General features: G+C 36.8%; 223 protein-coding genes, 12 tRNA genes, 1 pseudogene, 3 riboswitches and 1 other annotated feature (2 of these 240 only partly in view). Of the genes and pseudogenes, 53 read left to right on the top strand and 183 right to left on the bottom strand.

Going from position 1 to position 230686, the window contains the following annotated elements:
• Positions 1-188, top strand: the 3' end of a protein-coding gene (locus MHI02_RS06745; RefSeq protein ID WP_216883700.1) for an NRDE family protein. Its footprint begins 577 nt before the window's first position; only the last 188 of its 765 coding nucleotides appear in the window; its start codon lies beyond the left edge, outside the window; the stop codon is at positions 186-188.
• Positions 189-234: 46 nt separating this feature from the next.
• Here the strand turns inward: MHI02_RS06745 and MHI02_RS06740 are convergent, their stop codons facing one another.
• From MHI02_RS06740 to MHI02_RS06720, 5 genes are all read right to left on the bottom strand, one after another.
• Positions 235-630: a hypothetical protein gene (locus tag MHI02_RS06740; RefSeq protein ID WP_047185213.1), complete on the bottom strand. Its 396-nt coding sequence runs from the start codon at positions 628-630 to the stop codon at positions 235-237.
• A 102-nt stretch (positions 631-732) separates the two neighbouring features.
• A tRNA-Lys gene (locus tag MHI02_RS06735) sits at positions 733-805 on the bottom strand.
• 114 nt (positions 806-919) lie between these two features.
• Positions 920-1138, bottom strand: a complete 219-nt coding sequence (locus MHI02_RS06730) for a YdbC family protein (RefSeq protein ID WP_047185212.1) — start codon at positions 1136-1138, stop codon at positions 920-922.
• A gap of 107 nt (positions 1139-1245) precedes the next feature.
• Positions 1246-2724, bottom strand: a complete 1479-nt coding sequence (locus tag MHI02_RS06725; protein WP_047185211.1) for a site-specific DNA-methyltransferase — start codon at positions 2722-2724, stop codon at positions 1246-1248.
• A gap of 125 nt (positions 2725-2849) precedes the next feature.
• The gene (locus MHI02_RS06720) at positions 2850-3032 is read right to left on the bottom strand and encodes a hypothetical protein (protein WP_047186799.1); all 183 of its coding nucleotides are present in this window, start codon (positions 3030-3032) and stop codon (positions 2850-2852) included.
• Between the two features lie 177 nt (positions 3033-3209).
• On the opposite strand from MHI02_RS06720, the gene pdxK reads away from it, so the two are divergent.
• Complete coding sequence (pdxK, locus tag MHI02_RS06715; protein WP_145524279.1) at positions 3210-4025, top strand: pyridoxine/pyridoxal/pyridoxamine kinase; 816 nt, start codon at positions 3210-3212, stop codon at positions 4023-4025.
• 64 nt (positions 4026-4089) lie between these two features.
• Here the strand turns inward: pdxK and MHI02_RS06710 are convergent, their stop codons facing one another.
• The 10 genes from MHI02_RS06710 to MHI02_RS06665 all read right to left on the bottom strand — a co-directional run bounded on the left by MHI02_RS06710 (position 4090) and on the right by MHI02_RS06665 (position 15193).
• Positions 4090-5223 carry a 5-methyltetrahydropteroyltriglutamate--homocysteine S-methyltransferase gene (locus tag MHI02_RS06710; protein WP_341165779.1) on the bottom strand — a complete coding sequence of 378 codons (1134 nt, stop codon included), beginning with the start codon at positions 5221-5223 and terminating at the stop codon, positions 4090-4092.
• A gap of 100 nt (positions 5224-5323) precedes the next feature.
• On the bottom strand, positions 5324-6241 hold the full coding sequence (locus MHI02_RS06705) for a LysR family transcriptional regulator (protein ID WP_047186802.1): 918 nt from the start codon (positions 6239-6241) through the stop codon (positions 5324-5326).
• A 176-nt stretch (positions 6242-6417) separates the two neighbouring features.
• Positions 6418-7836, bottom strand: a complete 1419-nt coding sequence (locus MHI02_RS06700; protein ID WP_047186803.1) for an MDR family MFS transporter — start codon at positions 7834-7836, stop codon at positions 6418-6420.
• A gap of 279 nt (positions 7837-8115) precedes the next feature.
• Positions 8116-9378, bottom strand: coding sequence for a transposase (locus tag MHI02_RS06695; protein WP_052771644.1), 1263 nt, complete (start codon positions 9376-9378; stop codon positions 8116-8118).
• A gap of 544 nt (positions 9379-9922) precedes the next feature.
• A complete protein-coding gene (locus MHI02_RS06690; protein WP_052771647.1) occupies positions 9923-10564 on the bottom strand; it encodes a hypothetical protein in 642 nt (213 codons plus the stop codon).
• 469 nt (positions 10565-11033) lie between these two features.
• Positions 11034-11756, bottom strand: coding sequence for an amino acid ABC transporter ATP-binding protein (locus tag MHI02_RS06685; protein WP_047184271.1), 723 nt, complete (start codon positions 11754-11756; stop codon positions 11034-11036).
• On the bottom strand, positions 11753-12415 hold the full coding sequence (locus tag MHI02_RS06680; protein ID WP_111014493.1) for an amino acid ABC transporter permease: 663 nt from the start codon (positions 12413-12415) through the stop codon (positions 11753-11755). Before MHI02_RS06680 ends, MHI02_RS06685 begins: the two co-directional genes overlap by 4 nt.
• A gap of 87 nt (positions 12416-12502) precedes the next feature.
• Positions 12503-13357: a transporter substrate-binding domain-containing protein gene (locus MHI02_RS06675; protein WP_341165778.1), complete on the bottom strand. Its 855-nt coding sequence runs from the start codon at positions 13355-13357 to the stop codon at positions 12503-12505.
• 413 nt (positions 13358-13770) lie between these two features.
• Positions 13771-14499, bottom strand: coding sequence for a hypothetical protein (locus MHI02_RS06670; RefSeq protein WP_047184269.1), 729 nt, complete (start codon positions 14497-14499; stop codon positions 13771-13773).
• Positions 14500-14632: 133 nt separating this feature from the next.
• The gene (locus tag MHI02_RS06665) at positions 14633-15193 is read right to left on the bottom strand and encodes an NADPH-dependent FMN reductase (protein ID WP_047184268.1); all 561 of its coding nucleotides are present in this window, start codon (positions 15191-15193) and stop codon (positions 14633-14635) included.
• A gap of 221 nt (positions 15194-15414) precedes the next feature.
• On the opposite strand from MHI02_RS06665, the gene MHI02_RS06660 reads away from it, so the two are divergent.
• Positions 15415-15487: transfer RNA gene (locus tag MHI02_RS06660), tRNA-Thr, on the top strand.
• 145 nt (positions 15488-15632) lie between these two features.
• Here MHI02_RS06660 and MHI02_RS06655 read toward each other — a convergent pair.
• The 3 genes from MHI02_RS06655 to MHI02_RS06645 all read right to left on the bottom strand — a co-directional run bounded on the left by MHI02_RS06655 (position 15633) and on the right by MHI02_RS06645 (position 16702).
• A complete protein-coding gene (locus tag MHI02_RS06655; RefSeq protein ID WP_341165777.1) occupies positions 15633-15890 on the bottom strand; it encodes a hypothetical protein in 258 nt (85 codons plus the stop codon).
• 218 nt (positions 15891-16108) lie between these two features.
• Positions 16109-16348 (bottom strand): hypothetical protein, encoded by a 240-nt coding sequence (locus MHI02_RS06650; RefSeq protein ID WP_047184266.1) that lies wholly within the window; start codon positions 16346-16348, stop codon positions 16109-16111.
• Positions 16349-16486: 138 nt separating this feature from the next.
• The gene (locus tag MHI02_RS06645) at positions 16487-16702 is read right to left on the bottom strand and encodes a heavy-metal-associated domain-containing protein (protein WP_047184265.1); all 216 of its coding nucleotides are present in this window, start codon (positions 16700-16702) and stop codon (positions 16487-16489) included.
• A gap of 235 nt (positions 16703-16937) precedes the next feature.
• Here MHI02_RS06645 and MHI02_RS06640 point away from each other — a divergent pair, with 235 nt between their 5' ends.
• The gene (locus MHI02_RS06640) at positions 16938-17984 is read left to right on the top strand and encodes a C45 family autoproteolytic acyltransferase/hydolase (RefSeq protein ID WP_047184264.1); all 1047 of its coding nucleotides are present in this window, start codon (positions 16938-16940) and stop codon (positions 17982-17984) included.
• A 57-nt stretch (positions 17985-18041) separates the two neighbouring features.
• Here the strand turns inward: MHI02_RS06640 and MHI02_RS06635 are convergent, their stop codons facing one another.
• Both MHI02_RS06635 and MHI02_RS06630 read right to left on the bottom strand, forming a co-directional pair.
• Positions 18042-18524, bottom strand: a complete 483-nt coding sequence (locus MHI02_RS06635; RefSeq protein WP_047184275.1) for a GNAT family N-acetyltransferase — start codon at positions 18522-18524, stop codon at positions 18042-18044.
• Positions 18525-18669: 145 nt separating this feature from the next.
• On the bottom strand, positions 18670-19548 hold the full coding sequence (locus MHI02_RS06630) for a TetR/AcrR family transcriptional regulator (RefSeq protein ID WP_047184263.1): 879 nt from the start codon (positions 19546-19548) through the stop codon (positions 18670-18672).
• A 289-nt stretch (positions 19549-19837) separates the two neighbouring features.
• On the opposite strand from MHI02_RS06630, the gene MHI02_RS06625 reads away from it, so the two are divergent.
• Entirely contained in the window at positions 19838-21373 is a 1536-nt protein-coding gene (locus MHI02_RS06625; RefSeq protein WP_047184262.1) for a DHA2 family efflux MFS transporter permease subunit, read from the top strand.
• Positions 21374-21406: 33 nt separating this feature from the next.
• On the opposite strand, the gene MHI02_RS06620 is transcribed toward MHI02_RS06625, so the two are convergent.
• The 4 genes from MHI02_RS06620 to MHI02_RS06605 form a co-directional block, all read right to left on the bottom strand.
• Positions 21407-21958, bottom strand: a complete 552-nt coding sequence (locus tag MHI02_RS06620; protein ID WP_047184261.1) for a 5-formyltetrahydrofolate cyclo-ligase — start codon at positions 21956-21958, stop codon at positions 21407-21409.
• A gap of 15 nt (positions 21959-21973) precedes the next feature.
• Entirely contained in the window at positions 21974-22531 is a 558-nt protein-coding gene (folE, locus tag MHI02_RS06615) for a GTP cyclohydrolase I FolE (RefSeq protein ID WP_047184260.1), read from the bottom strand.
• A 12-nt stretch (positions 22532-22543) separates the two neighbouring features.
• Complete coding sequence (locus MHI02_RS06610; RefSeq protein ID WP_047184259.1) at positions 22544-23830, bottom strand: bifunctional folylpolyglutamate synthase/dihydrofolate synthase; 1287 nt, start codon at positions 23828-23830, stop codon at positions 22544-22546.
• 256 nt (positions 23831-24086) lie between these two features.
• Entirely contained in the window at positions 24087-25496 is a 1410-nt protein-coding gene (locus MHI02_RS06605) for an ISLre2 family transposase (RefSeq protein WP_341165776.1), read from the bottom strand.
• Between the two features lie 207 nt (positions 25497-25703).
• Between MHI02_RS06605 and MHI02_RS06600 the strand changes: the two genes are divergently transcribed.
• Positions 25704-27158, top strand: coding sequence for a processed acidic surface protein (locus tag MHI02_RS06600; protein WP_047184258.1), 1455 nt, complete (start codon positions 25704-25706; stop codon positions 27156-27158).
• 15 nt (positions 27159-27173) lie between these two features.
• Here the strand turns inward: MHI02_RS06600 and MHI02_RS06595 are convergent, their stop codons facing one another.
• Positions 27174-27449 (bottom strand): hypothetical protein, encoded by a 276-nt coding sequence (locus MHI02_RS06595; protein WP_047184274.1) that lies wholly within the window; start codon positions 27447-27449, stop codon positions 27174-27176.
• A gap of 130 nt (positions 27450-27579) precedes the next feature.
• Here MHI02_RS06595 and MHI02_RS06590 point away from each other — a divergent pair, with 130 nt between their 5' ends.
• A complete protein-coding gene (locus tag MHI02_RS06590) occupies positions 27580-27747 on the top strand; it encodes a hypothetical protein (RefSeq protein ID WP_167507319.1) in 168 nt (55 codons plus the stop codon).
• 153 nt (positions 27748-27900) lie between these two features.
• On the opposite strand, the gene MHI02_RS06585 is transcribed toward MHI02_RS06590, so the two are convergent.
• The 3 genes from MHI02_RS06585 to MHI02_RS06575 all read right to left on the bottom strand — a co-directional run bounded on the left by MHI02_RS06585 (position 27901) and on the right by MHI02_RS06575 (position 30542).
• Complete coding sequence (locus tag MHI02_RS06585; protein ID WP_052771645.1) at positions 27901-28365, bottom strand: YrvL family regulatory protein; 465 nt, start codon at positions 28363-28365, stop codon at positions 27901-27903.
• A 17-nt stretch (positions 28366-28382) separates the two neighbouring features.
• Positions 28383-28886: a GNAT family N-acetyltransferase gene (locus MHI02_RS06580; protein WP_341165775.1), complete on the bottom strand. Its 504-nt coding sequence runs from the start codon at positions 28884-28886 to the stop codon at positions 28383-28385.
• A gap of 246 nt (positions 28887-29132) precedes the next feature.
• Positions 29133-30542, bottom strand: a complete 1410-nt coding sequence (locus tag MHI02_RS06575) for an ISLre2 family transposase (protein WP_341165774.1) — start codon at positions 30540-30542, stop codon at positions 29133-29135.
• Positions 30543-30774: 232 nt separating this feature from the next.
• Here MHI02_RS06575 and MHI02_RS06570 point away from each other — a divergent pair, with 232 nt between their 5' ends.
• Entirely contained in the window at positions 30775-31002 is a 228-nt protein-coding gene (locus MHI02_RS06570) for a hypothetical protein (RefSeq protein ID WP_047184256.1), read from the top strand.
• Positions 31003-31130: 128 nt separating this feature from the next.
• Here MHI02_RS06570 and MHI02_RS06565 read toward each other — a convergent pair whose 3' ends face one another.
• Together MHI02_RS06565 and MHI02_RS06560 are read right to left on the bottom strand one after the other, a co-directional pair.
• Entirely contained in the window at positions 31131-31682 is a 552-nt protein-coding gene (locus MHI02_RS06565) for an SLOG family protein (protein WP_047184255.1), read from the bottom strand.
• Positions 31683-31766: 84 nt separating this feature from the next.
• Positions 31767-32189 (bottom strand): CotD family spore coat protein, encoded by a 423-nt coding sequence (locus tag MHI02_RS06560; RefSeq protein ID WP_047184254.1) that lies wholly within the window; start codon positions 32187-32189, stop codon positions 31767-31769.
• A 208-nt stretch (positions 32190-32397) separates the two neighbouring features.
• Here MHI02_RS06560 and MHI02_RS06555 point away from each other — a divergent pair, with 208 nt between their 5' ends.
• Positions 32398-32763 (top strand): hypothetical protein, encoded by a 366-nt coding sequence (locus MHI02_RS06555; RefSeq protein ID WP_047184253.1) that lies wholly within the window; start codon positions 32398-32400, stop codon positions 32761-32763.
• The gene (gene yidC / locus MHI02_RS06550) at positions 32712-33521 is read left to right on the top strand and encodes a membrane protein insertase YidC (RefSeq protein WP_047184252.1); all 810 of its coding nucleotides are present in this window, start codon (positions 32712-32714) and stop codon (positions 33519-33521) included. The genes MHI02_RS06555 and yidC overlap by 52 nt, the downstream gene beginning before the upstream one ends.
• 41 nt (positions 33522-33562) lie before the next feature.
• Here the strand turns inward: yidC and MHI02_RS06545 are convergent, their stop codons facing one another.
• Together MHI02_RS06545 and MHI02_RS06540 are read right to left on the bottom strand one after the other, a co-directional pair.
• Positions 33563-33712 (bottom strand): small acid-soluble spore protein P, encoded by a 150-nt coding sequence (locus MHI02_RS06545; protein WP_047184251.1) that lies wholly within the window; start codon positions 33710-33712, stop codon positions 33563-33565.
• Positions 33713-33979: 267 nt separating this feature from the next.
• Entirely contained in the window at positions 33980-34909 is a 930-nt protein-coding gene (locus tag MHI02_RS06540; RefSeq protein ID WP_047184250.1) for a manganese-dependent inorganic pyrophosphatase, read from the bottom strand.
• A 297-nt stretch (positions 34910-35206) separates the two neighbouring features.
• On the opposite strand from MHI02_RS06540, the gene MHI02_RS06535 reads away from it, so the two are divergent.
• Positions 35207-36322 carry an NAD(P)/FAD-dependent oxidoreductase gene (locus MHI02_RS06535; protein ID WP_257456908.1) on the top strand — a complete coding sequence of 372 codons (1116 nt, stop codon included), beginning with the start codon at positions 35207-35209 and terminating at the stop codon, positions 36320-36322.
• A gap of 219 nt (positions 36323-36541) precedes the next feature.
• On the opposite strand, the gene MHI02_RS06530 is transcribed toward MHI02_RS06535, so the two are convergent.
• From MHI02_RS06530 to MHI02_RS06495, 8 genes are all read right to left on the bottom strand, one after another.
• Positions 36542-37840 carry an NCS2 family permease gene (locus tag MHI02_RS06530; protein WP_047184248.1) on the bottom strand — a complete coding sequence of 433 codons (1299 nt, stop codon included), beginning with the start codon at positions 37838-37840 and terminating at the stop codon, positions 36542-36544.
• A 96-nt stretch (positions 37841-37936) separates the two neighbouring features.
• Positions 37937-38752, bottom strand: coding sequence for a purine-nucleoside phosphorylase (locus tag MHI02_RS06525; RefSeq protein WP_257456903.1), 816 nt, complete (start codon positions 38750-38752; stop codon positions 37937-37939).
• A 6-nt stretch (positions 38753-38758) separates the two neighbouring features.
• On the bottom strand, positions 38759-39943 hold the full coding sequence (gene deoB / locus MHI02_RS06520) for a phosphopentomutase (protein ID WP_257456901.1): 1185 nt from the start codon (positions 39941-39943) through the stop codon (positions 38759-38761).
• A 134-nt stretch (positions 39944-40077) separates the two neighbouring features.
• Positions 40078-41382 (bottom strand): pyrimidine-nucleoside phosphorylase, encoded by a 1305-nt coding sequence (locus MHI02_RS06515; protein ID WP_204798422.1) that lies wholly within the window; start codon positions 41380-41382, stop codon positions 40078-40080.
• Positions 41383-41443: 61 nt separating this feature from the next.
• Positions 41444-42640, bottom strand: a complete 1197-nt coding sequence (locus MHI02_RS06510) for a NupC/NupG family nucleoside CNT transporter (RefSeq protein WP_257456898.1) — start codon at positions 42638-42640, stop codon at positions 41444-41446.
• 233 nt (positions 42641-42873) lie between these two features.
• Positions 42874-43599, bottom strand: a complete 726-nt coding sequence (locus tag MHI02_RS06505) for a GntR family transcriptional regulator (RefSeq protein ID WP_047184243.1) — start codon at positions 43597-43599, stop codon at positions 42874-42876.
• A gap of 141 nt (positions 43600-43740) precedes the next feature.
• The gene (locus tag MHI02_RS06500) at positions 43741-46008 is read right to left on the bottom strand and encodes a YhgE/Pip domain-containing protein (RefSeq protein ID WP_204798423.1); all 2268 of its coding nucleotides are present in this window, start codon (positions 46006-46008) and stop codon (positions 43741-43743) included.
• Positions 46009-46253: 245 nt separating this feature from the next.
• The gene (locus MHI02_RS06495) at positions 46254-47663 is read right to left on the bottom strand and encodes an ISLre2 family transposase (protein ID WP_047183902.1); all 1410 of its coding nucleotides are present in this window, start codon (positions 47661-47663) and stop codon (positions 46254-46256) included.
• A 222-nt stretch (positions 47664-47885) separates the two neighbouring features.
• Here MHI02_RS06495 and MHI02_RS06490 point away from each other — a divergent pair, with 222 nt between their 5' ends.
• A complete protein-coding gene (locus MHI02_RS06490; protein WP_341165773.1) occupies positions 47886-48728 on the top strand; it encodes an aldo/keto reductase in 843 nt (280 codons plus the stop codon).
• Positions 48729-48984: 256 nt separating this feature from the next.
• Here MHI02_RS06490 and MHI02_RS06485 read toward each other — a convergent pair whose 3' ends face one another.
• A complete protein-coding gene (locus tag MHI02_RS06485; RefSeq protein ID WP_341165772.1) occupies positions 48985-49437 on the bottom strand; it encodes a nucleoside deaminase in 453 nt (150 codons plus the stop codon).
• A gap of 698 nt (positions 49438-50135) precedes the next feature.
• On the opposite strand from MHI02_RS06485, the gene MHI02_RS06480 reads away from it, so the two are divergent.
• The gene (locus MHI02_RS06480) at positions 50136-50549 is read left to right on the top strand and encodes a VWA-like domain-containing protein (protein ID WP_257456889.1); all 414 of its coding nucleotides are present in this window, start codon (positions 50136-50138) and stop codon (positions 50547-50549) included.
• A gap of 40 nt (positions 50550-50589) precedes the next feature.
• Here the strand turns inward: MHI02_RS06480 and MHI02_RS06475 are convergent, their stop codons facing one another.
• From MHI02_RS06475 to MHI02_RS06460, 4 genes are all read right to left on the bottom strand, one after another.
• On the bottom strand, positions 50590-51810 hold the full coding sequence (locus tag MHI02_RS06475) for a dicarboxylate/amino acid:cation symporter (RefSeq protein WP_257456888.1): 1221 nt from the start codon (positions 51808-51810) through the stop codon (positions 50590-50592).
• Between the two features lie 481 nt (positions 51811-52291).
• Entirely contained in the window at positions 52292-52693 is a 402-nt protein-coding gene (locus MHI02_RS06470; RefSeq protein WP_257456886.1) for a DUF4302 domain-containing protein, read from the bottom strand.
• A 264-nt stretch (positions 52694-52957) separates the two neighbouring features.
• Positions 52958-53233, bottom strand: a complete 276-nt coding sequence (locus tag MHI02_RS06465) for a hypothetical protein (protein WP_257456884.1) — start codon at positions 53231-53233, stop codon at positions 52958-52960.
• Between the two features lie 253 nt (positions 53234-53486).
• The gene (locus tag MHI02_RS06460) at positions 53487-55190 is read right to left on the bottom strand and encodes a sulfate adenylyltransferase (protein WP_047183934.1); all 1704 of its coding nucleotides are present in this window, start codon (positions 55188-55190) and stop codon (positions 53487-53489) included.
• A 126-nt stretch (positions 55191-55316) separates the two neighbouring features.
• Between MHI02_RS06460 and MHI02_RS06455 the strand changes: the two genes are divergently transcribed.
• On the top strand, positions 55317-55646 hold the full coding sequence (locus MHI02_RS06455) for a hypothetical protein (RefSeq protein ID WP_047183933.1): 330 nt from the start codon (positions 55317-55319) through the stop codon (positions 55644-55646).
• Positions 55647-55816: 170 nt separating this feature from the next.
• Here the strand turns inward: MHI02_RS06455 and MHI02_RS06450 are convergent, their stop codons facing one another.
• Both MHI02_RS06450 and MHI02_RS06445 read right to left on the bottom strand, forming a co-directional pair.
• Positions 55817-56290: an NADPH-dependent FMN reductase gene (locus tag MHI02_RS06450; RefSeq protein ID WP_341165771.1), complete on the bottom strand. Its 474-nt coding sequence runs from the start codon at positions 56288-56290 to the stop codon at positions 55817-55819.
• 163 nt (positions 56291-56453) lie between these two features.
• Positions 56454-56918, bottom strand: a complete 465-nt coding sequence (locus MHI02_RS06445; protein ID WP_047183931.1) for a flavin reductase family protein — start codon at positions 56916-56918, stop codon at positions 56454-56456.
• 226 nt (positions 56919-57144) lie between these two features.
• Between MHI02_RS06445 and MHI02_RS06440 the strand changes: the two genes are divergently transcribed.
• From MHI02_RS06440 to MHI02_RS06410, 7 genes and pseudogenes are all read left to right on the top strand, one after another.
• A complete protein-coding gene (locus MHI02_RS06440) occupies positions 57145-58296 on the top strand; it encodes an acyl-CoA dehydrogenase family protein (RefSeq protein WP_047183930.1) in 1152 nt (383 codons plus the stop codon).
• A gap of 213 nt (positions 58297-58509) precedes the next feature.
• Positions 58510-59382, top strand: coding sequence for a transporter substrate-binding domain-containing protein (locus tag MHI02_RS06435; RefSeq protein WP_060667858.1), 873 nt, complete (start codon positions 58510-58512; stop codon positions 59380-59382).
• 21 nt (positions 59383-59403) lie between these two features.
• Positions 59404-60111 (top strand): amino acid ABC transporter permease, encoded by a 708-nt coding sequence (locus MHI02_RS06430; protein ID WP_257456877.1) that lies wholly within the window; start codon positions 59404-59406, stop codon positions 60109-60111.
• Positions 60112-60123: 12 nt separating this feature from the next.
• The gene (locus MHI02_RS06425) at positions 60124-60840 is read left to right on the top strand and encodes an amino acid ABC transporter permease (protein WP_257456873.1); all 717 of its coding nucleotides are present in this window, start codon (positions 60124-60126) and stop codon (positions 60838-60840) included.
• Positions 60841-60861: 21 nt separating this feature from the next.
• Positions 60862-61617, top strand: coding sequence for an amino acid ABC transporter ATP-binding protein (locus MHI02_RS06420; RefSeq protein WP_047183927.1), 756 nt, complete (start codon positions 60862-60864; stop codon positions 61615-61617).
• A 281-nt stretch (positions 61618-61898) separates the two neighbouring features.
• Positions 61899-62327: a MarR family winged helix-turn-helix transcriptional regulator gene (locus MHI02_RS06415; RefSeq protein WP_312030830.1), complete on the top strand. Its 429-nt coding sequence runs from the start codon at positions 61899-61901 to the stop codon at positions 62325-62327.
• Between the two features lie 14 nt (positions 62328-62341).
• Positions 62342-63575, top strand: a pseudogene (locus tag MHI02_RS06410) (MFS transporter).
• 110 nt (positions 63576-63685) lie between these two features.
• Here MHI02_RS06410 and MHI02_RS06405 read toward each other — a convergent pair.
• From MHI02_RS06405 to MHI02_RS06380, 6 genes are all read right to left on the bottom strand, one after another.
• Positions 63686-64846, bottom strand: a complete 1161-nt coding sequence (locus tag MHI02_RS06405) for a mannitol-1-phosphate 5-dehydrogenase (RefSeq protein WP_341165770.1) — start codon at positions 64844-64846, stop codon at positions 63686-63688.
• Positions 64847-65284, bottom strand: coding sequence for a PTS sugar transporter subunit IIA (locus MHI02_RS06400; protein ID WP_047183925.1), 438 nt, complete (start codon positions 65282-65284; stop codon positions 64847-64849).
• A gap of 19 nt (positions 65285-65303) precedes the next feature.
• Complete coding sequence (locus tag MHI02_RS06395; protein WP_341165769.1) at positions 65304-67379, bottom strand: BglG family transcription antiterminator; 2076 nt, start codon at positions 67377-67379, stop codon at positions 65304-65306.
• A gap of 24 nt (positions 67380-67403) precedes the next feature.
• Complete coding sequence (locus tag MHI02_RS06390) at positions 67404-68843, bottom strand: PTS mannitol transporter subunit IICB (RefSeq protein WP_204798425.1); 1440 nt, start codon at positions 68841-68843, stop codon at positions 67404-67406.
• A gap of 225 nt (positions 68844-69068) precedes the next feature.
• Positions 69069-70019 carry an HPr(Ser) kinase/phosphatase gene (gene hprK, locus MHI02_RS06385; RefSeq protein ID WP_341165768.1) on the bottom strand — a complete coding sequence of 317 codons (951 nt, stop codon included), beginning with the start codon at positions 70017-70019 and terminating at the stop codon, positions 69069-69071.
• Positions 70020-70204: 185 nt separating this feature from the next.
• Positions 70205-71668 carry an MDR family MFS transporter gene (locus MHI02_RS06380; protein ID WP_047183922.1) on the bottom strand — a complete coding sequence of 488 codons (1464 nt, stop codon included), beginning with the start codon at positions 71666-71668 and terminating at the stop codon, positions 70205-70207.
• A 407-nt stretch (positions 71669-72075) separates the two neighbouring features.
• Positions 72076-72185: riboswitch (TPP riboswitch) on the top strand.
• Between the two features lie 118 nt (positions 72186-72303).
• On the opposite strand from MHI02_RS06380, the gene MHI02_RS06375 reads away from it, so the two are divergent.
• From MHI02_RS06375 to MHI02_RS06355, 5 genes are all read left to right on the top strand, one after another.
• The gene (locus MHI02_RS06375; RefSeq protein WP_204798426.1) at positions 72304-73302 is read left to right on the top strand and encodes an ABC transporter substrate-binding protein; all 999 of its coding nucleotides are present in this window, start codon (positions 72304-72306) and stop codon (positions 73300-73302) included.
• 21 nt (positions 73303-73323) lie between these two features.
• Positions 73324-73614, top strand: coding sequence for a thiamine-binding protein (locus MHI02_RS06370; protein WP_047183920.1), 291 nt, complete (start codon positions 73324-73326; stop codon positions 73612-73614).
• Positions 73614-74390, top strand: a complete 777-nt coding sequence (locus MHI02_RS06365) for an ABC transporter permease (RefSeq protein WP_047183919.1) — start codon at positions 73614-73616, stop codon at positions 74388-74390. Before MHI02_RS06370 ends, MHI02_RS06365 begins: the two co-directional genes overlap by 1 nt.
• Positions 74380-75102: an ABC transporter ATP-binding protein gene (locus MHI02_RS06360; protein WP_047183918.1), complete on the top strand. Its 723-nt coding sequence runs from the start codon at positions 74380-74382 to the stop codon at positions 75100-75102. Before MHI02_RS06365 ends, MHI02_RS06360 begins: the two co-directional genes overlap by 11 nt.
• A gap of 205 nt (positions 75103-75307) precedes the next feature.
• On the top strand, positions 75308-77230 hold the full coding sequence (locus tag MHI02_RS06355; RefSeq protein WP_338113673.1) for an LTA synthase family protein: 1923 nt from the start codon (positions 75308-75310) through the stop codon (positions 77228-77230).
• Positions 77231-77290: 60 nt separating this feature from the next.
• On the opposite strand, the gene cax is transcribed toward MHI02_RS06355, so the two are convergent.
• The 4 genes from cax to MHI02_RS06335 all read right to left on the bottom strand — a co-directional run bounded on the left by cax (position 77291) and on the right by MHI02_RS06335 (position 80929).
• A complete protein-coding gene (gene cax / locus MHI02_RS06350; protein WP_204798427.1) occupies positions 77291-78352 on the bottom strand; it encodes a calcium/proton exchanger in 1062 nt (353 codons plus the stop codon).
• Positions 78353-78512: 160 nt separating this feature from the next.
• Positions 78513-79160, bottom strand: coding sequence for a TetR family transcriptional regulator (locus MHI02_RS06345; RefSeq protein ID WP_204798428.1), 648 nt, complete (start codon positions 79158-79160; stop codon positions 78513-78515).
• 18 nt (positions 79161-79178) lie between these two features.
• Positions 79179-80207, bottom strand: a complete 1029-nt coding sequence (locus MHI02_RS06340; RefSeq protein WP_204798429.1) for an ABC transporter permease — start codon at positions 80205-80207, stop codon at positions 79179-79181.
• The gene (locus MHI02_RS06335) at positions 80204-80929 is read right to left on the bottom strand and encodes an ABC transporter ATP-binding protein (RefSeq protein WP_341165767.1); all 726 of its coding nucleotides are present in this window, start codon (positions 80927-80929) and stop codon (positions 80204-80206) included. Before MHI02_RS06335 ends, MHI02_RS06340 begins: the two co-directional genes overlap by 4 nt.
• A gap of 417 nt (positions 80930-81346) precedes the next feature.
• On the opposite strand from MHI02_RS06335, the gene MHI02_RS06330 reads away from it, so the two are divergent.
• The 3 genes from MHI02_RS06330 (at position 81347) to MHI02_RS06320 (ending at position 83791) form a co-directional block, all read left to right on the top strand.
• Positions 81347-82576 carry an MFS transporter gene (locus tag MHI02_RS06330; protein ID WP_204798431.1) on the top strand — a complete coding sequence of 410 codons (1230 nt, stop codon included), beginning with the start codon at positions 81347-81349 and terminating at the stop codon, positions 82574-82576.
• Positions 82577-82679: 103 nt separating this feature from the next.
• On the top strand, positions 82680-83255 hold the full coding sequence (locus MHI02_RS06325; protein WP_047186485.1) for a chromate transporter: 576 nt from the start codon (positions 82680-82682) through the stop codon (positions 83253-83255).
• Complete coding sequence (locus MHI02_RS06320) at positions 83255-83791, top strand: chromate transporter (protein WP_047186490.1); 537 nt, start codon at positions 83255-83257, stop codon at positions 83789-83791. Before MHI02_RS06325 ends, MHI02_RS06320 begins: the two co-directional genes overlap by 1 nt.
• Positions 83792-83886: 95 nt before the next feature.
• Here MHI02_RS06320 and MHI02_RS06315 read toward each other — a convergent pair whose 3' ends face one another.
• Complete coding sequence (locus tag MHI02_RS06315) at positions 83887-84735, bottom strand: pyridoxamine kinase (protein WP_047186484.1); 849 nt, start codon at positions 84733-84735, stop codon at positions 83887-83889.
• A gap of 180 nt (positions 84736-84915) precedes the next feature.
• On the opposite strand from MHI02_RS06315, the gene MHI02_RS06310 reads away from it, so the two are divergent.
• Complete coding sequence (locus MHI02_RS06310) at positions 84916-85455, top strand: ECF transporter S component (protein ID WP_204798432.1); 540 nt, start codon at positions 84916-84918, stop codon at positions 85453-85455.
• Positions 85456-85903: 448 nt separating this feature from the next.
• Here the strand turns inward: MHI02_RS06310 and MHI02_RS06305 are convergent, their stop codons facing one another.
• The 23 genes from MHI02_RS06305 to MHI02_RS06195 form a co-directional block, all read right to left on the bottom strand.
• A complete protein-coding gene (locus MHI02_RS06305; protein ID WP_060667851.1) occupies positions 85904-86443 on the bottom strand; it encodes a hypothetical protein in 540 nt (179 codons plus the stop codon).
• A gap of 20 nt (positions 86444-86463) precedes the next feature.
• Positions 86464-86787: a hypothetical protein gene (locus MHI02_RS06300; RefSeq protein WP_244986951.1), complete on the bottom strand. Its 324-nt coding sequence runs from the start codon at positions 86785-86787 to the stop codon at positions 86464-86466.
• A gap of 147 nt (positions 86788-86934) precedes the next feature.
• Entirely contained in the window at positions 86935-87474 is a 540-nt protein-coding gene (locus MHI02_RS06295) for a hypothetical protein (RefSeq protein ID WP_341165766.1), read from the bottom strand.
• A 13-nt stretch (positions 87475-87487) separates the two neighbouring features.
• Entirely contained in the window at positions 87488-87790 is a 303-nt protein-coding gene (locus tag MHI02_RS06290; RefSeq protein WP_341165765.1) for a hypothetical protein, read from the bottom strand.
• Between the two features lie 258 nt (positions 87791-88048).
• Positions 88049-88822, bottom strand: coding sequence for a hypothetical protein (locus MHI02_RS06285; protein WP_204798216.1), 774 nt, complete (start codon positions 88820-88822; stop codon positions 88049-88051).
• A gap of 103 nt (positions 88823-88925) precedes the next feature.
• Positions 88926-89219, bottom strand: a complete 294-nt coding sequence (locus tag MHI02_RS06280) for a DUF4176 domain-containing protein (RefSeq protein WP_244986950.1) — start codon at positions 89217-89219, stop codon at positions 88926-88928.
• A gap of 100 nt (positions 89220-89319) precedes the next feature.
• Positions 89320-89850, bottom strand: a complete 531-nt coding sequence (locus tag MHI02_RS06275; protein ID WP_204798215.1) for a hypothetical protein — start codon at positions 89848-89850, stop codon at positions 89320-89322.
• A gap of 36 nt (positions 89851-89886) precedes the next feature.
• Positions 89887-91365, bottom strand: coding sequence for a T7SS effector LXG polymorphic toxin (locus MHI02_RS06270; protein ID WP_204798214.1), 1479 nt, complete (start codon positions 91363-91365; stop codon positions 89887-89889).
• A gap of 19 nt (positions 91366-91384) precedes the next feature.
• A complete protein-coding gene (locus tag MHI02_RS06265) occupies positions 91385-91681 on the bottom strand; it encodes a TIGR04197 family type VII secretion effector (RefSeq protein ID WP_204798213.1) in 297 nt (98 codons plus the stop codon).
• Between the two features lie 5 nt (positions 91682-91686).
• On the bottom strand, positions 91687-92112 hold the full coding sequence (locus MHI02_RS06260) for a YwqH-like family protein (protein WP_341165764.1): 426 nt from the start codon (positions 92110-92112) through the stop codon (positions 91687-91689).
• A gap of 13 nt (positions 92113-92125) precedes the next feature.
• Positions 92126-96571 (bottom strand): type VII secretion protein EssC, encoded by a 4446-nt coding sequence (gene essC / locus MHI02_RS06255; protein ID WP_341165763.1) that lies wholly within the window; start codon positions 96569-96571, stop codon positions 92126-92128.
• 41 nt (positions 96572-96612) lie between these two features.
• Positions 96613-97839, bottom strand: coding sequence for a type VII secretion protein EssB (gene essB, locus MHI02_RS06250; protein WP_341165762.1), 1227 nt, complete (start codon positions 97837-97839; stop codon positions 96613-96615).
• Positions 97840-97976: 137 nt separating this feature from the next.
• Positions 97977-98231, bottom strand: a complete 255-nt coding sequence (locus MHI02_RS06245) for an EsaB/YukD family protein (RefSeq protein WP_204798209.1) — start codon at positions 98229-98231, stop codon at positions 97977-97979.
• A gap of 11 nt (positions 98232-98242) precedes the next feature.
• Complete coding sequence (gene essA / locus MHI02_RS06240; protein WP_204798208.1) at positions 98243-98734, bottom strand: type VII secretion protein EssA; 492 nt, start codon at positions 98732-98734, stop codon at positions 98243-98245.
• Positions 98709-102329 carry a type VII secretion protein EsaA gene (gene esaA, locus MHI02_RS06235; RefSeq protein WP_204798207.1) on the bottom strand — a complete coding sequence of 1207 codons (3621 nt, stop codon included), beginning with the start codon at positions 102327-102329 and terminating at the stop codon, positions 98709-98711. Before esaA ends, essA begins: the two co-directional genes overlap by 26 nt.
• A 168-nt stretch (positions 102330-102497) precedes the next feature.
• The gene (locus MHI02_RS06230) at positions 102498-102794 is read right to left on the bottom strand and encodes a WXG100 family type VII secretion target (protein WP_204798206.1); all 297 of its coding nucleotides are present in this window, start codon (positions 102792-102794) and stop codon (positions 102498-102500) included.
• 493 nt (positions 102795-103287) lie between these two features.
• The gene (locus MHI02_RS06225; RefSeq protein WP_204798205.1) at positions 103288-103452 is read right to left on the bottom strand and encodes a hypothetical protein; all 165 of its coding nucleotides are present in this window, start codon (positions 103450-103452) and stop codon (positions 103288-103290) included.
• An 83-nt stretch (positions 103453-103535) separates the two neighbouring features.
• Entirely contained in the window at positions 103536-104885 is a 1350-nt protein-coding gene (locus MHI02_RS06220; protein WP_047184001.1) for an FAD-binding oxidoreductase, read from the bottom strand.
• Between the two features lie 36 nt (positions 104886-104921).
• On the bottom strand, positions 104922-106304 hold the full coding sequence (locus tag MHI02_RS06215; protein WP_244986949.1) for a YjiH family protein: 1383 nt from the start codon (positions 106302-106304) through the stop codon (positions 104922-104924).
• A gap of 52 nt (positions 106305-106356) precedes the next feature.
• The gene (locus MHI02_RS06210) at positions 106357-107664 is read right to left on the bottom strand and encodes an aspartate aminotransferase family protein (protein ID WP_204798204.1); all 1308 of its coding nucleotides are present in this window, start codon (positions 107662-107664) and stop codon (positions 106357-106359) included.
• 168 nt (positions 107665-107832) lie between these two features.
• Positions 107833-108966, bottom strand: a complete 1134-nt coding sequence (locus MHI02_RS06205; protein ID WP_060667848.1) for a bifunctional cystathionine gamma-lyase/homocysteine desulfhydrase — start codon at positions 108964-108966, stop codon at positions 107833-107835.
• 14 nt (positions 108967-108980) lie between these two features.
• Positions 108981-109898, bottom strand: a complete 918-nt coding sequence (locus MHI02_RS06200; RefSeq protein WP_047183998.1) for a PLP-dependent cysteine synthase family protein — start codon at positions 109896-109898, stop codon at positions 108981-108983.
• A 1-nt stretch (position 109899) separates the two neighbouring features.
• Positions 109900-110556, bottom strand: coding sequence for a class I SAM-dependent DNA methyltransferase (locus MHI02_RS06195; protein ID WP_047183997.1), 657 nt, complete (start codon positions 110554-110556; stop codon positions 109900-109902).
• A gap of 174 nt (positions 110557-110730) precedes the next feature.
• On the opposite strand from MHI02_RS06195, the gene MHI02_RS06190 reads away from it, so the two are divergent.
• Both MHI02_RS06190 and MHI02_RS06185 read left to right on the top strand, forming a co-directional pair.
• Complete coding sequence (locus tag MHI02_RS06190; RefSeq protein ID WP_060667846.1) at positions 110731-111690, top strand: ABC transporter ATP-binding protein; 960 nt, start codon at positions 110731-110733, stop codon at positions 111688-111690.
• The gene (locus tag MHI02_RS06185; RefSeq protein ID WP_257456421.1) at positions 111683-113209 is read left to right on the top strand and encodes an ABC transporter permease/substrate-binding protein; all 1527 of its coding nucleotides are present in this window, start codon (positions 111683-111685) and stop codon (positions 113207-113209) included. Before MHI02_RS06190 ends, MHI02_RS06185 begins: the two co-directional genes overlap by 8 nt.
• A gap of 570 nt (positions 113210-113779) precedes the next feature.
• Here MHI02_RS06185 and MHI02_RS06180 read toward each other — a convergent pair.
• Positions 113780-115108, bottom strand: coding sequence for a CoA-disulfide reductase (locus MHI02_RS06180; protein WP_257456423.1), 1329 nt, complete (start codon positions 115106-115108; stop codon positions 113780-113782).
• Positions 115109-115289: 181 nt separating this feature from the next.
• Here MHI02_RS06180 and MHI02_RS06175 point away from each other — a divergent pair, with 181 nt between their 5' ends.
• From MHI02_RS06175 to MHI02_RS06165, 3 genes are all read left to right on the top strand, one after another.
• Positions 115290-115787 (top strand): hypothetical protein, encoded by a 498-nt coding sequence (locus MHI02_RS06175; protein ID WP_047183993.1) that lies wholly within the window; start codon positions 115290-115292, stop codon positions 115785-115787.
• 153 nt (positions 115788-115940) lie between these two features.
• The gene (locus MHI02_RS06170) at positions 115941-116267 is read left to right on the top strand and encodes an ArsR/SmtB family transcription factor (protein WP_047183992.1); all 327 of its coding nucleotides are present in this window, start codon (positions 115941-115943) and stop codon (positions 116265-116267) included.
• A 58-nt stretch (positions 116268-116325) separates the two neighbouring features.
• Positions 116326-118080, top strand: coding sequence for a SulP family inorganic anion transporter (locus MHI02_RS06165; protein ID WP_257456427.1), 1755 nt, complete (start codon positions 116326-116328; stop codon positions 118078-118080).
• Positions 118081-118107: 27 nt separating this feature from the next.
• On the opposite strand, the gene MHI02_RS06160 is transcribed toward MHI02_RS06165, so the two are convergent.
• Both MHI02_RS06160 and MHI02_RS06155 read right to left on the bottom strand, forming a co-directional pair.
• Positions 118108-118572: an acyl-CoA thioesterase gene (locus tag MHI02_RS06160; protein ID WP_047183990.1), complete on the bottom strand. Its 465-nt coding sequence runs from the start codon at positions 118570-118572 to the stop codon at positions 118108-118110.
• A gap of 30 nt (positions 118573-118602) precedes the next feature.
• Positions 118603-120321 (bottom strand): class I adenylate-forming enzyme family protein, encoded by a 1719-nt coding sequence (locus tag MHI02_RS06155; RefSeq protein ID WP_047183989.1) that lies wholly within the window; start codon positions 120319-120321, stop codon positions 118603-118605.
• A gap of 346 nt (positions 120322-120667) precedes the next feature.
• Between MHI02_RS06155 and MHI02_RS06150 the strand changes: the two genes are divergently transcribed.
• On the top strand, positions 120668-120973 hold the full coding sequence (locus MHI02_RS06150) for a hypothetical protein (RefSeq protein ID WP_047183988.1): 306 nt from the start codon (positions 120668-120670) through the stop codon (positions 120971-120973).
• Positions 120974-121158: 185 nt separating this feature from the next.
• On the opposite strand, the gene MHI02_RS06145 is transcribed toward MHI02_RS06150, so the two are convergent.
• The gene (locus MHI02_RS06145; protein ID WP_060669200.1) at positions 121159-122529 is read right to left on the bottom strand and encodes a hypothetical protein; all 1371 of its coding nucleotides are present in this window, start codon (positions 122527-122529) and stop codon (positions 121159-121161) included.
• A 187-nt stretch (positions 122530-122716) separates the two neighbouring features.
• Between MHI02_RS06145 and MHI02_RS06140 the strand changes: the two genes are divergently transcribed.
• A complete protein-coding gene (locus MHI02_RS06140; protein ID WP_052771620.1) occupies positions 122717-123118 on the top strand; it encodes a LysM peptidoglycan-binding domain-containing protein in 402 nt (133 codons plus the stop codon).
• A 32-nt stretch (positions 123119-123150) separates the two neighbouring features.
• A complete protein-coding gene (locus tag MHI02_RS06135) occupies positions 123151-124134 on the top strand; it encodes a diaminopimelate dehydrogenase (protein ID WP_047183986.1) in 984 nt (327 codons plus the stop codon).
• Positions 124135-124293: 159 nt separating this feature from the next.
• Here MHI02_RS06135 and MHI02_RS06130 read toward each other — a convergent pair whose 3' ends face one another.
• The 10 genes from MHI02_RS06130 to MHI02_RS06085 form a co-directional block, all read right to left on the bottom strand.
• Entirely contained in the window at positions 124294-124545 is a 252-nt protein-coding gene (locus MHI02_RS06130; protein WP_047183985.1) for a hypothetical protein, read from the bottom strand.
• A 645-nt stretch (positions 124546-125190) separates the two neighbouring features.
• On the bottom strand, positions 125191-125595 hold the full coding sequence (locus tag MHI02_RS06125) for a thiol-disulfide oxidoreductase DCC family protein (protein ID WP_047183983.1): 405 nt from the start codon (positions 125593-125595) through the stop codon (positions 125191-125193).
• 194 nt (positions 125596-125789) lie between these two features.
• Positions 125790-126035 carry a hypothetical protein gene (locus MHI02_RS06120; protein ID WP_047183982.1) on the bottom strand — a complete coding sequence of 82 codons (246 nt, stop codon included), beginning with the start codon at positions 126033-126035 and terminating at the stop codon, positions 125790-125792.
• Positions 126036-126428: 393 nt separating this feature from the next.
• Positions 126429-126851 (bottom strand): hypothetical protein, encoded by a 423-nt coding sequence (locus MHI02_RS06115; RefSeq protein WP_052771619.1) that lies wholly within the window; start codon positions 126849-126851, stop codon positions 126429-126431.
• A 203-nt stretch (positions 126852-127054) separates the two neighbouring features.
• The gene (locus MHI02_RS06110) at positions 127055-127456 is read right to left on the bottom strand and encodes a hypothetical protein (protein WP_047183981.1); all 402 of its coding nucleotides are present in this window, start codon (positions 127454-127456) and stop codon (positions 127055-127057) included.
• Positions 127457-127541: 85 nt separating this feature from the next.
• Complete coding sequence (locus MHI02_RS06105) at positions 127542-127793, bottom strand: DUF2164 domain-containing protein (protein WP_257456436.1); 252 nt, start codon at positions 127791-127793, stop codon at positions 127542-127544.
• A 202-nt stretch (positions 127794-127995) separates the two neighbouring features.
• Positions 127996-128910 (bottom strand): EamA family transporter, encoded by a 915-nt coding sequence (locus MHI02_RS06100; RefSeq protein ID WP_257456438.1) that lies wholly within the window; start codon positions 128908-128910, stop codon positions 127996-127998.
• Between the two features lie 664 nt (positions 128911-129574).
• Positions 129575-130186 (bottom strand): hypothetical protein, encoded by a 612-nt coding sequence (locus MHI02_RS06095; RefSeq protein WP_257456440.1) that lies wholly within the window; start codon positions 130184-130186, stop codon positions 129575-129577.
• The gene (locus tag MHI02_RS06090; RefSeq protein ID WP_341165761.1) at positions 130143-130550 is read right to left on the bottom strand and encodes an alkaline phosphatase family protein; all 408 of its coding nucleotides are present in this window, start codon (positions 130548-130550) and stop codon (positions 130143-130145) included. Before MHI02_RS06090 ends, MHI02_RS06095 begins: the two co-directional genes overlap by 44 nt.
• A 172-nt stretch (positions 130551-130722) precedes the next feature.
• Positions 130723-131475, bottom strand: a complete 753-nt coding sequence (locus tag MHI02_RS06085) for a LysM peptidoglycan-binding domain-containing protein (RefSeq protein WP_052771618.1) — start codon at positions 131473-131475, stop codon at positions 130723-130725.
• A gap of 230 nt (positions 131476-131705) precedes the next feature.
• Positions 131706-131953 (top strand) — a binding site (T-box leader).
• A gap of 56 nt (positions 131954-132009) precedes the next feature.
• Between MHI02_RS06085 and brnQ the strand changes: the two genes are divergently transcribed.
• On the top strand, positions 132010-133332 hold the full coding sequence (brnQ, locus tag MHI02_RS06080) for a branched-chain amino acid transport system II carrier protein (RefSeq protein ID WP_047184278.1): 1323 nt from the start codon (positions 132010-132012) through the stop codon (positions 133330-133332).
• Between the two features lie 230 nt (positions 133333-133562).
• On the opposite strand, the gene MHI02_RS06075 is transcribed toward brnQ, so the two are convergent.
• The 21 genes from MHI02_RS06075 to nhaC form a co-directional block, all read right to left on the bottom strand.
• On the bottom strand, positions 133563-134567 hold the full coding sequence (locus MHI02_RS06075; protein ID WP_047184279.1) for an ABC transporter ATP-binding protein: 1005 nt from the start codon (positions 134565-134567) through the stop codon (positions 133563-133565).
• Entirely contained in the window at positions 134560-135588 is a 1029-nt protein-coding gene (locus MHI02_RS06070; protein ID WP_047184280.1) for an ABC transporter ATP-binding protein, read from the bottom strand. Before MHI02_RS06070 ends, MHI02_RS06075 begins: the two co-directional genes overlap by 8 nt.
• 15 nt (positions 135589-135603) lie before the next feature.
• Positions 135604-136527 carry an ABC transporter permease gene (locus tag MHI02_RS06065; RefSeq protein WP_047184281.1) on the bottom strand — a complete coding sequence of 308 codons (924 nt, stop codon included), beginning with the start codon at positions 136525-136527 and terminating at the stop codon, positions 135604-135606.
• The gene (locus MHI02_RS06060) at positions 136527-137462 is read right to left on the bottom strand and encodes an ABC transporter permease (protein ID WP_047184282.1); all 936 of its coding nucleotides are present in this window, start codon (positions 137460-137462) and stop codon (positions 136527-136529) included. The genes MHI02_RS06065 and MHI02_RS06060 overlap by 1 nt, the downstream gene beginning before the upstream one ends.
• A 268-nt stretch (positions 137463-137730) precedes the next feature.
• Positions 137731-139404, bottom strand: a complete 1674-nt coding sequence (locus MHI02_RS06055) for a peptide ABC transporter substrate-binding protein (RefSeq protein ID WP_047184283.1) — start codon at positions 139402-139404, stop codon at positions 137731-137733.
• A 386-nt stretch (positions 139405-139790) separates the two neighbouring features.
• Positions 139791-140351: a GNAT family N-acetyltransferase gene (locus MHI02_RS06050; protein WP_047184284.1), complete on the bottom strand. Its 561-nt coding sequence runs from the start codon at positions 140349-140351 to the stop codon at positions 139791-139793.
• A 370-nt stretch (positions 140352-140721) separates the two neighbouring features.
• Positions 140722-141021 (bottom strand): hypothetical protein, encoded by a 300-nt coding sequence (locus MHI02_RS06045; protein ID WP_341165760.1) that lies wholly within the window; start codon positions 141019-141021, stop codon positions 140722-140724.
• Between the two features lie 31 nt (positions 141022-141052).
• Complete coding sequence (locus MHI02_RS06040) at positions 141053-141511, bottom strand: hypothetical protein (protein ID WP_047184286.1); 459 nt, start codon at positions 141509-141511, stop codon at positions 141053-141055.
• 284 nt (positions 141512-141795) lie between these two features.
• The gene (locus MHI02_RS06035; RefSeq protein ID WP_052771648.1) at positions 141796-142089 is read right to left on the bottom strand and encodes a hypothetical protein; all 294 of its coding nucleotides are present in this window, start codon (positions 142087-142089) and stop codon (positions 141796-141798) included.
• A gap of 74 nt (positions 142090-142163) precedes the next feature.
• Positions 142164-143105, bottom strand: coding sequence for a transposase (locus tag MHI02_RS06030; RefSeq protein WP_341165759.1), 942 nt, complete (start codon positions 143103-143105; stop codon positions 142164-142166).
• Positions 143106-143368: 263 nt separating this feature from the next.
• Positions 143369-144778, bottom strand: a complete 1410-nt coding sequence (locus tag MHI02_RS06025; RefSeq protein ID WP_047184960.1) for an ISLre2 family transposase — start codon at positions 144776-144778, stop codon at positions 143369-143371.
• A 396-nt stretch (positions 144779-145174) separates the two neighbouring features.
• Positions 145175-145303, bottom strand: a complete 129-nt coding sequence (locus MHI02_RS06020) for a PD-(D/E)XK nuclease family protein (RefSeq protein ID WP_204798194.1) — start codon at positions 145301-145303, stop codon at positions 145175-145177.
• Between the two features lie 23 nt (positions 145304-145326).
• Positions 145327-146529: an SEC-C metal-binding domain-containing protein gene (locus tag MHI02_RS06015; RefSeq protein WP_341165758.1), complete on the bottom strand. Its 1203-nt coding sequence runs from the start codon at positions 146527-146529 to the stop codon at positions 145327-145329.
• A gap of 269 nt (positions 146530-146798) precedes the next feature.
• Positions 146799-148001: an amidohydrolase gene (locus MHI02_RS06010; RefSeq protein WP_204798192.1), complete on the bottom strand. Its 1203-nt coding sequence runs from the start codon at positions 147999-148001 to the stop codon at positions 146799-146801.
• Between the two features lie 79 nt (positions 148002-148080).
• Positions 148081-148914 carry a MetQ/NlpA family ABC transporter substrate-binding protein gene (locus MHI02_RS06005; protein ID WP_204798191.1) on the bottom strand — a complete coding sequence of 278 codons (834 nt, stop codon included), beginning with the start codon at positions 148912-148914 and terminating at the stop codon, positions 148081-148083.
• 16 nt (positions 148915-148930) lie between these two features.
• Positions 148931-149581: a methionine ABC transporter permease MetI gene (locus tag MHI02_RS06000; RefSeq protein ID WP_204798190.1), complete on the bottom strand. Its 651-nt coding sequence runs from the start codon at positions 149579-149581 to the stop codon at positions 148931-148933.
• Positions 149571-150602: an ATP-binding cassette domain-containing protein gene (locus MHI02_RS05995; protein WP_204798189.1), complete on the bottom strand. Its 1032-nt coding sequence runs from the start codon at positions 150600-150602 to the stop codon at positions 149571-149573. Before MHI02_RS05995 ends, MHI02_RS06000 begins: the two co-directional genes overlap by 11 nt.
• A 162-nt stretch (positions 150603-150764) precedes the next feature.
• A riboswitch (SAM riboswitch) is annotated at positions 150765-150866 on the bottom strand.
• A gap of 248 nt (positions 150867-151114) precedes the next feature.
• Positions 151115-151771, bottom strand: a complete 657-nt coding sequence (locus tag MHI02_RS05990; protein WP_047184288.1) for a LiaF transmembrane domain-containing protein — start codon at positions 151769-151771, stop codon at positions 151115-151117.
• A gap of 204 nt (positions 151772-151975) precedes the next feature.
• Positions 151976-152305, bottom strand: a complete 330-nt coding sequence (locus tag MHI02_RS05985) for a branched-chain amino acid transporter permease (protein ID WP_338113679.1) — start codon at positions 152303-152305, stop codon at positions 151976-151978.
• On the bottom strand, positions 152302-153009 hold the full coding sequence (locus MHI02_RS05980; RefSeq protein WP_047184289.1) for an AzlC family ABC transporter permease: 708 nt from the start codon (positions 153007-153009) through the stop codon (positions 152302-152304). The genes MHI02_RS05985 and MHI02_RS05980 overlap by 4 nt, the downstream gene beginning before the upstream one ends.
• Positions 153010-153312: 303 nt before the next feature.
• Positions 153313-154698 carry a Na+/H+ antiporter NhaC gene (gene nhaC / locus MHI02_RS05975; RefSeq protein ID WP_060668043.1) on the bottom strand — a complete coding sequence of 462 codons (1386 nt, stop codon included), beginning with the start codon at positions 154696-154698 and terminating at the stop codon, positions 153313-153315.
• A 503-nt stretch (positions 154699-155201) separates the two neighbouring features.
• Here nhaC and MHI02_RS05970 point away from each other — a divergent pair.
• From MHI02_RS05970 to MHI02_RS05955, 4 genes are all read left to right on the top strand, one after another.
• A complete protein-coding gene (locus tag MHI02_RS05970) occupies positions 155202-157202 on the top strand; it encodes a methyl-accepting chemotaxis protein (protein WP_240473220.1) in 2001 nt (666 codons plus the stop codon).
• Positions 157203-157722: 520 nt separating this feature from the next.
• Entirely contained in the window at positions 157723-157851 is a 129-nt protein-coding gene (locus MHI02_RS05965; RefSeq protein WP_255449150.1) for a hypothetical protein, read from the top strand.
• A gap of 15 nt (positions 157852-157866) precedes the next feature.
• Complete coding sequence (locus tag MHI02_RS05960) at positions 157867-159441, top strand: sodium/proline symporter (protein ID WP_145543360.1); 1575 nt, start codon at positions 157867-157869, stop codon at positions 159439-159441.
• Positions 159438-159923: a hypothetical protein gene (locus tag MHI02_RS05955; protein WP_060668045.1), complete on the top strand. Its 486-nt coding sequence runs from the start codon at positions 159438-159440 to the stop codon at positions 159921-159923. Before MHI02_RS05960 ends, MHI02_RS05955 begins: the two co-directional genes overlap by 4 nt.
• A 206-nt stretch (positions 159924-160129) precedes the next feature.
• Here the strand turns inward: MHI02_RS05955 and MHI02_RS05950 are convergent, their stop codons facing one another.
• The 6 genes from MHI02_RS05950 to MHI02_RS05925 all read right to left on the bottom strand — a co-directional run bounded on the left by MHI02_RS05950 (position 160130) and on the right by MHI02_RS05925 (position 167842).
• On the bottom strand, positions 160130-161302 hold the full coding sequence (locus MHI02_RS05950) for a M20 family metallopeptidase (protein WP_341165757.1): 1173 nt from the start codon (positions 161300-161302) through the stop codon (positions 160130-160132).
• A 698-nt stretch (positions 161303-162000) separates the two neighbouring features.
• Complete coding sequence (locus MHI02_RS05945) at positions 162001-163491, bottom strand: sodium:solute symporter family protein (RefSeq protein WP_341165756.1); 1491 nt, start codon at positions 163489-163491, stop codon at positions 162001-162003.
• Positions 163488-163688: a DUF3311 domain-containing protein gene (locus MHI02_RS05940; protein ID WP_047184296.1), complete on the bottom strand. Its 201-nt coding sequence runs from the start codon at positions 163686-163688 to the stop codon at positions 163488-163490. Before MHI02_RS05940 ends, MHI02_RS05945 begins: the two co-directional genes overlap by 4 nt.
• Before the next feature lie 95 nt (positions 163689-163783).
• Entirely contained in the window at positions 163784-165295 is a 1512-nt protein-coding gene (locus MHI02_RS05935) for a CoA-acylating methylmalonate-semialdehyde dehydrogenase (RefSeq protein ID WP_216884049.1), read from the bottom strand.
• Positions 165296-165321: 26 nt separating this feature from the next.
• The gene (gene ald / locus MHI02_RS05930) at positions 165322-166461 is read right to left on the bottom strand and encodes an alanine dehydrogenase (RefSeq protein ID WP_341165755.1); all 1140 of its coding nucleotides are present in this window, start codon (positions 166459-166461) and stop codon (positions 165322-165324) included.
• A 25-nt stretch (positions 166462-166486) separates the two neighbouring features.
• A complete protein-coding gene (locus MHI02_RS05925; protein ID WP_060668050.1) occupies positions 166487-167842 on the bottom strand; it encodes an aspartate aminotransferase family protein in 1356 nt (451 codons plus the stop codon).
• 182 nt (positions 167843-168024) lie between these two features.
• Between MHI02_RS05925 and MHI02_RS05920 the strand changes: the two genes are divergently transcribed.
• Positions 168025-169647 carry a PucR family transcriptional regulator gene (locus tag MHI02_RS05920; protein ID WP_047184300.1) on the top strand — a complete coding sequence of 541 codons (1623 nt, stop codon included), beginning with the start codon at positions 168025-168027 and terminating at the stop codon, positions 169645-169647.
• Positions 169648-169729: 82 nt separating this feature from the next.
• Here MHI02_RS05920 and MHI02_RS05915 read toward each other — a convergent pair whose 3' ends face one another.
• From MHI02_RS05915 to MHI02_RS05885, 7 genes are all read right to left on the bottom strand, one after another.
• Positions 169730-170728: a zinc-dependent alcohol dehydrogenase family protein gene (locus tag MHI02_RS05915; protein ID WP_047184301.1), complete on the bottom strand. Its 999-nt coding sequence runs from the start codon at positions 170726-170728 to the stop codon at positions 169730-169732.
• A gap of 166 nt (positions 170729-170894) precedes the next feature.
• Positions 170895-172133 carry a Zn-dependent hydrolase gene (locus MHI02_RS05910; RefSeq protein ID WP_341165754.1) on the bottom strand — a complete coding sequence of 413 codons (1239 nt, stop codon included), beginning with the start codon at positions 172131-172133 and terminating at the stop codon, positions 170895-170897.
• A 24-nt stretch (positions 172134-172157) separates the two neighbouring features.
• Entirely contained in the window at positions 172158-172367 is a 210-nt protein-coding gene (locus tag MHI02_RS05905; protein WP_047184303.1) for a hypothetical protein, read from the bottom strand.
• 18 nt (positions 172368-172385) lie between these two features.
• Complete coding sequence (locus MHI02_RS05900; protein ID WP_060668053.1) at positions 172386-173861, bottom strand: NCS1 family transporter; 1476 nt, start codon at positions 173859-173861, stop codon at positions 172386-172388.
• 666 nt (positions 173862-174527) lie between these two features.
• On the bottom strand, positions 174528-175949 hold the full coding sequence (gene hydA / locus MHI02_RS05895) for a dihydropyrimidinase (RefSeq protein ID WP_047184305.1): 1422 nt from the start codon (positions 175947-175949) through the stop codon (positions 174528-174530).
• Positions 175950-176283: 334 nt separating this feature from the next.
• Positions 176284-177558 (bottom strand): NAD-dependent dihydropyrimidine dehydrogenase subunit PreA, encoded by a 1275-nt coding sequence (gene preA, locus MHI02_RS05890; protein WP_341165753.1) that lies wholly within the window; start codon positions 177556-177558, stop codon positions 176284-176286.
• Between the two features lie 32 nt (positions 177559-177590).
• A complete protein-coding gene (locus MHI02_RS05885; protein ID WP_341165752.1) occupies positions 177591-178958 on the bottom strand; it encodes an NAD(P)-dependent oxidoreductase in 1368 nt (455 codons plus the stop codon).
• A 335-nt stretch (positions 178959-179293) separates the two neighbouring features.
• On the opposite strand from MHI02_RS05885, the gene MHI02_RS05880 reads away from it, so the two are divergent.
• Entirely contained in the window at positions 179294-179626 is a 333-nt protein-coding gene (locus MHI02_RS05880; RefSeq protein ID WP_047184308.1) for a hypothetical protein, read from the top strand.
• A gap of 104 nt (positions 179627-179730) precedes the next feature.
• On the opposite strand, the gene MHI02_RS05875 is transcribed toward MHI02_RS05880, so the two are convergent.
• The 8 genes from MHI02_RS05875 to MHI02_RS05840 form a co-directional block, all read right to left on the bottom strand.
• The gene (locus MHI02_RS05875; protein WP_216884047.1) at positions 179731-181599 is read right to left on the bottom strand and encodes a serine hydrolase domain-containing protein; all 1869 of its coding nucleotides are present in this window, start codon (positions 181597-181599) and stop codon (positions 179731-179733) included.
• 198 nt (positions 181600-181797) lie between these two features.
• Entirely contained in the window at positions 181798-182259 is a 462-nt protein-coding gene (locus MHI02_RS05870) for a hypothetical protein (RefSeq protein ID WP_047184309.1), read from the bottom strand.
• Between the two features lie 183 nt (positions 182260-182442).
• Entirely contained in the window at positions 182443-182568 is a 126-nt protein-coding gene (locus MHI02_RS05865; RefSeq protein WP_222115734.1) for a DUF6254 family protein, read from the bottom strand.
• A gap of 162 nt (positions 182569-182730) precedes the next feature.
• Entirely contained in the window at positions 182731-183990 is a 1260-nt protein-coding gene (locus MHI02_RS05860; RefSeq protein WP_204798185.1) for a cation:dicarboxylate symporter family transporter, read from the bottom strand.
• Positions 183991-184258: 268 nt separating this feature from the next.
• Positions 184259-184406: riboswitch (cyclic di-AMP (ydaO/yuaA leader) on the bottom strand.
• A 136-nt stretch (positions 184407-184542) separates the two neighbouring features.
• Positions 184543-185949 (bottom strand): decarboxylating NADP(+)-dependent phosphogluconate dehydrogenase, encoded by a 1407-nt coding sequence (gene gnd / locus MHI02_RS05855; protein ID WP_047184311.1) that lies wholly within the window; start codon positions 185947-185949, stop codon positions 184543-184545.
• A gap of 20 nt (positions 185950-185969) precedes the next feature.
• Entirely contained in the window at positions 185970-187328 is a 1359-nt protein-coding gene (locus MHI02_RS05850; protein WP_047184312.1) for a gluconate:H+ symporter, read from the bottom strand.
• A gap of 220 nt (positions 187329-187548) precedes the next feature.
• The gene (gene gntK / locus MHI02_RS05845; protein WP_047184389.1) at positions 187549-189081 is read right to left on the bottom strand and encodes a gluconokinase; all 1533 of its coding nucleotides are present in this window, start codon (positions 189079-189081) and stop codon (positions 187549-187551) included.
• A gap of 10 nt (positions 189082-189091) precedes the next feature.
• Positions 189092-189817 carry a GntR family transcriptional regulator gene (locus MHI02_RS05840; RefSeq protein WP_047184313.1) on the bottom strand — a complete coding sequence of 242 codons (726 nt, stop codon included), beginning with the start codon at positions 189815-189817 and terminating at the stop codon, positions 189092-189094.
• A gap of 148 nt (positions 189818-189965) precedes the next feature.
• On the opposite strand from MHI02_RS05840, the gene MHI02_RS05835 reads away from it, so the two are divergent.
• Complete coding sequence (locus MHI02_RS05835; protein ID WP_341165751.1) at positions 189966-191414, top strand: carbon starvation CstA family protein; 1449 nt, start codon at positions 189966-189968, stop codon at positions 191412-191414.
• Between the two features lie 260 nt (positions 191415-191674).
• Here MHI02_RS05835 and norA read toward each other — a convergent pair whose 3' ends face one another.
• The 10 genes from norA to MHI02_RS05785 all read right to left on the bottom strand — a co-directional run bounded on the left by norA (position 191675) and on the right by MHI02_RS05785 (position 205809).
• A complete protein-coding gene (gene norA, locus MHI02_RS05830) occupies positions 191675-192850 on the bottom strand; it encodes a multidrug efflux MFS transporter NorA (protein ID WP_216884043.1) in 1176 nt (391 codons plus the stop codon).
• A 341-nt stretch (positions 192851-193191) separates the two neighbouring features.
• On the bottom strand, positions 193192-193401 hold the full coding sequence (locus MHI02_RS05825; protein WP_341165750.1) for a hypothetical protein: 210 nt from the start codon (positions 193399-193401) through the stop codon (positions 193192-193194).
• A 753-nt stretch (positions 193402-194154) separates the two neighbouring features.
• Positions 194155-194985 (bottom strand): hypothetical protein, encoded by an 831-nt coding sequence (locus MHI02_RS05820; protein ID WP_341165749.1) that lies wholly within the window; start codon positions 194983-194985, stop codon positions 194155-194157.
• 77 nt (positions 194986-195062) lie between these two features.
• The gene (locus MHI02_RS05815) at positions 195063-195977 is read right to left on the bottom strand and encodes a hypothetical protein (protein ID WP_341165748.1); all 915 of its coding nucleotides are present in this window, start codon (positions 195975-195977) and stop codon (positions 195063-195065) included.
• 43 nt (positions 195978-196020) lie between these two features.
• On the bottom strand, positions 196021-198354 hold the full coding sequence (locus tag MHI02_RS05810) for a YecA family protein (RefSeq protein WP_341165747.1): 2334 nt from the start codon (positions 198352-198354) through the stop codon (positions 196021-196023).
• Between the two features lie 208 nt (positions 198355-198562).
• Positions 198563-199288, bottom strand: coding sequence for a M48 family metallopeptidase (locus tag MHI02_RS05805; protein WP_341165746.1), 726 nt, complete (start codon positions 199286-199288; stop codon positions 198563-198565).
• A 13-nt stretch (positions 199289-199301) separates the two neighbouring features.
• Positions 199302-202403, bottom strand: coding sequence for a type I restriction endonuclease subunit R (locus tag MHI02_RS05800; RefSeq protein ID WP_341165745.1), 3102 nt, complete (start codon positions 202401-202403; stop codon positions 199302-199304).
• A gap of 43 nt (positions 202404-202446) precedes the next feature.
• A complete protein-coding gene (locus MHI02_RS05795; RefSeq protein ID WP_341165744.1) occupies positions 202447-203685 on the bottom strand; it encodes a restriction endonuclease subunit S in 1239 nt (412 codons plus the stop codon).
• Positions 203686-203693: 8 nt separating this feature from the next.
• On the bottom strand, positions 203694-205223 hold the full coding sequence (locus MHI02_RS05790) for a type I restriction-modification system subunit M (protein WP_341165743.1): 1530 nt from the start codon (positions 205221-205223) through the stop codon (positions 203694-203696).
• Positions 205216-205809, bottom strand: coding sequence for a restriction endonuclease subunit S (locus MHI02_RS05785; RefSeq protein ID WP_341165742.1), 594 nt, complete (start codon positions 205807-205809; stop codon positions 205216-205218). Before MHI02_RS05785 ends, MHI02_RS05790 begins: the two co-directional genes overlap by 8 nt.
• Positions 205810-205991: 182 nt before the next feature.
• On the opposite strand from MHI02_RS05785, the gene MHI02_RS05780 reads away from it, so the two are divergent.
• The 3 genes from MHI02_RS05780 to MHI02_RS05770 all read left to right on the top strand — a co-directional run bounded on the left by MHI02_RS05780 (position 205992) and on the right by MHI02_RS05770 (position 207939).
• Positions 205992-206492, top strand: a complete 501-nt coding sequence (locus MHI02_RS05780; RefSeq protein WP_341165741.1) for a hypothetical protein — start codon at positions 205992-205994, stop codon at positions 206490-206492.
• 224 nt (positions 206493-206716) lie between these two features.
• Positions 206717-207577: a DUF6414 family protein gene (locus tag MHI02_RS05775; protein ID WP_341165740.1), complete on the top strand. Its 861-nt coding sequence runs from the start codon at positions 206717-206719 to the stop codon at positions 207575-207577.
• Positions 207578-207660: 83 nt separating this feature from the next.
• Positions 207661-207939 carry a helix-turn-helix domain-containing protein gene (locus tag MHI02_RS05770; protein WP_341165739.1) on the top strand — a complete coding sequence of 93 codons (279 nt, stop codon included), beginning with the start codon at positions 207661-207663 and terminating at the stop codon, positions 207937-207939.
• Positions 207940-208061: 122 nt separating this feature from the next.
• Here the strand turns inward: MHI02_RS05770 and MHI02_RS05765 are convergent, their stop codons facing one another.
• From MHI02_RS05765 to MHI02_RS05730, 8 genes are all read right to left on the bottom strand, one after another.
• Complete coding sequence (locus tag MHI02_RS05765) at positions 208062-209105, bottom strand: hypothetical protein (protein WP_341165738.1); 1044 nt, start codon at positions 209103-209105, stop codon at positions 208062-208064.
• Positions 209106-209461: 356 nt separating this feature from the next.
• Positions 209462-210190, bottom strand: a complete 729-nt coding sequence (locus MHI02_RS05760; RefSeq protein ID WP_341165737.1) for an ankyrin repeat domain-containing protein — start codon at positions 210188-210190, stop codon at positions 209462-209464.
• A gap of 95 nt (positions 210191-210285) precedes the next feature.
• Positions 210286-210558 carry a hypothetical protein gene (locus tag MHI02_RS05755; RefSeq protein WP_341165736.1) on the bottom strand — a complete coding sequence of 91 codons (273 nt, stop codon included), beginning with the start codon at positions 210556-210558 and terminating at the stop codon, positions 210286-210288.
• A 46-nt stretch (positions 210559-210604) separates the two neighbouring features.
• On the bottom strand, positions 210605-211339 hold the full coding sequence (locus tag MHI02_RS05750) for an HNH endonuclease (RefSeq protein ID WP_341166102.1): 735 nt from the start codon (positions 211337-211339) through the stop codon (positions 210605-210607).
• A gap of 176 nt (positions 211340-211515) precedes the next feature.
• Entirely contained in the window at positions 211516-211692 is a 177-nt protein-coding gene (locus MHI02_RS05745; protein ID WP_341165735.1) for a hypothetical protein, read from the bottom strand.
• A gap of 62 nt (positions 211693-211754) precedes the next feature.
• On the bottom strand, positions 211755-212729 hold the full coding sequence (locus MHI02_RS05740; protein WP_341165734.1) for a hypothetical protein: 975 nt from the start codon (positions 212727-212729) through the stop codon (positions 211755-211757).
• On the bottom strand, positions 212726-213103 hold the full coding sequence (locus MHI02_RS05735; protein ID WP_341165733.1) for a helix-turn-helix domain-containing protein: 378 nt from the start codon (positions 213101-213103) through the stop codon (positions 212726-212728). The genes MHI02_RS05740 and MHI02_RS05735 overlap by 4 nt, the downstream gene beginning before the upstream one ends.
• 294 nt (positions 213104-213397) lie before the next feature.
• Entirely contained in the window at positions 213398-213844 is a 447-nt protein-coding gene (locus MHI02_RS05730; RefSeq protein ID WP_341165732.1) for a hypothetical protein, read from the bottom strand.
• A 391-nt stretch (positions 213845-214235) separates the two neighbouring features.
• On the opposite strand from MHI02_RS05730, the gene MHI02_RS05725 reads away from it, so the two are divergent.
• Positions 214236-214589 (top strand): DUF771 domain-containing protein, encoded by a 354-nt coding sequence (locus MHI02_RS05725; protein WP_341165731.1) that lies wholly within the window; start codon positions 214236-214238, stop codon positions 214587-214589.
• Positions 214590-214712: 123 nt separating this feature from the next.
• Entirely contained in the window at positions 214713-215837 is a 1125-nt protein-coding gene (locus MHI02_RS05720; RefSeq protein WP_341165730.1) for a tyrosine-type recombinase/integrase, read from the top strand.
• Between the two features lie 1033 nt (positions 215838-216870).
• On the opposite strand, the gene MHI02_RS05715 is transcribed toward MHI02_RS05720, so the two are convergent.
• The 16 genes from MHI02_RS05715 to MHI02_RS05645 form a co-directional block, all read right to left on the bottom strand.
• Positions 216871-217587 (bottom strand): hypothetical protein, encoded by a 717-nt coding sequence (locus tag MHI02_RS05715; protein ID WP_341165729.1) that lies wholly within the window; start codon positions 217585-217587, stop codon positions 216871-216873.
• 37 nt (positions 217588-217624) lie between these two features.
• Positions 217625-218014, bottom strand: a complete 390-nt coding sequence (locus MHI02_RS05710; protein WP_341165728.1) for a hypothetical protein — start codon at positions 218012-218014, stop codon at positions 217625-217627.
• A 288-nt stretch (positions 218015-218302) separates the two neighbouring features.
• Positions 218303-218584 (bottom strand): hypothetical protein, encoded by a 282-nt coding sequence (locus MHI02_RS05705; RefSeq protein ID WP_341165727.1) that lies wholly within the window; start codon positions 218582-218584, stop codon positions 218303-218305.
• 354 nt (positions 218585-218938) lie between these two features.
• Positions 218939-219301 carry a cysteine-rich VLP protein gene (locus MHI02_RS18540; protein ID WP_445668981.1) on the bottom strand — a complete coding sequence of 121 codons (363 nt, stop codon included), beginning with the start codon at positions 219299-219301 and terminating at the stop codon, positions 218939-218941.
• Positions 219270-219884, bottom strand: a complete 615-nt coding sequence (locus MHI02_RS05700) for an HNH endonuclease (protein WP_341165726.1) — start codon at positions 219882-219884, stop codon at positions 219270-219272. Before MHI02_RS05700 ends, MHI02_RS18540 begins: the two co-directional genes overlap by 32 nt.
• 139 nt (positions 219885-220023) lie before the next feature.
• A complete protein-coding gene (locus MHI02_RS05695; RefSeq protein WP_341165725.1) occupies positions 220024-220155 on the bottom strand; it encodes a hypothetical protein in 132 nt (43 codons plus the stop codon).
• A gap of 77 nt (positions 220156-220232) precedes the next feature.
• The gene (locus MHI02_RS05690; RefSeq protein ID WP_341165724.1) at positions 220233-220394 is read right to left on the bottom strand and encodes a hypothetical protein; all 162 of its coding nucleotides are present in this window, start codon (positions 220392-220394) and stop codon (positions 220233-220235) included.
• Positions 220395-220449: 55 nt separating this feature from the next.
• Positions 220450-220842 carry a helix-turn-helix domain-containing protein gene (locus MHI02_RS05685; RefSeq protein ID WP_341165723.1) on the bottom strand — a complete coding sequence of 131 codons (393 nt, stop codon included), beginning with the start codon at positions 220840-220842 and terminating at the stop codon, positions 220450-220452.
• Between the two features lie 75 nt (positions 220843-220917).
• Entirely contained in the window at positions 220918-221160 is a 243-nt protein-coding gene (locus tag MHI02_RS05680; protein WP_341165722.1) for a helix-turn-helix domain-containing protein, read from the bottom strand.
• Positions 221161-221271: 111 nt separating this feature from the next.
• A complete protein-coding gene (locus tag MHI02_RS05675) occupies positions 221272-221796 on the bottom strand; it encodes a hypothetical protein (protein WP_341165721.1) in 525 nt (174 codons plus the stop codon).
• A 343-nt stretch (positions 221797-222139) separates the two neighbouring features.
• Positions 222140-222625, bottom strand: a complete 486-nt coding sequence (locus MHI02_RS05670) for a hypothetical protein (RefSeq protein ID WP_341165720.1) — start codon at positions 222623-222625, stop codon at positions 222140-222142.
• A 27-nt stretch (positions 222626-222652) separates the two neighbouring features.
• Positions 222653-222841 (bottom strand): hypothetical protein, encoded by a 189-nt coding sequence (locus tag MHI02_RS05665; protein WP_341165719.1) that lies wholly within the window; start codon positions 222839-222841, stop codon positions 222653-222655.
• A 585-nt stretch (positions 222842-223426) separates the two neighbouring features.
• Positions 223427-223825, bottom strand: coding sequence for a DUF3102 domain-containing protein (locus MHI02_RS05660; RefSeq protein ID WP_341165718.1), 399 nt, complete (start codon positions 223823-223825; stop codon positions 223427-223429).
• Positions 223826-223842: 17 nt separating this feature from the next.
• Positions 223843-224022 carry a helix-turn-helix transcriptional regulator gene (locus MHI02_RS05655; RefSeq protein WP_341165717.1) on the bottom strand — a complete coding sequence of 60 codons (180 nt, stop codon included), beginning with the start codon at positions 224020-224022 and terminating at the stop codon, positions 223843-223845.
• Positions 224023-224715: 693 nt separating this feature from the next.
• A complete protein-coding gene (locus MHI02_RS05650; protein WP_341165716.1) occupies positions 224716-224886 on the bottom strand; it encodes a hypothetical protein in 171 nt (56 codons plus the stop codon).
• Positions 224887-225248: 362 nt separating this feature from the next.
• Positions 225249-225449 (bottom strand): hypothetical protein, encoded by a 201-nt coding sequence (locus MHI02_RS05645; RefSeq protein ID WP_341165715.1) that lies wholly within the window; start codon positions 225447-225449, stop codon positions 225249-225251.
• 164 nt (positions 225450-225613) lie between these two features.
• On the opposite strand from MHI02_RS05645, the gene MHI02_RS05640 reads away from it, so the two are divergent.
• Together MHI02_RS05640 and MHI02_RS05635 are read left to right on the top strand one after the other, a co-directional pair.
• Positions 225614-225865: a helix-turn-helix domain-containing protein gene (locus MHI02_RS05640; RefSeq protein WP_341165714.1), complete on the top strand. Its 252-nt coding sequence runs from the start codon at positions 225614-225616 to the stop codon at positions 225863-225865.
• A 325-nt stretch (positions 225866-226190) separates the two neighbouring features.
• Positions 226191-226748: a recombinase family protein gene (locus MHI02_RS05635; RefSeq protein ID WP_341166101.1), complete on the top strand. Its 558-nt coding sequence runs from the start codon at positions 226191-226193 to the stop codon at positions 226746-226748.
• A gap of 792 nt (positions 226749-227540) precedes the next feature.
• Here MHI02_RS05635 and MHI02_RS05630 read toward each other — a convergent pair.
• From MHI02_RS05630 to MHI02_RS05575, 12 genes are all read right to left on the bottom strand, one after another.
• On the bottom strand, positions 227541-228293 hold the full coding sequence (locus MHI02_RS05630) for a helix-turn-helix domain-containing protein (protein WP_341165713.1): 753 nt from the start codon (positions 228291-228293) through the stop codon (positions 227541-227543).
• Positions 228294-228710: 417 nt separating this feature from the next.
• Positions 228711-229679, bottom strand: a complete 969-nt coding sequence (locus MHI02_RS05625) for a tyrosine-type recombinase/integrase (RefSeq protein ID WP_341165712.1) — start codon at positions 229677-229679, stop codon at positions 228711-228713.
• 144 nt (positions 229680-229823) lie between these two features.
• Positions 229824-229908 (bottom strand) — tRNA-Leu (locus MHI02_RS05620).
• 11 nt (positions 229909-229919) lie between these two features.
• Positions 229920-229993 (bottom strand) — tRNA-Cys (locus MHI02_RS05615).
• A 36-nt stretch (positions 229994-230029) separates the two neighbouring features.
• Positions 230030-230104: transfer RNA gene (locus tag MHI02_RS05610), tRNA-Gly, on the bottom strand.
• A gap of 3 nt (positions 230105-230107) precedes the next feature.
• Positions 230108-230182 (bottom strand) — tRNA-Gln (locus MHI02_RS05605).
• A gap of 11 nt (positions 230183-230193) precedes the next feature.
• Positions 230194-230269: transfer RNA gene (locus MHI02_RS05600), tRNA-His, on the bottom strand.
• A 6-nt stretch (positions 230270-230275) separates the two neighbouring features.
• Positions 230276-230349, bottom strand: a tRNA-Trp gene (locus MHI02_RS05595).
• 16 nt (positions 230350-230365) lie between these two features.
• Positions 230366-230450 (bottom strand) — tRNA-Tyr (locus MHI02_RS05590).
• A 5-nt stretch (positions 230451-230455) separates the two neighbouring features.
• A tRNA-Phe gene (locus MHI02_RS05585) sits at positions 230456-230531 on the bottom strand.
• Between the two features lie 27 nt (positions 230532-230558).
• Positions 230559-230635: transfer RNA gene (locus MHI02_RS05580), tRNA-Asp, on the bottom strand.
• Between the two features lie 12 nt (positions 230636-230647).
• Positions 230648-230686: transfer RNA gene (locus MHI02_RS05575), tRNA-Met, on the bottom strand (it continues 38 nt past the right edge of the window).

Raw genomic sequence — 230686 nt, 5'->3', positions numbered from 1 at the left:
CGGATACTGGAGTAGGAATTGAGTTGGAGCGAACCCTATCCTCCCTATTCATTACATCTCCTGAATACGGAACAAGATCTTCAACCGTTTTATTAATTGATAAAGAGAATCATGTCACTTTTAATGAACGTACATATGAAAAAGGTGAATTCCAAAGAGAGAAACAATTTACATTTTCAATTGAATAATAAAGCTCGCCACAATAATGGCGAGCTCTTTATATAGGATTGATCTTTACTTATCTTTTCTTTTGAATATCTTTTTCTTAATAACATAAACAATCAATCCTAATACAGCGTATATGAAAAACAAGACGATAAATCCCCATAAACCAATTACAGCATCGGCAAATTCCATATTTCCTCGATTCGTGATCGCTTGTTGTAATTCAATTGCAAATACTAAAACAACCATTCCAGTAAACGTATATATAAAAGATAAAATCGTAGTACTCCACTTTAATCTTTCAATTAATTTAAAGAAAAAATGCACGACTAAGAACGTAACCATGCCGATAATTCCCATAACCCAGAAATGTAATTCTTTATCTGTCATATCGCTAAAAAGAAATGTCAGTATATCATGTATTTCATTAACAACGTCTGCCAGAGTAATGACTATTTCTCTCATCTTGATTACCACTCTCCTTTGCATGTAAGTTTGCAAGAGATATAGATTTAAGTATAAAAAAAGAGAATAGGCTATGTGCCTACCCTCTCTCTTTTTAGTTAGTGGGACATGTAGGGATCGAACCTACGACCCGCTGATTAAGAGTCAGCTGCTCTACCGACTGAGCTAATGTCCCGTATTCCCTGTCGACTTAATTATTGTAACAAATAGGAATACAGAATGCAAGACTTTTTTTAAAAAAATTTGGCAATCGCACAAAGTTTTTTAGCGAATGCCTTAGGAAATACCATTATTCCCACTCGACTAGCGTGGCTTTTAAATTTAATAGTTCATCTTTAGTTAGTGTAATGCCTTTTCCCATTTTTTCTTTATTAGGCGCCCAATCTCTAAGGTCATATTTCGGATCTCTTCCATTCCAACTAATTAGATTTAACTCCTTTGTCCACCCTTTTGGTGATTCAGAAATCACTGCAATTGTTTCAATAATATCATATTTAATTTCTGCCATGATATCAGCTCCCTTTTATATGACTTTTTAACTACCTTGTTAAAAATTATATCAAATTGGAATACAAAACCAAAATTCTCATGTTCATATATATATTACAACATATCCTAATCATCCATTAATTCAAAAAACTTAAAGCCTAAATCAGCATCTCTTCTATGATTTAAAAGCTTCTCCCTACTTTTTATTAGGCGCTCTCGTCCAATTTCCGAAATGGTTCGATATCCAGCTTTAAATGCTACGGATTTTTTATTAATTAATTCTGCATGTTGAACTAATATGAATTGAAGTTTTGTTTCAAACTTCTGATTATAACGCCATACCGCTTCCCCAGTTGTACCAGAACCCGAAAAGAAATCGAGTACAATGGCCTTCTCATCATTATATAAAAGTGATTGAATCAAGTAGCGGATTAATTTTTCCGGTTTGGAATAATCAAATACCTTTTTTCCAAATAAATCAATTATTTCTTTATCCGCATCCTCGTAAGTAGGAAAACCATACCCATTTATGGTAAATAAATTTTTAATTTTCTTTACTTCTCTTCCACTTTTTACATGGTTAGGACGAAAAGGTACTTTACTAATAACAATCTCCTCTCCATTTTGGATAATTTCATTTAGCTTTTCTTGAGAATAACGCCATTCTCCTTTTAAACGAAAGGAATTTTGATTTACGCCACTTTCAATGATGACGTCATCTAATAATTCCGTAATGATTTTACCACCGGACATATTCTGAGCTTTAACCAATCCATCCGCAAGACGAAAGTGAACAGTCCCTTCAGGAAAAGTTAACGTGCGTAATGTATTTCCAGCATTATTCAACGGATACTTCTTTCCCTCTTCCGTTTTTTCAATGGAAAGCGCGTGAGTCCGTTCATTGCTCTTGGAAAAGACAACAATATATTCGGTTACACATCCTACATTTCTGTCTAAAAAAGAAGGTTTTTTCTTTTTCTCCCAAATAAATGTACAAACAAAATTGTCCTCACCAAAAATCTCATCGCATATTTTTTTCAGATTATATAGCTCTTTATCACTAATACTAATAAAAATCATGCCATCCTCTGTTAAAAGATTTCTGGCAAGGAGTAGCCTTGGATATATAAAATTTAGCCAATTTGTATGAAACCTTCCTGATGAATGAATAAAATTGGAAAGACTTTTGTGGTTGTTGAATATCTCACTGAAGTTATCGTTATAAATAAAATCCATTCCGGTGTTATATGGGGGGTCAATATAAATCATCTTGACCTTTTCTAGATGTGATTGCTGCAGGAGTCGTAATACTTCTAAATTATCCCCTTCTATATAAAGGTTTTTTGTCGTATCCCAATCAACACTTTTTCTTAAATTTAAGGATAATCTCTTCGTGGGTGGATCAGAAGCGGAACGAATCGAATCTGTTTTTCCATACCACGAGAATTCATATTCCTTATTCTCTTTTATAAGATGCTCTCCAAATAATAGCTTTAATTTTTCTACATCAATTTTTGACTCTGTAAAAACTTCCGGAAATATCTCCTTCATTTTTTCAATATTTTTGTCTATTTCATTCAGCTTTCGTCCATCCATCTTTTGCATAAGCTTTCACCTATCATTCTCATTTATATTTAAATTAGCATATGCATCAGATAATTTGCAATTATTTGCATCCTATATACAAAAAATACAACTACCACTCCAATGAGTCCGCAGTTGCAGTAAAACTAACTTGTAAAAAGAGAATTATCAAGAACGGTTTGGAATTGAGCCAAATCCCTTGAATCTTGACGAATGGATTGCTCATCTAGTAATGGATCAGAATCATATTTTTGCATATCTTCTCTAATTAATTCTTCAGACTTTTCTTCATTGAGTGGATCCATACTTCCATTTTGGTGGGTGTCCATACTATCTCTCCTAACAAATCGTTATATACCTAGCATTAGCCAAAACCAATTTAAATATTACTCCGTGAATATTTTGTCGCAATAATCTTTACACTAATGATAAAAAGGTTTATGATTACTAATACAATATCCTAGTATGATACTATGCTTTAATATACGATTTTAGGGGGATTTTACATGACAATGAAAAAAACGTTGACTTTAGCAGGCTCCGATACTAGTGGAGGGGCTGGTATTGCGGCCGACCTTAAAACATTCCAAGAACATGATGTATACGGTATGACCGCATTAACCACCATCGTTACAATGGATCCAGAGGGGTGGCATCATCGTGTGAATCCGATTGATGTAGAACTTGTGGAGAAACAATTAGAAACAGCATTATCTGTAGGAATCGATGCAGCTAAGTCAGGTATGCTTGGATCTGTTGATATTATTGAATTAGGGGCGAAGAAGTTTAAAGAGGTGAAACTGGATAAATATGTGCTCGACCCTGTAATGGTATGTAAGGGGGAAGATGAAGTATTACAACCAGAAAATACCGATGCAATGCGCGAATTACTATTACCATTAGCACTTGTAACAACGCCAAACCTTTTTGAAGCTTGGCAACTCGCTCAAACAGATGGCCCTATTAGGGATGTAGATGGAATGAAAGAGGCGGCAGCCAAAATTCACGAATTAGGTGCGAAAAATGTCGTTATTAAAGGCGGGAAAACATTAGATCCCGAAAGAGCAATCGATCTTTTCTATGACGGAAAAGACTTTACCGTTTTAGAAGGAGAAAAAATTGATACGACATATACCCACGGCGCTGGTTGTACATTCGCAGCGGCGGTTACAGCAAATTTAGCAAACGGTAAATCAGTAAAAGATTCCGTAGCAGATGCAAAAACATTTGTGAATGCCGCAATCAAATATGGTTGGAAACTGAATGAATATGTTGGTCCCGTCATGCACGGTGCGTTTAATAAATATAAAGTAACAAATTAATTTAAGAAGTCGCAGGTGGGTTTTCACTTGCGACTTCTTCTTTATCTAAACTAACGCTTTTGGTTTATCCCCAAATTTCATCTGCTACTTCTTTAATAAGGCGAAGTTTATTCCATTGTTGTTCTTCCGTTAATATATTTCCTTCCTCCGTAGAAGCAAATCCACATTGCGGGCTAATGCAAAGTCTGTTTAAATCCACATATTTCGTTGCTTCTTTTATACGACTTTTAATTGTCTCTTTATCTTCTAATTCTCCCGTTTTTGATGAGAATAGTCCCAATACAACCAACTTGTTATCACTAACATCTTGTAATGGTGCAAAGTCACCAGCACGTTCTGTATCAAATTCTAGATAATAGCCGGAAACATTTTCTTTTGCAAATAATAACGCAGAGATTGGATCATAGCCACCGGAAGAAGCCCAAGAAGAATGATAGTTACCACGGCAAACATGCGTTGTTACAATTAAATCTTCAGGTAAATTTTCAATTGCCAAATTGTTTACACGTAAGTATAGTTCTCCAACACCCTTTACTGTTGCAGTGTCCTGGCGTGCTTTCCAGTAATTTTCATCCACAAGCATCCCCCATGTGCAGTCATCTAGTTGAACATTCCTACATCCGGCATCGTATAAATCCTTTATCACTGTTTGATATGCTTTTGCGATATCCTCAACTAGTTCATCTACATCTGGATATAGCGCTTTAGTTGCCTCTATATTTTCTGCACGCTCTAATTCTGCCAAAAATTGGGCCGGTGCAGGAATGGTTTGTCTTGCCGTAACACCTTCAGTTGCATATTGTTGAACAAAAGAAAAATGTTTAACAAATGGATGATTTTCACCACTAATTTTCCCTGTAAGACGAGCTGTTTCTGCTCGAGTTTCTTCATGGTGGAACTTATAGCCTTGTTCAATGGATTCTTTATGAACTCCATTCAATCCCCACATAAAATCTAAATGCCACCATGAACGACGAAATTCCCCATCCGTGATAACTTGTAAGCCAACTTCTTTTTGTTTTTGAATTAAATCGACGATGCATTCGTCTTCTACTTTTTTCAATTCAGTTTCTGATAAGTTCCCTTTTGCAAAAGCAAAACGTGCTTCTTTCAATTGTTTCGGTCGTAAAAAACTCCCTACATTATCAAAACGAAATGGTGCTACAAGCCTTTTTTCAAATTTAGTCTCTACAGCCATCTGAACTCTCTCCCTTTGAATCATTTTGTTAAACAAAGTGTAGCATGGAAGAGTCCATATAGTGTAACATTAAAAACCTATTACTTGTCATAGTTTTAAACTATAGCAACTTTCTTTCTTCCTCAATGGATTCTTTTAAATAATGAATATAAATTTCAGCTAGTGGACTATTTGTTACATTTTTATGTGTAATATAACCTACCGTAATGGTCTCATCTACTTTTAATGGAACAGCAACAATATCTCCATTTAATTTTCTACTAATAACCCCAGTAGAAATCGTATAGCCGTTTAAACCTATTAATAAATTAAACATCGTAGCACGGTCTGTAACCCGAATGTTCTTCGGCCTTGAGAGTGTACTAAGTATCTCTTCTGAAAAATAAAAGGAATTATAATCCCCCTGTTCATAAGATAAATATGGATAGGGAAGTAAATCGGATAATGTTACATACTCCCTATTTACAAGCGGATTAGTCGAACTAATAAACACATGTGGTGTTGCATCAAATAACTTATGAAAAGTTAAATTTCCTTCTCTAATAAATTTAGAGATTACCTGTTGATTGAAATCATTCACATATAAAATACCAATTTCACTACGAAGATTTTTAACATCATCAATGATTTCATATGTTTTGGTTTCTCTTAATGTAAACTCATACTCATCGCGATTATAATCTTCTAAAAGACGAACAAAGGCACTGACCGCAAATGCATAATGCTGCGCAGAAACAGAAAAATGCTGCTGCTTTAGATCTGGTGCGTTAGAATAACGATTTTCAAGAAGTTCTGCTTGTTCCACAACTTGCCTAGCATACCCAAGAAATTCTGAACCTTCTGGTGTTATAAGAATCCCTTTGTTCGTTCTATAAAAAATCGTAATTCCCAATTCTTTTTCCAATTCTTTTAATGCGTTAGAAAGACTTGGTTGACTTATAAATAAATTTTGTGCTGCCTTACTTATGGAACGACTTCTTGCCACTTCAATCACATACTTTAATTGTTGTAATGTCATTTGAGATCCCTTTTCTTTTTTTCATTAATCATATCAAATATTTCTAAAAAAACGCATGGAAATTATAAAATTCCATGCGTTTTTTATTCAATAAATATTGCCAACTAGAAACGTCGTAATGACATTTTCAACGGGCTTTTTGGACGATCTCTTAATCATACGTTATATCCACTACTTTACCTACTCTTAATCATAGCCTTTTCCCCTTTAACTTTATCCCGAACAAAGAATGCTATAATTAAGCCAATTACTGCAAAGATTCCTGAAATCATAAAAGAAACATTCACACCATGAATGAGTCCGTTAACCCCTTCCTCTGGCACAGCAGCTGTCGTCATAATGGTAATTGGTAATGCTGTCCCAATGGCACCTGATACTTGTCGGAATGTATTATTCACTGCAGTTCCATGCGGTATTAAATGCATAGGCAACACATTTAGACCTGCTGTTGTCGCTGGCATCATTACCATCGCAATACCCAACATTCGAAAGGCATGAACCGTTGCAATATACGTAAATGTCGTCTGATCTGTAAGAAATGCCAACATAAACGTAGTAACCGTAATAAGGACCAAACCGGGAATCAATAACCATCTAGCACCAAATTTATCAAAAATTCTACCGGTAATAGGGTTCATGATACCTTGAAGGATGGCACCAGGTAATAATGCCAACCCAGATTCAAGTGCAGTAAACCCATGCATATTTTGCATATACAATGGCAAAATAACTGCGGCCCCAATCATTGCCATAAATGTAACCATTCCAAGTACAGTCGTTAAGGTAAACATTTTATATTTAAAAACACGCATTTCCAATATTGGCTCTTTTAATCTTAATTGTCTTAAAATGAACCACGTAAGTGCAATGGCACCAACAATAAACGAAATGATAACTTGCATACTACCCCAACCAGCATTTCCAGCAATACTAAATCCATACAAGAAACCACCAAATCCAAAGGTAGATAAAATAATCGATAACACATCAACTTTAGGATTCGATAATTCCGTAATGTTCCTAAGGATAAAGTAAGCGATGATAATGTTGATGATAGCAATTGGCAAAATCATATAAAATAACGTTCGCCAAGTTGCGTTCTCTACAATATATCCGGATAATGAAGGTCCTATAGCTGGGGCAAAGGCAATAATAAGACCGAACATTCCCATCACTGTTCCACGTTTCTCAATTGGGAATATAAGCATCATAATCGTTTGCGTAAAAGGCATTAAAATACCTGCACCCGCAGCTTGAAAAATCCTCCCCAATAATAATATGGAAAAAGTTGGTGCAATCGCAGCTAGCAACGTACCAACTGTAAATAGACTCATTGCAGTTAAAAACAAGGTCCTAGTTGAAAACTTTCCAATTAAAAAAGCAGTTATAGGAATCATTATACCGTTAACAAGCATAAATGCGGATTGCAACCATTGCACCGTATTTTCACCAATATGTAGGTCTGCCATAATATGAGGCAATGCAGTACCCAATAACGTTTGATTTAAAATAGCAACAAATGCTCCTGAAATTAATACGATTAATAAAGGCACTTTATTAATACTCTCAGCGCCACGTGAAGATTGATCAGGCAATTCTTATTCCTCCTTTTAAATTTATGGGAGACTTGGTTTTATCTATTATTCCAAAGCTTCACTTTTATAAGAGCAATTTTTATATTTTACCATAAACATAATGTTAATATCAAGATAATTATATTTTAAGTTTACCTTTTTCCCCTATAAGAACATGTTTTCGTCATATTGAGATTCTTTAGGGAAAACTTTTTGCAGTTTCAATGAAGAAGCAAGTTTTTTCCAATACAAATAAACATACTACGCAGTATGTCTATTCTGACTATTCAATTAATTGGTCTAAAGTTGAAATGTTAGTTGTCGTGAATCTTTTGGCTTTTCTATGTATTTAAAATGTCGAATCCCATAAGCATCTTTTTTCAGTATGGCTTCCATTCCCGCCGAAAAACGATATAGAAACATCTTAATTTGATCCTTTGCCTTTATGCCCTTTGCCCGTTCAATCACACTATGAAAAAATCCATTTTGCTTTTCTATTTTCAGTGTCATAAACGTAACCATGATGGACAAGAGTAAAAACATTCTCTTCAGTCTGGGCAAGGTACGAACTCGAATATTCTCTAATTCAAATTCTTGCTTTTGCACGCGAAACATTTCTTCGATACGCCATCTAGTAATATAGGCTTTTAAAACAGAAATTACCTCTGCTTTTTTCTGGATTCGCTTATTTGTAAGCAGCACCATCGGCTCTTTGCCATATCCATACACAACAATCATCGTGAACTTTTTTCCCTTAAGCGAGGGGATTTCTACAGTAAGATGAGAGACTTTCAAATCATAGACGGTTCCCTTTATTTCAGAACGAAAATTGATTTTCCCTTTTCTTCTGATTGCCAAATCATGTACGGAGAACTTTTTATTCTGATACAATAAATTTCGATTTTTCTTCAACCGAATGATAAAGTTATTCTCCTGCTTGAGGATTTTTTTCATGACTTCTATATTGTCATACCCACGGTCCATGACGAAGGTTGCTTTCTTCTCGCCTAAAAGCTGATCTACGTAATCCAAGCCCTTGTATGTTTCATCATTCTCGCTGATAAATCCCTTTTCAGCAGATGAGTATAAATGAGAATAAACTGAAATCGGATGCTTTGTCCTCGGAGCCACGGCAATCATATTGGTTGTCCAGTATCCATTGCCAATTTTCCCTGTCGAACCATCTCTCACTTGCCCAAGAGCTTCCATTTTACAGGCGGTGGGTTTCACAATCTCAGAGTTATCTACCAGAATCAGATTATCTTCTTCTTGCAGGAAAGGTTTTATTAGTTCTTCATAGTTCTCCAACAGCTCGGTTGTTTCATGAAACTCATCCATACGATTGGAAAGTCGCTTGACGGTTTGTATCGTATCGATGGGCTCTTCTAGAGTGCGTGCAATGTTGGAAAGCAAAACAGATTTGCTTTTTGCCATGCCAAATAAAATATCTAGGATAAAGTTTTTATTGGGTTTTTGCATTCCTTCTGTCAATTTTGAAGAAAAATCATAAATGGAACGTTTAGTAGTGTAAATTGCCTGGCTAAATGTGTTATAATTGGTCATAGAAAAAGACTCCTTTTTATGCTGTATATTTTGTTTTGTCCAAATAAAATTTTAGCATATTTAGGTAGGCTTTTTCTTTTTAATTTCCAATAAATTACGTACATTTTGATTAAAAAAGACTAAAATAGGCATCGAAAAGTCCATTTATTAGGTTGAACTTTTCAATGCCTGTTTTTTGTTGGAAGTCAATCTTTATTTTTAGGTAAACTTAAATTATTTTTAGGTAAACTTAAATTATTTTTAGGTAAACTTAAAAATTATATTCAAAATCCCTAATATTTATTATGGTTCTTGTTCATCATTCCGTATTTTGAAGAGAACAGTTTTAATGTACCCCAATTTAGAGTTTTATAACTACTTTTGAAAAATAACATTTGCTTGTCCTTTAGTGAAATAAGTCCATGGATTGAAATACTACTTACAAGGAGTGCTTCTTCACTAAATAGTCTTGCTGCACGACGTCCCATCAACTTCAGCTAAAATTTTCTTTACTTACGTACAAATAAAAGTAGTGCAAACACATAATGTTTACACTACATAGCTTTTATATTTCTTTTATCTGGAAAGAACTAAGTCGATTTGCTTTCGGATTGTAGATAATATCCCCTTGAATGTCGAGATTCCCTTGAGAACTTTGCAACTTGAATGAATAGCTTTCTTTCATTGCCGTATTCGATATTTTGGTTTTGGTTAATAAATGATACTCCGCTATTCGATATCCTGGATATGCAGTTTCAACCACGTGTAGCAAGCGTGCCCCCCACCCTTCCATTTGCGAATCGGAGGCCGGGATAATTTCGACATTTAATACTCCAACGTTCGGATTGACTCCTAATGCTTCAAACGCATTACGGTGAATATTTAATCTATTAGGTGGATAATCTTCCACCTCGTCCACTACCTTTACAACGACTTCCCTCCCATATGGCGCCTGTATATTTCTTAATCTTATAAATTGACCACATCGATAAGGAGAATTTCTTGCGACAGCTACAGTCATATAATTGTTTTCTGACCAAGGCATTTCACATTTCGTCACTGGCCCTCCATAAGTCCAAGTAACTTGACCATGAACCGGTTGTCTTTCATCATAAGCAAATGCAGTGTTTCTTTCATATGGTAATTCGGGTTGATATGGAAAGGAATTCACGTAATAAGGCAAATAATAAAAATAATATGGAAACATTCGTATTCCTCCTGTTTATAAGGTAAAAACAATTAATTCGTTATCTGTAAAAGCCGATTATAAACCGTTTAGATGGATAAAAGCCTTCATGATAACATATTACCCAGGAGGTAAACTGGTGACTATTCTATATAGTTTATGTACAAAAAGACGCCCATACGTCAATAGTATAGGCGCCTTCGATATATTTGTGGCGAAAGAACTAAGTGTTCACATCACTTATTTCATTATCTTTCGACTTACACAAATCAGCTCATCGCATTTCTAGAATAACATATATTCCTTTATTTAACCATTGGAAAATTAACCTAAATAGTAAGAGGTTGTTCAAAAAGGCCGGTAAAAATGACATGCCGCTGTGTAGGGACAACGTTACAACAAATCTTTACGGCGGAACGAGTAATCTTAGTCCCAGGACGTTGTGTTCTTAGCCGACCCATTCCTTTTTATCATCCTTTTTGAACACACCTTACAATACTTTATCTAAAAATTCCTTTGTTCTACCTGATGTCGGGTTTGAGAAGATGACATCTGGGCGACCCTCCTCCATAATAATCCCTTCATCCATAAATAAAACACGGTCTGCTACTTCTCTTGCAAAACCCATCTCATGTGTCACAACAACCATCGTCATTCCTTCTATAGCAAGTTGCCTCATTACCTCAAGCACTTCCCCAACTAATTCAGGATCGAGCGCCGAAGTTGGTTCATCAAATAACATCAATTTGGGTTCCATCGCAAGTGCCCTAGCGATCGCAACACGTTGCTGTTGTCCCCCTGATAAAGATGATGGATATTTATTGGCTTTATCTGATAAACCTACCTTCTTAAGTAACTTTAGTCCACGTTCCTTCGCTTCATTTTTAGAGATTTTTCGAACCTTCATTGGAGCGAGCATAATATTTTCTATAACCGTCTTATGCGGGAACAGATTAAATTGCTGGAATACCATCCCCACTTCTGTTCGAACCATATTAATGTTTGTTTTTTTATTTTTTAAATTGAAGCCATCTACAGTCACCTGTCCACTCGTGATAGACTCTAACATATTTAAACAACGTAAAAATGTACTTTTTCCAGATCCACTTGGCCCAATAACACAAACAACTTCAGAGGATTGAATCTCACAATCTATTCCTTTTAACACTTCATGATCCCCAAAACTTTTGTGTAAATTTTCTACTTTAATCATTGTACATCCAACCTCTTTTCAATCATTCGTAATATATACGATAATGTTAAGGTAATAATTAAGTAAAAGACTGCAACCGTTGTATAAATTTCGACTGCATTAAAATAGTTAGATGCAATTAATCTTCCTTGAAACATTAATTCCGGAACAAGAATAACAGATAAAAGGGAAGTATCTTTAATACTAATAATAAATTGATTTCCTAGTGGAGGGATCATTCGTTTAAATGCTTGAGGCCACACAATATAACGCATCGTTTGATTGTGGGTTAAACCAAGTGATCGTCCTGCTTCTACTTGTCCTTTCGCAATGGACTGGACCGCACCACGTACAATCTCGGCAATATAGGCTCCTGAGTTAACAGCGATCACGATAATTCCAGCTGTCACGGATGCCATATTATATCCAGTTATCAGTGGTAACGCAAAGAAAATCCAAATTGCTTGTACAAGTACAGGTGTCCCTCGGATGACTTCAATATATATGGATGAAATACCATAAAATATTTTATTTTTTGATATACGTCCAAGCCCAAATATAGCTCCTAATACAAAACCGATAATAAGTCCTATGATTGAAATTAGTAATGTATAATAAAGACCTGTGCCAAGTTCTGGCAAAAAGTCAATCACACCAGCCCAATTAAATCTACCTTCCATATTCACACCTCTTAAAGTAAAAATAAGACTTATCTAGTACGAGATAAGCCCTATTTTAGATTTTTCAATTGAAGCGTACCTCTTTTATTATTCTTGTTTTGCACCAAACCAAGTTTCATAGATTTCGTCATATGTTCCATTTTCCTTTAGTGTTGCAAGTGCATCATTAATTGCAGTAACTAATTCTTCCTTACCTTTCGTAACCGCGATCCCATAGTCTTCTGCTTGATATAGTTCACCAACCGCTTTTAATTTTTCTCCTGTTGTATTAATGTAATAGTTTACGTTTGGCGCATCATATAGAATGGCATCTGCACTTCCATTTTCCACCGCTAAATATGCTTGATCTAGTTGTTCATATTCTTTAGACTCTGCACCATCAATATTATCTTTAATAAATTGTGAACTTGTTGATCCCATACGTGTTGCAACTATTTTTCCTTCTAAATCCTCAATACTTTGAATCTCATCATTATCCTTTGCAACCCCAATTTGTAAACCGGATTCATAGTAAGGATCACTATAATCAATGACTTGTTTTCTATCTTCTGTAATACTAATTCCAGCTATAGCAATATCAAATTGACCAGTTTGAAGACCCGGAATAACTCCATCAAAGTTTGTTGTTTCTAAATTGATTTCAAATCCAGCTTCTTCAGCGATAGCTTTCATTAACTCAATATCAAATCCGGTATATTCTCCATCCTCACCTTTAAATTCGAATGGAACAAAAGATGTATCACTAACAACGGTATACGTGTCTTCTAATTCACTTTCATTAGAACTAGCCTCTCCATCCGTATTAGCTGTTTCTTCCCCATTGTTTGCCTCTTCTCCTTCATTACTTGAAGTAGCATCATTCCCACCACACGCTGCAAGGAATAGAACAAACATTAGGGAAACCAATAATGTTAAAATTAATTTCCACTTACTTCCTCCCAATTAATAGACCCCCTTATTTTATCTCTTATCTCATTTATATAACCAATCCGGAAAACTAATACCAATAAATTTTAAGAATCCTATTTATACTTCTGATTTTGAAATAGCTTTAGTTATTGAGATTAAGTACTAATATTCTTTAAAAAATAATAGACCGTATATCACGGACAAAATACCACTACTTCTTGCTTCAAACGTTCGTGAGAGTCCTTGTCACGTACAAAACACCGCTGCTTTTTGCTTCAAACGTCCGTGAGAATGCCTATTCATAAAAAAAGCAGAAGCAAATTCTTTTACGAATTGCTCTGCTATTCTGGTTGGGTTCATTATGTAATTTTCATTACTCTATTTGTGTTTCATACTTCAAAGGAAAAGCCCGTTAAGCCAAAAACGAAGCGCCTTATCTTTCTTTTCTAATGAAGTTCCCCTTCAAAAGGATACACTCCTATACTTTTTGCTTCATCATAATAGTCTGTAATGATAGTATCTAGAATTTCTTCTACACTTTTTCCTTCCGTGTCGATTCCAAGTGTATTAGCTGCTTGCAATACTTTTGCTTCCTGTACCTCCTTTGCCAATTCTCGCAACTCTTTTCCATCTGCATGAATTTCAAGAGCATCTGCTTCTTGCTTTATTTTCTTCTCCATGATTATCTTTTTAAGTTCTTTACTTCCCTTATCTTTAGTCGGAATTCCTAATTCTTCTGCTTCCTGTTTTATATCGGCTTCATAAACCATCTTGGCGAGTGTTTTAGAATCCGTATCATCAGATTTAATTCCTAGTTCTTCCGCTTTCTTTACTATTCTCGCTTGATGAACTTTTTTCTTTATATCTTCCATACTCGTATCTTCCAGCTCTATTTCTACTTCCATTTCTTCAGCAGCATTCATTATTAAAGCTTCCTGAACCTCAGCTTTTAATGTTTCCATATCTTTATCTTCTATCTCTATTCCAAGCTCTTTCGCATGTAACTTTACCATCGAATCGGAGAGAAAATGTCCATCCCCTCTTTTTTCTTCCATTTTATGTTCTGTTCCCAAAACAGATTCAATAAAAGGATGATTGGATTCTGCAGAGGCAAACGGAACCGCCCACAAACCTAGTACCGCCAAACTGGTTAATAAAATTAAATACCTATTCAATTTACTCACCCCTAAATGTATTTTCATGAAGTAGTATGCCCTAGAAGAAAATGAAAATGTATTTATTAAGGGATAAATAAAAAAACGCTGGGATCATAAAAAAATCCAAGCGTTCCAATCATCTTTCAATCTATTAATAAGAAGTCTCTAATTCAACTGTTCTTTCAACCCATTTTATATATTCATCCATCACAGAATCAATAAATTGAATGGTACCCCCGTCCGTTAAATTACCATGTTCATCCACTTTTTGATGTATGGAGCCTACATAAACTTCATTTCCTGGTAATATTCTTGTTGAAACATTTTTAGCATTTAAGATTTCGCGAAGGTGTAGTTGAGCTTTCACGGTACCTAATGCTCCTATGGATGCCCCAACAATCATTGCTGGTTTATTCACTAAGACCGGTTCCACTCTTGAAAACCAATCGATAGCATTCTTTAAGACAGCTGGAATGGAGGCATTATATTCAGGAGTGGCAAATAAAATACCGTCACTTTCTTTTATCTTTTCCCTTAATATCTTCACAAGTTCAGGCGGATTTAATTCTTCATCCTCATTAAAGAAAGGAAGTTCGTTTATAGGAAGAATCTCGATTTCTACTTTATTCGAATATCTTTCTTGCATATACCGAACTAATTTCATGTTATAAGACTCTCTCCGAACACTTCCGACCATTGCTACTATTTTCATACATTTAATCCTCCATATGTATATTCATTCTTATATTAATTATAAATCTATTATTCCAAAGAATCCCCTCAACATCAAGTGACGTTTGTTTCACATAATGGATAATTCTTCTAGTCTTTAGGAAATTTAAAATTTAAATCTTCAAACATTTATTCAAAGACTTGAACTAATAATTAAAAAGGATTATTATTTTTAGTGTACTTTTTAAACTTTCGCTATTTGCTGGTGTAGCACAGTTGGTAGTGCACTTCACTCGTAATGAAGGGGTCGGAGGTTCGAGTCCTCTCACCAGCATTAACCTTAAACCCTGACATAGAGCGATTCTTGAGATACCTCGAGAATTGCTCTTTTACTTTTTCTAAATGCAAATGCCGACCATTTTGACTGCGAAACGATATTAACCAGACAAATAAAGTAGAAAAGCCAGGAAATTTATAGGCTAGAGTTCTCCAAACTCTAGCCCTTGATCTACCAAACCACAACTCAAAAAACCGTCTGTTTTAGAAATATCTATTGCAGCAATGACAAAATTCCCTTTTATTTCTCTTACCATGATAGATAGGTCCAAAGTGGTCATTATGATGGTGACATCCTCTACGTCTATCATCATGATGGTGACATCTTCTACATTCATCATCATGACGGTTCCATCCTCCACGTCTATCATCGTGGTGGTGACATCCTCTACGTTCATCATGATGGTCCCATTCTCTACATCTATGATGGTGATGGTGTTCCCTACAGCAAGAACTATGACGATGTCTACCTGAATCGTGATAACACATATAATCCCCTCCCTTCTCGTTATTAGCATACGTATACTTGAAAAAAAAGCTTGGACTGGTCACGTAGTTATTTACATCATTTTTAGCTTTTCAGGCTTTTATTCTTATTTTTAGGTGTAAAAGAATACAGTTACTCCTTTTTTTGTGTAATGTTTTTGCTACCGCTGTATAAACCTGTTGCTGATAAACCAAGCATCAACCCAATGATAATTCTTTGTTTTATTTCTGTATCGAGATAAAGTAATCCAAAAAGCAGCCCGACACCTACAGCGACAAAAGGGGAATATTTTACAGGTAACCCCCCTCGCTTAAATAACTCAACAACCCCTAGTATAAGTGGAATAATCGCAATGTCATAAACTTCAAACAATGTAGACCCCTCCTTTCCTAATACGTTCTTTATATAATATTCAGTTGACAATCTTTTGTATGGACAGGTTAAAAAAATAAAGAGCACTTGCAAACTGAACTGCAAGTGCTCTTTATTACTATATATAAAATCAAAATATTATTTTACTGATAATACTGGATACCCTAAATCTCGAATAACGCCTTCAATTTCTTTTGCTTTAATTTTACCTTCATCATATTGTGTTTCCACCATTTTTGAACTAAAAGATACATTAGCTGAATAAATTCCTTTTGTCGCATTAAGTGTATCCTCAATGTTATTGATACAAGATGGGCATGTTAATGGTTCTAGTTCAAAGATTGCTTTATGCAAATTATTTTCCCCCTAAGAATTAATCAACTTGATTTTAACCCTTTTCACAGTAAAAATGTACCTTAATATTAAGATGTCATAAATTGTTCATAATTAATATTAACCTTGATATACCAACGTTTTATTAGTATGAAAATTGTAAATTTCCAGTAAGACTTGAAATGTTTTTCTTATCGTGAATTAAGAGGTAAAATTGGTTTATGAAGAATAACTAATGCTTGTAAGGAAGTGGAAAATGAAACAGATTTATAGCGACATTATACAATTTCGTGGGACTCATTATGATTTTGGATTTATGCAAGGAAAACAGATAAAGGATTCCTTTATTGTAAAAAATCGTAAAAAAGCCTGGAAATTAAGAGAACCTAAATTTCAAATCGATAAATCAGAAACGAAACAAATTCTAAATGAGTTTGCCCCTGGAATTTGGGAAGAACTTGAGGGATTACATGATGCGATAGAGGAACCAATAGAATCTATTTTAAGAGACTATGGTGGCTACCGGGTAGAAATAGAAAGAAGTGGTTGCTCGATTTTTACAGGAAAGGATTTCATGGTCCGTAACTATGATTATCATCCTAAAACCTATGAAGGAAGATATAGCTTTTTCCAACCTTATGATGATGGTTTTGCCACGGTTGGTCCACAGCAACGAGTTACTGGGAGAATGGATGGAATGAATGAAAAGGGGCTCGCCTTAGGTTATAATTCTATCCAAAGAAAAAAACCAAAAGATGGATTTGTTTGCCATATGATTAGCAGAATGGTATTAGAAAACTGCGCAAATGTAGATGAAGCAATAGCAATGCTAAAAGAAATTCCCCATCGTCATTCTTTTAGTTACATCGTTCTTGATAAAAAAGGAGAAGCATATATCGTTGAGGCAAGTCCCAGGTCTGTGCAAATTCGTCAATCGAATATGTGTACGAATCATTTTGAACTGCAAAAATCCGAAAATAAACGCTACCTAGATGATTCCTACCGTCGATTAGAAGCTATGAAAAAACATCAAAATCAAGCAACAGATGTTTATCAAGCATTTCGAATGATGAACGATACGGATAAAGGAGTGTTCTCTAAGGAGTATAAAAATTGGGGAGGTACGATCCATACTTCAACCTACCAACCTAATGAATTGAAGGTATGGTTCGCTTTAGGTGGTGACCAAAAACCTATTATCTTTGATTTCCAAGAATGGATAGATGGAAATGATATCTCTTTAAACCAAATAACTGGGGAGATAGACACGAACCTAAGTTTTGCCCATATGGAAAAAATATAACGAGCAATTCGTGCAACTCTATTTAGGAGTTGCACTTTTTCATATCTTCTTTGCCTGTCATTCTCCATTAACTTCCTTCTTCATCAGAAGATACTCGATATGATCACTTTTAAATTTTCTTAGTTTCACAAATCCTAATTTCTTATACAATTGGATGGCTCGTTGATTAAACGTTGCAACCGTTAGTCTAATATCTTTTTCTTTCTCAAGTTTCATAATATATTTAAGAATATGGGAGAAGAAGAGATATCCATTCCCTTTTCCAGTAAGTTCTGGCTTCATCGCTATACCAACATCTATACAATCCTCACTATATATTCCTTTTTGATCACCAGATGGAATTTGCGCTGATTTTCCAATACAAAAGTATCCAACTAATTGATTCTTCTCATTAACAACCGCAAAATATCTATATGTAAGAAGCTCCATAATGGCACTTCCCGATAATACATTATTATAAAAATCATATGGCTTTTCATATTTCCAGCATAGTGCATCGACTGCATATTTCTCAGTCATCCTTTTTATAAATAAAGGCATCATCCTATCTCTCCAGTCTAAATTGAACCATTTTCTACTATTTTATCATAATGGAATCATTGACAAAAAACTGCCCAAATATTTGGACAGTAAATTTTTATTTCATCTAAACGGGCAGTAAGAACCCCATTGGTGGAAATTTTCTTTATTTTTCATTTTCACTTTCCCAACATTCCATAAAACGTAATAAAAGTTGTGATATTTCATTAAGCTTATTTATTACATTTACATCCTTTTCTTCTTTCCGCAAAGATGTAAACACACTTTCAATCAAGAAAAGCCGGGGTGCTTCCTCTAGCAATTCATCTATTAAAAAATCAACGTAATGATTATCATTTTTTATAGTAGATTGTAATTCTTGTAACTGATCAATTAACTCTTCCTTATATTCTTCGCTATTTCTATTTTGATTGGATGAATATAAATAATCCTTATGAAAAAACACCTCATCCGCAGAGTTAGAGTGGATTATCATTTTAGTTCGACGAAGGGCAAATTCTATTACATTTTCTGTCTTTTTCGTTTCCATTTTATACATTTTTATTGCATGCATGCTATGTTGAAGAATTCCTAAAAATGTAATCGAATGATCCATTATGTGTTTACTGATATTTGGACCATAAAGATCTATAAGTCTTTTGGAAACCCATTCTAATTCTAATTCATATTGTTTTTTCATTAACGATTTCAAACCCTCATCATCAGATATTGGGATGGAATTAAATAAAGCCATTAAGTTATGTTTTTTATCCATTTTAAAGCGAACATCCACTTGCTTAACGAACAATTTTTCATCATCTAACTCTCCGTAAGAAGCAAGTTCCATTCTTTCATTTATTACCTCTTCATAAACCGCACTTAGAATGGCCATTAAACATTCGTTCTTTGAATTAAAATAATTATAAAATGTGCCTTTTGCAATTTTCGCCTCATTCAATATATCTTGAATGGAAGTCATTTGAAACCCATTTTTAATAAAAAGTTTTTGAGCCGCATTGATAATTTGCTTTTCCTTATCGTTCATAGAATCCACCTTTAGAACATTAGTCTATTTTTATTTTAGAACTTAAGCATTAATATATCAATGTTTATATTTTATTGGAAATAATGATTGATATTTTTGTACTATCGGTATAGAATGTATAAAGTCAAATATAGATCTAAATGGACCCCACTTTTTTTGGTTAAGGTGGGGACTCATTTTTTTGCACAAGAAACTATAAGGTAGACGTAGTAATAATTTAATGTGCTGGATATAAATTAAACCTACGTGCTCGTGTTTCGTTTTTTAATAAATAGAAAGAAGGTAAAATATGTCACAAGAAAATACAATGCATCATAAACCACCCTATGGAATGATAGCCATTCTTTTTATTGGTGCGTTTGTTGCTATCTTAAATGAAACGTTGTTAAATGTTGCACTCCCTTCCATTATGACAGAGTTCAAGGTCGATGCAACTGCTGTACAGTGGTTAACAACTGGATATATGTTAATTAATGGGATACTAATTCCAGCGAGTGCGTTCTTTATTCAACGCTTTACAAATAGAGGTTTATTCCTAACAGCAATGTCTTTATTTACAATAGGTACCATCCTAGCTAGCATATCACCAACATTTGGAGTGCTCTTAGCTGCACGTATGATTCAAGCTTCAGGTTCTGCTGTCATGATGCCACTATTAATGAATGTCATGCTTGTTGCTTTCCCAGTAGAAAAACGAGGAGCAGCGATGGGAACCTTTGGACTGGTAATGATTGTCGCTCCTGCTTTAGGACCAACTTTATCAGGGTGGATTGTAGAACATTACAGCTGGAGAATGTTATTCGATATTGTTATACCAATTGCGATCTTATCCTTAGTAATCGGTATATTCAAGCTAAAAAATCTGACACCACAGCGAGCGATTAAAGTTGATATTTTTTCTCTCGTCTTATCCAGTTTTGGTTTTGGTGGACTACTTTATGGGTTTAGTAGCGCAGGGAGTGATGGATGGACAAATCCATTCGTTTATGGATCTATCATTGTAGGTGTTATTTCTGTTATCGGGCTTGTTCTCCGGCAACTGCGTATGGATGAACCAATGCTCGAATTTAGAGTCTTTAAACATTCCATGTTCGCTCTATCATCTGCTATTTCCATCGTTCTAGCCATTGCGATGTTCTCGGGAATGATTCTTCTTCCAATTTATGTACAGACGATTCGTGGGTTTAGCCCAATGGATGCCGGATTATTAATGCTTCCGGGGGCTCTTGTGATGGGATTCATGTCCCCTATTACAGGTAGATTATTTGATAAATATGGGGCAAGAACTTTAGGTATTATTGGGTTAATCATTACAATTGTTACTACATTTTATTTTAGTAAATTAGATATGGAAATTTCCTATACGGCATTAATGGTTCTCTTTGCAATCCGTAGTTTAGGTATGTCAATGGTGATGATGCCTATTATGACAAATGGCTTAAACCAATTACCACAAAAAGATTATCCACATGGTACTGCGATGAACAATACACTACAACAAGTTTCTGGTGCCATTGGTTCTGCGCTACTGATTACAATTATGAATAAACGCAGTGAAGCAAAAGCAGAGGTATTAATGCAGGATGCGATGGGAAGTATGGATCCATCTGCTGTAACATCCAAACAAGAAATGGCAGACATGAAAACACAAATTTTAAATGAAGCGATGCTACATGGAATTAATTTTTCATTTCTTGTCTCAACCTTTATTGCCATACTTGCACTAATCCTAGCCTTTTTCATTAAAAGAGTTGGAACAGATGGGGAAATCATAAAAAAAGGAAAATCAAATGTGTCTTCTGAATCGGCACCTGTTACTGAATAGTCTATAACAAATAAGGAATAGAGATCATGTTCTCTATTCCTTATTTGTTTCTGTAACGATACACGTAACCGGAAGATCGTGGGAATCAATGGGAAGTTGTTCGATTACTTGGAAATGACTTGCCAATGAAATCGTTTCATTTGGAAAATCAACTAAAAAGCGGTCATAGTATCCTCCACCAAAACCAATCCGATACCCGTTGTGATCAAAAACAACACCTGGAACAATTAACAGATCCATATCTTGTTTTTTTACCTTAGTAGCTTTTTCTGGATTCGGTTCTGGAATATCGTATAAACCTTTTTCTAGTAGATGAAAATCATGGATTATATAAAACACCATTTCCTTATCCGGAAGACATTTGGGAACACAGACAGCTTTTCCCTCATCCCACGCTTTTTTAATAATGGGGGTTGTATCCCATTCAAATCCTTGTGAAATCGTAATTCCGATTGTTTTTGCTCTTTTCCAAAGATCAGAGTCTACTAATTTATTTCTTAACTTCTGTTCTATTTCTAGTCTTTCATCCTTTGACAGGCTTTTCAACTTGGTAATGGTTTTTTTTCGTAGTTCTGTTTTATTCAGTGAAATCCCCTACTTTTATTTACTAATTAAAGCAAGTACTTCATTTCTTGATTTACTATTTTCCCTAAAGGATCCGCGAACGGCACTGGTTACAGTTTTGGAACCTTGTTTTTTGACACCACGGATACTCATACACATATGTTCTGCCTCCAGAATAACCATGACACCAACTGGATCTAATTCTTCCATTAAGAGATCTGCAACGGATTTGGTAATCCTTTCTTGTAATTGTGGTCTTTTACTAATATCATCCACAATCCTTGCCATTTTACTTAAACCAATGACACGGCCATTTTTCGGAATATAGGCAACGTGCGCAGTACCGATAAACGGTACTAGATGATGTTCACACATGGAGGAGAATGGAATATCTTTTACAAGTACCATTTCTTCGTGTTGTTCCTCAAAAACCGTTTCACAGTGAATAGCGGGGTTTTTAGAAAGTCCTGAAAAAACTTCTTCATACATATTTGCTACTCGCTTTGGCGTATCTAATAAACCTTGACGATCTGGATCTTCGCCGATTGCTTCTAAAATTTGTCGAACTGCTAATTGAATTTTTTCCTTATCCATTTATTGAAAGCCTCATTTCTTACTAGCGTATTTTTCTGACTTCATGATTTTTCGGATTTCTCCTATATAGTAAAGAGATCCAAAGCTACAAATTATACCGTCTTCTCCAGCCTCTTCCAATGCTAAATCAATCGCTCCCTCGAAACTCTGACTTGCTAGGGCTAACTGATTTTTATCAGTTAAACGAAGCGCTAAATCTTCTGCCTTTATTGCCCTTGGATTACCTGGTGTGACTGTGATAAAGCGATCTACAACAGGAGAAACTCTTTCAATCATTTCTTCCACATCTTTATCTTTTAAAATACCAAGAATGGCTATTATTTTTTTATCGTGAAAATACTTTGTTAAATTATCCACCAAAGCATTAATACTGTCAATATTATGGGCACCATCAATGACAACAATTGGATTTTGATGAATAATTTCAAATCGACCTGGCCATGTTGTTTCAGCTAACCCTAACCTAAGTGCTTCTTCGTCAATATGAATTCCATTTTCATGAAGGAGCTTAACTGCTTCTAACACAACAGCCGCATTTTTAAGCTGGTGTTCACCTAATAATGTAATTTTTAAATCTTTTAATGACTTATAATCAAATGACTGTCCACTTAAGTCTGTTGACATGTTCGTTATTTGGGAAAAGTCTGGTTGAAAAACAAGACTATTTTTCTCATGAGCAACACGGTAAATGACATCTTCTGCCTCTTTTTCTTGTGAATATAAAAGTACTGGAGTATTTTCCTTAATTATTCCAGCCTTTTCGCCAGCAATTTCAGTCAAAGTGGAGCCTAAAAATGCTTGATGATCGTAACTAATCGAAGTAATGATGGATAGTAATGGGTGTTCAATGACATTCGTGGAATCAAGTCTTCCCCCTAATCCAACCTCAAGTACTACCATATCACATTGTTGTTCATAAAAATATTGGAAAGCAATTGCCGTCATGATTTCAAACTCTGTCGTAGGTATTTGTTCTTCCTCTATTTTATTCTTAACCATTTCCGTTATTTTCGCTAGAGAATCGTCTGAAATATCTTCTTGATTTATTTTAATTCGTTCATTAAATCGTTCAATATATGGTGAAGTAAATAATCCTGTCTTATATCCAGCCTTTCCTAAGATATGCGAAAGATAGGATGCAATGGAACCTTTACCATTTGTTCCCGCAATATGAACAATCTTTAACTGCTTTTCAGGATTTCCTAAAGCGTTCATTAATAATCGAATATGATCTAAACCGAGACTCATCCTGCTATGCTTTGGACTATGAATAAATTGTAGTGCTTCCTCATAATTCATGCGATTTAAGCTCCTTTATGACCTGCTGATTCTGTAAATTAGAATATCCTTCTATTATAAGGCATGGATACATATTTCGACAAAGAAACCTTATTCGCGTATGTGTCAAGTTTTTCTCGGTGTGTCTTTCACACCAATATTTCCGGCACTCTATTTTTGTACACTTTTTCGGCTACCGCGCGACCCTTGTCGCTTGCTGTCCCCAATTTTTAGGTAACGTTCTAAAAACCAAGAACCTTACCTAAAAATCAGGGTGTTATCTAAAACTTTTTATTAACTGTCCAATAGCTGATGAATGAGCTGTATTTAGGCTTATTTTACCTTGTTTTGCTCCAATTGACGGCTGGGTTTCCTGGCGTAGAAATTCAGTCATACGAACCACTTTTTTCACGTCTCGTTGTTTTCTTACACTTCGCCTTTGGTCTCTCAAATAGACGGATCGTAATGTTTTATTTAGAATCCCTTGTTTGATCTTCACCATTGCCTCACTACCTTCTAAACTCCAATGCATTCCACGCTTTTTCATTCGGAATGAAATATGTCGTTGGTTGGATTCCATTGCACCCATGCCCCTTGCCTCTTTTGGTGGATTCTCAACTTTTTCTCTCCAATCAAAAATTCGATCCCAATTACCGCCAATATATCTACGAAAATCCTCGGCCTTTTCTAACTGCTTATCCGTTTCTAAAGTGCTCTCCAATGTATCCATCCAACGTATGAAATCATCCAGTTCGTGTTCTTTGATTGCCTTTTGTACACCTTCTTTAAACTCGCTCTTTTTAACTCCAAAAGTTCGATTCAGTGCTTTAGAAATGTGAAAGGAATCCAATTGATTTAAAACAGGATAACTAGACTGTGAGAAAGCCTCTTGAAAACGTTCTGCCGTATAACCGGGACCACCATCACTATTGGTGACAACTTGTGTATTTTCTAAGGAATAATGACTAGCTGTAAACGCCTGGACTTCTTTCCAAAAATCATTCGTTGGTTTGGTTGTCATGATGACCTGTGGATTCTTTAGGGAAATACGCTTCCCATTTTTACTCCAACCTTCATGAATGATCGCATGATGGACTTCATGACTTGTCTTTTTCTTTGTTCCACGCACAAATACACCATCTGCCTCGGCAAATAAAAAATCCAACTCATCTCCCTTTGGTAAATAAGCAGCTTCCTCTAATTCCGCTAACATTTCTTCATCAGCTCGCGCTTGTGCCTTCCCAACACGTTTCACAATACTTCCCACAGTTGTATGACTAAGAGTTACTGCGGTCCATTCACCTAATATGCGTGCCGTTTCTCGGTACGTACTCTCACTAGCCAACTCTGCCACTTTTACTTCAACTAAAGGACTATGTCGTTGATATTTTCTAAATCCAATCCATTCATCAAAAGGATAATGCGCCTTTCCATTCACATCGCGCATCAAGGTATGAGTAAAGCGAACCGCCCCAAAAATAAACTGAATCGTTTTTTCATCTTCTCGTTCAACCGTCCAACCTTTACTTTGCATTCTTCTTTTAATCGTTTGATTAAGTTGTGTAAATACGCTCCCCATTAGTGTAGTAAGTAGATCATATATACTAATTTGAATTTGTTCTTCAAACTCAATTAAGTCATTTGTATCCTTTAATAATTCGCTAATTTTTGATATAATTGTATTCATGAAAAGGCCTCTTTCTAATGTATTTGCCGGCTAAGCATACATTTATGATAGAGCGCCTTTTCTTTTTTTTCTAGAATTTTGTTTCAAATCCCCGAGAACTATTTTACACATAGCTTATTCGCAACAAATATCAAATAATACTATCTTTTTCCACTCTTTCGAATTATAATATTCTCATATTTATATCACATTTTGGGAGGAAAGAATTTGAAGCAATTATTCGTTGTTTTATTGACTGTTATCTTAACAATTTTTATTCCCGTTTCAACAAGCGCAACGGAAGCAAATGACCCACAATTTGAATCATTTTTAAAGAAAATTGGTTGGGATAAGCAAGATTACCTAGATTATCTTAAAAGTAAACATTGGGATTTAGATTATTTTGATTCCAAGGATGAATTGGGTACACCACTAACCGAAAAAGCTATTCAATCTGCGCTTAAAGAATTCGACTTAACCCGTGAAGAATTGAATACCTTATTGGTAGAATTTGGCGATTTGGAAAAAGGGCAAGATGTGTTACAAGGAGAATGGATTATTTTCACGGAAGAATTACATGATTATGTAAAACATTATTTAGACGATTACACCCTTATAAATGAGAAAAACCTTCAAGACCTATTAACATCCTATGAAATTGCATCCAAACAGGAATTGGAAAATATTTTAGTTCAGTTTGACGATTCCCTTGAAAATTATAAGTATCTTGAGAATTTAGAATCCATTGTAGACCTATATCTTTATGAGTTATCACTAACACCCATCAATGATACAAACTTCCAAGAGCTTCTTAAGCGTTATGGATTTAATTCAAAAGAAGAATTAGAAACATTTTTAAATGATCACGGAGATTCAATGGAATATTACAAGTATATGGAGGAATTAGAGGATGCTATTTCCTTTTATCAGGACGAAGTTGAATTTGATGAAATATACCCTGATTTACCGGATATAGGTTTATCTGATGAGGAAATCGGAAAACTTCTGGAGCACTTTTTTAGTTTAGATATAGAGGATTCTACATTTTTGAATAAACTTTTGGAACTTCAGGATAAGTTAGCACCGTTTGAAAATCTAGAAAATGTCGATGAACTTTCTGAAAACCAAATCATTGAATTTAAACAGATTTATCAGCAACTTCTAGAACTCTTCCAAATTGATATCAACTATTATCTCGTAAAGGATAACGAGAAAAATCCGGTCTCCTTTGACGCCTTAATGACAATGTATAGTACAGATGGGTATGACCTGCTATTAGAAATTTATAACAAAAACGGGGAATTACTAGCGGATTTATTGTTACCTTCTGATCTATTTGATTTCCAAAAAATTATAGAAGAAGCAAAAGATGAAATCGAACACGTAGAGAGTGTTATGGTTGGTACAAAAAATGTGAACAAGGATACAGAAAATGATGTAGTAAAGGAAAAGAATAAAAAGAAGAGTGAAGTGGTGAAAGAAACGAATGAAGCAGAAAAGGTAAAAAGCTATAAAAACACAGATCGTACGGAACAACCAGAACCCTCCGTTGTTGATACAGCAGATGGTGAGGAATTACCGGAAACCGCTTCTCCTATTTTTAATATTTTGTTCATTGGTTTCGTCCTTTTAATAACAGGTTTTATCATCTATCATCGTTATATGAAAATAAGTAGGGGCTAATCCCCTACTTATTTATTATAAAATATCATTTATGTTTTGTTGCGCCTCTTGTACTTGTTGACGAACGTCGTGTAATTCTTCAAATGCTTGTTGGAACTGTGCATTCTGTGTTGCTTCTGTTCCAGCTTGGCTTTGTAAATTTCTTAACGTTTGTTCAGCACTTTTTAACTGTTGTTCCGCTTGTTCCAACACTTCCATGTCTTGTCCTTGCGCTTGAATTACTGCTTCTTGTGCAGCGTTTACTAGCGCACTTGCACGTTGTAATTCCTCATGTAAATTTTCGTATGCCATCCTATGTACCTCCATTCCAATCTTATCCATCATATATTCCCCTATTTGTTCTGGTTTATGTATCTATTTTGAATGGAAAGCAAATTTACGCGTAAACTAACTAGGAATGATTGGAAAGGAGAATGCAATGATGGGACGTGGAAAAGCTTTTAACCATAAAAAGAAGGGTAATCCAAATAGCTTCCCTGATCATAATATGGTGAAAAAAAAAGAACATAGCCGACAATTTGAACAGCAAGAAGATATTGTCACACACGAGGCCTTTAAAAACCGACCAAAAGCAGATGAAATGCCATAAAGAAGACTGCCATAAGTGTGGGTTTTCCTCCATCCCTCACTTATGGTTATCACACTTATCAGACCTTTACGGGCAGTTGATCTCCCACCTACCTTCTTTGTTCCCTAGAAGCTTGAGGTGGGGTTCTTACTTTTCGTTTAGGAGGGATAAAAATTACTTTTTCTTTATAATAACGATTTTTTTCATTTTTCCTTTGAATGCGGTATCCGCAATGGATAGTAGTAATGCTCCCAGAATTTCCGTCCAAATAGGAACTGTGATTTCAACCATCATTTCATCTATTATGAAGATAGCTAGCCACAAAGCAAAAGTAATTAAAATGAATTTCATTCCAATAAATCTTTTCTTCGTTTTTAAATAAGGGCCGAAAATAATAAGAGATAACTTAGCAATTAACTTAGTAAAATAACTTAAAATGAAAAAGAAGATAAGAAATAAAAGTAAATAATATAATGAATCATATTCCACATTAAATATATAAAAAAAGCCTGCAAACCCCAAAAAATATGTACCAATACCCAATAATAAGGAACCAATTATAACTAAACCTAATAGCGCTATAGCAATTAAGTTTCCACCAAAAATTTTAAATCCACGAAAGAAACCATTTTTCTTCATCTAAACATCCTAACATTTTACACATTCATATTTTCCTTTATTTTCAATTTCATATTTATCGTATGTATCGTATGACCGTTAAAGTACTCTTCAGTTTCACTTATTTTTTCAAAACCTTTTGCTTGATAAAATCTCATACCAACCAAATTATTTTTTTCCACATTTAGTTGGATTTCCTTTATGTCATCTAATATTTTTACACCCTCTTTTAAAAAAGCAGAACCTATGCCATAGCCCTGGAATTCTGGATAAATGTAAAGGGCCCCAAGTTGAGTCGAACCTTCTGAGGACACGTAGGAATAATTAGCAAATCCTACAATTTTACCATGAACTTCAGCTACTAACATCATCGAATATTTCAATCTACGTTTTAATATTTTATAACTGTAAGCTCTCTTCAAAAAATTATTTTGAATCTCATGTGGGATAATTCCTTCATATGTACTATTCCAACTCACCTTTGCAACGCGCTGCACTTGTGGAATATCTTTTTTTTTCATTAACCGAATAGTATAATCCACCATTAATCACCCTTTTAATTAGTGAAATATAACAGTTTTAAACATTATAACACTTTTATTCTGTTTTTAGGAACTTGGTATTCTCTTTGTATGTGTCAAGTTTTTCTCGGTGTGTCTTTCACACCAATATCTTCGGCACTCTATTTTTGTACACTTTTTCGGCTACCGCGCGACCTCCGTCGCTTGCTGTCCCCAATTTTTAGGTAACGTTCTAAAAACCAAGAACCTTACCTAAAAATCAGGGAGTTAACTAAAACTTTTTATTAACTGTCCAATAGCTGATGAATGAGCTGTATTTAGGCTTATTTTGCCTTGTTTTACTCCTATTGATGGTTGTGTCACCTGGCGTAGGAATTCTGTCATACGAACCGTCTTTTTCACGTCACGCTGCTTTCTAACACTTCGTTTTTGATCCTTCAGATATACAGATCGTAATGTTTTATTTAGAATCCCTTGCTTAATTTTCACCATTGCTTCACTACCTTCTGAACTCCAATGCATTCCACGCTTTTTCATTCGGAATGAAATATGGCGTTGGTTGGATTCCATTGCGCCCATGCCTCTTGCGTCTTTAGGTGGATTCTCAACTTTCTTTCTCCAATCAAAAATCCGATCCCAATTACCGCCAATATATTTACGAAAAACCTCTGCTTTTTCCAGTTGTTTATCCGTTTCTAAAGTACTCTCAAATGTATCCATCCAACGTGTAAAATCATCAAGATTGTGCTCTTTGATTGCCTTTTGTACACCATCCTTAAACTGGCTCTTTTTAGCTCCAAAAGTTCGGTTCAACGCCTTGGAAATATGAAAGGAATCCAATTGATTTAAAACTGGATATTCGGACTGTGAGAAAGCTTCTTGAAAACGTTCTGCAGTATAGCCTTGGCCACCATCACTATTCGTAACCACTTGAGTCTTTTCTAAGGAATAATGATTAGCCGTATACGCTTGGACTTCTTTCCAAAAATCATTCGTTGGTTTGGTTGTCATGATGACCTGTGGATTCTTTAGTGAAATGCGCTTTCCATTTCTACACCAACCTTCGTGGAGTACCGCATGATGGACTTCGTGACTTGTCTTTTTCTTTGTTCCACGCACAAATACACCATCTGCCTCGGCAAATAAAAAGTCTAATTCTTCTCCTTTTGGTAAATAGGCAGCCTCCTCTAATTCAACTAACATTTCCTCATCGGCTTTTGCTTGTGCTTCTCCTACACGTTTCACTATACTTCCCACAGTTGTGTGACTTAGGTTTACGGCAGTCCATTCCCTTAATATACGTGCCGTTTCTCGATACGTACTCTCACTAGCCAACTCTGCCACTTTTACTTCAACCAAAGGACTGTGTCGTTGGTACTTTCTAAATCCAATCCACTCATCAAAGGGATAATGTGCCTTCCCATTCTCATCGTGCATTAATGTATGAGTAAAACGAACCGCCCCAAAGATAAACTGAATCGTCTTTTCATCCTCTCGTTCCACTGTCCAACCCTTACTTTGCAATTCTCTTTTAATTGTTTGATTAAGCTGTGTAAAAACGTTACCCATCAGTGTTGTAAGAAGATCATATAAACATATTTGAACTTGTTCCTCAAAGTCAATTAAATTATTTGTACCCTTTAATAAATCACTTATTTTTGATATAATTGTATTCATGAAAAGGCCTCTTTCTAATGTATTTGCCTGGTAGCATACATTAATGATAGAGTGCCTTTTCTTTTTTTTCTAGAATTTAGTTTCAAATCCTCGAGAACTATTTTACACATAGATTCTCTTTAGGTTGGAGAATGCCAAGTTTCTCTTAAATCATTTTGTTTTCATCCGCACACCTCGTATTCCCTCTTAATATACTGCATTAGATGCGAAACAAGGAGGTGTAAAACGTCAGATGAAGAAGTATTTTGCTTTCACCCTTTGGGGATTAACTACCTTCTTCGCACTCACTTTCCTAATCATTTATATTCTTTTTGCACCAACAAAAAACGAAGAAATTGGGAATGATGACAGGAAACCTTCAGAACTAACGTTGGTTGAGGAGGATAATAATGAAGAATCTTCCGATGATGAACAGTCCAATAAGAATGATAATCAAGATAAAGAAGAATTCCATCAGTGAAGGTTTTCCTTCGTCTCCCGCTGCTGGTTAGTCGCACTTATCGGACCCTTATTTTCAAGAGGAAATAATGGAATATTTATGGCAGGAGTAAGGGGTTACCTTATTCCTCATTTTGCTTGAATCAACCGTTACCCCCAATAATCCGGATCTTTCATTCTAATCTCTTCCACAATATCTTCTAAATCCATAGGAGTTATCAAATCGACTTGATATCCCTCTTTTTCCTTTGCTATATCATATAGGTATTTATTGCTGCCCGGATTGTCTTCGTCCATTAGAATGATGCACCCATCACTTTTTTCTACTAACCATTTATTTTTTGCTTGGAATTGATATGGTCCTTTATAATCTCCTTTATATAATGGTTGGAAAAAGTCGACTATAAAAGTTAATTCTTGATATTTCTCCTTAAGAGGATCTGGCCAGCGTTTTTCTTGATTTTCAAATGGTGGAATCAAAGCAATATTTATATCATGATTTTCTTTAAGATCTAGTACAACTTCGGCAGTCCACATTTCCACACCCAATTGTCCGGTAATAATAACCCATTCTAATCCTTGTTCGATAAAGCTAGTTAAACGCTTCTCGATTGCAGCCTTAATAAAAGCTACTCGTGGATCATTTTCTTTGAAAATACCAAGCTCCGTGGATTTATATCCTGATACGACTAAACTTTTCATATGTAAGTCCTCCCCATAAATACCGCCATTATAAGATTAAAAAGAAAAGCTAGCAACTAATAGCTAGCCTTTCTTAAAAATCATTTATCTTTTACATCCGCAATGATGGGGGTGGTGCTTTCCATGTCCATGGTACTTTCCATGTCCATAGCCTGGGTCAAATGCTCCCATTACTCCTGGTCCCGGGCCAAATCCTGGGCCGGTAGGAGCTCCCATTACTCCCGGTCCTGGACAAAATCCTGGGCCGGTAGACGCTCCCATTACTCCTGGTCCTGGGCCTGGAACTTCATAAGATGGTCCTTCAATGTCAACACTATTTGTTACATTGTGAAAAGAAGTGGAGTGTGGAAACTCGTGAATATTCTTAACTGTATGATGGTTGATTACATTTGTGTGAGATGGATGAATATGTTTTACACAACTTTCTGAACAAGTATGCACGTTATTAACTTTAGTCGGATAAACACATATTGGACATCCACAATGTGGTCCATGATGACGTCTCATATACATTCCCCTTTCTAGTTTCAATACACTAATAACCTATGTCATCTGTATTGGTTGTGTATAAACGAGTACCCATTTTTTAATAAAGTTTCATAAATCTAGGCATTTGCCTCTTTTTAAATTTACTACTATTTCCATTGAAAAAAAATGAAACCTGTCATACGATAGAAACGTATTAAATGCAGAACGAAAAAGGAGGTGAATACAGATGTTACTCGAATTATTAAATGAACTTTTAAATGACTTATCACCATTTTATCTTTATTTAAGTTTAGTTATTTCCAACTTTCATCTAGGATTTCTTCAATTTGGATTACAATATCGCAGCTTTGAAAACCAAATCTACATTCGCAAGTGTCACAATGTTCAATTTCGTTTATTGCCAAAACTAAAAATAACACCGCGGATTATAGAATTAAGAACTTGGATATGTACAATTACGAAGAAAACCGAATCGGTAGATGATTCCGAAGCTCCTTCCCTTTCTGTCAACATAATGATAAAAAGACAAGGAGGAAAAAAATGGAATCAAAATCTGTATTCACTTTCTTTAAAAAATATAGCATTCTTTTAGGGGCTCTCTCCCTTTTGTTACTTTCAGGATGTCAAAGTGCAACATTTGAACCGATTAACGCTAATTCTACTGGTTTTTTCGATCATAACTTTGTTTATCCCTTTTCATTACTTATTAAAGGAATAGCAGGATTCTTTAATGACAACTATGGATTATCTATTATAATCATCACATTGGTTATTCGCTTATTATTAATGCCATTTATTTTGAAACAAACGAAAAACAGTGTACAGATGAAAGAAAAAATGGAGAAAATCAAACCTGAGCTTAATGCATTACAAGAAAAATACAAAGATAAAAAAGATGTGGAATCAAAAACTAAAATGCAACAAGAAATGATGGAGCTTTATCAGAAGCATAATATGAATCCTTTAGCTTCTTTGGGTGGTTGTTTACCAATCATGATTCAATTTCCTATACTAATTGCTTTTTATTATGCTATTCGCCGAACTCCGGAAATTGCCACTCATTCTTTTCTCTGGTTTGATTTAGGACAAAGTGATATGGTAATGACTATTTTAGCTGTGGTCATTTATTTTATTCAATTTAAAGTTTCTCAAATTGGTATGGATCCAAAGCTTAAACAACAAATGGCTATAATGGGACTTATGTCTCCGATTATGATTGGGGTTATTTCGTTATCAGCACCAGCTGCATTACCTCTCTACTGGACTGTCGGTGGACTATTTATGATTGTTCAAACCATTATTTCAAGAAAAATTTATGCATCTGCTTCTAATTCTACAGAAAGCAAATAATTTAAGAAAACTTCCATCGTTCTAAGGATGGAAGTTTTTTGTTACATATCGTGATTAGGATTATGTTTTTGTCTTGAATGATTTGCGTTTTTAGCCTTTTTCGAACCGCTTAGTGGCTCACCATATCCCTGTTGTGGACTTTGTGGTAGACGAGGGCGTTCTTGTTGTTTTGGTCCTTTTGGATTTACCATCTATACTCCTCCTTTCACTTATTTTATTGTTTGAGGATATTTAGGTAATTATGCAGGGTAAACAAAAGCCTAATCATTTCAAAGGGTTAACTTGGGAATCTTCAATAAACTATTGTGATATCGGCACTCATCACGGGTTATCAGCGCACTTTCTGGGATATCAGTATTCTTTCCAGGATATCAGCACGCTTTCCAGGATATCAGCATGCTACTTATAAAAATTAAAAAACAGGCAAAAACCATCTATTAGGTTTTTGCCTGTTTTACTTATTTCGTATACTCTTCAGTAAGTACGTTAACGATTTGTTTCTTACGAGATACAACACCTTTAAGAAGTGCACGATTATTGTTATCTAACGTTACACCATATCCAGATTCGACTTTACCTTTTCCTTCTCCAAGAGCAAGTACTTCAGAATCATTTTCTAAAATATCAGTTACAACGAACAGGAATAAATCCAACCCTTTGTCATTAATAATTTTATTAATTTCTGTTTCTATTTCTGCTTGAATTTCATAAACTTTTGCTGTATTAACAGCATTTACTTGAGCAACTTCAACTTTCGCATTACCCATTGTGAATTCTTTTGCATCCATTGTTACAAGTTCTAAGGCAGATTTATCACTTAAATCAGCGCCTGCTTGAAGCATTTCAAGACCATACTGTTCTAAATTAACTCCGGCAATTTCTGCAAGTTCATGAGCAGCATCTACATCTTGCTGTGTGCATGTTGGTGATTTTAATAGCAAAGAATCTGAAATAATAGCGGATAATAAAAGTCCAGCAACTTCTTTGGAAACCTCTATATTATTTTCTTTGTACATTTTATTTAAAATCGTTGCCGTACAGCCAACTGGTTCACCTCGGAAAATCAAAGGCTCTTTTGTTTCAAAATTGGAAACACGGTGATGATCAATGACTTCCTTGATTTTTGCATTTTCGATGTTATCCGCACTTTGTTGGAATTCATTGTGGTCGACTAAGATAACTTCTTGTCCGTCGTCCACACTTTCAATTAATGCGGGTGCATCCACTTTAAAGTAATCTAATGCAAATTGTGTTTCTTTATTAACTTGTCCAAGCCGCACAGCTTCAACATCTTCGCCAATCTTTCCTTTTAAATCGGCATAGGAAAGTGCAGAACATATCGTATCGGTATCTGGATTTTTATGTCCAAAAATAAGTGTTTTTGCCATAGTTATTTCTCCTTTTATGTATATGCTTGTCACAATTAAAATATTTTCATGATTCCTTACAAATTTTATCATAAGGCGATTTGTACTTCAATATTAGGAAGTTACATCCGTACCATTTTACTTTTCATTTTTTTCTTTTTATAGTTATAAAGAAGACTTCCGTCAATGGGGATTTCCTTCATTTCCCACTGATGGTTAGTCGGACCTTTACGGGCGGTTGAGCTCACATACCTCCTTTGTTTCCCCAGAAGCTTGTGGCGGGATAAAGAAAGAACAAAAAGAAACGAGATGTTATAAATGAATCAATATATTGTCATTGGTGCTGGAATATTAGGCGCTAGTACTGCGTATTACTTAGCAAAAAACGGTGCAAAAGTAACGGTAATCGATAGAAAGGACATTGGACAAGCCACAGACGCAGCTGCTGGAATGATTTGTCCTTGGGTTTCTCAACGAAGAAACAAAGCATGGTATAACCTTGCAAAGGGTGGTGCAAAACTTTACCCCAAACTAGTAAAGGAATTGGAAAAGGATGGAGAAACCGAGACAGGCTATTCCCAAGTCGGTGCAATTAGTATCCACACCGATGAGAAAAAGCTTTTTGGCATGAAGGAACGAGCATTAAAACGTCGGGAAACAGCCCCGGAAATCGGTGAAATCACTATACTTGGTGAAACTAAAACAAAAGAATTATTCCCATTGCTCGCAGATGGATTTCAATCCGTTCATATTGCTGGCGGAGCTAGAGTAGATGGTAGAGCTATGAGAGATTCACTCATCCGTGGAGCAAAAAGATATGGTGCTACAGTGGTTTTTGGAGATGCCAAATTAATAGCAAATGGAAAAAAAGTAGTGGGGGCTTCCGTTGGAAATGAAATGTTTGAAGCCGATAAAGTTATCGCTACTTCAGGAGCATGGATGAATGAGTTATTAGAACCTTTGGGTGTCCAATTTGATGTAGTTCCTCAAAAAGGGCAAATCCTTCACGTGAAAATGCCGAATATGGATACTTCGAATTGGCCCGTAGTTATGCCACCAACGAATAAATATATATTATCCTTTGATGACCATATCGTCTTAGGTAGTACTCATGAGAACAAATCGGGATTTAATTCTGAAAAAACAGCTGGTGGTTTATACGATATTTTATCTAATGTTATAGAAATCGCCCCTACCTTGAGTAATAGTACTATTCTAGAATCAAGAGTTGGTTTTCGCCCATTCACGCCAGGATTTTTACCTGTAATTGGCGATTTACCTGGTTTTGAAGGATTATTGTTAGCTAATGGGCTAGGCTCATCGGGATTAACTACCGGTCCTTTTGTAGGAAAACAATTAGCAAATTTAGCATTGGGGAATGAAATTGAAATAGCTATTACTGATTACCCCGTTAGCGGTGCTTTAATTAACTAACCTATTCATACCATGATGAAAGAATTTAATTTACATTAATACTTAGCATTCGCTTAACACCTTAGCGAATGCCTGTATCTCATTTATACAGTGAGAGTATTTCAAGCTTTCTAAACTGGAAAAAAGTAAATGGTTATATCAGTTTTTTTGCACTTTTGAAAAACACTTTCTTCCAAATTCTTTATTAAAAAAAGGATCAAGCAACAAGGCTTAATCCTTTTAGACACCGTGCAATATGAAATTCAATAAAAATAAACCTGAGATAATATATAGCGGGATGGAAACTTGGGATGCTTTTCCAACTACTAATTTTGCAATTGGATAGGCAATAAATCCAAATGCGATTCCATCCGCAATACTATACGTAAAAGGAATCATAATGATAATAAAAAAAGCTGGGATTACTTCTGATAAATCATCGAAATTAATACTTTTCACATTTTGTAGCATTAAACCACCAATAATAATTAGAATTGGTGCAATTGCACTACTCGGTATAATGGTTACAAACGGAATAAAGAAAATCGACAATAAAAATAACAGGCCTGTTACAATAGACGTAATTCCCGTCCTTCCTCCTGCAGTAATTCCGGCTGCAGTTTCCACTGTTGAAACAGTAGGACTAGAACCAAATATACCGCTTAGAACAGCAGAAATTGAGGTAACCCGAAAGGCTTTACCATATTTTTCATGTTGATTTAGCTGTCCTAACTGTCCACTAATCAATCCAATATTTTCAAAGACAAGTACCATTGTTAAGGAAAACACAGCAATCCAAAACGTGGTGGATGCTATATTTCCAAATGACATCGCACCAAATACAGATCCATAATCACCAGAAGAACTTCCAAAGCCGTTCTTTAATGAACTCATATCCACAAGCCCGAACATCCAAGCAATTATTGTTCCAACAAAAATAGTGATTAAGAAGTTGGCTGGAATATTTCGTAAAAATAAAATAACAGCAAGAATCAGCGTTAGGATAAACGCAAGCACTGTGGGACTACTTATGTCGCCTAAACTAATTAAAGAATGTTCACCTCTAACAACCAATTGACTTTTTTCTAATCCAAGCAAGGCTAAAAATAATCCTAAACCAACACTAATAGAATCCTTCAACGAACTAGGAATTGCGGTGGTGAGTATATCGGACAGTGGGGTAAAGGCAATGATAACAAATAATAATCCAGCAATAAATACTACTGCCAGCGCTTCTTGCCATGTTAGGCCCATGGAATGGACAAAGGTATAAGAGAACATTGCATTGACACCCATACCCGGGACAAGGATAAGGGGCAAATTCCCCCATATCCCCATAATTAAACACCCCGCTACACAAGTAAGGATAGTTGCCCAAACCGCAGCCTGCATTGGTATACCTGCATCTGCTAAAATAGTTGAATTGACAGCAATAATATATACAATTGTAAAAAATGAGACGAAACCAGCAAGAATCTCTTGTTTCATCGTGGTTCCTTTTTCAGAAAGATTTGTGAGGTTTTTTATCTTTTCTTTCATTTTACTTCCTTCTTTATTAATCTCCCTCACCCACCCAGTCTTTTATTACAATTTGTTAAAAAGACCAAAAATGATTTACCTTTTAATCCATTCGATTTATAGACGTTCCACTACACCTTTTACTAAGTTTAAAAAATCTTCCTTCGCTTTTTCTGTAGTTCCAATAACCTCTTCATGGCTAAGTGGTTGGTCTAAAATACCTGCAGCCATGTTCGTAATACAAGAAATACCAATAACGTTCATTCCAGCGTGACGAGCAACAATAACTTCTGGTACTGTTGACATCCCAACTGCGTCTCCGCCGACTTTTTCTAGCATACGTACTTCTGCCGGTGTTTCATAGCTCGGTCCACTATTCCAAACGTAGACTCCTTCTTTTAGTGTAATGTTCAAATCCTTAGCAACTTCACGTACAAGTTCCTGTAAAGAAGGTGTATAAGCAGTTGACATATCAGGAAAACGTACACCTAATTTACTGTCATTTGGACCGATTAATGGATTTGCTCCTACATTATTAATATGGTCATTAATTAACATTAAATCCCCAGGAGTAAAGCTTTGGTTTACACCACCAGCAGCATTCGTTACGACAAGCGTTTCAATACCCAAGGCTTTCATTACACGAACAGGGAAAGTTACCTCAACTAAAGGATATCCTTCATAGTAATGAAAACGTCCTTGCATGGCTAATACCGTAAGACCTTTTAATTCTCCAACCACCAATTGTCCAGCATGGCCTTCCACTGTCGATACAGGAAATCCAGGAATCATTTCATATTTAATTTTTACTGGATCGTTTATTTCATCTGCCAATACCCCTAAACCTGAGCCTAAAATAAGGCCAACTTTTGGTTTTGAGGAAATTTTTTCTTCTATAAATGTTTTTGCGCGTTCGATTTTACTCATACCCATCCTCCTTCATATTTCGTTCAAAAAGCTTTTTCCGTGTTGTGGACTTTTAACTTGGAAATTTTCCGCAATGGTCTCACCAATATCCGCAAACGTATTTCTTATTGGTAATGATTTTCCTTCCGTAACTCCTTTATGATGTATAAGTAATGGAACATATTCTCTCGTGTGGTCTGTCCCGTGATGGATAGGATCGTTCCCATGGTCTGCAGTAATGATCAATAAGTCGTCTTCTTTTAGGTTTCTCAATACTTCGGGTAATCTTGCATCATATTCTTCTAATGCTTTTCCATAACCCTGTGGATCACGACGATGGCCGTATTTCGCATCAAAATCTACTAAATTCAAAAAGCTTAATCCAGTAAAATTCATGTCCATTGTTTCTAGTAATTTATCCATACCATCCATGTTTGATACTGTTCTTAGTGACTTGGTTACCCCTTCGCCATCATAAATATCAGAGATTTTTCCAATTGCGATGACATCATAATCCGCATCTTTTAACTCATTCATAACTGTACGACCAAACGGTTTTAAAGCATAGTCGTGTCGGTTTGGTGTACGTTCAAAATGACCTGGCTCTCCGACAAATGGGCGAGCAATAACACGTCCGACCATATATTCGGGATCATTTAATAATTCACGAGCATATTGACAGATATCGTAAAGTTCTTCTAATGGAACTACCTCTTCATGAGCGGCAATTTGTAAAACTGAATCAGCTGAAGTATAGACGATTAGGCTTCCAGTTTTCATATGTTCTGCACCTAACTCATCTAAGATTGCCGTTCCCGATGCTGGTTTATTTCCAATAACCTTTCGACCGGTCTTTTCCTCAAGCTTATTAATAATTGCATCCGGGAATCCATCGGGAAAAGTTCTAAAAGGGGTATCAATTTGAAGCCCCATAATTTCCCAGTGTCCTGTCATCGTATCTTTTCCTGCTGAGGCTTCCTGCATTTTTGTATAATGTGCAAGAGGTTTATCTGCTGGTTTTATGCCTTTTAATTCACGAATATTACTTAATCCAAGGGCACCCATATTTTGCATGTTTAACCCATTCATATGTTCTGCAATATGACCTAAAGTATCCGCTCCTTTATCATTGTACTTCTCTGCGTCAGGGGACTCTCCAATACCGACTGAATCCATGACAATTAGGAATACTCGTTTAAAAGGTGATGTTTTACTCATACCTCTAGTTCCTCCTTTATAATCTAGCTTTATTGTAAGACGTCCAACCTCTAAAGGTCAATAGAAGGGGTCCAAAAATTTTGGACCCCTTTAAGCTGGTTTAGAAAATTAAAAAATCTGCTGCATGTGGATAATTATTCAGAAATAACATCGTATACTAATGGATTGCTATCCACCGGTTCGCTCGAAATCGAATAGGATTCATATATTTTCCCAATTACTTCCGCTACATCTTCCCGATTACTGTAAATGGTTACTAGTGAATCACCTTTTCGAACCTGATCCCCGACTTTTTTATTTAAAACAAGACCTACTGCCAAGTCGATTTGAGATTCTTTTGTCACACGACCTGCGCCCAGAAGGCTTGCTGCGATTCCTATTTCGTTCGCGATAATTTCTGAAATATATCCATCCTGTTTAGCTTCCACTTCAAATGTGTGGGCTGCGGTTGGCAATTTTTCAGGTTGATCGATAATCGATGGATCTCCACCTTGTGCTGCAACAAAGGTTTTAAATGTTTCAATGGCTTTACCAGATTCCATGGCATCCACTAATTTTTCTCGTGCTTCTTCTACTGTTTCTGCTTTTCCTCCTAGACAAACCATTCGGCTTCCTAATGTTAAGCATAACTCTTCCAAATCTTTCGGACCTTTACCTTTTAACGTATCAATGGCTTCTTTTACTTCTAAGGCATTTCCGATGGCAAATCCTAATGGTTGATTCATATCGGAAATAACGGCAATGGTTTTGCGACCAGCCCCATTACCAATCTCAACCATAGCTTTTGCCAATTCCTTTGCACTGTCAAGATCTTTCATAAAAGCCCCTGAACCTGTTTTTACATCAAGTACGATTGCATCGGCACCTGAGGCTATTTTCTTACTCATAATCGAACTTGCAATGAGTGGGATGGAATCTACTGTCGCTGTTACATCACGAAGTCCATATAGTTTTTTATCTGCAGGAGTTAAATTTCCACTTTGACCTACAACAGCAATCTTATTCTTGTTAACTAATTCATTAAATGTTTTACTATCCATTTCTACTTGAAATCCTTTAATGGATTCCAGTTTATCGATGGTACCGCCCGTATGTCCTAATCCGCGGCCAGACATTTTGGCTACAGGGACACCGATAGAAGCTACAAGTGGTGCAAGGATAAGTGTTGTTGTATCACCTACCCCTCCCGTACTATGTTTATCCACTTTAATACCGTCAATATCAGATAAATCAATTTGATCTCCTGACTCTACCATTGCCATCGTTAAATGGACTCGTTCTTCTGGAGTCATATCTTGATAAAAGATAGCCATTGCTAATGCGGACATTTGATAATCCGGTATATCCCCTTTTGTATAACCCTGAACCGCAAAATCGATCTCTTCCTTCGTTAACGAATGTCCATCACGTTTTTTCTCAATAATATCTATCATTCTCATCATAGTCACCCTTTCCTTCAGGCTATCGATGTTTCTCAAATTTTTTCGGATTTATATTTATTTAAAAGAACATACCTGCTATTGCTGCACTTAGTAGGGAGGCCAATGCTCCGGCCAATACTGCTTTCAATCCCATTTTAGCAATATCATTTCTACGACTTGGTGCCATACCACCTAATCCCCCTAATAGGATTGCCATGGAGCTCAAGTTTGCAAATCCACATAAAGCGAAACTTACAACAAGTGTCGTTTTATCTGATAATACTCCAATTTCTGGCGCAAAGGAGGCATAAGCTACAAATTCATTAACTACCAATTTTTGCCCAATAAAACCTCCAGCTTGTATTGCTTCTGACCATGGTACACCTACAGCAAAAGCAATTGGAGCAAATAAAAATCCTAAAATTTGTTCTAGCGTAATTCCACCGAAGATCCCTAAAATCCCATTAATTAGGGCAATAAGTGCAATGAATGCTAATAACATAGCACCTACATTCAATGCCAATTTCAGACCGTCCGACGCACCTTTTGCAGCTGCATCAATGACATTGACTGTTTCTGTATCTTTTTCCAATTGAATATCATCCGAAATCTTTGCTTCTTCTGTTTCCGGCATCATCACTTTCGCCATAATCAATCCTGCTGGTGCCGCCATGAAACTTGCAGCAAGTAAATACTCTAGTGGTACTCCTAATAAAGAATATCCTACCAATACTGAACCAGCAACAGATGCCAGTCCACCAGTCATGACAGCAAATAACTCAGATTTTGTCATTTTCTCTAAAAATGGTCTTATTACAAGTGGCGCCTCTGTTTGCCCAACAAAAATATTAGCTGCAGCCGACATGGATTCGGTCTTACTTGTTCCTAGTAATTTAGATAGTGCACCACCAATAATTTTAATAAACCATTGCATAATACCAAGATAATATAAAACAGAAATTAATGCTGAAAAGAAAATAATAATTGGTAATACGTGAAAAGCAAATATAGAGCCAAACTGATCACTATCCGCTAATGATCCAAATAAAAAGCTAATTCCTTCATTAGCAAAATTAATAACATCTTGAACCCTTAACGTAAACCATTGAAGGCCTTCCTTTCCCGCTTCCCATTTTAATACAATAAATGCAAATGCAACTTGAATAACTAAACCACCAATTATGGTTCTCGGTTTAATCGCTTTCTTTTTATTGGAAAAAAGAAAGGCTATTCCTAAAACAACAACCACTCCCATGATACCCCACAGGATATTCATATAACACTCTCCTCTTTCGATTATTGGATATTTTATTTTTTCCTAAAATAGATAGAACGTCCAACATAAAACCTACACTGTAATCCCTTTCATATTGATTACAATTCCATTGTAAGGTTAGACGTCCAACAAGTCAATTGTTTTTTAAAATATTGTCGAATATTGTTGTGGATTTTACGATTAAAAATTCTTTCTGACATTTCTTTGGTTATTCTTTAACTAGATTTTTTTCCCTAAATGTTACGTTTGCGCAATACATTAAATGATATTTGATTAGAATTAAAGAAGTTAATGGAGTAAAGAACTGGTCTATGATCTAAATCATAATGAATTTGACGCAAAATTAAGAGTGGTGTGTCTTGATCACAATTCATAATATCAGAGATTTCCTCATTATAGCTCATTGTTTTTATTTCTGCTTTTGCATAACTAATCGTGATCCCTACTTCTTCTAGCGATAATAGTATTGACTCCTGGTTTAATTTATACCCTTTTTCAAGTAAATTCGCTGGAATTTTATCAATACAATAAACTAGCGGTATCTCATCCGCTGTTCGAACTCGCTTAACTAAAAATACTTGTTCATTTTTCTCCAAGTTTAATTCCTTAATGTCATCGCCATGTGGATCAACATAACCCGTAAAAAGAATTTCTGTTCCAGACTTTTTCCCTTGTCTTTCTATCATATCTGTAATGCTAAATAACTCCTCTATTCCACCGGAGAATATGGGTTTATTATTCACAAACGTCCCAACCCCATGCTTACGGATAATGATATTTTCCTCTTCTAGAATCCGTAAAGCTTCTCGTAGTGTGTTACGCGAAACACCTAATTCCTTTGCCAACTCCATTTCAGAAGGCAAACGTTCACCTGCCTCGAGCTTTCCTTCTTTGATCTTTTCCTTTATTTGTTCAATCACCACAAGATAACGTGGTGTTTGAAAATTATAGTTGTTCATACCTTCCCACTCCTTTTATGTTTCTCATTTTACATTTTTTATAAAACGCGTCAAGCTGATTAGTGGCACTTCTAGATTTTGTTAGACTTTTAAATGTAAAAAAAGCCAATGATGATTTTTTATCACCATTGACTTTTTTCTTTAGTGAAAGAGTCCAGATTCTCTAGCTTTTTCACCTAACACATGTGTCGTCTTATTGATTGCATTTTTAAGTACTCCTCCTAATATTAGGGCGAGTATCGCGAATATAACAAGAAATACTACATCATGAGCTACTTTCTCCCAAACAATTCCACCTACAGCTTCTCTCATAATTCCCACAGCATACGTAAATGGTAAGAATGGGCTAATCACTTGGAAGAATTTAGGAAGTAATACAACCGGATATGTTCCACCTGATCCAGCAATTTGTAGTACTAACATGATAATGGCGATTGCTTTTCCTACATCACCGAAAACGGAAACTACTGTATACACCATCGTAACAAACACAGCGCTACATAATATTCCAAACAGGATAAACCAAAGTGGTTCTTTTATATTTACATCTAGGAGATAGAGATCTCCCAAAGTTACAATTAACGTTTGGAAAAGTCCTATGCTCAGAAATGTAAGTAATCTACCAAAGTAAATTTGTCTTTCTGTATAATTTTCCGCCTGTGGACCATGGATTTCTGTTGACATTAATGAAATTAATAGCAAACCACCTACCCACAGAGATAATACGGTATAAAATGGGGTCATACCAGTTCCGTAATTCTCTATAGGGAAAACTTTATGTTGATTAAGTACAACAGGTTCCGCAAAAAATCCCTTTTCAGCTTCTGGGTTGTTTTGGAGGAGCTGAATAATTTCGTTAATATCGGTATCCTTTTGTATATTTCGTATTCGATTCGCTAATTCATTTACCTTATCATTTATATAAGGAAATTCTCCAAGAACCTTATTCAAGGTTTCTTTTCCATCCCCCAAATTACCTTCTGTTCGGTTTAAGATACTTTCCACTTCAGGAATCGTTGACTGAATACCAACTAAAATTTCTCTCGCTTCTGTTAGTGTTTGTTTTGCACTTGCTACTTCATTTCTTACAGTCGGTTCAATCGTTTCCTTATATTCTTTAACAAAAGCATCCACACGTTCATTAACCGTTTCCGCACGTTCCTTTATGGATGAAAAAGCTTCTTCTACTTGCCCTTTTCTTTTTTCTGCTAAGGATTTGATTTCACTTCCCTGTGTTTGCAAGTTGGTTAATTGTTGCTCCATGTTTTCTAATTCACTGATCGCTTTGTTAATCGTTTCTTGATTAGGATTCACCTGAATATTGTTTTCCGTTTCTTTTTCCGTTTCATTTTCGTTTTCTTCTTCATTTTCTCCTTCATCAGGCTGATTTTCCTGTTCATTTGATGGTGCATTGGAAATATTCTGCTCTTGCACCTGTTTAAGTGCTCCCTTTATCGTACCAATCGATTGCAATGTCTTTTCAATTTGGCTATTTATGGAATCACTTATTTGCTTTTCCTCACCAAATTCGATAGAGGATGTATCGATTTCATGAACAAATGAATTGGTGTCTGATACCATCTTTTGAATTTTTTCTAAATCCTTATCAATTTGTGGAGAGATTTTATTCAAGCGATCCTCAGCTTGATTCAAAAAGTTTGTCGTATTATCAATCGTTTTAAGCCCACTTGATGTTACCTCTTTTGCTCTTGGTAACACATCTTGAGCCTTATTGATTAAATCACCTGCGCTATTTGCATCTTCTGACGTTTGATTCAATTTATCATGGATTTCTGGCAAGTTTTTTTCCAATGTGAATAGATAATCTTCAAATTTCTCTATATCAGGAAGATTTTTCTCAATTTCAACTCCTAAATCATTGAATATTTCAAAGATAATTTCATTTACTGTAGAAATAAAATTACTAGTTACCTGCTCTACTATGGCACTTGCACCTTTTTCCGTAATTTTAGGTGCAATGGCATTAATCTTTTCATTTACATAATACTCTACGTCTGCTTTTTCTGGTTGGTCACTAATAACTGTACCAAGACTTTCTGAAAAGTTTTTTGGTATCACAATGACTGCAAAATAATCCCCATATTCCAACTTATCCATGGCTTTTTCGCGGTCAACAAACTTCCAATCCAGTGAGCGATTTTCTTTCAACGATTTGACTACTTCATCACCAGCATGAATTTCTTGATCACGAACCGTTGCGCCTTCGTCTTCATTCACAATACCAATTGGAATTTGATCGGTATTGCCATATGGATCCCATGATGCTGCTATATTAAACCAAGCATAAAGTGAAGGTAAAATGATTAATCCCCCGATAAGAACCATAGCAACCCAGTTTGTACCAATATTTTTCAAGTCCGTTATAAATATCTTCCAAATAGCCTTCATATCTATCTTCCTTTTTCGTTATTTTCCCCTAAAACTTATACAATTATAGCAACGCACATTTACTTTCACAAATTCTGTGACGCTTTTGTATGTGTCAAGTTTTTCTCGGTGTGTCTTTCACACCAATATTTCCGGCACTCTATTTTTGTACACTTTTTCGGCTACCGCGCGACCCTTGTCGCTTGCTGTCCCCAATTTTTAGGTAACGTTCTAAAAACCAAGAACCTTACCTAAAAATCAGGGTGTTATCTAAAACTTTTTATTAACTGTCCAATAGCTGATGAATGAGCTGTATTTAGGCTTATTTTACCTTGTTTTGCTCCAATTGACGGCTGGGTTTCCTGGCGTAGAAATTCAGTCATACGAACCACTTTTTTCACGTCTCGTTGTTTTCTTACACTTCGCCTTTGGTCTCTCAAATAGACGGATCGTAATGTTTTATTTAGAATCCCTTGTTTGATCTTCACCATTGCCTCACTACCTTCTAAACTCCAATGCATTCCACGCTTTTTCATTCGGAATGAAATATGTCGTTGGTTGGATTCCATTGCACCCATGCCCCTTGCCTCTTTTGGTGGATTCTCAACTTTTTCTCTCCAATCAAAAATTCGATCCCAATTACCGCCAATATATCTACGAAAATCCTCGGCCTTTTCTAACTGCTTATCCGTTTCTAAAGTGCTCTCCAATGTATCCATCCAACGTATGAAATCATCCAGTTCGTGTTCTTTGATTGCCTTTTGTACACCTTCTTTAAACTCGCTCTTTTTAACTCCAAAAGTTCGATTCAGTGCTTTAGAAATGTGAAAGGAATCCAATTGATTTAAAACAGGATAACTAGACTGTGAGAAAGCCTCTTGAAAACGTTCTGCCGTATAACCGGGACCACCATCACTATTGGTGACAACTTGTGTATTTTCTAAGGAATAATGACTAGCTGTAAACGCCTGGACTTCTTTCCAAAAATCATTTGTTGGTTTGGTTGTCATAATAACTTGTGGATTCTTTAGGGATACGCGCTTTCCATTTTTAATCCAACCTTCATGGATCACTGCATGATGTACTTCATGACTTGTTTTTTCCTTAGTCCCACGCACAAATACACCATCTGCCTCGGCAAATAAAAATTCCAATTCTTTCCCCTTTGGTAAATAGGCAGCTTCCTCTAATTCAGCTAACAATTCTTCATCAGCTTGCGCTTGTGCTTTTCCTACACGCTTCACCATACTTCCCACTGTCGTATGACTAAGATTCACGGCAGTCCATTCACTTAATATGCGTGCAGTTTCTCGGTACGTACTCTCACTAGCCAACTCCGCCACTTTTACTTCAACTAAAGGACTATGTCGCTGATATTTTCTAAATCCAACCCACTCATCAAAAGGATAATGCGCTTTCCCATTGATATCGTGCATTAATGTATGCGTAAAACGAACTGCCCCAAAGATAAACTGAATTGTCTTTTCATCTTCTCGTTCAACCGTCCAACCCTTACTTTGCATTCTTCTTTTTATCGTTTGATTAAGTTGTGTAAATACGCTCCCCATCAGTTTAGTAAGGAGATCATATACATAAATTTGAACATGTTCCTCAAAGTCAATTAAATCATTTGTATCCTTTAATAATTCGCTGATTTTTGATATAATTGTATTCATGAAAAGGCCTCTTTCAAATGTATTTGCCGGTCAGCATACATTTATGATAGAGCGCCTTTTCTTTTTTTTCTAGAATTTTGTTTCAAATCCCCGAGAACTATTTTACACATAGGACGCTTTTCTACTATAATATTTCTATATCCTGCAAAATAATTGTCATGATAATGTGGGAGGTGATAATCTATTTATAGTGATTACAATAAAAAAGAGGGGTGTTCATGTATGAGTTTGTCCATACCAGAAATAACTTTAAATGATGGAATGACGATACCATCTATTGGATTTGGTACGTATAAGCTTAATGGGAGTGATGGGGCCGCTACCATTTCAAGTGCGATAAATATCGGTTATCGCTTAATTGATACAGCCTATAATTATGAAAACGAAGGTACCGTTGGAGAAGCAGTTCGGAGGAGCTCTGTTCCAAGACAAGATCTACGAATCACTTCAAAGCTACCAGGTCGTTATCATTCATACCAAAAAGCTGTCACTACTATTCAAGAATCTCTATATCGAGCAAATCTAGATTATTACGATTTATATTTAATTCATTGGCCAAATCCCAAACAAGATGTTTATGTAGAAGCATGGCAGGCACTAATCGATGCCAAGAAATGGGGACTTATTCGTTCGATTGGCGTTTGTAACTTCTTACCAGAACATCTTGAACGACTTGAAAAAGAAACTGGCGTGAAGCCAAGCATCAATCAAATTGAGTTACATCCATTTTTCAATCAAGAAGAACAAAGAAAATGGCACGAACAACACGGAATCGTAACGGAATCATGGAGTCCATTAGCACGCGCAAATGATGTTTTCAGTAATGAAACATTGCGAAAAATTGCCGACAACCATTCTAAAACCGTTTCACAAATTATCTTACGCTGGCATTATCAACTTGGAGCAGTTTCCATTCCAAAATCTTCATCACCAGAACGACAACTTGAAAATATTAGCATATTTGACTTCTCTTTAGATGATGATGAAATGAACATCATCTTACAGTTAACACGTGCGGATGGAAGACTTAAAAATCAGGACCCAGCCGTTTACGAAGAGTTTTAAGCAATAGCTTTTTATAAAGAAGACTAACCATCAGTGGGGGTTTTCCTTCATCCCCCACATATCGGATCTTTATGGGCAGTAAGACTCCTACCTACCTTCTTAAGAAGTTTGAAGTGGGAGTCTTACTGCCCATTTAAGTGGATAAAAGTTGTTCGATTCAACTTGGCACTCGGTATTAGATTGGCGAATATCTATATTGTGCTTATGGCGAAGAAGTAAGGACAGGTGTATCAACGCCTAACCTTCCCTCTCCTATTTATTGTTTTGCTTTCCAATTTTTCATCGGGTTTTCTTGAGCTTCTTTTAGTGGAACCTGTATCATTTTTATTTCTCTGTTTTCCTTTGGTTTCTTTAATTCATTATAAATGAAACTAGATTTTCCTAATCCAACTGCCATCGCATCATCAACGGATTGACAATAATAAATCTTTTCAATTCCGGCAAAATACATCGCTGTTAAGCACATCGAACAGGGCTCCCCACTTGCGTACATCGTAAACCCTGACAAATCATTTACCTGATACTTCTCTTGCGCCCTTCTAATCGCAAGTAACTCTGCATGTCCACTCACATCATGTCTTTTGTGTAATTCATTGACTCCTTCAGCAATCACTTTTTCATTTTTTACAAGGACTGCACCAAAAGGCTGTCCACCTTCTTCTACATTTTGAAGTGCTAACTCCACTGCTCGCTTCATAAATTTATCCATACTAAACCCTCCCTTGTATTCATTCCTTATTAATAAACTACTAAAATCCATTTATAAAAGAAAGCAACTTATTCGTAAGGCATTAGCCTTAAGAAAAAGAAGTTTCCAATCTTATTTTAAATCTTGCTTCCGAAGAATCAAGCTTAGTACTGGTTCAGGTTCAGAATTAGTAATGGATGGTGGAATTGCTGCCCAATAAGTATTATAATAAATAGTGAGTAGTTTATATTACCATGTAATAAACTTAATAGTTAAACATTGTTTTTAATATCTGATAGTGTGTTTTTTAAAAAGAGGATGAAAAACAAGTCAACGAACTTTTTTAAAGGAAGGCCTACTAAAAACGGGCTTTGCGCCCAACTCACGCCTCCCCTTTTTTAGTGGCATGTTATTTTCACCGGATTTTTTGAACATCATCTAATAAAGATACTAAATATCCTCATCTGTTTATTGAAGGACTTTCCATTGTACTTTTAGGTTATTCCGTCCTTCATTGACTTGATGAAGGATTTTTTTCACTGTTTCTAAGTTATTCGCCTTATAAACAATTAGAATCAATATTAGAAAAAATAATATTCCAATAAGCGTATCACGGTGCTAACTTAAACCAATCGAGACATTAGATATTTTTTCCACAATTAACTATTAAATTACTCCATATAATACAATTGTTTACATCATGAATAAGGACGGTGGGAATGTTGAAATGGCAAAAGCAATTATTAGATTTAATCAACAAATCACAGGAAAAGAAAATTGCTCTAGGTGTTGATGTATCCACAGATGAATACCCAATTGAAACAATACGTCAAATCATTGAATTATTTGAGCAAGTGAGAGCAGAGACCCCTCTCGTTTTAGCTGATTTTAAACTGAGAGAAGTAACAGACACAAAACAAGCAAAAAACATTACATTTCATACGCATGGAAGAGCATCCTATACGGAGGCATTAGAATGGGGACAAGAAAATGGGATTGAAACTTTCTTTTACATTACAGATGTCACCGGATATTTTTGGGATGAGCTAAAAATTGACTATGAAGTGATTTGGTTAATTCCAGACAAATTTAAACCACAAGTTCCGTTTGGAAAAACATTGAATTTGGTCTAATTGGATAAAGTCGCCTTTTAAATAAGGCGGCTTTATTCATTTAACCAGCTTTTCCTTTACGTTTTTCATTTTCCGAAATAATATAGGCACATACAGCATCCCCGGTTATATTTATCGAAGTTCTAAGCATATCCAATAAACGGTCAATACCAATAATGAGCGCAATCCCTTCCACTGGGAGACCAACCTGTGTGAGAACCATGGCAAGCATGATCAATCCAACACCAGGTACACCAGCAGTTCCAATACTAGCTAAGGTAGCAGTAATAATAATCAAAATAATGTCGGTGAAATCAAGGGGTATAGCATAGACCTGGGAAATAAATACTGCAGCTGTTGCCTGCATGATAGCCGTTCCATCCATATTAACAGTAGCTCCCAATGGTTGGACGAAACTACTAATACTTTTACTAACTCCAAGATTCTCCTGGGCCGCTTTCATGGAAATTGGTAAAATTGCATTTGAACTAGCGGTACTAAAAGCAACCGACATCGCCGGAAAGAATCCTTTATAAAAAGTTATCGGATTTCCCCTGCCAAGAAACCAAATAGCTATCGTATACGTGACAGCCGCATGAATAAACAGACCTAAAATAACAGTCCCCATATATGCACCCATCGATCCAATGGCATCTAAACCCGCTCCCCCAATCGCGGAAGCAATCAATGCAAACGCACCATATGGAGCTGCTTTCATAATTACGTTCACCAGGTACATTAAAACCTCATTTGCTTGATCAAATAAACGGTGAATCCCACTGGTTTTATCTCCTAAAATGGCAAGAGCAATTCCGACAAAGATGGCGAAGGCGATTATTTGTAGCATATCACCAGCGGCCATAGAAGAAACCGGATTCGTTGGAATAATATTTACGAGTGTTTCCATAATTGGAGGGGCTTCATTTGCTTCATAATCCGCGATACTCACATCAAAAACCCCTTCAGTACCGGGTTTAATAGCAAATGCTAATGCTAGACTAATACATAATGCTATTGCAGTTGTTACAAGGAAAAAAGTTATCGTTTGTACTCCAATTCCCCCCAATTTTGCCGGTTCACCTAAACCAGCTGTTCCAAGAACGATGGAAACAAAAACAATTGGTACTACAAGCATCATGATTAGATTAATAAATATTTGACCAACCGGAGTTAAAAGATACGTATCTAATTTAGAAAAAACAGCTTCTGGCACAAAAGTTAATATGATACCCGTTACCACACCAAGAACAAGGGCAATTAAAATCTTTTTGGTTAAACTCATTTTACTACCACCTTTCGTTATAACAAAATTGGGAATTTAACCAGAATGGCAGTTTAATGGACGTTTTCCTAATCAACCTTTTTTATGACTTCTTTAAATAAAAAAGTACACCTCCCTTCATTAGTTGAATTGAATTCTTTCCCCACACTAACTTGAGTGCGGTTACAATTCCAGCAGCAACTAAACATGAATGTAGCGTGTACCAGGCCATGTATTGTGAATTATTTTATATATTAATACGAAAAACGATGATATAATAGAACATCTTTTGTGTTTTTTTATTGGACCTTTACGGCAGTTGATCTCCAACCCGCCTTCTTTGTTCCCCAAGAGGCTTGAGGTGGGATAAAGTAAACTTTATTCACTACCGAATGGCCTTGATATGATTTAATAAAATAAATTTTTATACCTTATTATTTTTCAAAAAGAATGACGCTTGGGTATTTAAAACGTCCCAAGCGTCATTTTACTTTCTCACCAATTAAAAATATGGAACTTCTTTCATAATACCGTCTTTCACTACAGTATATTTGAAATTGGGGAGTTTTGCTTTTTCTTTTATATATTCCAACAACTCCTGATGCATGGAATGAAACACAAAACGAAGTACATCATCAAAAACATGATAAAACAGGGTATAGCAACTCTTTATGATTGGTAATTTCCGAATATAGACAACTAATTCATGTTCATTATTTAATTTATCAAACAAATAATTTCTTTCTTCGTCATTAATATTATCTAATATTTCAGTTGGTTTCATTAGTTCCTCTATCGGATGAAAAATAAGAATATTACTGTTTTTTTTTCCAGAATATATCGATAGTCCGTTTGACTGTTTCGATAGTAAGAGGAAATCATCTTTAAGTCCTGTTAGTCTCATTGTTTATTCGTCCTTGTCATCGTTGTAATAATGCGTGTTCAAAAAGGGTGTGGTCGGCTAAATACACAATGTCCATTGCGGATATTGTCGGCGTTAACCGCAAAGGCTGTTTTAGTCGGACTTCCTTTCATTCTTTTCCTGTGCGTCGCAGTTCGAGACGGTGTAGCTTTAAGCACTAGAAAAAGCCTCTTTGATTCCACGACTTACTAGGAAAAGCAAGCCAACGTCGATGTGTGATTTTCACCGGAGTTTTTGTACATCCTTTTATAGAAACCTATAATCCATACTTTTATCAGATCGTTGACTAATCTCAACGCTTAGTCCCATTTCATTGTTTAATCTATGATACAAATACTTCCGTTTAATCTTGGGTATTAGAGCTAGCATCTTAATAGGATCATCTGTCCGCTCGTTTCGCAAAAAAATTAAGTGATTCTTATTGTTTTCGCCTAAATAGGCAGCAAATACTTCTTCCGCCTCATCATCTATTTGCTTATAATCATCCTCTAAACCAAGTAGCTTTACGATGGTTTCTTCCATGGATAGTGCCTCCTTAAATACACAGGATTTTTTAATCATTTTATCCATCTGGGTTAAATATAAACTTCGAAAATGACCGATTAAAGAAGAAAATGAAGCAAATAAATTTAGAGGAATGCATGAAGTAAAGGTAAGTTTGAAGAGAGATAAACATTCAAGAAAATATAGAGGTAAAACTAATTGAATGCGTTAACATTTTCGAAAGTGCATGGTAGATACTGCCATGCACTTTCATTATTATTTACTATTTTCCCTACTCTTCATCACTACCACGATAACGTTTGTACGGTAATGGATTCCAAATGCGGTATTCTAAGTCCTTTTCACGTAATGCTGCTGGGATATCATCAAAAATTTTCCGTGCTACTTCAAGTTCGTGCTGGGCTTCTCCCCGATCTTGATACATAAATTCATCTGAAGCCTTCTCTGGTGCTTTATTCACTTTTTCTTCCAAATATTCTACAACCATTTCCTGTTGTTTATAAATAGACTCACGCGCTTCTGAAACCCAATCATCTTGAGTGGAACGCAATGTATCGGTTACATAACTAAATTCATCAAATATGCCTTTATAAACTCGGTCTGCATTGGTACGAACATCACGAATTACATTTTCCAAGTCTTCAATCGTTAATTCTTCAACTTTTAGAGGACTTTTTCTCTTCGGCCCTCCAATCCGTGAAGATTCTAAGTAATAAGGGAAAATACTTTTAATTGTTTTTCCAACTGGATTAATTGCCTGATTGTTCTCATCCACCCCTTTAGGTTGCACCCCTTGCATCGCAATCCGAGCTGATTCCGGACGAACGATTTCTTTCGGTGGAAGAACCCCATAACGCAGAAGCTCCCTGATTCCAGTTCCAGAAATATTTATGCGATATTGTTTACCATGCGGACATGTTTGCTCCGTTGCAGGGTTATCGCATCGCGTACAATAAAACACTTCATGGAACAATCGAATATCAATACCTAACTCATCGGCTGTGAATTCATCGAAAATGGAATGACTTGCATATTTATCATAATAATCTCCAATACCTGCATGGTCGCGGCCAATTAGCGCATGTGTGCATCCATAATTTTTCATGATTAACGCATGAAGAACCGCTTCACGAGGACCAGCAAAAATATACGTAACACGCAATGGCGCAAGCACGGTTCTGTCTTTCGGATAGTACGTATCTAGCACACTACGATAAGATAACATGCGAAACTCATGCCTTGTGTACTCACGTTTCGCCATTTCTACTAAGGGCTGTACAAATAAACCATCCAATTCTTCAAGTGCATTTCTATGAATATACTCATGACCACGGTGCAGTGGATTTGCTCCAGTAATAAATCCGCCGACAGAGTGAAATTTCTTTTGTTCATAAAACAATTTCCACGTATCCTTTGGTTCCATTCTAAGGTTTTCAAATGGTCCCCAATGCACCCTTCTAAGTAATTGAATTGGCCCACCTAAAGCCGTATCCCCCATCCTTCTATAAATAGAATCTACACCTGGATGGTTCCGATCCTTCGTACCAAATAGATGTGTAGCCCGAAAATCTCTTTCATAATGAAAAATATCATCTAATTTAAGAATGGCGACCGGTTCCTTCGTTTCATCCGCTAACACTACTTCATCTCCAACGGACAACGTTTTTATCACTTCTTTATTTCGATCTCCAATTGGAGCAAAACTTAAAGGAACTGGCCAAACAACCCCATTTTTCAGACGACCTTCTGTTAAAACGGAAATGTAATCTTCCTCAACCATAAAACCTTCATTTGGAGATAAAACACCAGTTGCAATCATTTCCAATGTAATAACTGCCTCCAAGTCTACCATAATCATCGGTAGTTCCTTCGCTTTCTCCATAGCCTTTTCTAGTTCTATTCCCGTTAAAACACCATTTACCAATTTTCCACCATGAGGCTTCTGGGGAAAACTCGCAAAATTTATTTCAGACATTATATCCCCTCCCTACTATTTTGTATATTCAAACAAAAACTGTTATATTCTAAAAATAAGAGCTAGTGGACAAGTTCTCTGTTCTTGTTAAACGAGATTATTTCACCCTATTATGGAGGTTTTATAATGGTAGAATCGGCATCAATAAGTACTTTAAAAGCATTAGTTGAAAAGAAAACAAAGAAAAAAATATTGGTTAAAATAATGTGGAATGACAATGAAAAGTTAACACTATTCATTACGCCAAACATGAAAATCAATTCATTTATATATGATGAAAAAGAGGGTTATTTATTTTATGATTTAGAAGGAAAACCAATAAAATGGGTAATTCCATGTGTATTATCGGAAAATATGTTGATGGATGGGAAAGCACTCCTTAAGGAAGATATACAAATTAACGGACAATCTCTATCTAAAGATGATAAAAAATTTTTAATGGAACATTCGGATTAAACATCCTCGGGAACAATTAGAAAACCTGTCATTCACCATCCAGGATGTGCGAATGACAGGTTTGTACTTGTGTAGGAAGTCCGATTTGAACGGTAAACTAGATTAATTGGATTTGACTAAATCAACAAACTTTTCAATAACACTATCTAAAAATGTTAATGTATCCTCATCTAACTGGCCATTTTCCTCGATTTTCTGTTGAACAAATTAATAAGAACTTCATTGCCACCTGGGGAAAGAACATTTGCCTGAATCCCAGGTGCAGATAAAATTTGTCGTAAATGTGTTTGGGCACGAAGCGTTCCAACCATTCCTGAACTAGCTCCTAATGGCATCACGGGTTTCTTCATAAACACCCTTTTCCCACGAGAAGCCCAATCTAATGCATTCTTTAATACTCCTGATATAGACCAATTATATTCTGGTGTTACAATGATAATCCCATCGGCAGAAAGAATTTCTTGTTTGAAGTCTTTCACGACGGACGGTGGATCTAATTCCTCGTCTTGATCAAAATGGGGCAAAGAACGAATATCTGCTATCTTTATGTTCATTTTATCCTTATAACGTTCTTGCATTATTTTTGCGATTTGCATATTGTACGACTCTTTTCTAATACTCCCAACAAGTGCAACAATGTTCACTATTACATCCCCTTTTCCAATGATTGTTATGTTTAATAAATTCATGCATAACTTTGCATTCCGGCACTCACCGGACTTTTGAGTTGCGGAACTCCTAATTGCTTTTTCTTTCAACTATGTTGTTTAGAGTGGTGGGAGCGACTTCATGATAGTTAGCCTCTTATTACTTATCGTCCAATGAATGGTATTTCCCACCGTAAAATATAAGTGGTTTCTTTTCTTCTACATGAGTATCAGTCACTTTTCCAATAAAGAGGATGTGATCCCCTTCTGTATGTTCTTGAGTGACCTCACACGTTATTTGTGCTAAAGATCCTGGTAAAACTGGTTTTCCGTCTAGATAGTCAAATTCTATGCGAAAATCATCTTTCAATTTTCCCGAAAACACTCTTGAATATTCTTCTTGATTGGAAGCTAATATATTAACCGAGAATACTTTACTACTTTTAATTTTATTTAGAAGACGGGCATTTTCACTTATCGAAACAGTCACTAATTTTGGATGTAAAGACACGGACATGAAAGCGTTTGCTGTCATTCCATGAACTGCCCCGTTCACCTCAGTTAAAACCACTGTAACCCCTGTCGCAAACTTTCCCATTGCATTTCGAAATTGGTTGTCATCCATTAAAAATCCCCCTTCACTTTCTTTAAAAATAATAATCCCCTTTATTTTAAAATATTCCCACTATACAAAACCATTGCATATATAGTATTATATCATATAATATACTATTCCTAGTTACAAACTATGGTTAATTCTTTCAAATACTATGAAATCGTTTAATAAGTAATGGAATAATAGTTCTAATTATTCAGATTGAATTTACTAAATCATCACTGGAGGGAAAACAATGAATTTACTAGAACTAAATACAATGGAAGAACGGATTGAATTATTAACAAAAACAGTAGAACCTTTTACCGCACGCGCTTTAGGCCATGATAAAAATGGAACATTCCCTTATGAAAACTTTAAGGAATTAAAAGCAATTGGATACCCTGCATTAGCAGTACCAAAGGAATACGGTGGGCTAGGAATATCTCTTTATGAAATGTTATGCTACCAAGAAGTAATTGGGAAAGCGGATGGATCAACTGCCCTTTCCATAGGATGGCATATGGGACTTATGAAACAACTGGGTGAAAAAAGAAACTGGAAGAAAGAAAAGTACGAGTCTGTTATTCGTGATGTTGTAAAAACGGGTGCATTACTAAATAGTGCCGCATCTGAACCAGCAACAGGCAGTCCTACCCGTGGGGGCAAACCAGAAACTTTTGCAAAAGAAGTAGATACCGGATGGGTGATCAACGGAAGAAAAACTTTTACAACACTATCCCCCATTCTTAGTTATTTTATTGTGAGTGCGTCCATTGATGGCACGGATGATGTGGGGAATTTCCTAATCAAGCGTGATAGAAAAGGAGTAAGTGTGGATGAAACATGGGATTCTATTGCCATGCGTGGAACTGGAAGTCACGACCTTGTATTAGAAGATGTTCATGTGGAAAAAGACGATCTTGTTGAAATCATGACACCGGGTAATAAGACACCTGCTGGTTGGCTTTTACACATTCCTGCATGCTATTTAGGAATTGCACAAGCTGCACAAAAGGCTGCATTAGAGTTCGCAACTACTTACTCACCAAACAGTATTAAAGGAACTATTTCGGAATTACCAAATGTAAAACAAAAATTAGGAGAAATGGAACTTGGTATATTAGAATCGAAACATTTTCTGTACTCCGTTGCGAAGAAATGGGATGAAAGTAATGAAGAAACAAAAGCAACAATGGGACCAGAACTTGGTGCTGTTAAGTTATCCGTAGTAAACAAGGCTGTAAACGTTGTTGATTTGGCTATGAGAGTTGTTGGTGCAAGAAGTCTTTCAGAGAAAAGTAATCTTCAACTCTACTACCGTGATGTTCGAGCAGGACTTCATAACCCGCCTATGGATGATATGACCATCATGCAATTAGCAGGAAAATCTATTGCTGAATTTTAGAGACGGAGGGACAGATCCCTTGTCTCACTTCGTCACTAATCCGACTAAACAGGGGTAAATTATAATAATAATTTCATTTTTAATTATATAATGTTCAAAAGGACCGAGGTCGGCTAAATTGCCAACGAGAAACGTCGAAGTGTCATTTTCACCGGACTTTTTGAACAACCTCTATAAATATGAAAATAAAAAGTGGATGAGGAGAATGTAAAGATGAAAAAGGAGAAGTTTCTAAAAGGGATAGTAACAGGAATTGCTTTAATCACCTTGTTAGCAGGTTGTGGTGGATCAGATAATGCATCCAATACGGATTCAGGCAATTCGGGGGATTCAGATGTTAGAACGGTAAAAGTAGCTTACGACCAAGCCTCTAAACCTATTTCTTGGTTGGATGATAACGGAAATCCTACCGGTTATGATGTTGAGGTATTAAAATTAGTTGATGAGCTATTACCAGAATATGAATTTGAATATGTAGGGACAACTAGCGATGACTTACTAATCGGTGTTCAGCAAGGAAAATATCACGTAGGAGTTAAAAATGCTTTCTGGACAGAAGAAAGGGCAAAAAACTTTATCTATCCTGAAGAATTTCTTGGTTTAAGTAGCATCGGTCTTGTGCTGAAGAAAGAAAATGAACATATCAAATCCTTATCAGACTTTGCTTCAAATGGCATGACTTTGGCACCAATTGCAGCAAATAATGCACAATACACTGTCATTGATGAATACAATCAAAAAAACCCTGACAATCCAGTTCAATTAGATGCGGGAGATCAATTCACTGTTGATGTGGTGCAATGGGTGAATGAAGGACGTGTAGATGGAGGAGTCATCATTGAAGGTCCCTTTAAGAAGCAAGTTATCGCTGAAGATGGTCCATATCATAATTTAGTAGAAGATGTTGTTTACAATGAATTCGATGTGATTAAAACATGGCCATTATTCAATTTAAATGAAGAAGAGTTCGCCGCTGCATACGATGAAGCAATCAAACAACTTAAAGAGGAAAAGAAACTGAATGAACTTAGTGAAGAATTTTATGGCAGAGACTTATTCGAAGTATTAGAATCTGTGGACAGATAAACAAGAAAATAGAGGTGCAAAATGGAGAAATATTTTGATACCACATATATATGGGAATCGATCCCTACGCTCATCCCCTATTTAAAGGTAACCTTTATCATAGCAGGCCTTTCCGTCCTATTCGGAAGCCTGCTAGGATTAATCTTAGCTGTGATGAAACTAGGAAAAAACAAGATTTCCCAAAATATTGCCCATGGGTATACAACCGTATTAAGATGTACCCCATCCATCGTTCTACTATTTTTAATATATTATGGGGTTCCAGCAATTGCTATAAACTTTGGAATCAATCTGAACGATATGAGTGCAGCTTTTTTTGTCGTAATTACTTTCACCCTTCAATTTGGTGCACTCATGTCTGAAGTCATTCGATCAGCCTATGAATCTATTGATAAGGGACAATATGAAGCAGCAGTATCTGTTGGTTTAAGTAATACTCAAGCCTATAGGCGAATTATTTTCCCCCAGGCTTTTGTAGTAGCCTTACCAAACTTTGGAAATAGCTTGTTGGAATTAATGAAAGAAGGGGCCCTAGCCTATACCATCGGATTAATCGATGTAATGGGTAAGGCAAATCTTATTATAGCAGGGAACTATAATTCACATGCATTAGAAATCTACATTGGACTTTCTATCATTTATTGGATCCTTTCCATTCTAATAGAACAGTTTTTCTTAAAACTGGAAAAAACTTTTAGTAAAGGGAAGAAAAATCTGAAAACAGTTTAAGGGAGTGACAGTGTGTCAAACGGATTGGATTTTGAGTTTCTAATAGATACCTTTTTTATAGCACTATCTGGGGTTCCTGTGGCCATGATTATTACAGTTATTTCATTACTCATTGCCTTGCCACTAGGATTTTTACTAGCGTTAACACGTATCAACAAAATGCCGATTTTAAGTCAATTTTCCCGGGTTTACGTTTCATTTGTTAGAGGGACGCCTGTCATCGTTCAGATCTTTATCATCTACAATAGTGTTCCCCTTCTACTCGCAACCATATTTGAAAAATATAATATCCAAATGAATGTTTATGATGTCAACCCTATTTGGTATGCATTAATTGTTTTTTCATTGAATACAACGGCAACATTAATAGAAGTATTTCGTTCGGCGATCAATACCGTTAGTAAAGGACAACTAGAAGCTGCTTATTCGGTTGGACTAACGACTGTTCAAGCATTTATTAGAATTATTATTCCGCAAACATTAGTAGTCGGACTACCTAACATATGTAATGCTACCGTCAATCTTATTAAGGCAACTTCTTTAGGATATGCCATGTCTCTACCAGAAATCACGTTAAAAGCCCAAGTAGCGGCAAATGCTAGTTACAACTATATCGAGGCTTACATGGATATTTTTATCATATACCTAATGATTTGTAGTTTAGTAGAATACGGATTTAAACGAATGGAAAAACGATTAAGAAAATACAAAATCGCTCCCGCTGCGTAAATCTATTTTGGTGGTGAAATCATGTTAGAGATTCAAAGTATCAAAAAATCATTCGGAAAAAACACAGTTTTAGATGGGGTAAATTTAAAGATTGAGAAAGGCGATGTGGTGGTCGTCCTTGGACCAAGTGGTTCTGGTAAAACAACCTTACTACGATGCATTAACTTTTTAGAAAAAGCAGATGAAGGTAAAGCCATTTTTGGGGATATTCAAGTAGACCTTCATAAGGCTTCTAAAAAACAAATAAATACCATCAGAAAAAGAACTGCTTTTGTATTTCAAAACTACAATCTCTTCAATAATAAAACTGCGTTAGAAAATGTAACAGAAGGACTTATTATTGGCAGAGCTATTCCTAAAGATAAAGCAATAAAAATGGGAAAAGAAGCATTGGATAAAGTAGGATTATCTGAAAAATACAATGCCTATCCTAGTGAGTTATCAGGTGGACAGCAGCAACGTGTTGGTATCGCACGGGCTGTCGTCTTAAATCCAGACATCATCCTTTTTGACGAGCCAACATCAGCATTAGACCCGGAATTAGTCGGTGAAGTTTTAGAGGTGATGAAAACCATCGCTAAAGAAGGAACAACCATGCTAGTCGTTACCCATGAAATGTCTTTTGCTAAAGATGTAGCGAACAGAGTAATCTTTATGGATGGTGGTGTAGTTGTGGAAGAAGGTTCACCAAAAGAATTCTTTGAAAATCCGAAAGAAGAACGAACCCAACGTTTTTTAAGAAGAGTTTTACCTGAGGATTACATTTATAATATTTAAGAACTTTTACCCTACAAATGTGTTTTTGTCACATATGTAGGGTTTTATTCTTTCAACGCGCTTCAATCATTCCATATGATGGCTGGCATTCCCTTTTTAAATCCTCACAGAACGTTTTAACCAGACCTCCATTAACGATAACCCACCTAAATGTGCAGTAAGTGCGACTAATCTTTATAAGGAATTTCAGTAATTTTTGAATACTAGACATCTCTTTCAACATATTGTATAATACAAAAGTTACCCATGATAACTATTACCGAAGATAACTATTTAAGGAGGTGCTTTCAATTAAGACTTCACAAAAGTTTTTTCACAAGCTTATTTTATTATATCGGCCATTTGAAAATCGTCTCAATGAACAACTCAATAAACACCAATTACATCGGGCACAGTGGACTGTGCTTTACTATTTGTATAATAATGGTTCTGCGACGAATGTTGAGATTTCCCATTATCAAGGTGTTGAAAAACCTACCATCACAAGAACAGTTAGCCGCCTAGAGGAATTGGGTTATGTGGAACAAATTCCCGGAAAAGATAAGCGTGAAAAAAGAATGAAGCTTACAGAAATCGGTATGAACATTTATGAAGATGTTCGTGTTACCATTGATCAATTTGAAGAGAGTATTCTAAAAGGAATAACTGAAGAGGAACGGTTAGAGGCCGTTCGAATTATGGATGTAATTAGAAATAATATCAATAAGTAAGGAGTTAGATTTTAGTGAATCAATCGAAAGCAAAATTATGGACCAAAGACTTTACTATCGTTTCTACTGCAAACTTTTTCTTATATTTGGTTTTTTATTTACTATTAGTAACAATGGCAGCTTATGCGGTAGATCAATTAAACGCGTCAGAGAGTCAGGCTGGACTTGTAACAGGTATTTTTATTATCGGAACATTAATTGGCCGACTTTTTCTCGGACGTTTGATTACCACCATTGGTAATAAGAAAATGTTATATTTTGGACTTATCTTTTTTATAATTACTTCACTCTTATATTTTGTAGAATCCGGAATAACATTCTTACTTTTTAACCCGTTTTCTTCATGGACTTGCACTTGGAATGGCTAGTACTGCAACAGGAACCATTGTAGCCGAAGTTATTCCAGAGTCACGTAAAGGAGAAGGAATTGGATATTACAGCATGAGTATTACACTAGCTACAGCAATCGGCCCCTTCTTCGGTCTATATATGGGGCAACATACAAGCTATCAAACCATTTTTAGCTTTTGTACTGCGTTAGGAATTATTAGTTTTATAATCGCACTCTTTGTAAATATTCCAGTAATAGAAAGGCTAGAGGAAGATACAGTACAAAAACATAAACATGCGTTTAAATTTTCCAATTTTATTGAACCAAAGGCATTGCCAATTGGATTAGTTGTTATTATTCTATCCTTTGCCTATTCTAGTGTTCTATCATTTATTAATTTCTATGCAATGGAGATTGACTTGGTTAATGTGGCAAGTCTATTTTTTGTTGTCTATGCTGTAGCTATATTGGTTTCACGACCTTTCACAGGCCGATTAATGGATAAAAAAGACGCTAATTCGGTCATGTATCCAGCTTTTATAATTTTTGGGGTAGGTTTACTACTTTTAAGCGGAGTAGCAACAAGCATTCCATTACTATTAGCTGGTGCCTTAATTGGACTCGGATATGGAAATATGCAATCAACCGCTCAAGCGATTTCTGTTAAGGCGACCTCTCCAGAGCGTGTTGGCCTTGCAACATCAACCTATTATATCGCACTTGATGCAGGACTTGGTTTTGGACCATACCTTTTAGGATTTATCATTCCACTAACTGGTTATCGTTATTTATACGTGACAATGGGAATATTAGTACTAGCAACTACCATCCTTTATTATTTCATGCATGGAAGAAAGGAAGGTTCTATTCTTTCGCCCGATAGTAAAGCTAAGGTAGGAGAGATAGAGGAGATTTAATGATTAACTCTCTTATATCTTCATAAATATATAAAGAACAAAAGAGGCGATCACTGTTTGATCGCCTCTTTTGATTTATATAACATAACTATTATTCATTTGGTACCTAACTATTTTCTTAATTCCTTAATTTCCTCTAATTCCTTTAATACTGTCTTAACTAATGGATGGTCAGATTCTAGTCCAGATACTGTTTGTAAAGTTTTTTCATAACCATCTTCTGTAATCATCTGCTGAAGTTTTTGCGCCTCATCATCCTGTTCATTTTTATATTCAAGGACTGCTGCGATAACTTTAGCTAGATAGATTGGCTCTTTTCCAGTTACATCTAGGTACATTGTTGCTGGTTTGACTAAGCGGTCTTGGGACCCGAGTTTACGGATTGGTCCTCTAGCAACTCTTGTTACTTCGTCAGATATATATGGATTTTTGAAGCGATCAATAATTTTGTGAATATACGCTTGATGTTGTGTACGATCAAATTGATAGGTTTGAATCAATGCTTCACCAGACTCATTTAATGCACCTTCAATAATCTCCTGAATATTTTTATCCTTCATTGCCTCATTAATGGTTGCGTAACCCATGTAACGACCTACATATGCTGGTACGGAATGTCCTGTATTCACGGTAAATAATTTACGCTCAATATATGGTTTTAAATCTTTCACATAGGTAACACCATTAATTTCTGGTTTATCTCCTTTAATGGCGGTTTCCTCAACTACCCATTCAAAATAAGGCTCCACGGAAACTTGGAGGAGATCATCATTTTTCTGGTTTGGTACAATGCGATCTACTGCTGCATTTGGAAAGGCATAAAGTTCATTAAACGTAGCTTTTTCATCTTCTGAAATATGTTCAAAGACTTTTTCCTTTAATAAAGCACTTCCGCCAATCATATTCTCACATGCAATCAAATTTAATTCCTTTGGATTGGTTTTCGCACGTTCTCTTAATCCTTTAGCAATTAATTCAGAAATGATCGCTAGGATGTTCGGACCTACTGCTGTTGTAATAATATCTGCTTTTGTAATTGCTTCTACTACTTGATCTGGATTCGAAACACTGTTTATTCCAGAAACATTTTTAACCGTTAATGTTTCACTATCTTCTGAAGCAAGGACAACATTATATTCTTGTTTTTGATTGATTTCATTAATAATGGTCTCATTCACATCGACAAACGTGGTATGATAATTTGCTTGGTAAAGTAAGGCGCCAATAAACCCACGGCCAATATTCCCAGCACCAAAGTGTACAGCTAGCATTTAATTCACCTCTTCTAATAGGCTAAGAATTTCATCTTGGGATGTTGCATTTACGATTTTTTCAATATTTTCAACTTCAGAACAGATAATCGCAATTTTAGATAAAATTTCTAAATGCTCGTCTCCTTTTCCAGCAATACCGATTAATACTTTGACAATATTTCCACCGCCAAAGTCAACCCCATCAGGAACCGTGACAACGGATAAACCTGTTTCTAATACATTTTTCTTTCCATCTTCCGTACCATGTGGAATGGCAAGATAATTTCCCATATAGGTTGATGTTACTTCTTCTCTCTCTAACATTTTTTCAATATAAGATTCTTCGACATAACCACCATCGACTAAGATCTTACCTGTATAGCGAATGGCTTCCTCTTTTGAATTTAGTTTTACTTGAAGATGAATATTGTCTTTACTTAAAATTTCTTTTGCCATGTTGTCACACACTCCTAAGTTAAATTTTCTCTTTTATAAATTCATAAAGTTTCTTTGCAAGAAACTGTTTTAACAATGGTTCGTTTTCATGTTCAAACATTTTGACCGTTTCCTGCTCTTGTATCATTAAACTACTTAAATAACTAAATACTTCCAACACTTCATTATCGGGCGCTTCTGGTGCAAGCATGAGTAAAATTCGATGCATCTCCATAGGATCTCCATCCATACCTTGTACAATTAATGGATTCTTTAAAGAGTAAATACTAAAGTTCGGAATCACAACATGCTCTGAACGCGCATGGTAAAGGGATAGGTATGTATTTGGTATACCAAGACCACCTAATTTCTCCCTATTAAGTAATTTAACTAAAATTGCCTCTTTATTATCTATTATTTTACATTCCTCTAGTTCCATACAAATAGAACTTAAAATAGACTCTATTGACTTACGTTCAGAAACAGGTTTGACAGAAAAGTGCCCTAATAAATCCATAATTGCCTTAGAGTAGCTTTGAATGGATTCTAATTTTTTTAGGGATTGAATATGCACTTCTTCGTTATGCCTTTTTTTCTTTGGTATAAGTGTTTTTTTCCTTATTTCCTTCTTAATTCTTTGAATTTCCGTTTCCGTTAGCATTGGTGATGCTAAAATATAGTTTCCTTCAAACCTTTCCAACGGGATAGTTGAAATGATAAGATCATATTCCTCCGTCACATCATCTTCAAGATCAAATAACGATTTATTTTCAACTGTACGGATCTCAGGGATTATCTGCATTAGCTTGGTAGCTAAGATTTTAGATGTACCAATTCCACTTGAACAAATGACAAGTGCTTTCAAGTTAGATTTTCCTTCTATTTGAAGTAACGTTGCAGCAAAATGAAGCACAAGGTACCCTATCTCATCTTCCGGAAAATTTATATCTGGAAACGTTTCTTCAACACCCTTTTGAACCATTTGGAAAAAATCCAAGTAATCCCTTTTAATTTCCTTTAGCATCGGATTTTTAATGGTCATTCCCTGCCTTAAGCGAAAAACTGCCGGTTTTAAATGAACGGTTAAATCATGTAATAGTTTATTATTATCCGTAAGATCTTTGTTTAACAGTTTACTGACACTTTGAATCAGTTCATTTGCTTTTAAGGCTATATCCAAACTAGTATCTTCCATCAGATTATTCCGGTCCGTCCGTAATTTTGCACCAAGTAAATGCATGGTAATATATCCTATTTCATCATTTGGGATGTTAAGGGAAAGATCGGACTCCAATTTTTGAATGATTTTCTTTGCAATCCTATATTCTTCTGTTCCCTCTATTTCTCGCAAATAATCATCATCGAAATGAATGACATCTCCATTTTGTATCCTTTGTATCGCTAAAGTAAGATGAACCACTAATCCAATATATCCGCTATCAGCAAGTTCATAAGGAAGGTCTTTACTAGCTTGTTCCACTCGCTTTTCAATTATTACTAGGTGTTTAGGATTTACAAAATCCATTAATCGATCCGTTATATGGTTTCGGCGTTTTGAGTTTTGTTGGATATGGTTTCTTAACTGATTTGCAAGTCCAATTGGGGGAATGTTTAGTGAAACTAAGTAACTAAGCGCAGACCGTTTTTTTGCTTCATTTCCTGCAATCGTAATCCCTAACCCTTTTTTTCGGACAACGATGAGATCAAAGGATTGAAGCTCATCTTCTAGATGTTTCAGATCACTACTGACGGTAGCGCTTGTTACCCCCAATTCATGTGCTAGGGTGAATAACTTAATTGGTTCTCTCTTTTCAAGAAGCATCGTAAGTATGATTGCTCTTCGTTCTTCTGGTGTAAAATCTGTAGTAGCTTCACCTGTAATGATAGATTGAAGCTGCTCTTTATCTTTACTTTTTCCTTCAATACGTAAACCCAGCCCCATTTTCTTGATGAGTTTCAAATGATAGTTAGCTAAAGTGTGCTCAATCTTTTTTAAATCACGGTGAATGGTTCTTTCACTGACTTCAAGAATTTCGGCTAAATCCTTTACCGTTACTTCCTCTATGGTAGTTAGCAAATGTAAAAGTATTTTCCGTTCTCGACCAGATATATACAAACCACTCACCCCTTTTGATTACACTTATTTTTTAAGCCGTTCGATTAACTCATCGTATTTCGGACTGTTTAAGAAATTATCAACTGAAATATGTTCTGCATCCGGAATTTTCGCTTTTGCACGGTCAGTTAATTCCTTCTGAGTGATAACAATATCCGCATCATTCGGAATTTCGTTAATTGCTTTATTTGTTACGTCGATGTTAATATCGTTCTTTTTAAATTTATTTTTTAGTAGGGAAGCCCCCATCGCGCTAGATCCCATTCCAGCATCACACGCAAAGATAATTTTGTTGACTTCTTCCGCTTGTTTTTCTTTTTTCACTTCTTCTTGTGGTCGATTTTCCTCTACTTGGTCTTGGCTTAAGACATTAGCAACCGTACTCTTCTTCCCTTTCATCGCTTCCATCTTGTCTGTTGCTGCACTTAAATCTTCTTCCTCTTGTTTACTTGATTTTAGAATAAATGCTGCAACGATAAAGGTAACTGCCGCTGCGACAAGAACACCTAGGATAATACCTAAATAACTATTTCTTTCAGCCATGGCAAGTAACGCAAAAATACTTCCTGGTGAAGCTGCTGCAACAAGTCCTGCATCAAATAATTGGAACGTGAATACACCACTAACGCCACCTGCAATTACCGCAAGAAATAACATTGGCTTCATCATTACATAAGGGAAATAAATTTCATGAATCCCACCTAAAAATTGAATGATTGCTGCACCAGGTGCGGAACTTTTGGATGCACCTTTTCCAAAGATTGCAAATGCAAGCAAAATACCTAAACCAGGTCCTGGGTTAGATTCTAATAGGAACAGAATAGATTTTCCTGCATCCGCAGCCTGTTCAACCCCAATAGGACTTAAAATCCCATGGTTAATCGCATTATTTAAGAAAAGAATTTTTGCTGGTTCAATAATAATATTGGCAAGTGGCAATAAACCAGCACCGATAATTACTTCAACACCACTAGCTAAAGCATGGTTTAGGCCTTCAACTAGTGGCCCAATACCAAGTACTGCAGCAATTGCTAGGATAGCTGCTAATATACCTGCAGAGAAATTATTGTAAAGCATTTCAAACCCTTGTCTGACTTTCCCTTGAAATGCTTCATCAATTTTTTTCATTAAATATCCTGCTAAAGGCCCCATGACCATGGCACCTAAGAACATCGGTATATCTGCACCGACAATGACACCCATGGTTGCCGTGGCACCAACTACACCACCACGAAGATCGTAAATCATTCGACCACCAGTAAAACCAATTAATAATGGTAGCAAATATGTGATCATTGGGGTAACTAAAGTAGCAATCGTTGCATTTGGCCACCAACCATCTTCTATAAAGAGGGCAGTGATAATCCCCCATGCAATAAACGCACCAATATTCGGCATAATCATACCACTCAAATAGCTTCCAAAACGCTGAATCTTGGCACGCATTCCTTTATTTTCAGCCATTACTAGCTCTCCTTTCTTATCGAAACATATATATTATTGTAACTCTGCTTCATTTTCGTATTCAACGACATCCAAAAGCATTTTTGACAAGTCTCATGTTGACAATAGTTTATTTAGTATATGGAAAGAGAGTTTTTATAATTAAAAAAGCTGACAGATTGGAAATTCCAAATCTGTCAGCTTTACAATAATTTAGTTTATCTTATTTTCTTTCCTTTAACCTATTTATTGAGACGATGAACCCTGCGTCCTTGATTTCTCTAAATCCGCCTCAATTCTACTATAAAACTCTTCCGCTGCATTGTAGCCTTGCTGTTTTAAATACCAATTATTCGCAGCTGCTTCAATTAATCCAGCCACATCACGTCCGGGTTGAAGCTGAATTTCCATAGAAGGAATTTTCACGCCCATATAGTCTGTGTAACTAATTTCCTGTTCCAACTCATTATACAAGGCATCTTTCTCCCATTTTGTCAGATGAATATCAAGAGTAATACGTGTCTCATCTTGAAAAGCCCTGCGTCCATACATTCGCACTACATTCATTAACCCAATACTACGTAATGCTAGAAACTCCTTGGTTTTTTCATCATGGGTACCTAGGATTGTTTGTGGACTAAGCTTTTTTAATACGATGATATCATCCGCTACTAAACGATGACCACGACGAATTAATGTATGGGCTGTTTCGCTTTTTCCTACTCCAGAATTACCTCGAATTAAAACACCTATTCCTGATACATTCATACAAACTCCGTGTATGGCTATTTCCTCCGCTAATTGCTTTATTAAGTAAGCATCTAATTTTGGGATAAAGTCCGATGTGATCTCCGGTTGTTTTGTTACTAATAATGGAATTCCCTCTTCTATACAATGATGCGTTAAATAAGTTAAACCTTCCTCACCACTAGTTACGATAAAACATGGTGGATGGTAATGAACGATATTTCCAATTCGTATCTTTCGTTCTTCTTCACTTAATTTATGTAAATAGGTAACTTCTTTTCTACCCAAAATCTGAACTCTTTCTGTTGGAAAAAAATCGAAATGTCCAACAAACTCTAATCCTGGTCGATGCACACGTGATTGTGTAATCACATTTTGTAATCGGTTCTCTCCTGCAAGCACTTTCAATTGAAACTTATGAACTAAGTCCTCAACTGTTATTTGTTTCATCCTACATTCACCGTCCAATAAAGATATTAATGAATAGAATTATACTTTAGAATATTAGAATAGTCACCTTAGTTGCACTTATGCAGATTTTTACGGCAATCCCCGGACGAGAAAGATTTCCCCTAGCTGCCAAATAAATAACCCGATATTCATAATGAATATTATGAATATTGGGCTACCATCATCTAAGCTTTTTGATAAATTTTCTGATTATCGTGTTGTTTTTCTCTTAATCTCTCTAAATCTCTTTTCTCCACTTCTTCTTGAGATGTTTTACTATCCCTCACGAAAAACGAGGTCAATAGTCCAACAAAAGCAAGAACAGTTATCACGATAAATGCGACATTCACTCCATAGATAGCTGGATTAGGAATATCTGCTCTAGCTGCCGTTTCTCCTGTTGTTGTCATAACTGTAACAAGAATAGCTGTTCCAACAGAAGCGCCGACCTGCCTCATTGTATTATCCATTGCCGCCCCGTGTGGAATTAGTCGTTTTGGTAATTGGTTCAATGCCGCTGTTGAAATTGGCATCATGACCATAGATAGTCCAAACATTCTAATACTGTACATGATTGTCATGAAAGCCAAGGATGTTTCCGTATCTAATCTAGTAAATGGAATGGAAGAGACAGCGACAATTAGTAGTCCAGTCATCGCTAGCTTACGCGCACCATATCTATCAAAGATTCTACCTGTAATAGGAGACATAAACCCTGAAATCAACGCACCTGGTAATAACGCAATCCCCGCTTCAAAAGCAGTGAATTCACGCATGTTTTGCATATAAAGTGGGATAAGTGTTTCTGTCCCGATTAGCCCCATAAACGAAATGATTCCAATAACAACGGCTAGTGGGAATAGAGAATACGTAAAAACCCTGAACTCTAACATTGGATGCTGCAGTCTTAACTGTCTTAAAATAAACATAAAGAGTGACACTACTCCAACAGTGAGTGAAATGATGGTTAAACTTGCTCCCCAACCGTTATTCCCAGCTGAAGTAAATCCATAAAGTAATCCACCAAAACCAAAAGAGGATAAAATAACAGATGGAATATCTAATTTTGGTTTCTTTAATTCCGTTACATTTTTCAATGCGAAAAAGGCGATGATAATATCTACAATTGCAATTGGTAGGATGATAAAGAATAATACCCTCCAAGAATAATGCTCTGTTACCCATCCTGATATGGCAGGACCAAGTGCTGGTGCAAATGATATAACAAGACCAATTAATCCCATAGCTGATCCACGTTTATGAACTGGGAAGATTAAAAGAAATACTGTCTGCATTAGTGGCAGCATAACCCCTGCTCCAGCAGACTGGATGACTCGCCCTACTAATAAGAAAGAGAAATTAGGCGCAATCCCAGAAATTAATGTGCCTATAGCGAAAATACTCATTGCCGTTATAAACAATTGTCTTGTCGTAAACCGTTCTAATAAAAATGCACTAATGGGAATCATAATACCATTGACAAGCATAAACACCGTGGTTAGCCACTGACCAGTGTTTGCCGTAATTCCCATTTCCTCCATAATTGGGGGAATTGCAGTAATCATCAACGTTTGATTTAAAATGGAAATAAATGCCCCAGCAAGCAACAATGCGACAATCGTTTTTCGGTTATAACTTACCGTTTGCATATCCTTCCCCTCCCCTATTTCTTCATAACAATTCATAAATTATAATGCATTTCAGGTAAAAAGGAAATAGGAATTTTGCTAAATTTCAGCTAGATAAAGAAGACTTCCATCAGCGGAGGCTTTCCTTCATCCCCCACTGATGGTTAGTCGGCACTTATCGAACCTTTACGGGCAGTTGTTCTCCCACCTATTTGTATCCCCAGAAGTTTAAGGTGGGAGTCTTACTGCCCATTTAGGTGGGGTAATTAGAACAGGTAATTTAATAGGAAGGAAAAATTTTTTAAACGTAAAATCATATTCATAAACAATATCAAGTTGTGCAACTTTAAAAGAATCGTCAAACTTTTACAAATTTCTTGCTATATTAGAAAAACTATGCAATACTTAATTGTGTAAATTACAACTTAAGATGACTGTGGGGGTACCAGTGTTGCTGGTTGAGATTGTATCCGTTAGATACTAACCCTTAGAACCTGATCTGGCTAAGACCAGCGTAGGGAACATACCTGATACGTACATAACTAAAGTATGCACCCTAGGCAATTTGTCTAGGGTGCTTTTTGTTGGCTACTAATTCGTGTTATTCCCTACTCGAGTTTTATTCTTTTAGTTAAAAACAGGGAGGACTATTTATTATGAGGAAATTATCTGTTTTTTGCCTGTTGCTAATTGTACTAGCTGCATGCGGTAACAACACAGATGAAGAAAGTACAGATCAAACAGGTGAAGATGCAAAGCAACTAAAAAAAATAACCCTTGTTCTGGATTGGACCCCAAACACCAATCATACTGGTCTCTATGTGGCTAGGGATAAAGGGTATTTTGAAGAAGAAGGTTTAGATGTTGACATTATTCAGCCTGGAGAAGCAGGTGCTGAGCAATTAGTCGCTACTGGAAATGCTGATTTTGGTGTTAGCTACCAAGAAGGAATTACGGAAGCACGAATACAAAATGTACCTATTGTTTCGATTGCTGCTATTATTCAGCATAATACGTCTGGTTTTGCTTCCCTAAAGGAAAATAATATTACAACTGCAAAAGACTTTGAGGGTAAATCTTATGGTGGATGGGGTGCACCAGTGGAAAAGGCTGTACTAGATTCGATTATGCAGGAGGATAATGCCGATGTAGAGAAGGTTGAAATCGTTAATATCGGAAATACAGACTTTTTCACAGCACTTGAGCAAGGAATTGATTTTGCTTGGATTTACTATGGTTGGGATGGTATTAAAGCAGAGCTCCGTGACCAACCGCTTCATATGAATTATTTAACGGATTATAGTAAGAAATTAGACTATTATACTCCGGTATTAGCAACCAATGAAAATATGATACAAGATGATCCGGAAACTATTAAAAGCTTCTTACGTGCTGTTTCCAAAGGTTATGAGTTCGCAATAGAAAACCCAAGCGAAGCTGCAGACGTACTTATTGAAGCAGTACCAGACCTTGACCCTGAACTAGTTAAAGCAAGTCAAGAGTGGCTGTCTCCTAAATATCAAGATGATGCAGAAAAATGGGGAATTCAAAAGCTAGAAATATGGGAAAACTATGCAAATTGGATGTATGAAAATGATCTATTAGAAGTTGAACTGGATAGTGAAAAGGCATTTACAAATGACTTTTTACCTTAAATGATAAAGGAGAGATTTTAATTGGCAAACGCATTATTAAGTATTCAAATGATTCCTAAAGCAGAAAACGGAGTAGACACATATCCATTAGTAGATGAAGCAATTAAAGTGATTGATGAATCAGGTGTGAAATACCAGGTTAATCCACTTGAAACAACCATGGAAGGAAACCTTTCTGAATTACTACAAATTGTGGAAAAAATGAATGAGAAAATGGTTGAGAAAGGTTGTGCTAGTGCCATTTCTCAAATTAAGATTTTTTATAAACCAGACGGTGCATCCATGGATCAATTAACGGAGAAGTATCGTTAATGAGTACCATGGCAAAAAAAGGATGGAGGCCGGTTCTGGCTATCATCCTTTTCTTCATCTTGTGGGAAGTTGGAACTAGAATTTTTGACATGCCATCATGGCTACTTCCTGGACCAATTCAAATTTTCCAAGAAGCATGGACTAGCTGGTCAATTTACACGGAACACCTTCCATCTACTATTCAATTGATTGTTCTTGGGTTTTTAATTGGTAGTGGGGTTGGCGTTTTTGTTGCCATATGTCTCCATTTAATGCCTCTACTAAAGGACTTATTTTATCCATTTATCATTATTTCACAAAACATTCCTGTTATTGTCCTAGCACCATTACTTGTTATTTGGTTTGGATTTGGCATGCTACCGAAGCTAATTGTTATTTCGCTCGTTTGTTTCTTTCCGATAACCATTGCTCTACTTGATGGCTTTCGTCAAACAGATGCTGATTTAAAACACTATATTCAAATGGCTGGTGCGACAAAAGGACAAACTTTTCGGAAACTAGAATGGCCGAACGCTTTACCATCCCTATTCTCAGGACTAAAGATTTCTGCAACATATAGTGTGATGGGCGCAGTCATTTCCGAATGGCTAGGTGCAAGTAAAGGTATTGGCGTGTATATGACATTAGCATCTTCATCCTACCGAACCGATCGTGTCTTTGTAGCCATTATCGTTATTGTGGCACTCAGTTTATTATTCTTTTTACTAATAACCCTTATCGAAAAAAGGGTCATTAAGTGGAAACCAGAGGAAGGAATAAATCCATATGAGTCTTGAAATTCATGATATATCCAAATCGTTTGAAGACAATCATGTATTATCCAATATCAACTTCTCCGTCAAAGACGGGGAATTCGTTTCTCTATTAGGTCCATCTGGAAGTGGGAAAAGTACACTCTTTAGCATTATTGGTGGAATGAGCCAGCCATCGGGAGGTTCGATCTATTTAGATAGAGAAAAAATCAATGGGAAACGTGGTTCGATTAGCTATATGCCACAATCCTCTTCCCTCTTTCCATGGCGAACGATTTTGGACAATGTAGTTCTTGGGCAAGAAATTGCAGGAAAGGTTGATAAGGAAAAAGCATTAGAAATGATTGAACGGGCCGGGCTTAAGGGCTATGAAAACTCCTACCCTCGTCAATTATCAGGTGGAATGAAACAGCGTGTTTCTTTTATTCGAAGCTTGTTAAGCCCACAATCTCTAATCTTGTTGGACGAACCATTTTCTGCCTTAGATGAATTTACCCGTACAAAAATGCAAAAATGGCTTCTTTCTATTTGGGAAGAGCATAAACGTTCCATATTATTTATTACTCATAACATAGAAGAAGCTATTTTTTTATCCGATCGAATTATTATTTTATCGAATAAGCCGGCAACTGTTAAAAAGGAATTCATCATCCCCTTTGACCGTCCAAGAGACGTAAACTTGTTGTTGTCTGAAGAATTTCTAACCTGGAAAAAGAAAATATATGAAGAAATGTAGAGACAGATCCATCGTCCCAGCAATAGCCGGACAATGGACTGTCTCTTTTTCATATATCTTTAACTTATTATTAATGGATTCGACAAAATCAACCATTACTTCCCATTTCCTAATCCCAAAACCATGTGTTATAATTAGCATTTGTAAGTACTAAAAATAATTTAAAATTTAAATTAACCTAGAAACCATTCGAGGTGAAGAATAAGTGAAGAAATTAATTTCTACGAAGATGGGATTCTTCTCAATTGTATTAGTTCTTTATTGGTTGAAAACTTATTTGATTTATAAAGTGGAATTTGATTTGGGTGTGAAGGGGGCTATCCAAGAATTTCTATTATTCTTAAACCCTTTAAGCTCAGGTTTAATTCTCCTAGGAATTACACTATTTTCTAAAGGACGTAAAGTTGGTAGACGCTTAATCATTATGCAAGTGTTACTCGGCCTCATTCTTTATGCAAACATTGTATTCTATCGTTTTAATAGTGACTTTATAACGTTAGCGACAATGATGCAAACAAATAACTTTGGCAGTTTAGGCGGTAGCATCATTAGTTTAATGCAATGGCATGACCTTTTATATTTAATAGATATTGTCGTTTTAATAGTTTTATATAACATGGTTAAAGGGAACTGGTCTGAAACACGTATAAAAGTACGTAAACCCCTTACCATTCTAGCAATGGGGGTCTTAGTATTTACTATTAATCTAGGTTTAGCGGAAGCTGATAGACCACAATTGTTAGAAAGAGCTTTTGACCGTAACTATTTAGTGAAATATTTAGGTATATACAATTTCATTGCTTATGATACGATTCAAAGTGCAAATACTTCCACACAACGAGTTTTAGCAGATAGTGATGATATTACCGTTGTTGAAAACTATACAAAAACTAAATATGCTGAACCAAATCCTGCTTACTTTGGTGTCGCAGAAGGTAAAAATATTATTAAGATCCATTTAGAATCTTTCCAATCTTTTCTAATAGATTTTAAATTACATGGTGAAGAAGTTACACCATTTCTCAACTCATTAGTACATGATGAAAGTCAGAATTTCACATATTTTGATAACTTCTTCCATCAAACGGAGCAAGGGAAAACAGCTGATGCTGAATTAATTATGGATAATTCGCTTTATGGTTTACCACAAGGATCTGCGTTTGTAATGAAAGGTGACAACACGTACCAATCCTTCCCAGCAATTATTGGCGAGCGTCAAGGGTATACTAGTGCAGTTTTACATGGTGATGGTAAATCATTCTGGAATCGGGATGAAATTTATAAACACTTTGGTATCGATGAATTTTATCATGAAGATTATTATGATATGAGTGAGGACAATGTTATTAACTATGGATTAAAAGACAAGCCATTCTTTGAAGAGTCTATTAAATATCTAAAAGAAATGAAACAACCATTTTATGCGCACTTAATGACATTGACGAATCATCATCCTTTTACAATTAATGAAGAAGAAGCAACACTTGCACCAGCCGAAACTAATGATAAAACGGTAAACAATTATTTCCAAACCGCTCGGTATTTGGATGAAGCACTAGAACAATTCTTTAACGATTTAAAAGAAGCTGGTTTATATGACGATTCTGTTATTATGATATATGGTGACCATTATGGTATTTCGGATAATCATAATAAAGCGATGGAAGAGATTCTTGGTGAAGAAATTACTCCACTTAAATACTCTGAATTACATCGTGTTCCATTTATGATAAAGATTCCTGGAGTAAAAGGCCAAGGAACTAATCATGAATATAGTGGACAAATTGATGTTGTACCAACTATGCTGCATCTTCTAGGTATTGATGCACAAGATTATATTCTAATGGGTACGGATATGTTTTCCGAGGATCACAAAGATTATGTACCGTTCCGTAAAGGGAATTTTGTAACAAAAGATTTCACTTATCTAGACGGGGTATATTACGATAATAAAACAAAAGAAGTAATCGAAGAACCTACAGAAGAAATGATTAAACAAAAAGAAACAGTGCTTCATGAATTAGATTTATCTGATAAAGTAATGTATGGTGATCTATTACGTTTCTACAAACCAAACGATGAATGGAAACCAGTTGATGTTAATAGTTACTCTTATAAAAAAGAATAGAATGAAAGAACCCGAACAATCATAACTGTTCGGGTTTTTCTTTTATAATGATCGGTTACTTTAAAGGAGATAAAATCCAACTCCCATGATTAAATAAGCAGCTAATAATGCCAACCCTTCAAACCAATTCGATTCTCCATCAATAGAAATCATTATCGTTAGGAACACCGCCGTAACCATACTAATTAACTCAGGCCACGTAAATACAAGCGGCATGGAAGTTTCAAATAAAAGAGACACTAATACCAACACAGGAGCAACAAACATCGCAACCTGCAGGGTAGATCCAACTGCAATTTCAACTGCAACATCCATTTTATTTTTTAAAGCCATCAAAACAGCGGATGCATGTTCCGCGGCATTACCGACAATAGCTACAATGATGACTCCTATAAATAACTCCGTCCATCCAAAGGTTTCCCCAACTTCTGAAAAAGTATGAACTAAATTTTCCGACACATAAGCAACAGCCAACGTAGCTAAGGCAAGAATAATAATTGCTTTCCCTTTCCCCCACTCTGGTTCTTCCTCATGAGTAGTAGATTCCTCTTCATGACTTGATGGATAAACCCCACGATGTGTAAAAAGTTTAAAGAATAATGTAGCCAAATATAAAATAATCAAAATAATCGATACAGCCACACTAAGATTCATCGTTTCTTGGGCTGTCATATTAGAAGAGAATACTTCTGGAATAACGAATGCAACGACAACCGCAAATATCAATAGAGCCGCATTATTTCTTGCATCATGTACGTTAAAAGGCTGCCTCTTATATTTGATTCCCCCTATAAGGAAGGACAACCCCCCTACTAATAACAGGTTTCCTATTATCGAACCAGTTAAAGAAGCTAGTACAATTCCGATTAAACCAGCTTTTAATGAGAATATCGAGATAATAAGTTCTACCGCATTACCAAATGTGGCATTTAAGAGTCCACCAATTCTTGGCCCCATCACAATGGCTAAACTTTCAGTTGCCCTCCCCATATAACCTGCTAATGTAATAATAGTTAAACAGTAAATGATGAACATAAGTACCGTTGACCAATGCAACAAAGTACCTGCAACAGAAAGCGGTAGTCCAATGATAAGCATTATTAAGAATAATTTATTTACCATAACTTTTCATTCCTCTCACTTGTGAATCTTTTTTAATTTACCCTTATTACAGGAAAATTATAAAGAAGACTTTCATTAGTGGAGGCATTACCGTTTCTTTTTTATCATTAAAAAAACCGTACCAGTCTACATGACCAACACGGTTTAATTCATATTATAATTATTTTCTCTTTAATCCATACATTATAAATTGAATAGTTTGTTCCATTTCTTCTTTATCGTTCCAATCTATCTCAGGTGCTAAAATATTTCTAGCTATAATATAGCCAAAAATACTCGAAACGACAGAACGAATAATTGCCCTGGTTGACAAGTCAACAAGCTGACCTTTTTCTTTATAGTAAGAGATTAGTTCAGAAAATCTTGTAATAACTTCTGTAGCAATATGTTTTTTAAAGATTTCTCTTAACTCAGGTTGAAAAGGGATTTCTTGAATTAAAATGCGAAATAAAAGCTTATTTTCACTGATAAAAAGAAGCATATTAGTGATCATAGCACGTAAAAAGTCTTCAAATTCCTCAAACTCTTGATCGAGTACTTTTCGCATATCTTTAATGACAAAAGGTGCGATTACTTTTTTTATCATGGGCTCAACAATGAAATAGAGAAGCTCTTTTTTCGTTTTATAATGACGGAATATTGTTCCTTCTGCGACACCCGCCTTTTTGGCAATTTCACTAGTGGACGTAGAAGCATACCCTTTCTCGGCAAAAGATTCAATCGCAGCGATAAGTATTTTCTTTTGTTTATCCGTAAAGTCTTTATCTTGATTAAATAATTCTTCTAAAAGATTTTCTTGCTCTCGCATCTTCTTCTCCTTGTTATATTATATTTTTCGATATTTCCTTAAAGCAACAATGTTTAATACCATAAATATAGCTGAAAATCCAAATAAAATTAAGATTGGTATATATATGTCTCCTAAAGTATACCCTCTAATCATCACATCTCGTAAAGCTTCTGCTGCATAATACAAAGGAGTTAATGGCCCAATCCAACTTAACCAATCCGAAATGGTTTCAAGATTAAACAATCCCGAAAAGAATATTTGAGGCACTACAATGATTGGAATGAATTGAATCATCTGTAACTCGTTATTTGCAAAAGTAGAAAGTAAGATTCCTAATGTTAATGCTGTAAACGCTAGTAACAAAATAATAAGGAGAACATTAATAAATGCACCTTCCATTTTCATACCTAATACATAAATGGAGTAAGAAGCGATAATTGTAGCTTGAATGATAGTAAAAATACCAAAGCCAATAATGTAGCCTAAAACAATTTCTGACTTTCTTAATGGACTTGCCATTAATCTTTCCAATGTACCTGTCGTTCTTTCACGAAGAAACGACACTCCTGCAATTAAGAAAATGAAAAAGAAAACAAAAAATCCTAATAATACTGGACCAAAATAATCAAATTGTCTCATGTGGGATGATCCGTGTAAAAATTCAACATCAAAATTTGCATTTGAATTTTCTGGAAGCAAAAATTGTAATCCTTCTTCTAATCGTTTCATGGTAACACTATTTACAGTTGGATCACTACCTTCTAATACAATAGACGGAGCTCCATTATCAAAAAATAGATAACTATCAATTTGTTGATTTTCCAGATCTCGTTCTGCCTCTTCTACCGTATTATATGAAGATATATCTGCATGATCAAATTCCAATTGGTTTTCAATCGGCTGGGGAATGTTTACTAACCCTATTTTTGGTACATAATCATTTCCATTAAATACGAGGTGAAGCATCGTTAATACTAATATTGGAGCAAAAATAAGTAATCCTAAAGTCCGCTTATCACGGATAATTTGACGTAAAATACGAATGACTAGTGCTTTAATTCTCATGAACGAGCACCCCCATAGGCCAAAAATGCTTCCTCAATGGAACTGGAATTTGTATTCATTTTTAATTGTTCTGGTGTATTTACTGCAATTAGGCGACCATCCCGTAACATACCAAGCCTATCACATTTTTCTGCTTCATCCATGACATGTGTTGTAACAATGATTGTTCTTCCCTTTTCCTTTAACTGATAGAATGTTTCCCAGATACTTTTCCTAAGCACTGGATCAATCCCAACTGTTGGCTCATCCAAAATTAATAATTCAGGCTGATGTAGTAAGGCAATTGCTAAAGAAAGCCTTCTCTTCATCCCTCCAGAATAATTGGAGACTAATTTTTCCCCATGATTTGTTAGTTGCACGACCTCCAATACTTCATTTATTCGGTTTTGTAACCTTTTTCCTTTCAACCCATATAAAGCACCAAAGAATTCCAAGTTTTCTTTTCCTTTTAATTCACCATATAAAGCATCTGATTGTGCCATATACCCTATTCGTTGGATCACTTTTAAAGAAGGCATCTTTTCTTGAAAAACTTGAATAACACCTTTTGTTGGGGAATCTAAACCAACAATTTGTTTTACTAAAGTTGTTTTTCCAGCGCCAGATGGTCCAAGAAGTCCAAATATTTCTCCTCTAACCATGTTCATCGTAATGTCCGTTAGTGCTCGCTGTTTATCAAACAGCCTCGTTACATTTTGGACGACAATAATGTCTTCTTTCATCTTTTTCAGTCCTTTCTTAACAAGCAGATTTCCATAAGTGAGTAATCACTTACTACCCTACTGTATAACACACAGTTTGTAAAGTGAGTAATCACTCATTAGTTGAAGGGTTCATAAAGAAGACTTCCATCAGTGGAGGTTTTCCGTTATCCCCAACTGACTGATGGTTAATCGTACTTATTGGAGCTTTAGGGGTAGTTGATCTCCCACCTACCTTCATTGTTTCCCCGGAAGCTTGAGCTGGGAGTCTTACTGACCGTTTAGGTGGGATAAATAGTTCAGAAGTATTGCAAAATTAAATATCCTATGTAAAATAGCAATATAACGTGAAACATCAAGTATTTTTTTATTTTTCATCTTAAGAAAGTCTTCCAGCCACTTCACGTTAAAAATGTAAATCGGAAAGAAGGATTTGAATTGGAAAAAGCGCTACATAAAGATGTTGGCAAGCCCCATGATGAAAACCAAACTCTTTACCGTATTTTATTCATCATCGGAGCTTGTCACTTATTAAATGATTCGCTTCAAGCAGTTATTCCAGCTATGTTTCCCATTTTGGAAAGATCGATGGGGCTATCGTTCACACAGCTTGGACTTATTGCCTTTACCTTAAATATGATTTCTTCTGTGATGCAGCCCTTAGTCGGTACATTCACGGATAAAAAACCTCTACCCTACTCATTACCAATTGGATTAACCAGTAGCATGGTAGGAATGCTTGGTTTAGCACTAGCACCGAATTTCTGGCTTGTTTTAGTGAGTGTTGTTTTTATCGGATTAGGATCCGCGGTGTTTCATCCAGAGGGTTCTCGTGTGGTATATCTTGCTGCGGGAAATAAAAGAGGGCTTGCACAATCGATTTTCCAAGTTGGCGGAAATTCAGGGCAAGCATTGGCCCCGGTTATAACCGCATTAATTCTCGTTCCACTTGGACAAATTGGAGCCGCTTGGTTTACATTGATTGCGGGCTTAGCTGTTGTATTTTTAACGTATATTGCTAAATGGTATCGTGGACAAATTCAATCAATTCAAGCGAAAAAGAAAAAGTTAGCAGCTAAAACACATAGTAGAGCTGTATCCAAGGCAATTAAAAGCGCTCTTATCGTATTAATTTTCCTTGTTTTTGCCCGTTCTTGGTATGCAGCAGCCATTTCGAACTTCTATGCATTTTATGCGATCGATTCGTATGATCTTACTATCGCCAAATCACAAATCTATATCTTTATCTTTCTAGCAATGGGGGCTGTTGGGACATTTCTTGGAGGACCTTTAGCCGATCGTTTTGGTAGAAGAAATGTTATTTTATTCTCCCTTGTTGCATCCAGCCCTTTATCGATTTTATTACCCTATGTTGGACCCATTTTTGCTATGATTCTCTTAGCAACAATCGGATTATTCTTAATGTCTAGCTTTTCCGTAACGGTTGTCTATGCACAGGAACTTGTTCCAGGTAAAATTGGTACAATGTCTGGTTTAATTGTCGGTCTAGCATTTGGTATGGGTGCCATCGGGTCTGTTGCCCTTGGTTACTTTATTGATTTATTAGGATTATCAACAACGATGATTATGGCTTCCTTGTTGCCATTACTTGGATTTCTCACTTTCTTATTGCCTACAGATAAGAAGGTTCAGGAGTGGTATGAGTAAGGTATTCATAAGTTAGAAAGATATAAATATATTGACATCCATTTATGAATACATCATAGTTAATATACAGAACATTAGTTGAAATAAGGAGATGTTAAGCTACATGCTCAAGGATCTGTTCATCGCTTTTTTTCGCGCGGGTATGCTTGGCTATGGTGGTGGACTATCGGCAATCCCTCTTATGCAAAGAGAAGTAGTAGAAAGATATAAATGGATGGATGATGATGAATTTTCCAATATATTGGCACTTGCGAACACATTGCCTGGTCCAATCAACACAAAAATGGCAGGCTATATTGGTTGGCGTCTCAAGGGATTTTTTGGAATGTTAATTAGCATCATAGCAACCGTAGTACCTACAGCAATTTTAATCATCCTTTTACTTACTGCGTTACATACATATAAAGATAAGCCTTGGGTGCATGGCATGTCTAAAGGCGTTCTTCCTATAGCTGGTGTCATGATTGGGGTACTTGCCTGGGATTTTTTCCGTAAATCAAAAATAAACCTAGGCTGGGGTATGGCAATTTTTTATACAGGTATTAGCGTAATCGTTATAGAATTAATGGGTTTGCATCCGGCCATTGTTATTGTTGCATTAATTTTATATGCACTACTATTCCCTTCAAGAGAAGAACGAGAAAAAGATAAACGTGTTAATCAGGAGGGAGACTCGTGATTGTTAAGTACTGGCAGATTTTTTATACCAATTTTATTTCGAATATTCTTGGCTATGGAGGCGGTCCCGCAACAATCCCCCTCTTACAGCATGAAGTAGTTGATAAATATGGATGGTTCACCAATCAAGAATTTAGTGAAATGGTAGCTTTAGGTAATGCTTTACCAGGACCTATTGCGACAAAAATGGCTGCTTACGTCGGGTTTAGTCAAGGTGGAATGATAGGATCTATCATTGGTTTATTCGCATCGGTTGCCCCTTCCTTAATCTTATTAATAGTCCTTTTAGGTATTTTATTAAAATTTAAAGATTCACCTCGAGTTAAAAAGCTAACCCATATCATCCGCCCTACGATTGCAGTACTTCTGGGAGTCATGACGATTGAGTTTTTCTTTGATTCGTACATAGATGTTGGCGTAATTCATACGATATTATTAATTATTGCAGGTTACTATTTCTTAGAAGTAAAACGGATTAGTCCCGTTTATGTTGTGCTTGGTGCTCTTATTTATGGGGCTGTATTTTTGGGTTCCTAAAAGATATGTACATAACTTTAGTGGCTTGGCATTCGCCTAAGTATTTTAGCGAATGCCTTTGTTGCCCACCCTAAATATAAGGTTTCCTATCATTTTTATAATAACATTCCTAAATATTTCTCAAAATTTACGCCTTCTATTTCGGCAATTTGTTCCAAAGTGGAATCATGGATTGCCTCTCTCAAGAAAGCCTCTGCAAGCTCTACAGATTTTTGCAAGTCTTCTCCACGTAACATGCTTCCCATAATTACGGATGCAAATAAATCACCGGTACCAGAATAGCTTTTTCCGTTATACGGCATCGCCCGATAAAAGGTTTTACTTCCATCCAAATACATATTTCCAATAAACCGCTTATGTGAATCTGTTGATGGTGGGTTCACTCCAGTGACGATAACTTGAGCACCAGTTTCTTGCTGCAAAACATTCCCAGCCTCTTCTAATGCTTTCAAATAATCCTTTTCATCTGTATAATGATGTAGTTTTTCATAAGATAATCCTGCCAGCAAACAGCACTCCGTAACATTTGGTGTAATCACCTCTGCGCGTTTCACCAATTCTTTCATTTGTACTAACAATTCATCCGTAAAAAGCTTATAGACTTCCCCAGTATCCCCCATTACTGGATCAACCAGTAAGGTAGTTTCATTTGTATGGAATCTATCTAAAAAGTGGAAAATATTATTAATTTGCTCACTACCAGTAACAAAACCAGTATGGATTCCATCAAAGGTTACAGGAAGCTTACTCCATTCCTCCGTGAAATGATTCATTTTAGATGTAAAATCTTCGTAAAAGAAACTTGGATAACCAGTTTGGGCAGTTAAGATTGCCGTTGGTAAAGGGCATGCCTGTACACCCATTACAGAAAGAACCGGAATCGCAGCTGTTAACGAACATTTCCCAAATGATGATAAATCCTGTATGACAGCAACTTTTTTCATAATAACCTCCTAAAAAACTACTATGTACGTGCTACAATTATAGCACTCCGTGAAAAACAGAAACACTTTAACGCATCATCCCAAACTGACCCTAACGTTTTTTGTTAAATTGACACTTTTGAATAGACCAGTTGTTTGCTAAAGTAATAAGAAAAATACTAGATAGGAAGGTATACAGATATGCAAACGACGCAAAGTACTTTAAAATCACGTCAAAAAACCCTAGATTTAATTATAACATCCATGTTAATTGCACTTGTTTTTGTTTCTACTGTCTTTTTAAATATTAGACTACCAATCGCGGCAAATGGTGGTTTAGTTCATCTAGGAACAGCTATGCTATTTATTTCATCTATTTTATTTGGACCTAAAAAAGGGGCACTTGCTGGTGCGATAGGAATGGGATTGTTTGATATCATTGGAGGTTGGGTGCTATGGGCGCCAATCACGATTGTCTCTCGTGGTTTACAAGGATATATCGTTGGTAAAATTTCATGGTTAAATGGTCACAAAGGTAATAGCCTGGCATTAAATTTAACGGCAACCATCATTTCCATTCCATTTATGGTAGCTGTTTATTATATTGGTGAAAGCTTTCTATACGGTAATTGGATTGCACCTTTAGCCTCCATACCTGGAGACCTTGTTCAAAATGTATTAGGTATTATCATTGCCATTCCAATTTGTATTGCTTTGAAAAGGGTCTCTTATTTCAAATAAAAAGGCTGTATGAATAATTCTAAGGTATAGTGCAATTCCTCATTTGGGATTGCACTCTTATGTAAGTCGTTAATAACTTTCTTAGATTATTAGAATCTAATGTGTAATTAAATACCGGATTCCCCTTTGAGGTATATCAAACCGTTCATAAGATATCAGCACTCATAGCTGGTTATCAGCATTCACTCTTGGGATATCAGTACTTGTGGCCGAGATATCAGCACTCACTCTTGGAATATCAGTATTTAGGGCCGAGATATCAGCACTCACTCTTGGAATATCAGTATTTAGGGCCGAGATATCAGCACTCATCTTAGGATATCAGTATTCGTGGTCCGATATCAACACTAACCTAGAGCTTTTCCTTCTGTGCTTTTCAATATCATTAATTTGACATCTCCACTTATTAGTCTAACAACACTTCCAATAGGTAAAATTTCCATATCATCTATCTCCTTTCTTTATATAATTCAAATCTTGCTTTTGGTAATCCACATATTGCTACCACAACCCCTGATAATAGAGGATATGAAAATAGTAACCACATCAATCTATAACTAACTAAAAACAAGATTAAAAAGATGATAACAGCTATAGACACAATAATTGTAACTATTACTTCCTTTTTTAATAAACCCTTTGCTTCATAAATATAATCCTCTATCATATCTTTTGTTGGATAAATTTCTTTTAAATCTTTATAGTAGTTTTTATAAATAAAAACACCACTTAACACACTTAATATACCCAATACAATTACAATTATTAAGTTTACTGGATTGCTCATAGGTAAATGTATATCTTGAATCGCTCTTATTATCCCTAATACTAAAGCGAAAGCAATCCAATATGCAACACCATTCCCCTCCTTGTGTATAACTTTATATACACGCTGAGAATGTACATCTAAAAACAAAGTATACCCTTGTGTATCTCTTTTTTGGTATCTATAAAAAGGGATTAATTTTTCTTTCTCATTATCACTCATATCATTATTAAATTCTCCTTTTAACTAAATACAGAGCCTAAGTCCCCAAAGAATCCAGAAACAGCTTCTCCTATTTTTTCTCCTGTATCAGTGACTTTATCGACAATAGCATTTCCTACATTTTGTGCGCCTACAATTAACATATCCGCATTGTCATAACACCAATCAAATGCCATAGATCCAAGAACCCCTGCTGTAAATCCTGCAATTGGCCCGAGAACAGGAGCTGGGATTGCTGATCCGATTATAAAGCCAGCTAACCCAGCACCTAAATGTCCAGTAGCTTTAATTGCTGCTTCGGTTGCGTCTTTTCCACCAGCTAATAAAATACCAAAATCTAGCACTGCTCCTATACCTGGCGCAGCATATCTTGTTCCTGTTACAATCGTTCATGCTTATGTTCGACTACATCGATCCTAATGTTGAGTGTATTTGCTGTGCTCCCTATTCTCCGTTAAGTAGTTTACCTACTAATTTTTATAAATAAAAAACTATGATTTACGCTTTTTCAAGCTAGAATTATTTTTATCTATATACTTTTTCCCATACCACTTACTCTTGTCTATTCCAAATTTAAGTCTGAACTCTTCTGAATATTTATATAGGTAGTAGCTTCTTATCACGACATTATTTAAATACAGAAATACTAAAATAGTTAAACAGGCAAGCAGCGGTAAGAAATCGATCAGCCCTCCAATCAAACGAGTTTTCAAGTCTCCTGCTGCAGGAAATATTACCTTACCAAGATAATACAGGCCACCAATACCTGCCAAAACACTTAGCACACTTTTTTGATTTCTACTGAACCATTCCACGATGGCACTTCTTTTCTTTTTCTCCCCAAATACCATTTCTTTCGCATTTTGGTAACTCCGGACAAAAACATAAACGAAACACAGAATAAATAAAACCGTATGCACCATACGTAATGGAAAGGAATATACAACTAATTGTGCAAACTTTAAAAATAATAATATAAACAGGAGTACAAAAACTGTAAGAAAAGTATTATAAATATAAAATGCTTTCACATTATTTTTCCTCCTATAATATCCCCCCAAATACAGTAATTAAAAATAATATACCTTGTACTATTGGATACCAAATATTTGTTAGGAATGGAATGTACTCATTATTCATATCAAGTACAATTGATCCACTATCCATATTATTTCCCAGATATATACTTACTCCATAAAAAGCATAGAACCCACCCATAAAAATTACTAGAACTATCATAGCCTTTTCAAAAGAAAACCTCTCTATTGTATCAATAGAGTTTTTTGCAAAGCTCTCACTGACCGTATCTTCCAGTTGGGAGAATGACCCTGAGAATATATTTTTCATATAACATTTCCTTTCTTTTTTGCATAATGTTTCTTGCTTCAAATTATGTCAAAGATTAATCTCTCTTCCGACTTAATTCACCCCACAAAAGACATTATACCGTTTTTTAATGAATCCAACCCAGACTGAAGAACTCTGCTTCTCAGACATTATCTGCAACAAGAACCACGCATAAAAAGACTAAAACGATCATATCTCATAATTCTTTAGTCGCTTCTCACCACTTAATGAGCTTTTCATCATTGGGTGAAAAGGAGGCTAAATCACTGCGTCTGTCCCTCTATCGCTCTTTTTATAAGGTAAATAGTTAACAAGTGCTGTTTCAAATGAATTCTCATTGACCCATTCAGGGGATAATGGCAAGACACAGACTATACGGTCATCTTGTTTTGCTGTGATATATGCTGCTTGAATTGTGTCAAATTTATCTGAAACCTCATGAGGCAATGATCCAACCTGTTTCTCCGCATATTTAACTTCCATACGCAATCCACCAAGAATTGCTTTTCTTTTCTTATTTACCTTTTCCAATTGCAGATTATGCTGATAGACACTTAATGGCGCAATTTTAAAATGACTAAGCTCTTCCCAATGTAAGAAAACCTTTCTGCTTTCATCTTCTGTGTTAAAAACATTTATACAAATGCCTGTAGAATCAATAAAATAAAATGGAATTATTTCATCTCTTGGGGCGTGGTGAATCTTTTCTTTGGTTCTTCTAAAAGTGCGCTTAAGCGAGAAAGTGTAGTATAAGGACCATATATATATTCCAATCCCGGCTAAAACACCTACTGTTCCTATTGTTAGCATGGGGTTTGAATTTAGTAAAAAGGATAAAAATAAAAGTACAACACTGGTGACACCTACTATTTTAGCAAGTGTTTTTAATAAAAGTTCTATCATTGCAAATTTCTCAAGCTGAATAGTTTCATTTTTTAGTTCCTCAGATAAGTCACTTTCTTTTAAGAGTACATTCCGTAAATATATTCGTAAAAAGTACCATTCCTGGGCACTTGTCTTAAATACTTTCATAACTTTATCATCCTATCTTTTGTTTCATTTAGAAAAAATAAGTAAAAAGGCAAAGGAATCTCCCTTGCCTTGCATCTATATAAATTAAATTCCATCTATATTTTTAATCTTTAATCGTAAATTTTGGAAACATGACGTTTTTTATTTTTTCCTCATATTGTTGCTGAAACAGTTCTTCTTGCTCATCTACATATCCCCTAAAATACACTTCCTCGATGTTTTCATTATTAAAGAAATAGACTTGTTCTTCCACTTTACCAGCAGGGTATACGCATGCTGAGTAATCAAAGTATCCTATTTTTCCATCTTGATTATATAATGGGGCTCTATTTAAAATCATTAATTTTACATCCCCGTTATTTAATTTAACAACACTGCCAATTGGTAAAATTTCCATAGTTAAAAACTCCTTTTCTAACCTGAATGAATTTTGAAGTTTTTCATCTTATTTTTCTTCACTTCGCACTGACTTGTATCACAATAAACGGTTCACAAAATCATCGTCTATATTTATATAATTTCCATCTATCTATGGACAGACTGTTGAACATCATTCCCGATATAGCAAAAGACATAAAAGAAAACAGAAGCCAAACAAGCCAATTATAAATGATAAACAAGCCAACTAAAATAACAGAAACTAGTAAAAGAATTGCTGCAATAATGACCTCTCTTTTAAATAAAGTGCTGCCCTCATCTATAAAATCCTCTACCATTGGTTCGGATGGATAGATCTCTATTAAATCTCCCATAAATTTCTTTTGAATTATCATGCCGATGTAAACACTAATAGATGCTCCCGTTAAAATGAATATTAATATCAAAAATGGATGAAAATCAGGAAGTGAAACATCAGTTAGGAATCTCATCAAAATGATAGTTGCAAAAAAACTTATCATAAACGTTGATTGACTGACTTCCTTATGAAACGCTCGATATACTTTTTTTGTATGTAAATCTATAAATATAGTGTACCCTGATTTCCCTTTTTCTTTTTTTCCATAGATAGGAATAATTTTTTCACTCATCTAATTCTCCTCATAAAACTCGTTAAAAATAGTGATTTAACCAAACACAGAACCTAAATTTCCGAAAAACCCAGAAACAGCTTCTCCTATTTTTTCACCTGCATCCTTAACTGTATCAACAACACTCTCTCCTATATCTTGGATGTTTTTTGCAATTCTATCTTTATTATTGTAGAACCAATCAAATGCCATCGAGCCACCAACAGCAAGGCCGAATCCTATTGCACCACCAATGATTGTTCCGCCTACAGGTATAACGGAGCCTATTGCCCCTCCTATCTCCGCCCCAGTTAACCCGATAGCAGTATGACTTGCTGCTTTCACTGCTGCATCCGTCACATTCTCGCCTGAATATAATTGAATCCCAAAATCAATTGCTGTACCTACAATTGAAGTACCATGCCTTGCTCCCGTGCGTATTGCGTTAGTCAGACTAGAAGGTGGTTCCGTAAATGTTTGAACATTCCCATATACAGGTGCTGCTACTAAACCACGATTAACAAATTTGAAGGTATTATGTTGCAACCATTGGTGCACTTTCGTTGCGATGCCTTCTGACATTTTATCACTAACTACTTGTTGAATTGAGTTTTGTGTAAAACTAGAAGTAAATCCTGAATTAATTAAAATACCTTTGATCGAATCATAAACAGCCTCATCAATTACTCCGAGTTCATAATCTTTTTCTGCTTTTTGCAGAACGGATAAAGTCTCGTAGAATTCAGCTTTATCAATCTCCCCATTTTTCAAGTCATTATAAACTTTATTTAATACTTCTTGGGAATCTTCATCCATATCGTTAATTGCCTCGTCCTTGACTTCCCTGGCCTTTTCGACTTCCGCTTCCCTTTGCTTTTCTTCATTATAAGCCTTCAATATTGGCAACCCTAGAGTCATAGAGGTTCCTGTATAATCCATAAATCTTCCGCTTCCTGAAACAGCTCCGGCATCATTGATCGTCATCTCAATATTACTCAGCAAGGTGTCTATATCAGAAATCTGATCTTCTCCTTCACTCGTGAAAGAATTCAAGTTTTCCTCTAATTCTATTAAGGTATCCACTGCGTCATTTTTAGCGGTATCGATAGATGCAGTTGATGGTGCAGTGGCACTGCTGATATCTTCAACACTATTAATAATGTCTCTTACGGTTTGTTGTGCAGCATCTAATTTTTTATAGTCATCGTTCATATCTTCTTCTTTGTTCTTTAAATAATCACTTTTTATCAATGCTGTTTCGCTTTCATCTACCTTTGAATGGAAGGTTTTTATATGCAGTTCTAAATTTTCATGAAGATCCGTGAACAGTCCCTTGAAAGATGTTAAAACAGTTTGATGAAGATCTTGATAATAATTTTTTGCCGCGGTTGCAGTTTCTCCTGAAAACGAATTTAAGGAAATTAGACTATCAATGCTATCTTCAACACTCGTTAAACTGTCCTTTATTTCTTCCGAAGCGGATTTCAAGTCATTTGACAGTTCAATAACTTCTGAGAGATCCACTTTGTTTCCCATTTATCATCACTCCTAATCTTTAGCTTATTGGCTGTGAATCGATTGCATTGTTATTTGCTTGAGCTATTTGTTCATCATTCTCTTTCATCGTTTCTCCTGTATCTTTCAAAATTGTATTATCTGACTCAAGAAGGGCTTTATATTTTTCTAGTAATTCAATGGCTGTTATTGTCTGTTCCAAATCTTTTGTGAATGGATTAATGTTCGTCATTTCCAATGTTCGGTTTGTTTTCATACTGCTTGATATATTTCCAGTTGAAGATTTCAACGACGATGTAACTGTCAGAAATTCATCCATATTAATTTTTATCTCCATGCTTATCACCCCTTCTCTGTTTCAGCTCTGCTAATTTGATTTTCTAATGAAGTCAGTGTGTTTTCAAGATTATTCAATCCAGTTATATAGTTCGTTCTGGAGACCTTGTAACGCGTGATTTCTTGTTCCATTGTCTCTTTCGCATCTTCTGCTTTGGAAACATAACTTTTGACAGATTCCTGATATTCACTGTATTGATCTTCAAAAGTCTTTCTGGATTCACCTCTCCAGTTGTTATCACCAATGGTTAACCTATCGTCAATAGATGTTTTTGTAGTTTCCAGCTTCTCAATACTTGTCTGGAGTTCCCCTACAGCCGCTTCTAATCGTGCAATTTTATCCTCTACTGCAGAAATATTACCTTTAGCATTTGTAATTCCAATTTGCACATTCCGCTTTTGTGAGTTTAATAGGCTCAATGAAGTACTCATTCATCCTCTCCTCCTAATCTGGTATTTTAATTTTCAAATGATCATGATCCATTGCAAAATAAACTTCATATGCTTTTGGATACTTTTCATTCCTGATAAAAGGCTGTTTGAATATATCTTGATCGCCCAAGCGCATGCTGACTAAACCTACTGTTGCCTGACTTCTGGCATATTTTGCTATTCGTTCATAACTGATTCCAATATAACTATAGTCACTACATAGAATAAAGTGGATGCCGGATTTTACGCCGTCATTTAAGAATTTCTCGATTTCTTCTTCTTCCAAGTTGCTACGTTCGGTGAAGTCTTTGAAATCGGCAATCATCACCAACCATGGCCCCGACCCCTCTTGATTTGTTTTTCGGTTATTTATTTCTTGCAGCAAATCCGCTTTTACAGCGGTCACACTGTCTATTTCGGATATATACGCATTCACGTCTCTGCTGAAACTGGCAAGCTTTTGTTCGTCTGTATCGATGATCATTGTCTGATAGTTTTTCATAAGTGTCATGTTTTTGGATAATGCCTGGTTCATTCTATCCAGTCCGTCTTTTCGGTCACTGACAACGGTTAAGTGACCATGTTCCTGTGGCTGAAAGGCGATTGGTGTTACTTCTTCAAATTCAAGGCCAAGTGGCAATAATCCTTTTTCTGCCATGGCTTTCGTTTTTCTGTTTTGCTTAAATTTCTCAAAGTCTAGCACTCCCTCAGGCATCATCGGGATTTCCTCAGGAAGGTCGCCGTCCCAATATTCATCCATTTGTTTAGCCGTGTCCTGAATCCCATCAATTATGGCTAGTGCTTCTTCCCCTGCTGCCGGTAACATCGTCTGGAATAATGCAGGTTCCTCCAACTTAATTAACCCGCGTCCAGGGATTTCTTCTACTTCTATATCGGTTCTGCCGACAATCGTTCTTGCTTCTGTTTGTTCAATCAAGTAGAGAGCAATTTGACGTTTAATATTCGATAATAAAGGCATTCGCATCGCACTTTGTCTTCCTGCACTAATAGTTAAGTGGATCCCAAGCCCTGCACCTTCTCTCGCAATTTGAGTGATGATTTTCGTGAAATCTTCGTCAAAGTCACTATCCCGGACGGAATCATAATTATCAATGACAATTAGCGTGTTCGGTACGGTTTCTCCACTTGCTTTTTCATACATTTCCATATTAGCAACACCGAACCTGCTTAAGCGTTGCTTGCGTTCCTTGACTTCATTCGATAATAGACGCATCCATTTGCCAATCTTCTCTGTTTCATCAACTAGTATCGTGTCTGCAACATGTGGCAAGTTTTTCAATGGCAATAACCCATTTGTTCCAAAATCTAATAGATACACATGTAAATGTTCGGGATGATGCTGTCTGGCAAGATCCATAACAATCGTTTGCAAGAAGGTGGATTTGCCATACCCGGGACTTGCGAAAACAGCAACATGTCCGTCTTTCGTTAAATGAAGGGAAAGCGGTGTTTGTGCTTGCAGTTCCGGTTGATCCAACAGACCAATGGTTGCTTCCAGCGGTTTCTTCGGTTCCTGCCAAGCCTCTTTGAAATCGACTGGATGCAGTTCATGAGCAAAGATCCGCTCTGAAAGTGGTGGCAGCCATGGCCTTGGTATTGGTGTAATTTGCTGTTCTTCGGTATAGTCCTGGATATAATCAATCACTGCATCTAGCTCTGTTGGTGTTTTTTCAATGGTTTCTCGTTTATCCAACCCGCTTAAGTCTTCCGTTAAAATATCATATTGTCCAAGTTCATTAATGGCATAAATGGTTGTGTCCACAAAGTTCTGATCTTCTTTTTCCGGAACATAGTCCGCTCCACTAAAGGCACTTTGGAATAATTCATAGATTTCATTGTTGCCTACTTGCAAATAAGCTCGTCCGGGTAAGGTGATTTCTGCCGCATCTGGTGTTTTCAAAATTTCATTGGAATCACTAGCATTCTGTACTTTCAGTGCCAGTTTAAATTTCGAGTTGGACCAGATTTGGTCATCCACAACCCCGCTTGGTTTTTGTGTTGCCAAAATCAAGTGAATTCCTAGTGATCGACCAATTCTGGCAGTGGAAACGAGTTCTTTCATGAAATCTGGCTGTTCGGATTTTAGTTCCGCGAATTCATCGGAAATCAGGAATAAATGGGCCATCGGTTCCTTTGCTTTTCCTTGTTTATACAGTTTTTGGTATTGATTAATATGGTTCACGTCATGTTCCCCAAAGAGACGCTGACGCTTTTGTAGTTCCGCTTTAATCGAGGCAAGGGCACGCATTGACTGTGCCTTATCCAAGTTCGTGATCGCTCCCACTAAATGCGGCAAGTTTTTAAATAAGTTTGCCATCCCGCCACCTTTATAGTCGATTAATAAAAAGGCTACTTCATGGGGATGGAAATTGACTGCAAGGGACAGAATATACGATTGAATGATTTCCGATTTCCCTGAGCCGGTTGTACCTGCAACCAATCCATGAGGTCCATGTGCTTTTTCATGTAAATTTAATTGGACAAGATCTTCTTTTCCCCTGAGGCCAAGTGGGACGGCAAGGGATTTATAGGTTTCATTTTTCATCCAACGCGCTTGGATGCCCAATTGTTCTACTTTCTCTACCCCATACATTTCTAAAAATGTCACACTTTCCGGGATGGAGTTCTTCAATCCCTGCAGATGGTTGAGCGGTGCCAACGCACGAGAAACATCTTCTTTCTGGAAGTTTTCAGGGAAGTGATCAGGCACAAAGCTTCGGTTCACAAGCTCCCCTTCTTCCAATAGTATATTGCCGTTTTTGGCGTCACGAATATCAATAACTGTTGTCACATGCTCTGGCAACGACTGTAGCACGTCCTGTACAAACACAAGGGAAACACCCATTTCCGTTGGGTCCTCATTAAAGAATTCCATGATTGTATGATCCAGTATCAGCTTTTCGTCTGTAATCAGCACAACATAATGTGGGCTGAAATAAACTTTTTCATTTCGGTTCTCTTTCTCGTCCAACACAAGTTTTCGCTCTTTTAAAATTTGATACAAGGAATGCAATACCTGATCACGAGTTCTTTCATGGTAAACAAATGCTCTTACGTTTACATCTCGTAATCTTGCGTGGGGTAGCCAGCGCATCCAGTTCCATTCTGACTTCTCTTCTTCCGGAAAAATCGTAATAAACTGCACATCGTAATAACTGTGAAATAAAGCCAGTTGCATGACCATTAATTGCAGTTGCTCCACCACAAGAGGGCGTCCACCAATATAGCCGACAGGTCCCTTTATCAGCGACGTGACAACTGGTACATCGTTTAATTTCTCATATTGGGAATGAAGCTTTTGTGCCAGTTCAACGAGTTCATCCTCTTCCAGTGTGAATTCTTCTTCTTTAAAATCAATTTCAAAGCTTGCGTCCACTGGTCCGAGCCCCGTACGATAATGTAGAAAATCATGGTGGAAGTTGCTTTTCTCATAAACACGAGCATCTACCTTCTTCGCCATTTCCCGAATTTGTGTAACATCTGGATAATGGTATTCCAAGGCATGACGCTGCTCCTCTGCTTTTATGTATAAATCCTTTGTTTTTCGTTTCAGATATTCTTTATAACTTTTATCCCGATGCTTCATATCGGCTTTATATTTTCTCACACTGCGCACATAGTAAACGATCGATATAATAATCGTCGTTACGGTCATTGCAAGCATCACGATAATGAAAATCCCTCTTGGCTGGATCATGGTAATGATCACAAATGTAATAATCATAACGAGTGGTGGGATGATCGTCCGTCCTAATTGCTCACTTGGCTTTGCCGGTTTATTGGTTGGCTGCGCAATTGTTTGTTTCTCATCAGGCTCCCTGTAAATAATCCGTGGGGATCGATGATAATCCGGATATTCTTCCCAATAAGGATGTTGCCCTTCAACAAGTGGCATTAATTTGGAATGGATATCCTTCCCAGATGGGTAAATATAGGTCGCTTCCTCGTGAATAGAAAGGGTGACACCATGGAAGAATAGTTCATCCCCGGCTTCAAGGACTTTCCGCTTATTTACAAGGAAATAATTATGATAGACACTTCCTTGATAAACTTCCAGCTGAAATGAATCCTCCAAATCATCTCGTGTGATAACAAAATCAACTGGGATCCCTTTTATTTGAATATCATCGTACGTCTGCTCACCAACCGTGATGATTTGCTTACCAGCAGTATCCAATAGATGTTCTTCCGTTGCATCGGTCACATAAAGATGGACAGGACTTTCTTGATTAATTGTCAACGGTTCCTGTAAATGAACCGGCTCATCGCCCCAAAAACAAGCACGCCCATCCCAGTTAAGGTGTATGGATTCATCCAGTCCAGTAAACGTTAATGTATCTGACCAATTTATACCAATCGTTATTTCTTTCGGTACGTCTGCTGGTAACTGGCATTTATGTAATTGATCTTTAAAACTTACGAAGAGTGTTTGTTGCAACGTATTTCTACCTCTCTCTACAGATCGTTTTAAACAAGCTGTTAATTTTCATCTTCATTGTTCGTTTTTTGGGCTTTTCCAGATGAATCACTATCCTCCTGCTCTTCATCTGTCTCGATGTATTCTTCGCGGTATTTTTCCAGTTCGTTTTGTAAATCCGTTATTTCTTCATCACGTTCGGTTCCACTTAAATCTGGATTGTTTCTCGCTTGTTCGATTTGTTTTATAAGCCCATACATTATCAATGTCGGGTCATCGAGATATTTTGCCTTCTCAAGGGATGCCTCAAACTCCCCGCGGCCATTGTAAATCCAATACAGTAAATAATCTTCATTGCTTTTTAAGCTAACATTTTTCATGATCACTTCTTTTTCCTTATCGGCTAAATTCTCCACTTGAATGGAAGAAGTAGCAAGAATATATTTCACCGCATTTGGTAAATTTTCCGGATCTTCTCCTTCAAGGGTTGTAATCACCCCATTATAATCCGATGCCAGATACTTACCTTGAGCGTCTAATAGGTTATCCAGATATGGCATCCTAACAAACAACATATAGGCAAGTGGGACCACCAGTAGAATGGAAACAACGATCATAATGATGGACAGCCGCTTAAACAGACGGAAGCGTTTCATCGGAACAACTTGCATTTCCTTCTCTGTTTTCTTTTGTTCTGCTCGGTAACTATCCTGTAAATATTTCTTTAATTCGGTTAGATCAGCAGTTGCTCTGACCTGACGTTCGAATTCTGTATCATTCGCATTGGAGAGTGACCCATGATAAAGCTGATCATAGCTATATTTACAGGAAAAAAGTGCAATACTAAAGGCCTGTAATTGCTTGTGAAAGTTTTGTTCATCCATCTGATAAGGTGGGAGTAAGTCACGAATTCCGCGATAAATAATTTTCGGCATTAGATTAGCATCAAACACGAGATTATCCGGATGGATGAAGAATGTGATTCTTGTAGATAAATAGTTTTTCAGCTCGGCAACATTGCAAAGCAAACGCAGCTTTTCATTACGTGCCAGCTTATCGATGTCACTCCATTTCTTCGTCTCAGGATCCACCTGAAATAAAAAGCGAAATTGATCTTGTTCCTCATCGACTTTTACCGGTACAAATGAATCGCTCGTTTCGGTCATGATCCGCATTTGCTGAATATCTTTTATACGGGTTTGTGATTTTGCGAGTGACAGTCGCCAAGTATCCTCCTCGATGACAAAAGGAAGTGTAAGGTTTTCAAACTCCATTGTCTTTTCCTTCATTGTTATTGACTCCTTTAAGCGCTTCATTCTTCATATCGTGCTCAAAAAGGTACCAAATGGAAGGCATTTGATAGCTTTTTGAACAGGCATTTAACGTGAGTGTTAAATGCACTATTCATGTTTTTACAATCGATGACTTATAAAACCGTTAAAATATCGCCATCTGCCACCGGGTAGTCCATCAATAGATCATCGTCAGCAATTAGCAAATTTTTTGTCATTACTTTAATGGCTACTCGTGATCCATCTTGTACATCAAGCTGCAAAGTTTCCATTACATTTAACAGTAACTGCTTAACAGATATTTGCACCGGGATACGTAAATCATAGGCTGCCCCGTATCCCTTTCTGCTAAAATCCATTGTAACATTAATGTGTGTGTTGCCTGCCATCTGTCATTCTCCTAATTTGCCAGTTTTCGAATCAGTACAAAAACAATACCTAACACAACGAATACTAAACCAGCCATGCCAGCGATCAGAGCTGTATCCAACCAAGGACTGCTTTGATCTTCATCCTCATCATTACCTGCCGCAACGGTTGGTGCAGTGTAGGTTGTTTCGAACAAGGACTCCCTTGTATCTTTTATAACAGAGCTTTCACCAACTTCTCCTTCAAACAAGGCTTGTTCCAGGTTATCTAGTTCCGTTTCCTGCTGGATTTGAGTCGACTCGATCTTCTGTGTTGTCTCTTCTTTAAATAAATCAGGAAAGACCTGTTCCAATTCAGTTTCCGTATTTTGCTGGTTATGTCCTGATTCATTTTCAATAATTCGATCGATCTTCCACTGCATCTCTCCACTATTTTCTGAACTGTCCTCTGCTGAAGCTAAACTAATTGGCAGCAGCAGAAAACATCCAAGCAAGATACTAATTAGCCTTTTCCAATTGTTCATCATCTTCCCCCTCATTTCCTTGGGAAGGATGTAGGACAAGCAAATTCGCTAACACACCGATGGCAGTAATACCGATAAATACAACAATGCCAATGATGTTATTTGCTGTTCCTTGTATGACGTTTGCTACAAAGCTTTCCACATGTTGCAGTGGCGAATACATGCGTAAACTCTCCATACTGGCAAGACCATTTCCAAGTGCTCTTGTTAAAAGTAAGTACATGCTTAATATAGTAAGTAGGATAAACATTCCAACCATCTTCAACTGTCTTAACAAATATGTCACAATAAAAAGCATGCTCGCCATAGCTAAGACAATGAGAACCGTCCACATGATGAATTCTCCACTTGAGAAATTCAAGAAGTAACCGGAAACAAGGCCAATGATGAGACCTTCAAGCACCCCAATGCCTCCGGTAATTCCAGTAACCAAGGCGTTTTCTCCGACGAGAGACCTTTCTGATTCAAACTGATCTTCATGAATCCGTTTTTGATTAATGGTTGAAATAGCATAGGCTGTAAATAATGCAACAATGAAACAGATTAACACAACGAAATACGGTGTAAATGTATCACCAGTGGAAATAACTCCCTGGCTTTGTGTCTGCACTGGGTTAGAAAGAAAATCATATAAATCTTCATTCGGACGATCACCAATTCGACTATTTGCCAGTACTTCTGTGAAATTATTGACAAATTCCTGATCATTTATCAATTGATCCGTCATAGTAGCGGATAAATTCTCTGCATTACCTACCAGTTCGACGCCACTTTCTTGAATCGCTGTCGCCTGCTTATCAATCGTATCAAAGGTTTGGTAAACTGTTTCAGCTGAATAAAGATTGCTGCTTGCCTGATCTGCAAGGGATTGACTTGTCATTAAGAGCGGCTGAAAATCTTGTGAAAGTGCCATCACGGCAGTTTGTTCCTCTTTTTTATTTGCTTGAATTTCTGATTGTTGCTCCAACATAATTTCCGATTGTTGTTCAACCATTTTCAGGCTTTGTTCCCGCTGTTCGGAAGCATTTGCGATCATTTTAGCAAGTTCTTCATTAAGTCCCTGAGCCTGTTCCCTTGTTGCTGCTACTCTTTCTATCAGCTGACTTGCATTGTCATCCGCTGTTTCAACCAATTGGCGATACGCAGCAATTTGTGCTTGCCAATTTTCAAGTGGGGTGCGGACTTCACTTGTCACTGCCTCGATTGCTCTCCCTGCAACATAATCTTCAAGCAGTGTACTAATATCTTTTCTATTAAAAATAGTGTACAACGAATCTTCGCCTGCGATTTCTTGTAGAGACCCTTGATTTATTGCAGAAGATATATCTCCATTCAAATGTAAGCCAAAATAACTTTCATAAAGGGAAGCTAATTTTTGATAAGGACTAATGGTATTTGACACATTCTTGATTAAGTCTTGTGTCACCTTATCCAAATCCGTTACTTCTGACATTACTTGATGTTGAATGGTATTGTTGATTACTTCTACTATTTCAATTTCAACTTCTTTGTCTTCCTCATTTTTTTCTGTACCTTCACCATTATTTTCTTCATCGTTGCCTTCTTCATTTCCAGATGACTCAGGGTCTTCATTTTGACCAGGTTGTCCTAGATTTGTTTGACCATCACCAGAGCCACTATCATTGGGATTCCCGTTTGAGTTATCTTCCTGTTGATCGGATGAACCAGATTCGTCTTCAGGTTGGTCGTATTCTGACTCAGCATTTTCACCTTCATTGCCAGGTTGACCATTCTCTTCTGTTGGTTCCGGTTCTTGCTGTTCTTCCTCTGGTGATTGTCCTTCCGTTTCATTACCTGAGTCGCTATTGGTATCTTCCTCTTCTCCCTCTGATGGGTTCACAGGTGTAAAAGACATATTGGCTACTTGCGGAATATAAGAAACTTGTTTAGATGCAATTTCCTCGGATTTCCCTTTTTGTTTTTCTTTTTCTATCTTCTCAATTTTACTTTCTGCATCTGTTGTATCTTCCTGTACTAGTTTCCAACCCCATTTAATCGGCTCAAAAATATCCGGGGAATCAGCATTTCCATCTAGCTTAAAGGTTGCTTTCACCGTGAATTCTCCAGCTTTATTGGCAGGTAGTTCTATTTCCTTATTGCTAGAGCTTATCGTCTTTTGATCTGGAAGTTTCACAGATAAATTGGTAACCTGATAGTTTTCAGGAAGGTTCGTTAAAATGAATGTCTGCCCGGCCTTTTTATTTTCCGGAATTTTCACCGTATCTGTCACGGATACACCCTCAGTGGTTAAATGACGCTTCAGGCTATTGAATTGATCCGATATTAATTCCATATCGCCGCTTGATGCGACATATTCAAAATCTTGATTGTATTTCTTCGTTACAGCAATCACATTTTTAATCTCGTTAACCGTATGTTGCGGTAACCCAATTCCTTCAAAATCACTTCCATCTAAAGACGGCAGTTCGGATATGAAATTGTTGATATTTGCCCGCACATTTTTATCTGGCTGTTCTAATAGGATACTGATTTTCAATGTTTCATCCTCAGGAAAAACATCATTCATCATGCCAGATATCGTTTCTTTCGCCTTCTGATCCAATGCGTCAGGATCTAATCTTTCATTTACCCGTTTTTCGGTCTCATTTATGACATCTAGCATCTCTTTAAAATGCACATTTAGCTCTTTTGTACCAGTCATGAGGCTTGCATTGTTTTCATCTGCTTGGGCGAATTGGGTTTGAAGCAACTGATTCATTTCATCCAATTGACTAAGCTGCTGTTCCACTTCCCTACCTGTGATGCCTTCACGTAGACCACGTAACCTATCATAAAATTCAATTGCTAAGCCGCTGTTGGCCTGCTGTAATTCAGCCGCTTGCCGAACGCTAGATTGATAGTCTTGTGATATATCCCATTCCGTTGTCAGACTTTCCTCAAAAGATGCAAGCACATCTTCCAGGCCACTAAAGCTATCCTTTGAAATTTGCGTGTTATCCTTTACCGTTTCAAACTGATTGGTATAGTTAGAAAGCGGGTTTTGGATCGTATTTTGGTATGTATAGGTGTGCTTGGCACTGTTATTTACGATTTGTGCCACACTGTCCTGGGCATCCTGCAGATTACCAATAATGCTGGCAAAGTAAACATCAATAATACGTTGATTAAAATTATTTAAGACGGTACTTGCTGTCTTTTCCGCCTCACCTTGTACATGTTCATTACCAGTTGCATTTATTTTATAATTTAGGACAACTTGTTCAGGTGCTTCAGAATTAATGGATAATGCTTTCTCAGAAAAATCATTAGGAATAACAATCATCATGTCATATGTATTATTCTCAAGCCCACTCTCGGCTACTCCACGACTGACAACATACCATTCATGTTCATTATTTTTCTCCACACTGCTGACAAATGCATCCCCAAAGGCTAGTTCACTGCTGTTAAATATTGCCCCCTTATCCTCGTTCACCAGAGCAATGGACATGACTTGTGAGTCCGGACTATCCTTTACCTCAGAGACAGGATTCACCGCCAAGTAAGACAGCCCTGCAGCAAGAACGAGCGCTAATCCTAGGAATAACAACCATTTTATATAGGTTTTTTTCATTTAAATATCATCCTTTAATCCCTGTAATTTAGTCCATATAAGTGAAAGAAAAACAGGGTTTGACATAATCGATAAAATGAATTAAAAAGCTACACAACGTCTGTCGTGTAGCCCTAAATAAGTGATGTATGGACTAAGAATCCAATTTGATCTTAAAAATAATGTCCCTTATCTAAGACCAAAGTTCTGAGCCAAAGCTTGATCCTGTTGAGCCACTGCTTCAGCTGTTTTCTGTAATTGTGTCTCAATATCTTTTAATAACTCTGAAAAATTTTGCACTTTTGGTGATAACTCGTTAAATTGTGCATTAAAACCCTCAAAAGCAGCACCTTTCCATTCAGCTTCTAATTGAACTTGTAAGTTAGTTAAATTTGTTAGTATGTCATGGATCATTTGAGAACTGTCACCATAGGTCTTTGCCTTTCTTATCAGTTCCTCCGGCGTCATTTGAATTTGTCCTGCCATGTCACTCATCTCCTCCCTATTAATAAAAAATATTATTCTTCCTAGTTAATCCTAAATAACAATATTTCGACAGTCAACCGACATTTTTCACTTTTTTGTAATAATTGGGAACATCTGCTTATATTTCCGGAAAATGAATAAAAATACCTAATAGAGGCAACAGTCCATACAAACGGATCTAACTAGGTAAAAAGTGGCATAGATTAAGTGCAAACCATTTTTATGCAGCCGATGTATAGTCAGGTTGTAATCGTACATGCTGGTGGCTACATTGCATATGAAATCACTCGTTAGGGAGGATAATGTGCGATATTCCTATTCAGGAAAAATATGCAGGTTTTGACAACATGATACAACCAAAGAAACAGAAGACGGCCTAAAGCCTTATTTATCAACAAAATCGAGTAATCTCCTGTATAGAGATTACTCGATTTTTGTTGAATTAGCTACAGTCCCTCCCACTCGAAGTGGCACGAGAAACCTGTACAACTCACTACATATCCCAATGATCCGCTCTAGCTTGTTTTGCTTTTTCCTTATGTGCTTGATTTGCCTTCCCACTACCGAACTCCTTGGAAAACTCTGTATCCTGCTTGCTGGAATCAAATCCTTGTTTATTCTTTTGCTGTGGATCGTTTTTCTTTGTACGTTTCGCCATAATACTCCCTCCTTCCTCTCTTTATTATGAAGAGGGAATTTGGAAATATACGCGAAAAACGGGAAAGCATAAGCAATCCCGTTTTAGAATAGTTTACCTGGATTTAATATTCCATATGGATCCAACAATTGTTTTATACCCTTCATCACCTTAATAGCTGGACCATGTTCGATTTCTTGATATTTTATTTTCCCGATACCAACACCGTGTTCACCGGTACATGTTCCGCCGACCTCAATTGCCTTTTTAGCAAGAGCTTCATTCGTTGATTCTGCAAGCTCTCGTTCTCCTTCTACATTTGGATCAAAAAGAACGAGGGTGTGAAAGTTTCCATCCCCAACATGCCCCCAGACACCACCTCTTAGTCCTGTGTCCTGAATAAGTTTGCGCGCATAGATCAATAATTCAGATAATTTGGATACTGGAACACAAACGTCGGCACCGACTTCATCCATTCCTTCCTGAACAAAGCCTAGAGAAAGTTCTTTACGTGCTCTCCATAGCTCCTGTTGCTCTCGGGGATCATTAGACACAGACCAATTTTCACATCCGAGTTCATGGAGTAAATGATTTACATGCTCCACTTCTTGCTTTACTATTTGTTTATTCCCTGCAAATTCCAAAAATAATGAATGCTTCTCTGGAAAATGATAACCATTTTGTCGATTGATTTCTTCGATACTTTCTTGATCAATTAATTCTAAACGCAAAATAGGAATACCTTTTAAAGAAATAGCTTGGGCTGCCTTTGCACACATTTCCAATGTATCAAATGTACATCTTGCCATAATCGTTTCTTCAGGAATTCCGTAAAGCTTCAGGGTAACTTCCGTAAAAACTCCTAACGTACCCTCTGAACCAACAAATAAATTGGTTACAAGATAGCCAGAAGATGATTTTCTTGCCTTTGTTCCGGTATGAATCACGGTTCCGTCTACCAATACTACTTCTAAATCAAGAATTTGATCTTTCATCGCACCATAACGAACACCGGTTGTACCACTTGCATTCGTCGCTACCATTCCACCAATGGAGGCATCGGTATTTGGATCAATTGGAAACATGAGACCATATTCTTGCAAATATTGATTTAATTCCACCCGAGTAACCCCTGGTTGGACCGTTACCGTCAAATCCTCAGGTGAGAAGTCAATAATCTGTTTCATATTTTTAAAATTAACAGAAATGCCTTTATGTATAGGAATAGAAGCTCCTTCCAGGCCACTACCAATTCCATAAGGTGTCACCGGTATTTCGTGTGATCGAGCAATTTCTAAGATACCCTCAATATCTTGCCGGTTTTCCGGGAAAACAACAACATCGGGTTTGACCGATTCATGTGGTGATTCATCATGACTATGTTGTATTAAAACACTATCCTCTACATTAACTTTATCTGATCCAAGCTTATTAATAAGTTGTTGAATAAACATAAATACTCCTTCTTTTTAGGACAAGGAACCCTCGTCTCAATAAATCATATGAGCAATAAGTACAATAATTGGTAAAGAAATTACGGTACGTTCTATGAAAATAACAAGTAAATGCCATAGTTTAACTGGGACTTTAGAGATCAGTAGCAACGTTCCCATTTCCGTTAAATAAATAATTTGCACAAGGGATAATGCTCCGATTACAAATCTAGTAATTTCCGCTTCAATACCAGATGCTAAAACGGCTGGAAGGAACATGTCAATAAAACCAACAATCGTTGCTGGTGCTGCCTCAGCTGCTTCTGGTAGTCCCATAAGTTCTAGCACTGGAATAATTGGTGATGATATAATTTGAAAAAATGGAGTAAACTCAGCAATGATCAAAGCAATCGTACCAATCGCCATTACTTGTGGCATAAGGACAAATGCAATACCGAGAAAAATATCATTTCCTTGTTTAATTTGATCTTTAAACGTTCCTGCAACTTTTGCGCGTTTCACAGCTTGTTCTACTGCCCAACGGAATTTAGATACATTTTCAGGTACATTTTCTTCATAATGATTTTCCGTATAATACGTATCTGGTATTTTTGAAATGGGTGGTATTCTTGGCATGATTACCGCACTAACCACACCAGCAATGACAATCGTTAAGTAAAAAATCGGAAACATGTGGTCGACACCAAGCATGCCCGCTATAACTAAACAGAATGGAAGAGATACTGTAGAGAAACACGTAGCGATAGCTGCAGCCTCACGACCAGTATAATAACCCGTTTCATATTGTTCTCTAGTAATTACCACCCCAACATTAACATTTCCTATCCAAGAAGCTAGTAAGTCAATGGCTGAACGTCCCGGTAATGTAAATAATGGCTTAATGACCCCTCTAAACAATGTTCCGAAAAACTCCATAATCCCAAAATTAATTAAATACGGCATTAAAAAGGATGCGACAAAAAACCAGACAATTAAACTTGTAAGTAAGCCATACATTACCTGTCCAGTGCCTTCCGAATAAATAACCTCCCACCCTGAGCCCCAAAATGTCATGACGGCAAAAATACCGCCAATCGTTCGAGTTATAGTCCAGAAAATATTCACATCAAATAATGAAGTTAATGTTTCGCTTTTTTGAATAAAGGACGGTTTAAATATTGCTGAAATCAAGCTCATTACCGTTGAAGCGACAATAACAATGGTTACGATTGTAGGTAAAAATGCCGCTAATAAATCAATAAAATATTCCGTTATAATACCTAAAGGGATGTTAAAAGCACCCCCATCAATGATTGGGAATAGAAAAATAAACGCACCAAATAAAGATGGTAAGACAAATTTCATTAATCCTTTTCTATCAATGGAAGCATTTTTTTCTAACTTATGTACTTCATCCGCCTGTTTCAAACTTTCACTCAATGGAAAAACCCCTTCTTGTTTGTCTATTTTTTAAAATAGGAGGTTTAGCTTTCTATAATTCTCCCAATGCCTCATCAAGCCACTCGATACCTTGATCGATTTGTTCTTTTGTTACGGTTAAAGGTGGTAACATACGTATAACCTCACCCGAGTTACCACATAGATAATAAAGAACCCCTTTTTCTAAACAGCTGTTTAATACCGTCATCACGGCATCCCCATCTGGTTCCTTAGTTTCCGCATTTTGAAGCTCAATCCCTAGCATTAATCCAACACCACGAACATCTTTTACGGCATCGTATTTTTCCTTCAGTTTATTTAATTGAGATAATGCATATTCTCCCATTGCTTTCGTGTTATCAAGTAATTTTTCTTCTTTCATGACGGATAAGGATGCAAGTGCTGCTGAACAAGCAATTGGATTTCCGCCAAAGGTTGTCCCATGGGAGCCAAGTGGCCATTGTTGCATCAATTCTTTGGATGCAACGGTAGCACTTAACGGTAATCCAGCTGCAATCCCTTTAGCAATTGCCATAATATCCGGAGTGACATCGAATGTTTGGGCAGCAAACCATTCTCCAGTTCGGCCAAAACCTGTCTGTACCTCATCAAAAATAAGTAAAATTCCATACCGATCACAAATCTCACGCAATTTTTTCATCCATGATTTGGGTGGAATAATATATCCTCCCTCCCCCATTACAGGTTCTAAAATCATACATGCCACTTCTTCTGGATCCACTTGATGTTTGAATAACGACTTCACGTCTTTTTCTAATTTTTCCGGAAAAAATTCTTCAGGATCCGCTCCTTCCGGTAAATATTCTGGTAATGCATACGGCAACTGATACGTTAACCAAGAAGGTTGTTGGTATTTACGGTATTTACTTTTTGACGTTGTTACACTTAGTGCACCAATTGATCTTCCATGAAAATTACCGGTAAATGATAGGACATATGGTCTTCTTGTTACATGTTTTGCAAGTTTAATACATCCTTCAATCGCTTCCGTTCCACTATTTGCGAAGAAAAAGTTATCTAAACCAGATGGCAAAATTTCCTGTAATTCCGCTGCTAGTTTTAAAATAGATTCATAGATGATGACGCCTGATGGACCGTGAACTAAAGAATCCGCAGCTTCCTTTATCGCTTCTACAACTTTTGGATGGCGGTGACCAACGTTTTCCACCGCAATTCCCGAAGTAAAATCTAAATATGTTTTTCCGTCTGCACCATAGTAGTAGCACCCCTCAGCCTTCACAACAGGCAGATTGGGATGATCTTTTGCCATACTCGGTGCTAAATAATTCCCAATGGAGTCCACCAAATGTTGCCAATCATAACTCGTTGTTTTTTCCATATGTACTTCTCCTCCATGTAAATTTTTTCATTTATTCCAATATTAACTTATGTAATTTTATACATTTTATTGCATGAATATAAATTATTATATATAAAAAAAGTTAAATATACAATAACTATTTTAGGGTCGTGGGGACATGGGATAAGGATCCCGTCCCCACTAGCTCTATTCTAGCGCCTGTTCTAAATCTTCTATTAAATCTTCACTATCTTCTATTCCAACAGAAAGGCGGATTAATCCATCTGTAATTCCGAGCTCTTCTCTTCTTTCTTTTGGAATGGAAGCATGCGTCATTTTTGCTGGTACGGATATGAGACTTTCCACCGCACCTAGACTCTCCGCAAGTGTAAAATATTTCACCTTTTGTAACACTTGATCTGTTAATTCTCCGCTTCCAACATCAAAGGAAATCATCCCGCCAAAACCACTAGATTGTTGTTTTGCAATATCGTGACCGCGATGGTCGGTGAGCCCTGGATAATGGATGGATGATACTTTATGATGTGATTGTAGAAATGCTGCAATGCTCCTTGTATTTTCCTCAATTGCTTCCATTCGCAGTCCTAATGTTTTGATCCCTCTCATTAATAGCCAAGAATCATGTGGACCTAAAACCGCACCAACTGAATTCTGGATGAAATGCATTTTTTCCGCTAATTCAATGGAATCAACAACAACTAATCCCGCTACAACATCACTATGTCCGCCAATATATTTCGTTGCACTGTGTAAAACAATATTGGCACCTAAGTCAATAGGTTGTTGCCAGTATGGTGTTGCGAATGTATTATCCACAATTAATAAAAGATCATGCTTCTTAGCGATTTCAGACATCTTTTGTAAGTCAGTGATTTTTAACAATGGATTTGTCGGTGTTTCAATATACAATGCTCTCGTTTTTGGGGTAATAGCCGCTTCTACCTTTTCTGGAACACTAGTATCAACATACGTATGGTCCAATTTGAAACGATTGAATACCTTTGTCATTAAACGATAGGTTCCACCATAAATATCATCTGTCATAACAACGTGATCCTCTGCATCCAATAACATCATGACGGTGGTAATGGCTGCCATACCAGAACCAAAAGCAAAACCGGCTACCCCGTTTTCTAAATTAGCAATTGTTTCCTCAAGGGCATATCTTGTCGGGTTTCCTGTTCGTGAATATTCATAACCGCGATGTTTGCCAGCAGCATCCTGTTTATACGTACTTACTTGATAAATTGGAACAGATACAGCACCTGTTTGTTCATCCGAAGTAATTCCACCATGCACCATTTTAGTTCTATTTCTCATTTTCTTTTCTCCCCTTATATACGATAAATATTTTTACTTAGATATCTGTCACTACCATCTGGAAAGACTATTACAATATTCGTTCCCTCTTTTGCTTGTTCTGCCTCTTTTAACGCGGCTACCATGGCAGCACCAGAAGAACTTCCGACTAGCAGTCCTTCTTTTTGAGCCAATTCTTTAACCATCCGAAAAGCATCTTCATCCGAAATGGTGTGAATGGCATTTAAATAGGACCGTTCCATATAATCAGGTAAAAATTCCATCCCAATTCCCTCTGTTTCATGTGGTCCCGGCTTTCCTCCTGCAATGATTGATCCTTCGGGTTCCACAATAGCTGTCTTCACATCTGGATTCTTTTCTTTTAAATACTGGGAAACTCCCATAAAAGTACCGCCAGAACCTGCACCAGCAACAAAAATATCTACTTTTCCATTTAAATCATTCCAAATCTCCGGTGCGAGGGTTTTATAATATGCTTTTGGATTAGCGGGATTAGCAAATTGTTGCGGACAATAGCTGTTTGGAATGTCATGTACTAATTGCTTTGATTTCTCAATGGCACCAACCATCCCTAAATCTCGTGGTGTATGGACAATTTCTGCACCGAGGGCTTTCATGATCATTTGTTTTTCCCTACTAAAATGTTCCGGTACACAAAAAATAATATGAAGTCCTTTTTCTTTCGCTGCAAGGGCTAAGCCAATCCCAGTATTTCCAGCGGTTGGTTCAATAATGGTACCGCCTTTTGTCACGACACCACGTTCGAATGCATCCTCTATTAATTCCATTCCGAGACGATCTTTCACACTTCCTCCAGGGTTAAAAAATTCTAACTTAGCATACAACCTAACCCCTTTAGGTAAGGAAAAATGGCTAAGCTCTAATAATGGGGTCTCACCAATTAATTCTTTAATTGCGTGATAAACTGCCATGTCACTTCCCCCTTACCTGATCATGCTTCGTAGCAATGAATAGCCAGACAAAGTCATTCATTTTTTCAAATGTTACATCAAAGTGATTTCGGTTAAAAATCTGACGCAATACTTCAATCGTTGTATAATATTCGCTCTTCAAATCATTGGCTAACCGGTGATATTCTTTCTTCATTGCATCTTCTATCATGTCTTCCTTTGCTTTTTCAGTTTCAAAAACAGTATCCGCAAAAATAATTTTTCCATGTGAAGGAAGTAAGGAAGCATATTTTCTTATTGCATCTTCTTTTTCCAAATCTGTTAAGTGATGAAAAGCATAGGTGCTTACAATCGAATCAACGGTCTCGCGGATAGTTGGAAATTCTAGAAAATCTCCATCAAAAACTTGTATAGACGGATATTTTTCTTTTACAATCTTCCGCATTGCTACGGATGGCTCAATGCCAATCAGTTCCTGTCCCTTTTCCATGATTTTCTTAGATAAATTTCCTGTCCCAACTCCAAACTCCAATACATTCCCTTCTGCTTTATTGGCTACTTCTTCCAATATTTCATCATAACGTTCGAATACGGTTCTATATTCCTTATCCGATCCACTAATCGTGTCGTCATAGGAATTTGCCCATTCATTAAACAACGGCAGAAATTCTCTTCCCATTTTTATTCAACTCCAATATTAATTCATTGTTTACAACTCGTATTAATATGAATTATATGTCTAATGATTCCAAATGTTACTGCCTCCCCTTTAATCATCCCATAGGTTTAACATGATGAAAAAAGAGATATAGTTAGAAAAGAAGAATTAGTAAATAGAAGGAGCTTATACAACATGATTACATTTGAAAATGTTAGTAAAGTTTATGAAGATGGGACTAGAGCAGTGGATTCGATAAACTTTACGATTAACAAAGGAGAATTCTTTGTTCTCATTGGTCCCAGTGGTTGTGGTAAGACGACTACTTTAAAAATGATGAATCGACTCATTCCATTGTCAGATGGTACGATTTTCGTCAATGGAAGGAAAATAAGTGATTTTAATATTCACGAACTTCGCTGGGACATTGGTTATGTCTTACAACAAATTGCATTATTTCCTCATATGACGATTGAGGAAAATATCGCGATTGTCCCTGAATTAAAAAAATGGAAAAAAGATAACATTTATCGCCGCGTTACGGAACTATTAGAAATGGTGGGGCTTGACCCGGATACATATCGAAATCGTAAACCGAGTGAACTATCTGGAGGGGAACAGCAGAGAGTTGGAGTAATTCGCGCTCTAGCAGCTGATCCAGAAATCATTTTAATGGACGAACCCTTTAGTGCACTTGATCCACTTAGCCGGGAGAAATTACAAGATGATATCATTCATTTACAAAAAAGTATTAAGAAAACAATAATTTTTGTTACGCACGACATGAAGGAAGCAATGAAATTAGCGGATCGAATTTGTTTGATGAATGATGGGAAAATCGTACAATTGGCAACTCCAGAAGAATTGATAAGTCACCCTTCCAATGACTTTGTTAGAGATTTTGTAAGTGGGGCATCATGGATGAATTCTGATTTCAGCTTAGAGGATCTGATGGAACCTGCACATCATAATAATCTGTCGTCTTCTCCATCATTAACTGCCCATGCGTCACTTGAGGAAGTTTTAACGCTTTTATCTGAACACGAACAAATTAGGGTAGAAAAAAATGGACAAGCGATTGGGTATATCAACAGACAAATGCTCATCCATTATCTTTCTGAAAGTGTACCGGTGGGAGGAAACAATCATGTCTAACTTCATAAATGTATTCCAAAACCGCCAAGATCAATTGATTCAAGCACTTTTTGAACATATTCAACTATCTTTTATCGCGTTATTCTTTGCTGTCATTATTTCCATTCCATTGGGGATTTACTTAACAAAAAAAGCACGTATTGCTGAAAGTATTATTGAAATTACCGCTGTTTTACAAACCATTCCTTCGTTAGCATTATTAGGTTTATTCATCCCATTATTCGGTATTGGAAAGGTTCCTGCTATCATTGCGCTTATTATTTACGCACTTCTTCCCATTCTACGTAATACATATACCGGAATAAAAGAAGTGGACTCTTCTTTAATCGAAGCGGCCATGGCAATGGGAATGAACACACCGAGAAGATTGTTGAAAGTAGAGTTACCTCTTGCAATGCCAGTCATTATGGCGGGAATTCGTACGGCAATGGTGTTAATAATTGGTACTGCTACTCTTGCCGCATTAATAGGCGCAGGTGGTTTAGGTGATCTTATTTTACTAGGAATCGACCGAAATGATTCTTCTCTTATTATTCTTGGTGCTATTCCCGCTGCACTATTGGCCATTATATTTGATTTGTTGTTACGAGGAATGCAAAAACTTTCTTACAAAAAATTACTGGTATCGATTCTTGTAATTGTTATATTGGCTGCCGGTATTTCCATCGCACCTAACGCCTTGAAGGGAAGCCAAGAAAGCATCGTTATTGGCGGAAAATTAGGTTCTGAACCCGAAATTCTGATTAATATGTACAAATTATTAATTGAGGATGAAACAGATTTAAACGTGAAATTAGAACCTGGACTTGGGAAAACATCTTTCTTATTTAACGCTTTACAGTCAGGTGAAATTGATATATACCCTGAGTTCACTGGAACGATTGTGACACAATTTTTAAAAGAAACTGCGGTAAGCAATGATAAACAAGAAGTATATGAGCAAGCACGAGATGGATTATTCGAGAAATTTGATTTTACTTTACTCGAACCAATGCAATATAACAATACCTATGCACTAGCTGTTTCTGCACCATTCGCAGAAAAACATAGCCTTGAATCCATATCCGATTTACATGGTATAGAAGGTGATGTGAAGGCAGGTTTCACTTTGGAATTTTCTGACCGTGAAGATGGTTACGTTGGGATTCAAGAAAAATATAATCTTGAATTTCCTAATCTCGTAACAATGGAGCCGAAACTTAGGTATACAGCTATGGAGCAAAATGAAATCAATTTGATTGATGCCTATTCAACAGATAGTGAATTGAGAAGATATAATCTTAAAGTTCTAGAGGATGACCAAGAATTATTCCCACCATATCAAGGAGCTGCTTTACTTAGGAGTGAAACATTAGAGAAGTATCCGGAATTAGAAGCTATTCTAAACCAACTTGCTGGAAAGATCACCGATGAACAGATGCGCGAGATGAACTATCAAGTAGCAGTTGAAGGAAAAAGTGCTTATAAAATCGCACAGAACTATCTTGAAGAAGAAGGGTTAATTGAAAAGAACAATTAATATAATGAAAGGAACAAGCCATTCCCTTACACCAAATAGGGAATGGCTTTTCAGCTACTTTGTATAAAGAAGACTTCCATCAGCGGTGGTTTTCCCACATCCCCCTCTCACGGTTAGTCGCACTTATCGGACCTTTACGGGCAGGTGATCTCCCACCTACCTTCTTAGTTTCCTCAGAAGCTTAAGGTGGGAGTCTTAAAACGGGTCAAGAACCTTATATTTGAAGCGGGGTAACGGAAATCCTGATCATATACTTACGAATCCTGATTTCTTGCTCCCGTGTACTGATATCCCAATGGTGTTTACCGATATCTTGCTTCCGTGTACTGATATCCCAGCAGTGTTTACCGATATCTTGCTTCCGTGTACTGATATCCCAGCAGTGTTTACCGATATCTTGCTTCCGTGTACTGATATCCTAGTGGTATTTACCGATATCTCGCTTCCGTGTACTGATATCCTAGTGGTGATTCCTGATTTCTTGCCCTCGAATACTGATATCCTAGTGGTGATTCTTGATAAAAATTTCATCAAAGCAAGCGGGACATGGAACCCACTGACCCACTGTCTCTACACCTTTCTCGCCATTTGTTGCGTTGGATCCCACACTCCATTGTACGGTGGAGCATAGGCAAGGTCTAAATCTAGCAGTTGGTGAATGGTCATTTTATTATACAGTGCAGTAGCTAACACATCGATTCGTTTATCCACACCTTTTTTACCGATTATTTGGCCACCAAGCAATTCGTTAGTCTTTGTATGGTAGAGAAGTTTAATATACAATGTTTCCCCACCTGGGTAATACCCTGCATATGAATTTGCTTTCGTCGTCTGTATGGAATACGGCAGATTTAATTGTTTTGCCTCTCTTTCCGATAAACCTGTTCTTCCTAACGTTAAATCAAAAAATTTCACAATCGATGTTCCTACAATCCCTTTAAACGATAACGGATTTCCTGCCATATTTGCTCCAGCGATTCTTCCTTGTTTATTAGCAGTTGTCCCTAATGGAATGTGATCATCTAGTTGTTTTACTAAATGATACTGCGTCGCACAGTCTCCTGCTGAATAAATATTTTTAATCGATGTTTTCATATATGCATTCACATGAATGGCCCCTTGTTCATTCATATGGATACCTGTATCTTTTAAGATGCTTGTGTTTGGCTGAACCCCAATAGCCAATAAAACAAAGTCAGTTTCATGTGATCGCTTGTCCGTTTTTACCGCTTCTACTCGGTCCTTACCTAAAAAGGCTTCAACGGATTCCCCTAATATCAGTTCAATATCGTTTTTCTTTGCTTCCTCATGAATAAGCTCCGCCATATCCTTATCAAAAATCTTCGCCACTTGTTGGCCACGTTGAATAAGGGTTACATTTTTGCCGAGTGTTTTAAAACTCTCAGCCATTTCTAAACCGACATATCCTCCACCAACAATCGTCACACGTTTTACATTGTCAGTTAAATCGTTCATCATTCCTTCCGTATCACGTAATGTTTTCAATGTATGAATCCCTTTTAATTGAACTCCTTCCCAATCCGGAACAATTGGGTCAGAACCTGAAGCGATTAGTAAGCGATCATATGGAACTTCAATAGTCTCTTTCGTTTCTGTATCGATACCTTTCACCTTTTGGTCTTGCACATCTATGTTAGTTACCTCTGTATTTACTCTTGCATCCATATGATATTTTTCTCTGAATGTCTTAACACTTCGGGCAACTACATCATCTAATGAAGGAACTACTCCATTTACTACATAAGGTAACCCGCACTGCCCGTATGAATAATCGGTACCTCGTTCTAAAACCGTAATTTCCGCTGATTCATCCGTACGAACAATCTCCATTGCTGCACTCATCCCCGCAGCAACACCACCTATAATGACGTAATGCAATCTAATTACCCCCTTTTCTATACAATACCCCTGTTAGATAGAAAATAACCATTGTATGCTTAGTTTTAATTAGTACTCAGACAATATTTCTACTATTAAAAAACTTGGCATTTTAGGTTAGGCAAGTGCCTTAGTTGCACTTATTCAAATCTTTACACGAAAAAAAGGAGTTCTTTTGACCATGTCTTCCAAACTACGATATATCCTTTTTAATATGTTACTTATAGTAATTCCTTGGTTATCTGTCATTTTTATTGGGAAACGAAGCTTTAAACGCTATTCCATTTCCGGACTAATCATCGTGATTTTCGAAACCATTAATCATATAATAGGTAATAAAAAGAAGTGGTGGATTTTTTACAATAAGAAAGGAAGCTTTTTAACCAATGAGCTTCCGTTTAGTATTGGTCCATATATGCCAGCTTCCATGTGGATTCTGAAATATACGTATAGCAATTTCAAGAAGTTTGTAATTGTTAATATAATATCTCATGGATTATTTGCATTCATTTTTATGGGTATTCTAAAGAAAATAAGGATTGTCAAACTTCATAGGTTAAACAAATTACAATTTTTCTGTTATCTCCATTATAAAGCTTATTTATTATATGGACTTCAGTACTTAAAGGAAAATTTTAAAAATCCCTTATACGAAACAAAAGGTAAATTAAAAGTATGATTTGTCATCTTATAAACACTTGAAAAGCCATCCAATTTTCTTGGATGGCTTTTCCTGTTCATGCCGCCCCTTGTCATTACGATAAAGATGGGGTATAGTTAGATATACATATTCAAATATTTGAATATGTTTAGTTGAAAGGGTGTTTTTCCATTGTGGTCTGATTTACAGGAGTTTAAAGCAGATTTTTTTAAAGCACTAGCTCATCCATTAAGAATTCGTATTTTAGAATTATTGGCAGAGGGTGATAAGAGTGTGAATGAAATACAGAGTGTTTTAAACAGTGAGGGTTCTAATGTTTCTCAACAACTAAGTGTATTACGGGCAAAAAATATTGTTGTTGGAACGAAGGACGGAAAAAGAGTTATCTATTCTCTCCGCGACCCTTCCATTATTAAATTACTTGAGGTGGCAAAGGAAATATTCGATAACCACCTAATTAATACGATATCTATGTATAAGGAATTAGATAAAAAGTAAAGATTTAGACAGCAATTTAAATAGATTAATAATAACTTAAAGGGGTATAGATAAAGAAATGAAGGGGCTTTTGTTTGAACGTTTAAACGGTTACTCATGGAATCACTTTCAAAAGGATCTTCTTTCGGGAACGATTGTCGGCGTCATCGCGATCCCTTTGGCCATGGCTTTTGCTATCGCGTCCGGTGTAAAACCAGAGTACGGTATTTATACTTCTTGTATCGCAGGGATTATTATCTCGATTCTTGGTGGTTCCAAATTTCAAATTGGGGGTCCTACCGGCGCTTTTGTTCCCATACTACTCGGCATTGTCATCACTTATGGATATGAAGATTTATTACTTGCTGGTTTATTAGCCGGGGTTATGTTGTGTATTATGGGCTTTTTCAAAATCGGGTCATTAATAAAATATATCCCACGTCCGGTAACGATTGGATTTACTTCAGGGATTGCTGTCATTATATTTTCTGGACAAATTGGCAACTTTCTAGGATTATCCGATTTAGAGAAGCATGAAAAATTCATCGATAACATGAAGGAAATTCTTCTTCATCTAAATTCTATTAATCTATATAGTATTATCACAGCTATCGTGTGTTTAGTTGTTATTTTAATTACACCAAAGTTATTCCCAAAAATACCTGGATCGATTATTGGTCTCATTATCTCTACCATCATTGCGATGCTATTCTTCAAAGAAAACATTGCCACAATCGGTTCAACTTATGGTAATATTCCGAGTCAATTGCCAACATTTCATTTTCCAGAAATAACATTGGAACGAATCATGTATTTATTAGTCCCTGCCTTTACCATCGCTGCATTGGGCGGTATTGAATCTTTATTATCAGCAGTGGTTGCAGATGGAATGACTAATAGTAAACATAATAGTAACCGAGAATTAGTTGGCCAAGGGGTTGCGAATATCGTCACGCCTTTATTTGGTGGTATTCCTGCTACAGGAGCTATTGCGAGAACAGCAACCAATATTAAATCTGGGGCGGCTACCCACATGTCAGGTGTTATCCATGGCGTTATTGTCTTAATGACTGTCCTTATCTTTGCACCTTATGCCTCCCAAATTCCATTAGCAAGTATAGCGCCAGTCTTAATGATTGTGGCATGGAATATGGCAGAAAGAAAACAGTTTGCACATTTATTACAGTTAAAAACTGGGGACTCTCTCGTTCTATTAGTTACATTTCTTTTGACCGTATTTACTAGTATTACAACGGCGGTATTAGTAGGTCTTATTCTGGCACTTGTATTATTTGCAAAGCGAATGAGTAACATTTCCATAGTTTCCAGAGTACTACCCGACCATAGCAATCAACATGAAACTGTTGCATCTCATGTAGTCCATGATACTCATGATTGTCCACAAATTAGCATCTATACCATTGAAGGGCCTCTTTTCTTTGGTGCGGCGCAACTTTTTGAACAACGAGTCATGGAGTCTATCCATTACAAACCAAAAGTGTTGATATTACGGATGGGCAATGTTCCATTTATGGATACAACAGGAGAAGCCAACTTTAGAAATATCGTTCAATACTTTAGGAAAAATGGTGGAACTATTCTTATTTCCGGTCTTCAACCAGAAATAAAAGAGCAAATGAGACTATCTGGTTTATACAAGGAAGTAGGGGAAGAACATATATTTGAACGGACTGGTGAAGCAATTAACGTTGCTTTAACGAAAATTAATTTTCAGAAATGTCTTGGGTGTAAGCATTTTGCTTTTCATGAATGTGAGCAACTGTCGAACTCAGGTACTTTAGATAAAAGAGAATTAAATATGGCGCAAAAGTAGGTGGAATTGGGGAGGTGCAATGCCCCCCTACCCCATAACTTTTTCAAGAACTTCATAAATTTCTGGTGCGACTTTATTCATTCGCACTGGTTTCCATTCCTGGTTTACCCACATATGTTTCGTCGTTCCTTTTGCAAGTAGCTCACCAAAGGGTTCCATTGTTTCCCCTTTTTCTTGTGCAAATTCTTCCTCACTTATTTTTCTTACTTCATAATAAAACTCAATACGTACTGGGGAATATTTGGTAACTTTTGAAAAAACCGCTACGCAATCATCGTAGTGAGCGGATTTCTTATATTGAATGTTTACATCTAATACAGGAAGAAGAACTCCGTATTCCTCCATTTTACTATAAGCAAATCCGTAGTGGCGAATCCATTCTGTGCGGCTTACCTCAAACCACGTTACATAATTTCCGTGATGTACGACACCCATCTGATCTGTATCTTTATATTGGACACGCATATTTTCTTGATGCCATCTATCTGTCATTTTTGTCTCTCCTTACTTAATTTTCTATTATTAAGATAGTTTAGCTTTAACAATATCTTTTAGACGAAATTTTTGAACTTTACCTGTACTTGTCATTGGCCATTCAGATGCTTCGACAAACCATACATGACGTGGTATTTTAAACTTTGCTAGCCGAGAAGAACACCATTCTATTATATCTCTTCTTGTACAAGTTTCGCCTAGTTTAAGCTCAATAAAAGCTGCTCCTATTTCTGTTGTTATGGAATCCGGTACTCCAATGACGTTGACTTGACTAACTGCCGGATGCTCAGAAATAACGACCTCCACTTCACGCGGGGATACTAATTCTCCAGAAACCTTGTACATTTCCTTACTTCTTCCAAGAAGCTGGATATAGCCATTTTCATCGATTCTACCTACATCTCCAGTACGTAACCATCCGTCTTTATCGATCGCTTCCGCTGTTTCTTTAGGTTTCTTATAATAGCCATGCGTTACTGTGTTTCCTCTAACTACAAGTTCACCGACAGAACCAGCTGGTAAGGTTTTTCTTGTGTCCGGATCAATCGTTTTATATTGAACATTACTTCCGTTAAATTCCGTTACACTACTGGAACCACCTAATTTTGGACGTCCTACTCTTGTGGAAATACGCTCTAATGGATCGCCAATTTCCGTTGTTACTCCTGATGAAGAAACCTCTGTTTGTCCATAACCTGTAATCATTTCTGTTAGTCCCAATACATTCATTGCTTTTTGCCAAACGGGAATAGGAGCAGGTGCCGCACCGCACCACATGGCAAAAAGATTCGATAAATCAAATTCCGAAACACGTGGATGATTTAACAATGGTACCAAAGTAGATGGAACACATAAATAGTCATTTGCTTTATATTTTTCCATTAATTGTAAAGACTGAAGTGGTGATGCCCCGAGAGCCGAAATAAACGAACCCCCAACAAAGGACATCGCTAAAATCGCTTCAATAATCGCAAAGCAATGATAAAACGGCAATGGTGCAAATGTGACACGACCATCTTCAATTGCCCTACTCATACATGTGGCATAACTAGCACGAAGAAGCATATCTTCCGTTAGCATAACACCTTTTGGACTCCCTGTTGAACCAGATGTATACATAATTATAGCTACCTCATCAGGGTAACGAGACTCATCCCATCTTTGTTGGAACTCCTCATCGGTAATGGAATCCGACCCTTTTAGAAAATCATTCCAAAGAAGAAAACGTCTATCCATTGCATCTTTCTCATCAGTCGGGATACCTATCACTTTTTCAATCTGGCTATTCTCCTGAAATTCTGGAGTATCCAGCAATTCTGCTACTACTTCTGCATGACGTTGATTTTTTACCGTTTGCTGTACTAACAAATACTGTGTATCCGATTGAGAAACAATATACCCTAGCTCATCTTTCGTAAGCATCGCATTAATTGGAATAAACACTGCCCCAACCATGGAGGACGCAATCATTAAAGATGGATACGTAGCATCATTATTCATTAAAATCGCGATATGATCTCTTCGTTTTACCCCAAGTTTCATGAAAGCTTTCGCATATTGAACTGCCAAGTCCCATACTTCTCCGTATGTTAATTCTTTTCCATCTATGTACATATACGGTCTATCTTTATATTCTGAGCATGCTTTTTCAAAATGTCTTGCAATCGTATCCCTTGGCCAGATTGGATAGCGATCTTCCAATGCCTTTCTTCTTTCCGCTATACTTAATATCGTTTTTGTGGACAATCGAACTCCTCCTTCTATTTTTTTAAAAATTGCGAAGTGTCGTGTTCAGCGGATTTTTTTGAACCGCCTCCATTACCATCATACAATGAATTGAAGTAATTGAACGCTTATTTTGCTTTTATTGTTCTAGTGCTATCCTCCAGAAGACTTCCACCAGTGGGCGGTTTCCTTCATCCCCACTGATAGTTAGTCGTACTTATCGGAGCTTTACGGGCAGTTAATATCTAACCTACCCTCTTTGTTCCCTAGAAACTTGAGGCGAGAGTCTTACTGCCTGTTTAGGTAGGATAAAAAGGTAATAAATGTTTACAATAGGAATATCAAACAAGAATAAGGAGTGGGATCTATGTCATTTCCTGAAATACACACAAACTTTTGGGATGCAGTTATTGCAGTGCCTCTAATTGTAATCATTACACAGTTTTTTAAGCTATTTCCAATTCCTCATAAATATTTTCCTACTATCGCATCAGCTTTAGGTTTTCTAATCTCCATATTCATTAGTCACCGTCACGATTTAATAGCTGGGATTTTTATGGGAGGCTTTTATGGAGCAGCAGCAATCGGAATGTACTCCTCATTAAAAACCGCTTGGATCACTTTTCGAAAAAAATATATGAAAAACAAACTACAATCAATCAGTAAGGGATAAAGAGATAAATGAAAAAACGAGAAAGCTACTTGTAGCAGTCTCGTTTTTTTGAAAGCAGAAAGGTATAAAGTTAAAATTATTTACAGTACAAAAGGCGGAAAGAATATCCAGCATCTTTACTAATGATTACTTTAATCCAGTTCCTCTTTGTATTTTTGAAATAATTACGCTAAAGTAAGCTTTAACTATTTTTCCACTTTCTCTAACTCATTCAAAAATGCAGGTTTTCGGTCATAAGTTTGCTTCAGTTCTTTTACTAGCTCCTTAAATTTCGTTTCTCCACATGCTTCCTTGAATACGGTAAGTTTTCGGCAAACGTTACGATATGTTTTTCTTTCCGAAGCGTGATCTGCCTCAAATCTTATATATTTTGTAAATATATCTTCTACCTTTTCGGGATAATCATTTATTAAATATGGATAGAGCTCTACAATGGTAATTGGTGATTGCTCGCAGTATATAAGTACTTTATCACTTCTGTTTTCTGTTTTAGCTATATACACATAAACATGCGGCAAGTAACCAGACTTATTTTCAAATACATCAAAAATTTTATCTAAAACATCGTTCCATTCCTCTTCAGAATATAAATCTTTTAGTTTCGCATATGCTTCATATTCATTATCATAAACAAAATCAAGCAATACCTCTTTTTGTTTTTCCATGTCCTCTATCGCTTCATAAATTTGTAACCGATATTGTTTCCACTTCTTTAGAAGACCTGGATAGTCACAATCATTCTCTTCCCCGTCTTCACATATTTTTAAGGCCGTGTCATAACTGCCATTAGCCATTTCTTTTTCAATCGCTAGTTCTCTAAACTCGTCAAAATCTAAGTTATCATTAATAAGTTGCTCCGCTTTATCTAGTTCCCCATTTCGTTCTAGAATTTTCAGCTGCAATTGTTTAATAGACTGCTGATCATAATCTGAAGACCTTGAGGAAATAGTCGAAATATCAGCCAGAAGTTTTTCCAGTGTTTCTTCCAACTTAAGTCTTGCATGGATACGAGCGGAATAAATCGTGCAAACATCTAATAATTCATAGCGTATATCATTCCAGCCATCATATCGTTTTTGCATAGATTCCTTCAAAATTAGTTGGAACATTTTATCTTGTATTCGGAGGTCAGTTGATACTAGAATCATAGACGAGGCATCCTTCAGAAGTGTAATGCTTTCATTCACAATATACCCTACTTCTCCGCCTGAATCATCGGTGTACTGAAGCATATCTATCACAATGGAAAGTACGGAAATTCCTAATCGAATTGCAGTATCTTCCTCCCCGTTCACCAATTTTTCTCGGCCTTTGTCAAGGACCATCTCTGCTCCTTGCAACGCAGCATGGACATTTCTCCAGGAAATAAACCCTTGCCTCTTATTCTCGTTTATATATTTTCTGATTAGTTGTTTACTAGCTTTCACTTCATCATTAGGGGTCAAAAGCTTAAACTCTGCCTTTCTCCCCACATCTTCGTCCCCTTCAACAAGATATAGGACTAATTCTACTAATTCATCTTTCGAAAGCTTCGATACTTTTTTCTGTAAATCCAAAATCTCGGACTCCTCTCCAAAAGCAAAAACCATTTATTTTAGTGTAACATATTCTGAATTATCTTTCTGTAATGAATCTTTCAAGGGAATATGTTAATTTTATACTCTTCAAAAAATTCACCTGTTTATTCTTATATGAATATTGTATTACGGAAGTTTAGTCAAATTACTAAAGGGAGCGAAAAAATTGGAAAGATTATACACCCACTCTATCCAACCAGGAGATGATTACTGGATCTTAGCCCAAAGATACAACACAACTGTTAACCATATCCTTGCGCTAAATCCATTTGTTAATCCCAATCATCTTTATATTGGTCAGCAAATTTCCATACCTATTTCTGAAAATATTACGAGGCAACCTGAACATTGCATCAGTCAGGCCGAGGTAGATTATAGAAATGACATGCGTAGTCTATGGGAAGAACATGTAGCCTGGACAAGAATGGCGATTATTAGCTTAACATTCAACTTACCTGACATTGAATTTGTCCTTAAGCGACTTTTACTAAATGCAACAGACATGGGTAAGCTGCAAAATCAGTATTCACATTTGATTTATCATGGAAAATTATTTAAAGTAATATAAGTAGATAAGTAATAACTAAAGGAGGACTAAGAATGGCTGACAAAATTAGACTAGGAATCGTTGGTTACGGAAATCTAGGAAAAGGTGCAGTAAAAGCGATTAAAGAAACTCCTGATATGGAATTAGTAGCAGTTTTTACAAGAAGAGAACCTGAATCTCTAACACTAAATGAACCTAGTGTTAAAGCTGTACATATATCAGATGCAATTAATTTTAAAGATGAAATAGATGTTATGCTCCTTTGCGGAGGATCTGCAACAGACTTACCTGAACAAACTCCACACTTTGCAAGCATGTTCAATACAGTAGACAGTTTTGATACACATGCTAAAATCCCCGAATTTTATCAATCCGTGGATGAAGCAGCTAGCAAAAACAATACAACTGCAATTATCTCAGTAGGTTGGGACCCAGGTTTATTTTCCATTAACCGCGTGATGGCTGATGCAATTATCCCAAATGGTGAAAATTATACATTCTGGGGTAAAGGGTTAAGCCAAGGACACTCTGACGCAGTAAGAAGAGTAAATGGAGTAAAAAATGGCGTACAATACACGATTCCATCTGAAAAGGCAATCGAAAAAGTACGTAGTGGCGAAAATCCAAAACTAGAAACGGCTGAAAAACACCGTCGTGTTTGCTATATTGTAGCAGAAGAGGGTGCAGACACAGCAGCTATTGAAAATGAAATTAAAACAATGCCAAACTATTTTGCTGATTACGAAACAGAAGTCAATTTTATAACAGATGAAGAATTACAACGTGATCACTCAAAAGCTCCTCATGGTGGATTTGTCATTCGCGGTGGTAACACAGGAGACAACAAACAAATTTATGAATTCTCCCTTAAACTGGACAGTAACCCAGAATTCACCGCTAGTGTATTAGTAGCGTATGCAAGAGCAGCACACCGCCTAAGTCAAGAAAAACAATACGGAGCAAAAACCGTTTATGATGTAGCACCAGCATACATCTCCCCACGCTCTCAGGAAGATTTGAGAAGAGATTATCTATAGGATTAAAATCCCCTACTTTTATCGAGTAGGGGGTTTACTTTATTTTAAGTGAGGGAGATTATACGGAATTTGCTCATGAATACTGATCTTTTTCTTAAGTTTGCTTAAAAAACAATGCTACTAATGGTAAATAACACTAGCCTTTGATTTTTCTCTTAATTAATAATAATATGGATAACCATAGCCTCCATAATACGGATATGGATAACCATAGCCATATGCATAAGGGCTGATTAAGGCACTACCTAATAGGCCACCTAAAACTCCTCCAACAAAGGGGCCTCCGAAGCCATAACCGAATGGTCTGCCGAAGCCATAACCAAATGGTCTACCGAAACCATGGCCAAATGGCCTACCAATTATTCTCTCGTCAACTTCTTGTATTTGTGGAACTTGCTCTTCATTATACATTTGATTTCCTCCTTATATTTCCAGTAAAATCGCAAAACAAAGAATATAATCAAATACCTATACCTAACGATATTAAGCTATTCGTAATAAATAAATTTGACTAGACGTTAGCCCAATTTTATATAATTCTATCCTAAACAACGAATTCATTTTTAAAATAAATAAAGCATGCTCCATTATGGGATAAATAATTAAAATAAACGAGGGATCTTCTTGTATAAGAAGGTTTTCCCTCGTTTATTCTTTAAGCTTAATACCGTAGCAACATTCTTTAACCTTTTCAAACGACGAACCATCGTCCTCATCCTTTTCCTGTTTAATGGGGAAATTGTAACAAACGAATCATCTGTTCGTCAAATCTTACCTTACAAGAGGAATATACTAAGGTTTTTCAACCTGCACCCTCTTCAAGTGCATTTTTTCACAATCTTTTTTAAAATCTAACATAGATAGCCAATTTTTTATTTATAGTGTTTTCTACAATCTGGCCCTTAAATAACGGATTAGTGGAGGCGTTTAACGTATTATGGGGTGCAATCCCGGGATTTAAGCAATCACGACCTGAATATCAGTATTCATTTATTGTTAACCTATGGTGCATAAAAACCCACCTTACAAAACCTCCCTTTGTCATGCCACAAATATTTATACTTTCTCGTCTGCCAAAAAACGTTTTCTCTCTTCTGGTGAAGGTAACATACAACTTTCCTTCTTTCCAAACCATCTATATCTATTTTTAGCGACTATTTCATAAAAGCAATCTCTTAAGGCACTTGGAACAACTAGTAAGAGGTATAATAGTTTCCATGCTCCCTTCAAGTGTTTGCATACTCGGAGGGCTGCAGAAGATTTAAAATAACAATGATCATCTTCTATTAAAACAAAACTATCTATGTCTAGTGGGGCGTTGTATTTTTTCAATAATTCTATTCCAATTTCACTTTGTAACGAAGCAAACTGGAAGTGTCCTTTTGGATCTCTTTTGATGATGAATTGAACACTATAATCACAAAAATTACATTCGCCATCAAACAAAATAATTCTTTTCATAATACCCCACCTTTTTTCTATATTCCCGCGCCAAAATAAGCCCCTCCATTGTTGTTAATTATATGGGCTTCTTCTATAATGTAGAAATGAAATCCAAGCTATATACATCAGCAAAATAATTTTGCCTTACTCTTTTTTATTCAAGAACCCTCTTTTTTTAATATAGACAAAGTTCCACAATGTTGCAAACGGATTCATTTTATTCGTCTAAGTTTTCTTACAGGCTTCCACCTATGTAATACGAAATTCTTATTCACTGTATGGTACACGGTTGTACCGTCTTTAGCATTAGAAAGCTCTTTGTTTGCGTCTTCAAAATTAATTGGACGAATCGGTACTACTTCATCAATGATTGCTTTATCATCTTCAAAGTGGTAGTCCAGAATTGAAACTAAAAGAAATTGATCTGGGAATATTTCCCGCGCCTCTTGCCATTTCATTTTAGCACCCTCCCCTTACACCATTATAGTCGAATCTTTCGAAAATAGCACCATTAATTTAAGAATCCGTTTACAATTGGGTCGATGAAAAGGTTCATTTATGGAATAGAAATGTTCCTCGTTTCTTTACATTTATTCTACGCTCTCAAGTGTCAGTTCTCTACAGACTTTAGACGATAAAAATGAAGAACGTGTTATAAGTTGTTCCAAATAAGGCCGATGAACGTGAATGCTTATCCTAAAAATTAAAAAAAGACACATACCTCATGATATTAAGAATATGGTGAGTACTGATTTATCGCGTGCGGATACCGATATCCAGTGCAACTAGTAAATGACTCTGGTGTGGAACCAGGGTCATTTACACTAAGTCACTCTTAAAATCCTACAATACTACCAACGTAGTGCAATGAGCAGATTACAACATTGCCCAGCTATTTCAGAGTTATTCAGTATAATCCTTATGCCTGTTGGGGTAAAAGACGTTTTAACATCAATGGTAATTCCTGTGGATTCAATCATTTTATTAACTTTCTCCGATTTCGATTGTTGTGCTGCACTCATAAGTTCCTTTGCAAATACTGGATCTTCTGCTAATTTAGCAAGTAATAAATTAGCCTGTTTCATTAGATCCTGGAACTTGTGAACGGATTTATCTAACTGCTCGGTATTAACAGGCGGGTATTGATTTTGCTGTCTTACCGTACTTTGTATTAGATTATTTCGATACATGGGGGCGTAATTCACAGGAACCGTACCTATACTCTGCGGCAGATAATATGGATAAACCATGTATGGGTGACCGTAATAATACACAGGGGACCCTCCTTCCATTAATCATACCGTACATCTTATGCGTAACAGCTTGGTAGAGGTGTGTCTCAGTCAAAGAAGAACATGTGCGGTGTTTTCAACCCTCTAGCTAGAAATCAGCAAAAATACTATGATGTTACTCCTTTTGTTTCATATAATTACTAATGTATGTATTTTCTCTTTTTAAAAGATAATGAGATTACAAATCATTTGTTTTCGTTTAAAGGTAATATAGGCTCTTCATCGCTATATCTTGAGTACGTCCAACCTCCATTCTCAACATCTGAACAAGCTTCATTCTTACATGTAAATATATAGCTTTGCTGATCCGTTTGAACATAAATCTCATAGTGAAAAACAGAAGATGGATCATCCACGTTGAAGCGACTTACTCCTTGTTTAATTGCATAAACAGGCTCCTTTGAGGCAATTTCTTCATATTGCTCACTTTCAAGCACCATTTTTGTCATTTCTGCCAGGAATTCTAGATCGTCCGAATCCGGGGTATAGGTGCTTTTAAGATAACTTGTAATCCCTAAATAAATATTTAATATTAAGCTAATGCAAAACAAGATAATGATGACAAATAACTTAGGTTTCCTTATCATCTTTTCCTCCTTTTTGTTAGTCCGATAAGCTTTTTTTCAATTATATGGTCTGAAACTGACAGTCGATTGAAATTAAACCCGTCGTCTACCTATTGCGAGAAATTGGTCTTTCTAAGGATTCCATATCTTCCTCCAAATTCACCATCTTCTGATTCACCATTTCTTTTGCATCCTTTACGCCTTGGTTATAAAAATAAGGACCAATTTCTTTCAAAATAAAATCCAACATGTTTTCCGCTGCTAAATCTCCAATTTCCTCGGATCGTTCGTAATAAAAGTATTCTTTCAATTCTTCTTTTATTTGATCTTTGATTTCTTTCGGAAGCCTAGTATACATGGGTTCTCTCCTTTTTCAACTTTTTTATATTCCTAAACAGATAATGTTTTTGTTCATTCCATTCATATAAAGAAGACTTCCATCAGCGGAGGTTTTCCTTCATCCCCAACTGACAGTTAGTCGCACTTATCGGACCATTACGAGCAGTTGGCCTCTCACCTACCTCCTTCATTTTGCCAGAAACTTGAGGGCGGATAAACCGCTAACCATTTTTCTTACTCTTATTGTCATTCATTCCAAGTTTCTTTTGGCTACCAGAATTCTTGGGCGACCTGATTAAAATTCCAATTCCTAGCATTAAAATGAAAATCCCTAACCAAGAAGTACTGTTTAAGTGTTCTCCTAATAAGAAAACTCCTAATAGTGCTGCTGTTAAAGGTTCTGCTAATGCAAGTGTGACTGCAGTTGATGAAGAAACATGTGTCAGACCTTTGGCAAAAAGGAAATATGCAATCCCAGTTGCTATAATTCCAAGTTGAAGACTTACACCCAAACCTTGAAGGCTCGTTATCCAAGACATATCAAACATAAATAAAAACGGGGATAGCCAGATTGCACTCAGCGTGAAAACAACCGCTACTACGGATAATGAGGAGTAATTTTTAACCATATTTCTACTTATAAGGGTGTAACAAGCGAAAGATAATCCTGCCCCAAGAGCCATAATTATTCCTGTAGGTTCTACATTTACTGATTCTTTATTGCTAAAGAGCATGAGGCAACCTAAAATGGAAAGGAACGTAGAATACCACCAAATTTTAGATGGACTCACCTTTAAATAAAGCCATTCTATGAGACCAGATAAAATAGGCGCACTCCCAATGGCTACCACCGTCCCAATGGCCACACCCGTCATCGAAACCGCCGAGAAAAATAACGGTTGATACAACGCCATACTTAAAGAAGCTAATATCGTTGTCTTGATTGGCCAATTTTTCAAGTCGAGTTTTCCGATTGCTAAAACCACTAATAATAAAAATAACCCTCCAACAAATAAGCGTGTAGCCCCAATAGCAATTGGGTGTGCTGTCTCCGGGGCAAGGGCCTGAGTTGTACCCGTTGTTCCCCAAAGCATTGCTGCAAATAATATTAAAAATGGAGAAAGCTTTCCCTTCACTTTTCTCACCTCTATTTACGTTAAAAATCTTTCTATCATTTTCACATGAACCAGTTTAGTGAACTCCTTATTACTATACTTCGACATTAAAAGCATCAACCCTTTTTGTGATATATAGGTCCACTATCCTATATAAATTAATTTGTGCCAATCCCTCAAAAAACAGCACAAACCATTTATAGTTGTGCTGTACAAATCCTACTCTTTCATTAATCCCTCTGAAGAAGAGATAAAATATATTCTTTTAGATCTACTATACGGGAATATTCTGGTTTATCCGAAGTTCCTGCAATGATTAAGGGAACATTAGATTCCTGTCTATGCAGGGAACCATGAGCTGCACCGCTTATATGATTAGGGGTGCTTTGTGCTTTAAATTCATATCCTGGTTTTGCATTAGCAATAATGTACCGACCTTCATGAGAATTTAACGAGCCGTAAATTCTTGCTAAGGCATCTGGATAATCCCCGTAAGATAGAAATTGATTGTTCGTCAGCCGTAAATCGAGGATATCTCCCCCTCTACACTCCAGAACTGGTTATACACATCTGTAAAGGCTCCATTACGGCGGAAAGTTAATATCCCGTCCTTTACTCCTGATACAACATGGATGTCCCGACCATTCTTCCATGCGATTACATCAATTCTATCGTCTTTTCTAAGCTACTCAATCAACTCATTATACGAAAGTTTTTGATCAAGAAGATAAATGAGAGTCATACGTTGATTGACACATAGGGCGATCTGGTCTTTTTTGGTCACTTTTTGCTGGATACGAGCAATTTGGAATTTCTTAAATGTTTTACGTAAATCAATCACATATTTTCGATGGTTGGTTCCTGTTGCACTATGTCCATTATCACCAATGACCATCCAGATATTTTTGCTAATAGCTTCATCCCAACTTGTATACATATTAAATATTTTCTGAATTTCCCGGTCGATTTTTAATATAAGCTTCAGATCCATTGGTCCCTTAAAATGAATCCTCAAATCCATATCCTGAAAAATACAGAAAGTAAAACCTGGAAGCTTTTTTCTACGAATCAAATAACGCAGCTCCTTGGCGACGTACTTGTAATTACCTGCAGCTATTTCCGTTGGTAAACCTCTTGGCCTTATTTTTGAAAAAGCCCCCAAGGAAAAGATGGACGGGACATTTGCCACCCACTCACCATTTTCAAACTGAGTGAAGGAACTTAAGAACTTAGGTGTCTTTAACCGTTGTGCTTTATTTCCGCGGTATACACAGATCTTCATAAATAGTGGTGACATCATTACTCAAATGCTCGTGGTTCAGACGATATAGCATATTATGAATCGAACGTCGCATCCCAATACGAAATGTCTCCCTAAAACCTGTCCCGTAGTTAATGAATTCTTTATTTCTTGTGTCAAACCAATGTAAACCAGGAATCCGATGCTGATCTGCATATGTGCCAGTCAATAGCGAACTATCAATGGTTACTGACATAGCGGGAAAGGACGTGACCATATCAGAAAAGTAAGTACCGTTCTCCATTAAATACTGCAAAGCAGGCGCACGACCTGTTTGGGCTGCAACCTCCAGAGCCTGTGGCATAAGGGAATCTATATTAAGTAAAATAACAGGTTTTTCAAATGATTTGGTCTGTTTCATTTTAATCCTCGCTCTTTATCTGAAGTTTTAACATCTGCTTCTTTTTCTTCTACATTAAGTTGGCACAAATTTACACTTTTATACATTGGGCCACGGGAACAGGTCCATCGTCCCGAGACCACCTAAAAAGCAATTTGGGCTAATGTACCTGTCCCCTCATTCCACTTGAAAACTATTTAACGCGCAGTTTTTGTCCTACTTGCAATGAGTTTATATTCTTAATATCGTTCATACTTACTAATTTTTCGATTGTTGTGTTATAGGTGTTAGCAATTTTGGTTAAATTATCTCCAGATTTAACCGTGTAATATACTGGATTACTGGCATTGGGAATTTTTAATACTTGACCGATTCGAATAAAGTTTTCATTAGATATATTGTTTGCTGCTTTAATGATATTTACTGTTGTATTATATTTTTTGGCAATCTCAGAAAGTGTATCTCCAGCTTTTACGATATAGTTAGTACTTGTTACCGGAGCCGGTTGTGGAGTAAAGTCACGAAGATATGCTGTTGGTTCAAGGGTGCTATTAACTAGATCAGAGCTCCACCCGTATAATGGGGATGCTTTCTCTCGTACCTCATAATGCAAATGCGAACCCGTCACATCCCCCGTATTTCCTTGGTATCCAATAAGCTCATCTTTTTTAATCGTATCCCCGATCTTGACTGCGACACGATCAAGGTGAGCATATAATTGCGCTCTTCCATTATCATCTTTCAAAACAACAACATTTCCATAATTATTTAATCCAGTACCAGCTTTCCCCATTCCCGCATATAAAACTGTACCACCAGTAAATGCGTAAATAGGAGCTTTATGCGCCTTAACTAGATCAATACCTGGATGAAAGTCAGACTTACCTCCTAACCGTCTCCAACCATAGGGACTCGTAATGGTATACCCTTCAAATAGATTGGCCATAAAAATGGTTTCCCTCCTTTTTACTATAAGATGCATCTTTATCAAATTCGTAAATTTAATAAACCTAATAATCTCAAAAACAAACCAATATCATAGGTTACGGGAGACAAGGGGACAGGTCCATCATCCCAAAGTGAAACCCTCTAATTTTTATGCACAAAAATAAATATTCCGAAAAAGTCATTGACACTATCCTAGAATTTTGTTATAAATAATTTATAATTATTCGAATAAAATCCGTGACGAGAAAGAGTAAGATAGGAAACCTGTTCCCTAGAGAGTCGACAGTTGGTGAAAGTCGATGTACAGATCGTATCTGAAAATCATCTCTGAGATGCAAAGCCGAACATAAGTAAGCTTTGACGGAATTCCGCCGTTAATTGGAGCGCGTATGATAGTACGTAGCTAAAGTGTCGTATGTTTATTTTTCATACATACGGAATTTGGGTGGTATCGCGAGTATAAACTCGTCCCTTTCTATGGGACGAGTTTTTTTATTTGTAATAATTAAATTCAATTTAAAGAGGTTACAAAATGAGTAAAAAACATGTTGTATTCATTGGATTTATGTTATTTTCTTTATTCTTCGGAGCTGGTAATTTAATCTTCCCACCCATTGTTGGACTAGAATCGGGAAGTCAATTTACTCCAGCCATCATCGGATTCCTTATTACAGGTGTTCTACTTCCATTTTTCGCAGTCCTTGCAGTTGCACTCACAGATGGTGGAATTGTTGCAATGGGTAGCCGTGTCCATAAAGTATTTGGAATTATTTTCGCAATTCTAGTGTATTTATCCATTGGTGCTCTATTTGGTATTCCACGTGCAGCAAACGTTGCGTATGAACTCGGATTCCAACAAGTTCTTCATGCAAATGGTCAAGTCGCGTTACTTGTATTTTCTATCGTATTTTTTGGCATTACGTATTACATTACGTTAAACCCAAGTAAAATCGTGGATCGGGTTGGTCAAATCTTAACCCCTATCCTACTAATTACACTAGCAATTCTTTTTGTTCGGGCTTTTATGATTCTAAACAATCCGCCGCTTCAGGCAACGGAAAAATATACTGCTTCGCCATTTACAGCTGGATTTTTAGAAGGGTATTTCACGATGGATGCAATCGCAGCATTAGCATTTGGGATTGTCGTCATCAATGCATTGAAGGGGAAAGGTGCAACTACGAATAAACAATTAATCAAGGGAACAATTAGCGCAGGAGTTGTTGCTGCAGCAGGCTTAGCCATTGTGTATGTATCACTTGGATGGATCGGTGTGGTTATTCCCAAAACAGAAACCTTCGAAAATGGAGCACAAATATTAACGCTAGCGTCTCATTTACTATTCGCGTCAACGGGAAGCTTATTATTCGGGGTCATAGTCATTCTTGCCTGTCTGACTACTTGCGTTGGTTTGATCAGTGCATGTGCAAGTTTCTTCCATGAAATTTATCCGAAATTAGGGTACAAATCATACGCTACCGTGTTTACCCTATTAGGTTTTTCTGTTGCTACTTTCGGTTTAGATGCTATCTTAAGCTTTGCTGTGCCATTATTAGTATTTATCTATCCAATAGCTATTGTATTAATCATCCTTTCGATTGCACAACGTTTCTTACCAGAGAGCAAAACAATGTTTAGACTTTCTGTATTGCTTACGACGATTTACTCCGTCTACGAAATTCTTTCATCTCTTGGACTTAAAATGGAGATGTTTACTAAATTAATAGGCTTTGTACCATTCTTTGAAAATGGACTAGGTTGGTTTGTACCAGCCGTTGTTGCGGCTATTGTTGGATTTGTTGTTGACAGGGCTAGTGGACCTACATCTGAAGCCACTTTAACACATGAGCATTAATAGTAAAATAGAGAAGGGCAAGTGCTTACTTGTCCTTCTCTTTTAATCAGAAAAGTTCACTGTCCCAAAACTTTATTGGGACGATGAACCTATCCTTATATCTTCATTCCATTCCACCGTCAATATCAATGCAACTTCCATTCTTAAACCTATCATGACCAAATTCACAAGGTTCTAAGGTACTTTCCAAACTTCTTTCGGATAGCTTTTCACAATGGAAAAGCGAATAATTATTGTTTCGCTTTATATTCTTCATTGTATCTGTCATCATATAAATGACAGGCAACCCAATGCTCTGGTTTATGTTCTATAGATTCTGGAGTTACTTTGCCACACACTTCCATCGCAAATGGGCATCTTGTCCGAAAACGACACCCACTTGGTGGATTGATCGGACTTGGTACATCTCCTTCAAGAATAATTCTTTCGCGTGAGCGTTCGACCTCTGGATCTGGTAAAGGTATCGCGCTTAATAATGCTTGTGTATATGGGTGGAGCGGCTCTTCATATAACATTTCGGACGAGGCTATTTCCGCCATACTTCCTAAATACATAACTCCTACACGATCACTAATATGTTTTACCATTGAAAGGTCATGGGCGATAAATAAATATGTTAAACCACGTTCCTTTTGTAGACGTATTAATAAATTAACGACTTGCGCCTGGATCGATACATCCAGTGCCGAGATTGGTTCATCGGCGACAATAAAATCAGGATTGACTGCTAATGCTCTAGCAATTCCAATCCGTTGTCGTTGTCCACCACTAAATTCATGGGGATAACGGTTCCCATGATCACTATTTAATCCGACTGTTTCTAACAGTTCATTAACCCGTTTCGTACGTTCTGCTTTACTCTTTACGAGGCCATGTATATCAAGACCTTCGGCAATAATATCTTTAACCGTCATTCTTGGATTTAATGAAGCATAAGGATCTTGGAAAATCATCTGCATACTACGATTAAATTTCTTTAATTCCTTTTTTGACTTTTTAGCATGTACATTTTCGCCATGAAAATTGACTTCGCCGGCTGTTGCTTCATACAATCTTAGTATTGTCCGTCCAGCTGTTGATTTTCCACAACCTGATTCACCAACTAAACCAAATGTCTCACCCTTATAAATATCAAAAGAAATCCCGTCGACAGCACGCAATACATTGTTGCGATCAATATTAAAATGCTTTTGTAAATTTTTAATTTCTAATAGTTTTTCTCTCGTGTTATCCATGAACCTTCGTACCTCCTACTCTGGCAGACTCCGGTATTTCTACCTTTGGTGCCCGTTCATCAAGTAACCAACAAGCAGCCTTCTGTGTATTCGATACGTCCGTATATTCCGGCATACGATTTTCACAAACCTTCATCGCAAATGGACAACGAGTTACGAATGGACATCCCTTTGGCGGATCAGCCAAATCCGGTGGTGAACCTGGGATAGCTTGCAATTCTTCATCCCGGTTATCAAGCTTTGGCATTGAACCTAGTAGTCCCCAAGTATACGGGTGTTGCGGATTGTAGAAAATTTCATCAACATCCCCGGTTTCGACAATTTTCCCACCATACATAACTGCGACTCGATGGGCAGCATTTGCTACTACACCAAGATCATGAGTAATAAGAAGAATCGCCGTTCCAGTCTTTTCCTGTAATTCTTTCATTAAATCCATAATTTGCGCTTGAATGGTTACATCAAGTGCTGTCGTCGGTTCATCCGCTATAAGAATCTTCGGATTACAAGCAAGTGCAATCGCTATCATTGCCCGTTGCCGCATACCGCCAGAATACTCATGTGGATATTGATTAATTCTTTTTTCAGGGGTTGGAATCCCAACTAATTTTAATAATTCAATTCCACGTTCATGGGCATCCTTTTTCGACATATTTTGGTGTTTAATTAAACTTTCTGAGATTTGTTTACCAATTGTCATCGTTGGATTAAGAGATGTCATTGGATCTTGAAAAATCATACTAATCTCTTTTCCACGAATGGCTTCCATCTGCTTCTCCGACTTTTCAGTTAGGTCTTGGCCTTTAAAAATAATTGACCCATTAACGAACTTTCCGGGAGGCATTGGAATGAGTCGCATGAGGGATTGGGCTGTTACACTTTTTCCAGATCCTGACTCACCGACTATTGCTAACGTCTCTTTTTCATTTAATTCGAATGTTACACCACGGACAGCTTTTACGTCACCGCCGTACGTATCAAACGAAACAGAAAGATCGTTTACTTCCAAAATTTTTGACATAAGTTTATCCTCCCATTATTTCCTTACTTTTGGATCCAGTGCATCCCGCATGCCATCACCAATTACATTAAATGCCAACATTGTTAAACAAATAAAAAACGCTGGGAAGAACAACTGGAATGGATAGTATTGCAATGCTGGTAACGCATCAGACGACATCGTACCCCAACTGGCAAGTGGTGCTGGAACACCAAGTCCAAGATAACTTAAAAATGCTTCTGTAAAGATGGCATTTGGAATCGTCAATGTTAATGTAACTAATATTGGCCCTAATGTATTAGGTACAAGATGTTTAAACATTAATCTTGTGTTACTTGCCCCAAGTGATCTTGATGCCATAACATATTCTTCTGACCGCAACTGCATAACTTGTCCGCGTACAATCCGAGCCATATTGATCCAACCGGTAATGGTCATCGCGATAATTAATGTCCAAAGCCCTTGGGGTAAAATAACCATCAATAAGATAACGACTAGCAAATACGGAACACCATATAAAATATCAGCAATCCGCATCATATATTCGTCAACCTTACCACCAAAAAAGCCGGCAATCGCTCCCCAAATCACTCCAATTACAAGGTCGATAAAGGCAGCCATCAGTCCAATAAATAACGAGATCTTTGCTCCATACCATGTTCTAGCAAAAACATCACGACCAAGATTATCCGTTCCGAACCAATGTTCAGCAGAAGGAGATTGGTTCGCATTCATTAAGTCATTTTGATAATAGTTCTGACCCGAGATCGGCCCACCAATAAACGACAAAATTCCAAGTATAATGATAATAAAAACACCAAAGATAGCTAATTTATTTTTACGAAAGCGACGCCAACCATCTTTCCAATAAGATGTACTCTCACCAGCTATTTTTTCAGCGTCGGAATGATCAACTTGTAGGGGCTCAAAGTCAGATTGGTTTAATTGTACTTGTGACATTATTTTTCGGCCCCCTTATCCGTAACTTTAATTCGTGGGTCAACTAACCCATATATTAAGTCAACAATAAGAATCGATACTAATAGTAAGACACTAAAGAAGACTGTCGTTCCCATAATAACGGTATAATCCCGGTTTGTAACACTAACAACAAATTCGTTTCCTAATCCCGGAATACCAAAGATTTTTTCAATAATAAAACTTCCTGTTAAAATAGACACAACCAATGGGCCAAGGTATGAAACAACAGGCAAGATCGCATTGCGAAGACCGTGTTTATATGTAACAACTCGACTGCTCAATCCCTTTGATCTAGCTGTTTTAATGTAATCAGCATTTAAGACTTCTAGCATGCTTGAACGCATTAACCGAGCAATAAATGCTAATGGTGTTGTAGCAAGCGCTACTGCTGGTAGAATCGTATGGGCAAAAGATTCAAATCTAGCTACAGGTAATGCTTGTAGTTTAATCGCAAAGATATATTGTAAGATTGTTGCCATAATAAAACTTGGAACGGATATACCAAGTACAGCGATAACCATTGCAGCATAGTCCCCAAATTTATTATGTTTAAGCGCAGCAATAACACCTAATAACACCCCAAACGATAGTGCCAGTAAAATAGCTTCAGCCCCTAAAATTAAGGAATATGGAAAACTTCTAGCAATAATATCGGTAACTTCCTGTCCAACATATTTAAATGATGGACCGAAATCTAATGTAATTGCTCGTACTAGATAATCGAAATATTGTACATGTATCGGATCGTTCAATCCATAAGCTTCATTCATTTGTGCTTCAATTTCTGGTGGTAACTTCCTTTCTGATGCAAAAGGCCCCCCTGGCGCTGCCTGCATAAGAAAAAATGTTATGGTAATAATAAAAAATAGTGATACGATGATATAGCCTATTCGCTTTAGTAAATATTTGGCCAAGAGCTTACACCTCCATATTCCCTTGTTAACTTTTTGTATAGCAAGGGATGATATAAGAACATCCCTGCAAATTGGCTAACTATATCTAAAGATCCATAGATAAAGAAAGATATAGTAATAGAGGGATGCTAGATAAATAGCTTTAGTATGTGAAGATTTTTGAAAGGGGTTAACCGTTTGCTTTATTTGAACATTACCAATAGGGTTAATGGTTAATACAAGGTATACAGAAAAATCTATATACCTTGTATCTCTAATTCAGTCACTCTTATTCAGAAATATATCCCCATTTAAATTGCATCGTTCCAATTGGAGAAACAGTAATATCTTTGACATTATCTTTATTTACCCAAACGTTCGTATAGAAATAAATTGGGGCAATTGGCATTTCATCCATAAAGATTTGTTCAGCTTGACGAAGAATGTCTCTACGTGCAGCTTCATCTGTTTCAGCTCTCGACTCTTTAATCAATTTGGCATAATCTTCATTTTCCCAGTTCGTGTAGTTATTACCACCAACAGATTCAAAGATTTCTAAGAAATTGATGGCATCATTGAAGTCGGCATTCCAACCCATTCGGCCTACTTGGAAGTTACCTTCACCCATCGTATCAAGGAATACGTTCCACTCTTCATTATTTAGTTCAACTTCTACACCAAGGTTTTCACGCCACATATCTTGAACAGCTTGAGCGATTGCACCATGTGCTTCACTTGTATTATAGGAAATTTTAATTTTAGGTAATTCTTCTAAACCTAACTCTTCCAGACCTTTTTCAAGATACTCTTTCGCTTGTTCAACATCGTTATCCTTGAAATAGCCTTCATTATTTTCTTCAAATATTGATGGAGGTACTAGTGCCGTTGCCGGTTGTTGTTCACCTTTTGTAATGTTTTCTACAATCCCTTGACGATTCAGAGCAAGTGAAAATGCCTTACGTATATTCACATTATCAAATGGTTCTTCTTCCGTGTTAAAAGCATAGTAGTATACACTAGCTAATGGAGTAATATTTAATGTTCCCTCATCTTTTAATGCCGGAATTGCAGATAAAGGAATTACATCTGTTGGTGATCCAGTCCAATCCAATTCATCATTGTTATACATTTGTAATGCTGTATTTTCATCGTCAATCATATACATGTTAATTGTTTCCAATTTAACTGTGTCGGCATCCCAATATTCCGGATTTTTCTTAAGTACAATTTGGTCTTTATGTGCCCAAGAATCAAGCAGGAACGGGCCATTTGTTACATAATCCTCCGAGACGTCCAGAGCCCAATCGTCTTTACCATCGACAACTTTATGGTTTACTGGATAATACGTGTAAAAAGCAGTTAAATCTAGGAAATATGGTGTTGGATGTTCAAGTTCGACAACTAATGTTTTATCATCCTCAGCTTTAACACCTACATCATCTAAGGAACCGCCATTTTCTTTGGCATCTTCAGCACCTTTAATAACATAAAGCTGATATGCATAATCAGTATCTGCGTTATTTGGATCCAATACCCATTTCCATGCATATTCAAAGTCCTTGGCTGTTACAGGATCACCGTTTGACCATTTCGCATCTTCACGAATTTTAAATGTGTATGTTAACTTGTCTTCGGAAACCTCATAGGATTCTGCCATCGCTTCTTCAGGTTCATCATCCTGATTCAACCGCATTAAACCTTCAAATATTTGTGTAAGAACAGCATTTGACGTTGTATCTGTTGCCTTACCTGGATGTAACGAAGGCGGTTCGGTTTTAATATTTATATTCAATGTTTGGTCGGCAGCCAATGCCGTACTACCTTCATCCTTGGAATCTTCTTCCTTAGCCGAATCTTCTTCCTTGGCCGATTCTTCCTTACTAACATTTCCACCACAAGCTGCTAGAACCATGCCTATGGCTAACATAACTACGATAAGAAAAGACCACTTCTTCCATTTCATAGATTTATCCCCCTTATGTAACCGTTTTTTATTTTACAGATAATTTAGTGTTATTAAATTAATCTGTATTTATATTATACTATCATTTCCCAAATATTCCACCACTTTTTTAAAAAATGATTGACCATTCATTCATAAATTTTATATTCTACCAAATATGTTTTACAAAAACGTTGATTTATCAATACTTTTTATAAATTAAAGGGTAAATCTATTATCGTACTATTCCCTTAAATTACCATTTTGTATCTGAAGTCTAATTTACTTATTTAGCGACATAAAGTGATTTATGGTAATAAAAAAAAGCTTCATTGCTACGCGATAGCGACGAAACTCTTTTTCTATTTAAGTATGGATTTTTAAAAAGTAGAGTATTATAAATAACGCTACATATTACTGACTGATAGTTCATTCCATTCACTTGCTAAAATCCCATATACCGTATGGTCAACATAATGGTCATATAGCCACTCTACTTGTCTAATAGTTGCTTCATTTACAAAACCCAATCTTTCTGGAACGCTCCTGCTCTTTTTATTCTCCACGGCAGCTCGTATTTCCACTTTATTTAAGTTGAGGTGATTAAAAGCATAGTCGGTCAATGCTTTAGCAACTTTCGTCACAATCCCTTTTCCTTGAAATTCTTCTCCAAGCCAGTAGCCAATATATGCCGTCTTGTTGGACCAATTTACACTGTTGAAGCCCGCTACACCCACAATTTCTCCATTGAATAAAATAACGGTATTTAAACTTTTATTTTCGGCATAACCTTTTAAACATCCTCGGATAAATTCTTTTGTATCTTCCACATTCTTGGTGAAGTCAAGCCAAGGCAACCATTCTTTTAAATAATTTCTCGATTTGTCAGTTAGTTCAAAAATACTTTCAGCATCATTTAATTCAATTAATTTTAGTGAAACATTCTTGTCAATATTATGTATGAACATAATCTGTCCCCCTATTTTTGCTATTTTTTACTTACTAGCATTGTATAAATATAGTTTAAAAATCCTGCAAAGTCTATTCCAGAAATTTTTGCCAAAAAGGCAAAGGTCAACTAAAGTTTAGGATGAAACCTCTGAATCTGATAGACAAGATCCAGAAATATGGTAGACAAGATAGAAGGAGCGATTTCGTTATTCTTACACGATAGTCGTGACGCACTGATGGATTCAAAACCCAGCAACTTGGAAAAATATTTTTCTATTTTTCATTATTTATATTGATAGTTTTTTCTTAGGTAGATACATATTGTTAGGATTATGTATCAAGGAGAGATAAAGAACGGATACGTTTGTATCCACTCTAAAACTGAAGTTAATACATCCATCGCTGATATACTTCATTCTCTAAATCTTTTTCATTGAACATATTTAATTCCCTTTTTGCAATAAAAATCAGATATTCATCGTCGCCATAATTGAAAGTCTTATATATTTCCTGATTCTTTTTATGGAACTCGTGAATCAACTCTGTTAACTCAAAATACGTTAATTCTCCGGATTTCCATTGTTTAAATTTCTCAAATAGAGGTTCAAGTTCTTTTTCAGTCAAATGTCGATGATATAAATCTAATATTCGACGATCACGTTTCCGTTCTTCTTTTGTTTTTTTCATTTTAAATAGGATCCTTTCTTTTCTATTTCTTTTAAAATGGTAGATCCCAATTATCAGAATATATTGGTATGAAGTTTTTTTCAGGTTCTGTCACTTTCGACTGTTCTCGTTCTTCCCATGTTATCCCAAAAGGAGCACCGCCATCCGTATATCCTGCAATAAATGCAAAAGTTTCATCGCTATCTTCCCAAAGGTCTTCTTCCATAAATTCCTGTTTTCTCTTCCTAGCTTTACGCTTTTCTGCTTCCTGTTGTTTTTGAACAGCCGCTCTCTTCAACTCTCTTTTATAATGTTCGCTAGTACGAAATCCTAATAATTCCAATTCTTTTACTGCACATAGCTTATCAACGGCATAATGTTTACTATACCCATAAACTAGATTTTTTCCTTCGTATTTTGGAACCCAATGCCTAGCAGACTGCAAACGGCTATTACGATTCATGCGTTTATGACGTGGAATATTTGTCTTTTTTCTTTTTAATTTCCCCATATGCATATCACCTTAATCTTAATTGAAACATTCACTAAAGTGGAATTATAACATTTGTAAAAAGCGCTGGGAAACGATATAGTTTTACCGCCTTATTGAGAAAAGGGGGGCATACAGGATGGATAGTACGGAGACCAAACTTTAGAAAGTATTCCAGGAAATAAAACAGCTGAAAGGGGAAAGCAATCATTTAGTACAGAAAAACCACTTATTAAAACACCATTACAAACATATTCAAACAGAATAAATTTTTCAAGGATTGCTCCAAGCTACCATACCTAAAGTTACAATTCCTTCAATTCTTCTACTTGTTCCTTAGATAGATGAGTAACCTTTGCTACAAATTCAACCGGTGATCCTTGTTTTAATAATTCTTTAGCAATGTTCTGACGCTCTTCCATTTTTCCTTTTTCAATACCCTTTTCCATACCTTTTCTTTCCCAGGAATTTGACAGTTCAAAAATCTCCTCTGCATTATCCAATTCTTTAATTTCTTCCATTAATTGCTCCTTCTCTTGGTTATTCAGGGTTAAATATACATCAAAGAATAAAGAATCTGGATTTTTATGATTAGACACCTAATTTCCTTTTGTTGTTCGACCAGTACCTTATTTCACTTTTCCGGAACCCCGAAAGACTATCATACTTAAAGTTACAATTTTCCCTTTAATTCTTCTACTTCTTCCTTAGATAAATGCGTAACCTTTGCTACAAATTCAACCGGTGATCCTTGTTTTAATAATTCTTTAGCAATGTTCTGACGCTCTTCCATTTTTCCTTTTTCAATACCTTTTTCAATACCTTTTTCAATACCTTTTTCAATACCTTTTTCTATCCCCTTCTCCATACCTTTTCTTTCCCAGGAATTTGATAGTTCAAAAATTTCCTCTGCATTATCCAATTCTTTAATTTCTTCCATTAATTGCTCCTCCTCTTGATCATTTAGGGTTAAATATACATCAAAGAATCCAGTAATAAACCTTTGTTTTGCTGGATTAAGTTTCATTCGGACTAACATTTTTAAAAATTCCAATTTAACTTCTATCTTTTCTCTTTCCGTATAACCCATTTTACTTAACAATGCTGCTGCAACAGGGTTATCTGATTCAATATATTCGCGCCAATTCTTTTTCCTTAATTCCAGTGTTAAAAAATTAAATGTCAATACATGAAAAAAAGGAAAGCTTATAGAAAATTCATCCTGTTCATTTCTTTTTTCATTATAGCTAAAAACAGCAATTGGTAATATTGGCTTCTGATACTTATTATACAACAGACTGAAATAGTGATACATACGCTCATGAAAATCATTTTCAACGTAACTTTGGGGTTCAACATGGATAATAAGAATCGTTTCTTCTCCCTTTAATTTTGTTTCAATCACAATATCCAGCTTTCTATTTCTTCCTTGAAGAATATCCGTGTAAACTTCCTCTGATAATGGACGGATTTCTGAAAAATCCACACTTTCATGGACTTCTGGAAAGAATGCTTCAAGAAATTCCTCAAAAAAGTTGTAGATCAATTCTTTTGCCAATTGATCGTGATGGGTGTATTTTGTATTTTCTTCACGTATTAATGTAATTTGAGTCATGAGTAGAGGCCTCCTAGGGGATGTAATGAGGAATAATACAATGATGTGTGAACTAGGTATATTATACTAAAATATTCTAATAAATAACAATTAATCTCATTTTATGTATGTGTCAAGTTTTTCTCGGTGTGTCTTTCACACCAATATTTCCGGCACTCTATTTTTGTACACTTTTTCGGCTACCGCGCGACCCTTGTCGCTTGCTGTCCCCAATTTTTAGGTAACGTTCTAAAAACCAAGAACCTTACCTAAAAATCAGGGTGTTATCTAAAACTTTTTATTAACTGTCCAATAGCTGATGAATGAGCTGTATTTAGGCTTATTTTACCTTGTTTTGCTCCAATTGACGGCTGGGTTTCCTGGCGTAGAAATTCAGTCATACGAACCACTTTTTTCACGTCTCGTTGTTTTCTTACACTTCGCCTTTGGTCTCTCAAATAGACGGATCGTAATGTTTTATTTAGAATCCCTTGTTTGATCTTCACCATTGCCTCACTACCTTCTAAACTCCAATGCATTCCACGCTTTTTCATTCGGAATGAAATATGTCGTTGGTTGGATTCCATTGCACCCATGCCCCTTGCCTCTTTTGGTGGATTCTCAACTTTTTCTCTCCAATCAAAAATTCGATCCCAATTACCGCCAATATATCTACGAAAATCCTCGGCCTTTTCTAACTGCTTATCCGTTTCTAAAGTGCTCTCCAATGTATCCATCCAACGTATGAAATCATCCAGTTCGTGTTCTTTGATTGCCTTTTGTACACCTTCTTTAAACTCGCTCTTTTTAACTCCAAAAGTTCGATTCAGTGCTTTAGAAATGTGAAAGGAATCCAATTGATTTAAAACAGGATAACTAGACTGTGAGAAAGCCTCTTGAAAACGTTCTGCCGTATAACCGGGACCACCATCACTATTGGTGACAACTTGAGTGTTTTCTAAGGAATAATGATTAGCTGTATACGCCTGGACTTCTTTCCAAAAATCATTCGTTGGTTTGGTTGTCATGATGACCTGTGGATTCTTTAGGGAAATACGCTTCCCATTTTTACTCCAACCTTCATGAATGATCGCATGATGGACTTCATGACTTGTCTTTTTCTTTGTTCCACGCACAAATACACCATCTGCCTCGGCAAATAAAAAATCCAACTCATCTCCCTTTGGTAAATAAGCAGCTTCCTCTAATTCCGCTAACATTTCTTCATCAGCTCGCGCTTGTGCCTTCCCAACACGTTTCACAATACTTCCCACAGTTGTATGACTAAGAGTTACTGCGGTCCATTCACCTAATATGCGTGCCGTTTCTCGGTACGTACTCTCACTAGCCAACTCTGCCACTTTTACTTCAACTAAAGGACTATGTCGTTGATATTTTCTAAATCCAATCCATTCATCAAAAGGATAATGCGCCTTTCCATTCACATCGCGCATCAAGGTATGAGTAAAGCGAACCGCCCCAAAAATAAACTGAATCGTTTTTTCATCTTCTCGTTCAACCGTCCAACCTTTACTTTGCATTCTTCTTTTAATCGTTTGATTAAGTTGTGTAAATACGCTCCCCATTAGTGTAGTAAGTAGATCATATATACTAATTTGAATTTGTTCTTCAAACTCAATTAAGTCATTTGTATCCTTTAATAATTCGCTAATTTTTGATATAATTGTATTCATGAAAAGGCCTCTTTCTAATGTATTTGCCGGCTAAGCATACATTTATGATAGAGCGCCTTTTCTTTTTTTTCTAGAATTTTGTTTCAAATCCCCGAGAACTATTTTACACATAGTCATTTTATTTATGGCTTCCTCTCAAATCAAATATCCCTCATCACGCTATATCTGCATGTGAGGGATTATGTTCCTTCTATTCTAATGCATAGTTCCTTAATTCCTAATTTCCAATCCACCTAGAATCGTAAGGCAGTTAAATTTTTAACAGGGCGATATAATGATTAGAGGGGTTAGTATATAGCGGAAATCTATAACTCTATCTGAAAATAATCAACTATCTCCAACCAAACCTCTTTAATGAATCTAACACCTTCTCCGCATCATTCTTGTTAAAACAAACTAGAAAACCGTCACCATATTTACCGTCCAGACAAGATGATGATTTTCTTTTAAGTTTAACAACCATGCTAAAATATTGGAATGACGTATTTCGTAATTTTCTAACTCAAACAAATCACGAATTTCCATTTTGGATCACTCCATTTTTTAAACTATCTTCCACAACACTTCTTATACTTTTTCCCACTACCACATGGACACGGTTCATTTCTGCCTACCTTCACAACTTTTTTCCCTTCACGTAATTTAGTCTCCGGTAATGGTTGTAATGCACTTTTTTTTCGATCTGACAGCTCTGTTGGTGTATAGCCTTTAAGAAACCATTCTCTTGTATTATTCACTAGAGAAACAACTAGATCAGCAAAAGCTTGAACCGTTTCCATGCTATCAAATTCCAGCTCACTACCTAAGAGTTCCAAAACCTCATTCAAGCTATCCCCATTTCTAATAGAGGTAACACAGTCTTCTACTAGAATATCCGCTTCTTCTCTACTAAGTTCATAATTTTTCCTTATAAAATTGACTAGTTCGATATAGCTTTCATTCCTATCAACAAAATTAGCTTCACTAGCCTTTAGGATTTGATTCTTCTTAAAAGGGTAAAAAGAAAGACTTTTCCTCATCCTGTGTTCTTTTTTTACCGTTTCGGAATCATCTACATCACGATGGGAGTAACCATGCGCATCGACATAAACATCTTTATGATAGGATATCGCCTCATGCATGACCATAATATATTCGTGTAAAACAAAAGGTTCTTTCGTATATGTCTTAAGCAGTTCTTCTATTTGAATTAGACCTAATGTTCCGTAATAATATAAAAAACCAGTTGTAAGCTTAATCCACTCCGTATTCCTTTTTATGACAGATCTTATGTTCAAATGATTGGCCAACGATAATATAGGTTCCATTAATTCATTCGGTATTACTAAAGCTTTTTCACCATTATACGTGCCAGAATACACCAAACCACTAGCTCGGAAATAGTTAATTTTATGAAATTCGTAATCTGCAACATGCATATAGCCACCATTTTTTGCTAAATTGATTAATAGATTAAACCGTTCCTCATCCAATTGAAGACAAAATTTCCCAAGTGATTCGGGTATTTCTTCTTCTAACACTGCTATTAGTTCAGCCTTCTTTAGACTACTCACGCCCTTTAAGTCTAAATACCTTCTTATATCGTCTAATTCATATTTTGTATAGCCGGCTAGTCCTTCATGTAAAGTGAAAGGAATAGTTATTGTTTTTCCCCAGTATCTCCGTTCTTGGTTCTTCAATTGATCCACTTTCATTTTTTCTAATCCTACTTGAAGATTTTTAAATGCTTCTTTTAATTCTTTCTCGTTCATCATTTCACCTCTTAGGTTGATTATACAGAATTTGTCACTAGAGAGATAGGATCACTATCAATAAATGCTTCTGACTTTAACAGCTTTCTTTGCCTTCTATGGATTAAAAGAAGTTCCTAAACAAAAAGAGGAGTTAACCTATCTAGTCAACTCCCCCATTTAAAATCCATTATTCACTTTTTATCATACGTTAATTTCAGCAGCTCGTTTTTTATCCCTATATCCAAGTATTTGCTATTTTCTAATGGGAACTTCTCAGTGCAGTCTTCTCACCCTTGTTCTGCATGTTTTCTTTGCTTGAAATCCTTTTTAATAGCAGCTAATGTGTCTGGCTCCATAATCAGTCGTAACGCCGTTATGCTGAGCGCCTTTGCGCCTGTGATAAGGGCATGATCCCCTTTATCGGACACAGCTGCTTCTCTAAACGGAACGGTATGTGGAACAAGACTGCTAGAACCAATTTTAATATAAGGGTGAATGGTTGGAACGACTTGGCTGATATTCCCCGCATCTGTTGAACCCATTCCGTCTCTATCACCATCTACATTTTCTCCCAATTCTTCCATAACTTCTTTAAAAACCTTATTATAGGAATCATTTAATAACAAGTTATCAACTTCATTTTGGAAAGCAATCACATTTAATTTGGCACCTGTTGCAAGTGCTGCTCCTTCTGCAATTGCTTTTACTCTTTTTGTAACTTCGTTTAATCTTGTACGTGTGGCAGCACGGATATAAAATCTTGCTTTTGCATAATCTGGAACAATGTTCGGAGCATCGCCACCATCTGTAATAATTCCGTGAATACGGACGTCATCAGTTACATGTTGTCTTAACGCATTAATCCCATTGAAAAGTTGAATCACAGCATCTAATGCATTAATTCCTTCATGTGGAGAAGATGCCGCATGGGCAGATTTTCCTATATATTCAAAATCAAGTGGATCAACAGCTAAGGAAGGAGCAGTGAGACTTGTCTTTCCCGCTGGGTGAATCATCATTGCTGTATCGATTCCTTCTACTAATCCATGTTTAACAAAGCTACCTTTTGCACTACCATTTGGACCGCCTTCTTCTGCAGGTGTTCCAAAAACCACGACTTCTCCACCCGTTTCGCAAATAACTTTACTTAATGCAACCGCTGCAGCAACACTCATTGTTCCAATAATATTATGTCCACATCCATGACCAAGGCCTGGTAGCGCATCGTATTCTGCTAAAAATGCAATGGAAGGTCCCGGTTTTTCTGATTTATATCTGGCAACAAAAGCAGTCTCGTGGCCGGCAACAGCTTTTTCAACTATAAATCCTTCATCTTCAAGAATTTGTGTAAGTAAACCAGAAGCAAAAAATTCCTCATTGCCAATTTCAGGATTCGCATGAATTTTATGACTTGTTGTGAGGTAACGTTCCTTGTTGGCCTCAATATTTTCTTTTAATACTTCCTTAAAATTTGTTGTTACATTTGTCATTACAATGCCCCCTATTTTTAGAAAAATGGGGAAACTAAAAGTCCCTCTCTTTTTCTCATTCAATGGTATTTTCTATTTCCTACCAGCCAATTTTATCTAATGGTACAAAGGTTGGTATTAATGTCCCACCATATTCCTTTTCGACAAATTCAGCTGTATCTTCTTCTTGGAATAATTCGACAATTCTATTCAATGTTTCGTCATCTTTATCTTCTTCATTTACCGCTATAATGTTAAGGTAGTCATAAGCTGTTTCGTCTTCATGGAAAATGGAATCATTAAGTGGATTTAGTCCAGCATCCCTTGCAAAACCATTATTAATAACACCTGCATCTACATCAGCTAATGCTCTTGGTATTTGGGCAGGAGCCGTTGGAATAAGCTCAATATTTTTAGGATTTTCAACAACACTTTCTTCTATCGATCCAAGGCCATCGTAATTGTCTACAAGTTTAATAAAGCCAGCCTCTTGTAGTAAAACGAGTGCTCTTCCTTGATTTGATACATCGTTTGGTAGTGCAATTTTAGCACCCTCTGGTATATCTTTTACGTCTTTGTAATTATTTGAGTAAATTGCCATTGGTGCAAGATATGTTGTTGCAATTGGTACAAGATCTAAATCATGTTCTTTAATAAATTCATCAAAATAAGCAACCGTTTGGAATGAATTAGCATCAAGTTCGCCGTCTGCAAGGGCTGTATTTGGTTGAACATAGTCGCTAAAAGAAACAATTTCAATGTCAATTCCTTCTTTTGCTGCCTTCTCAGATACATAATCCCATGTCTGTGTATCTGTACCACTAATACCAATTTTCACCTTTTTTGTTTCTCCCCCACTTGTATCACCTGAGCAAGCTGTTGTAATAGCAATGAATACAATAAAAAGAAAAGTTAATAGAATTTTTTTCTTCATCCTGTTTTCCTCCTGATTATCTTCTACGTATTTTTCTTGATAAATAGTTTCCTAATGATTGTAGTCCTTGAACCATGATTATTAGGATGATAACCGTAATAGCCATCGTTGTCGTATCAAAACGCTGATATCCATATGTAATGGCAAGGTCACCAATTCCTCCTCCACCTACCGTTCCGGCCATTGCTGATGCTCCGATTAACCCGATGGTTGCAATAGTGAAGTTGACCACTAAAGAGCTAAGTACTTCTGGTAATAAAAAGCGAAAAATCGTTTGAAACGGCGTTGCACCCATGGCATTTGCTGCCTCAAGCACACCTTCGTCAACTTCTAATAACGAGCTTTCTACTAATCTAGCAATATATGGCCCCGCATAAAAGACAAGTGGAACAATTGCTGCAGCAGTGCCAATAGACGTTCCAACAATCAAGCGAGTAATTGGAATGATTGCTACCAGCAAGATAATGAACGGAATAGAACGGAATATATTAATAATTCCATTTAATACCGCAAAAATTGGTTTGTTTTCAAGTATTTGTCCATTACGAGTTACGAAAAGTGCAATACCCAACGGTAACCCAAGGATGATGGAGAAAATAAAGGATATACCTACCATTTGTACTGTTTCAATTATTGCTTCTATAATTTGTTCGGAATTAACTAGCATGTGATGTCACCTCCCTGAAGCTTATTTCTTTTGCGTGCATGTACGTTAATGCTCGTTTCACCTCAGATTCAGACCCTTGAAATTGAACAATCAAATTTCCAAATGGGATTCCTTGAAGTTCCGTAATACTCCCAAATAAAACATTGACATCTAAATCAAATTTTTTAGCAAGCTGTGATAAAAGGGGCTTACTTGTCGATTGATTGATAAAATTAATTCGGAATATATTTTGTGACCCATTGTTATTATCAATCATGTCTAAAATGGAACTTGGTATTTGATCATTCATGACAGTACTGACAAAGTTCTGCGCTGTTTTTGTTTTAGGCGCTGTAAAGACATCGAATACATTGCCTTCTTCAATAATTTGACCCGCTTCCATGACTGCAACTTTATCGCAAATTTCACGAATAACGGACATTTCATGGGTGATCATTAAAATCGTAATATCATATTCCTCACTGACCTTTTTCAAAAGCTGTAGAATAGAACTTGTTGTCTGCGGATCAAGAGCAGATGTTGCCTCGTCGCAAAGTAAAATGGAAGGCTGAGTTGCCAATGCCCTTGCAATACCGACCCGCTGCTTTTGCCCACCAGAAAGTTGGTCTGGATACATATCTGCTTTATCGGATAAGCCAACAAACTCTAGTAATTCGTGAACTCTTTTCTTCATCTTTTCCTTTGGTACCTTTTCAAGCACAAGTGGCATTGCCACATTTGCATACACAGTTTTGGAGTTTAGTAAATTGAAGTGCTGAAAAACCATCCCTATTTTTTTCTTCACTTTACGGATTTCTTTCTCCGATAAAACAGATAAATCATGACCATCCACAATGACTTTACCTGAAGTTGGACACTCTAAATAATTGACGCAGCGAATAAGTGAGCTTTTACCAGCACCACTATAACCAACAACTCCGTAAATTTCTCCTTTGTTGATTTTTAAGTTTATATTGCTTAAAGCATGAACCTGCTTTCCACCACTATCATAAACCTTCCCAAGATTCTGAAACTCTATCATGTTATTATCCCCTTTCTTGCCTCTATGATGCCTGGCGCCTCCTGATATTAGTCGAATAATGTTTTCATCGTATAAAAATCATAAAATAGAACAAAAAATCCTTCTTCATGGAAGAAGAAGGATTCAGGAGTAATATAAAAAATATTATATGTACTGAAATTCCTCTTATCTTCCAAGCTTTTCGCTTGCTGGAATTGGCACGGTACTTATATGTCCGTTGCCGAGGTATCATCGGGCCAGTCCCTCCGCCTCTCTAGATAAGAACTAATATATTATGAAATTAAAAGATGCCTATCTCCGACATTTGCCAGAATTTGCAAAGTAATTAATATAACAAAAACATTACATTATACTTTACATTCAGAAAATAAAATTGTCAATATCTTCCCTAGAAGATTGTATATTTAGAATATTGTACTACCCCAACAAACTAATGAGAATAATTTACTTAAGAGATCGTACCGTTACTCATTTTAGGTTACCGTATACAAAAGCCAATTATAGACAATCTATTAATTCCTAATTTCCAATCCACCTAGAATCGTAAGGCAGTTAAGTTTTAATACAACAACTTCTTCACTTTCTCCATGTTTTCTTGTACTATCTTCCCATCCACCCAAAATGGGGATACCAGATATTTCAACCTGAACATTTTCTGAAACGATGATGCTTATCCCTCCCAAGATAGAAGTGAAGTCAAGCATAGCTCCCTCTGCAATGACTGCATCACGGAGGTCAATTTCCACACCGCCCATTATTGTCACAACGCTACCACCTTGAAAATTTTTCGATTGACTTTTAATCTCCGCACCTGAAAATAACAAGAATGTGCTTAGTTTATCGCTCGTATGTTTAGTTTTTCCACTTTTAGCCCTGGTAAGTATGATAACGAAACCAATGAAAATGAAAATAAGCGGCCACAAATAAAAAATTAAATGAAGGTCAAACCATTGATTGATGAAAAATAAGACACCAACCAATAAAAATAGGAAACCTGACACTGTACAAGAAAGTGTACGATTGATTAGCTGAATAATACCAATAATAATGAGTATGAGCGGCCACCAAGTAGACAAGACTTGCGACATGTCAATGATATCAGCCTGATGCAAAAGAAAGCCAAAACCAAATATAAGAAAAAACAAACCCACCCATATTCTTCCCGACATAGGCATCCCCCCTGAGACTACTTTATGTATCACGGGGCTTTTTAATGATTAAAGGGTTTAGCATTATAGTGGAAGTCTTTATAACTCTATCTAAAAATAATCAATTTCCTTCGACTCTATCCATAAAAATTTTTAATGAATCTAACATTTCCTCCAAAGCGGCTCTTATATATCCTGTTATCCTAATAGGCATCATGCTTATTATCAAAAGGATATGAATTGTATTATTAACATATAACATATTGTCCCACTTGCTATTGAAAGAAACATATTTTTCTTCCAATAATGTACTATTATGATTAAACCTATTGAAATTAATTCTGGTATCCCATGACTGCCAGATAAAAAAGAAATATCTCTTAATGAATAAATAACGAGTAAACCAAATACAGCAGGCGGTAAAGCATTACCTAAAAATTGAATATAGGGTGGTGTAGGCTTATCTGCTGAGAAAATTATGAAAGGTAAAAACCTTGTAATCACTGTTCCCAAAACAACTGTACCAATCGTTATCATTTCTTGTGTAAAAGTCACCTTTCATTCACCACCTTTTTATTTTCAATATGACCTCGTAAAGGCGTTAAAATCACTAACATGATTATCATCGCAGGAATAGTAAAATATTCTGGGCCAAATATGATGAGTGCTAACACCGAAACTCCAATTCCTATTAATGAACTGTAATGTTTATCTTCTCTCATCCATTGATCTAAAAAAATCACAACGAACAGTGCAGTCATAACAAAGTCTAAACCTTTCGTATCAAAGCTAACAATAGAAGCTATTAAACTTCCTATCATCGCTCCACTGACCCAATAAAACATATTTAATAGCGTGACATAAAACATAAACCAACCTCTGTCCACATTGGAAGGAATCGTTGCAGTACTATTTATCACAAACGATTCATCACACATACCATATATGAGATAAAATTTCTTTTTTCCGGTTCCCTTAAATCTCTCTAACATCGAAATACCATAAAATAAGTGCCTTCCGTTTAGCATTAACGTTAAAAATAAAACATAAATAGGATTAAATTCTCCAAGCAATAACGTAGCAGCTACAAATTCCATTGAGCCTGCGAAGATAAAAAAGCTCATTATAAAAGTATAAATAGGCTCAAAACCCAGAGCATGAACATACATACCATAGGCGATCCCTATAAAGCTAAATCCTGCCAGAATCGGAATAGTATAGGGAAAAGCTGTTCGTAACGCATTTATGTGTTTATCCATAAGTTCACTTCCTTTTTAATTTTATAATTATATTTGATGGTAATAAACAACGCATTTATAAAAATGAAGGCAATTCAATTGTAAAGTGTATCATGATTATTCATTATTCTTAACCATCAAACCTTTTTAGGAAAAAATGTATTCTCATTCACAAAAGTAGAATCCGTTCTAATCAATGCTATGTAATTTACATTGGCTTATTTGATAAGGGTTAATATCTACAACCGGAATAAGTGGGTGAAAAAATACCCACTCAAAAAGAGGAGTTAACCCATCTAGTCAACTCCCCCAAATTAAAATCCATTATTCGCTTTTTGCATACGTTAATGTTTTACCAGTGAATCCAAATAAGATGGTTAGTACCGGGGATAGTAAACAGAAAAACGCCAAAGGTAAATATTCAAGTGTGGGTACTCCGAGAACATTCGATAAAAATACTCCACATACACTCCATGGAACAAGAGGATTCACAACCGTACCTGCATCCTCTAACACCCTTGATAAGTTTTTATTAGTAAGTCCTACCTTTTTAAAATTAGACTGAAATGCTTCTCCTGGTAAAAGGATGGATAAATATTGTTCTCCGATAAATACATTAACCCCAATTGCAGTACATGCAGTAGCAAAAATAACAGAACCAGCGCTATTCAATAATTTCCCTACAGATTCTAGTACTACTGGAATGATGCCTAAAGTAAAAAGTAGTCCCCCCATACTTAAAGCTAGGATGACAAGGGCAACGGTGAACATCATACTATTAATTCCACCACGAGTTAACAAACTATCAATTGCTTCATTTCCGGTCGTGGATACATAACCATCAAAAAGTATTTGAAATAATTCCTTACCAGATGGTATGTGATGAAATAGTGATAGGAAAATAGAAAAAATAGAAATAAAGGCTAACGTAATAAAGGCTGAAACTTTTTTCAAAGCAAAAATAATAAGAATCACGACCGGTATTAAGCTATACCAATGAACTAAGTTAGTTTCTAATAAACCAGCTTGAATAGATGCTAACCTATCAAAGTGAACGGTTGTTACATTAGGAGAAATAAACGCATAAATGATAAGACTTATCAAAAAAGCCGGGATGGTTGTCCAAGCCATATTTCGAATGTGTTCAAATAAATCTACCTTTAATACACTTGATGCAATATTCGTTGTATCGGAAAGTGGAGACATTTTATCTCCAAAAAAGGCTCCTGATACAATTGCGCCCGCTGTTACCGCTAAAGAGATATCTAGCGCTGTTGCGATCCCGATAAAAGCTACTCCTAATGTGGCGGAAGTCGTTAACGAACTTCCAACTACCATCCCCACAATAGCTGTGACTACAAAAACAATCACGTAGAAAAAATGGGGAGTAACCAATTCGAAGCCCATATAGATAAGTGTTGGTATGGTCCCACCAATCATCCATGTAGCAATTAACAAACCTATTAGAAAAAAGATAAAAATTGCTGGTAAACCTGATTTAGCACCATTCACCATTCCTTCCTCCAACAAATGAAACGGTACTCTTTTCACTAAACCGTATAGGATTAGTAGAAAAATAGATAATAAAATTGGAATATGTGGAGGTGCTGAAAATTTGATGATGCTTATACTAACCAACCCTACTATAATTAGAAGAAGGATCAAAGCCTCTCCAATGGTTGGTGAATATGCTCTCTTCGTTGTAAACATGTGTCCTTCCCCCTATAATGTATAAAATAAAAAAAGCATTCTCATCCCAATATTAGGGACGAAGATGCTCTCCGCGGTACCACCCTAGTTAATGATCTATGTCATTCACTCTTATTTCCCATTCTTTTCACGGTGTATTTCATTTCTACTGCTGCCTGAATTTCCAGCATCCATTCAGTCTCTTCCTGCTGCATCCAATAGAATTACTTTTGTCCGTTGTATGGGTGTCATATTAACTTTTATACATGAACGCTTTTATGCAATAAATTATTTGTCTATTACTATACCTGTGTCTAGTGAATTAATCAAGTACCATTTTTTGGGCAAGTAAAAATAATCGTAGGTACATTACCTTCACCTACCATTTTCTCTAATTTCTTAATAAATGGAATTAACTGTATTTTACTTTTTCCTTAAGAACCTAGGATTCTTTGTCGATACAATATAAGTAAGTAAAAATCTAGGTAAAAAGACCTGAAATGAAGAGATTGGAGGAAAGAGATTTGAAAAGAGACAAAAAGAATAAGGCGAAAATTTCACTAAGCCTAAGAAAAAAATTAATCATATCATTTTTAGCAATTTTATTAATACCAAGTATGTGTATTGGCTTTGGTTCATATGTAACTTCAAAATCCAATACGGACCAAAGAATAATTGATACAGCCCAAGAAAATGTAAACATTGTTAATCAAACCATTGATCAATTCATTATTGCACAAATGGAAAATGTTGATTATTTGTCTAATTCCATTGATGCAAAAAATATCAAAAAAGATAAAGATGCTAAAACGAGGGAAATTTTAGATACGATTCAAAAAGCCAAAGAAAATGTGATCGAGCAAACCTATGTGGGTACGGAGACAGGGGATTTCATGAATTCACCGACTTCATTTCAAAACCCACCAGACTATGATCCACGTGAACGACCTTGGTATCAGGAGGCAATGGATAATAAAGGTAATGTCATTATTACCGATCCATATGTCTCACAATCGTCCAATGAAGTAGTAGTTACATTAGCAAAAGCAACTGAAGATAATCACGGTGTCGTTGCCATTAACTTAAAACTAGGAAGCCTTACAGATATCATTAGTTCCGTACAACTTGGAAAAGAAGGCTATTTATTTGTGTTAGATAAAACGGAACATTTTATTAGTCATCCAACCAATGAAGCCGGCAGTGAGGCGGAAGAAGATTTTTATGACAAACTATACGACTCGGACTCTGGAACGTTTGATTACAAATACGAAGGTGAAAAAAAATTAGCATTTGCAACGAATGACATTACTGGATGGAAGATTGCTGGAACCATGTATCAATCCGAGGTGAACGAAGCCGTTAAACCAATTTTGCATTCTACCCTTGCTATTCTTGTTATTGCACTTATCCTCGGAGGAGTCACTATCCTGTTCATCATTCGCTCCATTACTAAACCAATTCATCAATTGGTTGACGTAAGTGAGAAAATGAGCCAAAGAGATTTAAGTGTTGGTGTTGAAATTAATTCAAATGATGAAATAGGGACATTATCTGAATCCTTTAATCGTATGAGAGAAAATCTTAATGAAGTTATCACAGAGGTTCGTGATAAGTCTCATCATGTAGCTGCAGCATCTGAACAATTAAGTGCGAGCACTGAACAAAATACTCAAGCAACCGAACAAATTTCGTCATCCATTCAAGAAGTTGCGGTAGAAATGGACAAACAGACAAATAGTATTGAAAATAGTAAACAAATGGCAGAAGAAATGGCTGGTTCCATTCGCCAAATTGCAGCAAGCTCTGATGAAGTTTCTACAACTGCAGAAAATACAATGTCAGCTGTAAACGAAGGGAACAAAGCCTTGGAAACAACTGTCAATCAAATGGAATACATCAAGAAAAACACACATGATTTGTCAAATAATATCCAGGGATTAGGCGAATTATCTGGACAAATTAGCAATATAGTAGATGTTATAACAGAAATTTCCGACCAAACTAACCTGCTTGCGCTAAATGCTGCGATTGAAGCCGCTAGGGCCGGAGAACATGGAAAAGGATTTGCCGTTGTTGCCGACGAAGTACGCAAACTTGCGGAAGAATCCTCTAAATCGGCAGACCAAATAAAAGAAATGATAGGCAAAATTCATACAGAAACGAGCAATACAGTGAAATCCATGGAAACAGCTACCGTGCAAGTTGAAAAAGGTATTGACGTTGCGCATCACGCAGGAGAATCATTTACAACGATAACAGGATATGTTGATACAATAACGGAACAAATTATGCAAGTTACGTCTGAAATTCAAGAAATTTCTTCTAGTACAGAACATTTCATTCAAATATTTGAAGACGTTGCAACCATTGGCGAGACCATATCAGGTCAGACACAAAATGCCTCTGCATCAACTCAAGAACAGCTTGCATCCATGGAGGAAATCTCAAACTCAGCTTCCTCTCTAACAAAAATAGCGGAAGATTTACAAAAGGTAGTTGAGAAGTTTAAATTAAGCGATAAATGAGTAACTTAAGATTATTGGTGTCAATCATCCACTTTGATAAAATGTTTTAAAATATAATTTTGATGCCTGTCCCTTAATGTGGATACTTTACCACATTGGAGGACAGGCACTTTTTTTGACTGTCACCATTTGTTTACATTAATCCGGTTTTCGTTTGAAGTATTTCAACATTCATTTGCATTAATCCGACATTCCGAGCTTATTCAGTACTTAAAACACATATTTAATATCCCCTCTATTACTAAAAACGTTCAAACTAATAAAGGCTCTTAGTTATAATTTTAACATCATCATTCCTTTTTAATACTAATTGAATAGAACCATTTCGAACCTAAATTTCCTCTTCACCGGATATTCACAGTACCAACCTAGTATCAGGGCACTGAACCATCTCTCTACGCCCCGCTTTTTAACAAAGTGTAAAATAGCACTCTCTTATTCATGACATTATGTAAATTATATCTCGGTTATCTAAATAGTATAATTATTCAAACCATCTTTTTAAATAGGAGGTGATAGTTTGTTGGGTTTGCCGGCTGAAACATTTTGGCTCATTCTTCCTTGGCCATTTATTTGGGTTGGATTAGCTTTGGTCATGTATTTTAAGATGAAGCGTGAAGATGATGCAGAAGAAAATGGGAATAGCTGATAGGGGGAATTTGTCTTGAGTTTGGACGGTGTTATATTTATTATTTATATTCTAACGCTGTTAATGATTGGCCTTTGGTTTTCGCGAAAATCATCGGAGTCCTCAGAACAGTATTTACTTGGAGGAAGATCTCTTGGACCAGCTGTTACAGCAATGACGATGCAGACGACCGCTATGAGCGGATATATGTTCATGGGGGCGCCCGCACTTGCCTTTCAATATGGTTGGTACGCAGTTTGGTATGCGATTGGGGATGCAGGAGGATCGATTGTTAATCTATCTGTTCTCGGTAAACGGATGAGAAGAATGTCCGAACTTTTGGGAGCGCTTTCACCCATTGAGTATTTAGAAAAAAGATTTGAACATGCAAGTGTTCGTGTGGTAGGATCTATTATTTCTATCGTGTTCCTCTTCGCATATGTTTGTGCACAATTTATTGCTGCAGGAAAGGCAATGGCTACACTAACGGGATTTCCATATGAAATGTCCCTCATTATTGGTATCAGTGTGATTATTATTTATACGGTGGCAGGCGGTTATTTAGCTGTTGCCTATACAGCCTTTGTACAAGGTATCATCATGGTAGCCGGAGTTGTGGGGATTGGGGTTCTAGCATACATCCACGTAGGCGGATTGACCAGTTTAAATACAGCCTTAGGAAATATTGACCCAACCTATTTAAGTATCTGGGGTAAAGATTTAGCCTTTTATGGCCAATGGGGAGTTGTGTTAGGTGCGATTTTAATTTTTTCAATTGGATATATGGGGCTCCCCCATGTCGTTGTCCGTCATATGTCTATGCAAAGTACAAAGACCGTTAAAGGCGCTATTTTAATAGGAGCCATTTGGAATCAATTTTTTATCTTTGTTCCATACATCTTAGGACTTGCTGGTATTTTACTGATCCCAACAATAAGTGATCCAGAAATGATCATTACAGAATTAGCTTATACGCTATTCCCAGGCTTTTTTGCTGCACTCCTTTTATCAGCAGTTATGTCAGCCGTTATGTCTACCTGTGACTCTTTACTAATACAAGCAGGTACAATTCTATCACGTGACGTCTATCAAAGGTTTATAAATAAAAATGCAAAAGAGAAAACAACCGTTCTAGTGTCAAGGCTGTGTATTCTTGGTGGCGGGATTGTTGGAATTGTTGTTGCAATTTTTGAACCGCCTTCTATTTTTGGATTGGCTGTCTTTGCTTTTGGTACACTAGGAAATGCCTTTCTTGTACCTTATGTAGCATCTGTTTATTCTAAAAAAGCCAATTATATCGGATGTTTATGTGCGATGATTGGAGGAGCTACGACAAATATTATTTGGACTTCTATGGATCTGGAGGCTGTAACAGGACTTCATCCTTTCTTAGCTGGATTATTAGTTTCGCTTATAAGCATGATCATCGGAAGCCGATTTGGACGAAAACCATCACAGCCAATCTTAACGATATTTGAACAATCGAAAAACAAACGCTCCTTCTCTACGCAATTTGATCAAAATATTGCTCGTAGTCTTGCACCAGAAGCTAAAAATATTTCTAAGTTTCTTGCAAAAGAATCAGGAAGCGTAAGGAATAGTTTCTCATGAGTCTGATCTTAACGCAGGAACCACAGTTTGTTCAGCAAGAGGTACTCAAGGGATTACAGCAATATGATAAACGAGCAAGTGTTCAGGTAAACACGATGATTCTTTATCCATACTATTTCTTAGAATTTGAAGTCAGTGCTAAAAGTCTGCTTAAGTTCAACGGGAAAATCGCCTGTACGATTGACGCGATCAGCGGACAAGGGGCAATTATTGATGTACAGCCGGAATTTATACAGCGACCAATTGTTGACGAGAAAATCCTCCCTATTGAGATTTCAGAGAAAGAAGCGGAGCAGCTGGCTGAGAAGTTTATTTTTCAAGCAGCGACACAAAAAGCTAAATTCATAACGATTCCTACGGTGACCATCCATAGCACAGCTTTATTTTACCGTCCGTTTTGGCTTGCAGAATACAACTCAAAAGTAAGCGGAGGCCGGGAAGTCATAGTGGATGCGATTAGCGGAAGTTATCATCCTTTATAATACTAGGAAAATTAATACTATAAGAGCCAGTTTTAATGATTGCCCTTTTTTTGTAATAAAGATATAAGTTATAATTTTTTTACCCTCCATTAACACCAAAAGATAGGGTCATAGCTTTGACCCTATCTTTCTACTATCCCACTACTACACTTTTAATAGATGGTATTTTTCAAGGAAACATGGGACAAATACACTGTCATAAGCCATTACTGGGACGTTGAACCTGTCCCTGCTTCCAGCACCATCTCCGTTAACACTTCCGTACATAAATCAATTTGTGCAATCTCAACAAATTCGTCTATAACATGGGCTTGATCTAGATGCCCGGGGCCAAATACTAAAATATTACGATTACCAGTCCTTAATCCAATCATGCTAGCATCTGTATATGCAGGGAATCCTGTTTTCTCTAGCTCTTTTCCTGTTACTTTCAAATAAGCCTTTTCAAAAGGAGCGATTAATGGGCAATTCAAATCTGTCTCGATTGGCGGTCGTTCCCAGCCATAATGTTGCACCTTTGCTTGAGTTCCCTTTACATTTGCACAACCTTCTTCAACGGCACTTGTAACTATTGGGTTCGCCTCTTCTTTCGTCAACGGTGGAGCAAGACGGAAGTCGACTTCGATACGACAGGAACCCGCTACCATGTTCGTTTTATGTCCTCCACCAATCGTACCTATTGAAATAGTGGATTTACCGAAAATGTCATGATCATAAGGTAACTTTTTCACTTTTTCTTTTAACTTAACGATTATTTCCGCTGCTGCATGGGCTGCATCTGCGCCTAAATGAGCATTTCCTCCATGCGAGCTTTTACCTTCGACTAAGATTTCATACCAAATTGTTCCTTTATGAACCGTAGATAAGGTTGCATTCGTAGGTTCTGTCGCTATGATTAGAGCATCATTAGGGATAATTTGTTCATCCACAAGTGCGTTAACACCCTTCATATAAGGACCTTCCTCATCAACGCATGCAATAACATACAAATCTCTATTCAAAGGAATATTATTTTCACTGATATGCTTAATCATTATTAACGCACAAGCTAGGCCACTCTTCATATCACATGATCCACGACCATACAATTTTCCTTCCACAATTTCTGCCCCAAAAGGATCCACCGTCCATTTTCCTTCTACTGGAACAGTATCCATATGAGCAATAATAACAATTGGAGGTAAATCGGATGGATTACCCTTATACTTCGCAATCACATTCGTTCTACCTTCCTCTACTCGTTGTGTCGTAACATTGACATTATCTAGTTCTTTCAAATAATTCTCTACAAAAGTAGAACATTCGCGCTCCGAACCATTTGGATTTTCTGTAGGTATTTGAACGAGCTGTTGTGTTAACCGGACTGCTTCTGAAAACATCATAAATCCCTCCATTATTAATCATCTAAAATATGTGCTAATCACTTAAACGTCTTCTCATCTTTTTTCTTTAAATTCTCTATCAATTCAGGGTGATACTCTTTGTTATATTCGTAACGTACATCATCAAATCGTTTTACCACGTTTTGACCTGACAGCACGGTGGAGCCCGTTTGTGTTTTAATGTTCTAAAGCAACCTTTTATCGCTAAGCGGAAAATAATAAATGTGGCAATGATTAATACACCAATCATTATCTATACTCCTCCTATATATCATTTAGATTCTGTGTTCGTTTATTTGCCTCCCCAATTCGTTAAATAACAAAATCCAAATAATAAAAATGGAATGCTGAAAACAAATGTTTCTGCTTTATTCGCTAACACAATCATTGGTGTTTCCATCATAATGTTGAGGTGAATGATCAAGCTATACAACTATTTTTTCGAGGATATTTAGACAACTTAGAAAATCTCTTTCCTTTCTTTTACGTGTCAGCGGGGTCATAATTCTCTGTCCTTATCATTCTAGTATCATCACTACTTCACATTTTTTGTTAAAAATAACGATCTTCGATATCTTCTTTTGATAAGCAAGTCCAGTGACACCATTCTTTTCTTATCTTCCAAATTGACTAAACTGTTCAATTAATGATTTTATATGTGGTAAATTACATGTTTGCATACCATTAAACCCTTATTAATAATTTATTACTTCATCTGGCATATTAGATTGATTTTGTTTACGGACAATCGAATTTGTTAACAGGCTGACAATCACACCAACAGCGATATTTACAAGAATTGCTACAAACCCTATATTAATATCATTGATTACACTCGGAATATTAGGAAAAATGTTAACAAGTTTAAATGATGTTACCGCATTAAACAATACGATGGAAACCCCTGTTAAAATCCCCGCCATTGCACCAAATTTGTTCATATACTTTGAATTGAAAAAGTTGAAAGCCATCGCTGGTACTAATTGTGTGATTAACCCGTACGACATAATGTTTAAAATAGCTAATGCATTACCTCCTTTCAACACAAAAATATACGCAGTTAAAATAATCAATACAACAAACACTTTTGACACAGTTAATTGCTGACGATCGGTAGAATTTGGCTTGATTAACTTGTAGAAGCCCGTCATTAAACCAATCGCCCCTGACGTTATCATCACCGATACCGGTACTAGCGCCGTTAGCAAACCCGCACCACCGACAATTCCAACAAACCACGGATCAAATGTTTGTGTCACTAAACGTAATAGTGACAAGTCACCATCAGCCCCTTGAAGCCCCGGTACTTGCACAATCGCCGAAAATCCAATAAAGAACGCAAATAAAATTAAAATTGTATATAAAGGTAATGTCACAGCATTTTTCTTTAATGTACTCGGGCTCTTCGCCGATAAAATTACAGTGAATGTCTGTGGCAATAAATAGAATCCAAATGCATTTAATATAATAGTCGAAATAAACCATGATACACTGTATCCCTCTGGGGCCAGTGTAAGCGCATCTGGTTTTACTGCTTGGACCGCTTCAAACATCGGCTGAATCCCACCAAAGTAATGATACGGAATATAAATTCCTAAAAATACAATAACAAATAAAATCATAATATCTTTCAATATTGCGGTCCATGCTGACCCATGAATACCAGAAATCACAACATACACTGTGACAATGACTGCACCAATTGTCGATGCCATTGTAGGTGTGATAGCTCCGTACGATGCTTCCGAGACGATAATCCCTAATCCTTTTAGTTGGATCACGATATACGGAATTAATGCAATAGTTCCAATAAACGCTACAACAATCCCTAACCCTTTACTGTTATACGATTTCATAAAATATTGTGGCTGTGAAATGACGTTATTTTTTTTGGCAAAGATCCAAACTTTTGGGATAACCCAATACGACAACACATATGCTAAGCAAATATACATTGGGACATAATAAGCCGCTGAACCGTTCGAGTATGCCCATCCACTACCACCTAAAAACGTAAATGTCGTGTATACTTCCCCTGCGATTAATAAGAAAATGAATAACGTACCGAATCCTTTATTGCCAACAGCGAATTCATCAACACTCATTTTCTTTCCAAATGTAGCCCTAATCCCTAAATACAAAGCTATCGCTGCAAATAAAAAAATAATTATTAATGCTGAATTCATTCAGTTTCACTTCCTTCATTTTCAGGATCTAATTTATACACGATAAATAAAATGAATGAAGATAGGACCATCCATAAGACAATCCAAAATAGTAAAAATGGCAACCCTAACACATATGGTTCTACACGATTAGCCCATGGTAACAACACACACATTAAAAAAGGTACAATTAATAATAACTGAAAATACTTTCTCATACTTTCACCTCACAGCCTTAAATTTATATAATGGTATGTAACCGTTTACAGTATTTAGGATAAAACAATATTGGGTCAAAACGACCCAATATTATTTAACTACTAGGAAAATCAAAGTTTGTTTCACTATCTTTATCGTCTAAATCAAACCATCGTTCTGAAACAGTTTTCATTTTCGTAAAGAAGCGAGCGGTATCTGGTCCAAACATTTGTCCTTCCCCGTATCTGGAGCCTTTCCAACCACCAAAGTTATGATAGCCAACAGGAATTGGAATTGGTACGTTAACTCCAACCATTCCTACTTCAATTTCTTGTGTGAATTTCCGTGCATGGCTGCCGCTGTTCGTAAATACTGTTACACCGTTTCCATATTGGTGATCATTGATTAAGTGAATCGCTTCTTCTATCGTATCCACATTCACAATGATACGCGCTGGTCCAAATACTTCTTCCTTATACATCTTCATTTCTGGTGTAACATGATCAAGTAATGTTGGACCAAGGTAGAATCCTTCATTATTCTCTACTTCCGGATTTCTACCATCAACAAGGATATTCGCTCCTTCTTTTACCGCATCGTCAATGGATTGAAGGATACTTTGTTTTGCTTCCGCACTAATGACAGCACCAAAGTCAGCATGTTCATCATCATACGTACCGACTTTTAAATTTTCTACTTTTGCTTTCAATTTTTCTGTAAAGACTCTCGCTGTTTTCTCCCCTACTGGCATCGCAACTGAAATCGCCATACAGCGCTGTGAAGCTGCTCCATAAGCTGCACCGATAAAGGAATCCACTGCTTTATCAATGTCTGCATCTGGCATAATAACCATGTGGTTCTTTCCACCACCAAAAGCATTGACGCGTTTGTGATGTTTGGTACCTGTCTCATAAATAATCTCAGCGACCTTCGTAGAACCAACAAAGCTTATAGCTTCAATGTCTGGATGAGTAATAATAGCTTCAACTGTATCTTTATCCCCGTTCACAACATTCCATACACCAGAAGGTAATCCAGCTTTTTCCCATAGTTCCGATATAAAAAGGGCTGAGCACGGAACCTTTTCAGATGGTTTTAGGATCATCGCATTTCCAACCGCAACCGCCATCGTACTCATTGCTAATGGGACCATGACTGGAAAGTTAAAAGGAGAAATACATGTCACAACACCTAATGGTTGTTTCATAGAATACGAATTAATATCGCCACCAACATTTACTGAATGTTCTCCTTTGATTAGATGTGGTGCACCAATGGCTAGATCCACGGACTCAATGCCTCGACTAATTTCTCCTTTGGCATCTGAAATCGTCTTTCCATTTTCTTTTCCAATCAATTGGGCCATTTCTTCTGTATGCTCCACGAGCAATTGTCTGAATTTGTGAAGAACTTGTACTCTTTTGCCTACTGATGTTTTAGCCCACTCTATTTGAGCTTTTTTTGCAAGTCTTACCGTTTCATCCACTTCTTCCTTTGTTGCATAAGCTACGGTAGCAATCTTCTGTCCTGTTGAGGGACTGTAAACAGCCCCATAGCGATTGCTTTTTCCTTCTACTTTTTCCCCATTAATATAATGGGGAATAGATTCTACTGTAACAGCCTTCACTTTCGTCCCCCCCTACTTTATAATTTCTACTTACTTCCAACTTTTTCTTCCCTTTGAAAAAGAGTACTTGCTTCTCGATAATCTAACCCATGTGCTTCTGCAACTGCTTTATATGTTACATGTCCTGCCACTGTATTAATTCCTTTATATATTGCCTCATTATCTTGTGCCGCTTTCTGAATTCCTTTATTGGCAATGGTTAACGCATAAGGCAAGGTTACATTCGTTAAACTTAGTGATGCTGTTTTAGGAACCGCACCAGGCATATTGGCTACTGCATAATGGACAATACCATGTTTTTCATAGGTTGGATTATCATGTGTTGTGATTCTGTCCGATGTTTCGAATATTCCACCTTGGTCAATGGCAACATCTACAATGACAGATTTCTCCTTCATTGCTTTTACCATCGATTCTGTTACGAGTTTCGGAGCTTTTGTTCCTGGAATTAATACTGCTCCAATTACAAGATCTGCTTCAGCTACCGATTCTGCTATATTTAGCGGATTCGACATCATCGTTTGGATTTGGTTTCCGAATAAGTCATCGAGTTCACGTAAACGTGCCGGATTTAAATCAATGATGGTGACATCCGCTCCTAAACCGATAGCGATTTTAGCCGCATTCGCTCCTACTACGCCACCACCAATAATCGTTACTTTCCCGCGACTAACACCTGGCACACCACTTAGTAGAATCCCTTTTCCACCCTTTGGCTGCTCTAAGAACTGCGCCCCAATTTGTGCGGCAATTCTTCCTGCCACCTCACTCATTGGCGATAATAATGGAAGAGAACCATCTTTTTCCTGAATTGTTTCATATGCAACACTTGTCACTTTTGAATTCGTAAGCGCTTTCGTTAATTCAGGCTCAGCAGCAAGGTGAAGGTAGGTGAATAGAATTTGATCTTCACGGAAATAGCCGTACTCCTCTGGTAGAGGTTCCTTTACTTTCATGATCATATCTTGTGACCAAACCGCTTCCCTATTTGCTTCGATTCGTGCACCAGCATCTTGATATTCTGTATCCGAGAACCCAGAACCTAAGCCTGCTCCTTTTTCAATAACCACTTCATGTCCTGCACCGACTAAGGCATCTACCCCAGAAGGTGAGATAGCTACTCGATTTTCATTGTTTTTTATTTCTTTTGGAATTCCGATTCTCATGTTTATACCCCTTTTCATTCTTATATTACATATTTTCTTTAAATACTTTCTTTAAAATTGCAATCATAAAATCAATATCATCATCGGTACTAGACAAAGGCGGGCTCAACGTTAAAATGTTATTATAACCGGCAACTGTGTCTCCATTTTTCCCAACAATTAACCCATTATCTTTACATGCTGCGATAATCGTTCCAATTCTTTCTTTCGATGCTGGCTCTTTTGAAATCTTATCTTCTACCAGTTCAATCCCAACCATTAAACCAACACCACGCACATCTCCTACATATGGATGTGTACGTAATTCATCCAATTCTTGTAAAAGTCTATCCCCTAACTGCGCTGAGCGATCAAATAGGCCTTCTTCCTCCATGATTTCAATGTTCTTAAGAGCTAAGGCGCAAGCTGCTGGGTTGCCTCCAAATGTATTGACATGGCGGAAATGACTATTTTCTTCCCCACTCTTAAATGATTCATAAATATCCTTCCTAACAGCTGTTACAGATAACGGTAAATAGGCACTTGTAAGTCCTTTTGCCATCGTAATGATATCTGGTTTAATGTTAAAATGCTTATGACCGAACGCTTTCCCTGTTCTACCAAAGCCACAAATAACTTCATCAATAATTAACAGGACACCATGTTTATTACAGATTTCTTGAACCTTCTCTACATACACTGGATGTGGTATTAGGATACCGCCACCTGTAATGACCGGTTCCATAATAACTGCTGCAACCGTTTCCTTTTGTTCCCAAATAATTGTCTGTTCAATTTCCTCTGCACGTTGAATATTGTATTCTTCTATCGAAATTCCTTCTGGTTTACGGTAGTTATCTGGAGGACTGACATGTAAAAATCCAGAAGTTAGAGGTTCATATTTATATTTCCTTAACGCTTGACCAGTAGCAGACAATGCTCCCATTGAACTACCATGGTAAGCACGGTATCGTGAAATGACTTTATAACGATTCGGATCACCATTTTGCTGATGGTATTGTCGGGCGATTTTGAATGCTACCTCATTTGCATCGGAACCACTGTTGGAGTAGAAAATCATATAATCATCGTCAAGCATTTCGTTAAGCTTTTCTGCCAATTTAATTGCAGGTTCATGGCTTTGTGTCATTGGAATATATGCGATTTTCTTAATTTGTTCATAAGCAGCTTGTGCTAATTCTTCACGACCATAACCAACGTTGACACACCAAAGACCTGACATTCCGTCTAAATAACGGTTTCCTTGTTCATCAGTAATCCATGAGCCTTTTCCTTCTTTAATGACCATTGGTGGGTTCTTTTCACTATATGGGGATATATGATGCCAAACATTTTGACGATCCCTTTCCACTAATGATTGTTTCTTTTCTACTGATTCCATCTAACATCTCCTCCCTTATCTTGCTAAATAAACATAATGTCCATTTCTCTAAAGTATCAAATTTGACAAAATATTGGGCATATTACACAATTTATTCTATACTAAATAAAGCGACTTTTCAATTTACATTATGTTAAATCTTTATCATTTCTCTTTTACAATATGAAAGGGGTTACTTTAAGATGGAAAAATGGCAGGTTACAGTTAACGATGTTCTTTCAAGAGGATTATTTCGAGAGTGCAAACTGGTTGCGGGACATGGTGGGTTGAATCGCGAAGTGAAATGGACCCATATTTTAGAAATAAGCGAATTTGAGTCTTTCATTAATGGGGGAGAGCTGATTCTAACTACTGGTTCTAGTATCCACTTTGATTCACCAAACGGAATCATTTATCTTGATAAATTAAGAAAGAAAGATATTGCTGGTATTTGTATAGAACTTGGAACCCACGTGAAAACCATTCATCCAGATATTATCCAATATGGAAATGCCCATCATATTCCACTAATTATCTTTGATACTGTTGTGAAATTTGTCGATATTACACAAGATCTACATACACTCATTATTAATCACCACCATCATAGGTTAAATCAAATCAATATATTTTCCCAAGAAGTTAACAAGCTATCCTTAATGCCAAATGGTATTTTAAAAATTTTAAAAGAGTTATATTCCCATTTAGACATTCCAGTTATTTTTTTAACGGACGATTCCAAAACATACTATTATCCGCCACTTGTAAAGGATGACATTCCATCTATTAAGACATCCATTGGACAGAATGTAACAAACACTCCTTTATATGAAAGTAATTTTTTGCAAGAAACGGATTATACCAACTTCCCAATAAAAATAGTTGGAAATAATTGTGGTAACTTATTCGTTAAACGTAACAAAAAAGATTTAGATGAATTTTCCCATTCTTTAATCGATCGTGCAATTTTAGCCATCACGCAAATTATGCTCCGTAACCGAACAATAGAAGAACGAAAACAAAATCTAGAGGAAGAGCTCATTCGTAAATTATTACAAGGTAAAGATTGTGCAGCAGACGATATTCAAAAGGTTTTACCCGCTCAAGCAAAGAATTTTAATTATAGATTATTCCTCATAGAAACGGCCTCACCTGACATGGAGTTGAAAGATGGAGAATGGGAAGAAATCAAATTGCAACAATCTCTCATGATTCGATCTTTATTTAAAAGCTATGGTTTTATACCTTCCCTATCCGTTAGTAAAAATGAAATCACGGTCATTGCTTCTTTTTTTAAACAAGAAGAAGCAAAGAAGGATACTGAAAGATTTACAAGAATCATAGAAGAGATCGGAAATATCGAGGAGCAAAAAATATTAATAGGAAAGAACTGTAGATTCGGGATTAGTAATATTAAAAATGATTACACAGAATTAAACAAGAGTTATAAAGAAGCTAAAGATGTCATCTTTATTCAATCTTCTAACCTTTTACAAACATACTTTTTCGAAAATATCGGGGTTTATCGCATTCTATTGAACTTACTTGAAAATCAAAAACTAGAAGATTATATTCATGAATACTTGGGGCCCATTATTAGGCATGATCATGAAAACAAGAGTAACCTATTAGGTACACTATCAACATACTTAAATTGTTTGGGGTCAAAAAAAGAGACTGCCGAGCGATTATTTATCGTTCGTCAGACCCTCTACCATCGCTTGGAAAAAATTGAAGAACTACTCGGAAAAGGTTATATGGAACCAATAAACCGTCAAGCAATTGAACTTGCACTAGCAGCCCATTCACTAAAGAAACAGACATAGGGACAGGTTTACTGTCCCTAACCTTTGTTAAGATGATAAATCTGTCCCTTCGACCTGTTAAAGCATTTCAAACCTTAAAATCCTACCAACTATTTTTCAAAACAATTTTCCCTACTGCCTTGCCTGACTCCAAGTATTCATGAGCTTTTGATACTTCATCGAAGTTAAAAATGTTGGAATCTAAAAGTGGATGCAGCTTCCCTTCTTCAACCAATCCTGTAATCTTCCGCAAAATTTCTCCATAATGTTTATGCATGTCTTTGTTTAATATCTTTAACAACATAAAGGTAACATGAAGTGATAGTCCTTTTGAATGCACTGGGGAAAGGTCATGAGTCGAACGGGTAGCAATGGCTGTTACCGTTCCATGCACCGCTGCCGCCTCAAAAGATCGATCAAGATTTTCGCCACCCACCGTATCAAACACCACGTCAAATCCTTTTCCGTTTGTATAATTCTGTACATAGTCACGAACCTTTTCTTCACGATAATTAATCGTTCCATCAGCACCAAGACGTTTGCCAATCTCGAGTTTCTCTTGTGAAGAAGCAGTTGTATAGACTGTCGCCCCTCCCCATTTGGCAAGTTGAATGGCGATGTGTCCTACACCTCCAGCGGCTCCATGAATTAATATATCTTGCCCTGGTATAAGCCTTGTACGATTAAACAATGCTTCCCAAGCTGTAATGGAAACTAATGGTAAAGCTGCTGCTTCTTCCATCGTCAAATTTTTCGGCTTATGTGCAAGTAAATCAGCATCAGCTAGCATAAACTCTGCAAGTGCACCGCCGCTAGTCCCCTTAAATCCACCCGCACATCCAAACACCTCATCACCAATTTCAAACTCGGTTACTCCTTCACCAACTTCAGATACCACACCTGCCACATCTCCATGTAATACCGCTGGAAGCTCAGGTGCAACAGCTGGAACCGCACCAGCACGAACTTTCGTATCAATAGGGTTTACACTCGTAGCCTTCACTTGAATAAGTACATGTCCCGGTTTTAGTTCAGGTTTGGGTATCTCTTTCAATTGAAAAACAGATGGTTCACCAAAAGACTGAATAACTTGTGATTTCACGCTAGTCACTCCTATACTTGTCTAAAAATATGAATAACCTTCATTGTCTATTATTAATAGAGAAGGTATCTCTTAATGCTATTATATAAATTATTAGAATAGAATGATAGTTTACAGCACCGAATAGGTAGTTTTTGATATACCTTCGCTAAAAAAGGTCATAGAATCATCTATGACCAATTAAATCCAATACCGTTTGCAATACAACGTTAACGCCTTTTTCACAATCCTCCCAAGATGTAAGCTCATCCTCTGCATGGCTCTTTCCATTAACACTCGGAACAAAAACCATGGCGGCTGGAAGATAAGTGGCAATAAACTGTGCATCATGACCAGCACCACTCGGCATACGCTTGAATGTATATCCCAAGGACGTGCAGGAATTCTCCAATGATTCCACAAGTTCTTCCTTAAACCAAACCGTATCACGATCCCAAAGTTTTGTTGCGGTCACCTCACATTTTTCCTTACCTTTTGATTCGGTAAGACCTTGAATAATATTCTCTACTTGCCGAATAGTGTTTACTTCTTTATGACGTGCTTCGATTGTAAATACAACCTTATTTGGAATAACCGTATGAATATTAGGACTTACATCCATTCTCCCAATCGTATAAACGAGGTCTGAATCCAATTTACTCATTTTTTCACGTATTTCATTTATTAAATGATTTGCTACAAAAAGAGCGTCCCTTCTCATTGGCATTGGAGTTGTTCCAGCGTGGTCAGAATCCCCAGTTACTTCGATTTCATAACAACACATCCCCACCACACATTCAACCACTCCGATATCCGTTGCTTCATTTTCTAATACAGGACCTTGTTCAATATGGAGTTCAATGAATGCCTTTGCATTCTGTAACCGATTCGCCTTATCCCCTTCATAGCCACTTGCTTTTAGGGCTTCCCCAAATGTAATCCCTTGTTTGTCAGTAGACTGGAGCATCATACCTTTATCGAAACGGCCCGACATCACGCCTGATGCCATCATAGAAGGTTCAAATCTTGCGCCTTCTTCATTGGTAAAATTCGCGATAACAAGTGGTACTTGTGGTTTAATGTTATTTTCAACAAGGGTACGTACAACTTCTAAACCTGTCACTACACCAAGAACACCATCAAATCTTCCCCCCTTTTCCACTGAATCTAAATGGGATCCCATTACTATTGGGGGGCTATCCTTATCTACTCCCTCTAGTGTCGCATACATGCTCCCCATATCATCCCACTTAACTGTCATTCCAAGCTCTTCACATACAGACCTGAAATGATTTCTAGCTTGAATATCGATATCGGTTAGCGCCAATCGGGTGACCCCGTTATTTTTTGTTCTTCCAATGTCCGCAAATTCTTCCAATGTATCTTTTAATCTTTCCCCGTTTATAAGCACTTTTTGCTTTTGCATGACTTCTCCCTCCATCTATAATCTTTACTTTCCCTTAATCAATAGCGTCGTCACATACTTTCTACTATCAGGATTGGTTAGTCGAATGGACTTCCTAGCAGCGGTGTTACCTAGCTTTTCAAACTTAACTACATCACCTTCTAAGGTTCCTTGAATGTTTTTAATAACATAATTTTGTTTTACCAATTCATCAATCACTTGTTTTTCTTTTATAAAATCCTCATAGTTCGACAAATCGATCCCCCTCCTACCTTACTTTCCTTCTTCACTCTTATAATCAAGGTTTGAATCAGTTACAATAAACCAATCCCGTCCTACAGTAATCCCTAAATAGTCATTATCACTCGGATAAGAAATTTCAGCTTGCGGGAATTTCCTAAAGTACCAATATTTCGAAAATATATAGTAGATGACAGCTGCAATCACGAAACCAATGATAAAGGAATACGTCATAAATATCGTTGCAATCACACCACCAACAGCCCAAGAAATAAATCCAACAATATTTACGCCCCCATTAAAGCGATACTGACCTTCTGTATCAAAAAGATCGGGGACATTCACCCTTCGTTTTCTTAATAAATAATAATCGGCAAAGAGAATTCCACTAACGGACGATAACACAGCACCGATAATTAAAAGAACTTGGGTCAATATTTCATAAACACTCCAAGGCTGTATAATCGTACCCACAATTCCAACGACAAAGACAGCAATCGCATGAGAAACTTTCGGACCCAACACATTAGAGAATATTGCAGCAGCGGGCAAAACATTAGCTGCAGTATTCGTAGACCATTGTGTTAAAACAATCATAAGAAGTAACATTGCCAACATCCAACCAGATGCAGTATCTTGAAGAGCCGTAACCGGATTAGAAGTACCCGCCACAATAAAAGCAGCCGCACCAATCATAATCATAAATGCTTCTGTTATAGGCATAGCAATGAGAGTTCCAATAAGCGTTGTTTTATTTCGCTTAAACCAATTTCTTTCATATCTAGGCGCCTTAAAATGACGTGAAATGGTCGGGATATCACATCCCAGCGTTGCCCAAAATCCCATATTCGCAAAAATAACTACCATAAACGCAGTAATAGCAACCCCTCCAGTCACCGGACTTGCTACCCAGTCCCAGACATTACTTCCTTGCCTGGTGATTTCCGTCGTTAGTGTTTGATATATTATTAAAGAAAAAATGACAATAATCGGGGCTGCTAAATCAGCAAATCGTTCCACCCACTTAATTCCAGATGCCGTATTAATCAGCTGGAATAATGCAAACACAATGTAACACAAAAGCCAATTATCAAAACTCGGATTCATCGTATTTAATATCGCATTGATAGCAGTTGATCCAAAATACGTATTCAACCCAAACCAAAAGGAAGCTGTTACCGCCCTTGTAACGGACGGAATGTGTGTCCCCACTGTTCCAAACGGTGCCCTCATATAGACTGGAAATGACAATCCATGTTCTACCCCGATATCACCAATTAGAGAAATAAAGGCACCGATAGCAACACAACCGATTAGCGTTGCCAACACAACCCATGGCAACGAAATACCTTGTATACCTGATGCACCAATGTCGAAAGTTGCCAGCAGAATCGCCATCCCAATCCACATCATAAAAAATCCCCGAACACCTATCTTTCTCTCATTGTGGTGGATTGGAAGCAAGTCTTTTGACTTCAAGTAAGAACTACCCTTCTTTTTCTCCTGCAAGACAATCGACCTTCTTCCCGTTTATTTTTTTCTTAGGTAGGAAAATATGAATCTTTCTCTTCCCACCTAAGTGTAACCTTGGCATTCACTAAATAGGGAATGCCATGTTTTCCAAACCCGCCAGTTGTTTCATTACGGGTGGAGATCAGGTAAGCTACTCGGTCAAATTTAATCGGTTATGCAGAAAATAGTTTAGGAAGTTTACAAGATAACTAGATTAGTTAACTAATCATATTCTGTATCTTTGTCTTATTCGGGTGTTCATTGAGTTGATGAGTGGCCGATTGACACAGTTTCTTTTCTGTTCGGGCAGTCATCATCTTCATGAGTGACCGTACGACGCGGATTCTTCTTTATTCGGGCACTCATCACCCTCATGAGTGACCCTACGACACGGATTCTTCTTTATTTGGGCACTCATCACCCTCATGAGTGACCGATTGACGCGGATTCCTCTTTATTCGGGCACTCATCACACTTATGAGTGACCGTACGACACGGATTCTTCTTTATTTGGGCACTCATCACCCTCATGAGTGACCCTACAACGCGGATTCCTCTCTGTTCGGGTACTCATCTCATCCATGAGTGACCGAATAACCGAATAACGCGTTTTCTCTCTGTTCGGGTACTCATTTAAAGAGTCATTCTTTTTATAGTATAAGATTATCGACCTGTAGCTGTTTCCTCTTGTCGCTGAAGTGCATCAGAATTGTATTTTTCACGTTTTAAGAATTTACCTGCTCCAGGTTTACCTACAAACTCCTTATCCTTCACGACATATTCACCGCGAGATAAAACCGTTACAGGCTCTCCTGTCACTTTCATTCCTTCTAGCGCACTATAGTCAACAGCTGAATGGTGTGTATCTACAGAAATGGTACGCTCTGCATTTGGGTCAAATAAAACGATATCGGCATCCGCTCCGGGAGCAATTGTCCCTTTACGCGGGAATAAACCGAACAGTTTTGCACTTTGAGTCGACACCATATCTACAAATTGATTTATCGAAATACGTCCTTTTTTCACACCTTCTGAGAATAGAACACTAAACCGGTCTTCTACAAACGGTCCACCATTAGGAATTTTTGTGAAATCACCTTTCCCTAAATCTTTTTGTCCATCAAAATCAAAGGAACAATGGTCCGAACCAATCGTTTGTAGCTGCCCACTCTTCAGTGCATTCCAAAGTACTTCTTGGTTGGATTTGTCTCGTAATGGAGGTGACCACACATATTTCGCACCTTCAAAATCAGGTTGATCCAAATAACTTTGATCAAGTACTAAATATTGTGGACACGTCTCTCCGAACACATTAAATCCTTTACTACGCGCCTCGGCAATTTGTTCCACCGCTTCTTTACAGGTAACATGCACCACATATAATTGTGAGTCAGCAAGCGCGGTTAGCTTCGCCGCACGTCCTGTCGCTTCCCCTTCTAATTCAGGCGGGCGGGTTAATGCATGATAAATAGGTTCGGTGTTTCCATTACGCAAAGCTTCTTTTGTCAAATGTTCAATCACATCCCCATTTTCTGCATGAACCATCACTAAGCCGCCATGTTTTTTCGCAGTTGTCAACGTTTGGTATAATGTTTCATCATCAGCCTGTAATACATTCTTATACGCCATAAATACTTTAAAAGACGTGACACCTTCTTCTTCAATTACAACAGGAATCTCCTCCAAAACGCTTTCATTTGCTTCTACAATTTGCAAATGGAATCCATAATCAATAACCGATTTATCTTTTGATTTTTGATGCCACGTACTTAGCGCATTCTTTAATGTTTTTCCTTTTTCCGTTAAACAGAAGTCAATAATCGTTGTTGTTCCCCCATGTGCAGCCGCCATCGTTCCTGTTTCAAAGTCATCCTTTGTTACTGTCCCACCAAAAGGCATTTCCATATGGGTATGTGGATCAATTCCTCCAGGAAATACATAAAGCCCTGAAGCATCAATCACTTCAGCGTACACATCACTTAACCCCTGGCCAATTGCTTTAACTTTTTCATTTTCAATTAAAATATCAGCCTGGTACGTATCTGTCGCCGTGACAATCATTCCATTTTTAATAATTTTCTTCATCTAAAATTCCTCCTTTGATAATATTACTTAAAGTACTTGTTCAAAAAGGAGGATGAAAAGGACCAAGGTCGGCTAAAAGCGCAACGTCCTGTTGCAACGCCGACACTAGCACGTCCTGTGCGTCGCAGTTCGAGGCGGCGTAGCTTTGAGCACTAGAAAAAGCTTCTCCGATTCCACATCGCACGCAGGAAAAGTGCACTTCTTTTCCAAGGAACGGAACGTATGCAATTAATACGTGAGTAGCGGAAAAGCAAGCCAACGAAGAAATGCGAAGTGTCATTTTCACCGGACTTTTTGAACAACCTCTTAAAAGTTTATTTTTTCATCGATATCATTATGAATCAGCTTTTTGTAGCATTTGAATAGCTGCTTGACGATTATTCCATGACATTGGTGGCTCTGTTGGTGTAAGGTCAATCATATCAATTGCTCCATCTACAGGACAGACTATAGAGCAGAGATTACACCCTACACAATCATCCTCTCTTACTTTTAGATAATCATTTCCATTCTCATCTGTTAACATGTCAATGCATTGATGGGAGGTGTCCTCACAGGCAATATGACATTTATTACAATTAATGCAAATATCATTGTTAATGCGGGCAACGACTTTATGATTTAGATCTAAATCACTCCAGTCTGTATATTTCCGGACAGAAGCCCCGATGATATCACTTAATGAATCAATTCCTTTTTCATCTAAATAATTCGATAATCCTTCCGTTAAATCCTCGATGATTCGAAATCCATGATGCATTGCTGCAGTACAAATTTGTACCCCTCCTGCACCCATCAGCATAAATTCTACGGTATCCTGCCAAGTTGAAATTCCGCCGATTCCTGAAATTGGGATATTAATTTCTGGATTTCTAGCACAATCTCCAACCATATTTAAGGCAATTGGCTTCACGGCTGGACCACAATAACCACCATGTGCACCTTGCCCATTCACATGGGGTACCGGATTCCATGTATCTAAATCAACACCTATCAGACTATTAATCGTATTAATCATACTAACTGCGTCTGCCCCACCACGGACTGCCGCTTTCGCTGTTTCTCTAATATCGGTAATATTTGGTGTTAATTTTGTAATAACGGGAACTTCGGCAGCTTCCTTCGCATACATTGTAGTCATTTCTACTAAGTCAGGATGCTGCCCCACAGCCGAACCCATTCCGCGCTCTGACATACCATGTGGACAGCCTAGGTTTAACTCAATTCCATCCACCCCGACATCCTGTACCTTTTTCACAATTTCATGCCATTTTTCTCGTGTCGGCTCAACCATTAATGATGCTATAATAACGTGTTTAGGATACATTTTCTTTGTTTCATAGATTTCCTTTAAGTTTACTTCAAGGGAACGATCTGAAATTAACTCGATATTGTTAAATCCAGCCACACGCTGACCATTAAAATGAAGCGCACCAAAGCGAGAGGTAACATTTAATATCGGTTCACCTAATGTTTTCCATACTGCCCCACCCCAACCAGCTTCAAATGCACGCTGGACCTGGTATCCGGTATTTGTCGGTGGCGCCGATGCTAGCCAATAAGGATTCAGTGATTTGATTCCAGCAAAATTAATACTAATATCAGCCATATTCATCCTCCTGTATTAGGGTTTGTTTATTTTCAAACGCTCTCTGCCGTAGATTCTTTGAAACGTTGGTGAATGGATAAGGCGGTTTCTTTCCCTTGTTGGGCTGCAGAAACAACCATCGCCTCTCCAATCCCTTTTCCAAAAATAACATCCCCAGCAGCATATACGTTTGGATTAGATGTTAGAAAGGACTTCTCGTCTACTTTTACTACTCCCCCATTATGTTCTAAACCAAAACTTTCAATCAGCTTCATGTGCCTTGTTTGGCCAATCGCTTTTACAATGATATCGACATCCATCAAAAACTCCGAACCTTCTATTTCAACCGGTCGTGGACGTCCATCACCACCCGCAGCTTGTAATTCCATCCTGACACACTCCATTTGTTTGACATGCCCATTTTCATCGCTAATTAGACGCTTCGGATTAGTAAGCCATCTAAATTCCACACCATCTTGTTTGGCAAATTCATATTCAAAATCATAAGCTGTCATTTCTTTCTCTGTTCGACGGTAAAGTATCTTTACATTTTCTGCCCCAAGTCTGACAGATGTTGTCGCTCCATCAATCGCAGTATTACCTGCACCTATTACTGCAACCCGCTTTCCAATAAACTCTTTTTCATAAATCCCATTTTTCGTACGTTCTACGAGGTCAATGGCATCGTAAACTCCGGCTAATTCTTCTCCTTCAATGCCTAACATTGGTACCTTAGACATTCCTATTGCAAGTACAACAGCATCGTATTTCTCCAATAGCTCGTCAGCAGAAATATCTTTACCTACTTCCATATTCGTTCGAATGGTGACACCTAGCTTTTCCACTTGCTCGACTTCCCAAAGTGAAATATCTTTCGGAAGGCGGAAAGGAACAATTCCAAATGTATCAAGACCACCCGCTTCACTTTTCGCTTCAAAAATAGTAACTTCATAACCTAAACGAGCTAGCTCACGAGCAGCAGATAACCCTGCTGGCCCACTACCGACAATAGCAATATGTTTTCCATTGCTTTTTCCTGCTTTAAATAAAACTTGCTCATTTTTAATTGCCCAATCCGTTGCATACCTTTGTAAATCACCAATTGGAATTGGCTTAGTAGAATGATTAAGTACACAAGCGCCTTCACACAACTCTTCCGTTGGACAAACCCTCCCACAGCTTGCACCGACAGGATTAGCTTCCATAATCGTTGTTGCCGAACCCTTCATATTTCCAGATGCAATTTTTTTAATAAAACTTGGAATGTCAATACCAGTCGGGCAAGCTGTTATACAGGGTGCCTCATAACAGTACAGACAACGGTTTGCCTCGTCTAGGGCTTCTTGCGAATTAAAACTTGGCTTAGCTTCTTCAAAACCCTTTGGACCTCCTGATATAAGACTTTTTAACAAATCACTCAATGGAAAACCTCCTTTAAGCATTGATACTACTACAATATATATGCAGTAGGATTCACATTAGGCTAACATTATTAAAAAAAGGGATACAGGGACAGGTTTATCATAATTAGAAATATTACAAATTTATGAATAGAATAATACAACCCTCCACCTATTCATCCTGATAAAACCTGCTTATTGATGGGTCTCAAAGCGTCAAAAACCTACTAACCCCATTTCCAATTCTTGCCATACTTTTGTTATTAGGTTGTCATTGCTTTACCACAGTTTTTTTACAATGCTTTGTTATACTTTAGTAGAAGTTAAAAATCTGAGACTGAGAGAGGAGACCTAAAATGAAATTTAAAAACATCATCGTAGGTGCAATTTCTATCGGTACTGCATTGACTTTAGCTGCTTGTTCAGGAGAAACGAATGAGGATGAAAATAAGGATAATATGGAACCCCCACCAGAAACGGAAGTAGATCCTGGTACAGGTGAAACAAATCCTGGATCAGAAACAGACCCTGGATTAGAATCCGAACCAGAACAAGAGGATCCTGCATCTGATCCTGATTCCGACGTAGAAGAACCAGAGAATCCTGAAGATCCAAATTCTGAACAAGACCCAGAATTAAGTCCCGAGAATCCCGACTCTGGATCAGGTTCTGAATTACAACAAGAGTAATTTTAATAGGACATAAGTACTTCCCACTTTCATTTAAAAAACTGTCTACAGAAATGTAGGCAGTTTTTTTAAATGAAAGTGGGAAAACCTATCCTTCCATCCCATTAAAAATAAAATTGCCAATATATAAGTAACGTTATCAGAAGCATACTACTTAACATGGACAAAGAATAGACAATAACACGCCATTTCGTCAAAGTTTCTTTCCTCCAATTCCATATAACGAAAAACATAGAAAGAAGACAAGTAAAGGTAAAAAGGTAATTTAAGGTAAAGTGAATGATGATTTCAGAATAAGCACGATTACTATTCACTAACATTCGTCCCATAAGTACCATCACATTCACAACTAATGCCATTCCTGATAGGTGCAATGCAGCATTCCACCTCATCATGATTGAAAAAGCTTTTTTCTTCCGCCAATGTAAGGAACAGCGAACCAACAGAATCAGTGCAGTAACAAGAAAAAACACGATACAATATAGAAATAAAATACCATGTGCGGCAAGCATTTCACCCTTTTTATCCATTGGTAAAAAATCTGAATAAGTTGTGGAAATTTGGTTTACCACCCCTTCATCCACTTGAAAATAAAGTGTCTGCATTGGGAGAAAAACAGAATCCCCATTGACGAATCGATACGTATAAGGTTCTTCTTGAATATAATTCCCCTTCATTCCCATCACGCTTATTTGGATTTCATTCTCATTTAAAGATTTGACCTTTAATGGTGTCAAATAATAATAAAGATGGAGAAATCCACTATCTGTTCTACGTGCACTTATATAGGTTCCTTCTACATCGAAAGAATCTGGGGCATTTGCTACAGGATGAAATACACTCTCACCTATTAATGCTTTAGTCAACCCAAACGTTATATCCGCTTCCCCAGCTTGATTCGTTAATACAATAACAGCAAAATTTTCTTCTGGTACGATGTGAAAGTTACTAGAAAAAGCAGCGGTATTTCCTGAATGAGCAAAACCTTTTTTCTTCCCATCAACTTCCCAAAAACCGTGAGCAATTCCCGGTACATTGTCGTTTGCAGAATAACTGGTAGATAGCATTTGTTCTAACGTGTCTAATTCATCAAATAAAATACTTTTTTTATTTCCTTGTGGCATCAGTGCCATCGCAAATTTTGCTAAATCGTCTGTCGTACCATTCATTCCACCACTCGGATACATCGACATATAAAATGGAGTGGATTCTCGAAATTCTCCAATTCCTATAAGTTCATACCCCTTGGTGACATGCTGAATAATCTCTTCATTTTCCTCTTTGGGCAAATGAATCGACGAATGGTTCATATTAATTATTTCTAAAATGTTTTCAGAAACATATTCATCAAATTCCTTTTCTGTAATCCGCTCAACAATATAAGCCGCAAGTGATGTAGAAAAGTTAGAATAAGCAACCACTTCACCTGGAGGATAAATTTGATTCGGTTCTGCCTTTTTCAACCCCTCTTCTAAAGACTCTACCTTTTCTTTTGAAGCATAACCAAGGTCAAATATTCGATCCTCAAACCCAGCATTATGGTTCATCAAATGCAACATCGTTATCGGTTCATCATACGTTAATTTCGTCAAAAATCCTTCAGGTAAGTAATGGCGAATGTCTTCATTCAAATCGATTTTCCCTTGCTCCACCAATTGCATGACCGATACCCAAACAAACAATTTAGTTACCGAACCCCATTCCAAAACAGAAGTTCCTGGATCCATTGGAATTTTGCTTTTCATGTCAGCATATCCATACCCTTTTGATAAAACGATCTGGTTATCTTTAACGACTACAACATTAGCACCCGCTGTTGTTTCCCCAATAAATTCCTCTACATACTCATCTACATAACTTTCCAAATCCTTAAATGGAATACCTGATGGTGTTAGATTTTCATTTGCTGATACAACTCCAGGAATAAATAGTGCACAGTATAGGATAAGTGCCATGACAGTTAATTTCCTCATCAACAACCTCCTTTAAGAATACAATACATGAAAACCTCTTTGCAGAATAGTCTTACTTTTATAAAAAGGACTTCCATCAGTGGGGACTTTTATTCCACAGAAGCTTGAGGTGGGAGTTTTACTGCCCGTTTAGGTGGGATAAATATAAAAACCCCTTTAAATGTTGAGTTTAAACATTTAAAGGGGTTTACATTCCCGTTAACTATTGCTTAATTCCAATGTCTCTTCAAATAGTTTACCCGGAAAGGAATTATGTCGAAGTGTTCTTTCTAGAGTTCTTGTCGTGCCTTTTACATGCATGGAGCCACCAGTTGGGACCTCTACAATGATATATTGGGTTTCTGCAGAATTTAAGTTTATTAGATTCCTTAACTCATTTTTATTTAAAGCGCAAATGGTTTCTTGCCCACATACCAAACATAAGAAGACATTATTTGTTTTTTTCATGACATGTTGTATCGATTGCATTTCGGAAACGCTAAATTTAAAGTTCCATGGTGAAGACTTCTTCGTTAAATATTTCACAAATAATCTAGTATCCTGATTCACTAAATAATGACCGTACTCTGAATCTACTTTTTTCAAAGCATGAAAGGAAGGATGCTCCGAAATTTGTGAAAGAACCGCTCCATGATATAAATCTTGTATTTGAATTTTCATTATACTCCCCTCCCTTTTTTAATAGATTACGAATAAATCGGCTTAGAAAATTGTACCATAAATCTTCACTTTTGCATGATTAATCTATTAAAATTAGGTGGAAGTCTTACCGCCCGTTTAGATAGATAAAGACAGGATTTAATCACCCTGTCTTCCTAACCATATAAGTTACCCCTATAAATGTCACTTACTTTCATTTTTCCCTGCTTCATCAGCTAATTGATCAAGAGACTTCACTTGACCATGTGGGTTTTGCGAATTTTTACGACCTCTCCATTGTCTTTCTTTTCGTGATTTTGGTCGGTTCATGATATTCGAACTCCTTTATAAAGTAATCATTAAGGTAAATAACTTGTCCCCTTATTTGATTATTATTAGAAGAGAGCAGGGAAATATACACTACCAATAAAAACACTCCCAAACATTGACTTAATCAATATTTGAGAGTATTTTTATTAGCATGGATTTTATTTAAGATGCTTCATGCATTGACTCTTCAGCCGGAGGATTTAATTGTCCTTCCCACTTAGCTACTACAAGAGCTGCTAAAGAGTTACCTACAACGTTTACTACTGTACGACCCATATCGAGAATACGGTCGATACCAGCAATAAATGCTAAGCCTGCAGCAGGTAAACCAACTGTACTGAATGTAGCTAATAAAACAACAAACGATACACCCGGTACTCCTGCCATCCCCTTAGATGTAACCATTAGAACTAACATAAGGGTTATTTGTTGCCAGATACTTAAATCAATACCATACATTTGCGCAACAAACAAGGCTGCAATCGCTTGATACAAAACAGATCCATCTAAGTTAAAAGAATAACCTGTTGGAATAACAAAGCTTACGATATGTTTTGGACTTCCTGCCTTCTCCATTTTTTCCATAATTCTCGGAAGTACTGTTTCTGAACTTGAAGTAGAGAATGCCAACAGTAATTCTTCTTTAATTAAATTCAATAATTTAAAAATATTAAATCCTATAATCTTAGCTACTATCCCTAGAATAACGATAACAAAGAAAATCATCGTTCCATAAACCGTAATTGCTAATTTACCTAAAGGAATAAGGGATTCGAAACCATATTTAGAAATCGTAACCCCAATTAATGCAAATACACCAACCGGAGCATATTTCATAAATAAGTTCGTCACATAGAACATCGCATGTGCCATACCCTCGAAGAATCTTAGAACTGGCTTACCTCTGTCACCTATCGCAGCTATACCTAAACCGAATACTACAGCAAAGAAAATAATCGCTAGCATATCGCCCTCAACCATTGATTGAAATGGATTGGTAGGAACAATGTGAAGGAGAGTATCCGCAATCGATTTCCCTTCCTGTTCTTCTGTTGTATCTACGTAACTTGATATGTCACTTTGCTCAAGCTCGTCCATATTTAATCCCGTACCAGGGTGAAATAAATTAGCTGAAATTAATCCAACAGCAATAGCAACTAATGTCATACCTATGAAATAACTTAATGACTTAATCCCTAGCTTCCCAACTGCCTTTATATCGCCTACGCCTGCTATAGCAACGATAATACTTGATAAAACAATAGGAACTACAATCAGTTTAATCAAGCGTAAAAATAAATCACCAAATGGTTGTAAAACACTTTGCGCCGTTTCACTTCCATAAAAAATCCCACCAACGATAATACCTAGAATAAGACCAATTAAAATTTGACTAGCCAAACTTAATTTAAACTTTTTCATAAAACCCCCACCTTCTTGATGATTTTGATAAATACATAACGTACAGGCAAGGAAAACAAGATGATCCAAATTAACACTGTTTTTGAGATTATTAGAAAACTTTGCATTTGCCAATCCTTTGGGTGATGCTTAGTTGCGCTTTTGCAATTCTTTAAGATGGGACGAGTAATCGGAGCCCCAAACCGGAAAGATTATTATACTTTCCTAACCGCAAAAAAAAAGACACCTGCGTGTCAAGCACTGTGTAATCTCAAAATATGTTTCTCGCTTGTTTCCTCTTAAACGCTGACGGGGTTAGCTTTCGGGTTAGGACTAAGAGAAAATAGAAGCCCTTCCTTTTAAAGGATTCACCCACACGGATATATCCGTAATTAATTGGGTCCCCCGCTCTTAAATAGATTTAGCGATAATTATAGCTACTCTACTATAATATCTTAACTACCCCATAATTGTAAATAGTAGATTTCTTCCAAAGGTTAAACTACTAAAAATAAAAAAATAAAGAAGGCATGATATAGTAATGCCTTCTTTAAATAAAAGTCTACTTACTCTTTAGTTTTGCCAGTTTGTATGGAAAATTCCTTCTTTATCAATGCGTTCATAGGTATGAGCTCCAAAGTAATCTCTTTGAGCTTGGATAAGATTCGCACCACTGGAAGCGGATCGGTATCCATCATAATAGGTTAAAGAAGTCGTCAAACATGGCAAGGATAGTCCAGCTTCAAATCCTTTCATTACAATTTTTCTTAAGGATGCTTGATGACGACTAGCTCTTTCCACAAAGTAAGGGGCAAGCAATATGTTACTTAACTCAGGGTTTTCTTTAAACACATCACTAATTGTATTTAAAAAGTCAGCTCGAATAATGCATCCGCCACGGAAGATTAAAGCAATTTCCCCCAAATTGAGAGACCAGCCATACTGACTAGAAGCCATACGATATTGATAAAATCCTTGTGCATAAGCGCAAATCTTACCCATATACAGCGCTTCTTTCACAACATCAATCCAATATTCTTTATCAAGTCCAGCTTCCGCCACTTGAGGACCTACTAAACGTTCAGAGGCGTACACCTTTTCCTCCTTCATTGATGACAAATATCTGGTAAATACAGCTTCCGTCATAATCGTTGATGGAACCCCAAGGTCTAATGCCTCTTGGCCTGTCCATTTTCCTGTACCTTTTTGACCTGCTTTATCTAAAATCACATCGACAAGCGGGTTACCAGTTTCTTCATCTTTTCTCGTTAGAATATCTGCAGTTATCTCAATAAGATAGCTCTTTAATTCCGTTTCATTCCAAGATGTGAACACTTCTGAGATTTCCTGAACCGAAAGTCCAACTATTTCACGCAAGAATTGATAAGCCTCCGTAATTAACTGCATATCCGCATATTCAATTCCATTATGAACCATTTTTACATAATGACCTGAGCCCTTTGGTCCTATATAGGTACAACATGGTTTTCCATCCACCTGTGCTGCAATTTTTTCCAATATAGGTGCAACTTGTTGATATGCCTCTGGATCACCACTTGGCATTAATGCCGGTCCATTTAAGGCCCCTTCTTCACCGCCGGAAACACCAACACCGATGAAATGAATTCCTTGTTTATGAAGTTCCTCATATCTTCTGTTTGAATCATGAAAATCAGAATTTCCACCATCCATTATGATATCCCCTTTATCTAAAAGAGGGACAAGGGATTGAATCACTGAATCAACAATTGGACCTGCAGTGACCATTAAAAATATTTTCCTTGGAGTTTCTAAAGAACGAACAAATTCCTCTAATTCATAGTGGGCTTCTATATCATAATCAGGAAACTCATTCTCAAATTTATCCGTTAAGTCAGGTGTATAGTTATATATCGCAACCTGTTCACCCTTATTTGCCATATTCCTTGCAAGACTTGCTCCCATTACTCCTAAACCATATAAACCTATTGTGTTTTTCATGATAGACACTTCCTTTTCCTTTAAACAAACATATTAATAACTAAAACGCCAACTAGACCTACTACAGATATGACTGACTCTAGTAATGTCCAGGTGGAAAACGTTTCTTTTAAAGTTAAACCAAAGAATTCTTTAAACATCCAGAAACCCGCATCATTTACATGAGAAGCGATTAAGCTTCCAGCACCTGTTGCAAGTACCATTAAAGCCGGATCTATGCCACTTCCCTGCATCAATGGAATAACCAAGCCCGCCGTTGTTAGTGCTGCAACCGTTGCAGAACCGAGCGCGATCCGTAAGATTGCAGCAATTAGCCATGCCAAAAATAATGGGGACATATGGGAGTCCGCAAATAATGCTGCAACAGAATCACCAACACCGCCATCGATTAGTACTTGTTTTAAGACACCACCGCCACCAATAATTAGTAGCATCATACCAATGGAACGAATGGATTCTTCTGCTGAAGCCATTACTTGTTTCATTGGAATATTCCGTTTTACTCCCATTGTATAAACAGCAAGCAACACAGAGATTAATAAAGCAGTCGTTGGCTCGCCAATTAGATAAATGATTTTAAAGAATACGTTATTTTCAACATGACCAAGGTCTTGAATCAATTCAACAACCGTTGAAATAGCCATTAATATAACCGGTAATAGAGAGGTGAGCACACTAATTCCAAAGCCTGGTGTTTCTTCTATTTTAAATGTTTTTGTTTCACCAAGCGAGTCAATATTCCCTGCTTTATTGAAAGAATCAGGAATCATTTTTTGAATGATTTTTGCGAATAAAGGACCTGCAATAATAACGGCGGGAATGGAAATTATAATACCAAAAACTAATACCATTCCAATATTTGCATCATATTGCTGGGCAATTACCGTTGGACCTGGATGTGGCGGCAAGAACCCGTGTGTAACAGATAATGCAGTTGCCATCGGTATTCCTAGATATAATGGGGATACCTTTAATTGTTTTGCAATCTGGAAGACAATTGGAATTAATAGGACTAATCCTACTTCAAAGAACAAGGCAATCCCAATAATAAAGGAGGCAATAACAACCGCCCATTGAATTTGTTTTTCACCAAATTTATCGATAAGGGTACCCGCAATTCGCTGCGCGCCACCTGCATCAGCAACCAACTTACCTAAAATGGCGCCAAAACCAAATATAAGAGCGATACTTCCGAGTGTTCCTCCCATACCGCCTTGAATGGATTCAACAATTTCCTCCAAAGGCATACCTAATCCTAAAGCAACTAGAAAAGCTGTAATAACAAGTGAAATAAATGTATTTATTTCTAATTTCGTAATTAGAAAAAGTAAAACTACAACACCTAATGCGACAACAATTAGGGGTAATATATTTTCCATGATTTATAGCTCCAATCTTGATGTATAGGGTACACTAAATGTTATTTTTTCTATTAGATAAGAATTATGCTAATTAAAACTTGTCATAAGGAAAGCCGCGTACAGCTTCAGAGCTAAAGCCGAAGCAAGACTCCCTTCACCTCCGTACGTCGTTTCAAGCACAGAACGTGTGAGTAAAGAAGTTGCGACAGGACATCGCGTTTTTAGCCTGTAAGGACGCTTACGCTTTTGTTATCTCTGACTGGTATTGTGCAATTTTTTCATATTCAATCTCTAAAGTTCGGGAAAGACTGATAAAAATTGGGATTAATTTCCGATATTCTTTAACATGAGATGGGTTCGGTTTATGTTTGTGTGTTTCCCCAATCAAATCTTCCACGATTTCAAAGGAATCAATTTTCCCAAGTGCAAATAACCCTAATAAACAAGCCCCTAAACAAGATGATTCATAGCTTTCTGGAACAATTACCTCTTGATCAAAAATATCAGCAAGCATCTGCCGCCATAATTCAGACCTAGCAAATCCACCTGTCGCTTTAATAGTTGTAACGGGCTCATCCATTACTTCCGTTAATGCTAAAAATACAGAATACAAATTATAGATAACCCCTTCTAAAGAAGCTCGGATTAAATGTTCTCTTTGGTGACTTAAGGTTAAGCCAATAAAGGAACCGCGAACATCTGCATTCCATAATGGGGCTCTTTCCCCCGCCAAATAAGGATGGAATAATAACCCGTCCGCACCAGGTCTTACCTGACTTGCAATTCGGGTTAACACATCATACGGATCAATTCCCAATCGTTTTGCTGTTTCCACTTCACTTGCCGCCAACTCATCGCGAATCCAACGAAATACAATTCCACCGTTATTTACTGGACCGCCGATAACCCAATGATCTTCCGTTAACGCATAACAAAAAATCCGTCCTTTTGGATCCGTATGTGGCTTTGGAACGACCGTTCGAATGGCACCACTTGTACCAATCGTAACCGCAACTTCACCTTTTTTAATAGCATTTACACCTATATTGGAAAGCACACCATCACTGGCACCAATAACAAATTTGGTCTCTTTTAATATCCCCATCTGTTCCGCATAAGAGCTTTCACATCCAGTAAATACTTCCTTCGTCGAAACAATCCGGGACAATTTATCCTCTGTAATTCCGGCTACCTTCAATGCTTCTTTATCCCAGCTCAAAGATTCTAAATTCATTAATCCAGTACAAGAGGCAATCGAATAATCTACCGCATACTCATTGAATAATTTATAAAAAATATATTCTTTTATCCCAATATATTTTTTTGTTTTACTAGAAACCTCAGGTACCTCATTCTCCATCCAAGCAATTTTGCATAATGGGGACATTGGATGAATGGGTGTTCCAGTCCTAGAATAAATAGCATGTCCATTAAACTCTTCATTTATTTTCTTAGCCCAGTTGGAACTACGATTATCGGCCCATGTAATACAACGTGTTATGTTTCGGTCATTTTCATCCATAGCTATGACACTATGCATCGCACTGCTAAATGAAATGAAAGTTAAATCTTCGGGATTAATCTGAGATTTTTTCATCACATTCCCAATCGATAGAAGAACCGCTTGAAGGATTTCTTCTGGGTCTTGTTCAGCTGTATATATATCTGGCTTATACAAATCATATCCATTATTCTCGTTTGCAATAACTTCTCCTGTTTCACGGAATAACACAGCTTTTGTACTGGTTGTGCCAATGTCAACCCCAAGCATGTATTTATTTTTATCCACGATACTCACTCGCTTTCTTCAATGATTCTGGATCATCCCATAAACCATCTGAATTTTTCTTGACATCTTTAAAATTTTTATAAAAAGCTTCATCCATCATTTTTTTATCCTTTTGTTGAATGCATTGTATCAGAAGTGCATGATTATGTATGACCCGATGAAAGTCTTCATAGTTTTCCTCCATTCGGTGTCTCATATCCAATAAAATAAAACATTCTACAATTGGCTTTATATTCGACCAAAGAACGCTTATATAACGATGATTAATCGCATGAATGATCGTTTCATGAAATTGCACATCTTTAAATGCAAATTCATCTGCATCTTTATATTTAAATGCAACTTTCATCATTTCTAATATTTTATTTAACTCTTTGATTAACTCATCATTAATATCTGCTTCCAATAAATGATTAAAAACAAAGGATTCTATTATAAGTCTTACATCATAAATTTCATCAATATCTTTCTCAGTAATCCCTACAACCTTTGCCCCCATTCTCCTTAACTGAACTAACCCTTCTTTTTCCAGTACCTTTAGAGCATCCCGAATAGGAGAACGGCTGACATTGTATTCTTCAGATAATTTATTTTCGGATAAAGTGCTTCCATTTATTAGATCCTTTGAAATAATTCTCATTCGCAAATCAGCGACGACCACTTGTCCAATAGAAGAGTCTAATAATTTCTTTTCGGGATAAAGCCCTTTCAAATACATCACTCCCCAAAAACCAGTATACTTGTATACAAGTATACTAACATAATTTCACAAGATTAACAAACGGTTAAAACTATTGTATTTTTTTATGAAAGGATATAAAATGATGATGTAAACGTTTGCACCATCATACAAAGGGGGAGTTAAGATGGTTACATTTTTAATTGCCATAGCTTTATTGGTTGTTTCTTATTTCACATATGGAAAATATGTTGAAAAAGTCTTTGGCCCTAACGAAGATAGAAAAACACCGGCTTATGCAAATCGAGACGATGTTGACTATTTGCCAATGAACAAACAGAAAAACGCACTAATTCAATTATTAAATATTGCCGGAACCGGGCCTATCTTTGGTCCAATCATGGGAGCTTTATACGGACCTGTTGCCTTTTTATGGATTGTGTTAGGTTCCATTTTTGCAGGAGCTGTACATGATTACCTAACTGGTATGATTTCAATTCGTAATCGAGGCGCTCACATTCCAGAACTTGCAGGGAAATTTTTGGGGAATATTTCCAAACACTTAGTAAACATTTTCGCTTTACTTCTATTATTACTAGTTGGTACCGTATTTGTTACAACACCGGCATCCTTATTACACAATTTGATAGATGGAAAAGTTGCCCTAATAGCTATTATTCTATTGATATTCGTATATTATTTCCTATCTACCATTCTACCAATTGATAAAATTATAGGACGAATTTATCCGTTCTTTGGGGCAGTTTTATTAATTGGTACCATTGGGGTTGGCGCTGCATTATTACTCTCAGATTATAAGATTCCCGAAATATCTTTAACAAATATGCATCCGGCTGGCTTGCCAGTTTTACCGATATTATTCTTAACGATTACTTGTGGTGCTTTATCTGGCTTCCATGCTACCCAGTCACCACTTATTTCTAGAACAACACAAAATGAGAAACAAGGACGTTATATTTTCTACGGAATGATGGTTGCAGAAGGTGTTATCGCCATGATATGGGCTGCTGCAGCTATGAGTTTATTTGATGGGCAAGGGCTTCAAGGGTTAATTAATGAAGGTACAGCTTCCCTAGTGGTTAATGAAGTTTCAATGACCCTACTTGGTGCGATTGGTGGTACCATTGCTGTTCTTGGCGCAGTAGTGTTACCAATTACATCTGGTGATACTGCATTCCGTGCAGCACGTAATATCATTGCCGATTATATTAAAATGGATCAAACGAAAGTAGCAAAACGTTTATCTATTGCGATACCAATGTTTGTGATTTCTTATTGGTTAACGACAATTGATTTTAATATTTTGTGGCGTTACTTCTCGTTTGCCAACCAAGGAACCGCTGCACTTGCTCTTTGGATTGGTACCATGTATCTATTTGTGAAGAAGAAAAATTATTTCATTGCTCTAATACCAGCACTATTCATTACGGATATGGTATTAACCTATATCTTATATGATGGCAATCTTGGTTTTGGCTTACCATATCATGTATCACATATCGGTGGAATCGTCATGACCATTCTAATCACTGCTCTATTCTTCTGGAAAGGTAACAAGAATCGACGAGAAAACCTAATGGCAGATATTGAACTAAAATCCAATGATGCAGCTTAGAGAACAAAGGCGGAAGCGCCCGTTTAGCGACGTACGGACTGGACTGAGCCGTAGGAGATAAAGGAAACACGGCGAGCGTCAGCGAGCCGATGTTGACTTATCGTACGGAGGTGAAGGAAGTCTCGCTAGTCGCTGGGCGCTGGAGCCGGACGTGGCTATTTCTGTATCTAAATTATCTACAGCCATACAAATTTTATAATTTCCTGACAACAAAGAAAAAACCGTATTCTTTGTAATCGCATGGAATACGGTTTTACATTTTACATTGTTTCAGCCTCTTGGGATTTCGGTTCTTTCCATGCAAGAGTAAGCCCAATTCCGATTGCTAAAACAATGGTTGCGAAGTAAAACGGATAATCAAGATCGATATCGAATAACAATCCACCGATTATAGGGCCAATCACATTCCCAATACTTGTAAACATCGAATTCATACCAGCTACAAAGCCTTGTTCCTTACCGGCAATTCTTGTTAAATATGTTGTTACAGCCGGACGCATTAAATCAAATCCAATAAATACAGTGATGGTAACAAGTAAAACAGAAATATATTGATGAACAATCGTTAATACAAGGACGAGAATGGTTGACAATATAAGACTGTATCGGATTAAACGAATTTCACCTAACCGTCTCGTTAAGCGATCGAATAGCACAACTTGAAAAAAGGCCCCGATAATGCCTCCACCTGTTATCGCGATAGCTATATCCTTCGGTGTAAAACCAAATTTATGATCGACAAACAATGAAAACAGCGATTCAAACGAAGATAAACCGAAAGAGAATATTAATATAATCATAAATGATATAAAATACATTGGAGCAAAAATTCGCTTTAAACCAGCTTTTTGCCCCACACTATTTTCTTCATGTTCAGGGTTTCTTTCCGGTTCGTGAAGTAGTGTAACCGACAATACGGCCGCTACCAGAGCAAAACCTGCCGCAACAAAAAACGGCAAGCGAGAATGAATTTCTGCTAAGAAGCCCCCAATACCCGGACCAATAATAAATCCAGTTGAAATAGCTGCTGACATATAGCCCATTGCTTTAGAGCGTGTATGGAGCGTCGTAATATCTGCAATAAAGGCGGTTACCGCTGGCATAATGAAAGCTGCACTTACGCCGCCAAGCATGCGCGAAATAAAAAGAACGCTAACTGTTTTTCCGATACCGAACAGCAATTCTGAGAAACTAAAAATAATCAAGCCAATGACAATCATTCGTTTCCGACCGAATTTATCAACCCATCGACCTGCAATTGGCGAAGCAAGGAGTTGGATAAAGGCAAAAGCAGCAACCATATTGCCGACAATCGATCCGGATATATGCAATTCATTCATGATGGTAGGAACGACTGGGATAACAAGACTAATTCCCAAAAACGCAATAAATATATTTACTAGTACGATAGTTAATGCAATGTTGTGTTTCTTCATATGGCTCTACTCCCTTAAAGACATTTATAACATAATTTAACTTCCCCTTAGAGGAAAGTCAATGCATTTTTTACTTATTTTTAAATATAAAGAAGACTTCCATCAGTGGGGGTTTTCCTTCCTCCCCCACTAATGGTTAGTCATACTTATCGGACCTTTACGGGTAGTTGATCTCTGACCTTCTTTGTTTCCCCAGAAGCTTAAGGTGGAGTCTTACTGCCCGTTTAGGTGAGATATAATTTAAATCTATTTAGAAGTAACTCCTCAACAATAATTTAAACTAAAAGAAACAAAAGTCACAAGCTAACCACCTTAACCTTCATTAATTTTCTGAGTTAGCTTCATAAACTTATTTTAACTTCTTTATCAGATGGATTCATAATGAAAAAGGTCAACATAATACGGTAAAGGAGATTCCTCGTCGATAAATCAGACAACTTATATAAGGTTTCGGAAGTAATACCATTCCCTATTACTGCAATATCTATATCAGATCCTCTTTTATAATTCCCCATTGCTCTACTTTCAATAATAATTTTATCAAATTTCACTAGGGCAATGCTTATCTAACGTATGTCATTATGAATCAATTCAAACATATTTTTATCTTTGTTCTAATAATTTGTCATATATATTTCTGAGTATGGGTAGAAATCGCTCTAGTATTTCTATAACTACCCATTCTGTTACCCCTAGATCATAATATATGCATTGTTAAATCGTTCTTGGATAATGCCTCCATCCCAAGGTATCCATCCCAAATTATCTCAACCCAGAGCGCTTATTTAATGAATTCTCTTGGTCTTTTAGCAACATAGCCCTCTTCCTAACTATTTTATCCCCACTACGGGCGCTTTCACATATGTTCAGATGATAGTTATATGTTATTAACGATTTATGTTAGACTGAAAAACAGCGATTCTTACAAGGGCTAATTTTTCTTTCGATTATATGTAAATACATTCACTCTGAAGAAAAGATTTAGGTTTTATTTAATCATACAAAAAAGAGACAAGAAATTATATCCCGTCTCGTTTTTACGCTAGTAATATTTTAACACTTACGTTCTCGGATTAGATACCGGTGGTCGGGGTCGAATATGCAGTCAAAACATTGATTTGATAGGGTTTTGTAATTTTATGCGTAAAATTTGCGTAAAAAGAACATACGTTCGCATTAATTTGAAGTCCTCTGTGATAACTAAGGAAGCATAAAACAGCATTGGAATTTGGCTACCGATGCTGTTTTTTAAACCTTCATACTAACTGTGCATATCTGTACTTTAACAAGTTTATGAAAAATACTTAATCCCTTTCCTTATTTATGAAAAACTCCACAAAATCCTTTCCGAATTTAGATAGTTGCAGGTTTTCCTTAGATTTAAGTTTTGGTAACTTTAATTTTGGAAGACTGCGTTTAAACTTTGGGTCAGTTGCTTTATCTAAATACTTATACAGTTCTTTGAATTTATCAACTATCTCCTCAAGATCATCGGTTATATTCAAGTCTGTTTTTGTTGTAAGTAAACCAATTCTTTGTAGGTTTCTCCGTACAGATTCGTATTGTTCATAACTGATACCATGTTTTTCCATAACATCATGAAATGATTCATTTGAATCCTTGCCAAATACATAACGTGCATTATACATTAACCTAAGTACGGATATATCAACCATTCTTAATTCTTTTAGAACATCGTAATACGTAAGGATGAAGTCATCTGTTACATGTTCATGATTAGTAATGTTTACAAAGCCATTAACCATGTAATGAATTTTCTCTTCTTGCTGTTCATCAATAACGTAATCCATAACATAGTTATACAACGTATCAATTCTTTCCTTTTGTTCCCCACTCTTAGATTCCAAATTTTCACGTAATATATCAAGTTTGGAATGTAACTCCTCAGCAAAAGTAGTAATGTTCCTTTCAAAACGAGCTCGTTTATATCCCTGGACTGCCCCTGAAATACCAGGAATAAGTGAACTTGTAGTGTCAACCAGAATATCGCCTATTATGTTAGTTATTGATTCTTTTGCAATATCAGCCGCAGTATCGCTCCCAACACTTAATACAGTTTCAAGGGCAAGTCCCTTCCCTGCTTCTTGTATATCTTTTCTTTTTTCTTTACTCAAAGTTCAATCACCTCTTTTAATACTTTTACCTAGAACTTCAATCATTAATACAGAAGTTAAGTTAGCTTCACTGAGAACTATTTGTTGTAAGGACTAATAGTTTTAGAGTTGTGGTTAACAGACCAACCTCCGCTTACATCAAATTGTTGAATTCTATTTTTATTATCATATATAACCTTCGAAGTTCTCCCCCATTTTAGAGTCATCTCTTCTTGATAGTAACCATTAGATAACGGGGTAACAGTTTTATTAATGATGTCTAACTCATTAACTACTAACTTATAATCTGATACAGGATAAGGGAATTTGTTATTGTTCGCACTCCCTTTTTTAATGTCTATTTCATGGTAAGACCATCTACCATGTTCATCCTTGAAATCCACACTTACTATATCGCCTTTGATCATAAAAATTTGTTCTACACCGTTCGAGTATTTTTGATGATACTTTTTTCCTTCTCTAAAAGGTATTTCTTCTCCGGTTGCTAAGTCAGTTAGTTGCCAATTACTTTTTTTCTCAGGAGTAGTGTTATTGGACTGCCCAGTTACTACTTCTAAGATTTCCTTTATATTTTCATTTGCTAGTTTTGATTCATGAATATGAGTCTTCTCTTCTAGTAATTTATCTAATATGAAATCTTCTCTCATAAGTTTTTCTAAGCTACTAACGAAATAATGTAAATGTTCTTGTGAGACATCTGGTTCATTATCAAATCCTCTTTTATCTAATTCTTCTAACATATCTATATTCCTGCCAAAATAAACAGATTGAACTATTAATCTAATATTAGATTCACGAGCTAAAAAACTACTATGTGGTTTCCTGTAGATTTCACCGTATTGCTTAAAAAAGTCTTTGGTTGCTAATTCCAAAGACTCATATATTCGATCATTCAGATCATCGTCCTTGTCACCAAAGAACGCAGTGATCATTCCTTGAATTATAGCAAAAATGCTATTCCCAAAAATTCCAATTAATATTCCCTCTAGCATTCCTTTACCTCCAACATTCAAATTCTACCTATCTGCTTAAATACTAAGAACCACAACACTTTTTATACTTCTTTCCACTTCCACAAGGACATGGCTCATTTCTCCCTATTTTCTTTATTCCAGTTTGCTTTTTAAATGATAGGATTCTTTGTTGAGCATACCTTTCCGATAACTCAATAAATTCTGCTTCTCTTTCAAGCGGTATATCGTCCTTAGTAAGATATTCAAAATCTACATTATACAATTTACCTTTAGAATTGTAGTCTAAATACAAAGCCAATCTATTCTCATCATTAGGCTTCAACATTGTTGCTAACACATAATCTTTTGCCTTACCATCTTTGAAACTACTAATACCATCTTGATTACATATAAAGGTAATCTTATTATCTTCAAATATATTTAAAGGCATAACTCTTTTCACTTCAGCTTGTCTTTTCATTAATATATTCATTTTTTTATCTATCTCTGCCCTTAAATCAAAGTCCAAATCAAGAAGCGTACTGGCTACTCGGGTAAATCCTTTTTTTCTTTGCTTTTCTAGTATGTTAATAATTTCTTGCAATATCTCTGGAATTTCCTGTTTTGGTTTATTAGGTTTTTCTATATCAGGAAAGACAAGTACAGAAAAGTAGTTATCCAATTTTTCCCTATATCCATGCCATAGCATATGCTTTCCATTACTTAATTCGGCAATATTTGTATATTGGTTATGTTCAATATACAACCCTAAATGATCAAGCTCATCAATAACCTCTAAACCAGATGACTTCGATGCTTTTAACCTTTGTTCTAGGAAATGAAGAAACATACTGGGTGATTCAAAGTAGTCAGCATAAACCCGTAACTCATCAATTGATATATTCCATGATGGTAAAGCTCCCAGCTCAATGCCAATAGGCGAAAGTTTATCAATCCGTGCAGCAAACTCGTTAAAATTATCAATAGTAACACTACATGAAGTAGTTTGCCTATAATCATCATAGCTTAATTCTTTTATTGGAATGTGTTCCTCATTACAAATTATTACTTTCCCCTCTTCTTTTAGGGTTTCAATGAATCTAGTTGCTTGTTCATGGGGTTTTTTTGCTAGATTTTCTAATGATTTAATAAAAGCATTAAAATCAGTTGAAGGGTGGGTGTAGGTAAATGAACCCCCTTTCACTTCTACAACTATTAAATGTCCATCATATTCTATAATCCCATCACACTCACACCATTGTTTTTTTCCATTATTACCAGTCTTACTCTGATAATAGATTGATTTAAAGGATTCTGCTTTTGGAATTAACTTGTGAAACAAATCAAATGGTAATTGTTCTGACACCTGTTTTTGCTTCTCGTTCCATTCATTTTTGTATTCCGGTTTAAGCCTAGTAACTAATCTTTGAATTATCCTGTATAAGTTATCAAAAAGACTGTAATAATCAAAGCAGTAGATTTTATCCTCTACACAAATAAATGGCCGTTCTTCAATCGGTAATCTTCTCAGCGGCCAACCTGCATAATCTCCTTCAGAGAAAAAGTGGGCTTCTTCTCCTGCTTTCCAAGATAATTCCTCTATTAATTCCCTAGGTAGGCCTGTTATCTTCCCTACATCGAATAAATCATACCCAAAAAACCGCCCATTAAATGAATCTCTCAGTTCCCTTAAACCCATTTCATCAAAAATTTTATCCACTTCTTCACTAGACTCTTTTGGTACATCTCCATATTGTTTTTCTAATACAGGTGCAGTCTTCTCCATCAAATACACTAAATCACTTCTTACATTGTCCACACCACGCATCAATGACATTTGTATTTTTTCAATTCCCAAAAGGAAAGTTTCGATGCTTATCCCAAAGAGCTCTTGAAAAACTTCTTCATGAGGTGATAATAAATCAAGATGATGAGGATATTCAAAAACTGGGTATCTTATACCTCTTACTGTAGTTCTTAATTCTTGGGCTTGGACATAAAGAGAATCATAATCATCATCAAAATCTGGGTCTGTAGTCTCCAAATAAGCTGAATGACACATGTGGTAATAATTTAAACTACTATATAGCTCAGAAACCTTTTCATACACTGCATTCCACTTTTCCATGTCATCTCTTTCATCTCTACTATCTTTTGGTTCAGTGGAGACAATAACACTCTGTACATAGTCTATCATTCGAACTGCTATTATATCATCAAAGCCATATTGGAATTCAGATGTTTTATTTAACATAGACATAAACATATTCCAATAGCTGATCTGCAATAGTGTTAAAGGATTACAACTGGCTACTAATTCACGAATTTCATGCACAAGCCGGTTTATTTTATCTTTTATTTCTGGATATTGGTCAGCTAACCTTTTAATATAGTCTTGATGTTCTTTTTCGGTCATATTATTTCTCATTACAACCTCTTTACCAAACCTAGCAATTTCAATTGGCCCAAATCTTGCATAATCATCTGGTCTTGATAGTTTTGGATTACTTTTCCCCAATAAAACCACTCCTTTAATATGCTGATAAGTGTAAAAGGCAGCTCCCGAGTATTGGAACTGCCTCCTGCTGTCTTATCCTGTTGTGTTCATCACCAAGTAGTTCACTTCATAATTCCTTTACAATCTCTTCATCCAGTATCGCTTTTCTCTTTTCCCAATCAGGCATAAGCGAATACAACATCTTATAAAAACTTTCACTATGGTCATTGTACTTAAAATGAATTAACTCATGTACAACAACATAATCAATACAGTGTCTAGGAGCCTTTATTAGCTCAGTGTTTAAAAGAATTGTATTTGTATCTAGCAATGCTGATCCCCATCGTGCCCTCATTGTCCTTATATCAATGGATGGTTTTTCAACACCATACTTCTGCAATAAAGGATAATGTTTATCCAAAGAGTTCTGGAACGTTCTAAACGCTTTCTCACGGTACCATTCTTCCATTAGCTTTGCTTTACGCTTGTAATTATCAAGGTCTTTTGCGTAAAGATAAATAAAACCACGGAAATACTTAACTAATTCCTTTTCTTCCGCTTCTTGAACACGAAGGCGGTATTGTTTACCCAAATACCTGAAAGCCTCTCCGCTAACGTATTCTCTCTCACTTTGCTTAAAGGGTTGCACGGTCTCAAACTTCTTCACATGCTTCGAAATCCATGAGCTTTTCCCTTTTACAAAGTCATAAATAAAGTTTAATGGTACTTGTTCGTGAGCAGTAACTTCTACCGTCATATCTGGTTTAATGTTAAGATTTACATTCTTTACATTTTTTCTTTCAACGCTAAATTCAATTGTTTGGTTTCCGTTCTGTATACTATGTTTTTCCATGTTGTTCACAACCTCAATAACGTCTTAGGGCAACGGTTTTAATCTGTTCTATAATCTTATCAATAGTGTCAAAATCGAGTTCCACATTTTTTTCTGTTGAAAAATCATATAGTAGATCATCAAGTTCTTGAGCAATTCGATTATGGATTTCGATATTATCGTGCCAGTCTACCTTGGCGTAATCTTGAATAATCTTATCCATCCGAAGTGCTAAATCACCAAGCACCTCATAACTCGCCTCTGTTTCTTTAACTTCACTACTCATAATATCCTTAGTTACACCATAAAAGGCTTGTGCATTTCGGTTCTCTTTAATGATCTCAGGATAACTTTCACTTGATTCACCATTACGATAGTCCTTCATAATATCTTTCATTTTGTTTAAGTACTCTGCTTCAGAAATTCGTTTCTCTTTGTACTCTTGAATAGCTTCCTTGATGCGTTCAGAGAACTTTTTATAGTAAGCAGGATTTTCATCCCATTTTGCATGGACACTTTTTGTTAAACGTGTACGAATAGCATCAGCCTTTGCTCGTTTGGTATCTAAACGCTCCAATTCTTCTTCAAATGCTTTTTCATTTAAAATATCAACAGGATTTGTGATACGGATGACTTCTTCTGCTGAAATATAGTTATCCATTAGTTTCTGCATTTTTGATTCATATTCTTTATGGTCAATCGTATCCGAATACCGTAGTTTCACACTCTTCCTTAATTCCTGGAAAAACTTCAAGTCCTTCTTATACTTTTGAAGTTCCTCTGGTGGCAAAGCATTGTATATCTTCTCAGATTCTAAAGCAATTCCAAGGTGTTTACCAAATTTGCTTAATACATCATAAAAGCCTTCTCTTCGTTCCCCATCTTCTAACCAAACTTCATATTCTTCCGTATCTTGCTTATTCTTTATTGGAGCGAATATCTGTAATAGGTCAGAATGATACTGTCTTAATGAGCCAATAATACTAATAACATCATAGATTGCTCCATCTAAATCTTTAGGATCAAAATTCTCTAAACCTGCTCCCGAATACATCTGCATAGCTTGGTCCAGTTTGTCTAAAAGACCTCTATAATCAATGATAAGACCATAATCTTTACCTTCATATAGACGATTTACCCTTGCTATCGCCTGAAGAAGTGTATGTTCTTTCATTGGTTTATCAACATAAAGCACTGTTGCTCTGGGTGCATCAAAACCAGTTAGTAGCTTATCAACGACTATTAACAAGTCGATTTCATCACCATTTATAAAATCATCTTTGATTGCATCTTCATATTCATCAGGTGTTCCATAACGATCCATCATCCGCTTCCAGAAAAGTTGTACCTTATCCTTCGATTCTACATCTACTGCTTCATGACCTTCACGTTGATCCGGTGGGGAAATAACAACGACACAATTCAAATCACCAAGTTCTTCAAAAGCCTCAAGATAACGAATTGCTTCAATCTTACTGTTAGTTGCTAACATAGCCTTGAAGTAACTATCTTGTGTTTTATAGTTTTTCAAGAAATGTTCATTTATATCGAAAGCAATCATACTTATGCGTTGATTAGATGATGCGATTCTTTCAAATAGGCTCCACTTTTTCATTACGTCCTGTTTCTGGTCATCATTAAGATTTCGAGTAATCATCTCTAGTCTATTATCAATAGCCTTTTGGTTAACTGTTTGATCCACCATTTTCCCTTCATACAGTAAGGGCACAATGGCTTTATCACGTACACCATCAGCGATTGTATAGGTATGAATGAGTTTCCCAAACTTTATCATTGTGTTCTTCTCTTTTTTCATCAGAGGGGTTCCTGTAAAGCCTAAATAACAAGCATTAGGAAATACCTTTTTCATTTTGATGTGTAATTCACCATATTGAGTTCTGTGGGATTCATCCACCAATACAAAAATGTCCTTAGATTCCACTGTTTTATGTTTTGATGCTGTATCGAACTTATGAACCAAAGAGGTAACAATATCCGCATTGTTATCATTGATTAAATCGACTAAATGACTCCCAGAAGTTGCTCTACTAGCTTTTAATCTCGAATGACGAAATGTCTTATGAATCTGTTTATCCAATTCCACTCGGTCGGTAACAATGGCTACTTTAGGGTTATACTCATTTAATTCAGATAAGATATATCTTGCTAACATTACCATCGTAAGAGACTTACCAGAACCCTGTGTATGCCAAATAACGCCAGACTGCCTATTACCACTCTCATCTCTTTCTTCTATTGTCTTAATGATTTCTTTTATCGCAAAGTATTGTTGATAACGAGCTACTTTTTTTACATCTTTATCAAACAACGTAAAGTATTTCGTTAACTCCAATAAACGCTCTGGATGGAACAAAGAAATGATATTCTTATCCTGTATAGTTGGGATTCTTCCCTTAACAGCCCTATCTAACCATGTTTTCAACCAGTCTTCTTTTTCTTCTTTCCATACAGACCAAAACTTTTTCGGTGTATTACATGTCGCATACTTTGTTTCATTTTTGTTTGTGGACATAACCAACTGAACAAACTTATATAATTGAGGTGCGTAATCTTTTCCTTGATTTCGAATCATTTGGCTTATACCTTGTTCCATTGAGATAGATGCTTTTTTACACTCAATTACAGCAAAAGGAATTCCATTAACAAATAATACAATGTCAGGTCGAACAGTACCACGTCCGTCCATTCGCTCTACACTAAATTCTTCAACCATATGAAACTCATTATTCTCAAAGTTCTCCCAATCAACGAACTGTATTGTAAATGATTTTTTTGATCCATCAGGTAAAAATTCAATATAAGATCTACCATTTAAGATTGTTTCATAAATTGATTCATTTGCTTTTACCAGTCCATTTGTTAGTGGCTCGTCTAAATCACGAATGGCCTGCTGTATACTTAAATCGCTGAATGAATAGGTCTGGCCCATATATTCATATGAATTAATTAAACGCAATTTAGGTTCAAGAATATCTTTTATTAAAACATCGTGTAAGTTTCCACGCATTCTTTCAGCTTTTTCAGGACTTAGATATTGATAACCTAACTGTTGTAATACCTCAATAGCAGGAATTTGGCTAATATATCGTTCATCATAACTTTCAACTCTAGGCATTAGATCACCCGTTTCAAAAACTATTTGACAGAAAGTAAAGCTCCTATACTTTTACTCGGACCATTCCTGTTAGAAGTAATTGCATAAGACCTTTCTTTTGCAGTTTTAAATTTTCTAATTCACTTGATAAAAGCTGAATTTCGTTATCTAACTTATTTAAAATGTCGACAATTGCTTTTTGTTCTTGTTTATCTTGTGGATAATATACTTTTACATTTCCTATGTCTGCCAAGTTTATCTTTTGAGGTATAGCACTCAATAAGGATTTACTTAAAATGTCCTTTTTAAATTCACCAGTTGCCATATATTGAACCAGATATTCGGCAAGAATGTTTTCATTTGTTTTTAAGAGGGCAAGACTAACATATATGCTCGATTCATAATCCCAATCTACTAAAACAGCATCACCAATACTACCAATTCTTGTCATTATGATATCGCCCTTTTCAACCTTGCATCTTGAACTAATCGAAAGATGTTCCTCCCTTGAGATAAACTTGTGATTTTTAAAATCTCTATTAGTAACATTTTCAACACTGTAAAAGGGAACTCCATAGTCTTTATACTTCGGTGTACTATGTGTACCATCCATTATTTTTGTACATAACTTTTTGAGCTTACTTTTATTCCACTTACTAGAAAATCCTGGCAATCTTACTTCACCAATTAACAACTTTTGCATTAATCCTTTTTTCAGTTCTATTTTCTGCTTAATCAGCTCATCCTTTAACTCAATTGCTTTGTCCCAGGTGGATAATATAGATGCTATCTTTTCTTGCTCATTTAAAGGAGGTAGCATTATCCGAATTATCCCCATATTTTTATGTCCAACATGAGGCTGTCCACCGGAATTAAACATTCTTAGTAATTGATTCCAATAATAATTACTGTTCAAAAAATGCCAATAAAAATCGTTGTTTATTTCTGATGGGACAATTGATATTTTGAACATATTGTTACTCAAAATCCCTTTTGCACCTCTAAATGCTTTGCCTCCAGTATTTCCAGTATTAGCAACGCAAATATCTTCTGGAGATATCTTATAGTATTTTTCACTATCTTTAACAAAAAGTTTTTTTGAGTCTGAAAAGAAATCACTAATGTATAGATACCTTACATATCCAACTTTTTCTTCATTAACTTGTTGACTAAAAGGGATTTGGTAGCCCTGTTTAAACGAAGACACCTCTTCCAATTTTTTTACAGACCACATTGAAGGTATTGTTTGTTTCTCTTTATTAATACCATATGAAATATTTACATCTACTTCATTTAGACTCATTTAATCACCTACAATCCAAGTTCTTTCAAATGCTTTTCCATCTGAGTCTCCACTTCTTGAATCTTTTTCTTTATATTTACAATATTTTCTTTTACAGCTACCATATCAACTGGTTCTTCTTCCTCAAATGTATCAACATAGCGAGGAATGTTCAGGTTATAGTCATTTTCTTTGATTTCATTTAACGTAGCTACATAGGAATATTTATCAACGCTTTCCCATTTCTCATACGTGTTAACGATATTTTCAATATCCTTTTCTTTCAATTTATTCTGTTTTTTACCTTTTTCAAAATTACCCTCACTAGAAGCATCAATAAATAAGACATCATTATGACTACGGTCTTTTTTGAAAACCATAATACATGCAGGAATACCTGTACCAAAGAATAACCCTTCAGGTAAACCAATTACAGCATCTAAAAGGTTCATATCAATAATTTGCTTACGTATTTTTCCTTCACTTGATCCACGGAACAACACCCCATGTGGAAGTATTGTAGCCATACGTCCGTTTTCAGCTAATGAATAAAGCATATGCTGAACAAAGGCATAATCACCCTTAGAGCTAGGTGGCACACCCCATTCAAACCTTCTATGTGGATCTAAACTTGCATCCATTTTAAATTTCTTATCATTGGTTCCTTCACCTGCAAAACCCATGGCCCATTTATCTAATGAGAATGGAGGATTTGCAACGATTGCTTGGAACTTCATTAGCTTTCCATCTTCTAAGTGTAATGGATTGGCTAATGTATCTCCCCATTCAATCTTAGCATCATCAATCCCATGCAAGTACATATTCATTAAAGCCAATGAATGTGTTGCACCGTTACGTTCTTGACCGTAAATAGCAACTTTACCATTTGGAACTTGTTTAGCAACTTTTATTAACAACGAACCTGAACCACATGTAGGGTCATAAATACGATCATTTTCCTGTGGTTTAACTAACTGTGCTAATACCTCAGATACTTCTGCTGGTGTGTAGAATTCTCCACCTTTTTTACCTGCATCAGAAGCAAATAGCCCAATCATATACTGATAGGCGTTTCCTACAATATCTTCATTACCCAATTGTGATGGTCTTAAAGATAGTTGATTAAAGTCCTCTAACAAAGAACGTAACATAGCATTCCGTTCTTTTGCTTTTCCAAGAATTGCTTCACTATTAAAGTCAATGTTACGGAATACCCCTCGGAGTTTTCCAGTATTTTCGTTTTCTATTCGTTCCAATGCTTTATTGATGATTTCTCCAATTTCAGGGTCATTCCGCTTACTATATAAGTAATCAAATGTTGAATACTCATCCAAAACAAACCGTTCTCTTGATAAAGCACGTTGAATACGTTCTTCATTACCATTGTATCGTTTTGTGTATTCTTCCAAGTTTTCTTTGTAAGAATCACTCAAATACTTTATGAATAACGTTGTTAAGATGTAGTCTTTATATGTGCTTGAATCAATTTTCCCTCTAAATGTGTCTGCTGCTTGCCATAATACTGAATTAATTTGCTGTTGTGTTACTTTTTCAACCATGGTTATCCTCCGATTTATTTAGTATTTGTTTTGATAATCCTGCAAACCACTTCTCTTTTTCTTCTATTAACATTCTGTAAAGCTCCTTTTCTTTTAGATGGAGCCTATAAATATCAATGAGTGACTTTTGCTTATCAATTGTCGTTACCGAAATAGGAAGGGTTTTTATGATATTTTGATTGGTACTTGGAATCCGAGTTCCTGATTGGAATCGTTCGAATTCCTTCTTAATCTCTTTTGAATTTAGATACCAAGCTAAAAATTCTGGTAGAAGTTTACTTTTATCTACCTTAATAATCGCAAAGTAAGAAGGGATTAACAAACCACTTGCCTCTTTATCAATATATACTGCTGTATTAGGATGACTTAAACGAATTAGAACATCCCCTTCTTGTGTAAAGTAGTGACTATCTAGCACATCATTACTTTTAAACTCCTCATATGTTGTTGAATCTATCGTACCATCATTAGTTATATTCCTAAGCGTAATGAGCTTGTATGTAGCCATTGTTTCATGCTCAAACTCTGCCTTTTTTCTACTTAAAACTAGACCAGTCTTTACAACAGCTATTTCTCTAAGTTGCATTAGACACCTCCTCCAAAATGTTAAATAGGGAATTTAACACTATTTGTTAAATCAAGTATATGACTTTTTAGATTCTATGTCAAACCATAAAATATTGAATGGGAAATCCAACACTACAGTTATATTTCGGTGTACTCCCATCTATAATACTTTAGCTTTACAAAATGAAAGGGGTTGTGCTTATGGACAAAAATACATTCTTTGCAATGACACCAAAGGAAAGAGTAACTAAAGTAAATAAGCTATTAGAGGAGTATGATATGAAGGGAATTAGTGACCTCCTTGGAATCTCTAGTAGCAAATTCAGCCAAACCATGCGAGAGGGAGACTATATTTATCATAAAGCGGATAAGAAATACTATCCCTTTGTCCGTTCCGAAGAGGAAAGAGAGAAAAACTCACAGAGCGTGAACGATAATGAAATAGACTTCATTAAACATAATGTAGATACACTGAAAAAGGTTATTAAGCAGTTTGAAGAACAAGGGCTATTACTGCTTGATAAACGTATCTACAGTAGAGATGCCAAGTTTGTCAATAAAAGTATCCGAATGAACAGTGATATTTACGAAGAGTTTAGCAGCTTTTGTGAAGAATACTATCCTCATTTAAAAACACAAGACTTGATTGCTCAATCACTAATTGATGCAATGACAAAATATAAGCCTGATAGAGAGCGATAAAAGCTCTCTTCTTTTTTATTAGTCCATAAAAAGGCGACGATACTATTAAGATCAACACCTTATAATTCCTTAATATATTCTAAGACAATTTAGAATCTATAAACAAGTATGATATTCTAAGGATAGAGTTTTAGAAGAAAAGTCCATAAACTGTTTGGGCAGAATTATTGAAGAGGTGTTATCAAAACTATTCGATAATACCAACATTTGGGGAGGTATGATTTTTGTCTAAAGAAAAGATTTATCGTGACATCATTTATTTTGATACTGATAAGGTACAATCCATACTAGCACAGATAAACAAAGGGTTAATAAATTCTATGTTGGAATCTAAAAGTTCAAAGCATGAAGGAGAAGGCAAACTAAAAACCGGAAGGCTGATGGAACTACTATTGCAATTACCTATTTCCGCAGAAGGAAGTTATAAGTATACGAGAAGTAAGGGGCTGCAGGAAGAAAAGTCTTTACATGACTTTGCATTAACCGAATTGCTTGACACTTTACCTTTGAAGGACGTTACTTCGCTAAATAGAGAGGCTTTTAGTACTGGTAAGAAACGAACTTTTGTAAAGGTGCGAGGAGATTTTTCTTTGTACGATTATGAAGATCTTGCTAGAACCATTGAGAGAATAGAAATTATAGATTCGTTATTTAGGAATGCAAGTGAGGGAAATGAACAAATGAAGAACTTTGCCGATTTTATCAAAACAGCATATGAAGGACTCACAGCAATTGAAATTAGTAATAAAAACGAAATCAAATTTTTAGGAGCAATTAATACTGATTATTTAAGGGAAACAATGAGGAACCTACTCTTTAAATATGGAGGTAGTCCTAAAGGTGAATGGGAAATGATTTGCCAAATAACTAATGTACCTAGGCGTAGCAGTGAAACTTTAAATGATTCCTTCAATAGTTTCGGAAAAGGTATTGCTACAACTGATATTAGTAAAGCGAAATCATTAAGTCCTATTATGAATGAAATTGTAAAAGAGTTCAGTAAAATAAACGATATGTTTTCATCAGTCTCATTTCCAAATATTTCAGTAGAACCAATTGCCGTTTACAAAGAAATGAGTTTGTGATTAAAATTTGTACAGGATTTCAATTAACTTTATTAAAGAATACCATAACTACGTAAATTCCCATAATAAATTTGGAGGTTTCAATGAAAGCAAAAGTTGATAAGAGCATGGAAGAGAATAAATACTACACAACCCTTGAAGCAGCTCAAAAATTAGGATTAAGTGTTCAAACCATAAGACGTATGTGTACACAAGGAAAGTTTAAAGGAGTCAAACCTGTTAGCAAAATAGCTGGACATTGGCTCATTCCAAAAGAAAACTTCATTACAACAAGGGAACAAGATAAAATTGCTGAAATCACTTTGCAACGAATAGATAAAAAGAACAAAGAGAAGTGCAATGTGGATGAATTCGACCTTTAATTTAACTATCCTTTTTAATTTTAATCCTGGTTCGAAGTTCTTTTATGATGAATCCAATAAGAGAGGTGTCTATAGTGTTATGAAAAACACATTACAGACACCCTTTTCTTATTTTCTGTTCTTTAGATTTTGAATGGGTTTTCCAAGAAACTTGAAAATGAGGTGTAATTTTCGGTGGAGAGATTTTTTGGTATTAGGAATGGATTTATCCCTAAACTAGCAAGGTCACGAAGATATTGTCGATAAGTGGGTTTAGATACGCCCCCCTCCTCCTTTGTCTTTTTAACGGGGGTGTCAATATTGCCTTTGGAGATCATAATGAGGAATTCCCGAAGACTTTCTTTTTTTCTTTTAGAGAAAGAACTGTTTGAAATTATTTTTTCCGCCTCGGTGATTTTATAATAATCTCCGGTATGGACAATAGGGATTACGTGTTTTTCCATATATTCTTTCCATAGTTGATTTGAAAAATAGGTTTTCAATTGCTTTGGTCTTCCCTTTCCTCCTTTATCTTCTCTTTTCATACTATTCAGGTGGCTGTTTTTCAATCTCAACTCGTATCTGACCTTATGTGCATCGTATGGTTGTATTGGTTCCCTCTTTGCAATCCTTTCGTCCTCTTTGCTATAGATGAACAATTCTGTACTTTTGCACTTATGGTATTGGGAAGTTTCATATTTTACAGGATTACCATTCTCATCCTTACCCCATTTAATTTTCTCTTTGTATGCAAACTTTACAGCGGTTTTTTCCAGTAAGCGAAAGAGCAACTCTCGGTGTTGGGGGTCTGGAACCTCTACGTCTACTCGATAGTCAATTCTTGTGAGTGTATGGTAGTCAAAGCAATAAGAATATCCGAGATGCCAAGAAAGAAATTTACGAATATCCAACTCTATAAATTCATAGTCCTCTTCAGTAATTGTACCTCTATTCAACACCTTTATTGCATCAACCTTAAACTGTAAATACCAAATACCATCTAAATATTTATCTTCCCAAGTGCGAACAATAGCATATGCTGGAAAAACATTCTTTAGTTTTTTATTAAACTTTTTAACTGCTGCACGAATGTACTGGTATTTGTTTACTCTAATCCCGTACTTAGAAAAGAGTTGCTTCATATCTTCACTGCTTACGGGAATAAATAATTCAAATGAGTGTATCAATGAATCCATCTCCTTTAGTTTTTGTTCAAAGGAATAAGCAATCCCTTTAATATCAAGTGGTTTAAGGGTTTAACTTTTCCCATCCCAAACTAATTTATATGACTCCCAACACATTGAATCTAGTCAATGTGATAGTAAGTATTGCATACTACTATTCTTGTAATGAAAGTATTCATTACTGCCCCAAAATGATGTTCAACAACATTACAATAAGTTCATAAAGGTAATTTTGAATTCTATCACTTTTCCAAATCCTCACTAATAGAAAAACCGTAAAGACTAATATGCTTTACGGTTTCTATCATTTGTGGTATCCAATTGTATTCACAAAAGTTTAGATGTTCACTTCTTCTTTATCACTGGTATCCTGAATAACTATCCTTTACAAAGGGATAAGAATAAATCTCAATATCCAAATCAATAAATCCTCTTCTTTGTACAGCCAATAAGGTTTGGTGCATATTCTCTCTTTCAATGACATTATCAGTGTGTAAGTATATTCTATTTGCAGGCCTTATACCACTTCCACAGAGTTGTTTAACTAAATCGTATCCTGTTATTGCCAAATTACCTTCTTCGTTTACTCCTAAATTATGATTCAACGAAAGTATATGCACTTTGTAATTCTCAAATATATCAACAGCATGTTCTATTGTCTTTGCTCCAACAAATCCATCAGGTATATCCCTTAAATCATCTAGGTACAGGTTTACCCATCCAAACTGCTTTAAAAGGTTAATAGATTCGATTTGTACACGATTATTCCAGCCAAATATTGCACGATCCATTGATGTAGACTCAATCCTGCTTCCACTGTCTAACAAGAGCTTTGAAATGCCTATGTAATTGAAGAATAAGGAAGAAGAAAGGGGTGTTCTACCACAGGTATCTTTATGGTCAACGTCTGCACCATGTTCAATCAACCGTTTTACAATGTCATATCTATTGTAAAATACTGCCAAATACAATAAACTCTGTCCCTGTACCTCTTCATTAACATCGTGTGTCTTGAGAAATTCCTCCAAGCCCGATACATCATTTTCCTTCAATAATCTCAAGTAATCTATTGTCCATTCATCTCCCATCTTGCTTTACATAGATTTTTACCACCTCTATTATCAGGAATCATCTGCATGATAGACTTGCTTCAAATGAATTGCTAACTCCTTCTTGCCATATTTCAATCTTCATCTACATACCAATCTTCATAGTCTTCTCCTAGCAGTTCCCTTATAACGTTTTCAGTCTGGTCTTTATCTCGCATTCTTTTCAGATACTCAAATTCTTCTAATGGAATAATATAGTTACCAGCTTGATTTGAGATTTCTTTCCCAGAAATCTTCCTTTTTTTAATCCAATCACGAATTGTTTCAACTTTAACATCATAGTATTCTGCAACTACTTGAATATCAACATACTCCACACCGTTAATCGTTATCTTATATGGTTCCATTTTTCCATCTCCATTTAGTTTGTTTCCTCACATTTTAGAACAATGATTAAATTAAATACTCACGGTTCTGTTCATTTCTATATTTCAATATTGTTTCTTTAATCTGGATCACCCTCTTCTCTAACTCGTCCATTTCATTTAGTACACCCATGCCCTCTTCGCTATTTTCAGCCTTTCTCAAGCACATGTTAAGGTAAGTATTAATACTATCGAGCCTCTTTACTAACCGCTTCATGTCAATACTTATGTGCTCGATTTTAGATGTCTTTAACATGTTTACATAAGGATCTAAATAGAATAGATATTCATCTAGGGTCATACTATCCTTCGCTTCATTACAATTAACACATGCTGGAACGCAGTTAGAAAAACTAGATAATCCTCCTTGACTTTTGGGGATAATATGATCGATGGTGTCAGCAAATTTACCACAATAAAAGCATTTTTCACCATATCTCTTGAATATCAATTTCCTAAACGTTTCACGATCAAAAAACTTCTTAATAAGTTTTTCATGGACTATATACGCAACCTTCTCATTTACCATTTGAATCGCCTTTTCATACGGTACAAAGTAAGTATAACCGTGACCGTTTGCCATCTTACCTCTTACTTCAATTTCCACATCTTGTGTAAGTTTTGGAACTTCAATTTTTTTCGCTTCCATCATTTTATTTCTAAGCATCCTACATTTCTTGCAATAAGATCTCCACCTTTGTATGTCCTTTTTCGGATAATCTGTTATTGGTAATGTTTCACCGCAAATACTACACTCTTTCATCCTTTCCAAGGCACTTTCCTCCAAACAAGCAGATAACATTCGTTTACTTTTGATTTCTTGTTTTCCAAATTATTGCTGCTGTAATAGCACCCGATACAATTGTAATCAGAATAGCTAAGCTAGAAACAATCATAAGCCACACAATAAACGCTCCCCTATTAGAGTTAAGACATTATTTACCCCCCAATTATGTCTACGAGCATAACTACATGTTCTTCGAGAACATCAAAACGCTCTTGGTCCCTTTCAAATCCAGATTCGATGGCGGTCATGCTTTGATTCAACTTTTCAAAACTTTCCATTATTACCTTTTCAATTGAATTAAGGCGTATTTGCATTTCTTCATTCGTCAATTTTTATCACTCCTATAATTTTTTTCATCCCAAAATTATTGCATTAACACATGTATAATTTTTTATGATGGATCATTTGGACCCTTCTTTCCATAGGTATACCGGGAGAAAAATTGTATTTGCTTCTCAAACACTTCTATCAAACTATGAACAATTCCCCGAATATCATTGGTATTTGAGCTTATATAATAACCAATGCTACGATTATTATCGTTAAACTGTATTAATGGGTGTATTTCCTTCCTCAGCAGTTCTCCTTTATCTTTAAAAGCCTCGTATAAGTCAGACTTACTGTATCCAAAACGGATTTCAACAAATGCCCGATTTCTAGTATCACGTGCGGAACAATGGTATAACACTTCATCCATTCCAGCTCCTATTTGCATCACTCTACTGTGTTGGAAATGTTTCTTAGAACTGTGAAAGTTTAAATAATAAGGCATTCGTTTACACAATTGTTCTAGCATGTATTCTTTTAATTCATCTTCTCTATTAAGGTCATATTGCATTTCCCCAATAAATGCTTTTCCAATGTGGGTTAGCGGCATTTGGAAGTAGCAATCGACTAATTTCAAAGGCTGTTCAATCTTTTGAATAAGTTCTAAGTTCTCCAAAACATCCAACTCAAATTTACTGTTTAGCAAATTTGTAAGTTCAATAACATCTGGATTTATCTCAAGAGCAAAGAAATTAATATACTTTCTTGGGCTATTCTGAAGTAATTCCTTTATTTCCTTAGTTAAAGAATTCTTTCTGAACCTTGAAGCTATCCAAATTACACATCCTTCTGCTGTATTATTAATTAAATCTTTGGTTTTAGCCAAGTGGTCTTCGTCAGCCGTTGTAACCTGGCACTCTACCAAAATATCTATCTTCCTTTCCCTATTTACTCCATGCAAATCTACTCTTTGAGACCCGTTATTGTACTCCATTCTCATTTTCTCAATCGAAAGTCCAATAATCTCCTGTAATACTTCGGGATTCTCCTTCAACCAAAGTGTAAAAATTGTTTCCTTTTTAGAACCGTTCTTGCTCATTGTATCTCTCCTCTCATAATATCGGGTAAAATTGTTTTCAAAATATCTACTACAGATTCCTTAACCATAGATTCAATCAATTGACCTTCGAACGAAACTTCATTACTGGATATTAAATCAAAAAGATCCTTAACCTCCTCCTCATATACACCTAACATTGCCAATATGTGTTCTGTAGGGATGTCGAGTTCCTCTGCAATATTCATCGCAATAGGTACAGAAGGATTCTTTCTTTGACCATTCTTAATTCTGCATAAATAAGATGCCGAAACACCGACAGCATCTGCAAGTTTATTCGAAGAAATTCCTTTTTTCATACGATAACGTTCCATAGTTATTGCAAATTCACTAGGAACTCCTCTCTTTTTTTTCATCTGGATCAACTCCTTTCTATATTCTGATTGCTCATAACTGTTTGGTTGGATTTACACTAACTGTAATATACACATTGAATAAATGATTTTGACGAAAGTCCATGTAATCTTCTTTTTCAATGACTATCGGCAATACAAAGAAAAGACCCGGTTCCTAAAAAAGGATCCGGGTCTTTAAACAATATAGTTTCATTTTATGTGTACCGATGCAGTTCATATCAATTTCAACTCCCAAACAATTGTTCGCCTTTTTATTATAGCGTAAAGGCTGGTATTTGAAAAGGCCTACTTAGTTCAATTTATATCCTTAACTTCCATAATTGATACATCCGCAATAAGATATTCAACATTCGTTACCTTTGCCATTGTAATGCGATGTGATCCATTAACCCCTATATACATATCAAAGTCTGGAAAATACAATGTACTTAAATCTTTAGCATACTCTTCCTTCATATAGGTCTCTTTAAAATCTTCCAGTCCCAGCGTTACCAATCTTCTAACTAAAAATGCCAACCTAGGTAATTCCCCTCTCTCCTGTGAGAAATGTTCCCACCAAGAATATCCGGATTCACCTCTTAAATCTAAACCAACTATCTTACTTACTGGAATCGTTTGTTTTTCAATATCTTTTTTCGGAGAATAACCAATTGGAGCAGATTTTAGTTTTATTTCTTTTAACCATTTTATATGTGTTGCAGGTATCCCCAATAATTCCAACTTTTGTTCTACAGTCGTCATCTAATCACTCCAAATTACCAATCCCTTTTATACTGGACTAGATAAGGGGGATTTATACTGCATCCAACTATTCATAAAAAAATATTACCCTCGAACCTAAGAATTTTGATTTATTAAATGAACCTTATTATGATAGATATATAAGATAATTAATTCATAGAAAGGAAGTGAGGCTAGTACAAAATTAAGAAATTCCCCTTTCTAAAACCCCTCAAGAACTATCATTTCAAAAATTAACACACCCCAACTTAAACATCAGGAGGAAACATAATGACCACAAAAAAAGACTTCAAAAACGATGAATTTACCCCCAATTACAAATTTCAAAAAACCTATGAAACATTTAAAGAAATAATCTCCTATTCTTTTTTGGGAAAGGAGATGCGTTAGCATGACAACATTATTGCAAGATACAGAATTACAGCAACACCTCTCCACTACCATCACAATACCTATCCCTTCCGATTCAGTAATTATTTCCAAGGTAGAATTGCAAGAACTAAAACAACAACAATTAAAAGGTCTTTATTGGACGATGAAAGACTTGGAGGCAAGAGTTAATCGTAAACATGAATGGATTAAAGATAACATCCTCTATCCCCCAACATTCAAAAAAATCCTCGACGTTGATCAAGGCGGTTTCGTATTTTATCCAAAATCAAAAGGACAAACTTGGTCATTTCATGCCTTAAAAATGGCTGAGTTTTTAGACAAGAACTTTGAACATATATTCTCGGAAAAGTAAAAAAGCACAATCGTTTAGGCTATACAAAATTTGATTCAGCATTTATGATAAGGGTGACTGCATGACCATAAGACCACCCTTATCTAATTACAACATCTACAACTAGATAAGGAGACAGAAATTATGGCATCTATAAGAAAACGTGTTGGAAAAAGAAGTACAAGTTATGAATTTACAGTTAGCAATATGGTAAATGGCGAATCAAACCCTATTAAAAAGGGAGGATTTCGAACAAAAAAAGAAGCACAGGTTGCAGCAGCTGAAGTTGAAGCACAATTAGCCAAAGGTATGAATCCTGTTACAAAGAAGGTTCCTTTCGTTGAATATTTTGAAGACTGGATTGGGCTTTACAAAAAATATAAAGTCAGTCCAACTACACTGAAACATTACGAATACTCTTTAAATGCTGTAAGAGAGTATTTTTCAGGTACTCCTATTCAGAATATCAAAAGACCTGAATATCAACAGTTCCTAAATAAGTTCGGAAATGGGAAAGCAAAAGAAACTGTTACAAAAGTACATGGCCATATAAAATCATGTGTGAAGGATGCAATGGAAGAACAACTCATCCAAATTGATTTTACTAGGAAAACAAATCCACATTGGACTGAACAAGCTAAGAAATCTGAAGAAAAGCATTTGAATTACGATGAAAGTGTAATGTTGTTGAAAAGCATTTGGACTAAGATTGATGAGGGGTTAGGGTATTCATTGTTACTCCTAATTGCAACGTCGGGAATGCGTTTTGCCGAAGCAATTGGTTTAACAAGGAAAGACTTTGACTTCAAAAACGACAAAATTAACATAAATAAAACCTGGGGCTATAAAAAGAGTTCTCCAGAAGGTAAAGGTAAAACAAAAAACCAACAATCAAAACGTACCATTAAGATGGATATGAACACTATGAATCACTTTAAGAAATTGTTTAATACTACACCTAACAACATTCATGATTTGGTGTTCTACAGCCCAGAATCAAAATACAAAGTCATTAGCAACACGAACGCAAATAAGTTGTTGAAAAAACTACTATTGGAACTAAACATTGAACCAATAACTCTTCATGGATTACGACACACTCATGCAAGTGTACTACTTTATAAGAAGGCATCAATTCACTATGTTTCTGAAAGATTAGGTCATAGCGATATTGAAACTACACTAAAAGAGTACACGCATGTTCTAAAAGAAATACGTTTGCAAGATGAACAAGTTACAGTTCAAACATTTGAGAATATGGCTATGTAAAATATATCGTAAAAAAATGCGTAAAAAATGCGTAAAGGGATACAAAGACATATCGTTTTCATTCGAATAATCGAATAAAAGAAAAAAGCTCATAAAACCTTCTATATCAAGGTTTACGAGCTTATCAATTACTATCTATCGTATCTAAAATTAACCTAAAGATACCGGTGGTCGGGGTCGAACCGACACGTCCTTAACGGACACGGGATTTTGAGTCCCGAAAAAACTCCGATACCTAATAACGTCTTTTCTGCCGTACGTTCTTACGGAAAATGTGCGGACTGCCCTCGTAGGACTATGCACTTTTCCTCTATTAACGCTATTGTAAACGATAATATCGAATAAGACAAGTTATTTATCGGAAAATAGTAGCTTCGTAGAATTTATAGAATCGCTCTACAACGAAATTACTCGAACAACTACCCGCGTAATAAAAAGTAATTGCGTCACAGGCGCCTCTAGCAACACGTATTCCCTTGAATATTCGAATTATTCTTCGGCTGACTCTTAGGCTGACTGTTCCGGTTACTCTTCGCCTCATTATTCGTATGTACATTCTTCGTGTTCATAGTCGGATGAATATTCGTAGGTGCTTTAAACGTACCGCTGGCAAGGGTCGGTATGTTCGTATGACTCTTCACGGAAAAGGTTCGATAATATGTATATTATTTATTCCTCTCTCCTTTTGTTCAGAGGGGAAGGGTTGCGGGCAAAAAAAGAAGGCGAAGAGCCGTAGCCCCTCGCCGTTAAAACTGCCGTTTATCCCCATCGATTTCAATTGTTACCGATATGCCCGCACCATCGCGGAGGCTAGTCGTTCCTATTATTCTAGCGCCTGCTTCCGATACACGACGTTGTAAGTCGACAAAGGATTCCGTGCTGTAAACCGTTCTCGTAAACTGCGTTACTTGCTTTTGATCGCTCATTTAATCGCTCCTTTAAAATAAAAATAGGGGCGTTATGCCCCAGGCCCGAAGTGCTGCGCTTCCTCCTGCGCTTTTATGCGTAGTCCAATCGGAAGAGCATTCGTTAATCATCGTCTACTCTTAATCACCCTCAACCGGTTAAACTCTATGCCAACTGTCTCGGGCAACTGACTAGCGACTTTACCCGCCAACAAGTCCATGTTATTTACGTTTTGTACTGCGGTTAATAGCGTACGAGTATTTACTTTTCCGCCCAACTGCTCGGCTTTAGTAGTCGCAGCCATTACTACGTTAGCAATTTCCGATTGTAGAGCCACCTTTTCTTCGTCGGTCAGATATTTTATATCCTCGCCTGCTTGGTCAATAATGTTATTTAACTGTACTGGAGTAGATGCCTGCATGACGTTTAACTGCATACGGGTCGCCAATTGTTGCGCCGTTTGTTTATCGTTTTCAGTAACCTTGACCGTTGCCCGAGCCGCTTTTCTTCGTGCCTCCGCTTGTAACTCCGCTCGTTTCTCGCTCCACTGTTGCTGTAGTGCTTTCGTTTGTTGCTCCAAGTCCTTGTATGCCTTGTCAAGGTCATACTGCTTAATTTTATCGGTCATGCGAGGGTCGTCGCTTTTTTGTATCTTATCTCGCTTACTTTGATACTCTCGGTACAACTTACTTGCCTGTTGGTCTAGTTCGTCATATTCGGTTAACTGTAATTCAACGGCCTTGCCTTCTCCGATTAGTTTTGCTGCTTCGCTTGCCTCTAAATTGGCTACTGAATGCTGCTCGATGTTTCCGTAATCCTCAAATAAAAATATTCGTTTATCCATTGTTCATCGTCTCCTTAATAGTTTAAAAGTTTTGTAGTTAAGCCCAAGGATTCCATATACTTCTCTTTTGTGACGGATCAGCATATGGTTTTGGTTTATCTTTTTTGAACTCGTCCCTTAAAAACTCCGGCGCAAACCCAGGGACCAATATACTTATAGCGTGGTCGATTTCTTCCTCAGTTTCGCCTTGAATAAACTTAACTGCTTCGTCTAACTTATGAAACTCTACGCCTGCGTCAAGTAACTTAATTTTTTTAGTAAGTTCTACGACTTTCGCCTTGTTGTCCTTGGCCAAGGCTTTATAATCCGTTACCCCTTCCGGCAACTCAACGTCTGTTACCTCTATTTCCTTGCGTTTCTCGCGCGCTAGTCGTTCCTTTACGATTGCGTTAACCTCGTCCTGTGTGAATAATTTTTTTTCGCTCATTTATATCGCTCCCTTTAAAAGTCATATTTCGTTAATTTTCCCGCACTATCGCGCTTCCTTCTGCGTTTCCCCGTCTTGCGGCCCTCGGTTAGAACGCCCGATTGCATTCGTTCCTCCCATGCCTTTGACCCGTTCGGCTTCTTGCGTCTATATGCGTCTCGTTCGCTCCTCAACGCCTGGTTCCGTTTGTGCGCCATTTTATCCCGCCTTAATATTCGTCGTCCCTCTCGCGGTTAATTCTTGACGGGCGATCCGTTTGCATTGGAATGCCGTGCTTGTTTTTTCGTCCTACAAGTCTAGCAGGGTAGTTTCGTCGACCCCTTCCGTAGTTTCCGTTATCTCGTTTATTTCTTCCGTCATTTCCTTTTTGCATTTCGCTACTTCCTTTCTCTTTTCGAATAAATCTTTATCGTTATTAAATATGTGAGTTAGCCCCTCGCTTACAAGGTCGTCCCACTCGTTTTCATATAAGTTGTACGTAACGATATCGCTCGACTTCTCCCATACGTCACGGTCTTGGTAACGTGGCTTATCGCCTTTTGGTACGATTCTTGCTCCCTTTAACGGCATTGCCTTCGCTCCTTTACTTCAATTTGTCGCGTAAAGATTGTAGCTTACTTTCTGTATCGCTTGGCAACATGGCCTGTATCGTAAATCCCTGCCTTACCTGGCGTTTATTTCGTTTAGGCTTATGCTTGCGCTGTGTTGGACGTTGTATTGGTCGTGGATTTCGTTTAATTTCGTTCATGTTATCCCCTCCGTTATTTAGTCGATTAATTTCAGCACCTTTAGAACGTCATTTCGAAGGTTTCCTAGTGTTTGTTCGTACCGTCTTATGGAACGGCTAAAACCATGGCTAAAACGCCTTAAATCCGCTAAATACACGGTCAAATGGTACTGAAAAGATACTGACTTATGCCTGAATTATAGCTGCTTTTTTTTCTTACGTTGGTACGCTCTCCGGTTCTGTTGCCTTCTGCGTTCTTCCCGTTTTAAGTCTCCGCAATTAGTACAGTATTTTTGTGCATTGCTTCGGCGCTCGTATAACTGTCCGCAACTTTCACACGTCGAACTATTTTCGAAAACTACGCCTAATCGCTGCCAATACTCGGTCTCTAATTTGTCATTCTCGGGTAATACGGATAGTTCGTAGTAGATACATCGCTTATTTAACTCACTAAAAAGAGGACAGCTTCTACAACCGTCCCCATCCGTTTCTAATATGCATAATCCGTTTTTATCGTAGTTAGCGCACTTACTCGCCACTTGCCGTTGGAATTTGTCCATTTTCTACTATCGTCCTCGCTTTCTCCGTCCTTTCTTTCCTCTCGGATTCCCATTGGTCTGCGTCTCTAATTAGTTCCTGCTCCACTTCGGCCGTTGTCCTACCGCTAAAATAGGCGATGTACTCAACGATAAAGCGCAATGAATCGTAACTGAACGGCAAGTAATCGCGAAAGAATATCGCTAGTGGTTTATTGTTTTTCCTCGCATTACATCGTCTGCATGATATTACTAAGTTGCTTACGTGATGTCTTCCGCCTTCCCTTGATAACGGCCGGATATGCTCGAGGTGAAACGTTCCAGTTTCGTCTGATTCCTCAACATTACAGTAAGCGCATCGCCCCTCGAAGGCTTCGAATATCTGCGCCACTTCTTCTTTGGTTGTTTCGATGGGTACGTCCGGATACCGCTCTTTAAATCGGCAGAACGCTTTATAGGCTACGTTGTTGCTCGCTTGTTTACACGACTTACAACGGTTGGTGCGTCCGCCTTTTGAACGTGAATCCTTTTCGAATAAGTCGATAGGTTTCGGCTCTCCGCATAACCTACAGATTTTAGTTTCCGTTACCTTCTGCTGCTTACTCATCGAAACCACCTCCGACAAGAAGAGCGTCGATCCTTGCGATTAGTTGACTCGTTTCTTCGTTAATGGCTTTACTGTTTTCGATTGCTTCGTTTAATAATTCTTTCATTCTCTCAATCTCTCTCCCTCATTCAATTTGTAATTACTTGTTTAATTCTCGCTCTATTGCTTCCATCGTCGATTTAATCTCTAGCGTCGTATGATGCCCCGTCGCTTTTAGTGCGGCTAAGGCTTTCAAATACTCAATTAAATCCGTTAATCTACTTGCTTCCATCGTTCGATCACTCCCTCCGGCGTAAGTATGTTTTATTGCATAATAAAAAGACGCTTCCGAAGTTGGTTGCGCCTTTACTAACTATTAAGTTCGTGTTTCCAATCGTCATTTTCTACGATAGTTTCAAAGATTTCGCCTGTTTCCATATCGACAAGCGTTTCCTTTCCGTTATCTGTATTCCATACGTGCGCTACTGATCGACCCCTGCTATAATCTCGTAGTTTAGTAATCTCTAACATCTTATAGTACTCCTTTCTTTGCATAAAAAATACACCTCGTATAATTACGGGTGCTTTAGTAATCTGCGTTATTAAATAACTGTAGTAACATTATGTTCTCGTGTTCTCCTTGTAATCGTGAAACTATGCTCGGGTTTAATGCGACAACTGTTTCTCTTCCGTCTCCTTGTGCTTCGCTCATTAAACTGGCTTTTCGTTTAATCTCGATGATAACACCTGCTCTTGTTAGTTCCGCTAGAACCTCCGACGCCTTACTTCTCGATATTCCGATTAATTCCGCTAGTTCGGTTTTATTGCAGAACTCGACATTTTTCGGATTAACTTCGAACGGATTCTTACAAACTAAATTCGTTTCGTAATGGACATACGGTAGTAGTTTATAGATTGCTCCTAAGTCCGCAGGCTTAAGGTTTAATTTTTTAAGAGTTGTACTGAACGTTTTGACCAATTTATCAACATCTCCTTTAGCTTTTTTTCGAACCATACCTGATGTGCTGACCGTTGTTTCTTAATTATCTGCATATTATCGCCCCTTAAACGTGTATCTTCTATAATCTCGTTCAATCTGTTTTAATTTCTGCGGAGTTAACTCAAAAACCTCGATTAATGCCTTTCTGACATTTTCCGTCAATGGCTCGCGCTTTTGCTCGATTGCGTGAACGTAAGCTGTCGATATTCCCAACGCTTCTCCCATTTCTGCAAGTGTGAGTCGGTAGGCTTTGCGGATAACATGCATATAGTCCGAAGCGAAATTAAAGTCTGTCATTGTTCTTTCTCCTTCCGTCTGTATTTTTGTCTAGTATCAGCGTAAAAAAAATACGCTTGTTTTGTTCCGTCCTATAAATTCCCTCTCACTCTTAGTATTAATGTCGCCACTTTAAATTTCATCTCCATACGTACTAACTTTCCGATTACCTTTGCCGTATGTTTGGTCTTGGGCGTCTACATAGTCGATTAATTCGAGAGGTTCTTCTGCGTCCGAAATATAGTTTGTGTCGTACATATGCATAGAATCCTCGGAAAGCCAGTACGAATATTCCAGGAAGTCGTAATAATCGTCGCGTGTAGTATGTCGTTTCTTCGGCTTCTGCTCCGGTTCAAGTAGAGCCTTACGTTCCCGTTGTTTCTGTTTCTGTAAAGACTTGATCGCGGTCTTACATTCGGGGCTACATGTCTTCTTAGTGTTATTCCTGCTATCGTCACGCCAATAATATCCGCAATAATCGCACTTCTTAATACGCTTGTCAGTCGAATCGTAATAACTACCATCGAGTAGATTCAATGATATTTCGAATATTTCAGCGGAAGACATTCCTTTTATAACTTGATTAACGAGTTGAATCGCTCCGCTACCTGGATAACCGTCCTTAACCGAATATTGCGGTGCTTGAATTGTTTGCATACTACATTTCCCCTTTTGTCGTGTTATTTGTTGGCTCGGCGCTACGGCCAAGTGTTTATACCTCTGTAACTATTAGAAAGGATTTACGTTAGTAAATTCTTTCAGAATACAATGAGCGTTAGCGAATAAGTATTCTTGCACTTATTCTCTTGATCTTTTATTATCGGAAAAGAAATAATGTATATAGTATTTGCAGTTCTTATTCGGAAGAATAAGGGCTGCTATTACTTGTTGCTATCTTTAATAATTGCTATCTTTAACGTTGCTATCTTTACTCTTCCGTTATAGGTGCTTTCCTTACTACCGTTATCGGAATGATGGTAAACTCCCTAAACGGAATTACCTATAATATTTCGTCATAATTCGGAATTATTTTCGCCCCATTTTCATCTACTAAGTATCCGTCGTCACTTACTCTCGGACAGAATGAAGGCTTGTACCACTTATAACGCTTCGTACCTTCGTAGTAGTCTCGGACGTCTGCGAGTATTCCGTTAGCATGTAAAATGTCGGTCAATAACTTATGTCGCTTTTGATTAATTCCGGTCATTTCGTATATGCGGTTTTGGCTCGGAAAACTGTACCCATAACGCATATTCTCGTTTCCGTCGGCTCGAAGCCTATTTCCGTCAATGTACGATAGTAAGGCAAAGTAAAAAGGTATTATATCGCCTGTTTTTGCGCTTGGTTTCTGTTGTTTAATTTCGCCAATAATCCGTGGGAACACTTTCCGCATAAGTTCTCGGTTAAACATTTCGTACCCCTCCGATTCTAATAAATCCTTTTTGTCGCTTGGTTGTTCCTTGTACATTACTGTTTGTTGTGTCATAGTCAAATTCTCCCCCGTAAATTTAGTTTATTTGTGTTTCAAACGACGACTTTCCGATATTTCGGTCAATGCTTTGGAAAATTCTTGCGTAAGTTCAAAAACAAACGCTGCATTTCCTCGTATCTTTGTCGAAGGCTTAACCTCAACAACAGAAAAGCCTCGTTGTATTAAATCGTTTGCAATTTGCAAGCTTAGAATTACTTTCCGTTGCTTCATTAGAAGAACTCTCCCTTCTTCCTATAAACTTTTATAGTATTTAAGTAAAAAAAATAAGCTGTTGCCCTATATATAGTAAGTTTGTCGCCACTTAAACCCTCTTCAATAAATAGCCTAACTAACGCCCCTCCGTATGCATAACGAGGTTAAACTTTATAAACTCCCTCACTATATAGTCTACATTTTGGCCTATCTGATGCATATCGAACCTAATTGTCACAAAACGTTCACAATCAGAACCTCCGCGGACACTTCGCGTTATACTACGTTATAACTCTTCAATATATAGTGGGACTAGATAACCCTTATGCAACCATCGAAACTAAACTTTTTTCACTTTTCGTGAACACCTCGCAAACGTCCTCATATATTAGTGGGACTAACGCCTTCATGATTGCGTATGCCTCCGCATTTTTAACAAAAATGTAACAATTCGAAGTTAATTCAGGTACCTAACCTCCGGCTCCACTTCGTCAAGTTCACGTTCTAGTCGTTCGCGTTCCGCCTTCTCCGCTTTTAGTTGTCGTTTAACTTCCCGCAGCTCCTTAACGGTCATTTCTTCCGGCTTCTTGGTTGTTCCGCTTTTTAACGTATGTTCCTGGCTGCGCGCTTCTTCGGGCATCGTTGCGATGAGATAGAGTGCGTCGAGTCCTTTATCGTGGGACGTCTCACGATTAGGTAATCGCTCCGCTTGTTTGTGTACGTACCCAATTTTCCTTCGCTTGCCTCATCGTATACTTTAATGTAACGACTAGCCTCGTATCTATCTATCGAAACACTTTCTAACCACTTACCGAACTCCCCGTGCGCCAAATCGTTTTCCTTAACGTGCTTCAACCGCCTGCCTATTTCGAAAATAGCTTCGCCTGCTATGCGTTTGTAGGCGTTTATCTCTGCGGTTATCGTTGGTAGGTCGGAGGATAATCGGTTCCCTCCGCCCTCAGCGATTTCTTTCGTCATGTTTATTACATTTTGTACCGCCATATAGTAACCTCTCCTTTTTATTTCGTTAATTCCGCAACCTGGCGAATATGTTCCGCTCCAAATTCCTGCGTTACTTTCTCCGCCAACTTTGGCAAGCATCTCCGCTCGCCCGTTTCTATCTTCGTAATTAATGACGTTGATACTTGCAACCGTGCAGCCATTTGCGCCTGGCTTAACCCGTTCAGCTTACGGATCATTGCGAACAGCTTCTTATCCAACGAGTACATGCGTATTCCTCCCTATCCGTGTCAAAATTCGTACTAGCTTAGTTAAAAAATTTTGCGGAGTTGTTTCCGCCTTTACTTTCTAATAACACGTACCGCCCCAAAAATGGGACATCCTCTCCGAAATTTCTTTCTGTAATTTCTCCCCCTCTACTTCCTATAACCAAAAAACTTCCCGAAAATGGGACATCATACTGAATAATTTTTATCATCACTATCACCTACGCACCCAAACAACCGATATTAACGATTTCCTCCTAGTTTTTTCGGAATAATTAAAAACCGCCCATGCAAAGAGCATGAACGGCTGTATGGCTGTATATAATTAATTGGCGGCTCCGAGTGCTTGGCGGCTTTTTCGAGTAATTACTTATTAAATTTGCGATTAATTTATTTCAATTGGCGCTTAAACGGTTGGTTATGCGGACACGATCAAACTTACATAAACGAAAGCTAACGTAAGTATGAACGCTCCTAATAGGAATGCATCAGTTAAATTGAATTTCTCCGAAAATTTACGTATAATAGTAGTCATAAGTATAGCAACACCTTTCAATTTTATATTCGCAATTGTTGGCGCAATTGCTTGCTATTAGACTTGCATTTGTTGGCGCAAATGCGTGTCGCTAATAGTTACGTTACAGCTCGGGTTTTAATCCGGGCTTTTTACTTTTCCGCTAGTAACTCCCTTACTATTTCCGCCAACTCTCCGACTATTTCGTGCTTGCCTTCTTCCGCAAATTCCGGAATAGCCTTGCGAATTGATTCAACGATTAATTCTGCCTGCCATGCGTCCAATTCTACCGACAAAGTAGTTCCGTCGAATAGTATCGACAAAGGCTCGCGCTCCTCTCCGGCTTCCTTCCATTCGTAATAGGCTTCGTTCATTTTACGGTCACCTCCGTTGTAACATCTATTCCACTTAATTCCATTCCGTCCTTATCGAATACACGTCCGTCTGAACCGATCCATACAAATGTAATTCCGTTCATTTTACGTTCTCCTCCCTTTCCTGTAACTTCCGGTAGCTTATCGCTTCTAATTCGCTTCTGTATAGCTTACAACCGCATACTTCCGCGTGCTCTATGACGCGATCCAGCGCTAACCGCATAATTACGTCCTTGTCCTCCGAAGAAGTTCTTACGCTAACTTCGTGGATCCATTCCGGACTCTTTACGGTACATCTATAGTGCTTCTCCTCACTGTGCTGCATTCTGTGATCCCTCCGTTCTAAGCTCCGGATTACATAGCGTATAGTGTAGCTTCCGCAATTCTTCGATTAGATCCTGGTCCTTACTTATTCCGCTAACTATACTGTGACTAAGTGCGGTTGCGATTACCGCTAATTCTCGATAGCTTGCGTTAATAGTGATTTGTCTATTTTCGTTGATTACTCGCATACGTTGAACCTCCTTCTTTTTATTACGTTTAAGGTATAACTTTTAACGTTAAATACATAATATACCGTTTTACGACATACGTCAAGCGTTTTCCGAATAAAGTTTACTATAGTTTTTAACTACGATATAATTAAGGAAAATAACGGAAGTAGGGAGAGGTTAAAATGCAACCGACTGTAAAGATTACGTTAGGAGAAACGATTGAGAAGAAGAAAAAGGACGGAATAACACGGAATAGAATCGCGGTAGAAGGGAAAATACGTCCGGCAACTATTGCGGAACTATGTAACGGAAAAAGTAAGGCGATTAGTTTCGAAACACTTACGAGAATAGTTGACGCCTTAAATAGCTTGGATCCAACCGGGAAGCATTACGAGATAACCGACGTACTAACGATTGAATACGTAGAGGATTAACGATGCTTGAGGGGTTAACCTTAAAAAATTCTGCGGAAAAATTTTTGCTTAACACTTTTTTATACCCCGAGCTAGATTCGGAGACTCGGCAAAGGCGCGCGCGAAATATAGCCCCCAGGGGTATATACATCTGTGAGCGGAGCTAACAATAGTAAGTTAAGTGTGCGAGTCATTCAATTCGGTTTCATATCGGAACTACTTCGGTATCATAACTTAAAAGTATTGACACCGTTTCGTCGATGTAGTAATATCAAGGTATAGCGAGGTGTCATATCTTAGTGTCATAATTGATACCTTAATAAACCATCGAAAAGAGGTCGTATATATGAAGTACGGATATGCTCGTGTTAGTACGGTTAATCAAGATTTAGAATCGCAAATACAACAGTTAGAAAAGGAAGGCTGCGACGTAATATACAAAGAGAAGTTCACGGGTACGAAAAAGGATCGTCCGGAGTTCACCAAGTTACTAGACGTGTTAAAAGAAGGCGATACTCTCGTAGTAACTAAACTCGATAGATTCGCTAGGACAACGGCTGACGGCATAAACACGGTAAAAGAACTGTTTGAACGTGGCGTAAAGGTACACGTCCTAAATATGGGACTAGTCGAAGATACTCCGACTGGACGACTTATCTTATCCGTTATGTTAGCCTTTGCGGAGTTTGAACGGGATATGATCGTAGAACGTACTCAAGAAGGCAAGGCCATCGCCAAACAACGTCCAGACTTCCGAGAAGGTCGCCCGAATAAGTACAGTAAAAAACAGATCGAACATGCGTTAACGTTGTTAGAAACGAACTCATATAAACAAGTCGAGTCATTGACGGGTATATCGAAAAGTACGTTAATACGTGCGAAGAAGAAACTGGCGTCCAACTAGCCTACGGATGCCTTTTTTCGTGTAGAAATAGCGCCTATGACGGCGGTTTTAGACGTTCCCTAACCGTTCCCCTACGAACCTACCAGAACCCCGTAAACATGGCGGAATTTAGCCGGAATCTAGCCGTATTTTAGCGACATACTAACGATATTCCAACGATATTCCAACGATATTCCAACGATATTCCAACGATATTCCAACGTAACCCTTCGATATTGGCGAGGTGCATACGTGGTGAACGCTGCGTCCGATAAATATACGTAGTTTATACGTTATCCATACGTGCAATATCCGAAATAATATCGGCTAATTACTGCCGTACTGTGTGAAGTAATGTCCTATTGTGTCCTCGTGCAAGTATGTAAACTTAACGTTTTTTAACGGAATTACATCGCCTTGTCACCTTACATTTTCTCCGTCATTCTCATTCTTACGTCGATTTACTGCACTACATTAACGTGATAAAGTATTGCTATCGGAGTGTTATGTCGATCATTTTCGGATAGGACACGAGGGTTACACAACCTCGTACACTTCGGCCTCTCCGCCTTCTCTCCGTCTTATAATTCCTACTGTTTTACTGTGAATTGCAAAAATGAACAACATATGTTTATTTATTTTTTTTTATTTATTAACGAGTATAATCGCTAACTAACGGACCTAACTAACGTCCATATACCGGTTACTGATGACCTTACCTCGAATTCCTCCCGCATACAATACAACGGTGGTCATAGAAACTATAACGATGTTTTCTCCGTAACTTACAGTCTAACCAATGTTTAAACCGTTTCATGCGAACATTCTCCCTTCTGTTAAAAATAGTTGTCTACTTAACTTGCGGATTGACTTATATAAATAGCCTTCTAAGTTCGTTATAGTACGTTCTTTGTACCTTCTTATTACGTCAAGGATAACCGACTCAAACTCGCTAGAATGATCCTCTATTCGTAATTTAGAGGTTTTAGCACGAAGAATAATTCCCGTAAGTTTCCGTAAGTCTTTAGCGTTAAAGAACGGACTTAATACGTTATAGATTGGCTTCGGAATATTATTCTTGATTGCCTTTGCGGAGTCTAATAAGTAAGTATTTTTTAAATCAAGTTTGCGTAAAGGTTCTTTCTCGGAATTGTTCGCCTTATCCGTTGGCTCTGTTGGCTTCTCGCCTTCTTGTCGGTGTGCAACTGGCTCTGCAATTCCGTCTGCAACTTCGGATTCAACGTAGGGTAAAATCTGTATAATGTTGGCTCCATTTCCGCCGGACTTACTTCTCATTCGAGTGATCCGTTTAATCAGTCCTAGGCCTTCTAGCCGTTTTAATACGTAGTTAACCGTACGAACGGACTTCCCAACGGCTTCGGCTATCGTAGCTACCTTTAAATGGCTCGCTCCTGCGTACTTAACGGCATAACGTGCGATTAACTTAAATATATTACGGTCAGTTGCGTTTATTTCTTCGTAGGTTGCGTCTAGGTGCTGCTTAACGTGGTAATTTAATTCCGCCTTGTCTGCGAATGTTTGATAGTCTGCTAGGTATACTGTCATTTCGATTGCCTCCATTTTGGAGACGATACACTCATTCTTTCCGTGTTTGTCGGTTAAGTCGTTGTTTTACGTTCTTCTCGATACTCCTATATAAATAAGTTATTAGTACCGAAAACGTACACTTTACCTACACAGAAACATACGTTCTATTTTACGGACATAAAGGCAGAATTTTATTTTTATAGGTTCTGTCCTTGACTCGTTAACCGTTATTCGATATACTAACTATAGGTAAGGCGTTAGTATTTGGACGGATTACAAGTGAGTCTGTCTGAGTGCTGCGTCTCTTTTTTTGTTTTTATTTGGTCGTTCTTCGGCATACAATGCATTGGTGCGTATAAAAGTCGTAACGATGTATACCCCTTAGTTTGCAATCTATCCAATACCTAAATCTCCGCATAATAATTTCCCCCAATTCTATAAATCTCTTAACGGTGAAAACTCTTTATGTTTCTCGTTAACATCGCTAGAATATAAGTTCACGTATACCCGTACCATTTCCATAGTTGAGTGACCGAGTATCTTCTGTAACTCGAATACTCCGGCTCCATTCATTACGGATAACTTCGCAAAGGTATGTCGTAAGGTATGCGGTGAACAACGTACTCCCTTAATGCCTGCCTGCTTTCCGTATTTACTGACGATCTTCTGTAATGCTCCCCGTTGCAAGGCTTCTCCGTCCAACGTTACGAATAAATGATTAGACTCGCATGTTCCCCTTATCTTTAGATAACGTTTTAGCTGCTCTTTCATTTTCGCCTGTATCGGTACATAACGATGAAAATGGTTTTTAGTATGTCGGATAAAGACGACACCCTCCGATAACTTCACATCTTCGACTAAGATTTCTGCGGATTCCGACAACCTTATCCCTGTTTCTAATAAAAGTAGCATATACGTATAATCTCTTACTCCTATAAATGTCCGCCTATCAGGTGCATTAAGTAGCTGACGTAACTGTTTCATAGTAAACGTTTCAATATTTCCCTTGCGTACCTTTAATAACGGATACCCCTTCATAGGATTATTACGGATATACTTCGAATCATATAGATAGCCGAATAATGCACGGATAGCACGAATTGACGTGTTTATTGCCCCGTTACTTAATCCTCGATCCTCTCGTAAATAATCGATGTATTTGTCTACGTCTGTTCGTAGGACTCGTCGAATATAATCCGTCATATCTTGTGCGACCAACCATCTACGAAATAGTCCGAGTTTATCTTTGTAATACGAAATAGTATCCGGACGTAGCCCTCGACGTTCTGCGTCTGCTATAAACTTGCGTACTGACTCGTCATATGACAACGTTTCTAACTCGATTGGTTCCGTTGCTATGTCGATCTCATGCGGACTTAACTCATTACTTCTACGGCTGCCCATAAAAAAACGCACTCTCCCTCCGAATAAATTTCAGAGAAAAAGTGCGTTAGTGTGTACGGGACTTTTCTTCGTACGTTCTTCGTAAAATGAACGTAAAAAAGACGACGCCCTCCGTAGAGAACGCCGTCCTATCAACGTTTTTTATACCGGTGGTCGGGGTCGAACCGACACGTCCTTAACGGACACGGGATTTTGAGTCCCGCGCGTCTGCCAATTCCGCCACACCGGCAAAAATAAAAATGGAGGCGGTAACCGGATTTGAACCGGTGATAAAGGTTTTGCAGACCTCTGCCTTACCACTTGGCTATACCGCCGTATAAAATATACGTTATACTATATTCAGATTTTATTGGAGCGGAAGACGGGATTCGAACCCGCGACCCCCACCTTGGCAAGGTGGTGTTCTACCACTGAACTACTTCCGCAATTGGCTGGGCTACTAGGATTCGAACCTAGGATACACGGGATCAAAACCCGATGCCTTACCGCTTGGCTATAGCCCAACAGTTTTTAATGGGGCGACCGGTGGGAATCGAACCCACGATTGCCGGAGCCACAATCCGGTGCGTTAACCCCTTCGCCACGGCCGCCATATATGGCAGGGGTAGTAGGAATCGAACCCACATTGACGGTTTTGGAGACCGTAGTTCTACCGTTAAACTATACCCCTATTATAACACGAAAAATGGTGGAGGGGGGCAGATTCGAACTGCCGAACCCAGAGGGAGCGGATTTACAGTCCGCCGCGTTTAGCCACTTCGCTACCCCTCCAACAATGGTGGCTCGGGACGGAATCGAACCGCCGACACACGGATTTTCAGTCCGTTGCTCTACCGACTGAGCTACCGAGCCATCATAATGGAATCTATTCATTTAAAATGGCGGTCCGGACGGGACTCGAACCCGCGACCTCCTGCGTGACAGGCAGGCATTCTAACCAGCTGAACTACCGGACCATTTAAAATATTTGGTTGCGGGGGCAGGATTTGAACCTACGACCTTCGGGT

The organism is Oceanobacillus sp. FSL K6-0118, assembly GCF_038006665.1.
In the GTDB taxonomy this organism is placed as follows: domain Bacteria; phylum Bacillota; class Bacilli; order Bacillales; family Amphibacillaceae; genus Oceanobacillus; species Oceanobacillus caeni.
This window is presented reverse-complemented; position numbering and strand designations above follow the sequence as displayed.

Excerpts from the sequence above, each read along its gene's own strand:
- MHI02_RS06740 (WP_047185213.1), bottom strand. The coding sequence starts at position 630 with ATGAGAGAAATAGTCATTACTCTGGCAGACGTTGTTAATGAAATACAT.
- MHI02_RS06730 (WP_047185212.1), bottom strand. The coding sequence starts at position 1,138 with ATGGCAGAAATTAAATATGATATTATTGAAACAATTGCAGTGATTTCT.
- MHI02_RS06725 (WP_047185211.1), bottom strand. The coding sequence starts at position 2,724 with ATGCAAAAGATGGATGGACGAAAGCTGAATGAAATAGACAAAAATATT.
- MHI02_RS06720 (WP_047186799.1), bottom strand. The coding sequence starts at position 3,032 with ATGGACACCCACCAAAATGGAAGTATGGATCCACTCAATGAAGAAAAG.
- pdxK (WP_145524279.1), top strand. The coding sequence starts at position 3,210 with ATGACAATGAAAAAAACGTTGACTTTAGCAGGCTCCGATACTAGTGGA.
- MHI02_RS06710 (WP_341165779.1), bottom strand. The coding sequence starts at position 5,223 with ATGGCTGTAGAGACTAAATTTGAAAAAAGGCTTGTAGCACCATTTCGT.
- MHI02_RS06705 (WP_047186802.1), bottom strand. The coding sequence starts at position 6,241 with ATGACATTACAACAATTAAAGTATGTGATTGAAGTGGCAAGAAGTCGT.
- MHI02_RS06695 (WP_052771644.1), bottom strand. The coding sequence starts at position 9,378 with ATGACCAATTATAACACATTTAGCCAGGCAATTTACACTACTAAACGT.
- MHI02_RS06690 (WP_052771647.1), bottom strand. The coding sequence starts at position 10,564 with ATGTTTCCATATTATTTTTATTATTTGCCTTATTACGTGAATTCCTTT.
- MHI02_RS06685 (WP_047184271.1), bottom strand. The coding sequence starts at position 11,756 with ATGATTAAAGTAGAAAATTTACACAAAAGTTTTGGGGATCATGAAGTG.
- MHI02_RS06680 (WP_111014493.1), bottom strand. The coding sequence starts at position 12,415 with ATGGAAGGTAGATTTAATTGGGCTGGTGTGATTGACTTTTTGCCAGAA.
- MHI02_RS06665 (WP_047184268.1), bottom strand. The coding sequence starts at position 15,193 with ATGAAAATAGTAGCAATGGTCGGAAGTGTTCGGAGAGAGTCTTATAAC.
- MHI02_RS06655 (WP_341165777.1), bottom strand. The coding sequence starts at position 15,890 with ATGATGAACGTAGAGGATGTCACCACCACGATGATAGACGTGGAGGAT.
- MHI02_RS06640 (WP_047184264.1), top strand. The coding sequence starts at position 16,938 with ATGAAACAGATTTATAGCGACATTATACAATTTCGTGGGACTCATTAT.
- MHI02_RS06635 (WP_047184275.1), bottom strand. The coding sequence starts at position 18,524 with ATGCCTTTATTTATAAAAAGGATGACTGAGAAATATGCAGTCGATGCA.
- MHI02_RS06630 (WP_047184263.1), bottom strand. The coding sequence starts at position 19,548 with ATGAACGATAAGGAAAAGCAAATTATCAATGCGGCTCAAAAACTTTTT.
- MHI02_RS06625 (WP_047184262.1), top strand. The coding sequence starts at position 19,838 with ATGTCACAAGAAAATACAATGCATCATAAACCACCCTATGGAATGATA.
- folE (WP_047184260.1), bottom strand. The coding sequence starts at position 22,531 with ATGGATAAGGAAAAAATTCAATTAGCAGTTCGACAAATTTTAGAAGCA.
- MHI02_RS06610 (WP_047184259.1), bottom strand. The coding sequence starts at position 23,830 with ATGAATTATGAGGAAGCACTACAATTTATTCATAGTCCAAAGCATAGC.
- MHI02_RS06605 (WP_341165776.1), bottom strand. The coding sequence starts at position 25,496 with ATGAATACAATTATATCAAAAATTAGCGAATTATTAAAGGATACAAAT.
- MHI02_RS06595 (WP_047184274.1), bottom strand. The coding sequence starts at position 27,449 with ATGGCATACGAAAATTTACATGAGGAATTACAACGTGCAAGTGCGCTA.
- MHI02_RS06590 (WP_167507319.1), top strand. The coding sequence starts at position 27,580 with ATGGGACGTGGAAAAGCTTTTAACCATAAAAAGAAGGGTAATCCAAAT.
- MHI02_RS06585 (WP_052771645.1), bottom strand. The coding sequence starts at position 28,365 with ATGAAGAAAAATGGTTTCTTTCGTGGATTTAAAATTTTTGGTGGAAAC.
- MHI02_RS06575 (WP_341165774.1), bottom strand. The coding sequence starts at position 30,542 with ATGAATACAATTATATCAAAAATAAGTGATTTATTAAAGGGTACAAAT.
- MHI02_RS06570 (WP_047184256.1), top strand. The coding sequence starts at position 30,775 with ATGAAGAAGTATTTTGCTTTCACCCTTTGGGGATTAACTACCTTCTTC.
- MHI02_RS06565 (WP_047184255.1), bottom strand. The coding sequence starts at position 31,682 with ATGAAAAGTTTAGTCGTATCAGGATATAAATCCACGGAGCTTGGTATT.
- MHI02_RS06560 (WP_047184254.1), bottom strand. The coding sequence starts at position 32,189 with ATGAGACGTCATCATGGACCACATTGTGGATGTCCAATATGTGTTTAT.
- MHI02_RS06555 (WP_047184253.1), top strand. The coding sequence starts at position 32,398 with ATGTTACTCGAATTATTAAATGAACTTTTAAATGACTTATCACCATTT.
- yidC (WP_047184252.1), top strand. The coding sequence starts at position 32,712 with ATGGAATCAAAATCTGTATTCACTTTCTTTAAAAAATATAGCATTCTT.
- MHI02_RS06545 (WP_047184251.1), bottom strand. The coding sequence starts at position 33,712 with ATGGTAAATCCAAAAGGACCAAAACAACAAGAACGCCCTCGTCTACCA.
- MHI02_RS06540 (WP_047184250.1), bottom strand. The coding sequence starts at position 34,909 with ATGGCAAAAACACTTATTTTTGGACATAAAAATCCAGATACCGATACG.
- MHI02_RS06535 (WP_257456908.1), top strand. The coding sequence starts at position 35,207 with ATGAATCAATATATTGTCATTGGTGCTGGAATATTAGGCGCTAGTACT.
- MHI02_RS06530 (WP_047184248.1), bottom strand. The coding sequence starts at position 37,840 with ATGAAAGAAAAGATAAAAAACCTCACAAATCTTTCTGAAAAAGGAACC.
- MHI02_RS06525 (WP_257456903.1), bottom strand. The coding sequence starts at position 38,752 with ATGGGTATGAGTAAAATCGAACGCGCAAAAACATTTATAGAAGAAAAA.
- deoB (WP_257456901.1), bottom strand. The coding sequence starts at position 39,943 with ATGAGTAAAACATCACCTTTTAAACGAGTATTCCTAATTGTCATGGAT.
- MHI02_RS06515 (WP_204798422.1), bottom strand. The coding sequence starts at position 41,382 with ATGAGAATGATAGATATTATTGAGAAAAAACGTGATGGACATTCGTTA.
- MHI02_RS06510 (WP_257456898.1), bottom strand. The coding sequence starts at position 42,640 with ATGAATATCCTGTGGGGTATCATGGGAGTGGTTGTTGTTTTAGGAATA.
- MHI02_RS06505 (WP_047184243.1), bottom strand. The coding sequence starts at position 43,599 with ATGAACAACTATAATTTTCAAACACCACGTTATCTTGTGGTGATTGAA.
- MHI02_RS06500 (WP_204798423.1), bottom strand. The coding sequence starts at position 46,008 with ATGAAGGCTATTTGGAAGATATTTATAACGGACTTGAAAAATATTGGT.
- MHI02_RS06495 (WP_047183902.1), bottom strand. The coding sequence starts at position 47,663 with ATGAATACAATTATATCAAAAATCAGCGAATTATTAAAGGATACAAAT.
- MHI02_RS06490 (WP_341165773.1), top strand. The coding sequence starts at position 47,886 with ATGAGTTTGTCCATACCAGAAATAACTTTAAATGATGGAATGACGATA.
- MHI02_RS06485 (WP_341165772.1), bottom strand. The coding sequence starts at position 49,437 with ATGGATAAATTTATGAAGCGAGCAGTGGAGTTAGCACTTCAAAATGTA.
- MHI02_RS06480 (WP_257456889.1), top strand. The coding sequence starts at position 50,136 with ATGTTGAAATGGCAAAAGCAATTATTAGATTTAATCAACAAATCACAG.
- MHI02_RS06475 (WP_257456888.1), bottom strand. The coding sequence starts at position 51,810 with ATGAGTTTAACCAAAAAGATTTTAATTGCCCTTGTTCTTGGTGTGGTA.
- MHI02_RS06470 (WP_257456886.1), bottom strand. The coding sequence starts at position 52,693 with ATGAGACTAACAGGACTTAAAGATGATTTCCTCTTACTATCGAAACAG.
- MHI02_RS06465 (WP_257456884.1), bottom strand. The coding sequence starts at position 53,233 with ATGGAAGAAACCATCGTAAAGCTACTTGGTTTAGAGGATGATTATAAG.
- MHI02_RS06460 (WP_047183934.1), bottom strand. The coding sequence starts at position 55,190 with ATGTCTGAAATAAATTTTGCGAGTTTTCCCCAGAAGCCTCATGGTGGA.
- MHI02_RS06455 (WP_047183933.1), top strand. The coding sequence starts at position 55,317 with ATGGTAGAATCGGCATCAATAAGTACTTTAAAAGCATTAGTTGAAAAG.
- MHI02_RS06445 (WP_047183931.1), bottom strand. The coding sequence starts at position 56,918 with ATGGATGACAACCAATTTCGAAATGCAATGGGAAAGTTTGCGACAGGG.
- MHI02_RS06440 (WP_047183930.1), top strand. The coding sequence starts at position 57,145 with ATGAATTTACTAGAACTAAATACAATGGAAGAACGGATTGAATTATTA.
- MHI02_RS06435 (WP_060667858.1), top strand. The coding sequence starts at position 58,510 with ATGAAAAAGGAGAAGTTTCTAAAAGGGATAGTAACAGGAATTGCTTTA.
- MHI02_RS06430 (WP_257456877.1), top strand. The coding sequence starts at position 59,404 with ATGGAGAAATATTTTGATACCACATATATATGGGAATCGATCCCTACG.
- MHI02_RS06420 (WP_047183927.1), top strand. The coding sequence starts at position 60,862 with ATGTTAGAGATTCAAAGTATCAAAAAATCATTCGGAAAAAACACAGTT.
- MHI02_RS06405 (WP_341165770.1), bottom strand. The coding sequence starts at position 64,846 with ATGCTAGCTGTACACTTTGGTGCTGGGAATATTGGCCGTGGGTTTATT.
- MHI02_RS06400 (WP_047183925.1), bottom strand. The coding sequence starts at position 65,284 with ATGGCAAAAGAAATTTTAAGTAAAGACAATATTCATCTTCAAGTAAAA.
- MHI02_RS06390 (WP_204798425.1), bottom strand. The coding sequence starts at position 68,843 with ATGGCTGAAAATAAAGGAATGCGTGCCAAGATTCAGCGTTTTGGAAGC.
- hprK (WP_341165768.1), bottom strand. The coding sequence starts at position 70,019 with ATGAAACAAATAACAGTTGAGGACTTAGTTCATAAGTTTCAATTGAAA.
- MHI02_RS06380 (WP_047183922.1), bottom strand. The coding sequence starts at position 71,668 with ATGCAAACGGTAAGTTATAACCGAAAAACGATTGTCGCATTGTTGCTT.
- MHI02_RS06375 (WP_204798426.1), top strand. The coding sequence starts at position 72,304 with ATGAGGAAATTATCTGTTTTTTGCCTGTTGCTAATTGTACTAGCTGCA.
- MHI02_RS06365 (WP_047183919.1), top strand. The coding sequence starts at position 73,614 with ATGAGTACCATGGCAAAAAAAGGATGGAGGCCGGTTCTGGCTATCATC.
- MHI02_RS06360 (WP_047183918.1), top strand. The coding sequence starts at position 74,380 with ATGAGTCTTGAAATTCATGATATATCCAAATCGTTTGAAGACAATCAT.
- cax (WP_204798427.1), bottom strand. The coding sequence starts at position 78,352 with ATGGTAAATAAATTATTCTTAATAATGCTTATCATTGGACTACCGCTT.
- MHI02_RS06345 (WP_204798428.1), bottom strand. The coding sequence starts at position 79,160 with ATGCGAGAGCAAGAAAATCTTTTAGAAGAATTATTTAATCAAGATAAA.
- MHI02_RS06340 (WP_204798429.1), bottom strand. The coding sequence starts at position 80,207 with ATGAGAATTAAAGCACTAGTCATTCGTATTTTACGTCAAATTATCCGT.
- MHI02_RS06335 (WP_341165767.1), bottom strand. The coding sequence starts at position 80,929 with ATGAAAGAAGACATTATTGTCGTCCAAAATGTAACGAGGCTGTTTGAT.
- MHI02_RS06325 (WP_047186485.1), top strand. The coding sequence starts at position 82,680 with ATGCTCAAGGATCTGTTCATCGCTTTTTTTCGCGCGGGTATGCTTGGC.
- MHI02_RS06315 (WP_047186484.1), bottom strand. The coding sequence starts at position 84,735 with ATGAAAAAAGTTGCTGTCATACAGGATTTATCATCATTTGGGAAATGT.
- MHI02_RS06310 (WP_204798432.1), top strand. The coding sequence starts at position 84,916 with ATGCAAACGACGCAAAGTACTTTAAAATCACGTCAAAAAACCCTAGAT.
- MHI02_RS06305 (WP_060667851.1), bottom strand. The coding sequence starts at position 86,443 with ATGAGTGATAATGAGAAAGAAAAATTAATCCCTTTTTATAGATACCAA.
- MHI02_RS06290 (WP_341165765.1), bottom strand. The coding sequence starts at position 87,790 with ATGAAAAATATATTCTCAGGGTCATTCTCCCAACTGGAAGATACGGTC.
- MHI02_RS06285 (WP_204798216.1), bottom strand. The coding sequence starts at position 88,822 with ATGAAAGTATTTAAGACAAGTGCCCAGGAATGGTACTTTTTACGAATA.
- MHI02_RS06280 (WP_244986950.1), bottom strand. The coding sequence starts at position 89,219 with ATGGAAATTTTACCAATTGGCAGTGTTGTTAAATTAAATAACGGGGAT.
- MHI02_RS06275 (WP_204798215.1), bottom strand. The coding sequence starts at position 89,850 with ATGAGTGAAAAAATTATTCCTATCTATGGAAAAAAAGAAAAAGGGAAA.
- MHI02_RS06270 (WP_204798214.1), bottom strand. The coding sequence starts at position 91,365 with ATGGGAAACAAAGTGGATCTCTCAGAAGTTATTGAACTGTCAAATGAC.
- MHI02_RS06265 (WP_204798213.1), bottom strand. The coding sequence starts at position 91,681 with ATGGAGATAAAAATTAATATGGATGAATTTCTGACAGTTACATCGTCG.
- MHI02_RS06260 (WP_341165764.1), bottom strand. The coding sequence starts at position 92,112 with ATGAGTACTTCATTGAGCCTATTAAACTCACAAAAGCGGAATGTGCAA.
- essB (WP_341165762.1), bottom strand. The coding sequence starts at position 97,839 with ATGAAGGAAAAGACAATGGAGTTTGAAAACCTTACACTTCCTTTTGTC.
- MHI02_RS06245 (WP_204798209.1), bottom strand. The coding sequence starts at position 98,231 with ATGGCAGGCAACACACACATTAATGTTACAATGGATTTTAGCAGAAAG.
- essA (WP_204798208.1), bottom strand. The coding sequence starts at position 98,734 with ATGAACAATTGGAAAAGGCTAATTAGTATCTTGCTTGGATGTTTTCTG.
- esaA (WP_204798207.1), bottom strand. The coding sequence starts at position 102,329 with ATGAAAAAAACCTATATAAAATGGTTGTTATTCCTAGGATTAGCGCTC.
- MHI02_RS06230 (WP_204798206.1), bottom strand. The coding sequence starts at position 102,794 with ATGGCAGGACAAATTCAAATGACGCCGGAGGAACTGATAAGAAAGGCA.
- MHI02_RS06225 (WP_204798205.1), bottom strand. The coding sequence starts at position 103,452 with ATGGCGAAACGTACAAAGAAAAACGATCCACAGCAAAAGAATAAACAA.
- MHI02_RS06220 (WP_047184001.1), bottom strand. The coding sequence starts at position 104,885 with ATGTTTATTCAACAACTTATTAATAAGCTTGGATCAGATAAAGTTAAT.
- MHI02_RS06210 (WP_204798204.1), bottom strand. The coding sequence starts at position 107,664 with ATGGAAAAAACAACGAGTTATGATTGGCAACATTTGGTGGACTCCATT.
- MHI02_RS06205 (WP_060667848.1), bottom strand. The coding sequence starts at position 108,966 with ATGAGAAATAGAACTAAAATGGTGCATGGTGGAATTACTTCGGATGAA.
- MHI02_RS06200 (WP_047183998.1), bottom strand. The coding sequence starts at position 109,898 with ATGGCAGTTTATCACGCAATTAAAGAATTAATTGGTGAGACCCCATTA.
- MHI02_RS06195 (WP_047183997.1), bottom strand. The coding sequence starts at position 110,556 with ATGGGAAGAGAATTTCTGCCGTTGTTTAATGAATGGGCAAATTCCTAT.
- MHI02_RS06190 (WP_060667846.1), top strand. The coding sequence starts at position 110,731 with ATGATTACATTTGAAAATGTTAGTAAAGTTTATGAAGATGGGACTAGA.
- MHI02_RS06185 (WP_257456421.1), top strand. The coding sequence starts at position 111,683 with ATGTCTAACTTCATAAATGTATTCCAAAACCGCCAAGATCAATTGATT.
- MHI02_RS06175 (WP_047183993.1), top strand. The coding sequence starts at position 115,290 with ATGTCTTCCAAACTACGATATATCCTTTTTAATATGTTACTTATAGTA.
- MHI02_RS06165 (WP_257456427.1), top strand. The coding sequence starts at position 116,326 with ATGAAGGGGCTTTTGTTTGAACGTTTAAACGGTTACTCATGGAATCAC.
- MHI02_RS06160 (WP_047183990.1), bottom strand. The coding sequence starts at position 118,572 with ATGACAGATAGATGGCATCAAGAAAATATGCGTGTCCAATATAAAGAT.
- MHI02_RS06150 (WP_047183988.1), top strand. The coding sequence starts at position 120,668 with ATGTCATTTCCTGAAATACACACAAACTTTTGGGATGCAGTTATTGCA.
- MHI02_RS06135 (WP_047183986.1), top strand. The coding sequence starts at position 123,151 with ATGGCTGACAAAATTAGACTAGGAATCGTTGGTTACGGAAATCTAGGA.
- MHI02_RS06130 (WP_047183985.1), bottom strand. The coding sequence starts at position 124,545 with ATGTATAATGAAGAGCAAGTTCCACAAATACAAGAAGTTGACGAGAGA.
- MHI02_RS06125 (WP_047183983.1), bottom strand. The coding sequence starts at position 125,595 with ATGAAAAGAATTATTTTGTTTGATGGCGAATGTAATTTTTGTGATTAT.
- MHI02_RS06120 (WP_047183982.1), bottom strand. The coding sequence starts at position 126,035 with ATGAAATGGCAAGAGGCGCGGGAAATATTCCCAGATCAATTTCTTTTA.
- MHI02_RS06110 (WP_047183981.1), bottom strand. The coding sequence starts at position 127,456 with ATGATAAGGAAACCTAAGTTATTTGTCATCATTATCTTGTTTTGCATT.
- MHI02_RS06105 (WP_257456436.1), bottom strand. The coding sequence starts at position 127,793 with ATGTATACTAGGCTTCCGAAAGAAATCAAAGATCAAATAAAAGAAGAA.
- MHI02_RS06095 (WP_257456440.1), bottom strand. The coding sequence starts at position 130,186 with ATGTCACCACTATTTATGAAGATCTGTGTATACCGCGGAAATAAAGCA.
- MHI02_RS06090 (WP_341165761.1), bottom strand. The coding sequence starts at position 130,550 with ATGAAACAGACCAAATCATTTGAAAAACCTGTTATTTTACTTAATATA.
- MHI02_RS06085 (WP_052771618.1), bottom strand. The coding sequence starts at position 131,475 with ATGGCCAATCTATTTGAAGGGTATACCATTACGAGTCCCTATGGTTGG.
- brnQ (WP_047184278.1), top strand. The coding sequence starts at position 132,010 with ATGAGTAAAAAACATGTTGTATTCATTGGATTTATGTTATTTTCTTTA.
- MHI02_RS06075 (WP_047184279.1), bottom strand. The coding sequence starts at position 134,567 with ATGGATAACACGAGAGAAAAACTATTAGAAATTAAAAATTTACAAAAG.
- MHI02_RS06070 (WP_047184280.1), bottom strand. The coding sequence starts at position 135,588 with ATGTCAAAAATTTTGGAAGTAAACGATCTTTCTGTTTCGTTTGATACG.
- MHI02_RS06065 (WP_047184281.1), bottom strand. The coding sequence starts at position 136,527 with ATGTCACAAGTACAATTAAACCAATCTGACTTTGAGCCCCTACAAGTT.
- MHI02_RS06055 (WP_047184283.1), bottom strand. The coding sequence starts at position 139,404 with ATGAAATGGAAGAAGTGGTCTTTTCTTATCGTAGTTATGTTAGCCATA.
- MHI02_RS06050 (WP_047184284.1), bottom strand. The coding sequence starts at position 140,351 with ATGTTCATACATAATATTGACAAGAATGTTTCACTAAAATTAATTGAA.
- MHI02_RS06045 (WP_341165760.1), bottom strand. The coding sequence starts at position 141,021 with ATGAAAAAAACAAAAGAAGAACGGAAACGTGATCGTCGAATATTAGAT.
- MHI02_RS06040 (WP_047184286.1), bottom strand. The coding sequence starts at position 141,511 with ATGGGGAAATTAAAAAGAAAAAAGACAAATATTCCACGTCATAAACGC.
- MHI02_RS06030 (WP_341165759.1), bottom strand. The coding sequence starts at position 143,105 with ATGACTCAAATTACATTAATACGTGAAGAAAATACAAAATACACCCAT.
- MHI02_RS06025 (WP_047184960.1), bottom strand. The coding sequence starts at position 144,778 with ATGAATACAATTATATCAAAAATTAGCGAATTATTAAAGGATACAAAT.
- MHI02_RS06020 (WP_204798194.1), bottom strand. The coding sequence starts at position 145,303 with ATGGAAATTCGTGATTTGTTTGAGTTAGAAAATTACGAAATACGTCAT.
- MHI02_RS06015 (WP_341165758.1), bottom strand. The coding sequence starts at position 146,529 with ATGAACGAGAAAGAATTAAAAGAAGCATTTAAAAATCTTCAAGTAGGA.
- MHI02_RS06010 (WP_204798192.1), bottom strand. The coding sequence starts at position 148,001 with ATGACAAATGTAACAACAAATTTTAAGGAAGTATTAAAAGAAAATATT.
- MHI02_RS06005 (WP_204798191.1), bottom strand. The coding sequence starts at position 148,914 with ATGAAGAAAAAAATTCTATTAACTTTTCTTTTTATTGTATTCATTGCT.
- MHI02_RS06000 (WP_204798190.1), bottom strand. The coding sequence starts at position 149,581 with ATGCTAGTTAATTCCGAACAAATTATAGAAGCAATAATTGAAACAGTA.
- MHI02_RS05995 (WP_204798189.1), bottom strand. The coding sequence starts at position 150,602 with ATGATAGAGTTTCAGAATCTTGGGAAGGTTTATGATAGTGGTGGAAAG.
- MHI02_RS05990 (WP_047184288.1), bottom strand. The coding sequence starts at position 151,771 with ATGTCGGGAAGAATATGGGTGGGTTTGTTTTTTCTTATATTTGGTTTT.
- MHI02_RS05980 (WP_047184289.1), bottom strand. The coding sequence starts at position 153,009 with ATGGATAAACACATAAATGCGTTACGAACAGCTTTTCCCTATACTATT.
- nhaC (WP_060668043.1), bottom strand. The coding sequence starts at position 154,698 with ATGTTTACAACGAAGAGAGCATATTCACCAACCATTGGAGAGGCTTTG.
- MHI02_RS05955 (WP_060668045.1), top strand. The coding sequence starts at position 159,438 with ATGAGTCTGATCTTAACGCAGGAACCACAGTTTGTTCAGCAAGAGGTA.
- MHI02_RS05950 (WP_341165757.1), bottom strand. The coding sequence starts at position 161,302 with ATGTTTTCAGAAGCAGTCCGGTTAACACAACAGCTCGTTCAAATACCT.
- MHI02_RS05945 (WP_341165756.1), bottom strand. The coding sequence starts at position 163,491 with ATGAATTCAGCATTAATAATTATTTTTTTATTTGCAGCGATAGCTTTG.
- MHI02_RS05940 (WP_047184296.1), bottom strand. The coding sequence starts at position 163,688 with ATGAGAAAGTATTTTCAGTTATTATTAATTGTACCTTTTTTAATGTGT.
- ald (WP_341165755.1), bottom strand. The coding sequence starts at position 166,461 with ATGAGAATCGGAATTCCAAAAGAAATAAAAAACAATGAAAATCGAGTA.
- MHI02_RS05925 (WP_060668050.1), bottom strand. The coding sequence starts at position 167,842 with ATGGAATCAGTAGAAAAGAAACAATCATTAGTGGAAAGGGATCGTCAA.
- MHI02_RS05920 (WP_047184300.1), top strand. The coding sequence starts at position 168,025 with ATGGAAAAATGGCAGGTTACAGTTAACGATGTTCTTTCAAGAGGATTA.
- MHI02_RS05910 (WP_341165754.1), bottom strand. The coding sequence starts at position 172,133 with ATGCAAAAGCAAAAAGTGCTTATAAACGGGGAAAGATTAAAAGATACA.
- hydA (WP_047184305.1), bottom strand. The coding sequence starts at position 175,949 with ATGAAGAAAATTATTAAAAATGGAATGATTGTCACGGCGACAGATACG.
- preA (WP_341165753.1), bottom strand. The coding sequence starts at position 177,558 with ATGGCTGATATTAGTATTAATTTTGCTGGAATCAAATCACTGAATCCT.
- MHI02_RS05880 (WP_047184308.1), top strand. The coding sequence starts at position 179,294 with ATGAAATTTAAAAACATCATCGTAGGTGCAATTTCTATCGGTACTGCA.
- MHI02_RS05875 (WP_216884047.1), bottom strand. The coding sequence starts at position 181,599 with ATGAGGAAATTAACTGTCATGGCACTTATCCTATACTGTGCACTATTT.
- MHI02_RS05870 (WP_047184309.1), bottom strand. The coding sequence starts at position 182,259 with ATGAAAATTCAAATACAAGATTTATATCATGGAGCGGTTCTTTCACAA.
- MHI02_RS05865 (WP_222115734.1), bottom strand. The coding sequence starts at position 182,568 with ATGAACCGACCAAAATCACGAAAAGAAAGACAATGGAGAGGTCGTAAA.
- MHI02_RS05860 (WP_204798185.1), bottom strand. The coding sequence starts at position 183,990 with ATGAAAAAGTTTAAATTAAGTTTGGCTAGTCAAATTTTAATTGGTCTT.
- gnd (WP_047184311.1), bottom strand. The coding sequence starts at position 185,949 with ATGAAAAACACAATAGGTTTATATGGTTTAGGAGTAATGGGAGCAAGT.
- MHI02_RS05850 (WP_047184312.1), bottom strand. The coding sequence starts at position 187,328 with ATGGAAAATATATTACCCCTAATTGTTGTCGCATTAGGTGTTGTAGTT.
- gntK (WP_047184389.1), bottom strand. The coding sequence starts at position 189,081 with ATGCTTGGGGTTGACATTGGCACAACCAGTACAAAAGCTGTGTTATTC.
- MHI02_RS05840 (WP_047184313.1), bottom strand. The coding sequence starts at position 189,817 with ATGTATTTGAAAGGGCTTTATCCCGAAAAGAAATTATTAGACTCTTCT.
- MHI02_RS05835 (WP_341165751.1), top strand. The coding sequence starts at position 189,966 with ATGGTTACATTTTTAATTGCCATAGCTTTATTGGTTGTTTCTTATTTC.
- norA (WP_216884043.1), bottom strand. The coding sequence starts at position 192,850 with ATGAAGAAACACAACATTGCATTAACTATCGTACTAGTAAATATATTT.
- MHI02_RS05815 (WP_341165748.1), bottom strand. The coding sequence starts at position 195,977 with ATGCTAGAGGGAATATTAATTGGAATTTTTGGGAATAGCATTTTTGCT.
- MHI02_RS05810 (WP_341165747.1), bottom strand. The coding sequence starts at position 198,354 with ATGACCGAAAAAGAACATCAAGACTATATTAAAAGGTTAGCTGACCAA.
- MHI02_RS05805 (WP_341165746.1), bottom strand. The coding sequence starts at position 199,288 with ATGGAAAAACATAGTATACAGAACGGAAACCAAACAATTGAATTTAGC.
- MHI02_RS05800 (WP_341165745.1), bottom strand. The coding sequence starts at position 202,403 with ATGCCTAGAGTTGAAAGTTATGATGAACGATATATTAGCCAAATTCCT.
- MHI02_RS05795 (WP_341165744.1), bottom strand. The coding sequence starts at position 203,685 with ATGAGTCTAAATGAAGTAGATGTAAATATTTCATATGGTATTAATAAA.
- MHI02_RS05790 (WP_341165743.1), bottom strand. The coding sequence starts at position 205,223 with ATGGTTGAAAAAGTAACACAACAGCAAATTAATTCAGTATTATGGCAA.
- MHI02_RS05785 (WP_341165742.1), bottom strand. The coding sequence starts at position 205,809 with ATGCAACTTAGAGAAATAGCTGTTGTAAAGACTGGTCTAGTTTTAAGT.
- MHI02_RS05780 (WP_341165741.1), top strand. The coding sequence starts at position 205,992 with ATGGACAAAAATACATTCTTTGCAATGACACCAAAGGAAAGAGTAACT.
- MHI02_RS05770 (WP_341165739.1), top strand. The coding sequence starts at position 207,661 with ATGAAAGCAAAAGTTGATAAGAGCATGGAAGAGAATAAATACTACACA.
- MHI02_RS05760 (WP_341165737.1), bottom strand. The coding sequence starts at position 210,190 with ATGGGAGATGAATGGACAATAGATTACTTGAGATTATTGAAGGAAAAT.
- MHI02_RS05755 (WP_341165736.1), bottom strand. The coding sequence starts at position 210,558 with ATGGAACCATATAAGATAACGATTAACGGTGTGGAGTATGTTGATATT.
- MHI02_RS05750 (WP_341166102.1), bottom strand. The coding sequence starts at position 211,339 with ATGAAAGAGTGTAGTATTTGCGGTGAAACATTACCAATAACAGATTAT.
- MHI02_RS05740 (WP_341165734.1), bottom strand. The coding sequence starts at position 212,729 with ATGAGCAAGAACGGTTCTAAAAAGGAAACAATTTTTACACTTTGGTTG.
- MHI02_RS05735 (WP_341165733.1), bottom strand. The coding sequence starts at position 213,103 with ATGAAAAAAAAGAGAGGAGTTCCTAGTGAATTTGCAATAACTATGGAA.
- MHI02_RS05730 (WP_341165732.1), bottom strand. The coding sequence starts at position 213,844 with ATGACGACTGTAGAACAAAAGTTGGAATTATTGGGGATACCTGCAACA.
- MHI02_RS05725 (WP_341165731.1), top strand. The coding sequence starts at position 214,236 with ATGACAACATTATTGCAAGATACAGAATTACAGCAACACCTCTCCACT.
- MHI02_RS05720 (WP_341165730.1), top strand. The coding sequence starts at position 214,713 with ATGGCATCTATAAGAAAACGTGTTGGAAAAAGAAGTACAAGTTATGAA.
- MHI02_RS05715 (WP_341165729.1), bottom strand. The coding sequence starts at position 217,587 with ATGGATAAACGAATATTTTTATTTGAGGATTACGGAAACATCGAGCAG.
- MHI02_RS05710 (WP_341165728.1), bottom strand. The coding sequence starts at position 218,014 with ATGAGCGAAAAAAAATTATTCACACAGGACGAGGTTAACGCAATCGTA.
- MHI02_RS05705 (WP_341165727.1), bottom strand. The coding sequence starts at position 218,584 with ATGCCGTTAAAGGGAGCAAGAATCGTACCAAAAGGCGATAAGCCACGT.
- MHI02_RS18540 (WP_445668981.1), bottom strand. The coding sequence starts at position 219,301 with ATGGACAAATTCCAACGGCAAGTGGCGAGTAAGTGCGCTAACTACGAT.
- MHI02_RS05700 (WP_341165726.1), bottom strand. The coding sequence starts at position 219,884 with ATGAGTAAGCAGCAGAAGGTAACGGAAACTAAAATCTGTAGGTTATGC.
- MHI02_RS05695 (WP_341165725.1), bottom strand. The coding sequence starts at position 220,155 with ATGGAAGCAAGTAGATTAACGGATTTAATTGAGTATTTGAAAGCCTTA.
- MHI02_RS05690 (WP_341165724.1), bottom strand. The coding sequence starts at position 220,394 with ATGTTAGAGATTACTAAACTACGAGATTATAGCAGGGGTCGATCAGTA.
- MHI02_RS05680 (WP_341165722.1), bottom strand. The coding sequence starts at position 221,160 with ATGACAGACTTTAATTTCGCTTCGGACTATATGCATGTTATCCGCAAA.
- MHI02_RS05675 (WP_341165721.1), bottom strand. The coding sequence starts at position 221,796 with ATGCAAACAATTCAAGCACCGCAATATTCGGTTAAGGACGGTTATCCA.
- MHI02_RS05670 (WP_341165720.1), bottom strand. The coding sequence starts at position 222,625 with ATGACACAACAAACAGTAATGTACAAGGAACAACCAAGCGACAAAAAG.
- MHI02_RS05665 (WP_341165719.1), bottom strand. The coding sequence starts at position 222,841 with ATGAAGCAACGGAAAGTAATTCTAAGCTTGCAAATTGCAAACGATTTA.
- MHI02_RS05660 (WP_341165718.1), bottom strand. The coding sequence starts at position 223,825 with ATGGCGGTACAAAATGTAATAAACATGACGAAAGAAATCGCTGAGGGC.
- MHI02_RS05655 (WP_341165717.1), bottom strand. The coding sequence starts at position 224,022 with ATGATCCGTAAGCTGAACGGGTTAAGCCAGGCGCAAATGGCTGCACGG.
- MHI02_RS05645 (WP_341165715.1), bottom strand. The coding sequence starts at position 225,449 with ATGCGAGTAATCAACGAAAATAGACAAATCACTATTAACGCAAGCTAT.
- MHI02_RS05640 (WP_341165714.1), top strand. The coding sequence starts at position 225,614 with ATGCAACCGACTGTAAAGATTACGTTAGGAGAAACGATTGAGAAGAAG.
- MHI02_RS05635 (WP_341166101.1), top strand. The coding sequence starts at position 226,191 with ATGAAGTACGGATATGCTCGTGTTAGTACGGTTAATCAAGATTTAGAA.
- MHI02_RS05630 (WP_341165713.1), bottom strand. The coding sequence starts at position 228,293 with ATGACAGTATACCTAGCAGACTATCAAACATTCGCAGACAAGGCGGAA.
- MHI02_RS05625 (WP_341165712.1), bottom strand. The coding sequence starts at position 229,679 with ATGGGCAGCCGTAGAAGTAATGAGTTAAGTCCGCATGAGATCGACATA.